This window comes from Paenibacillus sp. FSL K6-2862, from assembly GCF_038005125.1.
Taxonomy (GTDB): Bacteria; Bacillota; Bacilli; order Paenibacillales; family Paenibacillaceae; genus Paenibacillus; species Paenibacillus illinoisensis_A.
On record NZ_JBBOSN010000001.1, the window covers coordinates 3,831,614 to 4,062,299 of the forward strand.

Consider the following 230,686-nt stretch of genomic DNA (forward strand, 5'->3'; position numbering starts at 1 on the left):
TATTGCCCATGTAAGATAACCTGTGACAGAATGTCCCGGACGGACGTTTGAAACAGAACCCCGCTCTGGTTCGCGTAGTCGAGCATCTCATCCAATTGGGATTCATCAAGTCCTTCTATATAGACGCGATATTGCTTGGCGTTTTCTTCGAACATCGACCGAATCACGGAGAGGTCTTCAGCCTCCTCCCACAACGAATATTGCCCGCTGCCCTTGCCATGCAATCGGGATAGCCAGACACGTTCTGCAACCGCGACATGCCTAACCAGCTTTAACAGGTCTTTGTTCCTCGTCTCACTTTTCAAAACCGCGTCCAAGATTCGTTCGTCGGCCCAGTACAGATGCTCCATCATAGCCTTAATTGTCTTCATTTCGACAACCCTCTCTTCTTCTCATCACTTTAAATTCACCAATTACCTTCTAATCAACTACATTCGACAAACGCTCATTTTCTTATTGTGCAATTGAACAATACAATCGTTCATCTCATAGTTTGGCATATTTTAACAGAATAAAAAAGGTTGAAATGATTCAAGAATTCAATTATATTTGACATATCAACTATTGACTAGTCAAATATTGATGTATCAACTATTAGATAAAGGGAGAGAAATGATTATGAAACCATCTCAAAAAACAAACGATTTTAATGAAATTATATACGGACGCCGCTCGATTAAGACTTATGATCCATCCATCAAGATTACCAGAGAAGAAATGACTCAAATGATCAACGAAGCGAGCACTGCTCCTTCCTCCATTAACATGCAGCCTTGGCGTTTCCTTGTTGTGGATACGCCAGAGGGAAAAGACAAACTCGTGCCACTGTCCCGCTTCAACAAAGAAAAAGTAGCTCAAGCGTCAGCTGTTATTGCCGTGTTTGCGGACAAAAACAACTTCGATTATGCCGAAAACATTTATGGAAAAGCCGTTGATCTCGGATTAATGCCACAGGATGTCAAGGACTTTCAGTTGAATGCATTCAAACCGATCTATAACAGCATGTCTGATGCTGAAATGAACGATGTCATTATGCTTGACTCCGGTCTGGTTTCCATGCAATTGATGCTGGTTGCCCGTGCGCATGGATATGACACCAATCCAATTGGTGGATATGAAAAAGATCAAATTGCCGAAGTGTTTGGATTGGATAAAGAACGTTATGTACCCGTCATGCTGCTGACCATCGGTAGAGCTGCGAGCGAGGGATATACGTCCTACCGCCTGCCAGCAGAAGAAACGACATTCTGGGCTTAAATCAAATAAGCTGCATGCCATAATGCGAGCAGCCATCACATTGTGATATAGTTGCCTTTAGCTGCTGAATGTCTTGGAAGAGATGTGCCTTGGTTACCAGGCTGCTTTTCCAAGATATTCGGCACCATTCAAGGAGGGGCACACATGAATTGTTCATTGGAGCAAGAAAATCTATTAATTCTACTTAAAAATATAAGCAATCAGCTGAAACCCAAATTTGAACGTTGTACGGGGATCAGTTCCTCACGATATGTTCTGCTGTATCATCTCTATATTCATGAAGAGGTGACTCAAAGCCATTTGCAAAAAGCCATTCACATCGACAGTGCTGCCATTACACGCCATTTGAAGCAGCTGGAAGCAGATGGTCTCGTATCAAGAAGACGAAATCCCATTGACCAAAGAGAAACCTTCGTTCGGTTAACAGAACAAGGACTCACACATATAGCCAACTTCAAACAGGATCGTAACCAGTTCGTTCATCAGATGCTGCTTGATTTCAGTGAGGAAGAAGTTGCCATGATGACAGACATGCTCGCACGAATGCAATTCAATATGAAAGATATGTAACATTTAATGGAAACGGTCTGGAACTGCCGAGCTTGGTCTATCTTATGGAGATCCTTACGTCCTATTAACGTAACGATTTTTATAGACCGTTTTCATCTGTTCTTCTTCACATTAAATTCTTGGATTTTTTTTAACCACTGCAGTACCTTACTTGCCTTTTCTTGTATCAAATCCGGATCATGCGTCTTTTCCAATTGAGGAAAGGATTCAACATATCTAGTTAAGTATTCACTAACAGACCAACGGACTGCCCAATTGCTATCTGTGGAACATGGAATCCACTTGGATACTTCTGACTTATTCGTATTTTGTAACAATCCGTGCGCATACCAACCGCGCACTCCTCCCTCGCTTTCCTCGCTTAATCGTTTCCAATAGCGCTTCTCTCATATTCGTCTTCTGGTTTAGCTAAGGCGTATACTGCAATTTTCCTTATTACATCGGATTCATCTTCTGCATACTTCCATAATTCTTGTCGAGTTACGATTTGTTGTTGAACAAGTTTGGATAAAGCTAACCCCCTTTCAATATCATCTAAAGATTCTATAGAATGGTCATGGCCAGCAATACGGAAACTCGATACACATTGGTTTGCTTTTTTCAGGTTAACCTGCATTTCTAAACTATGAATTACATTACCTACATTTATTCTTGGTGCATTATTTTTGTAGTCTTCTATTGGATCAGCATTCTCAATCAATTTACTACGTAAGTTTTTTGTATCTAATTCTGGATATTTAGAAAATAAGTACGCAGCAATACCCGTTACGAGCGTTGCTGCACCGGAAGTTCCCCAATAATATGATACCTGTTCTTCTCTCTGCTTGGACTCACAGAAAGGAAGCGTTAGATATACTCTTGGAGCTAGAATATCTGGCCTGAAATGTCCATCTCCATTCTTGCCAAACGGCTCATCGGGATAAGGCAAATGTAGGTGACGCTCCGCCTTCCCACGATCATTGAAACCGCCCACAGTGAAATGTTCGATAGGCGGCATAATGTTGCCCAATCTGCTATTGCCGTTCGAACAGATGACCATCAAACCTCTTTCGACTGCAGAATTTAAAGCTTGGACTGTTGAATTCTTATGAGTTTTCTGTAGGAGTACAGGATTATCTGAAGCATGCCAACCTGTGCATAAAATAATTTTAATATTCCAGTTTGGCTGTTTCAGGACCCAATCCATTCCATATTTTAAACGCTCACCTTCACCTTCTCTGAAAGCACCATGGTCAAGCACAATGAAGTTTGCAGCAGGAGAAAGACCTACATGTGTTTTTCCTTCTAAAAAGAAAGGTTTATGAGACAGGGTTAATATGGTCATCAAGCCATGTTCACCGACTTCCTCATCTACCTCACCTGAAGATTGGAATGCAATATTATTGCAATTTATAGTTAGATCATTTTCGACAATTACGTACTTAATTCGGTCACCCAAGTGGCGAATCGTATGATGGGGCTTCATTTTATCAATGATTACTACTCCAATATTATGGCCGGAATTATGAAAATCCGGTGGTTCCATAAATCCTAACCTTGCCCATGTCGGATCAGGAAATGCCATCGTTGTTATCCCCCTATATCTTCTAACAGCGATTGTATAACAGAAAAGACTCCCTAAGGAGTCCCTTCTTTCAATGCTTAAGCCTAACAATATATTTGTTATCACTCTGGTCAATAAGATCAACTACACTACTTCTCCATTGGGAGCGGTGTAAAGAGCAGGTTAACTGGCAGGTTGCTTCCTGGCGCTGCTGAAAAAAGAATCGTTACACTCTCCGAAGAGGATCCTGTTCGGTAAAGTACGCTTTGTTCACTGGACGTGTTGATCGATATGCTACCATCGACAATTTGTACAACTTGACCGTTCACAAGTGCTACTCCAAAGTACTTTCCTCCACGTGGGTTAAACGAAATCAGTGTACGCGGAGCAACATTGCTTAACGTGATTTTGTATAACACCCCAAAGTTACCTGCATTGGATGCATCCGTGTAAGCCATTGGATCCGTTCCAACCAAATTCGGGTCGCTTGCATTATCTCCAAGGGGTAAGCGTGCCGGCGTCGCTCCCACTTGCTGGTCGTACGTTATAACACGAGTTGCATTCGGGTATGTGCCACGGTTGTGCACACCGTCACGATCAAGCACAGGCAGCGTTGGTAACGCTTCGAACGGGTCTTTATTTTCTTCGACCAGAATAACGTTATAATCCAGAGAATAATCGCTGAGTGCATCCGAATAGAGTGAAATCACTTGTCCTTCTTTCATCGGAGTTTTATTAAGTTCGGTCAAAATCAGTTTACTTTCCCCAGGTTCAAAATATTCTTTCTTTTGATCCGCTCCAGTCTGTATAGACCTGAACCATTTATCAATAGACAATTTACCAGCCACAGTAGCAAACGGAGTCGGTCCTGCGAAGCCCATATTTTGCTGCTCGAATACTGCCGGATATGGGTTGTTATTTGTTGCAATAACATACATTTTTACTCTTTTGCCTGTATTGTTCACATGGTGAATCATGAAGCGCGTCTGCCCCGAAGAAGACTCTTGGTACACAATGCCTTCCGTATTAACTGTTTCCGGACTGTTGCTGCGAATGAGCAGACTTGCTTCATCCCTATACGTATAAGGCACTTTCTCCATGGAAGTCACTTCGCCACCATTGAAGGTGAATTTCTGTCCTACCGGTGTGAAAAGTAAATTAAAATCCGAGAAATTATATAACGTTTCATTGGTTATGTTAATGACTTTAGAATACGTATCAGTAGCCCCATGGTTATCAGTGACGGTCAAGGTCACCGTTTTGGGTCCAGGTTCAAAGAATGCGAGCGGATTGTTATCCCAAGCCGTTTTCTCAATCTTGCCTTCATCATCTGTACTTTGATCCAAATACGTTATTTTTTCGCCCATTTTATATTGGTCCTTGTCCGTTGTGAACATGGCTACAGGTGGAAGATTAGGCTGCAAAATTTGAATGGTAACCGAATAGGGATCACTCCACTGGCCGTTTGAATCCTGAACTTGATATGAAATGGTATATGTACCCGCTTGATCAAACGAATCCTGACGACCTGTCCAGCGTTCGCTCGTGATCTCCAGACCGTTTGGCGAACTATAGGAAGTCACATAATCCACTGTATCTCCCGCAAAAATTTCCTTTTGGGAAATCACAAAGCTTGCAACAGGTTTCTTATGTAGATTGAGCACAACGGTTTTCGCCGACTGATTCACTTTGTAGGAAATGTTCAGCGCTTGAGTAATGGAAGTTAACGGCACCATAAACGTATTTTTTTGCTGATACGCAGGGCCTTTCATCGTTTTGGACTCACCATTAACGGTATAAACCTTGCTGTTTGTTTTGAATCGGAGCTCATTGTCACCACTGATAATAATGGTCTCCTTGGTTTTGTTATCGTATTTAACTCCGTATCCCACACGATCCACCAGTGCACGAATCGCAACATAGGATACACCGTTTTTGACAGTCATTGGCTGGCCTGCAAGATACGATTTTCCATCCTGCTCCATTTTATTGCTGTTCATGTACAATATAAGGTCTCCACCTGATGTAACAGCAGTGGAATCTCCTGTTGCAGGTTGTTGCTCGACTTGAGCTGGAGTAGCTGGAGTAGCTGGCGTCTTGTCATCCTCGGCAGTTCCCTCCTGGATTGCAGAACCCTCCTCGGATTCATTCGTTGTTGCTGCTTTATCAGTAGTATCCGGATCATTTTCTGCCGCCGATGTTGTCTCCACGACTGCTGATTTGGAGGCTTCTGTGTCTTCTTCAGCAGATTCAGCTTTTGATGATGCTGTGCTACTTTTTATTTCCACTACATTCTCGGTATGCTGCTGCTCTTCCTTAATGACCTCTACGGATTCTACTTTGGCAGGCGTTACAACTGCTACATCCCCTTGATCCATGGGTTGTGCGCTCGCCGAACCGACTGTAAATGCTTGAAGTACAGCTACAGCGGTAAATATGGACATATTCCTCTTCAGATTCATTCTTCGTTTCTTCCCCTTTCGTTTCCTAGCAAATTTGATTCTATTAAAAGTCATACTATTAAACGCTCGAATACGGAAAAAGTTACTAAATAAATTGAATATTATGGATGTGGTGCAGCTATTTTCAATGGGGATGCTATTCATATAACAAGATTATTGAGTCATCTCTAGCTCAGACGCTATCCTTTCGTTAGGTTAGAAGTAAATCAAAAACAGCTGATCCTATTGATCAGCTGCTTTGATTCGGTTTACTAGTTTATACTTTCAACCTCTACTGCTAAACCGTTTAATCGCTTCTTCGGTCACCGGCTGGAAGAGGTTAATGAGATTTCCGTCGGGATCACGGAACAACATCGCACGATTCCCCCACGGCATCGTGGTCGGTTCCTTCACCCAATCATCAACAATGGGCTTTAAGCGCTCATATTCAGCATCGACATCGTGAACACGGAACTCGAGGATGACACTGCGATTATCGGCAGCCACTGCAGAACCAATACCGAACAGTGGTACCGTCTGGGAGTGACCTATAGCCAGAGTGCACGAAGGAAGAACGAGTTCGGCAAAGACTGGCGCGGGACGTTCCGCTGTTATACCCATGACTTCCTCATAGAACTCGACAAGACGATCCACGTCGTCAGTAATCACACGTACAGAAGCAAAATTCATAAAAGTACATCCTTTCTCTTCTAAAAGATAAATACCATATCATCTTTGGGTTAGAATAAGCTTTCCATCCTTCTGGTTTACTTCATGAATCATAAAAGAACGCTACTGACCACGGTATGTCAGTAGCGTTTACACCTCATAACTTCTTAGATCTTTAAATTCTTAAATCATTCAAACAGATTGAGATTTCATGTATTAAAAAAGACAGACTGCCATTCCGCAGACTGCCCGTGTTTTTAGAGTTAACGTTATCGTTTCTTAATCATGGTACGTGGCATAAATTACCCGCTTATATGGGTATGATCGGCTTGGTCCCGGAAAGCCCGGTAGCTCAGCAAACCTACCAGGAGTGCTAGAATGGTCAGTCCGGCCGCGAACAAATAGAGATTCACAATCCCGATGTATTCGGCAAGTCCAGCCATGCCCAGTAGCGAAATACAAAATACGAGATGCATAAGTGAAGCTTGAGCAGATAACACCTTGGGCAGCAGCTGTTTGTCTACACTATGCTGAATCAATGTGCGACGGTTAATCACGGAGAGTTCCGCGAAGGGCCCCATTAACATGACTAAAATAAGAGCGACAAAAGGCAGCGTGTTAAGTGCATAAAGCGCGGTCAGCACGCCATATCCAGCCATTCCAATCATCATCACCATTACATAACGGTTACCGATGGTCCGTGCCAGTGCCAGTACCAGCAAACCACCACCTATGGTCCCTGCGAAATAAGCGGCATTAATAAATCCCCACCATTCTTCGCCTTGACCAAGTGCAACTTGTACAAAAGCAAGGGTAAATGCGCCTACCCAAATGGATGCCCCGAGCATGTCGATAATGTCCATAAAGGTTAGCACCCTCAGACGTGGCGTTTCCCATATCATTTTCCAGCCTTCAGTTAACGTATGCCATTTGGATGTGCCAATTTCCGGTATGGCATTAGAAGAAAGTGCATCTAATTCCTTTTCTACTACTTCCGATCTCACGGGTTCTTTGACACCCAGCGTAAATACCGCGGCCAGACCGTAAATAACAGCGGTGAGCAATAAAGTGGGGCTAGCTCCCATAAATGCAACGATGATACCGCTTAGTCCCCAGCCTGCAAATTGCACGATCTGGTCGCTGACGCTAAGCAGTCCGTTGGCTTTAAGCAGACCTTGCTCACGCAATACCAAACGTGGAACAAGTGCATTACGAGCCGGAGTTGTCCATCCATCGAGAAAAGACATCACGAATACTAGCAAAAATACTAAAACAAGTGATGAAGCCTCTCCGTTAAACTGCAAATAAACCGCCAGGCCAATGAATAACAAAAATTGTCCCACTTGCGACATTAGTAGAAGGTTGGACAACTTGAAACGATTAATCAGTAATGGCGCAATCAAGCTGCTCAACATTTGGGCTCCGCTGCGCATTAGCGGCATCAGTGCTGCCGACACAAGAGAGTCAGTTCGATCAAGGACCAGCACGGTAAGTGCCATGATATAAAGCACGTCTGCTGCATTCGCAGCAGTTTGGGTCGTCCAAAGAAAATAAAATGGACGGGTTAAATCAGATGACTTCATCGAAGCTTATTCTCCATTTCTCCATAAGTTACTTCATAAAACAATATAATCGATATTACAATCAAAATAAGATTACGGCACTTAAAACCGTTTTACAACAAAAATCAATACAAAAAATATAGATAGTAGCAGCAAATCACCGTATAAGTGGTACACCTTATACCAATATATAGAGGTCACCCTCCTATCTAACTAGTCCTGTCAAAACAAAAAAAGCCGCAAAATAGCGACTTCCAACACATTGCTAAGATGCGATCAGAAAAGGACCGTTAATTAAAGACGACATGGATATCTTCTGGATATCCATAGGATACTCTTAAAAACTGTGTATACAACGATAACGGTACAGTGAGACAAGTTAATTGCATTCCAGAACAATGTGGAGCTAACGAAAAAAGGCGAGCCCATAAGCTCGCCAACATGTGACTTTCAAGCACTAAATGATTGAAATAACTACTATTGTACCTACATCCGATCATTAAAAATGAACATATACGCAACCAGTGTAACAGTTATTAATTCATTTCCAAGCTGATATGTTTAGTAAATCGTTGGAACCATTCCTCCATCCATACGAATCGGTGAACCTTTAAACGGTGCTGCATAAGGGCTGCATACGAATGTAGTAAGTCTACCGATCTCGCTCGGTCTGATGAAACGCTGCAGCTCGGATTGCGGAAGATTCGCAGCCATGAATGTTTTTTCTTTTTCCTCAAAAGTCATGTTCTCATCCTGATAAACGCTCTCGATAATCTGTTGTACATTCTCCGAAAGTGTTGGTCCAGGCATGATTGTATTGACCGTTACTTCCGTTCCCGCTGTCAGTTTGGACAGACTCTTCGATAACGAGAGCAGCATGGATTTGGTAACGGCATATTGCGGCATATGACCTGGCATCACGGCTTCTTCACTCGCTATGAAGACGATTCGGCCAAATCCGCTGTTCAGCATAGCGGGCATATAAAATTTGGTCAGAGCATTTGCGGAAAGCACATTGGTCTGAATGTATTTTTCCCACACGGCGTCATCTACATCGTAATAAGACATGATCTCATAAATCCCGGTGTTATTTACCAAGATATCAACCTGCGGGAATTTTGCAAACAATGCTTCGCGCTCAGCAACAATAACGATATCAGCTGCCGCATTTTGAGGCGAAGTATTCGGATACGCCAACTTGATTTCTCCGACAACACGTTCAACATCTTCATGTTTCCGTCCATTAATCAGTACGTTGACCCCTTCTTTGGCCAACTCGATGGCAATTGCTTTGCCTATTCCTTTCGTGGAACCTGTTATCAACGCTGTTTTGTTATTTAAACCCATATCCATGATGCATTTCTCCTCTGTTCTGGTTGATTAATGAATATTCATTCTTTCTGAAGGCATATCTACTGCACGGATCTAATGATACGCTCCACAATTCGATGTGTAACTAGCAGAGAGCGACAACAAACTAGCAGATCACGCCTTTCTCGAATGATACGTTCCAGAAAACAAACCAGGAGATCTGGGGACTGAATCCACTTGTTTACAGATCAAAGGTACACATCAAAAAACCGTTGATCTTTAGATCAACGGGTCAAAAAATAATAATTTGTTTCGCATAACTGTTATGTTCTTTGAGAATCTATTAAACACCCTTCATAACCGAATCACTATGGATTTCATTTGTGAATGGCGTTCTGATCTTTGACATCTCAAGTTGTCTCAGTATATCGGAGTACCGGTCGTCTGTTGTTTTTGCCCAATCAGGAGAAAACGGCATAGTGCATAGCCTGCCACAGCGTACGCGCCGATCATACCTACAATGCCGATCCATCCAAAATGGCTGTACAGGTATCCCCCACCAGTTCCACTAACACTGGAACCAACATAATAAAAGAATAAATACAGGGCATTTGCCTGCGACTTATGATGGGCCGCAACAAGACCGACCCAGCTGCTGGCGATGGAATGTCCACCAAAGAAGCCGAAGGCGAACAAACCGAGACCCACAATTTTGATCCACAATGCCGGATGCATGGTGCAGATAGCACCCGCCAGAATGATCGCAATGGTAATGCTAAGTACATGGGACCGTCCATAACGGTCGGCAAGCCTGCCCATCCAGGTACTGCTGACTGTGCCCATAAGATACACAACGAAAAGACTTCCTACCAAGGATTGGCTGAGATGATACGGAGCACCGGTCAGTTCAAAACCGATGTAATTAAACAGCGTAACAAAGCCCCCCATTAGCAAAAAGCCTAGCCCATACAAACTGAGGAGCCGCGGATTTCGGCATTGTGACCATAGAAGAGGCAGCGCCTTGGTTAATCCCGGAGAAGTCTTGATAAAATTCCGTGAGGGCGGAATGACCAACCAGAAAACAACAGCTGCACACAGGCCAAGCACACCGATAAATCCAATGGCTGCTCGCCAACTGAACCAGTCCGTGATAACTCCACTTATAAACCGCCCAGCCAGACCCCCGATGGAGTTGCCACTGATGTACAGCCCCATGGCGTACCCCAAACTAACAGGTTCAATTTCTTCCGACAAATACGTCATCGCCGTGGCAGGCAGACCCGCAAGTGCCACGCCTTGCAGGACGCGGAGCAGCAACAAATCTGTATATCCCTGGCTGAATGCGCTCAGAATAGCGATGATCGAAGATAGCACCAAGGATGCCGTCATGATAAATCGCCGCCCAAGGGCATCAGACAACGTACCGATAAACAACATGGTGATAGCCATGGCCACCGTTGAAACGGAAAGCGTCAGGCTCGATTGTGCCGGAGTAATGTCAAATGCCTCACTAATCTCCGGCATAAGAGGTTGGAGACTGTATAACAACGCAAACGTAACGAATCCTGCGGCAAACAACGCAAGGCTAATGTTTCGAAACGTCTTGGTTCCCTGCTGAATCATTGAAATTCCAACTTTCTCGGCAGGAAAGCTCCTGATCGGCAGCTGCCTGATCGCTTGCTCGAAGCCTTCCGGGATTCGTTATTTAATGAATAATTTGCGCTCCATATGCGTCAGAAACTCATATCCGTCTGGCGTTACGACAACCGTATCTTCGATTTGAAAGCCACCTGCGCCAAGCTCGTAATAAGGGACTTCCACGCAAAGAACCATACCAGGCTCCAGTATGTGCTGGTCACCCGGGGAAATGGTCAAGTCGTCATACAGCTCGAGGCCGATCGCATGGCCCACATGCTGTCTCCGGTAATGAGGGATGCCTTCCTGCTGTACGCGGGATACCGCCGCATGAAATACATCCGATGCTCTGACACCAGGTCGTACGGTTTCTAAGGCAGTTTCCCAACCGCTCTTCACCGCATGAAAATGTTTTTTCATCCAGGCCGTTGGTTCACCCGCGACGACGGTACGGCCCGTATCCCCCCAGTACCCGTCCAACTGCATGCATAGATCGAAGCGGATCTGGTCTCCCTGCTCGATCGTGTGGAAATAATTTTCGATCAGCGGCAGAGCACTGCGCGGTCCTGCTCCCACGGCAGTCATCGCTGGTGTACCGCCCGCACGCATCACGGCGATCCGGTAATGATCGGCGAGTTCCTTCTCGTGCACGCCTGCGGCGATCAGATGAATCAACTCCTGCTCGATTCGTTCATTGACCTCTGCCGCGCGGCGCAGCCGTTCGATTTCGAATGGTGTTTTGACTAGTCGAATATGCCTGAACAATTTATAAGCAGGTACAACAGCACCATCTGGCAGTGCGTCCTGTACCTGTGCCATAATATCTGGCGCAATCCGCATTTCGTCGATACCAATAGGCTGGTTCTCGATGCCGAGGTGTTTCAACGCAGCAAACAGGGCATCTGCTGCCCCTTGGTGAATCACGGTCGTTTCCAGCAAAGAATAGAACAGATCGATGTCTGCGGTGGATGGTTTGCCTTCAATCGTTCCCTCAACGAAGAAATCGCTATAAGCAAAAATGTCAACGTTGGTGATACCAAACTGAGCAACGACGCCCAGACGATTCGTCGGAATGACGATGCACGGCCTTGCAGAACGGTCAGCGGGTAGTATGGCATAGATCTGCATCGTCCAATTGCTGGCACGCAATTGCGATCCGATGACATAATGGATGTTTTCCGGCGTCGTTGCGATAAGGGCTTGTAGTTCCTTCGCTTTCATTACTTCTTCTGCACGGTCCCTGTTTAAGCCTGAAGCTTCGGATGGTTGCTGTAGTTCCATGTTCTCAATTCCTTCCATTTATTTTTTTCTGCTACCAAACCATCCTTCGAGCCCCGGAATGGAGCGAAGCACCAGCTTGATGGCCAAGAATAGTGCCAAGGCGCCAACAATCAATACGACCGATACGGCTGCGATCGTTGGATCCTGCCACTTCTCCATATAGAGGAATAGCTGGATTGGCAGTGTATAGCTGTCCTGACGAAGAAGCAGCAATGCAGCTTCGACTTGATCAAACGTAAATACAAAGGCGATCGATCCAGACAACAACATGGCGAATTTGAGCTGAGGCAGCGTAATGGTAAAAAAGATCCGCCAAGGGCTTGCCCCCAGATCCGCCGCAGCTTCACGATGGACGGACTTCAGGTTGGCCAGTGCACTGCCCACGATGGTGAGTACAAACGGGAGTACAATGACGGCTTCGCCTAATACAAGCCCAAATAATCCACCTGCGATGTGCATTTTGGAGAACAGAATCAGATATGCGATACCCAATGTGATTTTGGGCATAACCATGGGCGATACAAAGAAAGCTCGCAGCAACCCCGCACCCGGAAAAGGATACTGCACGATGGCTACCGCAGCGAGCGTGCCCGTCACCAATGCCAAAATGACAGCTCCTGCTGAAGCAATCAAGCTGTTTTTGAAAGCATCAAGAAACTGGGTTTGTTCCTTCAGGTTGGCGTACCATTCCAAGGTGAACCCTTGAGGCGGAAATTTGCTTGCTGAACCCGAGCCTATGGAAGTGAATGCAATCATTAATAGTGGAAGCAGCAAGTATATGGCGACCGCTCCAACGAACACCGTGAGAAGCCATTTTGTCACACGTCCCGATTTAACCACGTGCACGTCCTCCTTCCCGGGAACGGCGGAACATAAGCCACTCCGCTCCTTTGTTGACCAGCAACGATACCACGACGGACGACACCAGCAGGAATAAGCTAGCCACTGCCGCCATCGGCCAGTTGGTGTCCAGTGTTCGCTGGTAGATGAAGACCGGCAGCGTCATTACCCTTCCCCCGCCGATTAGCTGAGGGGTCGTGAATGCCGTCAGGCACAAGGTAAATACGATTTGGATTCCGCTTGCAATACCTCTGGCCGACAACGGCAATGTTATGGTAAAAAAGGTCCGCCAGCTTCCGGCTCCGAGATCATGTGCAGCTGCTTTGAGTGAAGCATCACTCTGGGAGAGCACATTCAGAATCGGAAAGACCATAAAGGGCAGGAAGATGTGTACAAGCGCAATGACTACGCCAGTCTCGTTGTTCATCATATTGAAGCCTTCCTCGGTCATGCCCAGATGAATGAACAGCCAATTCATGAAACCCTGCTTGGACAGAAGCAGCTGCCAGCCATAGGAACGCACGACCGCGCTCACGAGCAGAGGCAGAAACGTAAGCAGCAGCAAAAACTGCTTCCATCCCGGCTTCTTCAAGCCCGCGATGCAATATGCGAGCGGATAAGCGAGCAGCAAACTCCACGCGGTTACCTTGAACGCAATGCGGAACGTATTTCCAATCAGTTTCCAATAATATGGGTCCGTCAGAAAAGCCCGGTATGTGCCCCAGTCCCAGCCGCGAACCAGTTTGCCATTGTCGTATATGTCGAAACTGTATCTTCCGAATATCAGCAACCCGCCGAGATACACGATGCCCATCAACAGCAGCGCAGGCAAAAGCAGAAGCAATTGGGTCGTCCATTTGCGATTGCCGGACGAGTATATATTGACGACCTTGTCGGTAATCCGGCTCATGATGCCGCACCCGTGCCTGAATCTGCGAGCAGGAGAGCATCGTCTGGATCAAAACCCAGCTGGACAGATTCGCCCGGGGAATATCGCGTTCCTCCGCGTTGATGCGGTACACTCGCCTGAATGCGAAGATGATCCAGCGTTTCGATGACATATCGGATACTTGCCCCGCCATATACACTCTCAATAACGCGACCTTGCAATTGGTTTGCACAATGGGCCGCCTCTTCCCCTAGACGAATATACTCGTAACGGATGGATAAGGAATGTTTCGCCCCTGGCCGGAATGAAGCAGGTTCTTCATTGCTTCCGGCGAGCAGCGAATGTCCCAGAATGCTTACACGTATTCCATTTGAATCCGGCTCGACAACCGAAACCTCCAAAAGGTTGGTATCCCCGATGAACTTGGCTACAAAGCTGTCGGCAGGTCTTTCATAAATTTCATCCGGCGTTGCGTATTGAAGCAGCCGACCTGCACGCATAACGCCGATGCGGTCAGACATGTTCATCGCTTCACTCTGATCGTGTGTGACGAAGATGAAGGTACCGCCGAATTCCCGCTGGATGCGTTTCAACTCCCGCTGCATATCAAGACGCAGCTGCATATCCAGCGCGGAGAGCGGTTCATCCAGCAGCAGCACTTCCGGTTTGTTGATTAACGCTCTCGCAATCGCTACACGCTGTGCCTGCCCGCCAGATAGCTGAGACACGGCCCTTCTGCTGTAGTCTCCAAGTTGTACGAGTTCCAGCATCTCATGGACCTGGCGTTTGATCTCTGCTTTTGGGGTCTTTTTCACCTTGAGTCCATAAGCGATGTTATTGAATACATCCATATGCGGAAACAGTGCCAACTGCTGGAAAATCATATTGCTGTTCCGGCCGTATGCCGGAACACCCGTGACATCTTGCCCACCGAGCAGAATGATTCCGTCGTCGGGTTGTTCGAGCCCACCCAGCATTCGAAGCAGCGTTGTTTTGCCGCAACCGCTCGGACCGAGAAGGGAGACGAACTCTCCCTTGTTGACCTGAAGCGTGACTTGATCGACGGCAGCCCGTCCGTCATAGATTTTTGTAACATGCTTTGCCTCAATCGAGACGGATTGGTGCTCATTGCTCATCTCGGATCCTCCTATTCCTGCCTGGTAATCATCTCGTCTATGTTCCAGGCGACCATGTTATTGAAGATTGGTTTTCACAAGACGATCCCACAGGTCCTTCCATGCGGAGCTGTTCTGAGCGAGTACGTCCCAATCCGGATTGATGCCATTGCTCTGGGTCTCAACAGAGAACGATGGATCACCCTTGTATTTATCCGGTACAGCAGCGGCTGTGCTGGTCACGGGTGTGCCGGTTGCTTCGGCGTAACGTGTCAGCGCGTCTGCACTTAGCAGCTCATTGATAATTTCGTTGGCCACACGTGTTTGTTCCGGCGTTGAACCTTTAACGACCTGGAGCGAGTACGGAAACGAGATGGCCCCTTCTTTCGGATAGGCTACCGCCAGCGGTGAACCGCCATCAATCCAGGTTTGAGCGACTTGCGCACTGAATGGTGCAATGAGGGCATCACCGGATTCGAGCAATGCTTTTAACTGGTCGTTGGATGTAACGAGCGTGCCGACTTGATCACTGTGGTCAGCCCAATATTGAAATGCAGGTTCAGGATTGTCGTAGGATGCGCCGATCTCCTCACCTTTGGTTGCAATCAGAGGTGAAATATAGGAATAGAACATGTAATCCCATAATGCCGTTTTGCCTTTGAATTGCTCGTTATCCCACAGATCATTCCAACTGGTTGGCGGCGTAGTTACCAGATCTTTGTTGTAAACCAGGCCGAAGCTGGATACGCCCCATACGATGCCCTTGTTGTCAGGCTGGTGAAATTGTTCAGGAATGTCCTTGATGTTTGTTACAATGCTGGTATCCAGCGGCTCCCACATGTCATCGTTTACGCCTTTGGCTGTAGCATCTGCATTAAAGTAACCGAAGTTGACGACTGGATTGTTCGGATCGGCTTGTTTGCCTGCTACCATTTTGGGATACATGATCGCATTGGAGGATTCCTCGAAAGTAACTTCAACGTTAGGATGTTCCTTGACATACTCCGCAACCACTTCTTTAGGTACGACGTCCTGATTGGAGCCTGCCCAGATAAACATGGTCAGCTTGATTTTGTCACCGCTGCTATCCGAAGTGCCCCCATTCTCTGAAGCGGTTCCCGAGCTGCTCGCTCCGCCGCAGGCTGAAAGAATAAGTGAAGCAGTCAGCGTTAATGAGGCCAAGCTTAAAAAACGTTTGCGTTTTGATTTAAACATACGAATTCCCCCATAAGATTAGTTGGTTTAATACCCATACACCTTCACATTTTGTAGGCTTACATACGACCTGTTCCCTGCAGTCCGATGCTGTTCCTTAATCCGCTCACGGTGGAGGCAATTTCCTCTGTTGTCACGGACAGTCCATCCACATGCCTTTGTTCCAATATATCCATCGTACGGCGCTTCAGGTAATCCCGAAGAGCAAGCGGATATTCCTTTAACGCTTGTCCCAACGTCAGCTGCATCTCATCGCTCCAGATGGCTTCGAATTGGTCTCTGGTTGGACCATAACTGAAATCTTCCACATTGATCTGCATAGTCGCCCGCAGTGATTGCGTTTCGGACTCGTTAACATTCGTGCCCTTCACGACGACGCCATAAAGTTCCCGTGCTTTTGCGATGGAAAGCAAACCACTTCTAACGTCTGCGAGCACGGACTGGACATTTCGATTTAAAGGATCTCCATATCCTCCTCCTCCTTGGGACAGGAAGGTCACCGTATCCCCAGGCTGCAGCAGCAGTTCGTCGATTCGGCCAAGGTCTCTCTCTTCGGGAAGCCCCTCATTCAGAATAGCCTCTCCATGCGTTCCAACATCGCCGCCCATTCTGCCCCAAGGCTGAAATTCCATGCGCTCCATGTTGCGTGCCGTCATGACCGTGTCTGGTGTGACGATTCTAACCCGCAAGGCGATCCCGCTTCCGCCGCGATATTCCCCGGCGCCAGCGGAGTCTTCGCGAAGCCCGTAATGTTCAATGAGAACTGGCATCTCGGCCTCCACCGTTTCTGCCGGAATGTTGCGCAGATGACCAACGGCGAAATCCATGCCGTCAATGCCGTCTTTCATTGGTCTTGCTCCGGAACCACCGCAGATTGGCTGGATGACCCCAACCTTTTTCTTTCCGTCATTTGCATCCGTCATCGCCATCATGACGATACAGGCTTGGCCTGCTCCGGCCGCAGGCACTTTACTGGCCTCGGCTTTGCTAAGAGCACCCGTAATCACGTCCATCAGACGGATAAACGTAGCTGCTCGTGCGCCGACAGCGGCCATCGGTTCCGGATTCAACACCGAGGCTGGTGGCGCATAATTGCTCACCATACGGATCATGCCGGAGTTCCATGGAATTGTCGGGTCCAGGGTGCGGAAATAGCGAATCAACGCAGGTACTAGCATATAGTGGCCTTGCTGATTATGCGTCGGAATATTAAACGAAGCCCGGACCTGAGGGTCGGTGCCGCTGAAATCGAGATGAATGTTGCTATCTTCGATTGTCATTTTGCAGCGTAAACGGATTGGATATCCTCCGGGTCCCTTTTCGAGATAATCCCAGAAATCGTAAGCTCCATCCGGAATTTCACGAACGATGGCACGAGCCTTCATTTCGGCATATTCAAGCAATTGCTCGATGCCCTGCTCAATCCGTTCCGCGCCATAACGCGCGATCAGTTCGGCAAGCCGCTGTTCACCCCGATTTAAAGCAGCCATCAGTGCCTTGAGGTCCCCAAGGTTTTGCTCTGGAATCCGGCTGTTATCCAGAAACATTCGCATAACCTGCTCGTTTAACACGCCTGCTTCATATAACTTGACAGGGGCGATTCGTATGCCTTCCATATGAATATCGTATGCACTTGGAGAGACACTTCCAGGTACCTTACCGCCAACATCGGATGAGTGAACGAAACACATCCCGTAGGCAATGATGCGCCCCTCGTGGAAGTAAGGTTTGATGAGATGAATGTCGGGAAGATGGGTTACCATGCCTTGGGTCGCATAAGGATCATTGCAGATGACCAAGTCTCCTTCCTGCCAATCCTCAATGCTGCGTATCGTTGCTTCTGCTGGAATACCGAGCGAAAGGTTATACCCTGTTTCCAGCGGTGAACCAAACGTCTCTCCGGAAGGAGACAACAGATAAGTACCAAAATCACCGGTCTCTTTTACAAAAGCGGTAAATCCCGTTCGCAGAACGACGTTTGCCATCTCTTCGACCGCCGCTTGGATTCGATTGTTGAAAATTTCCAGAAATACCTTGTCTGCGATCATTCCGCCGCCTCCCCGATCAGATTGCCATGCGCATCCCTTCTTACGTTATAACCTGGAGGAACAAAAATGGTCGTATCGTATTCCTCCACAATGACTGGACCCGGAATACTTGCTTCCAGCGGGATCTGTTCCCTAGTCAGCACTTTCGCCGTTCTACGCGCATGATCGAACGTTATCGTTCGTTCCTCTGCTCCTCCGCCATGACTGACTTGGGCATACGAATCCACGCTTCCATGGCTTGGTACGATGCCGACAATTGTCGCCCTCAGGCTGATGAACATCACTTCGGATTCTGGCTGGCTGATTCCGAACACATTATGGTAGAACGCATGGAACTTCTCCTTGGCCTGTTCAGGATCGGCTATTTCCTCCTGCGTTAGTGCAATCTCCAGATCAAAGGCCTGTCCTTCGTATCGCATATCGGCACTATAGAGACAGTAGACGCTCTCGAGTTCAACACCGCCACGTGCCTCTACCTCTACCCAGCTTCGCCCCTGCTGCTCCAGATCTGCATAAAAGGAGGCCAATTCTCCACTTACTAATGCATGGCTGCTCTTGTGCAGCGATAGGACAAAGTCATTTCGGAGATTTGCCACCGTGCAGCCCATGGCACAAAGTGTTCCAGGAGCAGGTGGCACAAGTACACGCCGGATCCCGACTTCCCGGGCCATTAGAAACGCATGCATTGGTCCCGCTCCTCCGTAAGCCAGCAGTGTGAAATCACGCGGATCAACACCCTTACGAGCCATTAGAGGCGAAAATTGGGCGTACATATTCGCTGTGGCCACATCCAGAACCGCCTGTGCGGTCTGTGATGCGTCAAGTCCCAGCTTCGTGCCGACCGTATTCAGTGCACGTTCTGCGAGCTCTGGATGGAGTCTCATCTGACCACCAAGGAAACGATCTGCCTGTAAAATACCAAGCTGCAGGTAAGCATCCGTCGTTGTCGGTTCCTCGCCACCTCGGCCGTAACATGCAGGTCCGGGATAGGCTCCGGCGCTGCGTGGACCAACCTTGAGTACACCGACGCTGTCGAGCCATGCAACCGATCCACCTCCTGCGCCAATCGCCGTAACGTCAACTGCCGGCAAAATGACAGGAAAATCACCGACTTTGTTTTCGGTTGAATACGCTGGCTCCTTGTCAATTAAAGCCACATCCACACTTGTGCCGCCCATGTCGAACGTGATGACTTGATCAATGCCGGCCTTCCTGGCAATATGCGTCGCTGCAATGACACCTGAAGCCGGACCCGAGAGCAGGGTGCGAACAGGTTCACTCGCAGCACTTGCCGCTGTCATGATGCCACCGTTGGACATCGTGGAGAGCAGATTTGCTTTTAAACCGTACTGGTGAATACCTTCCTGCAGCCTGACAAAGTACGAACCCATGCGTTCACCCACATATGCATTCATGGCCGTTGCGAGTGTCCGTTCGAATTCACGCTGCTGCGGCCAGATGGCACTACTGCGGCAAATGAACAACTGCGGATGCCGTTCCCTGATGATCTCTTCGGCTTCCTTCTCATGAGCAGGGTTAGCGTAAGAGTGCATAAAGCTGATCGCCAGTGCGGTAATGCCTTCGTCCACCAATTCGTCAACCGCCTGCACCAGCTGATCTTTGTTGAGTGGTTGCAGTATGTCTCCACTAGCTAGCGCTCGTTCTTCAATTTCTTTGACGAGATATCTCGGTACGAGCGCCTCCGTTTTATCACCGTACAGGTTCGTCGTATCCTCCAGGCGAAGTCTTCGAATTTCGAGAATGTCCCGAAAGCCCTGGGTTACGATCAGCCCGGTTACAGCTCCATTGCGTTCGATCAACGTGTTCACACCAAGCGTCGTGCCATGCACGAACATATCGATATCGCCAATGTCCACACCTTGTTCCTGAAGCTGATCCAATGCATTAAAAATAGCCCGTTCTGGTGCTTCTGCGATAGATGGCGTTTTCAGTGCAGCCACCATCCTGCCTTGCCGATCCGTCACCAGTGCGTCCGTGAACGTGCCTCCGATGTCGATACCTAGGCGATAGTTTTTGTCCACAAGTTCATCTCCCTTTTTAACGCGCTTCCTCGATGTTTAATATCTGGTTTTTTATAGCAAAATAACGTTTGACGTCTTCGATCATCTGATTGATGTGATTGACCATCGCGGCTTCGGCTTCTTCCGGGGAACGTGATATAATGGCATCCAGGATCTGGCGATGATCCACCACCAATTCACTCCCTACAGTGCGCCGAATATACGCAGTCTCCAGAAAGTCTCTGCTGGTGTCCCATACCAATTCCACGGCATGGCGCAAAAACTGGTTCTGGGCTGCAAAGGCGAGCAACCGGTGGAATTCCCGATCTTCCTCATAAGGTATGATATTTTGCTCCAATTTCCGCTGCTGCTCCTGAATGGATTGTTCGAGCAGATGGATATATTCTTTTGTGGCATGCTCCGCTGCCAACGAAGCAATCTCCCGTTCAAGCGCTTTGCGTGCAACGAGAATGTCAAGAAGTGCCTTTTCCCCTGAATGATTCAGCGTCTGCATCAGGCGTGAGTTAGCATTTTTCTGCTGCAGCTCCCGTTCAATTAACTTCAGCCGTTCTGAACCCGCTTCTGTCAAAATACGGCCTTTCCTGCCTTCCAGTGCCGTATATCCTTCAACGTCCATCTCCATTAGCCGTCTGCCTATAGTTGCCTGGCTTAATCCGTATTTTTTGCCTAAGGTATGAACGAGCGTACTTGCACCGATAGGAGCAGTTGCATCCTGAAGCTGCTTGAGCAGGTCGTACTCCAATTCCAATTCATATAACTCTGGAGCCACATGTTCCCCTCCTATATATGTAAGTTTCACTTCCTTGTTACTCACTGATGATTAACGTAATAAACAGAAGTATAACTTCTATCGAACATAATATCAATCATTCGCACCAAAATAGTATGAATTAACTTTATAGAATGTGGTATATCTAGGGTTTCTTATCGGTGATGTTTTTCTTATGGGTTTTTCATTCAAAGAATGAATCAATCAGTAAATGCAATCAAATTGTTATCTAATTTCAACCCAAAAAGACTAGCTTACAGAGCCAGCCTTTTTAGATCTTCCCCTCCATTTCTATCCCCAAACTTGTAGTTCTAATAATTAAAAAGAATGCTGAAGGCCCTGTCTATCAGCATACAGGCAGCAAATAGAAAAATGGTCATTTCCGTCGATTAGACAGAAACGACCATTATGACGCAACCAGAGTTCCTCTGCCTTCAGCTCGCTTTCGCGAGTTTCGTGCCACGTACTGATGATATCGCATATACGATCAGTGAAATCCAGATCAACGCGAACCCAACAAGGAGAACCGGCGATACGGATTCCTTAAATACAAATATGCTTAGGAACAGCATGATGGTTGGCCCGATGTATTGCACGAATCCGAGTGTGGACAGCGACATCCGTGCAGCAGCACGCGCAAAAAATAACAACGGCAGCGCCGTTACCACGCCAGAAAGAAGCAGTCCGATGAACATAGACGAAGACAGCGTCCATGCAGTCGATTCTCCTACGACCGCCAAATAGATCCAGTAGCCTAGCGCGATGGGAAGGACTACAGCCGTCTCCGACAGTAAGCCTACAGAAGCGTCTTGCACCGTCTTTTTCTTCGCAAGTCCATACAAGCCAAACGATGCAGCCAGCGAGATCGCGACCCACGGAAAACGACCATAGTCGATGGCGATAATAAGTACTGCGGCACCAGCGATAGCAATGGCGAGCCACTGCCCGCGGTTTGGCTTCTCATGAAGGAAAACAACGGCTAGCAGTACGTTTAGCAGTGGGTTCAGATAGTAACCAAGACTTGTCTCAACAACGTGCCCATTGTTGACCGCCCAGATGAAAATAAGCCAATTCACTGCAATCAACAGTCCACTTGTAGCGAGCGATAACAGCTGTGAACGATTAGCAGCAATCCGCTTCATATCACCCCAGCGGCGCTGGACAGCCACGAGAATACCCATGAAGACAAACGACCAGACGACACGGTGGGACAGAATTTCGCCTGCTGGCACATCGTTGAACAATTTCCAATAGAGTGGGAGAACCCCCCACATGATATAAGCAATTATAGCGTTGACTAACCCGTTGTTCATGAATCCAATTCTCCTCTTCTCTCTCTGATGTCTGAACGGATTATACGCCTTGATCCTAACCTAAGTAAAGGAAATAATCTGACATGCAGCAAGCCACGCTCATGACCATCCCTCCTGGTATTTTGCAAAGAAGATATCAAAAAGCAACATTTCATGTTAGCCCGCTGCTCACATGAAATGTTGCTGAGTCACTAATAATAGGATAAGTGAAAAAATACAGCTTGTTATTGCAATGATGATCTGAAAACAAGTGAATGAGATTTTTTCCAGAACATTTCTTCTCTTCTTTTTTTGATTAAAATACGAGTAAATTAACACAGTAATCACAACAGGCAAATATTGATGAAGGTCCGGTCCTTCCCTACTCGGCAATATTTTATGTATATAACCACCTATAGTCTCGTCAATGATCATAAAACTATATATAACTCCGATGATCGCAGAAATAAGAAACGAAAAGGCTACCTGAACTAGACCTTTATTATGAGTGATAAGACCCAGTTTTCGGTGTAAGTCTTTTATCATAAACGATTACTAACCTCCTCCATTTAGTTGATCTCCCTATACTTTACCACACCCTTCCAATTCATGCTGGTTTGGGCAGCAGCAGTAGAGTATAGTGGAAATAGTTAAAAAAATATTCCAGGAGGCTACAGCCATGTCACAGGATATCTGGATTAACCTGCCGGTCAAAGACGTTGAGAAATCTACTTCCTTTTTCAACGAGATTGGATTCCATGCGGTTAGCGTTGGTAATGAAAGAGCCAAGCTTACCATTGGCCAAACCACAATTCTGCTGTTCCCGGATGCAGCGTTTGAGAAATTTACAGGTTCAACCATCACAGATACTTCCCATAGCGCAGAAGTCATATTCTCAATTGGTGCTGATAGCAGAGAAGAAATCGATGCTTTTATTCAGAAAGTTGAAGTTGCCGGAGGAAGTATCTTTGGCAAACCAAGTGAAAATGAAGGCTGGATGTACGGCGCAGGATTTTCAGACCTGGACGGTCATAGGTGGAACCTGTTGTATATGGATGAGAGCAAAATGCCGAAACGCTAATTGAAAAACGCCGGTAGCCTTATTCAGGTCACTGGCGTTTTTGTTATACCTCTTCACTTTTACCCTCTTGTCTCTTACTGATTACTCATGACATGGAGATAAAAGTTCAGATCGTTCTCGAGGTGCTTTTTCATCAACTCTTCAGCTTTCTCGCCTTCTCTGGACTTGATTGCATTATAAATTTCTTCATGCTCATCAATCAGATGAGGACGATTATAGATGACAACGGTTTTCCTGAACAGATAAATAATAGCCTGCATCCGGTCTATAATATCGATCATGAGTGGGTTATTACTCGCTTTTACAATGTCATTATGGAAGCTTTCATTCGCGGACATAATCTCATCCTTGGTCCCCGATCTCCCGATTTCCACATACTTGTACAGTTCCTCAATCTCGTTGTCTTTTAGGAAATTCGCCGCGCATTTAGCTGAATACCCTTCCAACAATATCCGAACATTGAACAAATTTCGTAAGTCCTTTTCCGTTGGCTTAACCACTTTCTTTTGAACAATTAATCCTTCGTTCTCCAGTTTTCGTATGGAATCCCTTATGGGCGTTCTGCTAACACCAAGCTCTGCAGCTAGTTTCTCTTCAACGATCTTTGTACCGCTAGGAAGCTCACCGTTTAAGATCTTGTCACGGAGAATTTCGTAACACTGATGATACGCCGGTCGTGAGCTATTATTGTCATGCACTAACTTCACCTCAGTTTCATTTCTCATCATAAATATAGTACCAAATTATGTTCATAAAATCATTCCAATAAACGATACCAAGTAATAAAAGTATACGCAAATTCATAAATTGTATACAATTTTATATTTTATTGTATACAATTTTAAATTTTTAGTATACAATGAAAACGCAAACAACGATGTAAGCGGTTGCTGAATCAATCATTTTATTTTCAGTAACTCAAGTTCACTTCAACGTTGTTTGAATCTAATCTGTGTACAGAACTCAATTCTTCGGCATATAAGCCTTTCTTAGAAAAGTTATTAGGAGGAAAACATCATGGCAAAAAAAGTTGGTTTTATTGGACTCGGCATCATGGGGAAACCGATGGCTCTAAACCTCAGAAAAAAAGGACACGAACTAACCGTTAATGATCTGAATCAGGATGCGGTACAAATATTGGTAGAATCCGGTGCAACTGCAGCCTCCTCACCTAGAGAAGTCGCTGAAAACTGTGAAATCATCATCACAATGCTCCCTGCATCCCAACATGTGCAAGCTGTAGTTTTGGGTGAACAGGGCATTTTATCCGGAGCCAAAGAAGGCTCGATTATTATTGATATGAGTTCCATCACTCCTGCTGTTTCCATTGCTCTTGCTGAAGAAGCAGCGAAAAAAGGCGTCGGCTTTTTGGATGCACCCGTTAGCGGCGGAGAACCTAAAGCCATTGATGGTACGTTAGCCATTATGGTGGGCGGTAAAGAAAGCGTATTCGAACAAGCCAAGTCTGTGTTGTTTGACATGGGAACGGCTGTCACCTTGGTTGGAGATAGCGGATGCGGAGTTACAGCGAAGCTCGCGAATCAAATCATCGTTAACTTGAATATTGCTGCGATGTCCGAAGCCCTTGTCCTGGCTGCCAAAGCGGGCATCGATATTGAGAAAATGTATCAGGCAATCCGAGGCGGATTAGCAGGCAGTGCTGTTCTGGATGCCAAAGTACCGCTCATTCTGGACAGGAACTTTGCCCCTGGAGGCACGATTGCTATCAATATGAAAGATATTACGAATGTCATGGATACAGCTCACGAGATTGGAGTACCTCTTCCCCTTTCCAGTCACCTGTTGGAGATATTCCATGCCCTAAAAGTTGACGGGAAATTAATGGACGATCACGGCGGGATCGTACAATACTATGAAAAATTAGCAAATGTCGAAGTTAGGGGTCTTGGCCATGAAAACGAATAATCGGTCTGTTGAAGAAGTATTCAGCAATATTCCTTCTGTGGATACCGGCCTTGTTCATGAAATGATCGCTAAAGAGCTTCAACGCTTTAATCACAAAATTATCGTGTTGGATGATGATCCAACTGGTGTTCAAACAGTACATGGTGTATCGGTCTATACGGATTGGTCGTTGGAAAGCATCGACAGAGGTTTTAAGGAAGAGAATTCGATGTTCTTTGTTCTCACCAACTCACGCGGATTTACTGCTGCAGAAACGAAAAAAGCACACCAGGACATTGCTGCAAATATCGTAGCAGCTGCCAAGAAAAACAACCGCGAGTTCACCATTATTAGTCGTGGAGATTCCACACTCAGAGGTCACTACCCGCTGGAAACGGAAGTACTGAAGGATACCGTGGAAGCACAATCAGATATCCGATTTGACGGTGAGATCATCCTTCCTTTCTTCAAAGAAGGCGGACGCTTCACGATCGATAATGTTCACTACGTTCAATATGATATGGAACTGGTTCCTGCTGGAGAAACCGAATTCGCCAAGGACCGCACCTTTGGTTATACCAAATCCCATTTAGGTGAGTGGGCTGAGGAAAAATCGAATGGTCAGTATAAAGCCGAACATATGACGTACATTTCGCTTGAAAGTCTGCGTGCCATGAACTTGGATCTGATTGAGCAGCAGCTGTTGAACGTTGAGGATTTTAACAAAATTATTGTGAATGCGGTTGACTATGCCGATGTACAGATCTTCACTATTGCTTTAATTCGAGCCATCAACCAAGGTAAACACTTTATGTTTAGAAGTGCTGCTGCCCTTACGAAGGTTATGGGAGGCGTTAGTGACAAAAGTCTGCTCACTCGTGAAGAGATGATGAGTGATCATACAAACCATGGCGGATTACTCATCATCGGATCTCATGTTAAGAAAACAACGGAACAGTTTGAAGAACTGAAGAAGTCCGGTGCAGTAGAATTTGTTGAATTTAATGTTCACCTTGTTCTGGAGCCCGAACAATTCGAGAACGAGCTTAATAGAGTTGTGGAGACTACCAACCAATTCATTCTTCAAGGTAGAAATGTGGCTGTCTACACCCGAAGAGAACGCTTGGATCTTGGAGAAGACCGAAAAGAAGAGGAATTAAAACTTTCCGTGAAGATTTCGGATGCTGTCACGAGTATTGTCAAACGTTTGAAAGTAAGACCATCCTATATCATTGCTAAAGGCGGGATTACCTCGAGCGATATCGGAACGAATGGCCTTGAAGTAAAACGAGCGACCGTTGCTGGACAGATTCGTCCAGGTATCCCCGTGTGGACAACTGGAAGTGAAAGTAAATTCCCGGGGATTTCCTATGTCATCTTCCCTGGTAACGTCGGTACCAAAACGGATTTGAGAGAAGTCGTTGAGATGTTGAGTTCGTAATCATTCTTATTAAATTTAATATGACCAGAACTGTAAGGAGTAACACGGATAACGAAGTAATACCAGAATCAATCGTGCACTCCTTACAATAGGGTCTTCTTAATCAAGCCAATAAAGAAAAGAGGACAAATACATGCCAATTATCTCTGTTACCATTGGGGTCATTTTACTGCTCATATTAATGATGGCTTTTAAGTTAAACGCTTTCATATCGCTCATTATTGTATCCCTGGCCGTTGGCGTACTGGAAGGAATGACACCGATTCAGGCTGTCGAATCCATCGAATCGGGTCTGGGCGGAACGTTAGGACATTTAACGATGATTATTATTTTCGGAGGTATCCTGGGTAAACTAATGACCGATTCCGGTGGTGCGCAGCGTATTGCGACAACCATGATAGGTGCCTTCGGTCAAAAACGGACTCAGCTAGCAGCAGTTATTACAGCGGCTATTGTTGGAATCGCTTTATTCTTTGAAACAGGTGTAGTGGTATTAATTCCACTGGTATTTACCATCGCGAGAGCTGCACGTGTGCCAGTTTTGTATCTGGGAATGCCCGTTATTGCAGCGCTGATCACCATGCACGGATTCGTCCCTCCGCATCCTGGACCGACAGCGGTTGCTAACGTTTTTGGAGCGAATATCGGATTAACGATGATTCTGGGTATAATTATTGCAATCCCTGCCTTTATTCTTGCGGGTCCTGTTTACACCAAGCTGTTCAAAAAAGAAGCACTGCAGATCGATATCCCTAAAGGTCTATTTAATCCGAAGGAATTCAAAGAAGAAGAACTTCCTAAATTCGGAATCAGTCTTTTTACAGCTCTTCTACCGGTCATTTTGATCGCGCTTCAAACCGTTGTTGAGATTTTTGCTCCTGATTCAGCAATTTCGCCAGTAACGGACTTTATCGGTAATGCAAATGTGGCTCTGCTAATTTCAGTTATCGTGGCTATCTTTACTTTCGGGTTAAATCTGGGCAAAAAAATGCCTGAGATTATGACCTCACTGAGCGAATCTGTAAGCGGAATCGGAATGATCCTTTTAATCATCGCTGGTGGTGGTGCGTTTAAGCAAGTTTTGATCGACAGTCATATTGACCAATATATTTCTGATCTTATGTCAGGCTCGAGCCTCTCTCCACTCCTGTTAACCTGGCTGATCGCAGCAATCTTAAGAATTGCTGTCGGTTCTGCAACCGTAGCCGGTATGACAGCAGCTGGTATAGCCGCACCTCTGGTTGCTGCAACGGGCGTAAGTCCCGAATTGATGGTTCTCGCAGCGGGTGCCGGTAGCGTTACCTTCTCTCATGTCAATGATGCGGGATTCTGGATCTACAAGGAGTACTTCAATCTTAGTATCGGTAAAACGATAAAAACCTGGTCGGTCATGGTAACAATAATCTCACTTGTGGGACTTGCTGGTGTTCTGATTATGGATATGTTCATGTAAACCGTCAATAGGTAACGAAGTAATAAAGGCACGTTCTTATCAGAACGATGCCTTTATTTTTTGGAGCCAAGATGGAGACAGCCATTGATAACCTATGTACCTGATATCTGTATTTTTGTCCTCAAGCTTTTCAACACAAGGTATGATGATAGCTATTCGCCCATTTTCCATTCTTGAATATATTGTAGGAATTCGAAATGGAAGGACGGATTGGCATATGAATCGAACTGATCGTGAAGCAATCCTTTTTAATTCTAATGTTGGGGGTGGTTCGTACGATATTTGGCTTTATCACGTTTCAACAGGTCGGACCATGAAGTTAACCCAGAATCTTGGTGAAGAATTTTCAATTCCATATTGGTCCCCAGATCTTCAGCATATCGCCTTTATCGGCAAGAATAATATTGTGATCGTATTGAATCTAAACAGCAGAACATGGGCACAGATTGATCAAATCGAACCTTACACTTTACTGAGCTGGTCACCGGATAGTCATTACTTGACTTATGTAAAGAATGATCGAATTGTAATCTACAATATCTACGCCCATACCAGCGGCTCGATCGTTCAATATGGAGTCACCGATGTTCAATGGTTTCCCTCTGGAGAAGCTTTCCTGTATGCAGCACCGGATGAAGCAGGCATCACTCAATTATATAAGATCAACCGGGATGGCATGAACAAACAGCAATTAACTCATAATACGGAGGGGCCTCTCCACAATGTCAGAATATCTCCTAATGGAGAGTTTGCTCTATATACATCCCCAGGGGCCAGCATTTCCTTAATCACTACCGTGAATTTATCAACAGGAGTGAGCTACCAACTCCAAGGTGGACCTCATGCCAAGAACTATTTTCCCGAATGGTCTCCAGACTCTACGACAGTCGCATACAGTGCTACAGATATTGTGAATAATCAATACGTCTCACTCATCCAGACTGACAGCCGAGTTGGCGGACAGCAAAAAACATGGGCCGTCTCCACCTGTTTCTCTACCCCGCTCAGTTGGTCTCCGGACGGGAAACGACTTGCATACTTATCAGGATGCAGCAATCAAGAACAAGCAGATGAAATTTGGGTTATTGATTTAGATCACCCTAATCATCCGACCAAAATTATTGAAGCCAAATGGATTACATCTATAGCCTGGTCACCACAATTCCATGAACATGATTCCTATAAATTATACCAAAACCAGATATACAAGGTATCCTTCTATTATCCGCAAACCTGGCGCAAAGTGACCGAAGAACGGTTCGAAGGATCGGACGGATTTTTTCAAATATCGGCCATATCTTCAGAAGAGGAACTTCACGCAGTATGCAGTGCGGAAGCCTTCCATGTCCTGCAACCCTATGGTACCAATCCTCGAATCTTCCCTGCTTTGGTTCAAGCACAGGAAGCCTGTTTCATATTTCCTTCTGAAGACCAACCCATAGAAATGAGAAATCAGGCGGCACTTATTGTCAAATACCCTACTCCTGTTGTGATTCAAGGAAGTACGTATTCCTATTTCATCTTGTGGGCCGATCAGGATCACTTAATCTCACTGGTAAAGACTTTTAGTTTTATTTAATTGAACAAGAAAAGCCGCCTTGAAAAAGGCGGCTGTTTTCTGTGAGGTATGGTGATATGATCGACCTTGTGTACCTTTCAATATCGTTTATCTCAGAATGCGACTCTCTTCGATAATGATCTTCGTACTGACGAACATCATTCTTCAACTTTACTACGAATCCCCATCCCATTAAGGCAAGTAAAAGTACAGTAATCAAGGCATAAGCGAAACTGAATAAATTCATGAAAAAATTAATAAAAATTGCGGCCAGCGTGAATCCCAAAATCCATAATACCCATTTTGTGCTCTTTTTCAACCAACTTCCTCCTTGAAGTGATTCCTTATTTTTCCTTCTATGTATCATAGTACATACGAAGGTAATTATAAATAGTTTCCAATCAAGGATTCGAAGATTCACAACTAGATATTATCGATTTATCAGGTTAAACCATGCTTCGAGTCCAGCTACTACTTCCTCCAATTGCTGTTCCTCACTGATTGCTGGTGCATGATCTCCTTTTTGTTCCCCATACGAACCAAACTGTCCATGATTACCGCCTTTGATGCTTACATATGTCGTGCTTTGCGGAAGATTTATTTTGGATTCTTCCCATCGTTCGAAATTCAGCACTCCATCATCTGTACCTGTGATCTGTAATGCGGACAAGTCCGTCTCCTTCAGGCTTCCCTCGTCGGCGTAGGATGCTAAGTAAAAGACACCTTCTAGCGTGTCTGTGTGCTCGGCAGCATACCGTGATGCAAAGACGCCTCCCAGCGAGTGACCACCAATTACAAAGGTTTCATCTGGATGTTCCTCAATAAAAGAATCCGCCTTGTTTTCCCCAAACATGGCTAAATTTAAAGGCATATTGGCAATATAAACTCTATGTCCTTCTTCTGCTAATTTTCTGGCAAACGGAGCATAACTGGCTGGTTCCACTAAACCTCCCGGATAAAAAATGATGTTGGGTTCCACGATCTCTGTACCCTCCGGTTCAAATCGATAGCCATTTTTAATCTTATTAATGCTAACCTGACCATCCGGATTAAGGGCAGCTTCGGCTCTTTCCGACGGACTATACGTGACGGATTGGAGATAAACGAAAAGTCCAATCACAACTATAATTACGGATAGACAAGACCAAATGAGTACCTTTTTCCACTTGTTACTGCGTTTCGCTGTCTTCAACTTCATTCCACCTTTATTCATAACTCGTTTTAGTTTCATATAAATTATACTTACCGGTAAGTATAATTACAAGTTGATTTTGCTTATGAACGAGGTTTGTCATAAAATATTCAAGGAGGAGAGTGTGCAATGCCAGATAAATCACCCAAACGTTTACCCGGAAGACCCAAGCAAGCGGATACCCAAATTTCCGTACAGCAAACGATCATTTTAACGGCTTCCAAATTGTTCATGGAATACGGCTACGAAACTGTCACGCTCCAACAAATTGGAAAACGATGCAATGTGTCCAAGCCGACCATATACTATCACTTTGCTAGCAAGCCTGAACTTTTTAAGGTAGCTATGATAACCATGTTCCAGAATGTACGCCGAGTAACTTCAGAATTTCTTGATCATGCTGAACATCTGGAGGATGGACTTATACAGTTGGCCGAGGCCAGACTGGCGAACCCGCATGCAGAGGTTGAAACCATGATTAGAGAAGCCGAACCTTTTCTTGAGAAAAATCAAATTCAGGAAATCAGAGAAGCCGAGGCTCGCATTCATGAGGTATTGGCGACCCATTTCCAATTGGCCATGGACCAGCAAACTCTCCGCGAAGACGATCCCATGTTCTTAGCTGAGACTTTTTCGACCCTGATGTTAATGGGGAATCGGGAGAACACCCCCCAAAAGTATGAATCTAATCTTGCACTGGGCCAAAGGTTAGTAGGTATCTTTCTGAGAGGTACGAAATCAACTTGAATTACTGTTTCTCTAGTGTAGATATGTTTTTTTGATTTCCTGAGGGAACTATTGCAGATCAGTTCTTGAACTGCCTTATTAGATTGTTACCCGCAGTCGAGCTTAATGCTTGGCTGCGGTTTTACATATTGTGTTGTAGTAAAACAACGAACAATATAATTACCTACTTTATGCTGTAGGTGATTTTCAATTAAACAATTATTTGTATAATACGTTTTTTTCAGGTATAGCTATTCGTACACGTTCTTATTCCTGCATCAGAACTGGGCTCTGGTCCCTATATATAAAAAAAGCCGCTAAATGGTATTAGCGACTTTTCGAAGTACAATGTTTTAGGACTCGTATCACTACATGTTGAGATCGGACTGAACCTCTTGAGTATGGTCAGGTACCTTTCTAACCAGTACGAAGTAAGTGATAATAGCAACAATACTCGTCCCTAACAAAGTAAGGCCCAATGGAACAGCCGTGTCTTCACCGGCAACCCCTACCAACGGAGCGACCAACGCGCCAAGCAAGAAGGGAACAACCCCAAGCAATGCTGCGGCACTTCCGGCACTTTTGGCTTGACTCTCCATGGCAAGTGGAAATGCTGCTGTTGACGTAATACCTATAGAGCATACAAAGAAAAACAGCGGTATAACCAGAGCAAAAAGAGGACCATGAGCCAGAGTAACCATCAAGGCAGCAATACTTGCCACTAGCGCAAGCCAAAGTCCCGATAATAGGAGTGTCTGCTCAGAGATTAGCTGTGCCAACCGGCCTACAAGTTGAGAGCCGATGATCAGGCTGATCCCGTTGGAAGCAAATAATATAGCAAAAACCGTCGGCGTGACTCCATATATATTTTGATAGATAAAAGGTGTGCCTGCTACATATGCAAAAACCCCAGCCGTCATAATTCCCTGTGCCAGCATATAACCTACGAACTTCCGGTCACGTAGAAGCTGTCCATAGTTACGTAACTGAAGTTTGAAGTTGGGAGCAACACGTCGTTCCGGCGGGTTCGTCTCTTTCAGACGCCATTTGGTCATTGCCCATAAGAAAACTCCCAGAACGGAGAGTGAGATGAACACACCAATCCATGTCGTAAATGAAAGAACGCCACTGCCTGCGATCGGTGCTGCCAAAGGCCCCAAATTCCCTACGAGCAGTAATAAGGAGAAGAACTTGGTAAGCTCATGTCCACTGTAAAGGTCGCGAGCTATCGCGCGGGAAATAACGATCCCTGCTGAAGCCGAGAAACCTTGAGTGAAGCGAAACAAAATCAACAGACCAATATTCGGAGCGTAGGCGCACGCCAATGAACAGATGATATAGGCAGCCATGGAGATCAGTAACGGTGTACGTCTTCCATAAGCATCGCTCAGTGGTCCCATGACCAGTTGTCCCGCACCCAGCCCTAATAAGCAAGCAGTAAGACTGAACTGAACAAGTGAAGCGTTCGTATTGAACGTTGCTGCAATCTCAGGGAATGCTGGTAAATACATGTCGATCGTGAAGGGGCCTAATGTTGAAAATAAACCCAACAATAAGGCCAAGCCTGCAACATTCCATTTGTTGCTTTTAATCATTAATCCATACCTCTCTCTAAAAATTACTTTAAGCCTTTAGACAGTATAGCTCTTAGAGTTAACTTTAGGTCAAGTTATATTTAAACGTTCATGATTCATGCGTTGTAAGAAATGTTATTAGTTAGCCACGCTTCATTCACGAAGTAGTAGAACGATTGCAACATAAAAAAACGAAAAAGCCGCCAAACCACTCGGCAGCTTCGTTGCTTCTATTTCAATATAACGTTGGGACCGGAGAACAATTGTAGGAAGCAATTTCACGTAATCCAATCGAGTACTGATTCCATCTCCCGCCAAAAAATCTGTAGCCATAGGCTCTCGATTCACTGACCGCTGTCAAGAAAAACCAGAAGTTGTCTCCATTCCTAAGCCACATATACGTGAATCGATTAATGCAATTTTGAAGTCCAAACGGATTAGCAGGATAGGGAAACATAGATTGTGGGTAAGCCATATTTTCAGATTCACTCCTTATGGATAATTGACCTATCACCACTTTATGCCCAGCGTTACGATTTGGGTTGGGTGTAAGCCCAGGAGATCACCTGTTACACAGCTGAATTTACATTGATTTTGACTCTTAACACTGCACGAATTTTTTTGCCCAGAATGCCTTTCAACCCTATTCTTCGCTTAGCATAGCCAGAGGACTAAACGCTTCATAATGAATGTGAGACTTACCTACTCCCCACTCTGTTAAGATCCGATATATGGACTCCATAAATGGAATCGAGCCACAGAAGTAAAAGTCAGCATGTTTTGAAGGAACTACGGTTTGCAGCCACTTCAAATCAATTCTTCCTTCTAAATCGAAATTATGAGCTTCCCAATCATGCGGAGTTGGTGAAGAATAACATATCACTGATTTCACGTTGTGGTGACTCTTCGCTATCTCAAGCAGATGCTCCTTAAAGGCATGTGTCTCGCTGTTGGCAGTGGCGTGAATGAAGGTCACTTGACGATCCGGTTGTTCTTTGACAATCGTATTCAGCATGCTCAAAACCGGCGTGATTCCGATTCCCCCACTGATAAAGACAAGAGGTTCATCTGTGGTTGTAATAATAAAGTCACCCGCTGGAGCGGAGAATTCTAAAGTATCACCTGCTTGAACATGTTCATGCAAGAAATTAGATACCAGTCCTTCCGGATCCTCATGGCTTGCATCCTCGCGTTTTACTGTAATTCGGTAGTGATCGCTGCTTGGCGCATCAGACAGGCTATAGTGACGAATATGAGTATACGTTTCACCAGGTATGTTTGCTTTTATCGTCAAATACTGACCGGCTTTGTAATTGGCGATGCTTTGTCCGTCTTGAGGCTTTAGATACAACGAGGTAACCTCTTCTGTTTCTTTTACCTTTTTGTCTACAACGAAGGTACGATAATCCGCCCAACCTCCCATCTGATGCTCTGTCTCATCATAGAGTTCTTTCTCGATACGAATGAACGCATCGGCTATGAAGGTATAAGCTTTCCCCCACGCTTCTATGATTTCATCCGTGGCAGCGTCACCCAAGACATCCTGAACTGCTTCTAGCAACGTTTCGCCTACGACTGCATACTGCTCAGGTTTAACTCCAATAGCTCGATGCTTTTCTGTGATTCGCCGGATAACTGAAGTCAATGCATCCAGGTTGGTGATGTGTTCGCCAGCTGCATAAACGACATAACCTAATGCTTCCTGCTGAATTCCTCTTTTTTGATTCGTTTGATTAAAAATGTTGTTCAGTTCTGGGGCTTTCCTAAATAAGAGCTCATAAAATCGTTTCCCTATTTGTCCACTATGCTCCTTCAATACAGGAGCTGTTGATTTGACGATTTCTATTGTTTTTGAATCAAGCATATGTCGTACCATTCCTTCAAATGAGATTTTATGTTAAACGGTTAAAGCTTCTCCAAACAAAAGGATGGGTATACTCGACTGACAATCCATCAGCTTAGCTTTCATCCTTAAAATGAAAATGTTCACGATGAATCTCGTCCATCCCAACCAACTTACCACTCTTTTTATGAAAATAGGCGAAGTTTATATTTAACGGCATTCGAAGTACTTGATAATTGCTATCTCTTGGTAGAGCATTAACTTCATTCATAGCTAATTCCCGTGTAGTGTAGCTACCTATTGGAAAAAAATTAGGAAAAATTGCTGTTCCATCAGCAACGAAAATTCCCCATACATAAATCACTCGTCACATCCTACACCCCCTTTGCTTTCATATCATAAGCACAAAATTCTGTTTTCCTAAGTAAAAAAAGGTTTAGGCATAAGTAAAATAAGTGCACGTTCCCTCCTTCTCCATTCTCCTCTCAGCTTCAAAAGTAAAAAAACGAACGCGTTCTCGTCAATAACTTTGATATCGCGTTATCCCTTTCTAGATTACAATATTTTCAAGAATAGATTTGCTGAAATATTGCTAATAAGGGGGAAAAGAAATGAACAAGAAAAGCAAATTGGTCATGTTGTCATTATGCATCTCATCTTTATTACTGGCCGCGTGCACCAGTGACAGCAGCTCCGGAAAAAGTCCAACGAATACAGATTCTGGGAGCAACGAGCCCGGAACGGTAACCATTCACACGGTAACCTCTGAATACACTTCGGCCAAATATCCTAAGGGTGACGATATCACCAACAATGTGTGGATCAGGAGATACAAAGAGAAACTTAATATTGATGTAAAAACAGACTGGGTCAGTGATGAATACGATACCAAACTGAATCTGGCCATATCATCGAACGATCTTCCTGACGTCTTTCGGGTGAATCCTTCACAATTACGGCAATTAGTCGAAGCAGATATGGTCATGGATCTTACAGAAGCATTTGATCAGCATGCCTCCGACCGCCTCAAAGGTTATATGAAAGCGGATGCAGACAGTTTCGAATCGGGTAAAAAGGACGGCCAATTGTACGGGATACCTCAAATGCACTGGGGTTTAATTGAGCAACCGGACTTCGTCTGGATCAGGAACGACTGGAAGGAAGAACTGGGTCTCGAAGATCCAAAATCAGTGGCAGACATCAAGAATATCGCACTGAAATTTATGGAAAAGCACGGTGGTTATGGCCTGGCGGTAGATCAATCGCTGGATTATCTGAACCTGCTCGCCATCGCATGGAACGCCCATCCGGATATTTGGATTGAGGATAGCAGCGGAGAACTCGTATATGGCTCAATTCAACCGGAGATGAAAGCAGCACTGGCTGAATGGGCCGAATGGTATAAGCTTGGCATCATTGATCCAGAATTCGCGATCAAAGACTTTAATGCCATGAATGCCGATATTGTCGCCGGCAAAGTGGGCATGCAGCCTTACTATCAGTGGTGGGGTTATAACCCTGGCGTTGATACGGTAGCCAATTTGGGCAAAGACGCCATCTTCTATCCGTATATCATCCCCACAATCGACGGTAAGGAAGCAAAACAATCGATCTCTTTCGCGAACGGCAACTATATTGTCATGAAAAAGGGATTTGAACATGCAGAAGAAGTCATTAAAATCCTAAACGACTACGCTTATATCGTAGATGAGGGCCAGGGCAAGGAATCCAAAGAAACGTTATCCGCCTTACTGGACAACGATATCGCTCACGTGGTTGGAGCTTTCCGTGTACTTAATCCGAACTCCGACTATGAGCAGTTTGAGGCAGTTTCCGCAGCGCTTCAGTCCAAGGACACCAGTGGGCTCACTACTTCGGGAATGTGGCAAAAATATAACAACAGTGTTGAATTCATGGAAAATGCAACGCCAGGAGCAGTCGGTGACTATTTGCAGCAAGGGGCTCCTAAGAATGCTTATAGTCTTGCGAAAAAAGTGCTCGATAGCGGGAACTATGTCAAAACAGGACTTTGGGGAGTAACCCCAGAAGCGCTGGCGAGCTACGGAACAACTCTAGATGATATCCTGACAGAAGGATTCACCAAGATCATAATGGGTACGGAAAGTATCGATTATTTCGATGTGATTGTTCAGAACTGGAGAGCTGCCGGCGGGGATGAAGCAACCCGGGCAGTCAATGAAGCTTACGGAAAATAAATAGGTTATGCAGCGGGGATGAGGAATTGTAACTTCTCTCCCCTTTTATTTTGCCGGAGTTTCGATTCTATTACCGTGAACGGAGGAAAATGAATGCTGAGAAAATTAAAGCAGCAGAGTCCCTACCATTTAATGTTGATACCTAGCTTAATTTTGGTTTTCATCTTCAGTTACATCCCATTCTATGGACTTGTTATTGCCTTTCAGAAATACAATCCGGGGCTGGGGTTCAATTCTCCATGGGTAGGATGGGACAATTTCTCGCACGTGTTTAATCAGCCGAATTTCGTTAGGACGATCTGGAACACGCTGTATATGTCTGTCTTCAAGATTATTGGCGGCATTATCGTGCCTGTTATCTTCGCCTTACTGCTTAACGAGGTCGTAAGAAGTGCAGTCAAACGCACGTTTCAAACCCTTGTTTATATCCCCAACTTCCTCTCTTGGGTCATCATGGCTGGAATTATGCTCGATATTCTTAGCGCCGACGGCATCGTGAATTCGTTTTTAGGGATATTCGGGATAGAGAAAATCTCATTTCTAGGCACACCATCCATTTTTCCATGGACCATGATTATAAGTGATATCTGGAAGGGCTTTGGTTTTGGTACCGTTGTTTATCTGGCAGCCCTAACGAGTATTGATCCCGGGCTATATGAAGCCGCTGTGATTGATGGAGCCAAACGGTGGAAGCAGACCATATATATTACTTTGCCGCTTCTTATGCCCACCATTGTGCTGATGACCGTATTGTCGCTTGGAAATGTACTTAATGCCGGTTTTGATCAAATTTATAACCTGTACTCCCCTGTCGTCTATCAAACAGGCGATATTATTGATACCTACGTGTATCGTTTAGGGATTCAACAGGCGCAATATTCAATCGGTACCGCTGTCGGATTATTCAAATCCATCATTTCCACCATACTGATGGCCCTATCATATTTCCTGGCGTATAGGGTAGCAGGCTATCGCATCTTCTAAGGAGGACGATCACTATGATCAACGATAATAGTATAGGTAGACGTCTGTTTCATATCATAAACTACACCATATTGATGATCATCTCTCTACTATGCATTCTGCCATTTATCAACCTGCTGGCCGTTTCATTTAGCAGCAGTGCGGCAGTGTCTGCAGGCAGTGTTACATTCTGGCCCGTAGAATTTACGACAAAAGCGTATGAATTTGCATTATCCGGCGGGGCATTCTATTCTTCCCTATGGGTAGCCGTCAAACGTACCCTGCTTGGAACCCTCGTTAATCTTGTCCTGATTGTGCTTACAGCGTATCCGCTCTCGAAAACGAAGCAAAAATTGATGGGACGTAACGTATATATGGGATTTTTCATCGTGACCATGCTTTTTAACGGAGGATTAATCCCTACATATCTCGTGGTGGTCAAAATGGGACTAGTCGATTCGATCTGGTCATTAATATTACCTGGCGCTCTACCAGTCTTCAGTATGGTCATTCTCATGAACTTCATCAGGGGGTTGCCAGAAGAGATTGAAGAATCCGCGATTATCGATGGTGCAGGTCCTTTACAAGTTCTTGTCCGTATTTTACTCCCCCTTCTTAAACCTGCTCTCGCAACTGTCGGGTTGTTTAGTATCGTTGCCCATTGGAATTCATGGTTCGACGGAATTATCTACATGAACAATCCGGCCAATTATCCTTTACAGAGTTATCTGCAGACGCTCCTGCAGAGCTTTGAGCAAATCATGCTGAAATCAGGCTCCGATTACACTCAGCTGCTCTCCATGATGAATGCCAGAACCGGGCGCGCAGCCCAGATGTTTTTGGGTGCCATTCCGATTTTGCTCGTTTATCCGTTTCTACAGAAGTATTTTACGAAGGGTTTGGTACTTGGTAGTGTTAAAGGGTAATGTAAGAGGCTTGCAGGATCACCTGCAAGCCTTTATTTTTTACTCAGGTACACTCGCAATAGTAGGAAGCAGGATGGAAAAAATCGTACCTTCTCCCACCTTACTCTCTACCCGAACTCCATAGGGTTTGCCAAAATGCAGTTGAATGCGCCGCTGCACATTATGAAGACCGATTCCATTAGAACCATTGCCCAGATCAACCCTTCCTTCCATAAATCTCCGAATGGCATGATGTTCCATACCGACACCATTATCGCAAACTTCTATCGATATATTATCGCCCTGCGCCTGAATACGAATCGTAATTACACCGTCTTCTTCGATTTCGGCCAGACCGTGAAAGATGGCATTTTCAATAATGGGCTGTAGAATCATCTTGGGCATAAGATAATCCAGCAGCTCATTTTCAATCTCATATCTCATCTGAATAGACCCGTAATATCTGACGTTCTGTATGGTTGCGTAATTCATGATATTATCCACTTCCTCACGAATGGTTACCAGGGTTCCATCCGACTTGGTCGCATAACGAAGCATCGAAATGAGTGCATCTGTCATTTCCACGATTTTATCTGCTTGCTGCATGGATGCTATCCATTTTACGGATCCAAGTGTATTGTACAGAAAGTGAGGGTTGATCTGGTCATGAAGTGCTCGCATCTCAGCGGCGGCTTTCTCTATTTCTTCTTTTTGCATTCGCTCAACCATACGTTTCAGTTCATGCGACATCTTATTGAAGCGGACCGACAAATGTCCGATCTCGTCTCGAGATCGAACCTCTTCCACCTGTTCAAACTGCCCTTTTTCAACCAGCGCGATATTACGTAAAAGTTTCTTGATGGGACGCGTGATCACATGCGAGAGAAAAATCGAAATAATGGCAGCAAACAGGGACATGACGATAGCCAGCATGATGAGATTACGACCTAGTATTTTCCCATCCGCAGTCAGCTCATCCAAAGGCATATATAAATAAGTGGTCCACTTTTGCTGACTTAGCGGGCTGGTAACGACAATATTCAATGATTCTACTGGACGAACGTTGTCACGGAACAAGGTCCCAATCAGCTGGTCATTTACGTTGTATACAATTTTGTCATCCTCATCGACGATCATAAATCTGGAGCGAAGCCCTTCCTGCAAGTTGCGATTAACGATCTCTATAAATCTGATATCGATGCTGACAACGATCACTCCAAGCAGTTTCCCATTGGTCACATCATGAATCTTGCGTGCGTGTGATACCGCCAGAATTTTATTTTCCAATTGCTTATCAATCCTGGTGGTCAACGTAATCGTTCGATCATTGGAATGCATAAACTTTTTAAACCATAATTCGTTCGCCATCTTGAAGTTGGGGTCTATGGGCTGGTGTGGACTAACGAACAGATCCTGTCCTCCGTTCAAGTTATAGAGGTAAATGGAAAATACGCGATCCTTCATCATGATGTAATTCATTAGAAGATTATAGGCCGCAATCTCATTCTGCTCATTACCATCCCGCAGGAAATCCTGTATTGGGAAGCTTCCATCATGTGTCGCAGACAAACTGTCGTTAAGTCCATTGCTGGCAAGCAGCGAGATTTTCTCGATTTCCTTGAGAAATTCGTCAATACGAATATTGGTCTGCTTGGCCAGATCGCTCAGCAGCTTGGTATAATTCTGTGCCAATAAGCGTTCAGAAGAGTAATATGAATTGATGGTCATCACAAATACCGGAAGGATAATCACTGTCATACAAATCACCAGAATTTTGTACTTGATACGGAAGAGCCCTGCACGCTTCATATGCTGCACCTCTATTCACGGGATAGCCTGGACTCCAGCTCTAGCTCACGGTATTCCTCTGGGGTTACACCTACTACCTTTTTGAAAATCTTGCTGAAATACGTGTAATTGTGGTATCCCACCGCATCTGCGATCTCATATACTTTTAATTCGCGGCTAAATAAATAAGTCTTGGCATGTTCGATTCGAACCCGTGTCAAGTAGGAGATAAAGTTCTCTCCTTTCTCCTGCTTAAACAATCTGCTAAGATACGACGGGTTCACATTGATCTGACCAGCTACGCTTTGCAAGGAAATGTCCTCGGCATAATACTTGTCAATGATTTGAATGGCCAGATCTGCGTAGGTAAGCTCTTGCATGATTTGGGAATCGGCTTGGAAGCAATAGGCGATATGAGTCAGCATTTCCTGATGAATGTCCTCCCAATATTCTCCTCTTAGAACCCTTTCATAGGGCGACTCTTCTTTTAAATAAGGCTTGCTGCCTCGTGTATCGCGTGTCATATGGGAGTGAAACATTTCCATCACCGTGATATATTGCTTACGAATACTGTTCTCATCTCCCTGCTTTGCTTCCAGATCCAATCGCACCATTTCAAGAAACTTCTCCGCCTCTTTGACGTCCTTGCTTACCCACAACTTATGAATGTCTTTTTGTTGCTGCGGACTCAGTATCCCATTTATTTCGTATCGTGCCGGAGCTTGAGCCAGATTCTCGTAAAACAATACCTGGTTGCTGCCTGTGAAAAAACTCTCCCTTAGTGCAGATTCTGCCTCCTGACATGCCTTCCTAAGAAAGCGAAACCCGGAAACCGATGTACTTACACCAGCCGTTAGCGATAGATTCATAAAATCCTTGATCGAGGATAGTAGCTTATTGCACAGTTTATTAATGTCGACCTGGTTAGACCCACTGCCAGAAGGGAGATTGATGATAACCCAATATTCGGATGAACTTTCAACTAAAATTTCCTTGTTCCACTTGGATGGAATGATCTCTTCCATAATATTCACGATCGAAAAGCGGAGCAGCTTCTCTCCTTTCTCGATATATTTCCTCTTCACTTGCTCGTAATAGTTCACGACAAATTTGATGACCACAAGCCTGTCAGACCGTATGCGAAAATGCAGTTCTTCGGCTTTGGTAATCATATCTTTTTCACATATGAATCCGCTTACAATATCCTGGAAGAAACTATCCTTGAGATGTCTCAAACTCTTCGAATAATCATGCTGCACAAATGGTACGTTTGTTAGACTGTGCTGTTCGCTTTGCAGTTTCTGCCTTATCTTCGTAAGGAGTTCAATCAGGGATGTTTCTGTAATTTCACTTTTGATCAAGTAGTCCACAGCACCCAGCTTTAAAGCTTCCTTCACATAATGGAGTTCATCAAAATTACTCAGAATGACATACTTGCAATTTTTCAGTACTATAGATGCTTCTTTTATGAGCTTCAGACCATCCATAATGGGCATCTTGATATCCGTAATGATCAGATCGGGAGAAGCTTCGATTGCTAGCTCCAAGCCTTCCTTACCGTTTCCTGCTTCACCGATAACACAAAAGTCAAACTCCTCCCAGTTCAGCATGGAACGAATTCCAACGCGCATTAACAATTCGTCGTCCACAATCATTAGTTTATACATGAGAACCCCCAGTTTACGTTATTTCGTGATGAACCCTATTCTATTGATTTTGCTGAAAAATGTGAAAGCCCTGGAGCTTTTTAGCTATTTTACCATTGCAAAGTGAACGAGCCTATCTCCTTCAGAACTAAAATTGTAGTCCATATGTAAATCCCGGAGCTTGTCTACTCTCCAAACCAAATTGGCCCAATAAACTTTATGCAAATTGGCTCTGTTGAATCATCCAATTTGGCTCATAATTTGATGTAATTCGATATTTACAATTTTGAGGAGTGAAATGAATGTTTCATGGATTAGCTGCTTTTCCCCTGACCCCTATGAATGAACATCAAATTAACGAAAGAGAATTGGTGAATCTAATCGAGCGATTGGTTACTGCCGGAGTCTCCTCTATCGGAGCTCTAGGATCCACAGGAAACTATGCTTACTTGAACCGCTCGGAACGTTTTCGGGTCTTGCAACTTGCTGTCGGTGCTGCGGATAGCGTTCCTGTGATGACAAGCATTAGTGCAATACGCACCGCAGATGTGCTTCAATTAGCAGAAGATGCGCAACGAGCAGGCGCTCAAGCAGTCCTGCTTGCTCCAGTTTCGTATCAGACATTGACGGAGGAAGAAGTCTACTCCTTGTATGAACACGTTACTGCGTCGCTCTCTGTTCCACTATGTGTGTATGACAATCCAATTACTACACATTTTCATTTTACGGATGAACTGCATGCACGAATTGCGGGACTCCCCCTTGTAAAATCCATCAAAATTCCGGGCGTTCCAAGTGATCCAGAAAAAGCTACGGAACGGGTGAACAAACTTCGTGAACTTATTCCATCCCATGTTACAATCGGAGTAAGCGGAGATCCATTTGCAGTTACAGGCCTAAATGCAGGTTGTGAGGTATGGTACTCCGTATTGGGTGGCTTATTTCCCAAGCTATGCTTGAGAATGACTCAGTTCGCTCTGGAAGGCCGTGCTGTGGAGGCAGATTATTACTCGGTACTGCTCGAACCGATCTGGAAGCTATTCCGGCAATATGGAAGTCTTCGTGTCGCTGCTGCAGCTGCAGAAATTATTGGTCTGACTTCAGGTCCTGGCCTCCCTCTTCCCTTACAGCCACTTCACCCCACAGTAAGAGATCTGTTGAAGCCCGTACTTGTGGAGATTGAATCCTTGGAGAATTCTTTCTAAAGGCTCCCCGGTAAACAAGACAATGGAGCACCTGCCGACTGACAAGCTGCTCCATTACGGCTTTCTTTTCTTATCAAATGAAAAGATATTCAATACGCTTGAAACAAGCTATTCCACGATTCTTCCACAAAGTAATAAAGCCGGTTGAATATCGGCTATACTAATCCAGCGACCCATGGGGATAACAGCAAACTGACATCACTGGTATTAATAACATCACCAACCGCAAATCCTGTAAGATTTTGAACTCTGAAATTGATTGGAATAGCGTCATCTACAGTCCCAGTTCCTGTAGTACGGCCACCAATGGATGAACCGTTAATTTGGTTATAAACAGCTAAGTAATAAACTATATTACCTGAAAGAGTAACTGGTGCAGTTAGTGGCAATATAAACAGGCCTGGTGTTATAGTTGTTGCTACCGTAGTGACACCAATGACACTCGCTGTTGTGCCAGTGACTGGCTCCAACACTGCCATCTGAAAGGTACCTGTATTTGTACCCATTTGTGTAACAAACGCTGCAAGTCTACTGATCGTAGAGTCTTGACCATCAAAAGCAAGTGCCCCAATGGCCTGATTATTTCCGCTCCCAGCATTAAATGGAATTAACGTATCGATGTCTCCTATTTTGAGAGTTTCAATAAATGGCGAATCGATGCCAGCAATTCCAGTCGCCCCAGTCACACCCGTTACTCCCGTTGAACCTGTAGCGCCCGTTGCTCCCGTTAGACCTGTGGCACCGTTTACTCCGGTAACTCCTGTCGCTCCCGCTGCACCCACGCCTCCTGTTGCTCCCGTTAAACCTGTGACACCTGTGGCTCCGGTAACTCCTGTCGCTCCCGCTGCACCCACGCCTCCTGTTGCTCCCGTTAGACCTGTGGCGCCTGTTGCTCCGGTAACTCCTGTCGCTCCTGCGGCACCCACGCCTCCACTTGTTCCGGTTGGACCTGTGGCTCCTGTTGCTCCGGTAACTCCTGTTGCTCCCGCTGCACCCACGCCTCCACTTGTTCCGGTTGGACCTGTGGCACCAGTAGCACCTGTTGCTCCTTGCGCACCCGCTGCACCCGCGCCTCCGGTTGCTCCCGTTGAACTTGTTGCACCTGTTGCTCCAGTGACTCCTTGCGCACCCGCTGCACCTACGCCTCCGGTTGCTCCCGTTAAACCTGTGGCGCCTGTTGTTCCGGTGACTCCTTGCGCACCCGCTGCACCAATGCTTCCGGTTGCTCCAGTTATGCCTTTAGCTCCTGTTGCTCCGGTAACTCCCGTCACACCCACTGGACCGACACTCCCGGCTGCTCCTTGATCTCCTTTTATTCCTCTATATCCACGTGGTCCTCTCCAACCTCTACATACTCTTTTGCACTTTCTGCTCTTCTTTTTCTTATTATATTTCTTAGAATAAGCATCCCTACTACAGGAAGGTTTATGATCTTGTAGAGGTTCATGATTTTGAATCTGGCTATAACAGGGTTTTGTCTTCTTCAATTTCTTCTTCGTTGAAGAGCGATGGCTGGCCTTTTTCGGTTGCTGACGCAAAGCGTTTTCTTTTATGCGAGTAATCTGATTGAGATCCAATGAAAAGGTCAACTTCAACACACCTCCTTATGCCTAAGATATGCGGTGGTTGAAAACTGGGACTAGGTAAACTCATCAATAAATAGCCTATCGTCATAAAGAAAAATGCTCATATTAACCAAATCCCAACAGCAAGCGAGGCCAAATATAAGAAAACCTCAAAAGGCAATACTATGTATAACCGGGATCACCTTAAGTCTACACTCCATGAATTTAACTCGAGTTAGCTCCCTCCACGCTTTTCGAGCAAACGATTATTTTGTTAGTCTACAAATACCTTGATATATTTATATCAAGAGATATACGTCAAATATATAAAAATCGGAGTTCAAGTTTGTGAGGTGAAGCACGTGTATACCATTAGTGAAATGCAATCTATATTGAATATCAATGCTTCGACTCTCAGATACTACGAAAAAGAGGGGATTCTCCCCGAAATTGAACGTAATGATGGTGGAAGACGAGTATACAGGGAAGAACATCTACTGCTGATGAAATTTCTCCTCTGCTTAAAGGAAACGGGAATGAGCATTGAAGATCTGAAAGCCTATATGAACTTAGGCTATCATGTGGAGACCATGCTTGAAGACCGAAGAGATATTTTAATCAAACACAAAAAAAGCGTAGAACACCAGATCGCCCAAATCCAATCCAATCTGGAACGCATCAATCAGAAAATTGGATTCTATGATGACTTGATTTCGAAGAAGAACCTTCCTGAGTGAGGATGCTTGACTTAAAGTTAACTTTAAGATGTATGTTATGTACACATCACATAAAGGAGAATTACACATGCACTCAAACATAACTTATCGTCGTACTCCTCAGGAGCCCATTACATCAAGTTTCGGAAAACATTCCACAGCAAAAGAAACGCTCCAAGAAATCAATCTAAACAATAAAGTGTGTATTGTAACTGGTGGATACTCTGGCATTGGACTGGAGACCACACGTGCTTTGGCAGAAGCCGGTGCTACAGTTATTGTGCCTGCACGAACCATAGAGAAGGCTCGTACGGCTCTAGCCGATATCCCTCGTGTTGAAATAGAAGTGCTTGATCTCATGGACCCCGCTTCCATAGATGCTTTTGCCAAGCGCTTCCTGGATTCACAACGCCAACTTGATATTCTTATTAACAATGCTGGTATTATGGTTCCTCCTCTGACCCGGGATTTCCGTGGGTATGAATCCCAATTCGCTACGAATCATCTAGGACATTTCCAGCTCACTGCACGTTTGTGGCCTGCCCTTAAACAATCAGGAAGCGCTAGAGTGGTATCGGTCTCCTCATCAGGCATTGTGTTTGGCGGAGTTAACTTTGAAGACCCAAATTTCGAACAAGAGCAATATGAGAAATGGAGAGCTTACGGACAGTCCAAATCTGCAAACTCCCTTTTTGCCGTTTCATTAGATAAATTTGGGTATGATTATGGCATTCGGTCATTCGCTGTACATCCTGGAGCAATCTATACCGATTTGTCACGCTTTTTGTCCGAGGAAGAATTGAATAATTTGGACTTTGGCATGGATCTCAAGACAGAAGAGCAAGGAGCAGCAACGAGTGTATGGTGTGCCACAAGTCCGACTCTGGAAGATCAAGGCGGGGTTTACTGTTTAGATGTGAACATTGCCAGAGCTGTACCTACGGTGCAAGATATGCCGGGTGTACTGCCTTGGGCCATTGACTCTGATTCAGCAGAACGATTGTGGCAGCTTAGCGAGAGTTTAACCGGTGTAAAGTTTGATCTCTAGCCTAACCGGAAGTTTACGAAACGGCACCTTTAATCATCATATTCAATTTGGATACGTCCACTCTAAGCCATAAATTTTATACAAAGCCGCTCCAATGATGGAGCGGCTTCACTTATCTATAATGATACTGACCACCTACACTTGCCAAGCCCTGCAACACCCATGCTATAGTTAATCCAAAAAAAGAGGGAGACTTCATGAGTTTTCAACAATTAAACACCATCATCCCCGTATTTAAAAAAATTGAAATGTTTCATGATCCTTGTCAGATCATGCCCGATCCAGGCTATGAGAAACTAATCATCATTCGGAAGGGTTATCTGCTCATCATAACAAACACAGGTGAATCCAAACCGGTATCGCACGGTTACGCTTGCCACTCCTCAAAAGGTCCTGTTACCGTACAGCTGCCATCAGGTCGTCAAGCCGAATATGTCGTTATCACTTATGGAATTGTTCCGGTAAATACTTCATGGAATTGGGACGGGCCGCTGCGCCTTCTAAGTGGGATCAAGGTGCAGTATATGGTTGACGCCTTGCTTCAGCTTCAAACCTCTTCGGCGTCCGATGAGGATGAGGATGAGGATGAAAGTCATGCAAGCAGATTCCGCAGCCGCATGATGCTTGAACGTATCCTTTATTTTTTCATGTATGAAAGCAGGATTAGTGATGATCTGCATTCGGCGGATACACGCATCGAGAAGTCTGTGCAGTACATTGAAGAGCATTACATGCTGAGATTGACGCTGACCATGCTTGCAGAACGAGCCAGTCTCAGTCCCGGACATTTCAGTGTGCGTTTCAAGGAACGCATGGGCATGACTGTCAGCCATTATCTCAAGCAATTGCGTATCGAAAAAGCAAAGGAGCTATTCGAGCTGGATCGCATGTCTCCAAAGCAAGCGGCACAGAGCGTCGGCTTTGCCGATTATTTTCATTTTAGCCGTACGTTTAAGAATGTGACCGGCAAGAGCCCTGTCGAATATATACGAGATTTGAAAAGAATCTAATAATACGACATGCTTCATCATGGATTTATACATGTTGCTGTTTGAAATGACATGATACTATCTGATAGAGAATAATTATCATTATCATTTCAAGGAGGAACTTATGGTACACCATCGCATGAAACATTTGATCTCCCTCAGTCTGATCCTTGTGGTTATGCTGAGTCTGGCTGCCTGCGGGCAAGCTGGCAATACAATGAATACTTCGGCACAAACGGAAGGCGCAGCTGGGAACAGCACGACCAATGTCTCTGCCAACAGTGGTACTGCATCCGGCGGAATCACTGTGACAGACGCCCGGGGTGAACTGCAGCTGGACAAAGCACCTGAACGAATCGTGGCCATGGACTTCAGCTTCACCGACATGCTTGTCTCATTGGGCGTGCAGCCAGTAGGCATCGCGGATGACGGCACACCTGAGCTGTTCATGGATTCGGTGAAGGACAAGCTTGGTGACTACCTGTCTGTAGGCTCCCGCTACGAACCGAACATCGAACTGATTAGCTCCGTGCAGCCGGATCTGATCATCGTGGACATCAATAAACACGGCGCAGCAATTCCACAGCTCGAGAAAATTGCCCCACTATTGGTGCTGGACGATTTTCAGGCGGATTATGATCAGATGCTGAAGAACTTCAATATCCTTGCAACAGCGGTTGGCAAGGAACAAGAAGGCTCAGAGCGTCTAGCTGAGCATGAGCAATTCGTACAAGACATCAAAGCCAAGCTAACAGGCAAGGACCTGACCATTCTGCCCGCTGTCGTCAATCCCACTGGCTTCTTCGGACACTCTGACCATTCCTATACTGGCTCAATCGTGAAATTGCTCGGTTTCACAGATCCATTGCAGAACGAAAAGTCATACCCTGAGTTAACGCTTGAGAACTTGTCCGAGCTTAACCCGCAAGTACTCTTCCTCATGCCGACTGCTGAAGTCACGATTGCGAACGAGTGGGAGAAAAATCCGCTGTGGAACAGTCTGGATGCGGTATCCTCCAAACAAATATATACCGTCGAGCGCCGCAATTGGTCACTCTCCCGCGGCCTGCTCGGATCGGAGCAAATTATGGCTGATATGACAGCCAATCTGGAGAAATGATCAAGGTGAGAATCGGATTTATACCGAAGAGTAGGCAGAACCATTCGATGGTTCTGCTGCTTCTTTTTTTCTCCGCTGTCATGCTGCTTATTCTTAGTTTTCTGCTCAGTCTCAAAGTCGGTATGGCACGGATCAGCTGGCATACGATCTTCGAGGCCCTCTTCTCCGGAACAGGTGACTCGAAGGAGCATCTCTACATACGCACACTTCGGCTGCCACGCGCGGTGCTGGCATGTATGGTTGGAGCACAGTTAGCTTTGGCAGGTCTGCTAACTCAGATTGTGACCAAAAATCCGCTCGCTTCACCGCATGTATTCGGCATCAATGCCGGAGCATCGCTGGCCGTCGTCACAGGAATGCTCCTCTTTCCTGCAGCCAGTCTACTGTCCTCCATCGGGCTGGCTTTTGCAGGAGCCATGCTTGGTGCTCTGGCGATCTGGATGCTTTCGGGCCAAGGAGCGCAGCAGCACGTTATGCTTGCTCTGGCAGGCATTGCTATACACTTTCTGTTTGCTTCGCTTACCGAAGGAGCTATGATTCTGAACCAGTACAATACAGAGAGTATGATTTTCTGGCTGGCCGGATCGGTCAATCATGCCAGTTGGCAGCATATTCAACTGTTGGCACCTTTGCTGGGCATCGTGCTGCTGCTAGTCGTCCTGCTACTACCTTCTCTGCGTACGTTGGCATTGGACGATGAAGTTGCTATCGGATTAGGGACCCGACTCAAAGGTGTGCGTGCATTTGCCATGATACTCGTTGTGCTTTTGGCCGGATCAGCTGTGGCAATCTGCGGCCCAATCGGCTTCGTCTGCCTGATCGTACCGCATGTCGCCCGTGCAATGCTTGGTTCCGGCTCTTCGCCTGGCGTTCTTCTGACACTTGCGATGCTGCTTGGCAGCATCCTACTACTGCTTGCCGACGTGATGAGCCGGTTGATATCCTTCCCGTTCGATTCCCCGGTAGGCATTGTCATGGCACTTATCGGGGCTCCCGTCTTTATCTATCTCGCTCGCAGGCAAGGAGGCAAAGGCTGATGAGCAATAACTGGATTCTCGGTTCAGGCATCATTCTGTTATTCCTGCTTGCCCTTGTTTCGATTGCTGCCGGAGCTGTCCCCATTGCACCAATAGACATAATCAGCGGGGTGACTGACCCTAATAGCCGATCCTATTTCATCGTACATGAAGTAAGACTGCCGCGTACACTGGTCGCCATTGCAGCTGGAAGCGGCCTGGCTGTAGCCGGAGCCATTCTGCAAACCATCCTGCGCAATCATTTGGCCAGCCCGGATGTAATTGGTATAACACAAGGCGCAAGCTTTGCCGCAGTCTCGGTCATTTTTCTGTTTCCAGCAGCAACAGCAAGCATTCTGCCTGCTGCTGCATTTGGCGGAGCACTATTGTCCCTGGCTATTCTTATCCTGATCAGCCGCAGACTGACACTTGCACCCGCAACACTTGCACTCGTTGGTGTCGCCGTAGGTTCTGTATTTCAAGCGGGTGTGCAGTACTATATCGTTACCTATCCTACCAATGTCAACATGGCGCTGCTCTGGATGTCGGGCAGTCTCTGGGGAAGAGGTTGGGAGCAATTACGACCACTTGCCCCACTCCTCCTTCTGATGCTGACGATTGCCATCGGCAACGCCAAAAAACTGAATATTCTGGAAGTCGGTGATGCAATAAGCATCTCACTTGGACTTCTTGTGCGCCGGGAGCGGTTATGGTTGCTCTTACTTTCCGTCTGTCTAGCAGGCGCTTCCGTATCGGCGGTAGGGGCCATCGGATTCATTGGCCTGCTAGCTCCACATATAGCCCGAACGCTTGTCGGTACACAGAACCAGTGGCGCCTGCCCATGGCTGCTGTGATTGGCGCCATACTGATTGTTCTAGGCGATATAGTGGGCCGGATCCTCATTATTCCGCGCGAAGTGCCTGCAGGAATCGTGACGTCCGTGATTGGAGCGCCGTACTTCATATATTTACTCCAGAGAGCAAGGCGAATAGGCAGGCATTAATGCCGAGACGTATGTAAACACCATGAAGCGAGCCGTGTACTGCTAACACGAGCTCGCTTCTTTTTTGTTTTATGGTAAGTTCAACAGGTTTCTGCCCTGTTTATTTTAATACACTGGTGAACTCCTTGATTTTTTCAGAGATTTCTTGGGGATGGGAACGATACAAGTAATGTCCCGCATCCATTAGGACCATTTCTGCATGAGTAGAATCCTTTATTTGCTTCTCATGTTCGGGAACCCATTGATCCGTTGCAGCGTTATTCGCTTGAACAAAGAGGAGAACAGGTAAGTTTTGAGGGAACGATAGCTTCTCGGCTTCAGTAAAGTTGGTATACATGTGCTCTGCCTCGTTCAACTGCGTGTTGTTATACATGTTTTTACGTATGAAGATGTCTATTTGCTCTTTGGTTTGTTGATCATATGGCAGTCCTTCATAAGGGTCCGTGCTTAATTTTAACTGTATGCGGTGGAAGCCCAGGTTACGAAACCATTTAATCGGAGTTGTCACCGATGAATCAATTGTCTGTTCTTCTTTCAGCGTTGGAACACTGCTATCCAGCCCGATAAATGCTCTCACCTCATCCGGATATTGGTTCACATAATCCAGACTATAGATCCCTGATATGGAATGCCCCATGAGAATGTACCGGTCAATATGGAGGCTTTGTAATGCTTCATGAATTTCACTTACAATATTTGCAGTGCTGCGATCCTTCTCGGTCTGATCGCTCAATCCGTAACCAAAAGGCTCTACGACGACGACTTTGTAAAATGGTGATAGTTCTGTAATGAGCGGTTTAAAATCAAGAGCAGGCGCCGCTGTTCCATAACCGGGTAATAGGACGACGGTCTCTTCGCCTTTCCCCTGAATCGAAACATTCATCTGTTTCCCGTCCACAGATACAAGCTGACCGTAGGGTTCCGTTCTTTTTTGTTCTGAATAACTGCTAACCTTGTTAAACGTATACACGCTGGCTACAAAAAGCAGGATGGCTATTACGATTGCAGCGATAATTTTAAGTAAAATATGTAACACTTTCTTGAATAATGTACGTTTCCTTACTTCCTTTGCTGCTTGTTGTGTCAATCTCTTTCAGCTCCTCTTGTTATCTGTACATTGACTTTCCGGTCTACTGATGCAAGTCTAACCAACCAAGTTGTCCTCTGAATGAATACAATATGAACGGAGTATGAACAACATAAAATGCAAAGAGATGAAGTTCCTAATCTCTTTCCAGACGTAAAAAATCAGTCCATGCAATTAAAAAAAAAAGCCGCTAAATAGCGACTTTTAGTCAGGAAATGTTCAATTGTTAAATCCCTCTGTACTCAAGTAACTCTGAAAAAAAGGACATGACTTTGAAGCTCCTAAACTCCTAGTGCTCTTCATGCATGTTGATTAATACTGAAACACCGCCGGGAATTGTTGTACAATTCCCATTGTCATCATGTCCGCCATCTCTAACGCCTGTTGTTGAATGGAATCACTTATTGCAACATTTCTTACGTAATCTTTCGCTATCCGAGTTGCCACCTCTTCCGTGAGGAGACGTAAATGTTCATGCATCATTCGTTGCCATTCGATTTGAGACCAGTATGGATTAATTTGTGCCAGAAAGGCTGCTATTGCATCTGCATTCGCATACCACCGTTTCTGAGCATCTTCTGCAGCTGTCGTGTTACCTGATTTCAAGTAACTAACAAGTTCAGCCGCAATGGTTAAATGTTCTCTGAACAACATTTCAAATCGCTTGGCAATAGCCGTCCCGTACAACGGTTCAAGCAACATGGCGAAATCACTTGGATTGCGTAAAAGTCTTGCAGTTGTTGGCTGGACATCCTCAAGCCCATCGACGATACTGTTTACGGTTAATCTCGTCCAGAACACATGCTGTTCCCATAATGATCTGAGCTTCCTGTTTAGTTCGACACTGGCTGGCGTCCAGCTCAAATGATCTGATTTTCGATAGACAGGATAATAATACGTTGAAACATAATTCATCACGATCCGTCAGCTCCTTTTCTACAACAATATATAGGCAATAGCCTTCAATGGTGCATTCTAATGAGCAAAGTTGATACTTTTGTCATTCCTAATTATTGATGAAAAAAATAAAAAACCAATGGACGAGTTAACGTCCACTGGTTTACATCTTCTAATCGTTTACACGGATTCTTCCCATATCTCGGGTTCAACATGTACATGTACAGTATACACGTCGTGTTCTCGGAGCAATTCGTCTTCAACATCGGTGCATATATCGTGTGCTTGCTGTAGGTCCAGGTCAGAACGAACCGTAATAACGACGTCTACAACCGCATTATTTCCGTAGCTTCTCGCTCTTACATCTTTCACTGTCTCTACCCCATCAATCGTAGCAATGGTTTTTCTGTACTCCCGAATAAGCTCCACATCAAAGCCGTCTGTTAAATGGTGTGTAGCCTCTTTGAAAATGTCCCATGCTGTTTTACAAATGAGGAAACCTACGATGACTGCTGTTACCGGGTCAAGCCAAGGCAGACCAAACTGCGAGCCTACAATTCCAATGACGGTACCGGCACTTACCCAAGCATCGGATTTATTATCACGAGCTGCTGCCATAACAGCCTGGCTTTTGATTTTGGTAGCAAGTCGTTTATTAAACCGATAGACCAAGTACATCACAACTGCACAGAAAATGCCTGTATATGCGGCAATCAGATCCGGCGATTCATTTTCCCCTTGAAAAACGGAACCAATGGCTTCAAATAAAACTTGTAAACCAACAGCCATCATGATGAACGAAGCAACTAACGATGCAACGGTCTCCGCTCTCCAGTGACCATATGTATGATCCTTGTCTGCTGGACGTTGAGCAAGCCTGAGTCCAATAAGGACGGCGATCGAGGCCACAATATCGGTTGCGTTATTCAAACCATCTGCTTTGAGCGCTTCCGAGCCTGCGATGGAACCAATAGCCAGTTTTAATGCAGTCAGGCATATATAAGCAATGATGCTAATAATGGCTCCTCGTTCACCCATTTTTAGATTGTCGTACTTCAGTTGATCCACGAATAAAATCCTCCTGCAATCCCCAGTCTTCTAGCACGTTTTTGATAGTATCATCGAGAGATTATGTGGGTCTAGAGAAACGTTTTGGGCACAGTGAAACATAATCTGAACGCGGCAAGACTGTTATAACAAACTAAAAGAATTGGAGCGGGTAAACTTTTCCCGTGTATAGAACTACAATTAGAAAAAGCGAGCCGTCTGCTCGCTTTTTCTACAATCCTGCATCTCATCCCGTTTTTTTGTTCTTCACGTATCTAGTTCATGTCGTGAGTCTTCATCTTGGCTAATTCCTTATTTCTCTTCAGATGAAGTGATTTTCTTCCCGCACTCCATTCAGCAATCAGGAAGAGCAATCCAAGTAGCAGATAAAGAATGAAACCAAAAGTACTTTCAATACGTTCTGTAACAAACATCCATGTGGAGATTCCAATATAAGCTACGGGTACAACTGCCCCCCAATAAACGTTGCTTCTGGTTGAAAAAAAGTACTGAACTGCCAGTATTCCAACAATGATCAATAACCTATAAACGTCGTTCATCATTCACTTTTCCTCTCTTGTTTATATTTCTGAATAATTAGTTTTGCATCATCTACGCTTATCCGGTCATCAATGGATAAATTCTTAATGAATTTAATAAAATCTTCGTTATTTTCTGCTTCATTGACCCTTATTTTCTCAATGAGCCGATCGAGCTTTATTCTTACGGTTGGATACGAGACTTCATATATCTTCGCAATTTCCTTTAACGATCCTGAGTTCAGAACAAATTTTCGGATAAACTCCATATCCTCATTTTCCAAAGCTAAAACCCAATTAGGCACGTCTTTAATATCCATATTTCCCCTCCCTTTATAAATATAATAACCAAATGATTGAATAAAATCAAACTTTATTTTAATAAAATTAAATATAAAGTTTATTTAAATATAAATATTATATAAAATAAATGAAACAAACACAAAAAACCATTGAGCTCTTCACAAGCTCAACGGTCCTTTTGTACTGAAAGTCAATTCTTCAAGGCCGGAATCAGAGTACTCCACTCTTCCCCATTAACGGTTCCCTCGAATTGGTACATTGGCTGGTAATAACCTTTTGAATCGTAGGTATAAGTCAGCTCATAACTCTTTACAATCAAATTGTCGCCTTTTTGCAGATCATTATACATGTAGAAATTCCCTCTGAGAACTTCTTCATACGCTTGCGCCGGACTGCTCACATCAACGGTACGAATATATTTATTTTTATTCATGGCATAGAACAAATCCTGTGGAATAAGACCCTCTGCCGCAGGAACAATGATGATCATCCCATGATCAAAGTCTCGCTGTTCTGTTGACATTTCGGAGTTGGTCATATGCAAATCCCATCGAACGGTATCTTCATTTTGTGTACTAAATTCAGCTTCCTTAGGCAGTAATCCATGCTGACTTAGCCACTTACCGTAGGTAGTTCCTTTTTCTTCCAGAACCTCCGCCTGCATTGAGTTCGTCGCATACTGATTAGGTGCCAACGACCAATTACCGCTATTCACGTTGTAATTAAAGGTGTAATCGGTCCCTCCGCTGTCATATAGATTCCAGATCCGGTTGAATCCGTCAATGGAGATGTGACCTCTCTGCTGCAGTTGAAAATGATCACTCAGTAATGAAACCATCTGCTTGGCATACTCCATGTTATGAATCTCAAAGCTTCGATATAGTGCTACGGGTTCAGCGTGATCGGGCAGTTTCGTGTCTAGCGTCACATTGACCTCATTCATTTTCTGCGATGTGGCTGGACGAATGGCAAGGTTCCCGAGCTCTTGGCTGGAATACATGACGAGTGCCCCTGTAAATAACAGTACAAAGGTCAAAGGAATACAGAACGCACGAACCATGGCTTTGAAGGTTATTCGTTTTTGTAGCCTTATATCATGAATCGCACTCATCAACCCATATCCGGCTAAACTGCCGAGCGTATTGTGCAATATGTCATCCAGTTCAAAAATCCCTCTGCCCGTCACCATCTGGAATGTTTCTATACCTATTGTGATCATCAGCGATATGATGAATATCGACTTGAAGCCACGTGTCTTCATTCCCAGAAGCGGAAGCAGGAAGCCTAGCGGTGCGAACATCAACATATTGAAAATAATAAGCTGGAATTCGCTCAGGGACCATTGATTCCATGCACTTACATAGCCGCTGAACAACTCCAGGTTTACCCATCCGTCAAAATTAGCCCCTCTGCTAAATGTTGTTAACATCATGACCATGATCAGCCAGCCCATCAACGAAAATGCGGCTATAAACTGCCATAATTTTATGATGCGTTTTCCACCTCTTTTTCTGTACAACCTATACGCCATAAACACGATTCCCAAGGCCATGAGACCGACTATTAATGCAACACCCATGACAGGCAATAGTTTCTGTATCACTTGAATGAAATCCATCTGTAACTCCTCCCATAATCATTGGCTATACTGAGCAGCCATTTATGGTTCAAGTATACCGACAGTGGAAAAAAGCTCCTATCTATCAAGCTTTCATGAATCTTTCAATCGTGTAAGATTGTGCTTGATATCCAAACAAAATAAACCAAAAAGGAGAGCCGCCTGTATAATTACAAGCAGCTCTCCTTCTATTTTAAATCGTTTTTTAGTGATCCAGAAATACAAGCTGGATGAAGAACAATACCGCAAACACGTAGAATACCGGATGAACATCCTTACCTTTACCACGAAGCAGCTTCAGAACGGGATAGAAGATGAATCCTACGCCAATACCTGTCGCAATACTGTGCGTTAGTGGAGTAAGGATGATAATCAGGAAAGCAGGAAATGTTTCTTCGAGATCCTTCCAGTTGATTTTGCTGATAACACTGATCATGAAGTACCCGACAATAATCAATGCCGGAGAAGTAATTGCCGGAATACCGGATATTACACTTACAATAGGTGTGAAGAACAGCGTAAGCGCCAGCAGCACACTTACCGTTACTGCCGTCAGTCCCGTTCTTCCTCCCGCAGCTACCCCTGTGCTGGACTCGATATAAGCCGATGTTGGGCTGGTTCCGAGCAAGGCACCGGTGGTCGTTCCTACGGCATCTGCCAAGAGTGCACCGCGTGAGCGAGGGAATTTCCCGTCCTTCAGAAGTCCTGCTTGCTCAGCAACACCCAGCATCGTTCCCGTTGTATCAAACAGCGTGATTAACAGGAAGGTGAAGATGATCGTATACAAGCCATTCGAGAATACACCTGCCAGATCCAGTTGGAAAGCCGTTGCTGTAAGTCCTTCCGGCATGGATACGATTGATTCAGGCATTTGAAATAGTCCCATCATCCAGGCAAGAATCGCTGTAACCACCATTCCGATGAACAGATAACCTTTTACATTGTAAGCCATTAACACAACCGTAATAATCAACCCAATAATCGTCAGGTAGGTCATTGGCTCTGCCAAGTTCCCGATGGTAATCAAATTCGATTCCGAATCGGCAATAATTCCGGCATTTTGCAAGCCTACTGTCGTAATAAACAGACCGATCCCTGCTGTAATCGCATGCTTAAGACTCGCCGGAATGGCATCAAGCAGCATGTAACGGAAGGAAGTAAGTGATAAAACAATAAATAAAAGCCCTGCGATAAATACTGCGCCCAGTGCAACCTGCCAAGACACACCATATCCCGCAACTACACTATAGGCAAAGAATGCATTCAGACCCATACCCGGCGCGATAACGATCGGATAGTTGGACCAAATCCCCATAATCAGCGTTGCCACAATGCTCGCCAGTACCGTTGCAATGAATACCCCGTTGAACTCCATTCCCGTGCTGCTGAGTATTCCCGGGTTTACGATCACTATGTATACCATCGTGAAGAATGTCGTGATCCCTGCGATGATTTCTGTTGAAACACTCGTGCCTCTTTCTTTCAGTTTGAACCAGTTGTTCATGGTAAAGCCAGCCTCCAACTTTCAAATTATTCTGGATTAGATAAAAACAAAAAAATCCTAATCTTCGTATAGGATTGTAAAATTATCGCTCCTATATTCGTCATTAGGATTGAACAGCTAAGCTTAGAGACCCAAAAAGTGATCCTCATATCTGTTATAACCTGATGTCCATTTCGTATTTTAATCAAAGTAACACGCATTGTCAACGAATCAACCGATTTGTTCACACTTAATTACGAACTATATAGATAGATTTGAATTGATTCATTCGTTTTTCCGGTAGGGATACATTCCCTTATGGGTCATCCGAAAATCGGAAATGCATAATAAAAAAACACGGTACCTATTACGGTACCGCAGTTTAATGATCAACCAATCTATTCGATATGCTTCATGTACTCTTTGAATTCCTCGGCAATTTCTTTGAATTTTGTATGATGCAGGTAATGCGAACCTTCCATCGGTATGAGTTTGCCCTGTGCAGATCGTTTGGCTTGCTCCTCATGCAGCGGAACCCACTGCGGATTGTTTTCATTATTCGATTGAACAAAGAGAAGCACTGGCAGATCAGGAGGGTAAGTGAGTTGTTCTCCATTTTTGAAATTGGAACCAAGATGCCTTAGCTCATCCATCATCGTTGGATTGGACGCAACTTGATTCGAAATCAAGTCCATCTGTTCTTTGGTATGTTCATCGAAATCAAGGGACGCATAAGGATCTGCACTCACTGCTTTAATGAATCTCATCCAACCTGAATCCTGAAGGAACTGCATCAATCCCAGAGGCAATTGCACATCCATGCCGGGTTGATTGGGAACACTGCTGTCAATGCCGACAAAAGCAAGAACTTCATCCGGATACGTGTTCACATAGGATACTCCATAAAGTCCCGTGATTGAATGCCCCATCAGAATGTAACGGTCAATACCAAGCTGCTGAACAGCTTCGTGATATTCGCTGATGATATTCTCCGTTGTTCTCTCCTTCTCTGTTTCGTCACTCAACCCATAACCGAAAGGCTCAATGGCTACGACTCTGTAATCGGGAGACAATTCATCAATCAACAATTTGAAATCAAGCACCGGCGATGGAGTTCCTTGTCCCGGAAGCAGAACAATCGTCTGCTCACCCTCTCCTTGAATATACGCATTCATCTTTTTCCCATCCACATGGACATACTGGCCATACGGATCGATTTTCTTTTTCTCCAATCCGTTACTGATGGCATTCACCACAAATACGATGCCCATGAACAGTATAAGTCCACCGACGATACCTCCGATTATTTTCAACCATAAGTTTCGTTTCTTACGGCTTTTCGTTCCCGTTGTTTGTATTTCCACCGTTTTTGCCACGTTCATCTTCTCCTGTCTTCGCTTCTGAAGCGTCGCCTTGGCGACATAGTTGAAGTGTAACCAAGCAAGATGTCTACTTCGTGACGGCAGTATGAACTGAATATGAACAAGTCAAAATAAGTGATGTCATTGTTAAATCAACACAACTGGAGAATATGATTCACAACCCTTAGGCCAGGTTTTGTCCCTCGTTATGAAGCGCTAAGCTAGATTCTCTCAATTTCCCTGGGACATAACAAAGGGGCTAGCGGAAAATTACCGTCTAACCCCTTTGCACTATCATCATTGTTCTACTTACTTAGCAAGGTATCTGCCTTCTTCGCAGCTTCGGCAATTGCTGCCTCTGCCGTAACGGAGGAATCAACAACCGCACGAAGGATCTCATCCTTAATCATCTCACCAATCTCAGGATAAACCTTCTGCATCGGACGAGGACCTGCATATTCCAGTTGGTCCACCGCTACTTTGAACAGCGGCTTTTCTTCATAGAGCTTCTTCATTTCATCACTTTCCACCGCGCTGATTCGGCTAGGTAAATATCCCGTGAAGGAGCTCGCATAGATCGTTTGCTCTTTCGAGGTCATCCACTTGATAAACTTCCACGCCGCTTCCTGCTTTTCGGGGGACAGGCCAGAGGTCATCACCAGGTTGGCACCACCCGTTGGTACACCAAACGTATCATTCGCAGGCATAAATGTTGTTCCAAGTTCAAAGCCCTGCTCTTCTGCAACCTTCATATTATTGGTCAAGTCTGCAGTGGAAGCGAACAGCATCGCTGAACGCTGATTGTGGAAATCGGTCTTGGCTTGCGTACCCGCATCATCCGTCGTACCGATGCTCATGATGCCTTCATCCTTCATCTTCAGCCACAACTTCACAGGTGCAATTCCCGTTTCATTATTGAATGCTGCACTTTTCCCATCTTCACTAATCATCGTTCCTCCGCTCTGTCTCACAAAAGCTTCATAGAACCAAATATCGACAGGCATCGAGATGCCATAGCGCTGATCCTTAATCGTTAGCTTGCGTGCATAATCTTCAAATTCAGTCCAATTCTTCGGTCCTGCAGGATCAAGTCCTGCCTCCTCCAGCATCGTACGGTTGAAGTACAGGATAGGTGTACTGCGTAAATAAGGCAGAGCATACAGCTTGTCATTCACGTAGGAATTCCCCATCAGACCTGGAATGAAATCATCCATATCAAGCTGATCCTTCTCTACAAAAGAAGTCAACTCCTGTGTCATGCCGGATTCGGCAAATACACCAACCGAAGCAATTTCATTTTGCCATACTTCGGGAGCATTGCCCGCTGCAAAAGCTGCCTGTGCCTTGGAATGCTGATCTGCATACGATCCCTGATATTCGGCCTTCACAATCACTTCATCCTGGGATTCATTAAACATTTTCACCAGGTTCTCATTGTTCTCGGCAATCTTGTCCCCCCATGAATACCAATATGTAATCTCGACCGGTTTACTCGCCGCACCATTCGAATTCCCAGAAGCAGCAGCATTATCAGTTGAAACTGCGGAATTGGAATCACCACAACCAGCTAAAGCAAGTGCAAGCGTTCCTGCCAACAAAAGCGAACCAAATTTTTTCATGAATAAACCCTCCCATAAATTAAGAATTGAATTATTTCACACCGGAATAAACAAATGCTTTGATAATTTGCCGTTGTCCAAATAAGAACACAATCAGAATCGGAACGACCAAAATCATGTTTCCAGCCATCAAAATGTGCCATGCCGCCCCTCCGTCCACCTCGCGAAGCTTGGAAATCCCAATTGGAAGTGTTCGGGCTGCATCAGAAGTCGTCATCACAAGCGGCCAAAAATAATCGTTCCAGTGTGCAATGAAGCTGAATAATGCAAAGGTTACCAGCGTCGGACGGGCCATCGGCACCATAATCCTAAGGATGATCTTCCATTCAGGTGTCTGGTCAAGCCGTGCAGCTTCAATAAGTTCTTCCTGTACCTGCTTGAATGACTGCCTGAGCATGAAGATCCCAAAGGCGCTGGAAGCGAAGGGCAGAATAAGTGCCAGCAAATTGTTAATGAGTCCCCACTTGCTGAGTAACAAATACACTGGCAGAAAAATGAGCTGACCCGGAATCATTAAAGTGACCATCGTAATTCCAAATAACAGCTTGTCTCCTTTGAAGGAGTATCTGGCAAACGCATAGGCTGCCAATATGATGGTTGTAAATTGAAGAAGAAGGATACTGATGGATACGACAACACTGTTCATTAGATATTTCAAGAAAGGTCCCGATTCCCATGCCGCCTGGAAATTGCTCCACATCACCTTGGAGGGGATCCATTGGGGTGGAAAGATCACGGTCTCCGGATACGACTTCAATGATGTTGAGATCATCCATAGAAAAGGGATAGCAAAAATCGCAACCAGTACGATTGTGGCCGTGATGTTCAGAGTACGCAGAACTGACTTTCTTGCCATGACATTTCCCTTCTCCTTTCTATTGGTAGTGAACCTTGCGGCTTAGCAGCTTGAAGTAGACTAATGTAAGCAAACCAACGACAACAAGCAGGATAACTCCAGCTGCCGAAGCGTAACCGATCTTGAAGTAGCGGAATCCGTATTCGTAGATATAAAAGACGAGCGTGTTCGTTGAATTGATTGGACCTCCGTTGGTCATGATGGCAATGGTTTCAAACACCTGAAATGAACTGATCAGATTAATGATAATTAGGAAAAACAGGGTCGGTGAAAGCATGGGCAGCGTTATTTTGTAGAATTTCCGCCACCAATTGGCCTCGTCCAGAGCTGAAGCTTCATACACATCCTTTGGAATGCTTTGAAGTCCAGCGATGAAGATAAGCGCGTTATAACCCACACCCTTCCAGACCGAAACAAGGACAAGTGACAGTAATGAACTGTCTGGACTGCTGAGCCATTCCAGCTTGGGCAAGCCAATCATGTCCAGTAAACCGTTTAGCAAACCGAATTTGGGATCCATCAGCCACATCCACACCAGGGATACAGATACAAGAGAAACAATATGTGGACTAAATAGCGCACCCTGAACAAACCCATACCATGCGCCTTCCCGATTCAGCCATATGGCTAGCAGCAGTGAAATCACAATGGATAAGGATACGGAAAGAAGCGTATAGTTCAAGGAATTGCTCAGGACCTGAAGAAACGCACTATCCTTAAATAACTCGGCAAAGTTGTTGAAGCCTACAAACTCCTTGACCGGATTAATGAAGTCCCAGTTGTAAAAACTCAGGAAAATCATATAGAAGATCGGATAGATGAAAAAGATCGAAAATATCACGATAGAGGGAGCCACCATGACATAGGGACGGAATCTGGACCAAACGGTCATGAATATTCCCCTCCCAGGACAATGAGCTCTCTCTCTTCGGATCTCTCATGCTGACGAGCACGGACTCCGTTCCGATCGAAGTAGTACAGGTCCTGCATGGAGACCGTGATGTTCACCTCGGAAGCTGACTCCAGCGGCTTCAAAAAACTCTTCACAGACACAAGTCCAAGCGCGGAATCCAGTTGATAGATGATTTCTGCACCTAGTGTCTCACGTGTCATGATCCGGCCCGGGAATTGAACAAGTCCGGAATGCGCGCGGTTCTCAAGCGTCATCGTTGCTTTCTCCGGTCTGAAACCAACCTGCCCAATGTCGTCATGCAGCAGCCCATTCAAATATGGCAGGATACGTTCACGATCAATCACATTCATCGGCGGTGTACCAATAAACTGGGCAGTGAACACATTATCGGGATCGTCGTAGATTTTCATCGGACCATCTGCTTGTTGAATCAGTCCTTTGTTCATGATGACGATACGATCTCCCATCGACATCGCCTCAACCTGATCATGTGTAACAAAGACAAAGGTTGCGCCTAGCCGTTTGTGAAGCTGAATTAACTCCGTTCGCATTTGATGACGAAGTTTGGCATCGAGATTCGACAATGGCTCGTCCATCAGAAAGACCGCAGGACTCTTCACCATGGCCCTAGCCAAGGCAACCCGCTGGCGCTGACCTCCAGACAGAGCTTGCGGCTTCTTATGCAGGTACTCTGCCAGACCGACAACCTCTGTGATTTCCTTAACGAGGCGCTCTCGTTCGGGCCTGGGGATCTTACGATTTACGAGTCCGAATTCAATGTTCTCCTTGACTGTCATCATTGGATACAAAGCATAGTTCTGAAATACCATGGCCACATTGCGCTTGCCTGGTTCTACGCCATTGACACATTGATCTCCGATCCAAATTTCTCCGCCCGTTTCTTTCTCGAGCCCTGCGATCATGCGGAGTGTCGTCGATTTTCCACAGCCAGACGGGCCGACCAATACCGTAAAGGAACCATCCTCAATGGTCAGATCCAGACCCTCAATGACTTTATCCTGCTTGAAGCTTTTTTCAATCTGCTTCAGCACAATTTGTGCCATGAGCTTCCCTCCTCTTTCCTTTATTGAGCTGCCGATGCGAATTGAACGGATAAAATAAGGTCACTTTTTTCTCCTAATGCACCAGCGACAGGGCCAAAGCCTGGCATATCACAGCAAAAGCTCTGAATATCAGCGAGGAGACCCGCACCCTGTATCGGATGGTGAGTTATCTCTACCTGGCCCTCATGGACTTCGATAACACGGTATGCCGGCACGTCCAAGCAAGCTGCAGTCTGAACATAGTGCCACTTCCCCTGCTTCACGATGGAATTGATGTGATTATGTCCGCAAAAATAGATGCCGCCTTCTGGTTGACTGTTGAATATGCTCTTCAGTTCATCCTGTGGACGAATGTACAGCTTATCAAGCGTCGAGCGTGCCGTGGTATCAAATACCGGATGGTGTCCAAAGAGAAGTACTTGCTTATCATGTGAATTGTTAAGCTCTTCTTTGAGCCATGTCAGCTGCTCTTCGTCCAGCTCCCCTCCCCAATCTGCAGGATTCATTTCCTGGGTCGTGTCCAGAAAAATCAGCTTGGCATGAGGCGTGTCAATCGCCCGATAGCGATCTTGACCTGTTAATTTGGAGATTTCATGCTTCGGTATCGAATACGTGTCATGATTGCCAAGCACATGAATGAAGTTCCGTTCACTCCTGGAAAGGAAGGAGAAAATCGATCGGAATTCCTGAGCCGTTCCTTCATGCGTCAAATCGCCAATGGAGACATGAAAGTCCGCCTCAACCTCCAAAAAAGCCTTGAGCATATGCTCATATGCGCGAACTCTCGCTGCTTTCATTTCTTCCGTTCCGTGACTCATGCTTGAATAGTGATAATCACCAAGTAACGCCAGTCGCATGAACTCCACCTCCATATTTTTCGATACGTATTGCTATTTATGTCCTCTTTACCTGTAACACCATTGAGTGCTTGGATTGGCTATCCTGCTCCATGATGCATTCGTTGAAAGAAGACCATACATAGTCTGGAAGGATCCCTGTTTCCTGGATATCCTCTCTTGAAGAGATACCTGTGAGCACAAGAGCCGTCTTCATTCCATTCTGTTGACCAAATAAAATATCGGTTTCCAACCTATCGCCTATCATAAGGCATCTGCTGCTGCTCACATTCAAAAGCTGGAGTGCCTTCTCTGCATAGTAACGGGAAGGTTTACCAATCACGACCAATGCTTTCTGCTGGCTGGCTGCCTCAATCGAGCTTAAAATCGAGCCGGTATCCGGAATGATATCTCCCTGGACGGGACAGCAGCTGTCCGGATTCGTTGCCATGAGAACTGCTCCATGACGAACTGCTTTTGCCGCCAGATGAAGCTTATCGTAATGGAACTGCCGATCCATGCCGACTAATACATGCGTTGAATGAGTTGGATCTTCCGTCATAGTGATCCCGATCGCTCGAAGTTCACTCCGCAAAGCCTCTTCACCTACAACCAGTACCCTGGCATCAGGCGCATACTCTGCAAAATACATCCCTGACACGTATCCCGCGGTAAGAATTTCGTCAAGCTCGCATGGTACACCCAGGCTCAGCAGCCTTTTATAGCAATCCTCCCTGGTATGTACGGGAGTATTTGTTAAGAACAACAGACGCTTGCCTTGTGATCTCAAGCTGCTTATGAAGCTGTTTACGCCAGGAAGGATCATCTGGCTAACATATATCGTTCCGTCTAGATCGAAGCAATACGCATCGTAATCATACACATTTTCCATAACCTTACCCTTGCCCACTCATACTGAGCTGGACAGCTCCAACACATCCCTGAAAGATTCGAGCTCGTCTGTACAGACCCACACGGACGGGTAATCCTGAAATTTCTTCATGATGGAAGTCTCGTTAATAGTCCAGGCCATCAGTTGAATCCCCAGCTCTTGACATCGATGAATATACTGCTCGGTCACAAAAGCGTAGTGCATGGACAAGAACGTCGCTCCCATCTCTACAGACCAGTCAAGAATAGCCTTCGAACAACCAAAGGTAATCAGACCGATGCGTGCCTCACTAGATAATTGTCTGATTCTCTCCAAGGCGTCAAAATCAAATGACGTAATGACGACCTGATCCAGCATGTTGAATTCCTTAATCACTTCAAGTATTTTCTCCTCCAGATGAGGATAGTAGGCACCCATCTGCTTAAGCTCGATATTAAGTCCAATTTTCCCCTTCAAAGCTCGAAGCACCTCTTCAAGAGTTGGTATGTGCTCATCTTGTTTTATGTGGAACGATTGCAGCTCCGAAGCTGAATAATCAGCTACTCTGCCCGTTACATTCGTCATGCGGTCAACCGTATGATCATGAATGACAACCGGGATACCATCTTTGCTGAGATGTACATCCAGTTCGAGATGTGTGAACCCAAGTTCTACCGCTTTTAAAAAGGATGACAACGTATTTTCAGGATATTTCTTTGGATAGCCTCGATGAGCAACTCCTTGAATGATCATGCTCAATTACCTCCTGTTATTTTTTTGGACAACACAAAAAACCCAGCAGCAAATCACCCTCCTTCAACATCAAGGTTGTATTGATTTACTTACCACCGGGTTTTCTCGTCGTCTCCACCCAAGGATAAATGTATGAAATTAAGCCCAGAATTTCTCATGGCCTATCGAAACATAATCTGCCCCACTCTTTAGGGCTTGCTGTATCTCTTCCTCATGCCGGATCAGCCCACCAACAATTAACGGCTGTGTGATGCGTTCATTCAGCTCTTCGATGACTCGCGGCATCAGCCCCGGCATCAGTTCAACCTCATCAGGTTTGTAACTCTTAATCATTCGAACTGCAGTCTCAATGGCTGCTGAATCAATGGCAAATATGCGCTGAATGCTCCGTATGCCTGCTTGCTTGGCCGCAGAAACCGCATTACTCTTCGTTGTCACGATACCATCAACTTTGAACACATCAGCAAGATATTGAATAGCCGAGGCATCTCGTCCAATCCCGGATACCATCTCGGTATGTACATATGCCTGTTTGCCGCTTTGATGCAACCTGTCTATGATGGAGCCAAGATTCGTAATGTTTCCTGTCATCAGAATAACTCGCTTCACATCGCTTGCTATAGCCTGTGCAATCTGTTCATCAACCGTAATGGAGGCGATGATCGGATAGTTCTTCATGATTCAGTCCTCATTCCCTCGTTTGTCATCTTAAATGTTAAAGCTGAAATATTTCTTTTGTTTCATGTTCATGTAAACGGGTTGTTAATTTCACGACTCCACATTCGCCATTCAGAGACAGCCTGAATGCAGTAGTAAAATTGGTTCGGAGCAGCTCAAGTTAACTGAACGCTTTAATAAAAATAGGTCCGTATCGACATAATCGACTACAGACCTATTCTGTCACGCTATTCGTTTGTTCTCAGGCCATGTCCTATTCAATTACTCCTTCACCGAACCCAGTGTAATACCGTGAATGAAAAAACGCTGAAGGAACGGATAAACAATAAGTACAGGAAGCATGGCAATGAAAATTTTTGCGGCATTTAGGGTTTGATTAGACAACTCATTCATCCGTTTATATTGATCTTCCGTCATGTTCGACGCATCGATGACCACAACGAATTGCTGGATTAATGTCTGCAGCGGATAATGATCCTGCCCTGAAGTCAGCACCAATCCATGGAAGAATTCATTCCAATGGTAGACGATGGTGAACAATGTGACCGTAGCCAGTACCGGTACGGCCAGCGGTACATAAATGGTGATTAACATTCGCCACGGCCCGGCCCCGTCCACGAGAGCAGCCTCGTCCAGTTCCTTGGGCAGATTACGGAAATAGTTTACGATCAGAATGACGTTGAATACCGGCACTCCCCCGCCAAGAACAAGTGCCCAGATGGTATCATACAGCCCAATCGCCTTCACCGTCATATACCATGGTATCAGGCCGCCGTTGAACAGCAGCGTGAACACAAGAATCCACATGAATACATTGCGCATCCGGAATTCGCGTGGGCTTCGTGAGAGCGGATAAGCCATCATCGTGGTCACCACAAACGTAATTGTCGCACCAAGCACAACCCGCTGAATGGAAATCCAGAAGGAATTGAAAAAGGAACGGTCGCCGATAATTTGCTGATATGAATTGAAGTTGAAGCCAACGGGCCATAACCATACTTTTCCGGCAGCCGCCGCTGATTTTTCACTTAGAGACACGGCCAGTGTATACCAGAGAGGCAGCATGCACAGGAATGCAATCAGGAGCAGCACAACCAGAAGCGTGACATCGAACACCCTGGATCGCAGCGTTGTTTCTCTTATCATCTCGCTCGACTCCTTCTCCTTATCAGAATATTCGGTAATTAGCGAACTTCGAAGCCAGCAGATACGAAACGATAATTAGTACAAAACTGACCACCGATTTTAGCAACCCAACTGCGGTTGCAAGTCCATACTGCATGTTTAGCAACCCTTCGCGGTATACCCAAGTATCGATAATGTCACCCGTGGAGTAGAGCAGCGGGTTGTACAGGTTGAAAATCTGATCGAAGCCTGCGTTCAGTACATTCCCCAGGCTTAACACCGCCAAGAGTACAATCGTGGTACGCAAGCCAGGCAGCGTCACATGCCAGATTCTCCTCATCCGGGTTGCTCCGTCAATCGAAGCGGCTTCATACAGGGATGGACTGATGCCCGTCAGTGCAGCCAAGTAGATGATCGTGTTGAAGCCGAACTCCTTCCATACATCACTGCCTACGACAATAAATGGGAACAAGTCTGCACGGGCGAAGAACAACACCGGTTCAATCCCCACGAAGTTCAGTAATCCGTTGACCGGACCCGTGTACGAAAACACGTCGAGCAATATGCCTGACAGGATAACCCAGGACAAAAAGTGCGGAAGGTACACGATCGTTTGAACCCAGCGCTTAACCACCATAAGACGCAGTTCATTCAGCATGATCGCAAAGACTAACGGCACAATCAGGTTACCCGCAATTTTCATAACGGCAATGTACACGGTATTGAAGAAAATGGTCTTGGTATCGTTCAGGCTAAACATATATTCGAAGTTCTCCAGCCCGATCCAGGTCGATTTCCAAATGCCCTGGCCCGGGTTAAAGTCCTGAAAGGCAATGGCAATCCCGAACATGGGAATGATGCTGATGAACAGCAGCCATACAAATCCGGGCAATAACATAATGTAGTAATGTTTGATGAAACTTCGGTTTCGCATCCGGTGTTCCTCCTCCGCAATCTCCCATCCCTGATCTTCTCAAGAAGAAGCGCCGGATGACTGACCCGGCGCTCTGGACAGCTGCCTACTTGACGTACTCCTTCACTTCCTCAGTGATTTTGTCGCCGCCTTGCTTTTTCCAATCGCTGACAAACGTATCGAACGTATCCAGAGGTGCAGCTCCCATGATGATTTTTAGGAAGGTTTCATCCTCCAGCTTCTTCAAATTGGACCAGCGGCTTTCCATGGTGCGGGTCTGGGAATAGAGAAGGCTATATACCTTGTTGTAGTCCTGCTGCAAGGATGATGATCCGACCAGCAGTGAATAGATACGGCTCCATACGCCAAGGTCAGCCTGAGGATCCCAATACTGGATGTCCATCTTGTCATACGGCTCTTTCTTCACCTTTTTGACGTTCTGAATGTCTGCAGCAAGCAGTTTGTAGCCCGGATCGGTAAAGTCTTCCGGTTTTTTCGTGCCGGCAAGTACTTCCTGCAAAGCTTTCGCTGAAAATTCGCTCTCATCCATATAGGACATCGGTACACGCAGTGGATAGTGACCTACAGGCACTGAGATATCAAATTTCGATTCATCACGAATGAGCAGATTCAGCATTTTGATGACCGCTTCGGGATGTTCATATCCTTTGCGCACGACAACAAATACGGTAGAAGGAGCGCCCATGTGAGCATTAAATTGTCCATCAGCATCCAGCGGCAGCAAGTATGCCTGCCAGTTGGCTTTCGGATCGTTTTTAATCGCATCGGGAAGAGGTCCATATCCCATCCACCATGGTGCGAAGAAAATACCAGCATTACCGTTGACTACAGGCTCGGACGCTGCTTTGCGAATGCCGAGTTCCTTGTCGATTAGCCCGTTCGCATACATGTCACGCAGTTTGGCGAGCGCTTCCTTCGTTTCTGGCAGAATGGAACCGTAGACCGCGTTACCTGCATCGTTTTTTAACCAGTAACCAGGATAAGCCTTATAAGCCCCGAAGATTGGATCAAGTCCGTACGTGTTGTTCGTTGATTCCAAGAAATTGGCATATAAACGGCCGCCGTTCTGCTGCCCTGCAATCCCAATCGTATCGTTCTTGCCGTTGCCGTCCGGGTCTTGTTCCACGAATGCTTTCGCTACGTTCTCCAGTTCCTCCATTGTTTTGGGCGGTTCAAGTCCCAGCTTGTCGAGCCAGTCCTTGCGTATCCACATTTGGTGAACACCATCGGATTGTACTTGTATACTGGGAATAGCGTACATTTTCCCGTCAAATGTAACCGCCTCGGCAGACACACCGTTTGTTTTCTCCATATAACTTTTCATGGCTGGAGAAGCATATCGATTAAAGGTATCGGTCAGGTCTTCCAGCTGGCCTGCCTTCACCATCGCCCGCAGCTGGGTATCCTTGACCACGAGCGCATCGGGTAAATCATTGCTTGAAATCGCGAGGTTTACTTTCTGCTCATAGTTCGTTCCGGAAGCCGCCTGCCAGGTGACTTTTGTATCAATATTCAGATTATCCTTCACATAACGGGAATACTGGTTGTTCTCTGGAGTATCCCCGGCAGGCAAACTTTTGTCTGTCGGATCGACCTCTTTGCCATATCTTAGTGTAATCGTCTGATCGTACTTGCCGAATGGATCTGCCGGCCCTTCTTCAACAACGCCAGGCTTAGTATTATTTTCCGCCGTTTCATTCTCCTTGTTGCCCGCGTCGCTGCAGGCGCTCGTGAATGCGAGCAACAGCATCATTGCCACCATGGCCGTTTTTTTACCCAAATGGATGCTCCCCCTTAAATGGAATGTCCTTCGCGTCCAGCACCAACAATATAACACGGCCGGAAAACGTTTATGGATAGAGAACCGAACGAAGAACAGGAGGTGAAACGTCTGTTTTTGTTAACGCTTACAATTCATTCATCCTACCTTCTCTCCATTCGTCTACCCTCTTCTTGGTGTACTGCGGTACTCGCTTGGCAGCATGCCCACCTGCTCACGGAAAATCCGGCTGAAGTATTTTTCGTCCGCATACCCCGTATGTTCCGCGATCCAGACAATCGGTTTGGCCGTTTGAGTCAGATAGTCCTTCGCCTTGTCGATCCGAATTTTGCGCAGATATTCGTTAAACGAATAACCCATCATTTCCTTGAAACATTGATTGAAATAACTGCGGCTGAGGTTGACCCGTCTCGATACATCGCTGGCGAATAGCGGATTCTGCAGCTCGTCATGTACGATTTTGACAGCGGTCATGATACTGCTGCTGACCTCCTTGCGAATATACTGTCCACCCGATAAACGTAGTGCTTCTGCACGAAAGTTCGCCATCCATTCAACCACATCGTTCCATGATGCAAAATGAACAGGTGTCGTCATTTCCGTGCTGACGATGTTTTTAAACGTGCGGTTCCAGTCTTCCGTTACACCGTACAGCAACTGCATCAATCGGGGGACAGGCAATCTCATGGTTTTCAAATCATCTAAAAGTTCAACCATATAAGACTCTTCATGAACCCAGCGAAACGAATGCAACTTGTCCTTAACGCTCACATCGCTCGCTTCAACGACTGATGACTTGAACCGTTCACGTTCACAGCGCGACTCACCGAACGATTGAGTTTCTTTTCCATGCTCCCCATAAAATAACGCATCCTTTCCGGATTCCATCATGGCTTCGTCATTGAACCGTTTTCGCCTGTCCGCCTGGATACGGTCATGAATGCGACCAAGCACTTCCTCGAACCGCTCTTTCTCAAGCTGTACTTTGGCAATGTAATCGATGGCGCCCAGACGGAGTGCCTCCTGAATGTATTCAAAATCCTGATGAAGCGTCAGAACCGCAATTGGCAGATCCGGGTATAGCTTACGAGCGGTGCGGATTAACTCGATCCCTGACATGACCGGCATGGCCAGATCGGTAATCAATAGATCGACGTGGTTTTCAGATAGAAATTCAAGCGCCTTCTCTCCGTTTCCCGCTTCGCCAACGATCCTCATTTCAAATCTGTCCCAAGGCATGGCGAGCATAAGCCCTTTGCGCACGAGTTGATCGTCATCGACGATGAGTACGTCAATCATGATTTTTCCTCTCCTTCACAGTGAATAGGCAGCTCAATGACAATCCAGGTTCCTTGGCCCGGTTCGCTGGATACGTTCATACTGGCTTGGCCTTCATAATAAGACTCCAACATGCGCTTGACATAATTCATGCCAATCCCCATTCCGACCCGATGACGCTCGGCCTGTTCTTGTTCCAGCAGCGCTTTGATTTTTTCTTCGGAGATTCCCCTGCCGTTGTCTCTGATCGAAATTTCAAGCCGGTTGTTGTACCTGCTTACTTCAACTTCGATTCTTCCTTTGTCATCCAGCCCATGGTACAGCGAATTTTCAACAAGCGGCTGCAAAATAAACCTCGGCACGGGCACGTTAAGCAGCTTGTCATCGATATGAATGCCAACATCGAATTGAAAATTATAGCGAATCTGCTGCAGGATCAGATACTGCTTGAGCGAATCAATCTCCTCCCGTATGGTTGAGCTCTGTCCGCCCATGCGCAGATTGTAATACAGCAGCTTGTTCAGCGAAGTAACCAGCCGGTCGATCTCCTCCTGTCCATTCATGACGGCCAGCCAGTGCGCAGTATCGAGCGTATTCATCAGAAAATGCGGATTGATCTGGTAGAGCAGCTTTTCAATTTCCAGGTCTGCCCTGCGCTTCTCCTTTAACTCCACTTCGGAATATAACCTTGCAATGTGGGACTTCATTCGTCCAAATTGTGTCAGCAGCATTTCAAATTCAGGTATGCGCGAGTTCGCTTCGACCACGTCGAAGTTGCTGTTCAGCATCTGCTTCATTTCCCGGTGGAATTGGGACAACGGCCGATATACCATTTTCCACAACAACCAGCCGATAGCCAAGCTGACTGCGGCGAATAACACGGTTAACAGAACCATCTGCATGATCCAGCGGTTTTTCTCCTGATCATAATCTGCCTTGGACACGAGCGACACAACGCTCCATCCCTGGTTGCTGTATTGCTGGTACCAATAATAGCCCGAAGCGATTCCTGAAGTTGTAGAAGGTTCGGAGAGCTGGCCCGAAACCGGGAATTTTGCGTTCTCAGGGAAAGCGTCCCTTAACTCACTGTAAGAGATGCGTCCGTGATTATCCAAAATGAGGTGGGCCGTGTTTTTACTGACATCATCCAGATCAAGAATACTCTGTGTTAGATTAAACCCGGTTTCAACGTATACATAGGCATCCTCCCGTTCGGGCAGATCCACCTTTCGCAGCGCGGAAAGAACATATTGATCGTTGAACCTATCGTTACTGATATGAGGCCCGAAATACGTGATTCCGTAATAACTCGCCATGATCGGCAATTTCTCCGGATCGAATGAGTCCTTCACCCCCATGGTTTCAAAGAGATAAGTGTCGTCTTCACGAAAATAATACATCGATAGCCCGATATTGGGATTGGTAAACGCAATCAGGTTCAGCTGATTTTTGATCTGGTCGGTCAAATAACTGCGGTCATATGGTTGATCCGCAAGCATGAGCTGCTCCAGTTGTTTACCAATGCTTCCCTCGAAGGCGAGCTGCTGAGATACATGGTTCAGGTTGCTGAGCGTGTTTTCCAAGGAAAGAGTCACCTGTTTGAGGTTACTTTGGATTCCGGATTGCAATTTGGTCGTCAAAATGGAATGGATTGTTCGGTAGGATAGGTAGCAGGATAAGAGGAAAGGAATGAGGGCTACGGCCGCAAAAAGGAAAAGAATTCGGTTTTTGAGCGTAATCCGTTCGATACGGGATCTTCGTACATGTTCTGGTTTCATGCATTCATCTCCGCTTCCGGGTTTCGAGAAGGCCAGACATGGCGGAAGTCCCCCGTTAATATATACGAGGGACTTTCTGTCCTGCCAATATAGAAACCACGCGTTATGTTCAGTTGCCATTCAACTCTTCAAACGATGGGGTTGCTTCGATGACCCACACTTCAGCTGCGCAGCCAGACGCTCATTTCACCCGGTTCACGGTTCCCCCACAGATAATAAGGAATGGCGGTAAAACGTACCGGAATGCGAGGTTTGCGAATCGGTTGGTACAGTTGATCCTCCGGCCATGCTGACCCATCCGTAATCAGTCCGTCGCCCTCGACAACAACACATCCGCCAAGTAAATTCGGTGCTTCGCGCTCTGTTAAGTTGGCTGCTTCGGCAATGGATAATGAAGCCAGCGGGGCTCCGTTATCCGCCTCTTCCACGCAATATACAAGTGGTCCGCGCTGAATGGCTGCTTTGCCTGCATCAGCTCGAATCTGCGGATGAGCTTCTATCAAGTGCGTTTCAAGTGGCAGTAACCACTCCAATGAATCTCCTTCCATCCAAAGTCGTTGGATATGAGCATAACCATTGTTCAATGTATATGCCTGGTCTTCGCCATTCACTCGCAAAACCGGCTGCCCACTCTGGAACCAGTTCGGAATTCTGAGTGCAAGCGTGAATGCAGCACCATCGGAGCTGTCTGGAGCAAGCGAGATATTGAAGTTGATTTTTCCGTTCCAAGGTAGCTCGGATTGTTGACTCAGCTTGACTGCCCGGCCTTCGGCAGACGTGAATTCTACCGTACTGCCAATGTATAAATGAACATGAACCACATTCTCTTCTGGAGAGACATCGTAGATATAATCGTTCAGCGAGCTGAGCAATCGGGCGACGTTTGGCGGGCAGCAGGAACAGCCGAACCACTTCTGACGGACCGGTTTCACATGATGCTTGTCCGGATTGCGCAAGCTGGCCTCTGGCCATACTTCAAGCGGGTTGACATAGAAAAAGTGTTTGCCGTCCTTGGACATGCTGCCAAGTACGTTATTGTACAGCGCACGTTCCATCACGTCCGCATACTCACTCTTCGCCTCGAGACGAAGCATGCGGCGCGCCCAGAAGATCAGTCCGATGGATGCGCAAGTTTCCGCGTACACCGCGTCATTCGGCAGATCATAATCAAAAGTGAACGCCTCGCCCAAATGTGTCGCGCCGATGCCGCCTGTAATGTACATCTGTTTGCGAGTTGTATTGGCCCACAGCCGTTCGCACGCCGTTCGCAAGCTGTCATCCTTCGTCAATCGGGCGAGATCGGCCATGGCCGTATACATGTAAACGGCACGAACGGAGTGTCCAACGGCTGCTGTCTGTTCCCGTACCGGAAGATGGGATTGGTACATTTCCAAATTCGGCGAACCGTGCGACCAGATGTTTGTTCTGCCTCCCCGTTCCCATTCCTGGATGAAATAACTTGGGCTGCTGCCCCGCTCATCAATGAAATATTGGCTTAGATTTAAATAACGTTCCTCACCGGTTGCATGATATAACTTGACGAGAGCCAGTTCAATCTCCTGGTGCCCGCAGTATGCCCGTTTCTGGTTCTCTCCCGTACCGAAGAGATTATCGATCAAGTCAGCGAAACGGCATGCAATGTCCAGCAGCTTACGTTTGCCCGTTGCGTCAGCGTAGGCCACCGCAGCTTCGATCAGATGTCCGGCACAGTACAGCTCATGGGCCTCATACATATTTGTCCACTCTTTGCCCGGTTCCTTGATTGTAAAATAAGTATTGATATATCCGTCATCCCGCTGAGCCTGCCCAATGAGATCGATTGCTCCATCTGCGGTGTTCTCCAATTCGGGATCAGGATGACTCCTTAGCGAATAAGCAACCGCTTCCAACCATTTATATAAATCGCTATCCTGAAACACCCATCCGCCGAATTCTCCCTGTTCCAGACCGGCAGCAATTCGGAAATTGCGAATGGCGTAACTGGGTTCCGCCCCTTCGATACGATCATTTAATGCCTCCCATTGATAGGGTATGACTGTTTGACGTACCAGGGTGGAATAATCTTCCCAAAATGAGTCCCGGATATGAACCTGTGTTGTCTGCATCAGTAGTACCTCCTATATTAATTGACTCTTTACGAACTCAATTATATGCTTGGTATAACCGTCTTAATAGGAATGGAATGAACCATTTTCTATAAAATATGACACAAGCGAAAGGAGGCAAATATTCTGGGTGAAGACAACTTGATAGAACTTCATATGCCCCCACTCCCCTATTATTTGGGATCGGGCCTGACAGAGTATAAAAGCGGGGACCAGCATCCCCATCGCAGCAACATCGGGGCGTATGATTTGCTGATGCTTGTCCGCGGAGAGATGTACATCGGCGAAAATGGATCACAATGGACACTAACCGAGGGAGACATGCTGCTGTTGCTGCCTGATGGAGAACACTATCCGATCCGACCTTGCGATCAGGATACCGTTTTTTACTGGGTTCACTTTGAGCATGCACCAAGACGGGATGCATCAGTGGCAGAGGAAGTGAAAAACAATACATCACCTTACACAACCAGGCCATTTATTAACCCTTACACGCTGCGATTGCCTAAATACATGCATTTGACTGATTCACGTACGGTGTTCGGTATGGTAGAACAGCTGCTCACCCAGCCGTCTACACTTTCCTTTTGGCAGGAACAGCAGCTTCTCGGAGAACTGCTCGGCTTGCTTGAAGAAGAATGTTTCGGTCGAACGGATTCGGTGGCTTCCCGATTGGCTGAACGGACAGTAGCTTACCTTCAAGCTAACTATCGGGAGAAAATAACGAATGAAGCTATCGCGACCGCCCTGCACTTTCATCCGAATTATATTGTACGATGCATGAAATCGAGATACGGATGTACACCATCCGATTATCTGCAGCAGTTTCGGCTGGAGAGAGCCAAACGCCTCCTGGTCACAACCGACTGGTCCATTGACCGGGTCGCCGAGGAAGTGGGTTTCCGTTATTCCCCGTATTTTTCATCCTGCTTCAAACAGGAATTCGGCTCTTCTCCGCTGCAATTTCGCAAGCAATACTTAAAATAGAATTGAACTTCATTCCTAACAGATTAGAAAGTCTTTATGATCAATCATGGTGGCAGCGATTGTCATGAAATCTTCGGCCCCAATTTCAAAATGTCCTTTGCGGAATGTAAATCCCCAATTTCGATTTCCGGGTGTAAAGTCGAGTTCGTTTAATAGAGAGGCAATCTTTACTTCCCGACACGGAACATAACGGATATCCCGCCGGTAGGGTACAAATGATTCCGTCATCTGATATTTGTAGACTGGGCTGTCCTTCACCTGGCCAATAGCGGTAAATGCCTGGAGTGGCTTCCCTGTCGACATGTCTGTGCGCGGAGAATAGTATATCAGCCAATCACCTGGGGACATCAGACGCAGTGATACTGCCTTGCCGTGACACAACTGTGCAAATCCGCCTTCTACGGCTGTATGGACATGAGAAGCAGAAACAACGCCAATCCAATATCTGCTTGTCTGATTTGTTAAAACCGACATTAGATTTCCCCTTCTCTCTGCCCAATGCCTAATTCCATCTTCAAACGATCCAATTGCAAAAAGTGATGTCTGTAATGCATTTCGATCAATAAAAACCATTCCTGGGCGTCCAGTGCCCCAAGTCTTGGGTGAATGACTTTATCCGTTGCTGGCGATGGACGTAAAACAGCTTCCATGTCCCTCATTCCTGCGATGACTTGATGCAGCCCTTCAACCAGCTGCTCCTTGTTCTCCGGTGACTTCGGAGTGTATTGCGGTGAAGCAGGGACTTTAACACGAATGGCCGGAAATTGTTCTTGCTCGAACACGCTTTCCCCCAGCTCCGTTTTTCCCTTATTCGAATTTACCGAAGGTTCGCTGTGAACCAAACATTGATTTATATTAGGCAGGTGCATAAAGAGCGCTGATTGAATCAAATGCATATAAATCTGTCCTATGGACCATTCCTCCTCATCCGTCTTTCTATGTAATTGCTCTATATCCAGCTGTTTCAATTCAGCCAAATACCTCTCTACCGCATTTTCAAAAGATTTTAATACATGAAGTGTGTTTTTCATTCTTCCAGCAACCCCTTTTCATCTTAGATATAATCAAAGTATAAAAAAACACTACTGACAGGGGTATGTCAGTAGTGTTTTAAGATATTTTTCGCAGCTTCTTGAATTCGCAAGCGCAGAGACTCCGGCTCAATCACTTGAATATCCCCACCCCAGCCAAGCAAATGATGCAATAGTTCTTCCGTATGCCGGACACGAAAATGAAAATTCACACCGTCCACATGATCCTCTATGGCTTCGATATAGAAGTTGACTCCCTCTATAATCTTGTCTGCTATTTCAGGGTTTGCCCTGATCAGTACCCGTTCATTCCGATCATCAGACGGCCGATATTTGCTTAAGTCAAAACTATCCGGTAAAAGGAAGTGATCCTCCAATACTTGAAGTTCCGTCATACGGGACAGTCGGAAATGACGAATGTCTTGTCGCATATCGCAGTGCGCGATTAAAACCCAATGTTCATGCAAAAGGGATAATCCATACGGAGAAACCTCCCGGAGATGGCTTCGACTCCCGTCTGCCCCCGGCATTTTTTTGCGGTACATAAAACGAATCTTGTGCTTTTCCAAAATGGCGCTACGTATTTGCATAAGGTACGTTTTAACCGTCTCCCCAGTTAAGGGATCACTTCCATGAAGGAGCCGCATGGTTTCCCGAACACGAGTAGATTCATTTCGAATGGATTCTGGTAAAATAGCTTCAATTTTACGTTGAGCCGATTCGGCTTCATGTGCGTATGTATGATCCAATCTCTGTTCAATAAAATCTGCCCCCATGAGCAGGGCTACGGCTTCTTCGGCTGTAAAGCTAACCGGGGGAAGAAAGTATCCTTCCATTAGTGAGTAACCCTGACCAGGTGCTCCTATTATTGGCACCCCAGCTTCGCTTAGTGCTTGCATATCCCGATATATCGTTCGTACACTTGTCTCAAACCGGGAAGCCAGATCTTCTGCCCTTAGCGTTTTGCTGCGCTGTAAATCAAGGGTAATTGCAAGATGCCGCTCCGTTTTATTCATACTTCTATCCTCCGCTTATCCATCATCCAAACTGCATTCATTTTATCATAGTAAGATGTTCATGTTTAATTTGGAGTAATGGATCGCAGAAAATCCTCAATTTCATCCATATACCCCTTCACTGTGATGTTACGGGGTGCAAACAAACTGATCAACAATGCACGCGCCAGTGATTCGGCCGTAGAGACGGACAGCATGGAGTGCTCTGTGTTTGGTAGGAGTTTGACTCGTAATAATTCAGATGGTGATACATGTTCCCTGTAAACCCTCTCTGTTTCCTGCACGTCGACGTTTATATCCTGATCGCCGAGCATTAGCAGGACAGGTGACTCAAAATTCGAGATATCGTTTGTTGCATCGGAAGTGTAGTTCCGGCTCACGAATCTCCATCGTTCTCTGGACATGGCATCTTCTTGCCCAGCGAGGCACACATATTCTTCATAGGAACTGCCTGTGAGCAGCAGCTTCTTAATTTGGTTATTCTCTTTAACCTGTTGCTCAATCTCATTCATGGGGCGTCCTTCTTTAGCCATTTCACTCCGTGTGTTGTACTCTCCCTGCGTCAGCCAGTTGATTGCCGGAGACACCAGAATGCTGAAGGCTAGCCGTTCTTGGCCAGCCAGCTTGGGAATAACCCATCCTGCCTGACTTGCGCCCCACACGCCTATGCGACTCGCGTCGATTTCCGGTTGCTGCCTCGCCCACGCCAGCGCCTGCCGTGCTTCCTCTACCCGATCATCCATACGCTGGTCAAGCCAGCTGCCTTCCGATCCGCCGATTCCCCTCTTGTCCAGCGACAGTGAAGCATAACCAAGCCCAGCAAGCCGCTCCCACAGCGGTTTATAGCCGTCGTTGTGTGTCGCGTCGATCGGCCCGTCGCCATGAATGAATAATACTAAACCCACTTTGCCGCTGTATTTCACAGGAAACGTTAACACCCCCGTCAATTTGCCTTGGGGCGTATCTATTTGCACCGCTCGTTGGACCATGTCAAAGCTATTTTGCCGTAAAATAATTGTACCCGTCCCTCCTAACAGCAGCAGGATGATCAAGAGCATCATTCCCCATTTTTTCTTCACGTTTTTTCTACCTCCCTTCCTCGTAAAAAAGACTATCCTTCATGGATCATGTAATTCCAGTCCGGGTCGTCAAACAACCACATCATGAAGGAGCTGCGCTGTACTTCGAGCGTGCGGAATCCCATGCGCTCATACAGTCGTTTGGCTCCGAGGTTACTACCTGACACATGCAAGCTTACATATCGGACTCCCGGCCTTGCTACTGCTTCGCGAAGGGCCCATTCCAGCATCGCTCGGCCTACTCCTGTTCCCCGAAACCCTTCATGGACGGTTATATCGGCAATATACATTTCTCCACGCACCGGACGATGACTCAAACATGCCAATCGTAGAGCAAAACCGAGTGCTTTCCGCCACCCAACGTCTTGAATTCCTTTCCACAAGGGAAGCAGGTCTGTTAGTGTAGTACTCGAACGCAGCTCGCCTGACCGAGCCTTAAACTGGAGGCACAAGCTGCCGAGGATGACGTCTTCCTTCATGGCAACGATGCGCTCGCTTCTCCCCTGTTGTTCATCCAGCGAGAGACATGTTTCAAACAACATCATCATTTGTGCGTTATTCAAATTTGCACCAAATTTGCTGCAAAACCCTTGGAATAATAGTTGGCTGACCGATGCTTGCTGTCCCTCTTTCATTCGCTCCATCTGAACGACAGGATGGATGATCATCGTTTTCCGTCACCATCCACTGCATCGCTGCCATTATGTTCAATACGTGCAAACAATTCATAATATAAGCTTTCTTGGGTGAACAGTGACAGATATGACTTCTCCACAAGAATCCGTGAACGATGTAGTACGAGGCCCCTGCGGTCAGCAATGGCCTGGAATTGACTGAAGTGCTGTTCCAGGTCTTCTTCGCCATGTATTGTAAACTGGTAAGATAAGTATTCGCCAGCTGGCAAAGCGATATCGCCTTTCACGCCATGCACTTCCGTGCACAGCAATACACGGTCGTCTCCCTCATACACGTAATGAATGTCCGCTTCAAATAACTCTAGCAGCGTATCCCCCTCCTGAACCAACATCCGAGCATCCAATTCACTCTCCATGTGGGTCTCGAACCATGTAGTCAGGACAAGCTGATCACGTTGAATAACCTGAAAGGAAGTTCCATCCTGCCCGTAGTGCTCGTTCTCATCCAGCACCTTACGAATAAAGCCGCTTAACGATCGCAGCCTGTCTATTTCGGCTTCCATCTTGGAAACCGACTGTACAAGCAATTTCTGCATATCGTCCGGGGTACCTTCTTCACTCCATTCCCGGATGGCTTTTACCGGCAACCCAACTTTACGGAGTAGTAAAATATGCGCCAATCGGTAAATCTCATTCATCCCATACATACGATATTGATTGTCATCGATATACGACGGCATCAATATGCCTTTTTCCTCAAAATAACGAATTTGATGAACCGACACGCCCATCAGTTTCGCTAACTCACTGATCGTAATTTCCTTTTTCAATTGCTTACCCCCCTCTGTTACGTGGAATACGAACTAAGCATATACCTTAGGTCAGACCTAAGGTCAAGTCGTGAAAGATACAGTGAACCAAGACTGCCTCGGATAGCAAACGTTCAGATGTATCATAGAGTTGATACTCCAATATAAAAAGACCATCATAAGATGGCCCACATTACGTTTTATAGTTTTTCTACTATTTTTTCAGAATTACTCTATTCGCTTTTCGTATTTGAATAAAATCAGCTTTTGAGTAAGCTGAACCTCTTTAGTTTTTTGGTATCCGAACTTTTCATAAAAGTAATGATTACGAAAGCTTAAATGCGGTGTATATAAGGTCCATAATTTTGTATTCGGAAAATGTGATTCCACAAATTGAATTGCTGCTGTACCTACGCCCTTACTTTGATTAGAAGGAGAAATGAACACCTTATCAATGTGCATGCGCTCATCGTTGCCTCTTACATCAATCGCACCTATAATTGTTTTTTTCTCTAAAATGGTAAAGTGTTGATATTTACTAATATTTTCAGCCAATTTTTCATAGGTTTCACATGCCGGATTAGATTCAAAGTCTTCGTACTTTTCCAAATCCTCTTGAAACGCTGCTTTTTGAAGAAGAAGCAATGTTTCAATATCTTCTAAGGTTGATTTCTTAAATGTAATAGGCATCTTTTATTCTCCTCTTCCATAAGAAAGCCAGTAATTTTATCCGCTTGTCTAAAAGAGCATAGAGGTTTAATTAAGTATGAATTGTACCTAGCAGTGATCGACATACATCCAAGGCACGATAGGCGGAGCGTTCCATGTATGCCAAGATCTCGTCTAACGAAAAAACACTCATCTCCTGCCGGATATGTTCCACTGGATAGTTAAAGTCCTCCAGCGCCTGTTTCTTCAATACGAATACATTCTTCTCATCAAGTTCATCCATAATTGGTATGTACACAGCGGAATTCAGTGCTTCGTAAAGTCCCTCAGAAATAAACATCTCATTCAGCTTCGCATTGCACAATCGAAAGTCATAGTGATAGCGATCGTACAGTGTAGGCTCCTTTTTAAGTCTCTCTTCAAATCCGCTAAAGTAAGATTTCATAGCCCAAACTTCATCTGCTACCAAATGAGTTAAATAACCCAGCATGAAAGGCTCAGTAATAAGCTCCTTATATTTAGTGATGAAACGCCCATATTCCCATCGCCTGTTGACGCCATACTTGAATTGAGCCCCTAGAAAATGGGTATCTCCTTTTTCAGAGTTGGCATCTGGCGCTATCGCGCCAAGGAGCATATCACCACGCTGCTTGATAGACAGCTCCTTGCACACCAAATCTGAAATCAACAAATGCATCAACCTAGAGCCCATCTTAATCATCCCCTTGATCCATTTCAGATGTTCTTATTCCAATGATAGTACCACATATTGGGATTAACGCTCAAAAAAAACAGCCGATCCATTGATCGGCTGTCTTGATGGAGGCTTCGGTATTACTTAATCATAAATGCAGACTACTCGTTCTGTGATGGTTTCATACCCAATAATATCTTGAAGTCCATCGTAATTTGTTTCAAATCCATCCGTAAAATCTTTTCTCTGGACTCTTGTGAAGCCCCCCAAGATAACGGAGTCATCCCAAGCAAAGGTGGAATGAGGTGCTCACTGAGGCTAACTTGATATTGAATGTCTTCAACCGCTATTAAATCGAACCGTTCGTTAAAATAACGAATTGTAGGTGTATTCGAATAGACCTGTTTACCTGTTCCTTTGTAGAGGATATCTCTTATTTCTTTTAGATAATGCTGCTCTGGAACCACTTTGATCACCAAACCATCATCTGTGAGCAATCTCTGGAACTCGGAATAATTGGCTGGGGATAGAATGTTTATGATGAAATTAAATCGCTGGTTAGCTAGTGGGATGTTTGCAATGTCTGCAACACACCACATGGCATTTGAATATTCCGCTGCTGCAAGACTGATCCCCTCTTTTGAGATATCGATTCCTACAGCCAATATAGCGTAACGTTCTCTCTGATTTATTGTGGATTGTATGCTATACAAATGAGAACCTTCTCCGCAACCTGCATCCAGTAAACGTATTGGTTCTTTGCTCTTGTTTTGATTCAAGATTATTTCACTTACGGCAGCCTGCAAGGGATGAAATAATCCGCTCTGGCTAATTATTCTTCTGGTTTCGAAGGTGTGTCTATCATACTTAGATTTAATGGAGCGGGAGGATAGATTGATATATCCTTGCTTGGCAATATCGAAACAATGCTGATTCATGCAGATTAAGCTCTGCAGGTGAATCAAGTTCATCGGTTTACTGCATAACGGGCAACGAAACATCTCTTGTGAGGCCTTGATTTTCTCAATACTCATCCGCTTTTTACTTTTATTGAACACAAAAAAAGCACCCTTTCATTCGTTTTAGGTCAACGAAAAGGCACAGTCAAACAAACCCGGCTTCTTGTTTTAAAATTCCGGGGTATGTGAGCTGTACCTATCATTACCTTAAACGAATGAATTGGATGATCATATTTAAGCGCTCCTTATAATGATAACTATAAAGCACTTAAATAGTAACATGTTTCGCATGTCTGTGTACATTTACTTAAATCATAAAAAACACCACTTTGACGAGCAATAAAGCATATCTTCACCTAGTTACTGTATTGTTAGTTTCCGAAGCACGTTGTTCGAAAACACCTAATTTTGCATCGAGTTCCAGTGAGTTGCCCATACTACGTACCGAATATATATAAGGGAGAGACTCGAATGGATCTGCAGAGCGGTAAGTTATACTGGCCGACAACAATAGCTAATCCCCCCTCTTACCCTAAGTTGGAGGAGGACATATCCTGCGATGTGCTCATTATCGGCGCTGGCAGCTCCGGAGCTCAGTGTGCAAATTTCCTTTGTGACCAGGGTGTATCTGTCGTTATCGTCGACAAGAGAAAAGTTGGAGAAGGCAGTACCAGCACCAATACGGCCTTGATTCAATATGCAGGTGAGAAGAGTTTTGTATCGCTCAGTCACTCCTTTGGTGAAGAAATAGCCTCTCGTCATCTGAAGCTATGTGAACAGTCTATTAATCATATTGAGCAAGTAAGCAGCCAATTACCCATCAATCCTGATTTTATAAGACGTGATAGCCTCTATTACGCAAGCTATGAAGAGGATGTTTCCGCTTTGAATGAAGAATATGCCCTTCTACAGAAGTACGGATTTAAGGTAGATCTGTGGAATGAACAGCATATATCCGGCTCGTACCCATTCCGGAAAAAGGCAGCACTGTACTATCATGACGATGCGGAAATGAACCCCTTAAAATTCGTATATGGACTTCTTGAGAAAGTAAAATCTCAGGGAGGAAAGATCTATGAGAACACGGAGATAACAGGCAGACGATTCGAACAGGATTATGCCGTCTTCTACACTAAGGAACGTCGCGAAATCCGAGCCAAACATGTAATTATTGCAGCCGGGTATGAAGATAGCGATTTTAAAACCGAAAAGAATGCTACGCTGGCAAGCTCCTATGCCGTCATTACGAAGCCGATTAACGACTTTTCAAGCTGGTACAAACGAACATTGATCTGGGAAACTGCACGTCCATATGTGTACATGCGTACAACCCCGGACAATCGGGTTATTATCGGAGGAATGGATAAGGATACTTCCTTCGCTTTAACCCGAGATTCCAAAATTCTGGCAAGCAAGGACAAGCTCATTCAAGAGTTTAACAAGCTATTTCCGGACATTCCGGCCGAACCTGAATACTACCTGGGCGCCTTTTACGGAGGCACGCATGACGGATTGCCTGTCCTCGGCCAATACGAGACATATCCCCACTGCTATATTTTGATGGCATACGGAGATAACGGAACGGTGTATAACGGTGTCCTGGCCAAAATTGTTTCGGATCAGATTCTCACTGGATCGAGTTCGGATCTCGATATCTACCTGCAAACCAGACCGCTTATCTCCAGGTAATTCAAGATAAAAACAACTTTCAAGGCAAATGGATGGGTACCGGGCTTAATACAAGGCTTAAGGTACATGCTCAGGTTCTCGTTCGCCTGGAACAAGAACCTGAGACACAAAAAAAGCCGATTTCACAATGGAAATCGACCTTCAATAACGCTCTTGTTCCCGTTATTCCGTGATTATAATCGGACCATTTTTGGTCAGGATAATCGTATGTTCGATTTGAGCCACATAGCTCTTTTTGGTAGCAAAGGTCCAGCCGTCATTTTTTTGGAATACTTCTTCTTCAGAAGTTGAAATAAACGGTTCAAATGCAATAACCATTCCATCCTTTAGCAATTCGTCATCCGATGTATCGTTGTAATTATAAATATGATCGGGTGCTTCATGGATTGTACGTCCAATACCATGTCCTGTAAGATTTTTGATAACCGTTAATTCATGCTGCTTGGCAGTTTGAAACACTGCTTTTCCGATACCGCTTTTTTTGGAACCGGGTTTTGCTTTTTTAAGCCCTGCTTCAAATGCTTTTTTTGCAACTTCGCATATTTTGGTTAATACTTCTTCTCCCTCGCCAACTACAAAGGAGATTCCCGTATCTGCAAAATAGCTGTTCTTGGAGCCGGATACATCTATGTTTACGATATCACCTTCCTGAATAACGCGCTGTCCAGGAATACCATGCGCTACTTCATCATTAACACTGATACAAGTGTACCCCGGAAAATCATATTCACTTTTTGGAGCTGACACGGCCCCTTCTTTGGCAAAAAGCTCTCCGGCTATGTCATCAAGTTCTTTCGTCGTTATACCCGGAACTGTCCGCTGTACCAATTCATCCCGAATGGCGGCTACGATCTTACCGATTTCCTTCAAACCATTAAAGTCTTGTTCTGTCTTTGCAATCATTTTTTTCTACCTCACTATCTTTTATCATCAGTGCACTTCATTAATGCTATTCTCTCGAATAACTCAAACCATGTAAATGAGTAACCATACCTCTAACAAAACTTACCTGCCCGGTTGTTGGATGAGCTTTATTATAATCTCTCCAAAATCATCGGTGTTCAGAAGTGGAACACGCGGCCATTTGTGACCACATTTATTTATAATAACGCAAAGATGCGATATTAACTATCCTGTCAATACAAAATTTAATTCCAAAACAACATAATTTCTTCAAATTGGTTCATCCTATAAATAGGAAACAAAGTACTTTCCAGAGAGAAGGGTATCCGAGATTGAATGGGATAAATGAATGGCTCAAGCAGATTGCACATAATTACGTACTGATTGTCATTGCGGCAATATTATTTTTTGCAGTTAAAGCTTTAATCGGCTTTATTACATATAAGCATTATGATAAACAATTAAAAATGGTAAACCAGAAGCTCAATACCCTTCTTGAGGATAAAAATAATAGGGACTAATGGATAAACTGGCTTAGTATTAATGGTCGTTGAACCTGAGGAGTGATCAACATGTTGGGGAATATTATTTTAGGTTTTATAATTCCTGTTCTAATTGGTGGATGGATTTTACGAAGACAGCCCAAAATTCTTTTCGTTTTTTATCCGTTGGGCATAGCCGCCTCTGCTTGCATTAACAGTGTAGGTTTCAACTTTTTCTGGAACATACTCCCTAACTCCAATAATCAGTCCTATACCGCTCTTCCAATGGATCTGGGCATCTACCCGATCTCAGGATGTCTTATGATGTATGCCATTATCAAAAAAGGCGTAAAACCCTGGCTCGCCATAGTCATTACATCCGCAGTTCTTACCCTCATTGAATGGCTGGCCAAAGAAATGGGCAGAGTAGTGTACTTCAATGGATGGAATATCTACTGGACCGCCCTTTCCTACCTTCTGCCTTTAGCTATAGCATACGGTTATGGCCTTCTTTTCAGAAAGCTGTTCATACATTCAGAACTATAGGAAGGGATTTTACATGTCAGCCATCGCCATTTCTGATTTCTTTGTCACCCGGAACATCAATCCTCTATGTCAAAAAGGAAAAGCCGGGGCCGTGAATATATTATGCTTCTTCCTGTTCAACCTGACTAGGCCCGGCCATGAGACCTTGGACAGCTCCCATGAACGGCTTGATAGACTTGATCATACCGTAGCCCATTTTCACGACGGGCACGAATTGCTGAATCATGCCGAATAACCGCATTCCTCCGCCAAGTAATCCTCCAGCACCTCCAGCTGCAGCCCCGCCACCGAGCCCGCCAAACAAGGAACCCATCATGGGCAGAAAGGACGAAACCTGCGCTTGCGACATTTGGCGCGAACGCGTAGACGGCTTACGTGTGCCTTTGCCCTGTTTTCTTTTGTGAGAGGAGACTCCCTTACTGCCTGAAACAGCCTTTCGGTTCCGGTTGGAACGATGGGAGCTGTCTCGTGGTGTCGGTTTGCCCAATGCGGTTCCTCCACCAGTTAGCACCACTCCACCGTTATTCACTTCAGCGATATAACCAATGTATGTTTCACCATTATGAAGAGTCACGCAGACGGGTTTGGCTTTATATCGCTTTGCCTTTAGGCGTATATCGTTGATTTTAGCCATAGAATTCACCTCGCTCTACTGAATCTCCTGTAGTTTACGCAATAAATGGACTGCTTGCCTGTGCGAATGGGACATATGTAAGGTATTCTCAACGTGAAGAATGATCAACCTGTATATCCTTGTTCAGATTTAAGCGAGTTTGCCTCCCCTTCTAACGTATACCGTGGTTTTCGCCTCTTCTTTTTCGGCTGTCCTCTCCAGGACAGATACGTCCAAATGCGCAGAATGTATTCCAGGGGGCCACTCCGGAACATCTTGAGATAAATTGGACTTAACCACAACTGAATGCAATAAACAGCAACAGCGATCAGCGCCCCAACGAACACCCCGGCATGCCCAAACAGTCCAAGCCCATATCCATAGAAAATCGACGTACATATTACACTTTGCATTAGATAATTCGTGAGTGAGAGACGGCCAACCGCTTCAAACCTTGCTATTAGAGCAGAACGTTGTTTTCCCGTATACAGGAGTGCAAAAGCGTAAATGTAGCCCAGTGCAAGCAGCATACCTCCGAGTGTTGATCCAATACCGGTACCGAGCCAGCTTTCTGCACCCAGTTGCGGGGCTAATACGCCGTATGCTTTAAGTAACAGTCCCACCGGCACAAGGACCGCTGTGCGGCGATAGTATGTACGTCTCATTGCTTGTGGGTTGTCAAATGTTCCGATTCTGGCGGAACGCATGCCAAGCAGAAACATCGGCAGCGTGATGATCGGGGCCAACACGATAACAAGCAAGATGAAATTTGATCCCATTTCTGCAAATGGATCGGCATTATTTCGAAAGTCCTTGATTTCCATATAGCTGCCATTACCGTATATATCCTGGCTCTGCACAATGTAGTTAATCATGCCCTGTGACGTAGCAGCCATCGGGTCTGACGAATCAGAAGATGGGAGACCAAGAAGCCCTGCAATCGTAAGTAGTATGATGGCCCATACGAATAACGTTTTTGGCTTCCGGTTCAGGAACATCAACAGTAAGAAACCAGTAACTCCGTAAAATGCCAATATGTCCCCTTCCCACAGAAATGTCGAGTGCAGCAGCCCGATAATCAATAGAAGCAGAAAACGGCGGGCTAGATGACATTTCGGCCTTAGTCCCCTTGTTTTCAAGCTATCCGATAGCTTAATCATGCCGAACCCGAACATAAACGCGAAGATTGGCATGAAGCTGCCTACCACCGTGATATTCAGGAATGAATGAAAAGCCAAGTCCGTCCCTTCAATCCCAAACAATTGCGATTCGCTCTCGCCAAACAGACCGTATTGAAAAATCAACATATTCGCCAATACAATGCCTACCAGGCTGAATCCGCGCAGTCCATCGATTAATTGAATGCGCTTTTTATTAATAATCAATTCAATCACCTCTGTATATAGCATAGTACTCTGCCCTAAATGAGCGCTAAAGCCTTCCTTAACATTTCTTTAACGCAGCCATGAAAACAAGCTGCTTACTTTAAGCATCGTTAAGGTTTCTCTGGTACAATGACTAATGCAATATGAAGACAAGGAGGAAATTCCCAATGAATTCTGCAAAAATTCTAATCGTGGACGACGAAAAAGCCATCGTGCAGATGATCGAGTTCGTACTGCGCAAGGAAGGCTTCGAGTATATCTATACAGCAGACAATGCGGAAGAAGGAATGCGTCTTTTAGTGGAATATGGCGCTGATATTATTCTGCTCGACGTGATGCTGCCTGACCGCACTGGTTTTGAGCTTGGACCCCAGATTCGGGCACAATCTGACGCACATCTGATCTATTTGACCGCTCGAGCAACAGATCTGGATAGACTGACGGGCTTTGCTGTAGGTGGCGACGATTATGTTACCAAGCCGTTCAATCCCCTGGAGATAGCAGCCCGAATTAAAGCACGCTTGAGACGAGGAATTGCCGAATCAACAGTCCAATCGTTAGTCACACCTAACGCGGATCCACGTCAACGATATGAATTCGGCGGTTTTATTCTTGATGAACGCGCAGGCGAGCTTATTGTTGGCGACCAAAACATGCCGTGCCCTGCCCAAGCCTACCAACTGCTGCTGTTCCTGTGCCGCAATCCAAACATTGTCTTCTCCAAATCCCAACTGTATGAATCAGTCTGGGGCTTCGACGGACTTGGCGACGATAATACGGTCATGGTTCATGTCCGAAAAATACGCGAACGCATTGAGCCCGATCCGAGCTCCCCACGTTATCTTTTGACTGTTCGGGGTCTCGGATATAAGCTCGTGAAGGGTGACAACGTATGAAAAAGCAAGCCAAAAAGATACATAGCCGCTTTACAAGGCGTTTGGGGTTACATTTTACCATCCAGTTCTTCACCATTTGGCTGTTGGTTCTCGCCATCGTATTAATTTCTTTATTCACCATTATGTATCACATAGGTAACGAACAGCTGAAGACCGACATTCCTTCAGATGTACTGGATTCACTGGCGATTGAAACCACGATCGAAGGCGACAGCGTGGAACTTCCTTCTTTCTGGCCAGCCCAGCTTGAACAAAAGGGATATTGGCTCCAGATCGTTAACGAAAGTGGTCGGGAAGTTTATAATCTAAACGTACCTGAAGACGTGCCGGAGCAGTACTCTGCTGCTGAACTACTGCGCATCAGTGATACTAGAAAGCTGAATGAATACCAGGTTACAACCTTATACGAAGAAATTCTAGGTGACCGAAATCTCTATCTGCTCGGGCGGAAAGACGTGGACGGAACGAAGCTTGAAGAGTGGTACAAACTATACTCCGAGAATGGAAAGGTACCGGACTCCGCAGCTAGAATATTAGAAAATGATGTGAAATCAATCGGAGTTTCTCTTGTTGTTCTAAACAAGAGCGGTCATATCGTTCAGAGCTTCGGGCTCCCTTCAGGCCATGAGGAATACAGGGCCTTCGCTCTGATTGAAATGAGCCAGCAACCAGCCAAATCCAAGATCGACGTCTCCTATCATTACGACCCCGCTTCCCAATATACATGGCTGATTGAGCGACCACGAGAGGAAGCAGAATCAACCAACCAGCCGATATTACGTACCATGCTAATCGTGTTGGTTACCATCGGCTTAGCGATTTTATTGCTGTCCCTTGGTCTTGCTGTCTGGCACGGCTACCGGTACGGCGGTCCCCTGCTATTGTTCATGAGGGGTTTTGAGCGAATGGGCCGGGGCGAGTACGAGGAGGTTTTTACCGAGAAAGAACGCAAGAAAATTTTCAGCAGAAAAGGCCGTTTTCGTGCCCGTTATAAGCTATACCATGAGGTTATCGCAGGCTTCTCTGAAATGGCAGATAAATTAGCCTTTGCCCGTAATGAACGCCTGCGTCTCGAGCAATCACGCGAAGAATGGATGACCGGCATTTCCCATGATCTACGTACACCACTTACAACCGTTCAGGGTTACGGGCACCTGCTAGAGAGTGGACAGTTCAGCTGGAGTGAGGATGAACTGAGAGAGGTTGGAGGCACAATCCGCGAAAAGAGTACATATATGCTGGAACTGCTGCAGGACTTCTCGCTTACATTTGAACTGAAAAATCATACGCCAGGTGAAAAGCTGGAGCCGCTTGAACTTAATGAATTCGTTCGACGTGCCGTTCTACGCTATGTTAACGATGCAACGCTGCAAAACGTGGTTTTCGATTTCGAAGAAAGCCCGGCTTCTCTTCCTATTTTAGCCAATCCAAAATGGTTCCAACGTTTGCTCGATAACTTGATCTCCAACGCAGTCAAGCATAACCCGCCAGGAACGGAAATCACACTGAGCGTTATAAGCGAAGGCGAGCTTGCCTTCATTATCGTCCGTGACAATGGGGTAGGTATGGACGCGGAGACGCAGTCCCGTCTCTTCGATCGTTATTACCGAGGGACCAACACCGACGAGGGAAGTGATGGCGCGGGACTTGGTATGAGCATCGCTTACGCAGTAGTGGCCGCGCACAAAGGCACGATCTTGGTAGAGTCCAGTATTGGCGAAGGTACGATGATCAAACTCACATTCCCTAGACTTGCATCTCCCGATAGCAACAGTAAACCGGAAACTCATCTCTAAAATAAGTGAAACGCTAATTTTTCACCTTGAAACGATATGTAACAGGCCCTGCTGAGAAACGGCAGGGCCTGTTACATTCTTCATTTTTCTAAATGGGTAGTATCCCGAATTCTACTAAGATACTTTCAGTCCCCATACGTTTGTTATTCAGTTCTCCATCTTCTACGTTGTCTGCCACTTATAACCGATTTCTCACTGTCTATCTCAACGGTGCAAAATGGCTGATTGACGATAGAATCTTCTCCGTTCGTTCGATAATCTCAGAAGTAAGTTCCAGTTCGGTTGCTTTGATGTTTTCTTCAATTTGTGCCGGTCTACTGGAGCCGATGATGGCCGAACTTACAGCAGGCTGACGCAGAATCCACGCCAGAGCAAACTGGGATAACGTTGCCCCGAGCTCATTGGCCAGTTCCGACAGCTGTACAGTACATTGGAGCACGTCTTCACGCAAGTAACTGTTGATAACCCCATTGGTTTGATCATTGGAAGCCCTTGTTCCTACTGGAATCTGCTGTCCAGGTTTGTATTTGCCCGTCAACACACCTTGTGCTAATGGAGAAAATACGATAAGCCCCTGTCCTTCCTGCTCACATTGTTCAATAATACCTTCTCTTTCGATATAACGTTCAAACATGTTGTAAATCGGCTGATTGGATATGATTGGACGCAGATTCAGGCGTTTGCCGATCCCGGAGGCTTCCGCAATCTGTGCTGCGGTCCATTCGCTGACACCCGCATACAAAATTTTGCCCTGTGCCTGCAGGTCATCTAATGCCCTAAGCGTTTCATCAATAGGTGTTTCGGAATCAAAGCGGTGGCATTGATACAAATCAATATAATCGGTACCTAATCGCTTTAAGCTCGCTTCGCACTGCTCCATAATATGTTTGCGGGACAATCCACGATCGTTTGGACCCGGTCCTTGTGGGAAAAAGAGCTTTGTAGCCAGTACGTAACTGCTGCGTGGATACTGCTTCAATGTACTGCCCATTACCTCCTCCGCACCGGGATAGGAATTGGATGTATCGAAAAAGTTAATGCCCAGTTCGTATGCCTGATGCATGCAGGCACGCGCAGCTTCCTCCGATGTAGCCGATCCGTAGGTCAGCCAGCTCCCCAATCCGATTTCGCTCACTTTCAATCCGCTTCTGCCCAATCTTCTGTACTTCAACCAAATCACTCCTCCATTAAAGTTAAAATAAGAGCTTATCTCCTGAAAACGCTCTATTGAACAATCTTAGGATAGTGGTTAAACTTAGGTTTAAGTCAAGCCATTCAATCGATTTTTTTGAAAGGAAGATTTGCTTGGAATTTACGATTAAACAAGTCGCGGAACGCACCCAATTACCGCCTTCCACGTTACGCTTCTACGACAGAGCAGGTTTAATGCCTTTGTTGAAAAAGACAGAATACGGTACCCGCCAATATTCCGAAATGGATATCTGCTGGCTGGAGTTAGTCCGCTGCCTGAAGGACAGCGGCATGTCCCTGGAGGATATCAAAGCATTTATGCTGTTATGCCTGGAGGGTTCTTCCACGAGTGAACAGCGAAAGGTTATGCTGGAACAGCATCGACAAAATATACTGAAACAACTGGATACACTAAACTGCAGTCTTGGTACAATTGACTATAAGCTGGAGCATTATAACGAAATTGGCATCTTTCACATCGACTCCAAATAGCATATCGATTGCTTAATATTCTATAAAAAAAGAGGCCCATCTGAATCAGCTGATTCAGGTGGGCCTCTTCATTTAAATGAAAAGTTTATAGCAGATCGAACCAATCCAGACGGCAAAGACGATCCACACAATGATAAACACTCCTCCTGTAATCCAATTCGTGGGTTTACCGTTCTTCCGGATCTCCTCCGCTTTATCTTTGCAATCCAGAATGACTTCTTGAGGAATCAGCTTCAAAGCCATCGTAATGCCGAGCGGCACTATAATCAGGTCATCAAGATACCCAAGTACAGGTATAAATCAGGGATCAGGTCTATTGGACTGAAGGCATAAGCTACTACGCCGACCGCAAATAATTTTGCATACCAAGATACCCGAGGATCCTTGTACGCCAGGTACAAGATGAATACATTTCGTTTGATCTCCCTTGCCATGGCTTTTAATTTATCGATCCATTTTGTTTGTTTCATCTTCTGCCCTCGCCGTTAGTCATCGTAATGAATTGATCATAAACCATTCACCTCCGGTTTGATAGCAAATTGTGAGTATACTTCACGCATGACCCTCGCAACATTTCTCCGCAGTGCTTCCTTCCATCTCCTGTTAATCATTTCTTGATATTAATTACTTATCATGTGAATTAATAAATAATGATCCGGTAGATATCCGTCAGGTCCTCTTTTTTGTAAATTATTTTACACAACGAATACAGAGGACTGGGACTTCTTTTACAGTCGAATGATAATCTTCATATTGACGGACAAATGAATAAAGCTACATATGTTCATGTTTAATAATAAAGGAGGAATTATCGTGAAATTATCCAAAAAAGTACTTCCTGCCGCTGCACTCAGCCTGGTCTTTGCCGCTTCTACCGTCTTGTCTGCCGGTCAGGCCCACGCGGTACAAGCCGTTAGTGTAGAGACAAAAAAAATCAAGAATATCATTTTCCTCATCGGTGACGGCATGGGAACGGCTTATACTTCCGCTTACCGTTATATGAAGGATGACCCTTCGACTAAGATCATGGAGAAAACGGTATTTGATCACTATCTTGTGGGCGCTCAAATGACCTATCCGGACGACGACACACAAAACGTAACGGACTCGGCTTCCGCGGCGACCGCAATGTCTGCTGGTGTGAAAACGTATAACGCAGCTATTGCTGTCGATAATGACCATACTGAAGTGAAAACGGTTTTGGAGCAAGCCAAGGAAAATGGAAAGTCCACCGGACTTGTAGCTACGTCAGAGATCACTCATGCTACACCTGCTGCCTTCGGCGCTCATGATATAAGCAGGAAGAACATGGATGCCATCGCAGATGATTATTATGATGAATTGATCAATGGGGAGCACAAAGTTGATGTACTTTTAGGTGGAGGAAAAACCAATTTTGTACGTGAAGATCGGGACTTGACCAATGAGTTCGAAAAAGCAGGTTTTAGCTACGTGAATGATCGCAGTGCCCTTCTCAAGGATACAAATAAACAGATTCTCGGACTATTTGCTGACGGAGGTATGGACAAGTTGATTGACCGTACTGGCGAAACGCCTTCGCTGGCCGAGATGACAAATACAGCCATTGATCGCCTGAGCTCAAACGAAAATGGGTTTTTCCTCATGGTTGAAGGAAGCCAGATCGACTGGGCCGGTCATGATAATGACATCGTTGGTGCTATGAGCGAAATGGAGGATTTTGCTGCAGCATTCGAGGCGGCTATTGATTTTGCCAAAGAAGATGGAGAGACACTTGTCGTAGCAACCGCTGACCATTCCACTGGTGGACTTACGCTCGGGAAAGACGGAGAATATAACTTTTTCGTGGATCCGATCAAAGCCGCTGTACGCACTCCTGATTTCATGGCAGCTCAAATCGCTAAAGGGGCTTCCGTGGAAGAAACCCTTAAGAGCTATCTCAAACTTGAGTTAACTTCCGAGGAGATTCAATCGGTTAAAAATGCAGCTAAAGACGCAGATGTCACGACGATCGACAATGCCATCGAAGCCATTATTGATAACCGCTCGTTCACTGGCTGGACGACAGGCGGACATACGGGAGACGACGTGCCAGTCTACGCTTACGGTCCGGCAAGTCATCGATTCTCGGGCCTGATCGACAATACGAATAATGCAGAGATCATTTTTGATATCTTAAAGAAGCATAAATAACAATCTGCCTCTCACCAATAGCCCTTCTCTTTATCCAGCAGGAAAAGGAGAGGGGCTCTTCTGTTTCATTCTAAGTTGCCTTAGTGAAAGAATGGTTATAAGAAGAAATATGCAACTAATATTAATATTATTGCTTTAACTTTTCAGGGTTCTTCACTTTGATCGACACCACTTCGCCGCAGTCCAGACAAACGGTATAAATCTTTTCAGACCCCATTGCAAGTTTCTTATCCACTGGACGGAGATTGATAAAATCTGAAGCTTGTACAAATGAATTTCCTCCACAATCAGGACATCTCTTTTCCGTTGCTTCCATATAGACTGATTCCTCCTGGTCATTTACTTTGCTCATCCTTATGAATGGAATTTCCTGTATTATAGGAAATGAACCACTTTCAATATACCGTATTAACCAAATCAGGACAATATTAACACATGCTATAAATGACAATAACACTGCGTTTTTAACCCTAATCTGAAAGGTAAAAAAAAACAAGAAGCCGCGTCTCCTTGTCTATTTCAAGCTTCCCATGAACACGGCCAGGTACCTCCTTGAACATTTGCAGGGAGTCCATGGGCAATTCATTGATCTACAGCATGGATGTGTACTTCTCATTCAAGGACAGAAGATGAACTGGGCTTACCTAATGCTCGTTTTATTTTGAAGCTCGCCGACTAGAGACTGAGGATAAATACTTGTTCCGATAAAACAAAAAAAGTCGCCATGCAGGCGACTTCCTCTGTGTGAATTACATGTGCGAGTTGCATTACAAGATGTTTATTCATGTATCAGCATATATACTATTTTAGCCATTTCTGCCCGTGTGACTTTACCTTTCGGATCAAAGCGAAGATTCGCTTTGCCTGTCATCAGTCCCAGAGCATTCACATGCTCTACAGCATCGATGGCCCAAGCAGATACCTGGCCTTGGTCAGAGTATGCTGCTCTTCCCGTGGATTTCTGCTTTTCCATAAACAACACTTGCTGTGCTTTCATCAACATCACGGCTGCCTCTTCGCGGCTGATGGAATCCTTCGGCCTGAAGAGATTACCGTTTCCTTGTACAATACCAAGTTCGGTCGCCTGAGCAACGGCTGATGCATAATATGCATTGGCTGGTACATCGGCATACACCTCGGTTTTCCCCGAAGAATTCAGCCCTGCAGCACGCATGATCAGGGTAATGAAATCGCCTCGGCTTACCTGCAGGGCAGGACCGTAGTTATCATCGTCCATCCCCTGAATCAGATGTTTTGCCGCCAACGAGTGAACATAACGCTCAGCCCAGGAGTCCTCCATATCCTTGAATGGTTTATGATATTCCAAGATTGCATATAACCCTGGTTGCTCCGCCTCAAACGTTACCGTTCCGGCTGCGAAGCGGCCACCTTGATATTCCATTCCTTGACCAAGCAGATATACACCCGCATATTCAGATTGAATCTGTTTTTGCTGTTCAGCCGTCAAGATTCGATTAATCTCGACCGGACTGCCGAACTTCGTAACCTCCGTCTCGTTCTCTCCTTGGATGAGGAACATACGAAGCGATTGCACTAACTCCGTGCGGGAGTAATGTTGGTATCCCGTTAGACTGTTATTCAATAGTTGCTTCGAACTATCGTTATATACAGTACTGAAACGCAGGAGCAGCTGGTCTGTCTCTCCCCATTCTTGCGGCAGGGAACCAGCCGGGAGCGTGACTTTTAATACAGGTGATGAGATCACCATAGAGAGCCCGTCTGCTTTCACTTTTTTCACCGCACTGGCAGGTAGGTATACATCAAACTCCCCGTTATCGTTCTGCTCTTGTATGCCAGCAAGTGTAATGACTACTTTTCCTCCACTCGCTGAACTGGCGGCTTGCTCCAGCGCTTGTGCTTCAGCACGATAAGTACCATCCGAAGATGGATTAAGCGTGATTTGACCATTGCTGATCGGGGCTGCTGGCATCGTCACACTATTATTTTCTGCAGGAGCTGCCGGTTTACTGTTACCTGAACCTCCTCCATTACCCGGAGTCTGTCCCCCAGGAGCCGAGGTCCCTGTAGAGAATCCCCAAATATCGGATAGAGCACTTCCACTATGCTCGTCTTCGGCTTTAGCATACCATTGATAGTAGCTTGCGTTGGAAAGTCCCTTCCATTCCACAGAGGCTTCTCGTCCACTCTCAACGTTAGCCTTGGAGCCTATTTTCTGATCCGTGTAAACTTTAACCCCGATATAATCAGTGGCTACTCGCTTTGTTGCTGGTGCCAAACCAAGATCCAAGCTAAACTCATCTTTGCCTTGTTCGGTCTCTGGATCATAGTAGTTGTAGTCATCTAGATAAGGTGAATACGTTTTGATATGGAGCTTGTTGTTTGCCATGTCAAACTGCATAAGCCGGATATATCCAAGTCCTCCTTCAGGAGCACCTTGATAATCTGCCAGCATTTGATACACGTTGCGGTCAGGAATGCCATCTCCGTTATCATCCAGCTGATCGACCTTAAGCTCGGCATCGTGATAGTGCCCGGAAAGCGCAGCAATCACGTTTTTGTTCGGTTTTACAACCTTCTCAAAAATTTGGTCGGCGATCGGTGAACGGTTATTAGATACGAGCAAATACTCATGCAAACAGAGAATGGCTTTACGTTCCGGATACTTGGCAACGATGTCGTTCATCCATTCAATCTCTTTTTCACCAAGTCCCCATCCCATATACACAATGACAAAGTCATTCCCGTTCGCTGATACCAAATCATAGTGTCCACGGTTATTCTCATATGAACCGCTAAATACCTGATTATTGATGAACCGGTCGGCTCCAAAATACTGCTGGAACTTCGCGTAATCGTTATCCTGGTGCCCTACGTCGTGATTTCCTGCGAGTACTCCATAAGGTATCGAAGCATCCTCAAGAACTTTCATGTTTTTATCTGCTTCAATCCATTGATATTCCTGGTCTGCTTTGTCGACGACATCCCCGGTATGAATAACGTATTTAATGTTCATGTTTTCTTTTTGCCCGGCGATCCAGTTGACGATGTTTTGATAAATCAGTGGATAACTCTGGGAATAATACTGCGTATCCGACATCCAAACAAATGAAAAGTCGTACGGGTCCTGTGACTCCGGTGTAGGCTTATTGCCTGCAGCAGCAGCTGTTTCCGCTAGTTCGTCCTGCACCATAATTTGGATGACATCTTCGTTTTCATAATCACCTGCCTGTACCACAGCCTTTAATTCAAAATCTTCTGTACCGGCAATAACCTGATCCAGCTGATTCCATTTTTGCTCGCTTATGCTCCAGGCATATAAGCTTACTTTTCTTCCTTCAAGCGACTTGCCCTGCCATTCGATTTCAACACGATCTGTACTTTTCACGGTTGGATCAAGCTTCACTTCGAAGCGTTGGTAAGGAAACTGCTCAACCGAATCATTGACCAGATATGTTCCATCGATCGCAGCGATTTTTTGGTAATCCTCTGCATTCATGGCTTTTTCTCCGGAAGGAACCATTTCTCTAGGCGGCTCCGTAACGGAAGTATTCAGGTATCCTGCAAAACCTTCAGCTCGGGTTGCATCGTATTTATAACCTTTGTAAAAGGTCACATTCATGTCGTCTTTGCTTGGGTCCTGAACTTTAACTGTCAGGTTGGCGTCTGTGCCAACATTTGATTGATTTTGCTTAGGCGCCACCAATTCCGGTGGTAGCGGGTTCTCATCGGGCACTTCAAACTTTACCGTGCTCTCCGCAACGTTACCCACCTTATCCGTTGCCTGAATTTGCAGGACATGATTCCCACCTTGCATCTCTCCCGATGAGGTTTTTAATGGAAGAGTAATTACATTGCCATCCAGCTTCACATTTACCTTGTCCACGCCGGCTATCGCATCCTGGATTTCAGCATCGATGATGAATTCACCACGATAGGTTTTGCCTTCTTCCACGGTTGGCTTGATATCTGGTGGCGTATTGTCCACCATGACTTTGGCCGTTAACTGCTCTTGACCATCGGTTAGAGCGACTTGATGTGCTCCATCGCTGATACCGGTGGTGTCCCATTCATAGGCTTTAGCCGTAAGATGTTCCGGTTTCAACTCAAAATGGAAGCCGATCGATTCGCTTTTCCCGGCAGAATCGCCCATTTTAATCTGTTTTTCTTTCTCAGCGTAGGCCGGATCCCATATTTCAGTCCCATCAGCCAAGAGCAAACGTACGTTTTTGACTTCAAAGTCATCTTTGTTCTCTTCCGGACGTTCATCAAACGGCGAGGTTTTGGAACCTGCCCGGATGTAGATCACATTATCCCCTTGAATTAAACGTTCTGGATCAATAGGAAAGGATAATGTCGTATAGCTTGTAATCGGGTTCATGAACGTATAGAGAATCGACTTGTCCTCCAGCTCTGGTGGTCCCATGGTTACTGCATTTTTAAAATAATAATCGACATTAACGGCTTCAAAAACGAAATATGCATCATGCTCAAGCGCAGCATAAGTACTGTCATCCGGCAGAACTTCACCGTCTATACTGAGGCTGGCGTCCATCCCCACCGCTTGCGAGGTCCCTTTAATGGTGTGCACACCACGAATGGTATCCAGTTCCTTCACATTCAGTCGAAGCGGTTCATCGCTTATTCCTCCGGTCACGGATATAACTGCTGGCTCGGTTCTCGTTTCGTTAGTACCGTCCGAAGCAACGAAATAGTACTCGATGGTTTTGCGTCCGATGAGATCGGCCGGTGACATGTTATAGTGGTACATCAGGTCATCGTAATCTTCCGTCAAACGATGTGCCGTAAATTCAGCCTGTTTATCTGAACGAACGAATACCTCTACGGATGTTACCTCACGGTCATCTTTGGCATCGACGATCAACTTTAATCCGTTCGATTGATCCGCTTCGGTCGCTTTCGTCATATCCTGAACGGTTGGTGGAACGGTATCCAACTCGATATGGACGGGTACGGAAGGAACTTGTTCCGGCAGGATGCTGCCTGGCGATGGTGTTTCCATTCCGGAGCTTGACTTGATCATCATTGTGCTGCCGTTTCTCGGATAGGTGTAAGTGATTGCTTTATCTTCCTTCGTTTCATCACTTTTGGTTCCATTTTCATAAGTCTGATCCGCATCGTAATAGGCAGAAGAGATTTCCTTCCCCGTATTCGTTTTGATTACGAGCGCTCTGCGGCCGGAATTCGCCATGCCATCACTCTGGATTGAGTGCAGCGTAACATTGGGGATGAGGTTGGTTTGATAAAATTGGTTGAAATCTTCCTCGGTATAAGCAGTGTTGGTGCTATTTTTAATCCAAAATGCAACCGATTGCTGGGCAGGAATAACAAAATCGGGATGAGTTGCCCCCCATTCCACATCCGCGCTTGATCCTTTGTCAGGATAACGATAGTACAGGCTGTAATTTTTAAAGTTAACCGGTTGGTCTGTATTGTTAAATATCTCGATATACTCATAAGCATCCGAGGACGTACCCGGTACATTTGTTGTATTCGGTACAAGCTCAGTAATAAGAAGCGTAGGTGCTTTGCTCGGATCGAATGCATCCCATTGAACCTGTGCCGAATACGGCTTGTCCATATTGCCTGCTTGTATCCGGTATTGCAATTCAGGCTCGGTAAGTGCCGACGCCGGAATCGTTGCTGTATACTCGTCTGTTTCACCAATATTCGTCATGACTGCAACACTGTATCTGTGCTGGGAAGGCGTCTTGTACAATAGCTTGACCGCAGGCTTGCTTCCATCTGCATTTGTACCCAGATTCTTGATCTGCGCCTTGATCTCAACATCCTGAATGGCTAAGGCGTCGGTTGGAGCCGTATGCATAATTTCGATTTGGGACCCTTCTTCCACAACTGGCGGAACAGCCTGTGCCGGATCAATGGATCCTGGTGTGGCTGAGATTTTCCCGGCATTCTCCATAACACTCATCTGAGTGCTTCCAGCTGCCGGATGTTTGAAGAAAATCCCCATATTCGCTTTAACCTGAGCCGGTTCATAAGCTGCTGAAACGATACTCTCGTTGGCTTGATTTTTGATCACAAGTGACCTGGCACTTCCATTCGCCATACCAGCTCCGCCCTGTATGCGGAACAAGTGCTTCCCTTCCGTCAGAGATGTTCCATAATTTTGATTAAATTGCTCAGCCGTAAGATCGTTATTGCTTCCGTTCAAAATCCAAAATACGACCGGACTGTGAGCAGGAATCAGGATGTCCACATCCTCTTCTGTCTTCCAGGTATCCTTATTATTGTAGAAGAAAGTATAGTCTTTAAAATTAATCACTTGATCCGTGTTGTTATACACCTCAACAAACTCATACGCATCCGTACTGAGGTTGGGCAGATTGGTCGTGTCTGGTACCATCTCGGTAATCAGCAGATCAGGTCCTGTGGACTGCTGCATTAGAGACATGGATGGTCGAATGGCCGCCGAGTATCCTGTCGATTGAATGATTTTTCCTTCCACGTTCATTATGTCAATGTCATAGTCTAACTCTCTGCCGGTCAAATTCTCAGCAGGAATGATCCCCACATAGGTATCCGGACTCTGCTCTAAGGGTACAAATTCCACCGGAGCATACATTTGGCCGTCTACCGAATAAGAGATACGCCCGGGCCATGACTGGTCGGTGCCATATACCGTTGCAGTAACCGTGTAATCCTGCATTTCGTAAATCCAATCAGCCGGGGTGTGGTCTACATGAACGTTTACAGCTTGAGTGACTTGTGTCTGTTCCTGGCTGTCTTCCTGCGGCAGGCTTTCTGCATGAACTGCTGGCAGTGATGTGAAAGGCATCCCGGTTGTCAAGATCATGCTGCTTAATAAAGCGATTGCAATACTTCGCTGAAGAATCCTTCTTCTGTTCAATTTAACCCGCATCTCCTTTTATTCCATTTTTGCTTGCTCCACTTTGACAAACATTGTTTTATCATAAGTGGGATTTGTTAGGAGAGTGCGCTCCCTAGGTAAATGGAAAGTTAACGATAGTACCCTTTCTCGATTAACTAGAGTTGAACAGATCCAACAAAAAAAGCCGCAAATCGCGGCTTTTCATGGAATTCTATTCTCTATCAGGCAAAGAATTGAAACCAACAAAAATAACCTCAGTCTACCAGATGTTTAAATTCTTCAATGTTTGTCTGAAAATCAGGAACCGTTTGTGTCTCTTCAGCAGCTTGGACCAGCTTCACAACCAAGTCATTATACGGTGTCGCAATTCCTGTACCTTCTGCTTTGCTCGAAACAACTCCATTAATGTAATCAATCTCGGTTTTGCGTTTTTTCTCCAGATCTTGAAGCATGCTTGCTTTGAGCAGCCGGGAAGGTTCCATCACATATCGTAACGTTTTAATTCGCTCAGGAATATCTTGTTCACTTTGGAGTTCAAGGGAAACGATATCGAATCCGTTCATTTTGACAAATTCAACCCCGTTCGCATGTCCGACCTTAATCGTTTCGTCCGCGATATGAACGGCACTCACAATACCGACTTCATCATCCAGAATGTCTCCGTATTCTCCGTTTAATGCCGCCGACAGACCACTGAATGCATTATTGATCAGCAGCTTGGACCATTTGGTTCCCACTAAGTTATCGGAAATGTGTGTTCCTCCTACCAGGTCCAAAACCGATTTTACACGCTGAATGCGATCGGACGTTACTCCATTTAATTCGCCAATCTGAAAAGCATACTTCTTGAATTGTGTGTACTCCGTTGTGAGGCTTGATACACCTGGTTCCATGAACGTGGCGCCAAACTCAACGGACCCCGCAATAACGCGCTCAGCGCCCACAATGGAAGCCACGTTCTCTTCAGGAATCCCGTTTTGCAAGGAACACACGATACTCTCATCATGTAAGAACGGAAGCAATTCTCGAAGGATGGTACTGTTGGATAATTGTTTGGTCAATAGCAGCACAAGATCATAAGTCCCAGATTTTTGGTCAGGAGTGATGGCTTTAACTCTTGCATGAAACTCCGTAGTTCCGACCACTTTAGCTCCCGTTTCATTCAAGGCATCGACATGCTCCTGATATGCATCAATTAACTCAACATCCATGCCGCCATCTGCCAGGTATGCCCCTACGATGGTTCCTAGAGATCCTGCTCCTAAGATTGCGATTCTCATTGTAATTTCCTCCTTATTTCTGCTCAAGATAGTTATATACAGGCTGTGCTGCGTTTAAGGTTAGGTCTGTCAGGATATGTGAAGCTGAAACAACTTCCAATACAGGCAAATCGGCAAGGGGTGCGAGTGCATGTTCAAAAAGCTGAAGCCGTGCTGGTCCTGTCCATGCTTCCTTCACTTCGATATCCGTAATTTGGGTTCGAATCAAATCACATATTCTTAAATTCCCATTGTAATCCGTAGCAATCTTCATCATAAAGTTAGGCCGGCAGATTTCACTTTTGGCGAGTTCCTTATCCATCGGAGCATGCTTATATCCCATCGTTGCCGTTGCAACACGAAGCGTTCCGTAATCAAGCGTGCCCACAAGTGTATCTGAATCAATGTATAGTTTGGGTGCACCTAACTTTTTGGGATACGCCGTGAGCTCTCTGCCACTTGCAATCGCAGGAAAGTTATCCACGTACATGGAATGCACATAGTCACCATCCTCACCATTGAATCGCACAGGGATAACCTGCCCAGCTTCGGTATATGCACCTAATCCGGAGACATCCGGCATCCACATCACTTCAAATTTAACCAGCGGCTCAACAATTTCCAGTGGTTCTGGCACCGCTGCCCGCAGAGCTTTTTCATCCGTTCGATAAATAATGTTTAAGTATTCCCGATTCACAAATTTATAGGGTGGCATGGGGTAAGCCGGTGCCGTTAGGGGTGTATTCAGATTTTTGGCTATGTTATTCACATCGATTTTCATGAAGGACACCTACCTTTTATGTTATGTTTTTATCTCTCTCACAAATAAAATTCTACATTAATAATTAAATTTAATATAATACATAATAAGTACTATATATATTTATTGAAATAAATAAGGGGTGCGAAACGAATGGAATTGCTGCAGCTCAAATATTTTCAAACTGTTGCCTATACCGAACATATCTCCAAAGCAGCTCAACAACTAAATATTGCTCAGCCCTCCTTAAGCCTGACGATCAAAAGACTGGAGGATGAGCTTGGTACAACCTTGTTTGATCGAAAAGGAAGAAACATTCAATTAAATGCGTCAGGGAAAATTCTATTGAAGCATGTTAATCGAATCTTTACCGAAATTGAAAATGCTCAACTGGAGATCCAGTCAGAAGAGCAGCACGTATCTAACATCATTCGAATCTCGATTACGAATCCAAGATTCCTTACCGGGCTAATTAGCGAATATATTAATAGCAACCCGCAAACCCAGATTCATCAAGGCATTGGAACGAAGAACGAAATCATCTCAAGCTTGCAAAAAGGGGACATCGATGTAGGAATAACAGGTCATCCGATCCAGGATGAGGAGATTGAGAGTTGTGTACTGGTTAATGAGGATATTGTTCTTGTTGTACCTTCCCATCATCCGTACGCTGGAAAGACAAACATCTCGTTACATCTTGTTGCAAACGAACCCTTCATATCTCTTGCCGATAATGTGGAGTACAGCAACTTTACCACCATGCTCTGCGGGAAAGCAGGCTTCGTACCCAATCAGGCCTTTGAAGTGGATTCACACACACTGCTTGAAATCATCAAGCTTGATCAGGGAGTCGCTTTGTTACCTGTTTCCGTATGTAGAAAACTGGGGTTACACTATATAAAAATTGCTGATGATTCAGCGATCTATCCGATTAGCTTATCCTGGACCAAACAAAAATCATTGTCTCCTTCGGTTCGACATTTTCGAGATTTTATTTCTATGTATTATGAATTGAATGCTGACCTCTTTATGGTGGATTAAGAACGAAAAGAAGTCATAAAAAAAGGCAGCGGGATTCACCCGGCTGCCTGCTTAATTTATCAATATACCATTGTGATGGTGATTTAATCAGCTACGGCTGTCTGCACGGGTCCAAGATTGGTCAGGTTGACACCAGACAACGTAATTGTGGTGTTACCATCTTCGGCACCTGTTATCTTACCCATGTCAAACACGATACGGCTGTTTGCATAGCTTGGCTCGGTTGTATCGAATGTGAAGGTGTACTCTTGTTCTTCCGTGGATAAGCTCACTTGCTGTCCATAAAATCCATGCCACGCGTATCCAGCGGGAACATCCACCCAGCCGATACCAACCCCCATTTTGCGGGCTTTATCCGCTTTGGCCTTGAATGTCAGCTTATACTTGGTTCCCTGCTGCATTGCAAAACCTTCATTAATAACCTGCCGGTCCCACGGATTCGTTCCCGCCTGACCGATCACAGCTTGCAGCTGCTGATTCTCAACATGAATCGCAAGGTCAGATTCAACACCGGCTGCATATTTGAACCAGCCTTCACTTCCTTTGGCAAAGTCCCCATTCGGGATCAGATTGACGTGTACCGGCTGTCCCCCCTGATCCGCACCCGGGTTCACCTCGAACAACATCACATTTTGAATGGATACACTGTGCTCTTCCGCTAGCGGTCTGCCAAGACCAAAGTTCAGTAAGGCCGCCGCATCCGCTGTTTCTCCCATTGTAAATGTGAAGGTGTATGGCTGCTTAATTTCAGTCAGATCTACCTTTTCATCCATATACTTGGCTTCGCCGCCATTACCTTGCGAGACCACAGCCTGTATTGATTTAGGTACAGAGGCTGAAGCTTCAAAGCTCAGACGATAGGTCTTGTCAGCCTCAAGAGCAATCAAACCCTGCTGCAAAAACGAATCCCACTCATCGTCTGTTGCAGCCGGCAACGTAATATTAATTCCATGGTCTTTCCCATACGTAGCCGAGAGCACGTCGGGAATTAGCGTCCAATCGTTTCCATCTGCGGTCAGTTCGCCATTCCTTACTCTATTCTGTGAAACGTCCAACCAACGTGTATTATATTCGTTTCCTTCAAAATTGACATAATACGATGTTCCGGCTTTCAGTGAAACTGCTGGCAGATATAACGTCTTATAGGATTGCCATCCCCCTGTATCTCCAAGCAGAAGTTCGGAGCTTGCAACCGTTGTGCCTTGTTCATCCTGCACACTGAATCGGACTTTTGAATCGGCTTTGGCACTTGCCATCCTTGTGGAGAATGCATATACGCCATCGTTTGCTGCATCGATTTTGAATTGCAGCAGATCACCTTCGTCCATGTAGCTGACATGTTTGCCGCCTTCATCGGAATTTTCAAGCTGCAGACCTTGCATCATCCATGCATCCGCAGCAGGAATATGAGTATAGCCCTGGATTGTTACCGGCTTACCTCGTTTAGTCAGCTTCACATTGTCAATGTAAACCTTCCCTTCGGAACTGCCGAATAAAAGCTTCAGTTCGGCTGTTACCGTTGCTGCTGACGTTGCGTTCTGTCCGATCACAATTTCACCCGAATAATTCTTGAGTTCCTGACCAAGTTGGATCTGCTGCCCTTGATTCACCTGCACATCATGCCCCTCTGCGGTAGACAAATCCAAATCCATCGTACGTGGCGAATCCGCCTTTGCATCAAAAGTGAATCCGTAGGTAGTGCCCGCTTCCAGCTTCATTCCCGGCTGTACCACAGCCACCTGATCAGAATGGCCGTTCGTTCGTAGAACGTCGACCACGAGCTGCCGTTCCATGATCGGGAACTTTAGGAAGTTGTTCACGGTAATCTGCGCTTCAGCATCAGACTGAACCTGTCTGGACCAGAAGCCGAGGCGATCCTTCCCTTGATCAAATGTGCCATTAAAGACATAATTTCCATCCGGCAGTGCTTTGCGTTCCACTGGAAGAGAGTCGGCTTCACCGATATCTATCAACCGCACATTGGTCACCGTAACTTCCCCTTCATTCAATCCCAGATTGAATTCAAACCTTGCATTGTTGTCTGCCCCATTCCGCATGTTGAAGGTGTATTCATACGGTTGCCAATCTGTAGTTAATGAGAAGCTCTTATCCTCGGAGTAATTTGTCCAGCTTTTTTCAAACTGTGTCACTTTCGAACGGATGACTCGATCCGCAGATGCCTTTGCATCGAACTGCACTTTGTATTTTCTATTTTTCTTCAAATACATCGGCATTTGTGTCAGTTGTACAGAATAACTTTCGGTTCCGGCTTGTGAGATCGTTACTTTCGCTGCCTTGCCCTTCTGCACGTCATCAATAACCTCTACCTTACCAGCCCCGCCTGCATTCGTGAGGAAGTTCCATTCGTTCGGCACACCATCTACATCCACACCTTCAGAAAAGCGATCATTGTAGATCTGGTTTCCATCCGTTTGCGGTTCCCGCTGCCATTCCGGTTCGATCGGATTAGAAGTTACGTCCGGCCATTCGCTCAATTTCTTGTACTCGTAAACCCGAACGAAATCAACACTCATCTTCTCAGAGACAAAATCACTTTCCGGCGATCCCGGCCAGTCTCCCCCAACGGCAAGATTGAGAATTAAATAGAACGGACGATCAAACGGAGCAGGAAAGGTGTAACTCTCCGGCTGTCCCGCTGCTGTCGTCTCCCAGTTATTCACCTGATGATGCAGTTTGCCGTCAACATAGAAACGAATCATGCCAGGCAGCCATTCCACCTGAAAATCATGATAATCATCTGCGAACGATTCACCTTGCGGCAAGGTAAACTTGCCTTGGTCATGCCCGTGAGAACCATCTGGTTTTGGGGAATCGTAATGGATCGTACTGTATACTTCATGATCTTTGTTTGTACCGCCAATCAACTCCATAATGTCGATCTCCCCGGAAGCTGGCCATCCTCCGTAATGTGCTTCATCTGTAGGCATCATCCAGATTGCAGGCCACATGCCCTGCTGCGCGGGCAATTTCGCTCGTACGACCACTTTTCCGTACGTCCAGTCGCCCTTCTCTTTCGTAATCAGTTTACCAGAAGTATAATTTTTGCTGCCCTTCTGCTCGCGCTTTGCTTCAATCTGCAATACATTGCGGTTGCCATCCTTAACAATACGTGTGTTATTTGGGCTGTAATATTGCAACTCATTGTTGTACACAAGCTCCGTATCCTGAACGGTCCATTTGGATGCATCCACGGAAGGCGCATTGAATTCATCATTCCAGACCATTTCCCAATGCTCATCCGGAATCGTCGTTGCAGGAATCGGTTTTTCACCTGAAGGATTGCCCGGTACGGATGGTGTCGTTCCGCCTGAATTGGAAGAGCCGCCCCCACCTGTACTAGAATTATTGCCATCGTTAGAAGTACCTGGTGTAGCAGCGTTTGGTTGCTCGGACTGTCCTGTCCCAGGAGTAGTGCTATCCTTGTATTGTCCTGGTGAAACCGCCTTCCCATTAAGCAATACGTTGCCTGCATCTACGTCCAGCAGATTGATTTTACCTTTGCTGTCAATCATGGTATTACGGGCTTTGCTGCTTACTTTTAATGTATTAATCGTACTCTCGGCTGACAACTCAACGGTAGCTCTGCGTTCAACAAACATGTTTTCAATTTGAGTTGTCCCTGTGATCTTCACATGTACCGGACTTGTGTTTTTGTCTACCACAATTCGATTCAATTTAGAGTTATGAATATCGATAGAGTGATTTCCTCCGCCCTTCACGATCACACTTCCAGTGACCGTCACTCCGTCGAGCGCCACTGTACCTTCTCCAATGGCTTCTGTAAGTAACAAGTTTCCATTAACTGTGGTATTTTCCAACGTCACATCGGTTGAGCGGACAATCAGATTACCTTCTACGTTGGATTCATAGGTACCTGGTTTGCTTTGAATATCTGATATCAACGTAGACATGATCGTAGCAGCTTCTGCTCTCGTAATGTTGGATTCAGGTGCAAGATTTCCGTTGTATCCGTTTACAATTTTATTGTTTACAAAGTAGTTCATCGCATTCCTAGCATAGTCAGCTACATCTTTGTCGTCTTTAAACGCAGAACCGAGCGATTTATTCTCACTGCCTGTCGATAACTGAAACGCACGATCTGCCATTACCACAGCATCCTGCCGGGTAATCGGAAGCTGGGGGGACAGATGTGTTGCATTAGTTCCCTGAATAATGCCAGATCCACTTGCTCGTGTGATCGCATCATAGTACCAGTCTTTTTCAGTAATGTCAGTGTATGACGCCGCTCCGGGGCCTCCAGCGAATCCGAATACCCGATCGAGCATTACAACAAATTCGGCACGGCTGATACGTTCACTCGGTCTGAATGTGCCGTCCGTATAACCTTTAGTGAGCGTCATATCCTGCATACGAATAACTGCATTTTCAGCCCAATGTCCCTGCAAATCTTTGTACGGTGCCCGAAGCAGGCTTGACGCCTGCTCCTGCTCCGTTATCATATGCTGCTTCATCTGTTCTGCCCCGACTACGGCCGGAGCTGCCAGTGAAACGATCATGCTTCCTGCTACGAGACAAGCCAACCCTTTTTTCACTCATATTCCTCCCTAGAATGTGTGGTCACTTACAGGGCAGTACTACTCTTTTACTGCCCCAATGACGATACCTTTAACGAAAAAGCGTTGTAAGAATGGATATATGACCAAAATCGGCAATGCCCCGATGAAAATCTGTGCTGCGCGAACCGTACGCTGGGAAACATTCTCCAGCATGGATGGGTCCACGTTGATTTTACTGAGGTCTTGCTGCACGATAATGGTTTGTAGCAAGGAAGCCAGTGGGTAATTTTTGACATCGGACATATAGATCATGCCATCGAACCAAGAGTTCCACTGACCTACCATGGTAAACAATGACAAGGTTGCAATCGCAGGCATGGACAGCGGTACATATACCAGTGCCAGCGTTTTAATGTGACCTGCTCCATCCAGATAAGCTGCTTCCTCCAGCTCTTTAGGCAGACCACGGAAGAAGTTCATCATCAGGATAACATTCCACACGGACAATGCACCTGGCAGCACCAGTGCCCAGATCGTATCCATCAGTCCTAGTTTCTGGACCAAGATATAACTTGGAATTAGACCTCCGCTGAACAAAATCGTAAATACAAAGAACCAGGTGTAGATCGAACGGCCTTTGAAATTAATATCTTCCTTCGACAGTGGAAATGCCGTTAGAAGCATAATCACCATACCAATCACCGTAGCAATGACGGTTCGTTTAACCGAAACCAGCAAGGAATTAATGAAATTTGAATTGCCGAACGTTTTGACATATGCATCTGTCGTAAAGCCAATCGGCCAGAAGCCGACAAGATTGGCTGAGGCCGGTGCCATGCTGCTGAACGAAACAGCCAAAATATGAATGATAGGCAGAATGCAAAGCAGTGATAGTACGCCCAGAAAAATATAGTTCGCAACGCTGAATATTCGATAGCCTTTTGTTTTGTAATACAAGCCCTTTTTCTCCTCTCTACTAGAACACGCGGTAATTCGCCAATTTGTAAGCCATGCGATATGAGATAACGATCAGAATGGTTGCCACGACCGATTTGAACAATCCTACAGCCGTTGCGAAGCTCATTTTGCCGTTCAAGATACCTAGACGGTATACGAAGGTATCGATAATATCACCTTTGTCATAAACGAGCGGATTGTACAGATTGAACACCTGATCGAACCCTGCATTCAAAATGTTTCCGATGGAGAGTGTCATGAGTACAATCGTGATCGGCATCAGGGCTGGTATTGTAATGTGCAGTGTTTGTTTGAACCGGTTTGCACCGTCCACTTCCGCAGCTTCGTACAGTGCCGGGTTAATACCGGACAGAGAAGCCAGAAATACAATCGTGCCAAAGCCAAATTCTTTCCACACATCACTAACAATCAGTGTTATCCGAAACCAAGTTCCATCCCCCAGGAAAAAGATCGGATCTCCGCCTAGTGCAACGACCAGTTTGTTCACCATACCGCCCTGCGGCGAAAGAATATCAAGCAATATTCCGCCCAGGATAACCCATGACAGAAAGTGCGGCAGATACACCAGTGTTTGACTGACCCTTTTAAAAGCAGATAAACGAACTTCGTTCAACAAAATCGCAAACAGGAATGGAGCAATTAAACCTGCGATTATTTTGAAAAATGCAATCACCAGTGTATTCCAGATGACCTGGCCTACGTCCGGGTATAAGAATAAATACTTGAAATTATCCCAACCTACCCATTTGGATTCGGTAAATCCGAGGTATGGTTTAAAATCCTGGAAAGCAATCACAATCCCGCCCATTGGTATGTACTGAAATACAATTGCCAGCAAAACCGCTGGTACGAGCATCAAATGCAAGGACCAATTCCGCTGCATGTTCCAGCGCTGTCTCGCCTTGATGGCACGCCCCTTGCGAGGCGTTTCTAACGTATGTTCCTTCACCCCTACATCCCCCATGTTCTAAAAATTTGTATTTTACAAGTGGATATGAACTTGTATATTAAAATTATAGCAACGGTTATTAGCAATCTATATCCTAATATTGCAACAACGATAACAATATTTTAATGAGTTGAGGAGGCCCAGCATTGTTCGCACGTCTGAACGTCTTCACCAAAATTACACTGTTGTTTGTAGCACTGCTTGTCCTGGTTTTATTCCTGTACACCTATTCAAACCGGGAAAGTGTACGTGTAATCGAACACGAAATTCAGAACAATACCATGAATCATTTGTCCACTTTTGCCGACTCTGTAGAATCCAATATTTACCAATTATCTCTCTATGGGATGTCCATTGGGCAAGATTCGAGCATACAGGAATATCAGCGGCCGGATTACAAAGATGTGCCTTATGAACGGGTCAAAGTTGGAAGTGCTATTCTTGAAAAAATGAATCTGTATAATGCAGCCAGTAAATGGCATTCCACCATCACCCTTTATTTTCCAAGGTTGCAAAAAGTCATTTCCACGGATTATTATGCTTATATCCCGTATGGAGAGGATGAATTTTCCAAGCCACTTTCGAAATCATGGGCATATAAGCATAATCAATTTGAGTGGTACACGACCGATCCAACGACAGCGATCGACACTCCTAGGAAGTCGAGACTGATTACCAAGATAAGCTTTCCAGTGTATCATCTGACCAGCATGCTGGATCAGAACAAATTGAATAACAAAGGTGACCCTTTTATGTTCCATCCCGAGTTTGGCTTAATTAGCAACACTAGTGGAAATGATACATTGACTGCGATTCAGTCCAAGCTGAAAGAGATGACTTTGCAGGAAAAAGGCGGATTCACCACGACGCTTGACAGTACAGAATACTATGTCTCGTACATCCATTCAGACAGTCTGGGATGGTACTACGTAGACTACGTGCCTATGCAGCAAATTCTAGGGCCGATCACAAATAGTCGTAATCTCTTCTACGCTTCCATAGCCGTTTTGATTGCTATGAGTGTTGTGGTGTTGTATGTGCTTTATCGAAGTGTGCAGCTTCCATTGCTTCAACTGGTAAAGGGAACGAACCGTTTGTCGACTGGAGATTTCTCTGTTCGATTACATCATTCTTCACGTAATGAATTCAGTTTATTGTTTGCACGATTTAACATCATGGCACAGCGAATTCAGGAGTTGATTGAGAACGTGTACGAAGAACAACTCCGAAGACGTGAGTCCACACTAAAGCAGTTACAATCACAGATTAATCCGCATTTTCTATACAATTGCCTCTTCTACATCAAAAATATGGCGAGGATGAAAAATGAGAAAGCCGTTGTGGCGATGGCGCTTAATTTAGGTGAGTATTATCGGTACATCACAAGATCCGAGAATGATCAGGCCACCATCAAAGAAGAGTTGAACATGGTGAAAAATTACCTGGAAATCCAGGCACTCCGGCTGGAACGCATGCATTTTACCATCGATGTACCGGACGATATGCTTCATAAAACGTTACCCCGTTTAAGCTTACAACCTATTGTTGAGAACGCTATCATTCATGGCATTGAACCCCGTACTGAAGACGGCCATATCAACATAACAGGTTATCATACGGATGAATTGTGTACGATAACCGTCGAGGACAGCGGGCTGGGTATGACGGAGAATCAGATGCAAGAATTGGTTGATAATCTTAATAAACCGCTCGATGGCAATATGGGATGCGGAACTTGGAATGTTCATCAGCGTTTGTCTTTTTTGTATGGTGAAGACGCGGGTCTAAGCTATGAACATACGCCTGGCGGAGGCGTTAAGGTAAGCATTACATGGTACAACAATATCAATGAGTAGGTGAAGTACATGTTACAAATTTTGTTAGTTGATGATGAACGTTCCGTTGTAGAAACGCTGGCGGAAACCATTCCGTGGGAGAGCTGCGGAATCGGCACTGTACACGAAGCTTTGTCAGGTGCCGTAGCACTGGAAATTATGGAGAATCATGATATTGATATCGTAATCACTGATATTCGCATGCCGGAGATGTCTGGTATTGAGTTAATCACGGCAATTCACGAGAAATGGTCGCATGTGCAGACCATTTTACTCTCGGGCTTTGCTGACTTCGAATACGCCAAACAAGCGATGGCTCAAGAAAGCTTTGATTATTTGCTGAAGCCTGTAAGTGATGAGGATCTAATCGAAACCGTACAGCGGCTTGTTGACCGGATCAAACAAAAATGGGAAGCGGCGGCCTCCTATCAGCGTGCATTACATGCATTCCAGGATAACTTGCCTTTATTGCAATCTACGATGCTCCATGAATTGCTGACAGGCAAAACCTATTCTCCCTCAACGCTCGCAGACAAGCTCGAATTACTAAATCTGCCCTATTCGGTTGGTGAGGAGCTGGGCATGCTTGTTATTCGAATGGAAGAGCATCTATCCGAGATGGCTGACCATGATCTTTCGCTGATGCAGTATGCCATTAGCAACATTATCAGCGAGGTGACGCAGCAGCATTTTCATATGTGGCATACGCGGGATGTCCATGATTATCTGGTTGTGCTGGTTAGTGTCAAAAAAGGCGGCACACAAAGTATGAGCAAAGAGGAAAAACCTCAAGTGCTGCTGGAACATTACGCTGCCCAAATTCAGACAAACGTTCAGTTGTATTTAAAAGGGGCTATTTCAATCGCAGTCTCTCACTGGGGCAAATTCCCTAATGAGATTGGTGAGATTTATGAGAGTGCTGTCAGATCCATGCGGAAGCGTATGGGACATGCTCAAGGCTTGTTCATCACGGCTTCAGACGATAAGGATGTACACCCCCTTCCTGCCATCCGTTCTCTGTACAAGCCTCCAACCCTAATCAGTCTTCTGGAAGCTGGCCGCTTTGACGATGTGGAACAGAAAATTGAGGTCATTTTCGAGGAATTGCTCGAATCCGCGCAGCATCATGATATCGCAGAAACGACGATTGAGGTGTATCATGCCTTGGCAGGGGCGTTTGCTTATATCATCCATAAGAATGGAAAACAAATTTCTTCTGTCCTGCCTGCCGAAACGTATAAATACTTCCAGGCTCCAAGCTATGCTACCGCCCAGCAGTTGAAAGACTGGTCGATCCGCACACTTCATTCCATCAGTGAAGACGCAGAACAGGAGCTGAAGGACAATCACAGTACCATCGTTCGCAGTGTCAAAAGCTTTGTGGACCTGCATCTGGCTTCCGATGTTTCCTTACCGGCTATTGCCGAGCATGTCCACCTGCACCCTGTGTATCTTTCCAAAGTGTATAAGACGGAGACTGGAGAAGCGCTGACAGCTTATGTCTATCGTTTGCGGATGGAAAAAGCAGCATACTATTTGCGATCCTCAAGTGCCAAGGTATTCGAAATTGCGGAGCTTGTCGGCTACAACAACACGGCGTATTTTATTCGGGTATTTAAAAAATTTTACGATCTGACACCACAGGAATATAGAGAGAATCTGCCGGTTTGAAGCAAAAAGGCCTCGCTGGAATGATTTCCAGCAAGGCCTTTTCTTTGTACTTCCCCACCTGTTTGAGCAGCTTGGTGAGAATGAAATAACGGATAAGATAGTTACATAGCTCGTACTTACTTTCCGCTCGTAACGGATTGGTACCACTCATTAACTTCATTCGTATTTTGATCTCCACCGGATGATTTCCACTTCTCTACAAATGTATCAAAAGCATCAACCGGAGCTTTACCATAGATTATTTGCGAGAACAGGTCCTTCTCCATTTTGGTTAAAATGTCGTTGTTCATTTGCATTGACATCGTTGGTGCACCTGTGAACATCTGTTTTAAAGCGATATCTTTTTGATCCTGAACAATCTTGGCCGCTTCCACCATGGGTACCGGTACACCAGACTTAAGTTTTTTCTCGAAAGGTGTTGTTGCTTCTTCACCGTTAGCAAACTTCGCAAGTGTAGTCATGTTCAGACTTGGGATACGTGCACCATCAAACGTTAAGGTGTATTTCTCAGGTGCATAACCGCCTGTCACACTAGCATCCGTTGTTACTTTGCCGTCTTTCATTGCCCAGTCATACCCTTCAGCGAAGCCATTTTCGAATTCATCACCTGCTTTTGGATTTGCATAGTGATCAAACAGATAGTTTTGATAAGTGAAAAAGACTTCTGGGTTTTTCATATCTTTGTTAATCAGAACTACACCGTTGTCGTTCGCGGTACCGCGTCTGCCTGCCTTGCCATCAGGTCCAGATGGAATCGGGTAAGCTTTGTACTCCGCTTCCGGATTGTTTTTCTTCACATCTTCGAGCGGCCATGACGGCATCCAGTGAGGCCCGACAACAATCCCTGCTTTACCTGCTGTAAACTCTTCTGCTGCTTTGGTTTCATCATATACCCCAGCTTCTTCTGGTATATACCCTTTTTTCATCCAGTCAGCCAGTGTTGCCAAAGCTTGTTTTGCTCCTGGATTTACAGAACCGTACTCCAGTTTGCCTTCTGCGTTCAGATTCCACTGATTTGGCATCGTGCCGTAGGCTCCGAAGACCCAACCAGCATCAGACATCCATGTGCTGAGCCAGTTTTTGAATCCGATGGTCAGACCGTAGGTGTCTTTTTTACCATTGCCATCCGGGTCTTTATTCGTAAACGTTTCCATAATCACTTCAAGATCAGCCAGCGTTTCAGGTGCTTTCAAATTAAACTTCTTCATCCAATCCTCGCGAATCCACATCACTGGATCACTATTGTAGGAGTAATCCAGAATCGGAATACCAATCCGTTTACCATCCTGCATGTACGGATACCATACGGAAGGATCTTCATTCACTGCAGCTTTCCATGTATCACTTGCATATTTATCAAACAATTCACCAGCATCAACGAACTTGCCTGTTTCAATCAACTCACGTGCCAGATTGAAATCGCCGCGATATGAAATAATATCCGGCATTTCTGCATTGGAAGCCAGCGACAAGCGCAGCTTCGTTTCAAACGCATTGTTGGTGGACGGTGATACCCACTGATTTTTTAATTCAATGCCGAGCTTGTCTTTTGCCCATTTGGTGTGCACGTTATTGTCCTGATCTTCACCAGATTTGAATTTGATTTCGGGTCCCCAGGGACGTAAATAAGTAAGTTTTACGGGCGGATCATACTTCCCTTCCTTCAATTCCAGTGCAGTACTCGGAGTGCTCGGTGCAGCCTCTTTGCTTGCTCCACTGTTACATCCGCTAAGAACTGCTGTAAGCGCAAACATTCCTGCCAAAGCCAAACCGCCAATCTTTCTTTTCTTGATTGTTTTCAACTTGTGAGTCCCCCTGTATGTAGTGATGTTGTCTACAGAGTCCATCATAATGAATGAACCATATGAATGCCCATACTAATATTGCAACATTTATTGTATTAATTTAGGATATTAAAAAGTGAATACGGATGTTGTATTAGTACAACGTCTTACTCTTGTCTCTCTTGTTTATCAGGGTGACCGAAAGGTTCCAGCAAGGTTTGTATCTGCTTGGCATCATAAGGTTGGCCTAACAGTTCAATAAACTGCTCGGGTGATCAGTTGTTATTGGTATCGTTGCTGTTACTCATACTCATGGTTTTCCGTCCACTCTATGTCGAGTTCATTTCCACACTTTTCCCTCATCATCTTACGTTTCGATTGTTCTGTAAAGGTTGAAAATGATCATAAAAAAACAGAGGATTGCGGACGTAATCCGCTCCTCTGTTTCTTGCAGTTTATTGCACTAGTTGGACATGATCGTGAGTTTCTGTTAGTTACTCGTATATTTCACCCAATCGTATTCTGCGTATAACGGATTAGCTCCATTATATGCCCCTAACCAGCTGTCAACGCCGGTTCCGTTCCACAAGTTCATCATAATTTTACCTGGTGTTTTCGGAATATTGGTTGTAGCTGTATGTTTCAGCACGCCATCGACGTACCACTTAATGTGACCTGGTTGCCAATCAAACGCATACGTATGGAATCCCTGGGACGCATCGAAGCCCAGATTTACGATCTTCTCATGATTTCCAACGCCGTTTGTATAATAATTGAATTGTACTTTCGTTGTGTCTTTGCCAAGGAACTCGATATCAATCTCATCCCATTGTGTGCCATCAGAAGGACCGGTATAGGTGAAAAAAGAGGATACAATCCCTGTATTTTTAGCAGGCTTCATGCTAACTTCGTAAAGTCCATATCCATAACTGTTGGTTGTTCGGTATTCTCCGCAATCAAATTTGTTGTATGCCGAACTCGTCAAACCCAGTCGCAGTTTACCATCACTTGTAAAATTGACATTGTTCGCCAGCCAAGTACAGTTAAACATGGAGCCGTTGGAGTATCCATCTGCCTTTTGCCACGTACTAGAATTGAAGTAGGTTAACGGCTCCCAGAACACATACCCCGCGAAAGCGCTTACCGAAAAAAATAAAGAAACCACTCCCGAAACAATCAATGTGTACCATGTCTTCCTTTTCATCATACACCTCCATTAAGGATTCCACCCATTTAATAAAGCGCATACATTGGTTGGTATTTCCATTTTACCCGGATCGAAAATGACGAACTATAGCAAACTTCCAAGAATAAATATTCATTTTTTAAGATAATGTTCTCTGTCGTCTTCTATAAAAAAGGCCCTTCTGTTAGGAAGGGACCTCTTATATTCCACGTACGACTCGAAACCCCTGATCGGGGCCAAATCCATTGGCATCAAATTTACCCGGAAAGGAAATCTCGTTGTTGTTAACACCGCCAATCCAGCCGCCCCCCTTGACCACACGCCAGGTATTCTCCGGGCTCTCGGGATGACTGTACCAGTCCCAGCACCATTCTCTCACATTTCCTGACATATCATGGATGCCCAGTTCATTGGCCTTCATGGTACCCACTTTTTGGGTTTGATTTCGGTTGCTCTCAATCGCAGGCCAGCTCCAGTCGCCAGTCAATATCTTGTCCCCTGCATTGATCCAGTACCAGGCTACTTCATCAGGATTGCTGCTTCCACTATAGACGTAGTTCATGCTTTTTTGGCCTCCGCTTGCAGCATACTCCCACTCTGCTTCAGTGGGCAAGCGATAACCGTCTGCGCCTTCATTTACAGTGATCGTCCATTTGAGATTGTCGTTTTCGTTTTTGTTGCTTGGATCGGTCGTATTCTTGTCGATATTATAGTAGGGTTTCAGGTTTTCCTTGATGCTGCGCTGATTGCAGTATTCCACGGCATCGTACCAGCTCACCATTTCAACGGGCAGGTCGTCTCCCTTGAAGCCGGATGGATTCTCGCCCATGATCTCCATCCATTCCTTCTGCGTAACTTCGTATTTCCCGATATAAAAATCAGAAACGGTTACGTCCTTACCGCTAAACGTCGACTTGGTGCTCTTAAAGGTTCCACCCTCCACGTATACAAAATGATCCCCTACATCAGCATTCGTTGATGAACAAGCGCTTAGGCAAGCCACAGCTGCAATGAACAGAAATAGCATCCACTTTTTCATTCTAAGTCTCCTTCTGGTTCCTGGATTGAAAGCAAGACAGGCCTTGGACCTGTCTTGCTAGATCTCCTGTTCAGGAAATTACGATTGAACCATTCCCTGGGAATGATGACCAGAAGCTAGGACGTTACCAAACGGTCACGTTGGAGCTTCCGCTGCTTTGATATCCTTCAGTTGCCATCACCTGATAAGACCAGCTGTTGCCCAGATACATGCCTTTGCTTGCCCATGCATTCACGTGATTGCTGAACGTAATTGTAGAGTTCACACCAATGGGACGCTTGGTTTGTCTCACACTCCAATATTGAGGGAAGGTCTGCGTGCCATCAATGGAAGGTGCGTTGTATCTCATGGTGGTATAGATATCATATGTGCCGCCATCACTGTTCACTGTGCCTTTATATGTTCCGGTTGGACGGTATGTTCCCCAGTTGTCCACCACGTAGTATTCAATAAGTGCATTCCGTGTCCACCCGTAAAACGTCAAATATCCGTTGCCAGATGGAGAGAATACACCCGCATTGTAATTCACTACTCGATTAGGTGTACCGTAAGTCCACCCTTTACCGACAACAAAGTTCCCCGTGTTCTGCCAGTTTACACTGTAGTTTCCTCCCGAACCGTTCACGGCATTAACTGTACCCCCTCCATCTGTCCAGTTCTGCCAATAATCTGTTGCTGCGCTGGATGTAGCGGCAAATACTCCGAAGCTCATGGAAGCGGCAAGGACAACAGTTAACAATTTTTTTCCGAATTTAAACATGGTAAAAACCTCCTGATATTTGGATTAGTTTTTGAATAATTCGGTACTTTTTTGGGTAGACACTGGAGTTGGAGTTGAGTTGGTATTTATTTAAAAAGACGTTTGGAAAACAGATACAAATCATTTTTCCACACTGGCCAGTCATGACCTCCGCTCTCTTCATACCAGATGTGCGGTACGTCCTGCTGCTCCAAATATTGATGTACGTCAACGCTAATTTGGATAAGATTATCCTGATCGCCACAGGAGATCCAAAGAAGCGACAAAAGCGAGATTGCTTCCTGCGGATTAGGAAGGAGCAGCTCTGGCGCTTTGGTGTTTGGAGCGGGAGAGAAGGCACCGACCCAAGCGAAATGGTTGAGATTGCCCAACCCTATGTTTAAGGACTGTCCTCCGCCCATGGATAAGCCGGCGATTGCCCTATTATCCCTGGTTGTACTTGCGTAATAATTAGATTCAATATAAGGAATAAGGTCATGAATCAAGTCGGATTCAAATCGTTCAAAGGCTTTTATTTTCTCCGGGTCAAATAGATCTCCCTCGGCTCGATCGTTTGGCATGGCGCGACCGTTGGGCAAAACAACAATCATGGGCTCCAGCAGGTTATCGTTGTAAAGATTGTCCAAGATGATCTGCGGGCTACCATGCTGCTGCCATTCCATCTCATCTCCACCGATCCCGTGAAGCAGGTAAAGAACAGGGTATGTGTTTTCGGAAGAAAATCCTGGAGGTGTGTACACCAGTGCTTTCCGGGTATTCCCTACCGTAGTGGAATCATACTCTATCGTCTCTATTGCTCCGCGAGGTATATCATTGCGATATTGGTCAAATCCAGCCGGTGCTGAAGATATCATGTACAGTACTCCCTTCATAGGTGCATTTAGCAATTGGATTAATCTCCGGCCTTTGTTTTGTTAACTGACATAGCCAAAACCAAGAATCGTGAAGCGTTTATCCTCATGCCCTTCTGCCATTTCGATCTCGATCGTATGCTCTCTGACGTGCTTATCTTGAATTAGGAGCATGGCATGACAGCGTGTCCAATTTACTTCATGCGGATTGGCTTGTTTGGTGAGAACACCATCCACTTTGATAAGGGCTGTTCCGAACTCGTCGCTTCCGGAGTCTTTGAAAATTAATAGAAGACACCTGCAACGCATTTGCAGCTTGAACTTTTGCGCTTCGGCCCTATCACCGCGGGTATACATCCAATTGTGCGGGAAGAGCGGCGTAGCATAATCGTGATCATCCATCTCGGCCATCTGCAGGTCGGTATCCGTCTGCGCGAAGCACCCCGGGTTGATTTTGGCAAGCTGATTGCCGTTTTTTCGATCAAGCAGTTTCACGTGGACGAAATCATCCCCAATCACAGGCGGCCTTCTCAGATCATGATCGTCCTGGTCCAGTTCGGCATGATTCACGGCATCAAACAGGTGACCCAGTGCATCGGCCATGATCTGATGTCCCAGGTTGGTCGGATGATATATATCATGAAAATATTGCTCTTTGGTTATGACGTTACCTTCTCGCTTGGTCTTGTGGAATTGCTCGACAAGAGCATCCTTCATGCTCACCATGGGCAGATTGTAATGCCAGCCCACCGGAGCTAGGCGATCCTGTAGATTCCAGTCGTTCTCAAAGACACTGAACAAAAGGATGACTGCAGGCTTGTTATCTGCAGCAAGCGCTTTCAATATTAAACTTTCATAACAGTTCCCCCGGGTTTCATCGTCCGCATCATTAACTGCAAACTCAATAACGACGATATCCGGGTGAATTTGGCCATCTCCAAGCACATCACGATCATAGCGTATCATTCCCAGTTCGGAAGGCGTTCCGCCTACTCCGGCTTTAACCAGCTGAATGGAACGACTGTCTGATGGAGCAAACATCGCCTTGAACCGCTCATACGATCGATAGGCGTAACTACGGAGATGAATAGGAATTGCGCCAGCGCCGTGGGTGATCGAACCACCGATATAAGCCATAACAACAGGTTCACCCTGTCCAGCCTTCTGAATTGCCCGTTTTAATCTGGCATTGTGACCTTTGTTCAAAAGAGATTGGCTAATCATTTTGTGATATTCAGGGGAGCAGTAATCGAACGTTGCCTCGTTATTCGTCTCCTTCACTCCAACGGGATCGCGCGGTGCAGTTATCCCTTGGTGTATATCTGCTTCTGGTGTATCTCCTGCATCGCGAACCATGTTTACCACCATCCTTTCTTCGATCATAAAGTTCATCGTCATTTGAAGGAATCCAAACGGGTAAAACTTTATGCTTGGTGGGTCCTTCTTCACGAGTGTAACACTTACATAATTTTACAGATACCCGATAAAGTATAGGACTTGCAGCAATCATATCATTTCATTTTGGTCATGATAATCGGAAAAAGGAAAGAACTAAGATTTCCAATGTAAACGCTTTAATTTATACACATTTACCGTGATATAATGGGTTTAACGTTTGCAATAAGAGGAGGAAAACCCATGAATATCACCGGTCAAGGCGCCTATGATACAAATACATACAACAATCTCTTCCACAAATTTGGTTATGATGAACAGGAAATAAACGCACGGCTGGAGGAGTCATGGAACGAGCTGTTTTATGGAGAAGAGGATACGCGAATCTATTACCCGATGGGTGAGGACAAAGGCTATTTACTCGACACCGGTAATAACGATGTTCGCTCCGAAGGCATGTCTTATGGCATGATGATGGCTGTTCAGATGGACAAAAAAGAAGAATTCGATCGGCTCTGGAATTTTTCCCATACGTTCATGCAGCATGCTGAAGGTCGATACAAGGATTATTTTGCCTGGCACTGCAAACCTGATGGAACCCGCTTATCTCAAGGTCCTGCACCTGATGGTGAGGAGTTTTTCGCGATGGCTCTCTTCTTTGCTTCTAACCGCTGGGGTGATGGAGATGCGCCTTTTAACTATAAGGAACAAGCCAGAAGAATCCTCCGCGCATGCATTCATCAAGGTGAAAATGGCGAGGGAGATCCCATGTGGGACCCGGAAACCAAATTGATCAAATTCGTACCGGAATCTCCATTCAGTGATCCATCCTACCATCTCCCCCACTTCTATGAGTTGTTTGCATTATATGCGGATGAAGACGATCAAGCCTTCTGGAAAGATGCAGCGGCGGCAAGTCGAGCTTATCTGCATTCCGCCTGTCATCCTGTAACCGGGCTTTCGCCTGAATATGCGAACTATGACGGTTCACCCGCTCCTGTTCAGCCGCATGGTGATTTTAGACACTTTTACAGCGATGCTTACCGGGTTGCCGCGAATATTGCTCTGGACTGGGAATGGTTCGGCAAGGATCCCTGGCAGGTGGAGCAATCCAATCGAATTCAGTCCTTCTTCAGCAGCATTGATGTCGCCGAATATCGCCGATATACCATTGAAGGTGAACCGTTCGATGAACCTTCCTTACATCCGATCGGTCTGCTCGCTACCAACGCGATGGCCTCGCTGGCTGCAGATGGTCCACATGTCGAACATTTCGTACGCCTCTTTTGGAACACCCCCTTGCGGCAGGGTGAGCGCCGCTATTATGATAACTGTCTGTATTTTTTCAGCTTGCTGGCTTTAAGCGGTAGATATCGGATATATTAATCCCTCTACAATGAGTCATCGTACAAATGGAGTTCCTATGCATCACAGCACATCGCGCAGACTGAAATCTCACGTAAAGAGGACCTTTCCGGCGATAACAGCCGTGAAGGTCCTCTTGTTCAATAATGTTAATTGCTAACCGCGATAAATTTCCATTGTTGATTCGTTGCACCCGTGTACGTATTCTGCTGCAACTTGGCACCATCGGATGTGGAAGCGTTTTCTACTTCAATCGCTTTGTTGCTGTTCACGTTAATAATACTCCAATATCCATTCCCCAGATCGTTGACTTTGAAATGCTGTGCGGTCGTGTTCAGATTGCTCATGAGCTGAACCGCTTCACCGTTCGTGAGGGTACCGTTGCGAATATCAATCACTTTGTCCGGTGAGTTCACGCTGGTTAGTGTATAACTGCCACCGCCGATGGAGGTCAGAACCCACTTCTGAGGATTGCCGCCCAGATCGCTCCACTGCTGAAGCTGTAGATTGTTTTGATTTTGCCCCCCAGGAACGTCAATGACCTTATTAGAATGTCTGGCCACAATTTTGTAGGTTGCACCTGACACAAGCCCGGTTGTGGGTCCACCACCATTTCCACTACCTGGATACGATTGAGCACGTTCATGGTACCAGTTGAACAGGAATCGTCCCATGGCACTTCGTGAAGCATCGCCATCCCATTTCAGTCCAGCCGTTGGATCGGCAAAAGAACTGCGCTGCCCTGGCTCAAGAATGAAGCCGTTCATGTGAGCCGCAATACTAACGTTTCCAGCCGCGTTGAAGATGGTTTTGGTATTGGTACCGAAACCTTCGTTGCTGCCATTAAACAGGTTCCAATAGGCCGAATCACCAGCTTTGTTCTTAAACCAGGTTACTTCCGTGATATTGATCGGATACTTGTCTGCTGCTGCTTTCACATTGGTATTCCACTGATCTTGCAAAATGGAGAAGTTATCGTACGCGCCGTAACCCGGATACCAGTGAACGGCATATCCGTAGTTGTTCAGGGGATCCGTCAATGGATGGCTTGCCGTCAGACTGTAGAACTGGTTATACCCCAGACCTGCAGCCCAGATTACGTTATCGGCACCCTGGTTACGAATCGTGGAGATGATGGAGTTCTGGAAATTGCGCAGGTCATTCCAGTGATCCACAAAATCATTTTCCCCGTTGTATCCGCCCCAATGTCCATTCGCATACGATTTCACTGGCTCGTTAATGAGCTCAAAGTGAACGTTATCGGCACTTTTAATCTCGGGACGAGATGCAAGATATCCCCAGATTTGATTGAATTTCTGCAGGTTGGAAGCGGTGGTTGCCTGGTCATCCTTCAACGTAAAGTCGAGTCCCAGGACGACATACACACCTTTGGTTTTGGCATATTGAATGTATGGGATAATGACGTTCTGCGTAACGGTCTGCACACCGGCAAAATTGTATGTACCCGCCGCCACATCACCCATGTCCTCACGATCAATGAACAGACGTACCTGATTCATGTTCCATCCATGATTACTGCCGTATTTCGGACTTGTGTCCGCAAATGTATCGGTAATGTCTTTCAGGTAGGCCAGTGTAGCCGCATGACGATTGTTGCCGTGCAGATTAAGATAATAATTGCTGTTCTGATACGTCCAGTAGGCACCTGAAGGTTGATGCCAACCGTTCAGAAGCACAGGCTGATTGTTGCTGTTCACCAGATTCTTGCCACTTACGTGAAGCTTGCCCATAGGCATGCCAACCCACGCCTCTGCGCGGCTTCCTCCCCATGGAGCAATCGTAATCAGTAAAGCCAAAACGAGTAAAAGTTTACAAGACATCCACATCTTTTTCACTTTATATCCTCCTGTCATGATCGATTGCTTTTCCTCAATGCAATATCCGATGAATCGCAGCAAAGCCTAAGAGTAGACTAAGCATCGGTTGGCGCACGCTTCCGCAACCCGTTCCACACGTTCAGGGGCAAGACTCCTCCTCCTCTCTTCAGATCGTATCGATCTGTCTCGGATCTTTCTTCACGGTTAAGCCTAACGTTTTAGCCAACGATTCCTGTACGTTCTACACTTTCCACGAAATAACGCTGCACGAAGAGATAGATAACAATCAAAGGCAGAATGGCGAGCAATATTCCCGTATCCTGAATCATGCTTAGATAAAAAGGATCCGCCTTAGAGGCTCCATCACTTACTTGTTGGGCCAGATTATACGGAAGCGAAGACAGTTGGGTCGACATGACCTTACTTGAAGTCAGATACGTGGTCGTGTAGAAGCTATCATTCCACTGCCATACAAAGGAAAACAGCATCACGGTCACCATGGATGGAATTGCATTCGGCAGCATAATTCGGGCAAAGGTCCGCCCAATGCCTGCACCGTCCACATATGCCGCCTCTTCCACTTCCTTCGGAATGCCGCGGAAGAACTGACGAAAGATAAAAATATACAATCCGGCTTTAAGCGAATTGGCCGTAATGGCGGTCAGAATGAACGGCCAGTAGGTATTCAGCAGGTTCACCGGTTTGCCAGTAATCAGTGTCATCAAGCCCATCAGGTCGAAGCTTTTCAGATTGAGATACACCGGAATCAAAATCGTCGTGGGCGGAACGAGAATCGTGAGAATGACACCTGCGAACAGCAAATTGCTCCCCTTGAACTTCAACCTGGCGAAACCATACCCTGCAAGTGCACAGGACGCTGTCGTTAACAGTGTTGTTGTCGCTGACAGAGCGAAGGTATTGAACAGAGTCGCCCAGTAATCCATAACCCGGATAGCCTGCTGAAAGTTATCGATCGAGAAATTCTGGGGGATCCATACCACCACTGCGGAATACAGGTCACCCTTATCTTTGATGGACGTTGAGATTTTCTGAAATATCGGAAAGAGGATAACAAAGGAAAGTCCAGTAATCAGTACGAATCGAATCACTGACCAGAGCCAGCCTTTCCAGTGTTCCAGCGATAATAATCGAGAAGTCGTCACGCTGAACGTCCTCCTTTCTAATCTTGATAGAAGACTCGTTTCGAGAAAATAATGGATACAATCACGAGAATGATGGCAATCGCTAGAAAATACACCCATGCCATCGCCGAGCTGAGGCCAAAGTCAAATTTCACGAATCCGGTATCGCGGATCAGTTCAGTCATGGCGTTATTGGCAAACGAGTCGATAATCGTGTAGATCGCATTGACAAAGATCAGCGGACTGACCATCGGGAATGTAATCTTCCAGAATGCTTCGTACCCGGTAGCACCTTCCATTTTGGATGCCTCATAGAGCTGAGGAGAAATGGTCTGAATGCCAGCCAAAAAGATCAAAATTTGCACCCCCGACTGGCTGACAATCTGATAGATTCGATCAACGGCACTGCTCAGATACGTCACGATCCATTCGCTCACCCCGGCATCCAACATCAGATTTTCGAGCTCAAATGTACCTAGTGCGCTTCCTCCAGTACTATTCTGATTAACAGCATCAATCAAGCTGGTGCTTTCCAGTGACATGATGACACCGGATGCCAAAATAACGGGCAAGAAGAATATGGAACGTGCCACAGCCCGGCCTCTGAACTTCTGGTTCAGGATGACGGCTAGAAACAGGCTAAATATGACAATAAGAGGCACATTGACAAGCACATCGGTAATCGACTCGATCAACGCTCGGTTAAAACTGGTATTGACGGTGAGCGCCTGAATATAGTTGGCAACCCCGGTGAATTGAATGGCAATGCCTTCTGCATTGGCCTGAATCGTGCTCATGCTGTAACGCAGTGACGCGAGCAGCGGGATGAAGAAAAATAATACAAATCCGACCAGCCATGGAAGCACGTAGATGACGCCCCACATGGCTTTCTGCTGAGCATACGTACGACTTCCCGATTTCCATTTCAGGAGTGTCTTCAGAGCTGCTCACCACCTGTCACATAACCTTGGGCTTCCACGGATTGGCCCTCAACCTCTACAGGAAAATCATTATAATTCACGATCACGAAGCCACCGCCATCATAGGTTGTTCGGTACACACCTTCCGCCAATGCTTCATGCGATTTCATGGATCGCCCGGCAAATGGAAGATTGGTCTGATTGACCTCGTTGTACATCTCGGCAGCCAGATCTACCCACTGCTCGTAATTTGCCGCGTACAGATCGTCATAATCGGTCTGTTTGACTACATGATTAGGCGCATTAAACCAGGCAAAGTAAGGACTTGCACCATATTCAATCAGCTTCAGCACATATTGTCTCGGGTTCGTATACGTCGAGAGATTATAGGGAGATCCCGTGTAACTAATATTTCCATGAACCACCAATTGGAAAAATGGAATCTCCTCATCCTCCAGTTTGAACTGACTGCTGCTCATTGGAGCATCTGTCAGTCCGGTAACATAAGGCAGCGCGTAGCTATTTCCACCTTCGGCCACAACGGAACCTGCCTGCTGTTTGATCTGTTCCAGGGCTTTGGTGACTACGCCCAACGCTTCCGTTCGATCCAGCTGCTTCTTGGGATTCATGTCGCTGTTCAGCTGTTCAGCCAGATCCTGGAGGCTCAGTGATTGCGCTTGCTCTGCTTTTGAAATAGACTTCATCTCATCCAGCATATCTGTGGTAACCTGATCCAGCTTGTTGGGCGAAAGTACATAGGCTGGTGACCTTTCCCGGTCACGGCGCTGTAAGGCTTGATTCATCGGATACACAACAGCCGGTTCCTGGGTTAACGTTCGTGAAGCCTCTTTATTTGGTTTGAACCCTTTCTTCGACTGCACATTCAGCAGAGCTATATCCGGATAAAATCCGATACCCGCTTCCCGTGCGTAATCACTAAATTCGCGCATGCCCTTCTTGCCACCAATGGTTCCATCCACCGAAATGGAATCCGGCAGTCGGTGGTGCAATCCATCATTGAACCATCCGGCGTAGCGAACCTGAATGTTGGATACATTTTTCTCCGTGAGCGTGGACAGAATCTGCTTGGCTTCCTCAAAAGTCGTAAGCGCCTCAGTCGAATCATAAGGGATACCCAGCATATGCTGCCGGGTTGTCATCCCGCCGAACAATTTCAGATAAAATGGAATGCCCGCCTGTTCTTTACCCGCTTGCTGCTCGGGAAGTCCTCCAGTTTGCAGCAGATAATTCCGATAGAGTTCCGCCAGCCCTGAATAGGAAGCCTTCTCCCCGCCGACAAAGGCGTAACGGACAACAAAGTCTGACGCTGTCGGTTTTTTCTGGAATTTGGGAAGTGTTCGCACCATGTCACTTGCCTGAAGCGTTACATCGCTTTTATTCATGACATAGAAGCTTGGATATACGTTGTTATAGCTGTTCAGCTTGCCGCTGATATCCGCATTCACCACTGCCACAGCGTCCCCCTCCTCGATAATGCCAAGGAAAGCTCCCTCTTTGCGAATCAGTCCAAAGACCGGCAACCGGGCTTTGGCTTCCGCCGAGCCGGCTTCTCTCAACTTCATCGTCAAATCCGGGCCGTAAACATCTTGTTGGTAACCGGGATACTGGAGCTTGCCATTGTTAAAATGGATTAGTGCTCCCGAGCCGTCCGGTACAAATATCGAGCCCTCTTCATTCATCCCACCGGCTCCGAAATATTCCAGTACGGATATGGTGTTGATCGGATATTCTTCCGGAAAATGAATGCCGGATGCAGGAACACGCACCAGCAGATTCTCACCATCCAGTTCGTATTCCAGCGTCATCATGAAGAGCCTCGGTCCACTTCGCTCCTGATCGATCCCGTGCTCGGCATGGTCCTGTGCCAGGTCTTCTTCCGTATAACCGGCCGTGTCAAATGCCTTGAGAGCACGAGACAGCTGAAGTCCCTGCAGAGCCTTGTCGATTCGAACATAAACACCTTCTTCTTTGTCTTCGGTATACCCGATCTTCAAGGCGCGTTCTCCTGCCTTGTCGAGCTGTGCTAACAGCTTTTGCTCAAATCGTTCCTTGCTGATTTTGACCGGCAAATCTTCAATGGAGCGCTCCGTGCTCCCGAACTGATAGTGAACCCGGACCCCGCTTGGCATAGCCTCATAGCTAACCTGCTTATGACCGATGCTATCCGTATAAGAGTTCACCGTACTGCTCTGACCCTGGTTGTTAAAAAAGCTAAGTCTGGCTTGGGATGACAGAAGATCTTTGTTAATGCCGGCCGCAATCCCGTCCTGCTCTCGATCTGCCGGATTGCTGCGCCAGATCTGTCCGCTCTCTCTGTCCAGGACAGCAATCTCTGCCGTCTTTTCATCGATAAACAGCTGCAAGGCTTCATTCCTGGCAATACCAATCATGTCTTGCAGTCGAGGATCGCTGAAAGAAGATTTCAGTTGTTCTCCGGGAGGCAGGGAGGGAAGATCGGCCTGATCTACAGCTGCTGCTGCCTCACGAGCTTGCGGTGATAGCGAGACCTGGCAACCACTTAGAAGCAGACTGCCAATCAGCAGCATTCCGGTTATTTTTTTTGCTACAGCATATTTCACTGGATGTCCTCCTTCCTTAGCCCCGAAGCACGATTTCTTGATAGATGGTTATGACAAACGATACGATCTGCTGCACCAGACTGAAGAAAAGCAAGCACAGAAAAGCCATAAAAGCCATGGCTACAAGGGTAAGCAGCATCGTAAGCACCGTCTTAGCCGGTGTGTACTGATGAACGGTCATGTTGCCCACGAATAACAGATACACTGTCCAAGCCACAGCAAGTGCATTGGAGAAATAATAAAAGGCTGTCTCCTGCGCGGAAATGACGAGACTCAGCCAGATCCACGGGAAATGAATCAGGAGCAGCGGCACCAGTGCAAAACACGTCGACATGAAAATCTCCGAAAACTTGCCTTCTCCGTCCATCAGGGTCGTTAGCGACCAGTTGGCCACACACCAGAACAGTACCGGGATCATGACATACAACACTTCAAGCAAGCTATTCAGATACTTGGGATTGTTAAAATTAATGAGAAATCCGCTGTACTGGGCATGCAAAATCTTGGTAACCGTCAGCAGCACCATAATCATACAGGCAATCAGCAATGTCGTTCGTTGATTACGTTCATATTTCAGTTCCCAGTACCCATCGAACGGGTGAAAGATGAGGTGAAGCGGATACTGGTAAAGCTGCTTACTTGGCGCTTGCATTTGTTGTCCTCCTTTTCTGCCTGCGAACGATGACGACGGTAACAAACGCAGCAACAGCAAGGAATAGACCGGACATCATCCACGAAAAATGCTCACGCATCAGCTCCTTGCGGAACAAAAGAAAAGCTTTGGAGTAACCCTGCCGCTCCATGCTACGTTTGAAATATTGCGCAGATTCGGCATAATCCTTCTGGCGAAGAAGCGACTTGCCAATACCCGCATAAGCATACTCCAGGTTCGCATTCATCTCGGCGGCCTTGGCGAACAGCACCGAGGATTGATCTTCATCCCCGTTGTAATAACTGCGCACCGCTTCGTGCAGCGTGCGCCCGTATTCCGTGATCTCGAATACCGTAATCTCACCGAGCGCCTTATCCAGCACAAGCATTCGGTCTCCTGCACGTTCCAGTGCAACTGGTGTGTTAAACTGTCCCAACCGATTGCCTATCCCCCCAAAAATATGGAGCAGGTACCCATCACCGTTATAGGTGAATATTCTCCCTCTGCTGGAGTCAAGCACCGAGTACATGTCACTGTCTCCCACGTCTACATCAATCAGGCGCGATGGCCCTGCTTCATTCGTGTACATCAGATCACCTTGTGGGTAATGATAACCTTGTCTGCGCAAGATATCGGTCCCCTGGGCATTCAGCTTCTTGATTGGATCTTTGCCGCGGTCACCGCTCGTGGCATAGATGAATCCCTCTTCATCCATATCCAGGTTGGTGAATTCCGTCGGCGTGAACATGACCATCTGACTGCGCTGCTCGCGCGTGGCAAATCGTTTCCACAAATACTCTACTGGGTCAACTTGAACCCTGTTCGCCCCGATAAAGGAGGAAAATGTACCGTCGGCACTGAACTCCATGAATCCGTCAAATACACCCGCTGCCATGACATAAATGCGGTCTCCTTTATCCATGACAACCCGAACGGGTTTGAATTGGAAATCCGCTTGTAACAGATCCGATTTCGGTTCAGCCAGAACCTTGACCAATTGGCCTTGTTCATTCAGATGAACGACCCGTTGATTGTCGGTATCCGCAATGAGAAGATCCCCTTTTTCACTTACATACAGCCCTTGCGGATTATTGAATTGCTCCTTCTTTCCCTCACGTTCAAAGGAATCAATCGTCCGGACCAGCTTCAAATTACGATCCATTTCCACAATGCGACCATTGCCGGAATCCAGTACAAACACCCGCTGATCCGCGGTAACATGCATGTCACTTGGTTCTTTGAATGCACCAGCGTTCACTTTTTTTCCCGTAATGATGGACGTGGCCTCGTATGCTGCAGGAGCCGGAACGGAATCGCCCCAGTAGGAATATTGGTAAGCATCCTGCTTGCCATCTGCACTCACGGGTGCTGCCTCCTGGCTGAACCACAGGAGGCAGACCATGCCCATGATGATCCAGCCCTGCTTGTTCCATGTGCTTATCCGCACCTCGCTGCCTCCTTTCTACTCTTTCATGCCCGAAGTAGCCATCGTCTGCATGACACTGCTCTGGGAGATGATGAACAGGGTAATCGGTACGATCATAAGCAGCAGTGCAACCGCTGCACCAACCCCCGCTCTCGCTATTCCTCCCTGAACAATCTGGCTGAGCGCGTAATGCAATGTTTTAAGATTTTCACTGTAAATAAAACTTCCACCGTCTGTTCCCCAGAGGGCCGGAAACTGCAAAATCATCAGAGTAAGCCAAGCTGGCTTCACATTAGGCATCACAATACTCCAGAAAATCCGGTATTCATTCGCGCCATCAATTTTAGCTGCCTCCAGCAGTGCATCCGGGATCTGTTCCATGAACTGCTTCATCAGAAACAGTCCCAACGAGAATGCTAGGGATGGCACGATAATCGAAGCATGACTGTTAATCCAGCCGAGCCAGGACATAACCATGTAGTTCGGGATGGCAGTGACATGCGGCGAAAACATGAGGGACAGAATGACAATTGTGAACAGCACCTTAGAACCGGGAAAACGATATTTCGCCAGTGGATAAGCCGCCGCTGAGGCCAGAAGGATATGTCCTGCCGTACCCAGGATCGTAATGAGCAATGTATTGGCAATATAACGGGATAACGGTACCCACGAATTGCCCATCAGATTGATCAGATCCGCGAAATTCTCCGTTGTCGGATTGTTCACCCAGAAGCGCGGTGGAAAAATAAACAATTCATCCAGTGGCTTAAATGCGTTGTTAACAGCATAGATGAGAGGTAACACCATAAATGATCCAAACACGGCCAGCAGGGCAAACAGCATCAGGCTGACGGTAAATGACCGATTCAGTCTTTTGGGCATGCCGAACACGGCACGTACTTTGCTGGTCATTGTCATTCACCTATCTTTCTCAGCATTTTTTGCGTCAAGACGTTCGTACCAAGCATCAGTGCAAACAGCACCGTTGCAATGGCCGAGGCATAACCCATCTCGAAGCGAATGGTGCCGAAGTCCATCAAGTGGGTAACGACCGTATGCGCTGCATAGTTAACACTTGGGAAACCGGCCAGGGCAATCGAAATTTCGGCTACAGCAAATGAAGCCGTAATCTGCATGACTGCGCCAAACATGAGTTGGGGTCTCATCGATGGCAGGGTAATATACCAGAGCTCCTGCCAGCGATTTTTGATCCCATCCACTGTACCGGCTTCCACCAGCGAGCGGTCAATCGTCTGCAAACCTGCGATAAAAGCCAGGAAGCTGGTTCCAAGACTGAGCCATAGTTGAACGATAATGACGATGGCCAGCACGTATCTCTCATCTGCGAGCCATTGGATGGGTTCCAGGGTGACGCCCAGACGCATCAGGAAGCCATTCATGTACCCGTAGCTGTCACCGGAGAAGATGATCAGCCAGATGAAAAACACGTTACCGGATATGGACGGAGCGTAGAATATCAGCGTCATAACCGCCCGGATTTTGGGCGACAGTTCATTGATGATCCAGGCAAACAAAAAGCAGGCAATATAACTGACTGGGCCGGTGATGACGGCAAACAGCAGCGTATTTTTCAGAGCTATTAAAAAGACATCGTCCCCCAGGAACAAGCGTGAATAGTTTTGCCAGCCGATAAAACGCGGCAGCTCCAGCATATTGAAATGGAAAAAGCTGAGCCCAAGCGAAATGCCGACCGGAATGACAGTGAACATGAAAAAGATCAACATAAACGGTGCCATCAATACGTAATAGTGTCTGCTGAGATACAGATCCCTTTTCAAAAGGGACCACCTGCCCGCTGGACGCGTATGGATGGCAGGAGCGGCTGCTGTCTTGGCTGTTTTGGCTTGCAACCGTTACCCTCCCTTCCTTCTACTTCAGATTGAATTCCTTGCGCTTTAACTCGATTTCATTATCGATATACAGGACATAGTCTGACAGGGCCTCACGCGGGTTTTCGTTGGCGTTGACCACTTTACGGAATGCATTGTCCAGATGCCTGCCTGTGAAATAACCTCCCGGAAGCTGTGGGATACCTTGTACCCATTTCCATTGTTTCTCCAGATTTTGATAATCCTTCACGGGCCAAGGCAGCTGCTGCAGTGCCTTAATATTGGCCGTCGGATAACGGGCAGCTGCCCCCATCAAGCCTTCCATTTCTCTTCCGTATTCGATCTGGGTCTGCTCATCGGTCCACCATTTCATGAACTTCCATGCAGCTTCCTTGTTGCCTGCATTTTCGAGCATCATCACGGCGCTGGTCGCACTGGCTACCTCATGCCGTATAGTACCGTCCGGAAGCTCAGTACCCGGAACAATGGTAAAATCCCAGAGGTTGCGAATTTCCGGTGCCATAACCGTCAGCATGTTGTACGTTGTATAATCGGCGATGCCAATCGGCATTTCCCCAGTACGGAACCGGTTTGGAAAGTCTGCCTTGAGCGGAAATTTGTAATTGGTATAGAACTGGGTCCAGCGTTTAAAAGCATCCATTGAAATCTCCGAATCCAGTGCACTCTTCTTCTGATCTTCCGTATAGAAGGTGCCATCATTTTGATACAACAGCATGGCAAAAGTGGAGTTCGGTACAAGGTTTGCATTGTTCAGCGTATCCTCGATGGGCAGATAGAACTCCATGTTGTGTTTTTGCAGCACCGCGATGGCGTTATAGACGTCCTGCCATGTCTTCGGCGGTTCAAGGCCCAGCTCATTCAGGATATCTTTACGGTAAAAAAGCATCGGGAAGTGCTGCTGCTCCGGCAGCGCGTAGACCCCGTCATTGTAACGGTAAGGCGTCAGTCCGCTTTCACGGAACCGTCCGGAAACTTCTTCGAAGTCCGGGAACTTGCTCAGATCCGCTGCCGCATTTCTCATCGCATAGTTCACGGGTATGTCCTCACCCATCTGCATGGCCACGTCCGGTCCTTCCCCCGAAAGCGTTGCAGGCAGCAGAATGTTGGGCGGAACAAGACGCAATTGTACCGAGACATCGGTATCCGGGGTAAACGAATCATCGATCAGACCCTTAAGCACCTGGGCTTGGTCCCGTCCAGTTGTAATCCAGACGGTAATCGCGTCTTTCTTTTGCTCCACGTTGCCGATACTGTCGTAATCTTCCGTATAGGAAGCCACATAGGCACCCAGTTCATGCTTTACTTGCTGGATGGCCGAAGAATTTGCATCCGGCAGTGACCCACCTGGCTGGGATACGACAAGGTAATCCATCGTAATGGGCTGCTCTCTCACGGTCAGAATCCAGGTGCCAAGTCCACCCACGTTAATCTTGAATGTATCCAATCGTTTCGTTACCGTCTCTGGTCTGGCCACCATATCCTTAAGCTGAACGACCATTGCATTCAGAATCGCAACTTTATCGCTCTGCTCACCCGTGGCCTGCTCCAGATAGGCTGCAACCGAGCTAAGTGTATCCGCCTGTCGTTGAAACACCTCGGTCATCTCCGGAATACGCCGTTCGAGCTGATAGTCCCGCAGTGGATCGGGTTGGTTCGAAGTGATCATTAATATTTTGCGGTACATCTCGTTCAGTTCCAGCACGCTGGACTCTACCGTACGGAGCAGCGGGGCAATATCACCCAGTGTGACTGTCATCCGAATGCGGTGTTTCCCTTTTTCAAGATGGAACTGATAGGGCTGTTCTTCTCCGGCTCCGAGGACTTGCGTTTGCCAGGAAGGACTGTAATTAAAACGAATGCGTTTCATTTCCTTAAACGGTACCTTGCCGTCAATGGTGAGACTGCGGGTGGCATAAATGCCGCGCAGTTGGTCCTGCTTCACCTTCAGCGCGATCTGATATAACCCGTCTTCCGGCACGTCAATCTCCCACTCAATCCATTCACCCGGCAGTTTCCAGTTTATTCCTCCAATGGCGTTAATCCGAATCTTCGAAACGTGATATGGCTCAAGTGAAGGACTGGATCGATCCGAGATGGGTGACAGTGTCGGCGAGGACTTGCTCGCTGCCTGCTCTGCCTGAACCTTCAGCATGACAGGCTCAGCCGGTTTCAAGCCACGTGTCTCATAACTTGCCTGCAAATCCGCATAAGAAGGGACGTCCTCTTCCTGATACAGTTCAATATAATCAATGGCCATGCTCTCTCTTAGCGAGGTGAGCGTTAAATCCTGTGTACCCTTTTCAAAATAAAATTGGAACGGCTCCTCGAAGTAACCTGCGCTATCCCTGAAGGAAGCGAGCTGCCACTCGGGCTGTTCCACCTGTCTCGGCCTGAGATCGTTGCCGCGGTCATCCCGCCTGATGTCTTCTTCCCGATTGCCCCACACCCTGTCGAACAGCAGGACGTCAGCCCCCCTGAATGGTACCTGCCCGTTTAGCTCCAGCCTGCGTTCAATCCCTGAACTCTTGCCTTCAACGGGATAATAATGGATGCGGACATGGTACAGACCACTCGCTTGTACGGGCACATCCCAGCGGATGCTTCCGGTTTCAGGCGTAATGACGGCTTTGCCGTCCAATTCCTCATATCCCTGTACAACTTCGAACGCTCCGCCGTCCGCCCGAACATAAGATTCGCCTTCAATTCGTATGACGTTATCCGGCTTGGCGCTGCTGGCATGCATACTCAGATAATGTTCATAGCTGCTTTCATCGTCCGTGTTCGAGACCGCTTCAAAATCTTCGAGCGCATGTACCGTTCCCGTGCTTTGATCACGCGATGGATAGATCGTCCAGATCGAGAACACTAAGGCCAGGACAAGCACCAGAATCAGCCCCATTTTCTTACGTGACCGCATGTTCGAATGTATCCCCTTTCCTGTAAGCGTAGCGACCATAAAACGGTTGACTAACTAACCCGGACAGACCACACCCATACTGATGCGTTCTGCCCGTGTATAGTGTAGGTGCTTATTTATATACCTCATCAATCGCTGCCTGGAATGGAGCCTTGTATTTCTCAATCAGCGTAGATACGGATACGCCCTCTTTAAGCTCTGCATCAAAGTCCCAGAATGGCAGGGACGGGAATGTATTGTGGTCGAGTACAAGCATGCCCTCTGCAACCTCTCTGGCGTTATTGATGTCCGCCTCATCTGTCAGGTGTGTCTCCAGCGTGGATTGGCCGGGATACTCGTAGATCGAATCGATCTCGTTAATTTTCTCCCAGATGTACATCAGTTGTTCCGGGTTCTCCACCGCTTTAGGAATTGTAATTGCTTGGTAGCGTGATTCACCGGAGTGATATGCCGAAGCACTTGGTCCTTTGGGAAAAGGTACAAAGCCGATATCATAATCCTTCATATCCGTCATAATGCCTTCCACTTCGTACATTGCCCCTGAATACATCAGCGTATTACCTTGACGGAAGAAGGTGGATGGTTCTGTCCAGTCACCGCCTTCTGAAGCTCTGCCGACTTTCTCCGTTGCTAGTTTGGACAGGAAGTTCAGCGCTTCTTTGGTTTTCGGATCTTCCAGGTTCTGCTTATCCTCTTTGGTCAGAGAAGCTTCGTTGGAATACAAAATTGGTTCAAGAAGGCCCGTCTGAGCAAGTCCCCACGTATCCAGCTTGCCATCATTGTTTCGATCCTTGTTTGCTTCCTTTGCGACGCTGAGGAATGTATCCCAGTTCCATTCATCGGCATCCACATATTCCTGCAATGGCTTCAAGCCCAGTTCCTGCATAAGGGTCCGATTGTAGAAAATGCCATTAATGAACGAAGATTGATCTTCGGTAAACCCGTAGCCCTTGCCTTCGTACTGCATGTATTCCTTGGTCGTTTTCTGGTTGAATACCTTGTCGTTCTTGATATAGTCATCTACTGGCCACAACAGATCCTGTTTGGTCAATGCGGGGATGGCGTAGTCCTTACCGAGCCTTACAAAGTCCCCAAGCGGTTCACCAGCCATCAGGGAAGCCACCACTTTCTCCTGATACTCACCAAAGTCGATGGAAATATATTCGATGTTAAAGTTGTGTTTTTTCTTCAGTGCTTCCAGATTTTCGAGGCGCTGAATATTGTCCGGGTTATTGTCCTGAATCTCCATATCCCACCAAGCAACCACTTTGATGGTCCGGCCGCCCATATCAAAATCCATCTCCGGTGTGGAGTTTTCATTCTCGGGCTCAGTTTCGGCAGGTTGTTGTTCCTCCTGAGGTGCCGGTTTCTCCGGTTCAGGTTGTGCGGTTGGCGTAGAACTGCATGCAGCAATTAACAGCATGACCGCGAATACCAGGCTCAGCAGCATAAACTTGTTCTTTCTCATCGTCTTCCCCCCTGATTGTCGTTTGCTCCCACAGTGTATCTCTCGGATGAAAGCGTAAACAACCTGATGAAAATTAGATATTTACCCTGTCAAATTATAGAAAGGCGGGCTTTTGAAGAGATGCGCTGTCTTTTTAATGTGAATTGGTAAAGAAATGCACTGTCTGCAAAAAGTTGCACATTGTATGCGCTTTCTTTTATTCCCATAATAAAATTATGCCTTTATCCAGAGATGAACCGCCGAACGAAATTCAGGAAGGTGAGGTCATGCTTCTTGTACAATATGCTGCTTGTCGATTACAGTGGCCGTTGGTGCAGAGAACTTCAGCAACTGCTGAACCATAACAAATCGCAGTATGTGATCGGTGAATGTGTCCATTCTGCTCCTGCAGCCCTGACTGCTTTGTCTGAACAGCAATTTGCCATTGTTGTTGTATTTACGGAGCGGTGTGATACGGCTGGGCTGTGGTTATGTCACCACATACGGAAAACAAGTGATATTCCAATCCTTCTGCTGGGTGGAAGAGATCACTACCGACTTGTGCGGAAAGCACTGGCTTATCAGGTAAATGACTATTTGTCGGGTCCAGTCGGGCCCTCTGATCTGCTGAACAGTTTACTTGGAATGCAGAACAGGCTGAGCTCTGAACCAGTCAAGCCAAGTCTGCCTAGTAAATTCCCTATTCCAATCTACGGAAAAGCAATGAACTCCAGTCATGTCATCCGCCTGGTCAAAGCCTATATCCGGGATCATCTGGGGGATGAAATCACGCTAAGGAAAATTTCCGATATGCTGCATTTCAATTGCGCTTACCTCGGCCAGAAGTTCAAGCTGGAGGAAAATATGTCTTTCACGGATTACTTGCTTCAGCAGCGTATGGAGAAAGCCAAGCAGCTTCTATCCTCTACCAGTTTGCGAATATACGAAATAGCTGTAGAGGTCGGTTATAAGGATATTGATTGGTTCTACAAAAAGTTCAAATCGTATACCGGTTCAAGTCCCAATGCCTACCGGAGACAGAAAACCCATACGGCATAGGTATAAATGAATCTGTTTGCTATTGGAACGCTTCCAGACAAAACCAAAAAACGCAGGAGCAACTGCTCCTGCGTTTTTATCATATCCAGATCCTTATGACATCTGATGAAGACAGTTGACCTATCGTCAATGTAAGGAAGCATACTTGACTCTTGAAACATGTCTCAGCCAATCATTTCTGTTTCTTACATTTCCCCTATCGAACCAGCAAGGATTCGCGATATTCCTGCGGCGTCATACCTGTCAGCTTCTTGAACAGACGCGTAAACGAATGAGCTGCTTCATAACCGACTTGCAGCGCGATCTCCCGCACCATAAGATCCGTATGGGCCAGCAGCTCCTTGGCTCTTCGAATGCGGCAATCGTCAATAAATTCGGACAAGTTGATCCCGGTTTCCTGCTTGAAGAACCGTGAGAGGTAGGATGGGTTGAAATGATTCATTTCAGCCAGTCGGACCAAGGATAAGTCCTTCTCCAGATTGTTTTTGATGTACGTGCATATCGTTTGGGTCACCAAATTAGCCCGTTCCGCTTCATTGGCCTGTTTGAATTGAACCAACTGATCAGCAGCTTGGTACAGGTTGTGTACGGCCTCTCTTATACTTCGATAATCTCCGAGATGAAGAAGGCGTCGCTGATCAGGGATCTCATGCGGAAGCCCCCAACGATTGAATGTGGTGTACAGCATCAGTGCCAAGTGATAGTACGTCTCCATCGCTCGCTCCATGATCATGTCCTGCTGCAGCAATTCGTTGATCAGCTCTTCAAAGACGTCATAAAAAGCCTGGAACCTGCCGGTTTCCAAATAACCGATCATTAATTCGATCCGGCTTGAAATGCGGATGTAATCCTTGGAAGCCCCCACTGCAGGTTCTTCGGTTCTATCTGTTAACACCATGGATACCCCATCCCCGATCTTCATCCATTGCAGGAGACGCAAACGTTCGTATTGTCTTGGAATTTGGGACCATGGACAGCCCTGTCCACTTAATGCGAATGCTATGGATACACCTAAAGAGGACTGGCAAGCTTCTTGAACAAGTTCCAATGTACCTTCGACATAGGTGACAAAATGATCGTCCCCGCTGACATTCTCTTTATTCGGTTGAATCAGCCAGACCGCATCGCCATAATGATCGGTTACACTGGCAGACATCGCATGTTCACGTATAAGCGAAGAGCCGATCACTCGAATGGATGCCTGAACATGCTCGAGATCAGCCGGGTTTACAGGCATCGTGTTGAATCGTCCAAGCACCAGGAACACCGGGGAATCGGCTTGCAATTCAATGTTTCTTCGGGTCAGCTCAGCTTGGATCTCATCTGCTGAACCGGCCGGCTTACACTGCTGAAGAAGCTTACGCACATATTCCTCCTGCTGCAGCGCGGCTAATCTGGAAGTAATCTCATCAGACTGTTCCAGCACTTCATTCATGGTATGACTTTGCCGAATCTCTTCGATCACCTGTTCGACGACGGTCATCACTTTGTCATAGCCCTCCGTTTTGAGTAAATACCTTACGTTGCCCATTTGAAAAGCCTTGTAGGCATAATCAAAATCACTGTGTCCTGTCAAGAAAATAACGCGGCATTGCGGCCATCGGGCCTGAATCTCCTCAGTCAGCTCCAGGCCGCTTGTTCCCGGCATGCGGATATCTGTCAGAACAATGTCTATCCTGGAGCGCCGCATCCAAGATAACGCCTCCGCAGCTGAATAGGCTTTGCACACGTCAAGGCTGTCTGGCATATATCTGGCAAACGTCTCATACAGACTATCCGTTATAATCTCCTCATCGTCCACGATTAAAAGTCTATACATTCGTTATTCGTCTCCCCTTCCTTCCGCCTGAATCCGAACAGCGACTCTGAGCCCCTGCAGCTCACTCTTGGAGAGAAAAAGACCACTTTTTTCCCCATAGGTCAGTCTAAGGCGCCGGTGTATATTCATTAATCCGGTCATTTCATCTGTACTTGTTTCATTCAGCAGCCGTTCTTGGAGGAGCTCAATATCTTCCATGCGCAGCTCGTTACCGTTGTCTTCCACGACAAATTCGATATAGGACTCCTCCTTATAGAAATGTACGCGCAAGAGACCCGTGTCTGTATTTTTTTCAAGACTGTGCTCGTAAGCATTCTCAATAATCGGCTGAATAATCAGCCTGGGCACCTGAATCTGTTCCATCTCCAGGGGTACCTGTCCGAAGTCCACCTTAATACGTCTGGAGAATCGCAGCTGCTGAATTTCCGTATAGATTCGCGAATGCTCCACCTCCTCCTTCAAAGGAACATGATCTGTCCCGTTTCGGGTAATGAAGCGGAAATACTCGCCAAGCATGTTCGTAAATTGTTCAATGCGATCCGTATCTCCTGTTCTGGCGAGGGAATTCAAAATAAAGAAGCTGTTGTACAGAAAATGTGGATTAATCTGGGATTGAAGCTGTCTTAATTCGGCCCGCTGCATCATCATGGTCATTTTGAAATCACGGTCAATCAACTGCCGAAGATTTTCGATCATAAGATTGAAACGGCTGTACAAAAAACCGAATTCGTCTTTTCGATGATGGTTGATTGGAATGTCCAGCACGCCTCCCTCCATTTTCTTAAACCTTTTGACAAGTAGCAGCAGCGGCATGTGGATCAGCTTGTAGCTGGAATACAGATACGCCGCAATGGCGATGAATGAAGTGATGGCAAAAATCCAGGCCCATTGAACAAATCTGCTGAGAGGTTTGGTTACGATTTCCTCCGGCAAATAGGTGGCTACGGACAATCCCAGCGTACTTATATGAAGCTGGTTCACATGATACAAGGTATCGTCCACACTCACCTGAAAATTGCTTTGCGGATTCGTAAGGCTGGACTTGCGGTGACTGGACAGAATGGCATCACGCCGCTGGTCCGAGATGGCAAGCCCCGTTTGGTCCTCAATCAGCAATGTTGCGCTCTCGGGATAAAGATTGAGCTGTGACAATTCATTCTGAACTTCAGCGTTATCCAGTTCCACTTGGACAACAAACAGCGGATCCTCAACTCTTTGGCCTGTTAGTCTCACAGCGCTAAGATTCAGGTTGTCACCTTTCACAGTAAAGCGAATTCCTTTTTCTTCTCGGGTTGAGCTAAAGTAGCTAAAGGATTCCTGATCAAAGTCATCAATGCCCTGCACCGCCGAAACGCTCTTGTTGACTGAAGGGATATGTACGTAAACGTTCCTGATGTAAGCACTGCTGTTTTTGAAAGCAGCCAATCGTTCCGATAAATAATTCAACGTTTCACGTCGTTCCACTTGATCCATCATGTTCCATAGAATGGCAAGCCGGTTCAGTTTGCGGTCTTCCGCGATGTCGAACTGCTGCAGTTCCATCCATTCGATCTCCCTGTTCAGCTCCATGGCAAATTGGTTCAAACGCCGATCTGTTGACAAGGATATTTCCTGGCTTGCAGTGTCGTAACTCCAGTGATATAGATATACGCCGAGAAGAATCAGCGGAATGACAAAAGCCAGGTAGGTCATGATTAGTCTTGCAAATATGCTATTGAGCCACGACTGGGCAGGAATCCTAAACAACCCTTTCACCTCCTGTGAGCCAAACCGCGAGAAGGTTTGTGAATTAATTCGAAGATGCCAACGAGCTGTGATCCCCTCCACCATTGATTCTGAACCACGCATTCACCTCCGATGTAATTTCTTCCCCACCGAGCTTGTACCAATCGTCGACGAACCGATCAAACTCTTCGGGGGGCGAACCGAGGATAATATTCATGTAGGCTTCAAGCTGGAGATCTCGAAGAATAATTTGCCGGTCAACCATGCTTTCGGTTATGCCCCCGGTATATTCGTCGTATATCAGCTGCCCGTTCAAGTCATAGGCATCGGCAATGCTAAAAGCACCCGAAGGGCCATAGGTCTGTTTCCATCCCCATCCACTCTTTATGCCTTCCGAGTCATAAGCAACTATTCGTTTGTGGATCGCAAGTGCTTCATTCTCCAGACTGGAGTAATCTCCTTTTTCTGTAGCGTCACGAATATCTCTGTAGGCATCTATGTTTTTTGTTCCTGGAAACGGAGTTACTGGCGAAAGCTTCCATACGGCAAGTGAGTCATCATTGTAGTACTTTTCATACTCAGCTTGTTCACCCCAGTTTTTGTCCAGATGCAGATTCATAAGCTTAACGATGACCTCAGGATGCGCAAATCCTTTTTTTACGGCAAAATATTGTCCTGTATTGGAACGAAGCGGGACCCGTATGTCTTTTCCAGACTCGGCCACAAGAGGGTATGCTTGCCACTCTGCGTCGGGGTCCGTATCGCGCGTAGTCTGAAGCATGAATGGGGTCCACTGTTCACCATACAGCATGCCTATTTTACCGTCCTGAACCAGTCGAGACTCCTTGCTTCCGTTTTTGTAGGCAAACTCGGGATCAACTTGGCCATCAAGGTATAAGTTTCGCAGCATCTCAAGCGCTTTTTTGACCTCTGGTTGTATGCCACCGTAGACGAGATTCCCCTTCTTGTCCTTGATCCAGATATTCGGATAAGCCTCGTAACCCGCCATGAATCCGGATACGCCCATGACGGGATCCCACAAATAACTCGTCATCGCCATTCCATAGGTGTCGTTTTTCCCGTTACCATCGGGGTCTCCTTCGGTGAACGCTTCCGATATGTTCAGGACATCCTCCATCGTTTTGGGGGGCTGTAGATTCAATTTTTCCAGCCAATCCCTTCTGACCCACAGATACTGCGCCGTTTCAATGGAAGATGACGATTCAGGGATAGCCATCAGTCTACCGTTTATGGTAGCAGCGTCGAATGCACCTCTACCCTCAGCCTCCAATATTTTTTTGGTAAGAGGAGTGGCTTGCGTCTGGTACACTTCGGTCAGGTCTTCAATCAATCCGGCATTGCTTAACTGCCTGAGTTGGTATGGGTTTACTTTGACAACGTCAGGGAAACGGCCTGAAGCAAGCGCTACCCCCAGCTTCTGATTATAAACGTCACCCGTTGCGATCCAGTCATAACGAATCTGAATACCCAATTCTTCTTCATACAAGCGTGTCCAGCGATTATCTATCAGACTTTCACCCGGTAAATCCTCAACCATTCGCTCCAGTTCCTCCCCTGTTTCCCTGACAAAAGTGACTTGTATGGACGGAACATATTTCCCTTCCTCCTCATAAGGCTCTCCCTGCTGCCCCGCGGGTAACGGTTGCGTCTGCTCCGACATTCCTTGCATAAGGCTTACAGGCATGAGCACCGTAAGGAGCAGAATTAAGGTCCATCTTATCCTGTACTTCCATCGATTAGACACGACAACTTGCCCCATTTCTATTGGAATGAATCATGCCATTTATTTGACGGATCATCCGGAATTCAACATTCTATATCCAATGATCTGTAGGCGTACAAAAAGCCGCCACCAGGCGACTTTATATACCATTGTGTATTTGTTGCCTAGACGACCCGGTATTCGAAATTGGAGAAATCCGCCATGCCTCCAATAACCTTCGTTGAGTAGAGGAATAAGCCAATCCGGCAGCCCATAAAATGGTCCAATTTATAGAACATCTTGTGGGGGATGCCAATAGGCTTCCACTCCGTATCATCAAGATAGGCAAATGAACACTCATCCTGATTATTCACAAAATTGCCTGACGCCTGGAGCGTAACGACCGGCCCGGCTACGGGAATTCGTGCATGTTCCGTCGCCGGCTCCTGATCAATCAAATTCCCGAATATGCTGGAATCCTCACTTTCCCTTGCTTGCATGACTAGGTAAAACTGTCCCTCATCCCTTGTTAAAGCAATCAAACCGTAGGTTCCTATTAAAAAACATATTCCTGCATAATCACCATCGTTTAATCCGCTGCCATCCAGTGTCACGTTAACCGTACATTCAGGTCCCATCGCGCGCTGGGTTAATGTATTCACGGCAAACGTTAAGTTCGGACTGAGCTGACCGCTCCGAATACGATATGTACCAGGCTTCTCGGTTACAGTCCAAAGCGCATCATGGGGCGTATGATTCCACTGCCAAAAATCACGCAGGCGTACTCTACCGTCTTCTCCAACGTGATAACTGAAATCGTCGCTGCCTACCAGAGGGCTGTATTGATAATCCGGCCTTGTACTGGGAATATCAATTTCTTTTGGTGCCTTGCTTGCAAAAACGGGTATACTGCCTTCAAAATGCACAGGAACAAGTACTGGAATACGACCCACCGCACCATGATCCTGAAACAGCATGGCATACCATTCTCCATCCGGTGTATCAACAATCCCACCTTGCGCAACACCTGAATTGAAATAACCCATATCATCGTTAAAAACTTCCCCACCGACAAATTCACCGTCTATCGTATCCGCCATGAAGTAAGCTTGCGTTCTTCGTCCCGCCTCTTTCGAAATGTGAATCAGGAACACATAATACTTCCCATTGATTTTATAGAAATGGGCTCCTTCGTAACCCAGATGGAAAGGCTCTCGCTCTTTTACGATTAAACGCTGCAATCCCCCCGGTTTAGGTCCTGACAGATCACCCTTTAACTCGATCAGATGAATTTCGGTATTGCCATGTACCAGATATACCCGGTCGTCATCGTCAAAGAAAAGTGAGCAATCATGATAAAAGCCCTCAACAATGCGTTTGTTCCATGGCCCCAATATAGAAGAAGAGGTGTACAAATACGTTTTTCGCGTATCATTGGCTACAAAAATTACATAAAAAGTCCCTTGATGATACCGAAGTGAAGCTGCCCACATTCCTTTACTATAAATCTGCTTGCCGCCTTCCAGTCTTTGGGCGGGCGTGTCATCCAGTCTATCATACACATGAGTTGCCACTTCCCACTGCATCAGATCATATGAACGCAGGATGACACATCCTGGCATCATATGCATCGTCGTACTCACCATGTAGTACGTATCTTCTACGCGGATAACATCGAGATCCGGATAATCAGCCCATAGGATCGGATTGTGATGAACCATGCCTTAATACACCCCGCTTATTTATGAATATTTTAAAAATAGCAATTCAAACACTGACTCCTCAGTCAAAATCATTTTACATGTTTTAATCCTGAAGCGACAGAAAAAAATAACATCTTTCTCCGTTATAATGTAGGTTGATGCCACAAATTAAGCGCTTTCAAAAATAGATAAGCTAATGTGACCTTTTCTTTAAAACCATATATATGCCCAAAAAAGAAATTTTTAAGGGCGGCTTCAAGGTATGATTATATAACTAGGGAGGCCCGTGAGGCCCCCCTTAAACTTGTTATTTTTCCGGGTATGGATCAATCATGCGAATGGTTCCATCGGAGTTATACGTCAGTTCGGCAAATTTGACACAGCGCTTGTAATCGACTCCACCGGACAGAGAACAGTCATGATAAAATAAATACCATTTATCCTTAAATTGAACAATGGAATGATGTGTTGTCCATCCCAAAACAGGCGGTAATATGGTGCCCTGGAATGTGAATGGTCCCATAGGATTGTCACCTGTAGCATATACCAGCTTGTGCGTTGTTCCCGTGGAGTAAGACAAGTAATACTTGCCATTATACTTGTGCATCCATGGTCCTTCGAAATATCTGCATTCTTCGTTGCTGGCGGTAAGCGGCTTGCCTTCCTGATCCACGATTACAATTTCCAATGCTTCCGTAGACATAGAGAGCATATCCTCGCTGAGCTTGGCAATTCGTGGACCAAGCGCAGGCGCATCCGGAGCAGGACCTTCGGCATCTTCCACGTAGCTTCCCGTCTGCCACTTCTCCAACTGACCGCCCCACAGGCCGCCAAAGAGCATGTAGGCTTCGTTGTCCTCATCAATGAATACGGCAGGGTCAATGCTGAAGCTGCCTGGGATGTACTGCTCCTCCGGTTGGAATGGACCTTGGGGAGAAGAGCTTGTTGCTACACCGATCCGGAAGATGCCATCATGATCGCGTGCGGGGAAAAACAGATAATATTTTCCGTTTTTGTACGCAGCATCTGGCGCCCACATCTGACTGGATGCCCACGGGACATCCTTAACGTGCAGCACTTCACCGTGATCCACGACCGGTGAATTCAGATCGGCCATGGACAATACATGATAATCCTCCATTTTGTATTGGTCTCCGTTGTCATTCACCGGACCGTCATGATCCAGATCATGAGATGGATAGATATAGATCCGATCTTCAAAAACATGTGCTGATGGATCTGCAGTATAGATGTGGGTGACTAGCGGTTGATGCGGTTTAGGCACTTCAGACATTCAAATACTCCCTTTCAAAAGAGATGATTCAATTTCAAATTTATTTTCGGACGCTTTAACGATATAAGTATCACTTTTTCTCCATTGCAGCACGCTTCGGAATTTGAGCGACGCGCTCATAAGCCGGTTTGGGAGCATGCGACTCATCGAACAAGAATGGCCAATTTTTCCTGCCTCTGACCGGGAAATGATCAAGCCAGGTATAATCATCGGCTGCTCCCCAGAATGTGACGGCACTGATGTGTTCACGATATTCGTAAAGGAGACGGAAAATGGATTCATAACGCTCGGCTTGCAGTTCCAGCATCCCCTTCTCAGGACGAGTCAGGTCCGTACGTCGGTCGTCAAAGCGAAATACCGATACGTCAAGTTCAGTGAGCTGAAGCTGAAGGCCAAGCTGGGCATAACGCTCAATGGCAGCACGCATGTCGTCCAGCGTAGGGTCGTATAAATTCCAGTGTGCCTGCAAACCTACCCCATGAATCGGTACGCCTTGGTCCAGCAGTGAACGGACAAGTCGGTAGATGCGCTCCCGCTTATGCGGGTTGGACTCGTTGTAGTCGTTATAAAACAATAGAGCCTGTGGATCTGCTTCATGAGCAAACTCGAATGCTTTCCCAATAAAGTCCTCCCCGACAATATCCAACCATTTGGAAGGCCGCAGAAATGCACTTTCATCATTCTCATCAGAGATGACCTCATTCACAACATCCCAGCAGTAGATCACATCCTTATATCTGCCGATGACAGTCTGAATATGCGAGCGAAGCCGTTCAAGCAGTAGATCCCGCTCCGCCTTTTCGCCCATTTCGTTTTCGAACAACCAATCGGGAGTCTGATTATGCCAGACCAGCGTATGTCCTCGCAGTGCCATGCCTTGCTCTCTGGCAAATGCAGCTATGACGTCTGCGTTCTCGAACGTGTACAGATTCTCCTCCGGGTGTAGGCTTGAAAATTTCATTTCATTTTCTGCGGTCAAGCTGTTGAAGTGGTAGGCCAGCAGCGAGCGCTGGCTGTCGATCGTCAGGGGATTAACCGCTGCACCGATATGAAAAGCATCCTTATATAAAGCCTTCAATGATTCCTCTTCACGCCTGGATTCCATAATTCCCCTCCTCCTGATTACCGAATAAGTAATATTAGTTCGTCTCGTTAGATCAGTTAGCTAGTTTCATAATCGAACCAATCGAAGCGTGCAGGTGTATGACTTGCCTGGCCGTTGCCCGTGGCATATAACCCGACTACCGCTCCGGTAAAGCACATTTTATGCACAAAGTCCTCCGGAGAGATGGCCCGTGCTGAACCCGTGCCAAGACTTACCCAGTCCTGTTCATCCAAGGAGCAGCTCAGTTTATACTCCGTCTCCGTTGATTCAATCCGAAGAAACAGCTGCTCAGCTTCAGTCTCATTCTCGTACACGATTTTCGACTCTCCACGTACCGTCAGACGGACAAAAATGAGGTTGCGTCCTTCCGACCTTTTAACACCAAGCTCATAATGCGCATCCTCATCCCGGCGAATGCACATGCCCGCTTCTTCTCCATCAGCAGTCGGCACAAATGTCATGCTCGTTGTGTAGCAGGCCTGAAGATGCTGCTGTCTACGGCCAATAAACGTAATCTGGCCAACGTCGCTGAGATTTGCCTCCTGCCCGTAAAGTGTCAAAGAACCCGGATTATCCGTTATGGAGCATGCTCCTTCTGACGGATTGCGCACAAACATCCACTGCGGACCCAATTCTTCATTGAAGTCATCCCGGCCTGCAACAATTGCTGCATTACCATCCGCTTGAGAAGGAACTGACATCGGCATACGCTGAATCGTCATGTCCAGGCTTACCGTGCCTTCATTGTTGTCAATGTGCGGCCAGCCCTCATTCCAGACAACCGGCGCAAGGAATGTTTCGCGTCCAAGCACGCTATATCCGTCTTCTGTCAAGCGGACGCCAAGGAATACAGCCCACCATTCCCCGTGATGATCCTCCACCAGATCGGCATGGCCCAAATACTGGATTGGGTGGTCCAAATGGCGGTGAGTCAGAATCGGCTCTGGATACCTTTCGAACGGACCATACGGATGTTCGCTGCGACCGATGATTTCGCGATGCTCCTTAGCCGTCCCTCCAGAAGCAGACATCATATAGTACATCCCGTTGATTTTGTACAAGTGCGGCCCCTCGGTCCACGGTCCACCGTCTCCGTGCCATACTACCTGCGGTTCGGATAACGCCTCTCCTGTCATGATGTCGATCTCATATTGAATGGCATGAGAATCGTAGTCCGCTCCTCGCTGCGCCGTAACATACACTTTTCCGTCATCGTCAAAAAACAGTGAGGGGTCGATTCCCCCATACGGAATGCGAATCGGATCAGACCATGGTCCGGCAGGGTTGGTTGCCGTAACATAGAAGTTCCCGATACCTCTAACATCTGTCGTGATCATATAAAACGTACCTTCGTGGTATCGAAGCGCAGGTGCGTAAATCCCGTCCGAGCTCTTCTGACCAGTCAAATCAAGCTGGCTCACCCGATCCAATACGTTGCCGATCTGCTCCCAGTGAATCAGATCCGGGCTCCGGAAAATCGGAACTCCCGGAAAATACTCAAACGAACTGCAAACAAGGTAAAAGTAATCCTCTGCCTTCACAATGCTCGGATCCGGATAAAAACCAGGAAGAATCGGGTTCGCATAGCGAATTTGTTGTACTTGAAGCTGTGACATTTATTCCTTCACACTCCCTACATTAAGTCCTACGACAAAGTATTTTTGCATGAACGGGTATACAAGCAAAATCGGAACGGAAGCCACAATGGTCACGGCCGCACGAATGGAAATTGGGGTTACCTGAGTCGAATGCTCCGCCCCTATACCATTGGCTACGGAAGGATTGCTGTTGGCGTTCATACTGGAAGACAACAATTTCATCAATTCGTATTGCAGTGTGCTGAGCTCTTGACGAGACGACGTGTACAGAAAAGCATCAAACCAGGAGTTCCATGCCCCGACGGCAACAAAGAGCGCAATGGTCGCCAGCACAGGTTTACATAGCGGAAAAATAATTTTCCAGAAAATCCGGAAATCTCCTGCACCGTCTATTTTCGCAGATTCAATCAAGCTTTCGGGTATGGTGTAAATATAAGTACGAATGACGATCAGGTTAAACGCACTTACCAGTGATGGCAGGACATACACCCAGAAGGAATTAATCAAATGCAGATCCTTCATCAGGAAGTATCCCGGAATCAGCCCGGCATTGAAATACATGGTCAGTACAAAAATAGTTGTAATCAGCCTACGGAAAATATAATCGCGCCGGCTCAGCGTATAGGCCAGCATGGTGGTCAAGAAAATATTAAGCAGCGTAGAAAGTACGGTCCGCGCAACTGAAACCAAAAACGCATTATAGATCGTGCCCGAAGCAAAAACTGCTTTGTAATTCTGCAAGGTGAAATCACGAGGCCATAAATATAAGCCTCCCCGAATGGTGTCATTCCCTGCATTAAACGAAACTACAATGGTGTTTAAAAATGGATACAGCGTCACAATTACGAGCACGATCATGAAAATCGTGTTAAAGGTGCCGAACAGAAACGGTTCAAGGCCTCTGGCACCAGGACGGCGTGCAGAAAGCGCCGATGTATTTCCTAAACCGGACAATGGTGTTTTTTTCATCTTATAAGAGCCTCTCTTCCCCAAGCCGCTTGGCTGTCCAATTCGCTACAAGCAACATCGTAATGCTGACCACGGTCTTGAATATACCGCCTGCAGTCGCAAGCGAATAGTTACCCTGTGCAATCCCGTATTTGAGCACAAAGATATCAATCGTTTCTGCCCAGTCAACAACCAATCCGTTACCCAGCAAATATTGAACCTCGAAACCGGCCTCTAGAATATGCCCGATCGACATAATCAACAGGATGACAATGGTAGGCTTGATTCCCGGCAAGGTAACATTCCACATTTTTTGATAACGGTTAGCTCCATCAATGTCGGCAGCTTCGTACTGTGCCGGGTCGATCGAGGCCATGGCCGCCAAATAAATGATGGTACTCCATCCGACTTCTTTCCAAATGTGGGAGCTTGCAACAACGCCCCAGAAATACTTGCCTTCCGTCAGCCATAGAATAGGCTCATTAATTAAATGCAATTTCATCAGGATATCGTTGATAATACCGTCAGAAGCGAGTGATGTCGCTACGATTCCGGTAACAATAATCCATGATAAGAAGTGAGGCAGATACGAGATCGTCTGCACTGTCCGCTTCCACAGGACCTTCTTGATCTCATTAAGCAGCAATGCCAAAACAATAGCGGTTACAAAACCCAGAATCATGTTGATGATACTCATGGCTAGCGTATTGCGAAGCACTCGCAAAAAATTGTCATCGGTAAACAAAAACTGGAAATGCTTAAATCCTACCCACGTCTGCTGTGAGAAACTCCGGGCCGGTTTATAATCCTGAAAGGCCATCGTCCAACCCCATACAGGCACATACGCAAAGACAATAATGTACGCAAGCAGAGGAACAGACATCCAAATGAGTTGTCTCTGTGCTTTAATATTCTGCCAAGTAATCCGCCTGATTTTCGGTTTTTTCTTCGGGCGGAGCGGCTTGGTACCCACTACAATTTCCTCCATAATATCAAGCTCCCTATCCATCTTTATAATCAAAGGAAAACGTCGAAACAACCAGAACACATCTGCAATAACCATGTTTCAAAAGAATCAGGAAGGAAGGTTATCTTCCTTCCTGACATAAGTTGTTTTTATTTCACAGACCAGTTATCAATTCTCCACTTCAACACTTCATTGATACGATCTTCATATGCCTTGATGTCAAGCTTTTGAATCTCGGAAACGTATTCGCTCCAAACATTGTCAAACTCTGATGTACCGGCCAAGATGGCTTTTGGCAAATATTTGGTCGACAATTCGTTCAACTTCGTATTGGCAATCTTGGCTGGAGATCCCTCTACCACATCGACAGACCAAGCAGGGTAAGTCACCGGATTCTCTGGTGGAGCACTGAAGAAATCGACATAACTGTTGAAACCATATGCATCCAAAACTTCCTTATCAAACGGTTTCAAACTTGCCTGGTATTCTTCTGGCTGATTACTTGCCGAAGTTGCGTTGCCATCGCTAAAGTACCCTTCCGTTTTCGGCGCAGTTCCATAAAATGCGTCAGCTTTGTTGGCAAGCTTCCAAGCAGCATCCGATGCATTGTCGCGTTGTTCTTGTGTTTTCATGAAGCGGCCTTCTTCATTGACATAATAGTCTTCATCCACAATGCCCCAAGTGAGTGTTTTCTGCCATTCTTCCTCCATCAGTTTATCGAGCACTTTGAGGATTTTTACAGGGTCTTTGGCACTCACGGTAATACCGAAACCATTGTTGAGATTCAGTGCTGCGCGGTCACGATAATAGTCTTTGGTGCTGCTGTCATACACAAGCGGGAAACCTACATAAGTGCGTTCAATTTTGTCTTGCGTTATGAGAGAATCTTCCGCGCTTTGGAAATTCCAATGTTGATCGAACATGCCGAGTACCGAACCACTGGACAATTTGGCCATATATTGGTCGTAGTTCTGTGCAAACGCTTCCTTATCAAGCAAGCCTTGGGCATTGATTTCATTTAGCTTCTGATAGTACTGTTTGGCATAATCCTTATCGGCGAAGATCTCCGCCTTGCCATCGTTGACGACCACTCCGCCATCATTCGGATGACCGATCAAATGCTGAGGCGGGTTCAACAAGCCCCAGTTTTTCCAGTCATAGTTCAGGACTTCAAAACCGATGGTCGGCTTGCCGTCAATAGTCGGATATTTCTCTTTGTATTTCGCGATCAGGTCGAAGTATTCATCCAGTGTTTTTGGAGTCGGGTAACCGAACTCTTTCAGCACAGCTTTCTGAATCCAGAACGCGGGACCGCTGTAATAGGTGTCAGCTACTTCGCCGTTATATGCACCATAGTTTGGCAGGTAGTAGATATGTCCATCATTCGGGTCCTTCATTTGATTCCAGTACTTCTCGTAATGTTTTTTCAAATTCGGGGCGTGTTCTTCAATCAGATCTTCAAGCGGAATGACTGAACCTGCAGCTGTCAGTTTGGTATCAGCTGAGATCAGGTCTGGATAATCCCCACCAGCAATCATAACGCCAAGCTTTTGGTTTTTGTCACCGGCCAGAAATTCGAACTTGAATGATACGCCAAGCTCATCCTTCATTTTCTTGTAAATCTTGTTGTCAGCGGTTGGCTGCTGTCCGGCCTCGTTAAGGAATACCGAGATTTCTATCGGATTGTCAGGCCCTACCTCTGTACCGCTTCCCTCTTCTCCGCTGCCTGGGTCACTTGTACCGCCGGAACAACCAGCCAGTACAACGCTCAGTGACAACAACATGGTTGCCCCCATACGGAAAAACTTCTTTTTACTTTCCCCCATAAAGCACCTCCAAAGTTTGATTACGCCTTCATGAAAGCCCTTTCATTTGAATAATTTCATTATAAATTTAATGGTAAATGGAAAATACACCCGAATTATAGCTCTTTCCGAGAAAAACTCAGGTCTTCATTCTATAATCTATAGATTCAACCGTACGCGATTTTATAAAAGGATTTTGTTAGACTTGTTTCTTATATTCATTCGGAGACATGTTCAGCCTTTTCTCAAACTGCTTCAAAAAATGATGATAGGTGGAATATCCAACTTTTTCCGAGACCTCGCTATTTTTGTATTGATTCATTTGGAGTAAACGGCAAGCTTCCTCAATCCTCAAATTATGTAACAGTTCATTGAAACCAATGCCATTTTTTCGTATAAGCAGCTGTCCTAGGTAGGCTGGATGCAAAAAGAAACGCTCGGCAAGCATTTTAATGCTCAACCCTTCCCGGTAGTGCTCATGAATGTAATCATTGATATCCTGTACAATACCCTGCGCTTCGGAAGCATTCTCCTTAAGCAAAAGTTCAAAACAGACTCGCCCGCACGATTGGAGCATGTCGATCAGATCATTCCATGTCAGCAGGCGTTCATCCAGATTGGGAATATCGAACAGACGATTTGGAGCACCGGAATCCTGTGCCAGTTCGGCTCTCATATATGCTCGAATTTCATGAAGTAGGTAGATCACGTATTTGCGGGCCTCCTCCGGGTGAACTCGTAACTGGCGAAAAGATTGCTCAATATAATCCACTGCTGACTTGTAGGCATCGTGGTCGATGAGTTGAAATGCCCCCAGAATTCTCGCCGTGAGTTCAACCTGATCATCGTGTCTTTGGAACGTAAGATCCTTAAGGCTCTCATAGTCCATCACGCCGTTCCTATTCGTTTCATAAAAGGTATGCAGGAGCGCTTTTTCTGCTGTGACCCTGGACTGATTAATGAAAAGAAGTGAAGACGCCGCTTCACCAATGGCTATAAAAGCATGAAAGTCCGCCAGACGGCGTGCCAGTTCCTCCAATCGCTGTCTGGCTGTACTGCTCGTGCCTTGGGAGGCTGATTCAGCACTCCCAAACACGATGGAAACCAGATCATTTCGCAAGCGAATCACATACATGGCTTTTGACCTGTCCAAAAATTCCGCAGCAACCGTGCTCCACCTGCAATAATCCTCTGCCGCGATCTGAACGAGGCATACATTCCAAACATGAGAGGAGCGCGACAAGGACTGCAGTACACCCGCAGCTTCTGTGGACAATTCTTTGCCTGTTAGAGCCTCCTTTATCGCCAGATTTTCCTTCTCTCTCTGTGCCACCTGCCCCACGTATAGTTGTTCCCGCTCCTTAGCCAGTTCCTGTCCCATCTGACGGATCTCTAGCTCGGCCTGTTCCTCATCCAGCGGTTTAAGCAAATATCGGGAAACTCTATGTTTGAGTGCCTTTCGTGCATAATCAAAGTCACTGTACCCTGTCAGGATAATGAATTTGGTAGACTCGTTGCCCCTGCGTCTCCACTCCGCAATCATCTCCAGGCCGTTCATCACCGGCATATGAATATCAACCATGACCAGATCGGGCTTCAGCTCCTCCATTTGTTTCAGGCCCTCCGAACCGTTTCCGCAGACCCCGCACACCTCAAAGCCAAGGTTCTCCCATGGTATCCATAACTGCAGGCCCTCAAGCGCCAAAGGCTCATCGTCAATTAACAACACTTTAAATGCCATCGTCCACGCCTCCTTTTACATCCTGACGTTCCAGCAATTGCAATGGGATTTCAAAGGATACCTCAGTTCCCTCCCCGATCCTGCTTACCAGGTTAAAATTGACTTTATCGTCGTAGTACAATTCAAGACGGCGATATACATTTCGTATTCCAATATTGTATCCGCCGCTCTCTTCCTTGCTTCGCATGTGATACAGAACCTCTTGAAGCCGTTCCTTGTCCATACCCTTTCCATTGTCAGATACGACAACACGCAGATGCTCGTTCACAATTTCAGCTTGAATCTTCACATAGCCAAGCCCCTCAATGGCCTGAATGCCATGTTTGCAAGCATTTTCCGCCAGCTGTTGGATACTCATTTTGGGTATTTTATATCGCCTTGCCTCTTCAGTAATGTCAATATAGTACTCGAACTTGTCCCGGAAACGGAATTTCTCAATACCCAGGTACATGACCGTAAAGCTCATTTCCTCCTCCAGCGTGACCACATCGTCCTTCCAATTCAACAGACGGCGAAGCAGCTTGGACAGATCCTTGATAATATCCTTCACGTCCACATAGTTATTCTTGGTGCTAACCACAAGCAGCGCATTCAACGTATTGAATAAAAAGTGAGGATTCATCTGGCTTTGCAGCAGATTAAGCTCAGCTCGAATGCGCTCAGCCTCCTGGCTTCGCTGCTGAATTTCAAGCTTGTACACATTGTTGATCAATGAATGGATTCGTGCTGTCATCATATTGAAATTGCTAATCAAATGCCCAATCTCGTCATGCCCACCATCCATGTTAATTAGTTCGAATTTCTCGTTACCCACCTTCTGCATATGTCTCGACAGCCGCTTAACACGATAATTATAGGAACGGAGCATGACATAAATGAAAATGGAAGTGATCAGCGTAATAATCCCGGCCAGCATTCCAAAGTAAAGCTGCATGGATAACATCGCTTGTTTGACACGCGTTTCCTGAGGAACACCAATAAGCTTCCAGCCTTTCACATAACTAGCACTACCAATTGGAACGATATGCAAGTCTTTGTCTGCCGCTTTGCTCATATCAAACAAAGCATAACTACTCTCCATCTCGCCCTGATACTTGTCATCCGCAGATACAATAATTTGATTCTGGGCATTCACCAGATACAGATCCAGAGAACTCTTTTCTCTGGCAATCACATCGTAGAAGCGACTTACGTAGAAATCGATGCGTACCAACTTCTGATAAGAGTTGTCGGCGTTGTAGTAATCCATTTTTTCGATCACGCTTAAATACGAAGAGGTTGCAGCACGATCATTCGTTGCCTGATCACGGTATGCAAGCACTCTCAGGGTTTCCCCAGCGGCTTTCCACTGCTCGAACCAGGTTCCGGAGCGTACGTCGTTGTCCAGAACATAATAATCCCCGCCAGGCACAATGGTCGGATTTTCGGTGTAAACCCCTATTCGCTGAATTTGGTTGTTCACAGGAATATAGGAAGTCACCCGATGACGAAGCTGATCATCGAGTGTGTTATAGAAATCCAGTTGACTGTCATACACCCGATCCATGGATTCGCTCAACAACTTGTCCGTAATCAAGGCATGACTAACGGCGACGCCACCATCAATCATGGTATGAATATCCTTTCTTGCACGCTCCAATGAGATTTGTAAATTCTGCTCTTCCCGTTCCTTGATCAACCCTGACATACGATCCATAAACAAAACATTGCTTACAAGGATAGGAAGTAAAATACCAATGACATATATCAATATAAATTTGTAATTCAAGGGTATATCGTTCACGATGCTGCGAAAACGGATTGTTCTGAACATGTTTGCTATCGCCATCCTTCATTCGTACTTCTCATCTCTAGGGGGATCTATTGCTGCTTACGATATGCAGAAGGTGCCATGCCCGTCATTCGCTTGAACTGACTTACAAAATAGTCTGCATTCGGATAACCAGACTGTACCGCAATGTCAGCAACGCATGCGCAGCTTTGGCGTAATAGCCTTTTCGCTTCCTCAATCCGTTTATCGTTTAAATATTCCCGAAACGTTTTGCCCGTCTGCTGCTTGAATGCCTGCCCCAAATAATTGGCGTTCATATGAAATTGATGTGCGAGCTCCTGAAGCTGCAGCTTCTTACGGAATTCCTGATTGACATATTGCACCACACGAAAAATGGTGCTGCATTCCTTTTCTTTTCTCTGCTGCTGCAGGGCCTCCAAAGCGTTCAAACATAACACACGTGCATAATCCCGAAATGCTGGATAGGAGTCGATTTTAGTAATGCCGCCTGCCTTATTTTGAACGTGAAGCATAAAACTGCCCATATCTCCATCCAGCTCTTTCAACTCCTTGAGAATACTCATTTCAAGGGCAAGCAATTGAACCCGGACGTATTCCATATTGGAGAAGGGCAATCCTAGGTCAGAATCTGCAAGAAGTGCTTGAATCTTCCCTTCCAACCTATCCTGTTCACCAGAAAGAATGACTTCCATCAGACTGGCTAAAGCTTTTTGATTTACGCTGGCCAATGGGTCACTCTGTGGCAGATCCTGATGATGAACAAATCCGCCCCCTCCCTGATAACGCTTCCATCTCAGAGCGAACAAAGCTTTCTCGTAGGCTGATCGCATACCAAATTCTGTGCCCGAATGATGTCCAACGGCGACAATCATGGATGAATGACCAGCATCGGTCTCCGCCATATTTCTGCCCATTGACTCAAGGAGCTTCAAGGAATCATCGATGTCAGCAGCGAACACTCCGAGGTTTCCTTCAGCATCCACAAAAGGTTCCGACCAATGGACACCACCAAAAGCATGTATTCGCCCTTTCACGTCATCTTTACTGATATCCGTGGCAATTAGAAGACAGGCCATATTCTCTTGACCTTCCATTTGCAGCATGGTATTCACTTCGTCCTGCAGCTCCATGCTGACTCCCCCTTGAATCAGGCGATCAAACAAACAATTCACATACAGGGCACGATCACGCTGGTGTATTTCAGCCGAAATCTGTTCTTCCTGAATTTTACGGCCCATCTGTTCCAATACGTTTTCTATCTCGATCTCATCTATAGGCTTGAGTAAGTAGTCCTCTACTCTCTGCTCCAACGCTGTTTTTACATACTCGAAGCTATCATATCCACTTAATATAACGAATCGGGGTGCTTTGATCAGTTCATGCTTGGAACGGTCGATCAGTTCCAGGCCACTCACAGAGGGCATATGAATATCTGTAAACACCAGATCCGGTTGAAGACTTTCGATCATGGACCAGGCAGCGTTCCCATTCTCCGCCTCACCACAGATACGAAAACCGTATTTGTCCCAATTCACCATGGTTCTCAGGCCTTCGAGCACCCACGGCTCATCATCCACCAACAAAACATTCATCATTCGTATTCCCCCTCTTCAGTAAATGAAGCATGCATCGTGTTTGATAGCGAACTTATAATGTTTTATTTCTTACAAACCAATACTATCATATGCTTAGCTTCATTAAAGCTAATAAATGCGTCGAATCTTCTCTCGTGATGGAAAGAGATTCAACACATCTGAGCAATCCCCAAGTCTAAGTGACTATAATAATAACTGTGTAACATTATAATTATCCAGAGCTTTCAGCACATATACAACATACAATACTTGATATAGCAGCCAAAGCTTTACTATTTGATAGTAAATAATGAATACTACGACATGTTCACAGTGGTAACGAAGAGATCTGCATGTAAATTGTACAGAAGAAAAAAAGGATATGATCAGTCTAATCACTTTGAAGCCTGCATGCATAAATTAGCTTCATAGCAACCACATCATTATGGAGGGCTGAAAATGAATGACATATGTAATAATGACAAATCGACACACACTAATTCAGATAAGTCCGGTTTTTACAGGGACATTTGGGAATGGAAGGCTTCCATCTCCTCCGTCAGTGATGATAAAGTCTCCCCTTTTGATCTTGGTGAAGCCGCTAAATACGAGATACCCAAAACCCTTGAAACGGAAATTCACCGTTATTTGATGCCCTATAGCGTTCATCCCGAAGGTGGGTATGTTGCATACATATCGAATGGGCGTGTTTGGGGAACATCAGGTTCTGTCCTGACGTCAGATGAAAAACTGATCTTCGACCTTTCTCCCGAATACGATGGAAGACTTAATAGAATGCTGACACTGGAAGAACACCCTGCTTTGTATCGGAGTAAGATACAGGAACTACATTATCTCCGTGGGACTTCTGCTGTTTTGACTTTTTGCGGGAGTCATAATTATTTTCATTGGTTATATGACGTGCTGCCTCGATTGGGTATGCTTCAAATTCTAAATGTTCCTTTTCAATCGCTTATCATGAATCCTAATCCTTCTGCATCGTTTGTGGAAGAAACGTTATTAATGTTTGGCGTATCGGAATCGTGCGTGATTCGTACTGGAGACAATCGGGAAATTCAGGCTGACCGCTTGGTCGTGCCTTCCCTAATGATGAATTCCCACTATCCGCCTTGGGCTACATCTGTCCTTCGCATGTTTATGCTACCTGGACGTGACACAACGCTTCATTCACCAGAACGCATTTTCATTTCCCGGAGCAAAGCCTCTGCACGACGGATAGCTAACGAGGGTGAAGTCATTCGGCTTTTGGAGGCGTATGGGTTTGTTTCGGTCTGTCTGGAGGATTGGAGCATTGCCCAGCAGGTTCAACTCTTTGCTTCCTCGAAAGCGATTGTTTCACCGCATGGAGCCGGGCTAGCCAATCTCGCTTTTTGCATGGAAGGCACCCTTGTCGTCGAAATTTTTCATATCCGGCATGTGGTACCTACTTACTGGATGATCAGCAACCATAACAAACTTGATTATTATATGATGTATGGGCAAGATGACGGAACGACGCCAGACCGTTTTTCAGGATTAGAGGACTTCACCGTGGATCTGAATCGACTGGAGCAAACGATTCGTATAGCTGGTCTGAATAAACTGGATACCTGAACAACCCTTCAGGTCCCTCAGAGCCACTCGTAACTAGTCGATAAGGATGCGGGTTCCTGGTTACTTAAAATAATAATAAAGGGCTACTGACCAAGAGAGTCAGTAGCCCTTTATTGAACTCGGGACATGTATCAGATCGATGATTATGGATGATGAATTTGCAATGTAACATCATAAACTTCATGTGACAGCATGAATGGGAAAGAATGTTATGCTCTCATAGGTGTTTTCTCTTGTTGCAATATTCGGTTCTTGGGATCGAAGGACGATCGTTTAAGCACCCCCGTCTTCTCCATGCTATGGTATGTTTCTCCAGCCTCCGTAAGCAGAGATATCCTCTGCTTCTTCTTCAGCATAGCCTTCGCATATAAATCCGGGTACTTCTGTCCCGTCTGCCAGTTCAATTTTCCCTATACCTAGCGGGGCCGGTATTAATGCAGCGAACGCTCCAAAAGAAGCCACAGGCATCTGCCACAATTCAAGCGTAAAACTGCTGCCGCCTGCCTTCTTCTTGAGCAATCCAGGCTTAGCCGGTATGCTAGGCAGCTTCACCATTTGATACTTCTCCGCGGTTTGCGACTCACCTATGAACTGACTCCCGCGCTCCAGCATTTGCTTCTCCAGTGGATAACCCCTCATGTGCAGGCCGCAGACGGCAACCAGCATTGTTTCTTGTCTGTTTGCTTCCAGAGGCGGCAAATTTACTTCAAGAAACGAGGCCGCAGCGTTTTCCATCAAGTGCTCATTTCCAGATAGCGAAAATAACGTTATTCCAAAGGGCATCTGAGACGCGGCATCCTCTGCCGGTACAGCCACCGCGCATAAATCCAGGAGATTGCAATGGTTCGTGTATCGTCCCATGTCCGAATTCGTGGTTATTGGGCCCGCTTCAACCTGCTCTCTCGTCCATGTGCCTCCGCAGGTCGGCATGACAAGCACCGCTTCCTTGAGAAGCTCGTTGCTCATCATTCGCAGCTCCTGAAGCTTATGCATCGCGGTAAATACGGAAGCTGCATCATATTTGTCTGATCCACCTGATCGCAAGACTTGTTCCTTCACCGGGAAAGTGACTCCTGGATTTGATTCGATGAATTCACCTACACTGGCCCAGCGCTCAGCTACCCAAGGTCCATCATATAGAAGTGCAGCAGCCTCCTCAAAGAGATCGTAATCGATATACGCGAGTGGAAGCTCCAACTGTTCGATCCTCTGGACGGCTGAATCCCATGCCTTGCTGTATTCCTCCGCCAACGGACCAAAAAACGTTAATGGTTTTTCAGGCAGATACAACTTTTTGGGAAGCTTATCGACCAATCGCGGTATTTCCTTGGACCACGGGTCTGATGATTCAACGACTCGTAATTGCACATCGACAATCCTTGCTTCCTGTATAGAATGGGTAAATACAGTTACAGAGTCCAGACTGGCACAAGCGGGAACAACACCTTTTGTCGACCAGGCTCCAAGACTCGGTTTATAGCCGATGAGACGGTTCAGCGCTGCAGGAACCCTTCCGGAGCCCGCTGTATCCGTGCCCAGGGCGAATGCCGCCTGCCCCCTCGCTACGGCTACGGCAGATCCCGAACTGGACCCGCCGCTTATCCACTCAGCGCTCAGCGCGTTATGTGTCTCACCGTAAGGACTCCGGGTGCCTACAAGCCCGGTTGCAAATTGATCCATATTGGTTTTACCTACAGGAATCGCTCCGGCGTTTAACAATCGTTCTACAACTGCAGCATGCCTGTCTGGAACATATGCATATTCGGGACAGCCAGCTGTTGTTGGTGTGCCAGCCAAATCGATGTTGTCCTTAATGGCAAAGGGTACACCCCACAGCGGCAAGGAAGTATCCATTGTTTTGAGCCGATCCAAATACGGCTTGATTCTCTCCAGTACAGGCGGAGCGATCCAAATATTCATCCCTTCGTCCTCACGGGATCGGCGGATGATCTCTTCAATGACCTGCTCGGGCTTGAGCTTCCCGCTCCCATATTGCGCTTGCAGCCAGTCTATTGTCAGTTCACACGGTATTTTCATATCCAGCTTACTCATCCGTCACCCCTCCTTGACGCGTACATATCAATCAGGCTGGTCTCATTTCATTCAGCTTCATCGCTAGATGCAGCTGCAGCACATCATCGCCATGATCCATGCTGATCCCCAGCAATTCACACACCCGCTCTACACGATAGGAAACGGTATTATAATGGGTAAAAAGCTCCGCTGACGTCTTTTTCACATTACGATTATGCTTAAAGTATACCTTCAACGTTTCAAACAGCTGGGAATTATGCTTCGCATCATAGGCGAGCAAGGGCAGAATAAATCGATCGCGGTACTCATGAACCTCCTCTGTATCAGGCAGATGGTATAAAAGCTGAAACACGCCTAGCTTCATATAGTCCACATAAGGTTCACGGTAATCGCAAATGGAGCTGATATGATGAATCTTTTTGGCATCGTTATAACTTTCGTACACCTTCTCCGCAGCTTCGGTTCGATTACCGATACAGAGAGAATAGCTCTCAGCAGGAAAAACCACCTTCATATCAGCGAGAATGGCTTCCATCGTCGCATTCCGAATCCCATGCATTTCTTCTGCGAAAAGAAGGACCAGCTCTCCCTCCAGTATAGTTGCCTGAAGCCCCACACATCTGGATTTGGTTCTCAATCTTTTAATCGCCTGCTGCATGGTCCTGATGCTAGGTTTGACGTTCAGAAATCGCACTAACGCGACATACCGCGTTTGATCATCATCAAGTGCATGCCCGCACGCTTCCGCTCGCAGCCTCAAATCCTCAATAGTGACAATTCGGCCCGTAATCCAGTCCTGCAGAAACTGATCAACGTACTTCAGCTCTACTTCCCGCCTGGCGTTGGCATTAATCATCTCGAGTCCTACCAAAACACCTACGCGATCAATCGTCAGCCGATCGACAACCGAGTGCTCCTGGTTCCATTCCAGCAGAACCAGCAAGCATTTGTCGTATTGCTTGTCATTAACGGCTGATACATATACCCGAATTCGGCGCTCTCCTAGTGTTATGAAACTCACACCGAGGCTGCTCTCCTCCCGCAGACCGGACCACAGCATCGGATTATCTGCCTCCACAATCTCCTCTGCCTGGGGGGAGAGAAACAGATGATTGGAGTCATCAAGCAATACAATGGGATTGTTCAATATGCCATCCAGCGTTTGCAAAAATTCCTCTAAACCTTTCCCGTACAGGAGCTGTTGAGACAGCTTTTGAAAACGGCTTTGCAGCAGTGAAAGCTCTCTTGCCTCCTGCACAAGGACCCGCCCCATAATATCCCGGACAACATCCGAAAATACGGTCGCGGCCGGAAGCTCGAAAATTGGAAAGCCCAATTGGTCAGCCAGCTCGAGTGCACGGTCAGGAATATGATCGATGAATCGTTTGGTTTTGATCCCCAGCGCCGATACACCTTTCTCCACCAGCTGCGGTATGATATCCGCAATAGCCTCCGGCTGATCACGAAACGGAAATCCACTGGTAATCAGAAACTCCCCCGGGCGTACCCAATCGATCACATCGGGCACTTCCATCACGTTGACACGGTTAATCATTCGCTGCATGCCACTCGCTCCAGCCAAGACGACAGCTTCCTTAAAGTCGGGGATCAACAAAACATCACTGCACGTGAATCCTGCCTTCTTGTGATCTGCCATCTCCTATCCCGCCTGACTATTTCAATTTGGTGGAAAAGACATCTTCCACTAATGTCGTATTAAAAAACGAGTTAACCGGAGCATTTTCTTCAACCGGCAAAAAAATACTGATCTGCTCTGTCGGCTGTACATCGTCATTGGCTACCGAATGAATAACGCCTGCCGGGACATGGAACGTATCTCCTGCCTGGTAGCTCTTCCATTCTCCATTGCACAGCAGTTTCACCTTACCTACCGTGATGTGAATGATTTCAGCTACATCATGATAGTGAGGCAGTACCTGACCGCCCACTCCAATCTTTTCCCACAAAACAGAGCTGGCACGAAACCCCATCTGATCCGCCTGTTCGGCAGACACAATCTCGCGGTGATACAGGTGAAGGTGATTCGGCATTAATCCCCATTGCATGTCTTCTCCAGTGATAACCTCAGTTTTCTTGGCTGTAATCATCGTGTCATTCCTCCATTTGTTTTTTATGGATGTATCCGTTTAATCCCTGCGTTTAAAAACGACAGCCACCGGCCCGCCGCCTGCCGGCCCCTGATGTTCGGCTCCACCAGACACATAGATCATGGGATCACCACACACCGAAGCAAGCACACCCCCGACGACAGCTCGCGCATGTCTCGTATGGTTAATATCCGAATCATCAAGCATCGTATGCCGGTGACCCCGGATGAACCCGGTGGGATCAGCCTCTGCCTTAGCCATCACCTGCACCATTTCAGCATCTGCATGAATATCCAGCAAGCGTTTGAGTGCAGGGGCGTCAATCGAATCTTTCATTACAGCATGGTCGATAAAATACGGACCTTCCGCAAAGTCGGAATTGCCGAAGACGATCACCTCACAATACGCCAGCTCGCTGCCTGCCGACGTGGAGGCTACGCTGCTGAACAGATGCCATGAATTGCAAATGTCCGTATCTTGAAGTCCAGCTCGTTCCACCTCGCCAAGAGCAACTGCCGCACCTAGTGCAGAGGCTCCTCGTGAATATCCCATGGATTTGTAGGTATCTTCTGTCACGGTGGTTTGAGATCTGCTCAAGGCATCATGCACGCCCTCGGACGTTAACAGCGGACACTTAATTTGCACAAAATGTACTTCTGCTGAGGATTCGATGCCAGCTTCCGCTATGGCTCGCTGAACGGCCGCAGCCACTTCGTCCACTTGAGCCAGCCTTCCAATCTCTTCGGGAAGAAAATCTCGTGTTTTTGCGACGCCAATGGCCAGCGATTTCTGATCTTGTCTCTGACCAACTTGGTTGTAAGCACCCTTGCGGCTAATCACTGTAAAGTGAGGGCTGAGTATGCCCTCGGTTCCTCCAGACATGACATAGGATATTGTAGAGGTTGATTCTTTTCGGTATTCGCCAAAAAATTGCTTCAACGCCAGCACAGCATAACCACGCGTAAAATCGTTCACGCAGCCATTGCCCTCTGTTTTGCCTAAGACTGCGACCACATCTTGAGGAACTATAATTCCCTCTAGGATGGCTTTCTCCATCGCAGCCGTATCGTTAGGCGAACGGCTTGGAATACGGTTCACAGTGCATCTCATCATAGGTCATCCGTCCTTTGCCAGAATATAATTCTTCTCTCAAGTAAGCTGATGGCCCAAAAGAGAACCAGTCCGCATAGTGCGGATGCAATAATTGCGGAGAACATCACAGGTGTATCCATATGGTATGAAGATACCAGGACGACATAGCCGAGCCCTTTGTTAGCGCCGACAAATTCACCAACAATGGCACCCACGATAGCCAGCGAGGTCGAGATTTTCAACGCAGAAAACACATAAGGCAAGCTTGCAGGCAGCCGTAATTTCCAGAAAATTTCCGACTTGGTGCCTTTATATGTGGAGAACAGCTCCCATGCTTCGTGCTCAATGGCTTTCAGACCCTTTACGCTGTTGACCAAAATAGGGAAGAAGCAGATTAGCATGGAGGCTACAACCTTGGAGGAATATCCCGTGCCCATCCATACGACCAGAAGCGGAGCCAGAGCGACGAGCGGAGTCGTTTTGAGTGCAATCGCCAGCGGGAATACTCCCTTTTCAATGGGTTTGGAATGCACGAAGATTACAGCGGTAATCAATCCCAGGACATTGGCAAGCACGAAGCCTGCCAATGCTTCCAGCAGCGTGACCAGCATATGTGACCATAAGGAGCTGTCCATAACCGATAAGATGCCTGTGGGAGATGGAAGCAAATAAAGAGGTATGTCGAAAAGGCGTACAATGAGTTCCCATAATATAAGAAAGGCAATGGCGAATACGACAGGATACATGGCATCTTTGATCTTGGTTTTCATAGGTGTTTGACCCGCTTTCTTAACTCATTGACAGTCTGGTGGAAGGCCGGAAGTTCATCCATGCCAATCTCCCTCGGTGAAGGCAGCGGAACCGAAATAATATCCTCCACGCCGGCAGGCCTTGGTGACATCATGATCACGCGGTTGGATAGCAGCACGGATTCCTGAATCGAGTGGGTAACCATAACAACTGTACTTAGGCTCGTTTCGGGATTCTCCCATAGACGCAGCAGTTCGAAATTCAGCTTTTCTCTCGTAAATTCATCGAGTGCTCCAAAGGGCTCATCCATAAGCAATACTGTCGGATCTGCAGCGAGTGCCCTTGCAATCGCAATCCGCTGCTGCATGCCCCCGCTCAGCTGATGCGGAAAATGATTCATGAAATCCTGAAGTCCAACCAACCGCAGCGAGGATTCCGCTTTTTCCTTGATCTCTTTTTTGGTGAATTTCTTCTCTCCGATCGTGAGAGGCAGCGATATATTTTGGATTGCGGTTAGCCAGGGCATCAATACAGGCTTCTGAAACACCATGCCGAGCGAGAGATCCTTCGATGGATAGACGATCTCTCCTCCTGCATTAGGTTGAAGCAGATCGAGCATTAACCGGAGCAGCGTTGACTTCCCGCATCCGCTTGGGCCGAGAATCGAAACAAACTCATTTTTATAAATATCAATCGACACATTATTCAATACGTTGACGTCACCAAAGGATAAGGAGCAATTTTTCAACGTAACCGCGATGTCGCTTTTGGAAGAAATGGTTGTCTGTTGTTCATGCAGCCCTGAAGCTTCTTTCTCCAGACCACTGGCCGTTGTCAGCATAAAATCACACCCTATTCGATAAATTCGTTTGAAAATACGTCTTCAAGGTTTTGCTCTTCCTTCAAGAATTCCAGATCGATCAAGTTCTGCTGCAGCACGTCCCACGCCTCTGATTCCATCTTGCCGAGTGGAAGATTCTCCGGCTCCAGCAAAGGAATGCTTGCGTTCATCATGCTCACCTCGTGATCAATGGTCAATTTATCCCCGTATTTCAAGCCAAATTCGGCAGCCTCTTCCGGGTTCTCAATAGCGTAGCTCCAGCCCTTCATGGAAGCTTGTACGAAACTTTTCACCATTTCGGGATCACGCTCGATGATGTCCTCTGTCGTAAACAACGTATCTGCATAAAAGTTAATATCATAATCGTTTGGCTCAATAATATTGACTTCATTCCCCTGCTCCTGTACGGCGAGGACCTCATTGATGACATAACCTGGCCATGCCTTTACCTGTCCGCTGAGCAATGGGCTGAGATCATATTTTGCTGGCATTTCCTCCACCTTGGTTCCGTCTATACCCGCATTCTTCACCATTGCTCGGTAAGTCAGCTCTTCATTCCCTCCAAGCTTCACACCGATCTTCTGGCCGACCAGATCCTCCATTTTCGTGATCCCTGAATCCTTGAGACTAAATAGCACAAATGGCGTTTTTCTGTAAATGGCGGACAGCGCCTTCACGGGAACCCCTTTCTCCCTGGCCATCAGTATCTGATCTGCGCCCGTCACGCCGAATTGCTCCGCACCTGATGCAATCATCTGTACAGAAGGAAAATCAGCGCCGCCTGGTCTGATCTCAACATCCAAACCCGCTTCTTTGTAAAATCCCTTTTCTACGGCGGTATAGAAGCCGGCAAACTGTGCTTGATGAACCCATTTTAGACGCAGAACCACTTTTTTCAGTTCACCGGATTCTCCATCTCCTGATGCTGAACTAGGCACATCGTTCGACCCGCAAGCTGTTAGTGCGAGCAAACAAACCGACATTACGATAAGCAGTGACTTTCTGGACCATCTCCACATATGATTTCCTCCCGTGTTGTTGTTTTTCTATTGCTGTGGCGGTGTTACTTAAAAGGCTGCTAGCGCCTTTAAAACCTCGCTGGAGTTACTAACGCTGCCGAATACGCCTCCCTGCATTTTGACCATCTGGAGCGCTGCATGATGATTATCAGGGTCGGTTGCTCCCGTGCAGTCTTCCAGAATCAGACATTCATATCCTCTGTCGTTGGCTTCACGCATGGTTGTGTGCACACAAACATCCGTTGTAATTCCCGTCAAGATCAGATGAGTGATGCCTTTATTCTTCAGGATCAGATCCAGGTCTGTGGCATAAAAACTGCCTTTACCCGGCTTATCAATGATCGATTCACCTTCGATGGGAGCAAGCTCATCAATAATCTGCCAGCCCGGTTCACCTCGAACCAAAATGCGTCCCGCGGGTCCCGATGAGCCGATTTCTGCCCCGATTTGCTTGCTGCGCCAACGTTTGTTTGCAGGCAGATCGGATAGGTCCGGTTTATGTCCCTCTCTCGTGTGAATGACGTGAAAGTCTTCTATCTGCCTGACCCGGTGCAAGAGCTTTCGAATAGGCTCAATGGGTTTGGCCGTCAGGGACAAGTCATACCCCATCTGTTCCACATAACCGCCTTTGCCGCAAAAATCGATTTGCATATCAATAATGACTAATGCGGTTTTACCGGGATCGATGCTCCCGTCATAAGGCCAATTGTAAGGTGCTGCTGTAATTTGCATAGATATTCTCCTTTCAGAACAGAGACTGAGATCCCTGTGTTGATTAAATTAGATGTAATATAACCTGACTTATCCCTTCATTTATTCTTCTTGTGTCATATTATATTACGAAGGTTTCTGGATGTCTTTGTAGTTTTCCATAAAAAAGATTCATTATTTTTTGTTGTTTTTCACAATCATTCAATCCATGTGTTATAAATTATTACATAACATTTTTCCCTGGCCTAAAGAGCAACATAAAAAAAGCCGCTGATTCAGCGACTCTCCATTGGTATGCATTGCTATGATGAACACCTATCTATGACCTTATATAGCATTCATAAAGTTTACTGTGCAGTTATGTAGCCACTCCCTGGTTCAGGATCATACTGTATTCGATAAAGTCGATCCGTTCCACGCGATACAGATCATAGATCTGCTCCCTGGCATTGATGAATCCGTATAATTCATCATGCGAATCATTGGCCAGTTTTACATAGGGCAGTTTTTGTGCAGCTTTGCTCGACCGGATATTTTGTTTGCGAATCTTCAAAAATACCGTTTCTATGGCATGTTCGAGAAATAGTTCACTCAAAAAGACGGATTTCGCCCGTTGACTGTATCCGTTACCGAAGTAAGGTGCTCCAATCCATGTGGCCAGAAACCCTGTATGGTTTACGATATGATATAAATCAATGGTTCCAATGGGCAGGCCCGCTTCGTTTAGAATTGTACGGGAAATCGTGGTTTTCTGTTCTTCCTCGTCCATCAACTGTTTGGTCAGGAATAAATATTCCTCAGGTGAATGACATTGATAACGAACATAAGGTGACACTGAGGGGTCGTTCAATAAGCTGTACAGTGCGTGGCATTCATGCAAATCGCGTTTTTTTAACATTCTGTCTACCACCTAGTCCTTTTAGTTCGCTATATAAGCAAATTAAGTATATAAAAGGTATTGTGGAGTTTAATGAATTCTGTATGTGGCTTATGTAAAATTCATTTGGCAACATGGTATTTGTGTTTGAACGATACCGAACGAGTCATAGATAAAAAAAGGCATGTCCTTTCTTGTGAGAGGACATGCCTTTCGTACGAATTAAACGCATGATTAGATCACTGCATACCTTGCATGATGGCATTAATAATCCCTTGCTGGGTAACCGTGTTGTTTGAGCGGTTAAACAAAGCGAAACCATGCTGACCGTTATGGCCATTGTCCCAATACACCGGCACGGCCCCGTACTTCTTGGCAGTTGCCGTTACCGCCTTGGCATAAGCTTGACGATAAACGTTATTGGTGGAGTCATACGTCGTTTTGTCGATGGATCCGAATTCTCCAATGACAACCGGATAGCCCTGTGTTACAAACTTATCGTACATCGATTTGAACTGTGCATTCAGATAGTCTTCCTGACCCCAGGTTGATTTCTTCGAAGGATTTGTTGCCGCTGCGCCCCACTGCGTTATATTTCCGTTCTCCTCACCAGCAAAATCCCACGGTGAGTAGTAATGTGCAGAGATCATAATTCTCTTCTGAGAGCTCGGGATTGCCGAGGATCTGAAATGATCTGTTGGAAGAGCAAAGCCATAGTTGCCAACGGTATAGTCAATATTCGTGTTCCAGCCTGGAATCAGTAACCATCTGGCGTTGTTGTTGCCCCCAGTCTGCCGGACCGTGTCCACAAAAATTTGATTATAGGCGTTCAAGTTAGCATAGTATGCCGCATTCGGATTGCCGTAATTTCCGTCGAACACTTCGTTCATCGATTCGAAAATGAGACGCTCATTATAATTGCTGAACTTGGTAGCAATCTGCTGCCACACCTTTTGGTATTTCTCTTTAATTGCAGCCTGATTGCTGCCATTCACAAGAAGCCATCCGCCCGGTATGGAATTATACCCATCTCCATGAATGTTAATGACGACATATAAACCTTCATTATATGCATAATCAACCACGGTTTGGACTCGATTCAACCACGCAGCGTTAATCGTGTAATTGGGAGCGCTTCCAATATGATTGAAATAGGATACAGGAATGCGGATTGTCTTGAAACCTGCTGCCTTTACCTTTTTAATCAACTCTGGAGTAACGACAGGATTGCCCCAAGCCGTTTCACTAGGGACGCCATTCACTGTTGCTTCAAGCTGGTTCCCCAGATTCCATCCTGCACCCATCTCCGATACGATCTGTGAAGCGTTCAATGATCTGAAATCCGCTGCCGCTGCTTTAGTACTCCACCCGGTCAATGCCGCAGCCGCAAACAATACAAGTGCCAAACTGCAAACGCCATATTTCTTCATTTGTTTGAGCATAACCAAACCTCCGCTTATTTTTCATTTTTACAAGCAGTGCCGTTACTCTCTTTATACCAATTGAATGAATCGAGAAGATATCCCTCCCTTCTATATCGATCACACCAATGAAATGGTCGCCTATCATCAACAGAATAACACAAAAATGGAAAATAAAGAACAATATTCTCTATGGAATCTTCGACGTAAAAATTTGTCCCAATCTCGGGTATATCCCGTCATACTTAGAAATTCTTTAGAAATATCCTACCCATATATTCAGAGTTTTGCTCTATCATTGCCATGACTATTTACCAATTAAACATACCATTCAACTTTTTTCGGAGTGATGTAGACATTGAAGGATTATTGGCTTTTGCAACAATTTCAGCTATTTCTCGCCTACCTATTTCCTATAATATTCACATGTTTTTTCGTTTTATTATGCGGTTTGGTGACTTGGCGCATGGTTAGGGATATCGCGGCTTTGGAAAGTACTGTACACCTTATTTCGGAAGAATTGGATCAATTCCAGGAACTGGTGACACAGACGCATAAGGACGACAGCGCCAATTGGAGATGGCTTGGAGGTTTAACGAATGATGTGGTTATTGCTTTGGAAGAATTGATCAGGAACATCGAGCTAATCCAATCGGTATCCTACGAATACAAGGAAGAATACATCCAGCTCGTACACGAAGCATATGCAGCAGCATACCAATTGCGAGAATTACTCCATGACGAACGTTTCTATTAAAAGTCTTGCCAACCTTTTGGCAAGGCTTTTTAGGTTGAATGAAGATATGTTGTTGGCTTATTTAAATAATCTTTAGATTTTCTTTAGAAATATACTCATGAATTCCTTAGTTTATTTCATTATGATTTTGCTATCGACAAGCGAGGAGGTAAAACCATGGTCAGTAATACAATCTTAGAGCTGCTTCATCAGTATGGATATCTGATTTTTTATTTTGCCTTCTCCCTTGGCCGTTCGGAATTCCCATTCCGAATGAGATCACGATTATCAGCGGGGCCATCCTGAGCCACACCGGTGCAATCGATGCCGGAATCACTTACTTCTGTATTTTATCCGGACTTTTAACAGCGATCACTGTCGCCTATGCTGCAGGTAAATTGTACGGCGCGAAGAACCTACGCCGATTTCAACATAATAAACATTTTATCAAAGCCGAACGAATGCTGAATCAACGGGGCCATTGGGCGATGTCGATCGGTTTGTTTATTCCAGTCGTACGATATGTTCTTCCTCTGGTGATCGGGCTGAGCGGAGTACATTTCAGAAGATTTGCAATGATATCCTATTCCAGTGCTCTACTCTGGACCTTAACGTATTTTGCTGCAGGCATCTACTTTGGAGATCCCCTTCTGTCTGTGCTTCAGTTATTACGCTTTTGAGTCCGTCTTGTATTTGCAAAATTCGATATGAAACCCATGGAGGAACTTAATTCATGAATTCCAATGAGACAATTTTGTTTTTGAAAAGCTTTGTAAAGAATCCCAAACATGTAGGTAGTGTCATACCAAGCTCTCGTTTTCTGGCGAGCAAAATGGTTAGTCATGCACCCTGGCCTGAATTCCAGGCCATCGCTGAGCTCGGAGCAGGCACAGGGGCCATCACCCGTTATATTGAAAAACAGGTACAGGATTCTACCAACGTAATCGTGTTTGAGTCGAATCAGATGATGAGGACCAATTTACAAAAGGCATTTCCCAAATTCTCCTTCTATCCGAATGCTGCTCAATTAGTAGATTCGATGAAGCAAGAAGGCATTCAGCAACTCGATTGTATCTTTAGCGGATTGCCGTTTTTCAATTTTGAACCTGAGCTCCGAAACACGTTCGTAGACCAAATCGATCTGGCTCTCAAACCTGGAGGTTTATTCATCGCCTTTCAATATTCACTTCAGATGAAGAAGACACTTTCCAAACATTTTGTCATCGAGAACATCGATATCGTGCCTTTGAATATGCCTCCTGCGTTTGTTTATGTCTGTCGCAAAAAGGAAACAATTTAAACATTCTGGACGATGGATTACACTAATAGATGTCACAAATTCATTATATTGATTTATAGACTGGACTTAAAAAGGAGCTAGATTTATGAACACCGTACTTGTTGTCGATGATGAACCCGATATCCGCGATGTCATTCATGTCTATTTACGTAACGAAGGATATCACGTCATTGAAGCAGCCGATGGTCTGGAAGCACTTCAAATTATAAAAACAACATCGGTTCAACTCGTCATTCTGGATGTGATGATGCCCGTCTTGGACGGAATTCAAGCCTGTCTTAAAATTCGCGAAGTATCCAACACTCCGATCATCATGCTGTCGGCCAAAGAAGAAGATATTGATAAAATCACTGGCCTGACTACCGGAGCTGACGACTATATGGTTAAACCATTTAATCCATTGGAATTGCTCGCTCGTGTCAGGGCCCAGCTGCGGCGTCAAACCCTGATTGGAAAAGCAGAATACAATTCTCTGATCCTTATCAAAGATCTTGTCATCGATAAAAGTAAACATTCCGTGAAGTTGAAAGAAAATGAAATTTCGCTAACGCCGCTGGAGTTTTCGATCCTTGAGCTGCTTGCCAGCCACCCCGGACAGGTATTCAGCTCCGAGAAGATATACGAAACCGTGTGGAAAGAACCTTACGGGTATTCGGATAATACCGTTATGGTCCACATTCGTAATCTGCGCGAGAAGCTGGAAGCGAACCCAAGAGAGCCTCAATATATTAAAACGGTATGGGGAGTAGGTTACAAAGTTGACTAAACCGCAATCCAAGCAAACGAAAAAGATACAGCTTCACATCCTCAATCGATTGGTGATCAGTTTTGTTATTTCAATAGTTGGTTCGGTGTGCGTGAATAATGTTCTTATTATGACGGTTTCCAAAATCAGTGATGGATTAGAATGGCACTGGCTTCTTACCTTTTTCCCTTATTTCATTACGCCTATTTTTATATTGATCTTTACATTCACTTTTTTGATTGCCACGCGAAAAATTGGCAGAGATCTGGTCTCCTTGGAACAAGGTCTTCAATTCATATCGGAGGGGCATCTGGATTATCGGGTAGCCGTTAATCGTCAAGACGAATTGGGACGGGTCGCTACCAACATTAATCTTATGACGGAGCAGCTGCAGCAACAGATTATGAAAGAACGTGAATTGGAAAAATCCAAAATGGACTTAATCACAGGCATCTCGCATGACCTGCGTACGCCTCTTACGAGTATTATTGGCTATATTGAACTTCTGCGAACCAATTCCTTTCAAGACGAGGCGGAATATACACGATTCGTAGAGAACACCTATAACAAAGCGACGCACTTGAAAAAATTGTTGGATGATCTATTTGAGTATACTCGCCTTACCTCCGTCGATACCCAATTGGATCTGAGAAAAATTGATCTATTTCAACTATTAGACCAGATGTTATTCGAATTTGAACCTCTCGCCATGGAAAATGGCATCCACATCGAGAAAGATATCGGTGATTCACCAATGATGACCTATATCGACAGTGATAAAATGGCTCGTGCCATCGATAATCTGTTGATGAATGCCCTGAAGTATTCCTTCAAACCGGGTACGATTCATATCCGGATGACCATGCAGCCTGAACATGTAATCATTGAAGTTGAAAATAAAGGAACTCCCCTAACGGCAGAACAGATGGACAAGCTGTTTGACCGGTTTTATAAGGTGGATTATTCAAGAAGCAGCGAAGGCATTCAATCGGGATCTGGGCTCGGCCTTTCGATTGCGAGAAATATTGCAGAGCTGCATCATGGCACCCTAACCCTCCAGCATGAGGATAATGTGTTTAAGTTTCGGCTAAGGCTGCCTACCGGCATCCGGTAGATTTTACAACAATGGAGGATTAATGATTGAAAATACCCAACTTTCTTCTTTTTCTGCTAGCTTTCCTCAAGAATCCGAAAAGAGTGGGAAGCATCTTCCCCAGTTCAGCATTTCTGGCACGTAAAATTGTTCAGTCTGTGTATTGGAAGGATGTTCGAGCCATAGCAGAGCTTGGGGCAGGAACGGGTGCTATAACACGCATCATGGAAGCTAATTTACCGAGCTCTGCAGCAGTACTTTTATTTGAAAGAGACCGAAGAATGCGGAAAGCTCTAAAAAAGGAATACCCTCATTTCAAGCTTGCTTCCGATGCCTCCTCTTTAGTCAAGAAAATGAATCAGGAGCAGATCCAACAGTTGGATTGCATTATTTGCGGATTACCTTTTTTTAATTTTTCCAAGACAATGAGAGATCACATTCTTGCTCAAATATCACAAGCTCTCCGGCCAGGAGGCATGTTGGTCTTATATCAGTACTCACTTCATATGAAGCAACTACTGGCTGAAGAGCTGATTATTGAGAACACCCAATTTGTCACCTGGAATTTCCCACCTGTCTTCGTGTATACATGCCGTAAGAAAGACAATGATGACTGAAATCTACAGTGCTTACCTGAATTAAAATCTCCCATGACTTCATCAGCATTATGTTCTATACAAACAGAAATAGCCGCTGTATTCAGCGGCTATTTCGCTTAAAGCTCAAGCTCATAGGTTTGTTCGATATGGCGGACTCCCCAGGCATCGTTCTGTTGTTCTTTAATTTTGACAAAACCTTGCTTGGTATACATGGCTATAGCTGTTTTTTGGTCCTCCGTCGTTTCCAGAAAAACATTGGAGTATCCCTTCTGTTTACAATAAGCCATGGCTTCACGAATGAGTTTCTTGCCAATACCCATACCTCTGTAGTCCGGATGCAGAATAAACCACCGGATCTGGGCTCTTTGGCCCGGATGCTCAATAACCGCGATACAGCCAACGATTTCATTATCGCATTCGGATATCCAGAACCGGTCCTTATCCGGATTGTACGTCTGGAGCAAATCATAGAACGTTTTGCAGACATACCCTTCAAATATATGATTATAGCCGCACTCCTTGGCGTATACCCAGCCGTGAAGATGAATCAATGCTCCAACGTCACCTGGTTTCAATTCAGTCCGGACCTCTATGCTCCGATCTTCTGAATTGCCGGATAACTTGTTCTGAATTGTGGTCATGCTTTTGGCAATACTTAACTGACTCTGTTCAGGCAAATCAACAATCATATTGTGTATCTGTTCATCGGATAATTCATTCAAGTGGGACAACTTTTCTTCACCGAGCTCCGATAAATACAGCAAGGACGATCTTCCGTCCTCCTTGGACTGCACGCGGTAGGTCAATCCCATTTTTTCAAACCGTTTTAACATTCGGCTCAAATAGCCCGGATCGAGTCCTAGCTGCTCAATGAGCATGCTTGCCTTGCATTCTTCGGATTGACCAATTTCATAAAGGACCCGGACCTCCGATAGAGAGAACTCGCTATCAAGCAGGTGCTTATCCAGCAAACCCAGCACCTTGGTGTAGTATCGGTTAAATTGGCGAATGATTGGAATAACTGATGTTGGTAAATTCATGGTGACCTCCTGCTTATAGTGAATATTATTTGACTAAGTCAACTAAATACATCATATCCATTTTAATTGACTTAGTCAAATAAACAAAGGTAGTGTAACAGCAAAAACCGACTAATTTCCTGATTAAGGATGATAAGTCGGTTTCATAACATAACCCAATATTAGTGTTTTTGTTTAGTACGAGACCAAACGATTACAGGAATAAGGAGTAGAGATACCCCCCCACCTAATAATGAAAGTGTGGCATAGCTTGTTTGTGCCATAACCATTCCCGACATGACGCCTCCTGTGGCCCCTGCCAGAGCAATTAGCACATCCACCTTCCCTTGTGTTTTCGCACGACAGTATGGAGGAGTTGCATGCACAATAACGCAGTTCCACTGATTAGACCGAAATTCCATCCCAGTCCAAGTAGAGCCAAGGCCAGAACAAGAAGAATCCTAGAGTCAGCCGACGAATATGCAGCCAGCAAGCCTGCGAACAATAATGTCACGCCAGACGCGGTTGACCCGTTCCCAACATTTCTTGAGCAAACAGTGCTCCCACCGTAATGCCGGACACCTCATTTTCTCATCTGCTCATTTCATTATAAAAGAGTACGATAAGTCTACAATCCCATAACATTGGGATATTAATGTTGAACAGGAAAGAAGTATGAACAATCATCTATTAATTACTTAAAAAGTACATAGAATCCCTATGCCCCAGAATCAGACCACAGCCAAAAAAAGCCGCTACATGTAGCGGCTTCTTCGGCTGTTCGAGTCATCCTACCATTAATAAACGCAACGTTGATTGACTTATCCAAAATCAGATTTTGATCAGTCCATCCGAATACCAGACACTTGGGATCATCTCACGTTCCAATTCCAGAAGATCTTTGATGATCTGATCCGCATCACCGATGGAACTGACAAGCGGATCCGTCAACATCGCTCTTCTTAGCTTCTCGAAGCTCTGCTCCACAACGGCCTCTGCCGTAAGCTCATGGGTATCCAGTACAAGCTCCTGCATCCCTCGAATTCCTCTCGGCATCTCACCAACATGAACCGGCTTCGCTCCCTCCATGCTTACATCACATAACAGCTCCAGGAACGAATCATCATTCATATTTGTCACTGCCCCATTGTTGAGCGTATTCACGAAGAAGCGTTTCCCCAGATTGCCCACCATATTTTCAATAATGTCTGTTGCATGATCCGGGGCGAAGGTACTCATGTAATCGGCAATAGGAATGTCCCCCGAAAGGAAACCGTCCACTTGGTTCCACATCTCGTCGTGACGCTGATAACGGTCCTCTGTCTCCCAGATCGATAACGGCGGGATACGATCCGACGATTTACCATGACCTTGCCAATAACGGACATACTCCTTCGTATGTGCAGTACATGTAGGGATATATCCAAAAATATCGTACAATTCATACGTAATGGCATCGTTATGGAGAGCTTTGGCACCTTGATCGCCACCGTTGTTCTCCTCACCGGCCGATTTCCGCATAGCCTCCGCAATCGTCGGCATGACGTCCTTGCCTTCGAACTCCGCTTTTAGGAGCCACGTGAAATGATTGACCCCGGCAATGCGGAAATCAAACTTCCGATCGATTTCCTCAGTGAACTCTTTTCTATCGCCGATGATCCCTGCTCGCACAGCATAATAAGCTTTCTTATGAGGCATATGATGACTGTCACAAAGCGCAAACGATTTCAGCTTCGGTGCATAACGGTGCAACGCTATACCGTGGACGGTAGACGGATTGATATAGTTAATCACCCAAGCATCGGGACAGAGCTCCTCAATGTCTTTGGCGCATTCCATAATGATCGGCAATTCCCGCATCGCACGGAAAATTCCTCCTGGCCCGATCGTATCCCCTGAGCACATACGGATGCCATATTTCAACGATACCTCGGAATCAATCCCCCGATATTTCACCGATTGCTCTGCGAAGCTGAGTACAACGAAGTCGGCCCCTGGAAGCACCTGTCTTCGGTCTATCGAGCCCTCAATCTTCAAGGATACATGGTTCTCCCGAGCAACCATTTCCGCAAGTTTCACCATTTTTGTCAGCCGCTCTTCGTCCGTATCGACCAGAGCAAGCGTCCCCTGGTTCAAGTAAGGGGAATGAACCATCTGCCATATGGACTGACGACCAAAAAATAGACTCCCTGCTCCAATAACGACAACCTTAGGATGCGGCATTTTCGTAGTGTTCATGAATTACCCTCCTCATGTGATATAAGTTCATTATAGAAGAGTGGCTAATAATCGGAATGTGCAATAGTTTTCAATACATGTCATATCGTACGATATTTAACAACGTGTAAAACCTTTGATATAATGAATTAATTTTAAAGATGTCAGGTGGTAAAGGCGGATGAGGAAATCGGATGAGTGAAAACAGACTGAACATGAGCATCCTTAACGAACTTTCGGAATATATTCATCTCCGGATGAGCTCCTACCTAGAACAAACTCACGATCAAGACTGGACTGAACACAAATCGCATCCTGATTACGATCTTTGGTTCATTCAGGAGGGCTCCGTCAAGATAATAATCGATGGGTTCGAATATACAGCAGTCCCGGGAGATGCCATATTCTTTTATCCGGATATGCCCTATATCGCCTCGACGTCCGAGGACGTTTGCCGATTCATATACATCCATTTCGATTTTGGCATCGGGGAGCAGCAGCGAATTCTGGGCGGTTTTCAACTTCCGGGAATTGTGCCGGGCAACCTGATTCAGGAGGAAACCATGCTGTTCACCAGAGCATTTCGTCGATTAAAACAGGAGAACGGCACGTCAGGGAACCAACTCTACTTAAAAGCCTCTCTTCTCGCCGTAATTGCAAAGATTCTCGAGCTTCACGGCCAGGGCGCCTATGTGGGTCAATTCCTGAACGGTAAAAAACCGAGAAAATCCGAAGGCAGCTTGGAAGTATTACAAGATGTATTTCAATATGTCGATGCGAACCTGCACCGTCCGATCCGAATGAACGATCTCGCAGCCATGACTGGAATCTCTGAGAAATATTTTATTTCCTATTTCAAGAAAACCGTCGGGATCACCCCGGGTCAGTACATTTCCCAGATCAAAATGAATCGCGCCAGGGATTATCTCTACGAGAAAAAGTATACAATTCAACAAATCGCCGGCTTCCTGGGCTATCCGGATCCGTTTACCTTCTCGAAAGCTTTCAAAAAATACTATAACGTGCCTCCATCCAAGTTTGAATGATTAGGTTACATGGATGTAGTGTGTGGGAAAAACGCAAAAAAGCCGCCTCATGGCGGCTTCTTATCCTAGATGTGCTCCGATTGTATGCTAATCGTTCTCTCCCTACCCTATCTATTCTTCATAGACTACAACGGTTCTGCTTTGCTCTTCCCACAGGACAGTTGCTCTCAACGCCTCACTTATAAAACGAACAGGCACATAAGTACTCCCTTTGGTGATGGTGGCTGGCGCATCCAATGATACGTTTTGACCATTGACAGTTGCGGTCTTACTGTCAACCACAAGTTTAATGCTTACTCCATCCTTGGTGACAGTTATGGAGCGTTCTTCAGGGTTCCAGGTGACTTCGGCGTTCAAAGTCTCGGCAATGGCGCGAAAAGGAACGAATGTGTTACCTTTTTTGATGAACGGTTCAGCATCTGTCCCTTCCCCATTCACATACAACTTCACTCCATTCTTCTTACCCGCCTTTTCATTCAGTTTCCCCAATGTTTTGTACAGATCGAGATTTTTGAAATTAGATTTTATCGCTTCTTCCTGCAAATACACAGCATCCGTCACACTACCATTATTCTCAAGCATCTCTGCTGCGGTTTCCAATGCCTTATCCTCTTCCATGATAGCTTCCAGTTCTTTTTTCTGTTCCTCCGTCAATTCAGCTGCATATTTTGTGAGCAAAATATCGGCCAAAACGGCACCCGCGGGCTTGTCTTTTACATTTTGAATGGCTTTTAACAACCCTTTGTATCCTTTGGGTCCTTTTTTACCGGGTTCTGATGAATCGGTTGTAGGGCTCTCTGTATTCTCTGCCTTTGATACTGAAGGCTCTTTCACTTCATCTTCTTCCGTACTAGCCGTTTCAGAAGGATCCATTTCTTCGGTCTGTTTTTCCTCCACTTGCCGCTCCTTGTCCTTAGGTGATTTTGATGATACTTCTTTACTTGGCTTTCCGGGTGGAGTGTTTCCCGGTTTAGCTGAAGCTGTGCCAGCAGCGGTGCCTAACATTAGCGCTAGACTTGTTAACAAGATGACCGTTTTTTTCATCGATGATTCCTCCTGAAGTAAAAATATATGCACCATCATTATCGGCAGAATGCATACGTTTCGATAGGGAGTTTGTATATGTTTTTTTGATGACTAAATCTTCAGAATGAAGTCAACACAAAACCACACACACAAGGAGAATCTAACATGAGTCATTTGCATTGTCATATGAATTATTTATTCGATGTAAACCTCCATCAGTAAGAAAAATACTCGTAACTTCAGCACGTTAACTTAACAAAAAAAGAACAGCTACCAACCGGTAACTGCCCTTTACCTTTGTATGATATAATTTAGAGTTGTCCTGAAGTTAGTTCAGTGTCACTTTTTCGTAAAACTTACTTATGCGGGGAAAGAGACGAAATGCGTTGCCGTAAGCAATTGCCTTCATATTATCTTCGCTAATTTGCACGGCTTCATGGAGTACCGACTCCCGCTGCATGCGTAGTACGCTGTCTGCCGGCCAGGGAATATCCGCACCAAATAGAATCCGATCCGGCCCAATTAACTTTTGGATTGTGCCGAGGTTCAGCGTGGAATCATAGTAGAGATGGTCCAGTTTGGCCATTTCGGCTTCAAATAGTTCCGGTGTCGCCTCCACTTGGATGGAATCCTGCCCTATGGCAGCAAGGGCAATCCTCCACTTGATGTACGGAACCATGCCTCCTGTATGAGGAAGAATAAACCTAATTGAAGGGTATTGGTCGAAAATGCGATGAACCGCCATCGTAGTGACAGCACGGGTCGTATCAAAGGTTCCTTCTAGCAGCGCAGGACTCAGTCCGGCAATTTTCTGGGGAATGAGAATCGGGTGAAGAAACACAACCGCACTACGTCGATCCAACTCGCTCAGCAGTTCAGCGTAATCTGGATGACTTAAATATTTCCCTTGATAGCTAGAGAGCATTGCAACTCCATCCAGTCCAAGAATATCTAGCGCATATATGGTTTCTTCCAGGGCAGCTTCAGGATTCGGGAGCGGCAGCGTAGCAAATGCACCATACTTTTCTGGATACTGCTGAGCATACGAAGCAAGCTCTTCATTCATTTTCCGCGCAAGCGTATTGGCAGATGGCTGGTCAATGAATGTCAGATCTGACGGGGCCGAAAGAAACGAAAACGAAATGTCGGCTACACCCATTTTCTCAAGTCCAATCTCGGGCGTCCACTTCGGCATAAAACTCGGAATCTCCATGCCCAGCTCCTTCTGTTTCCTTTGCATTTCTCTAGAAATGATATGATGATGCACATCAATAACGGGATTAAACATATATGATCAGCTCCTTTTATTTGTTTTCAAGCCATTGGTTTAGCTGGTTTTGCTTTTCTGCCAATATTTTGTCAACGCCTGCACTCTTTAATTTTTGGATATACGCCGGCAATTCTGCCGGGTCAAACGTTCCTGTCTGAAATCCAGCGTCATACTGATTCTGCACATTGGTTACCGATGTAATTTGCGTTTTGACCGGATTGATATCGAAGCTGAATCCCATCGCCCTTGATTTTACGGCACTTTCATTTTCACTCTTTAACACCTCCCACATATCAGGGTCATTCCCTTCCCAGATATAGGATAGAAAATTGTTGCCAACTGCGTATTGATTGGAATCATATCCTGATGAGCTCACACCGTCCGGCTTGGCAATGAGGCCATCGCTCTGTTTAACATAGTGCTTGCCCTCGATGCCATTCGTGAACAGATTAATGACTGCTTCGTCCGAGTAAAACAGTTCCAAAACCTGAATTGCCTTATCCGGCTGTTCACTGTTTCTTGCCAAAGACATCATGTTGGAAGCAACGCTATTTCGCGTCATATAGGAATCCTCCAGGGGAACACATGCAAGCTCTGTCCCTGCCGCCAGTGATTCCGAGTAACACTCATTGATATTCCGGATATAGGAGAAGGCTTTGCCCGCCTTAATCAGGTTGGATCCCGTTTCCTGGGATGTTGCAACATCTTTGCTGAAATAACTTTTCTCGTACCATTCGCGCATCAGATCGGCCATCGTTGAGAAGCGTTCGGTGGCAAAGAGATTCTGCACGGTATAATCCGTTCCATTGAAATCCAGTACGCCAGGCGCTGTTCCCAATGGATCGAAATTCAGCATGGCCTGTCCGGGAGTTTCCTGCGAGGTATAGCTGACGATTGGTGTGACTCCCGGCTCCTCATCCTTGATACGTTGCAGCACACCCGAGATATCACTCCATGTCTTTATGGACGCAAGGTCGATACCGTGCTTATCAGCCAGCTCCTTGCTCATCACAAAACTTGGAGATAGTGCCCAGGCTTTGATGCTTGGAACGCCATAGGTTTCACCATTCATTCTTCCGGCTTCCACCGCTTCTCCCGGAATGGTCTCCAGAATCTTTTGGCCAAATTCGTTCAAATGTTCGTCCATAGGCAGCAGCTGCCCCCTACTGATCTGAGACTCCAGACCGAACCACACACTGGTATACACCAGATCCAGTTTGTCGCTGCCAGCCAGCATCAAGTTCATCTGATTCGCATAATTGGAGCCATTCACAGGCAGGAGCTTTACCGTTGCACCTACTTTCTCAGCTGTAATTTCACTAATGGCATCTTGAACCTCCTTGACATCCGTCACGTCGCCAAAAGCCGGATACGTCATGACCACTTCGTACAAGCCGGTTTCTGCGCCATTTCCGCGTACCGCATCTTCCTCGCTGCCCGAATTTCCGCATGCTGTTACTAAAACACCAAACAAGGAAATCACCAGCGTGAAACCTACAAACCTTTTCTTTGTAAACATCTTACTTCACTCCCCCATGTTTGCTATTGGAACAACCTATTGGATGCCGAGCGCTGTTAGCCTTTTACAGCACCAATGGTCAACCCTTTAACGAAGAACTTCTGGAAAAACGGATATGCTGCGATAAGCGGCAGTACACCGATGACGGCAATAGCCATTCTCACGCTTGCAAGAGGTACGGATGAAGCGACAGCCGTCTGGCCGGACAAACTGTTCTGCTGCAAATACTGAACATCGGACAACATGCGGTTAAGCAGGTTCTGAATACTGTACAGGCTTCCGTCATTGATGAAGATCAGACCGTTAAACCAATCGTTCCAGTACGAAATCATGAGCATCAGACCAATCGTTGCTAGACTGGGGAGCGCTAGCGGGAGAACAATTTTGCAATAAATGACCCATTCACTCGCGCCATCCACGTAAGCCGACTCTACAACTTCACCGGGAATTGACGTGGAGAAGAAGCTGCGCATCAATAAAATGTAGAAACCATTAGTCAGTAAATTCGGAATGATCAAGGACCAGATGGTATCTTTCAAATGAAAGAGGTCCGTATACACCAGGTACATGGGCACGAGCCCGCCATTGAAAAGCAGAGTGAAAAATACAAAGAAGGACAGGAACGAACGAAACGGAAGCACATTTCTCGATAATGGATAAGCGATGAGGGTTGTAATCAGAAGGCCAAGAATAGTTCCCACAATCGTGATGAACGTGGTTATTCCGTACGAGCGCAGAATCAATGAATACTGATCGAACAAGTACACATAAGCATCGAAACTGAATTGATCCGGAATCAAGCTATATCCATTTCTAATGATGGCTTGTTCCTCGGTAAGCGAAGCGGATATGAGGAGCAGAAACGGAAATGCTGCAGCAATTGCCATCGCGATGAGCACGAAGTGAACAGTTATTTGATACACTCGATTTGAATACAAGTTGGCCACCCCCTTTTACTAAAACAGAGCCAGATCCTTGTCTTTTCGGCGAACAAACGCATTGGTCGTCAAGACTAATACAAAACCGACGATGGACTGGTACAGTCCTGCTGCGGATGACATTCCGAAGTCCCCGAAAGTCATCAATCCGCGGTAAACATAAGTGTCAATGACATCCGTAGTGGTTTGCAGTGCACCTGAATTCAACGGGACCTGATAGAACAGTCCAAAATCGGAATTGAAGATGCGTCCAACCGAAAGGAGAACCAGAATGACCATTGTGGGTTTAATCAGAGGAAGGGTGATGCTCCAAACTTGTCTCCACCTGGAAGCTCCGTCCAGCGTAGCCGATTCGTAATACTCCTGGCTGATGCCTACGATGGAGGCCAGATAGACGATGCAGGTATAACCAACATTTTTCCACAAGTACACAATACTTAATATGTAAGGCCATTTCCCTGCGTCTGCATACCACGACACCGAATCGATCCCCAGCCAAGGAAGCACGTAATGGTTGACGAACCCATTCTCCTCGTTTAGCAAGGCTAGTACCAAATAAGCGACTATAACCATAGAGATGAGGTAAGGGAGTAAAATAATGCTCTGATACAAGCGGGAGACGAATCTTTTTCTTACTTCGTTTAGCAACACCGCTACGGCAATAGAGAGTATCGTTCCGAGCACGATAAACGCGCCATTGTACAATAATGTGTTTCGGGTAATCACCCAGGCATCCTGCGTTTGGAACAAGTAGGCGAAGTTATCAAGGCCTACCCAGTCGCTTCCCCATATTCCCTTTGCGAAATTAACATTTTTAAATGCAATGATAATGCCAAGCATCGGCAAGTAGTTGTTGATGAACAGATAGATGATACCTGGCAGGATCATGACCATTAGCAACCAATGCCTTTTTATGTTTTGGATGCGATATGCAAAGGTACTACGACGCATGCCCTTCTCCCCCTTTTCTACGTAACGATACTTGGTGTCGTAAATCAAATATATCCCTCCTTTTCTCCTTCGTGTAAGTTTATCTAACGTTATTTTCTTCTTACAAGAATAATACGCTGTAAACACCCCCTAGTCATTGGTGTAATCGTCTAAAAAATTCAACGAATCTTGGACTGATCCACCAAAAGGAAATCTCTATCCCGGTATCCGTGTCAATAATAGTTACGTGACCACGAAAAATATCTAGTTTTTTATACGCTCTACTCTCGCAAACAAAAAAAAGCAACGCGTCGACAAAGGACGCGCTGCTTTTTACTCCTAGCAAAAAATAGTTATGAATGGATCTCTGCCATGTGCCTGCTGGTCGGGAACGCACGGCCTCCAACAAGTACACCTCCCGAGAATACCGCTTCTCGTGGAGGTGCCGCTGCCAGCGCATGCATCGCATTCAGCGCATTTACTAATGAGAAATTACCGCGTTCACCCACTTTTGGAATTAACGTCACATTGGAAATAAGCTTGTACGTCTCAAGCAACCAGTAGTCTTCTACCCAACCGGATGCTTCAGCGAGACGTGACCCACGTGAGAGCATGTCGCCATTGCCGAACGGACTCCACGAATCCAGAATATTATCTGAACCGACATGTACAGCTACTCCCGCTTCCAGCAATAGTTTAATGGGCGGCATAGGTCTATCGATAGGTGCACTCGTCATAATGGATACGCCGTTCGCACACAGCTTTTCTGCCAATGAACGTACCTCTGCTTCACTAACCTGACCCAAACAATAAGCGTGGCTCACTGAAGTGCGGCCGGACATGCCTGCTTGTTCCGTTAAATCAGCGAAACGATCAATTGTGTATGTTCCGAGGTGATCCGGGTCATGCAGATGCAAGTCGATTCCCGCAGCAAATTCTGCCCCCAGCTCAAACATCGCTTCCAGGCTGGCGTCCACTCGGCGGTCCAGCCCGGCCGGATCCACACCACCTACATAGTCGGCTCCAGCGCGGAGCGCTTGCCGCATGACGGCTACAGATTCGGATCGAAGTAGTCCTTGTTGAGGAAACGCAACGATCTCCATATCCATGCGGCCCCGATATAATTCGCGAACTTCCAATATCTCCTCAAGATGCGAGAGGCCGATTTGCGGATCAACGTCAACGTGCGTTCGGATCTTGGCCGTACCTTGGGCGAGCATCAAATCCAACAACCGTTTAGCACGTTCTCCTGCTCCGGTCGGAAGTTCTCCCAGCATACGTTTCTCGAATTCCAATTGGCCAGGCAGGGTGACAAAGGGCTGCAGTGTCTTCCACGGCTCGCCAAGAAAATGTTTGTCCAGGTGGATATGCATATCTGCCATGGGCGGAACGTAATGCAAACCTCCCGCTTCGAAGACATTTACCTCTTGATGGCTGGTACCTTCAGATGCAAACTCCGCATCGGTTGCGGCTGCTTCAATGCTGATGATCGTTCCCGTCGTTCGATCAATCGTTAGATTGAACAGATCATCTGCCCATTTGACGTTTTTAACGATGGTTAACTGTTTCTCCATAGCTTCATCCCCTTCAGTCGTGTTCCAATAGTATCCATAGCTTTTGATTTGCGCAGCCATTCTATTGCTTATGAATCATATTGCCCACCTGCACACCCGATTTCCAAACGATTCGCGTTTCCGGCTTATCCAGCAGCACATCCCTTTCGGATCGTTCCCGGAACAACACCATATCTGCCGGAACGCCTACCTTCATTCCATAATTTTTAATACCCAAAGCCTGAGCTGCGTTATACGTCAGCATCCTGATCAACGCAAGGGCATCCCGTTCCCCGCCCATATACGAAGTTACGGCCAGAAGCCAGGCAACCTCTAACGGATCCGCTTTGCCAAACGGTGTAAACGCGTTGCGGACATTATTGACGCCAATTGCTACATTCACACTGCATTCCTGCAGCAATTTCACTGGCGCCAAGCCTCTGCGCGGCCCTTCCGCATCTCCCCGACCATTCAAAAACAGGTCGGTCATCGGCAGCGTAATGACGCTGATCCCTGCACGATGCAGAAGTTCCGCGATATCCATGGCTTCATGCTCAGGCAGAGAACCGAGCGAGGTTACATGTCCGGCAGATACCTGTCCCTGCATTCCTGTGATGAGTGTTCTTCTGGCTATGTTCGCAATGGCACGGTCCTTGGGATTGTCCGAAAAATCCGTATGAAAATCCAGCGGTTTTCCGTATTTTTCTGCCAGACCAAATGCAAAATCCAAGTGATCTTCCAGGCATTCATCCTGATAAGTGATTCCTCCGACGACGTCAGCCCCCATACGCAGTGCTTCCTCCATTAACTCTTCAGTCCCAGGACTTCTGAATACGCCTTCTTGTGGAAAGGCAACCACCTGCAAATCCAGTTGACCTCTTATAGATTGTTTCAGATGGAGAGCCGACTCCATAGCCTTGAGACCAAGAATCGGATCAACCTCGGCATGGCAGCGCATATGGGTAACACCGTTGCGGACAGCTTGACGAATGACAGCAAGCGAGCGCTTGTTCATGTCCTCGTCTGTAAAAGAACTTTTCAGTTTAGCCGTTATCTGAATTGCGTCTTGGAGAGAATCTGCATCCCGATCCATGACATCCAGTAAATAGGCTTTTTCCAAGTGAATATGCGGCTCGACAAAGCCGGGCAGCAGCAAGCCTCCTTTGGGTTGAACGACATTCATCGCTTCCGATATCCCTTCACCGGTTGGTAAGATAAATGCAATTTTACCAGAGGATACCCCCACATCCATTCTGCTTCCATCCTTGGATAACACGGTATCGGTGATAAGCAAATCAACCATGACAGCCCTCCGATCATGTACGCTTTTGTTACACGTTAAAAACAATTCAAGCATATTCCACTCTGCAGGGGGAAGTCATTGGATGATAAAGATAAAAATAATTTGGATTATTGGACGAACAAGCCAAAGATATTTACTCGAAAGGACCTTAATGTTATATTACTTAACAAAAGTTTAACTTGTTCCAGAAAGGGATGGGTCGATGTGCTGCTGATAGATTTGCTCAATAACGGCATTTATGATGATGCCAGAGTGATTACTGGGCACAAGGGTCTTACGCGCGAGGTTCAAACCGTTAACATTATGGACTGTCCAGATATCATACGGTTTTTGAGGCCAAACGAGCTCTTGCTGACCAACGGCTATTTCATGAAACAGCAACCTGAAGTGTTCATTCACCTGATCAGGGACATGCAGCGGCTTCGCTGCTCCGGTTTGGCCATCAAAACCAAGCGTTTTGAACTTCCGATCCCTGATGAAATATTACATGAAGCCAACCGTATCGAATTTCCTATCATTGAAATTTCCGATGTATGTCTATCCCTTGGTGAGATTTTGCAACGATCGACCAGTGTTATTCTGAACAATAAGAGCGACGAACTCCAATATGCACTTAGCATTCACAAAAAATTCTCCGAAATGATTATGCGCGGCAAAGGAATTTCAGGCATTATCCAGTCCTTGTCCAAACTGCTCTCATCCCCAGTCATCCTGTTAAACAACAAATGGAAAACCATTGCTTCCACCAATCAAAATGCAAATATTACTGAGCTTACTGCAGCTGCAGTTAGTGCACTTCACGGATTGTCCGACACCTCCAGCCCGACTTCATTGTGCTTAATCGACTCATCCCTTCGGGAACGCAGCTGCATGCTAGTATATCCGGTAAAAACGTATCGTCACGAAGGCTATTTGTTATCTACGTCATTGGAATGGAGCTAACCAAATCCCAAGCAGTCAAGGAACGTTCCCGCAGGCACAAAAACGAGTTTTTTTCCGATTTGATCGAGGGTTATATCACTTTCGAGCAGGAAGCGCTGAACCGCGGCAAGAGATACGGGCTTAGAAAGGGTTATTCATGTGTCGTGCTGGCTATTCGTAATGATGAGGCGGCGGCACTAAAGGGAGGCAACTTGACTGAACAAGAGGAGCAATACGAGCACATCAAACGTCATTTCGGTACGCTTGAGCATCCTTTTACCATGTTTACCAAACATGATACCTACTGCATTTTGCTATCCATCCCGGACTCAGGCTGGGACGAGGCGAAGCTCACCGAGCATCTCACTGGAATGCTTAAACACCTCCATCAGGAGAATGGAATGAGCATGTCGGTTGGCATCGGCAAACCTGCAATGAATGTGCTCGGCGTTCGCCATTCTTACACAGAAGCAGTCAATGCGCTGCAATTCGGCTATCGTTTTAAACGCAAACAATTTGTCCAATCCTACCAAGCCAAGGATATCGGATATTTATTCCATATGCTTCCCCAAGACGAGCTAAAACAATTTTACGAATCGACTCTAGATGGATTATTGCAAATCGCCGACGAATCCGAAAGAAAAGAACTGCTTCGTACCTTGAACGCATTTTACGAAACACAATGCCAGTTTGTCGAAACATCCAAACAGCTCTTCGTGCATCGGAATACGGTGGTGTACAGATTGGAAAAGTGTGAAAGACTCCTGGATGTGAAACTCAAAGATCCCGCAGAAAGTCTACGAATTCGTATAGCGCTAGCGATCGAACCTTTATTGCTGCAGAAAGATTAAGAGACACATCTTCATGAAGGCTTGTTTCGTCAAACATCCTATGCGATGCATCCCGCTGTTCTTCCGATATCTCACTACAAAAACAGCCGTTCTCAGGGTCTCTGTGATCGGCTGCAGATTATTTTTTAAATGAACGCTATCATCTACATGTAAGATATATACTCATCGCCGAAGCCCGAAAACAGAAGCTGCCGTAAGAAGGAGACCAATTGCTAACAGCCATGCCCATGAGTCATAAGTAAACATTTGAACAAGTTCCCATACGTTTGAAGGGCCCGAATGAGATCCATCACGATATGGAAAATTAAAAAATAGAGGAATAGCTGCAGTGATAATAAAAATCGCTCCAAGCACAAGTAAGGAATGTATTGCCATTTTTCTGCTCATGGACCACACCTCTAATTTCAGTTTTGTCAGTTCTTATGAACACACCGACCTGATCACACTTCTCCCCAGAATATCTCCGTTTCATAATCAAAAAGAACAGTACCCTCCCGTTTATTTCGATCAAATATATTCTGAAGCTCAGTCATCATCGGAGTATAATTGGGATGCCCGGGCACAGGACTGTAGGAAGATGATTGCAATCTGCCTTTCAAGCCCTCGAAGTCGAACTCCTGACTCATCTGAAAGTTCGCTTTCTGCATCGTGCCTTCCCTGAAAAAGGAATGAAGCACAGACTCAGAAATGTTTTTATGATTCACTTTTTCATAATCGGTACCATACGCATGCAGCAGCTGATCGTATTCTACACGAAAGGAGTTACCGCTAGTAAGACGGGAATTCCAGATTAATACCACTTTACCTCCAGGCTGTAAAATCCGCCTAAACTCGGTCTGTGCTGCCAAGCGGTCAAACCAGTGAAACGCCTGTGCGCACACAATAAATTCCACCGAACGATCAGGTAACCCTGTAGATTCTGCAGAGCCTGATATCGTCTGAAAGTTCGGTTCATTCTCTAGCATCTGCTCGGCGGCTGCGCGCATGGCCTGATTCGGCTCCACGGCTGTAACATAGCTTCCACGTTCCAGAAGCAATTTCGAGAAGATCCCTGTACCTGCACCGATATCTGCGATCTTACTGTTCGAATGCAAACCAACGGAGTTGTATAGATAATCAATGGCCTCTTTGGGATAACTCGGGCGGTAGTTCGTATAGGAATCAACCCGGTTTGAAAACCGTTCTTCATTTTTCATCTGTCAGCAGGTCTCCTTTGAATTAGACTATCCAAAACAAAACACCATTTCACTACTTTCTCTCTTTATTTCAGAAAACCTTCCTGTTTATTCCATTATTTGTCCCATAAAAAATAACAGACCTCGGGCAGCCTGTGCTCGTGATCTGTTATCTCTACTAAACTCGTTTGATGTGGACTGTGTTTACTTTAAATGGATCTTGAAGACATCTCCAGCTTCACCACCAAAAACGATAAAGCCAGCTTTGGGAAGCTCAATGGATTGTTGATCGGTGGCAACGGAAAAGTGAACCACTTCGCCCTGCTCATTATATACAGCGTAACCGCCGCCTTCCGGCGAATCTACCGTCAATGATTTGTTCGCAGAACGAGAATCGATAGCATACCAGCGGGCTTGACCGCTCGCCGGGATGGTGGCCTTTCCTGTCTTACCGCCAAAGATTGGTGTAATCGCATCCTCTGCAATATATTCCTGTCCGTCCTGAATCAAAATCTCAGCATTATTCTTGGTGTAAAATTGCAGATCGAAAGCATCTCTACCGTTCATCACGGGAATCTCTGCAACATTCACTGCATGGTCTGAATCTACAATTTGAGTGCCGTTTGCATAACCACTCTCCGTATCAACGCTCAGATTTTTGATTAGCATCGAAGGAAGCAGATAAAAAATCGATGTGATTTTTTCATCTAACGCGTAATATTTGGAGCCGCTGCGATCTGTCCATCTCTTTTCTGTGGCTGTGTTCAAAGGGTTGGGATCCAATTTTTGATAATCATACGTGTTCATCACCGTTTGACCTAGACCCGGCAATGATATCACTGCCTGCACCTTAACATACACTTTCCCGTTTTGTTCCTTCACGAAACTGGCCTTCACACTTCCATCCGTACTTGTGAATTGCCCCTCTCCAGTGTAGACATACGTCTGCTCTGGAATGATTCCGCCCTGCAAAGCTGGCAGAGTGATTTCGTCGTTCTTGACCTGAATATCCAGTGTTGTACCTACTGTACCGTATAGACCCGAATACGCATTGAGCTCCGTAGGCATCTTTACTTTTACGGGTGGGGAGAATGTCTGATCTTCCTTGATTTCCTCGATGACACCCTGATCCTCCAATACCTCCAGCAGTACTTTGCTCGCAAACATCTGATTGTAGATGGAGGACCCACCTGAGGACAGAACGGCCATTGAAATATCATGTTCAGGTATAGTAATTAGTGATGCATGATACATCATGGTGTCTCCGCCTTTGGCAAGTGCAGTAATGCCATAATCGCTAAATGGAGCAAGATCCACAGCATCCCATCCCAGGCCGTAATTGAACGTATTCCGCTCATCCGAGACCCATATTCCTTGTCGATATTCATGATTTTGCATGGACTTGACCGAGGATTCGGACAAAATGTCCGGTCTGTTACCCATCAATACTTCAGCAAATTCGGTCAATTCTTCGGATGTGGAGTATATTCCACCTGTACCGAGAATGTTCGCATTTTCAACTGGCATTTTGGTTTCAATCGTGGGCCAATACGCTTCAGATAATTGATCTCTATCGAATGAATCCTGCGGTGTTTTGGTTGATTCCAGCTGTAATGGATTGCTGATAAACTTGGCGACATAATCGCTGTAGCTTAAACCACTCACGCGTTCAACCAGGATCTCAAGCAATTGAAAGCCATCGTTACAATAAACGGAATATGAACCAGGTTTCGATTTTAACTTTTCGGTTTTGAGTTTGAGCAATAGTTCATCGTGGTTGCGCATATCATTGTCGTCAAACAGCATGCTGTTCCCGTAATGTGAACCGTAGAGACCAGATGAATGATTCATCAGCATCCGCGGGGTAATTTGGGTGTACCTGGCATCCGCCATCTCAAAGTCCTGAATATAGGTAGTAAGAGGCTCATCCAGATCTACTTTCCCGGAATCCACCAGCATCATGGTGGCTGCGGTGACAACCATCTTGCTCACCGAGCCAATGCCGTACATGCTTTCCCTGGTGACTGGTGTCTGCGATGCTTTGTCGTGAAAGCCAGTACTGCCCGACAATATGATTTCCCCTTGATCCCTAATGGCATATTGCAGACTTGTGACTCCATAATTTTGCACCAGATTTGTGGCCATTTGTTCTACCTGCTTTTCAATTGAAGTGCTCTTATTCGCCTCTGCCTTGACGTCTGTCATCGGAGCAATCACAAGCACAGCTGTAAATAACACACTGAACAGTTTCTTCATCCTCAGCTTCCTCCCTCAGTACTTTCGATAAGATGAATTCATCATATCTGGGAAGAGACACTCTGAACGTGAACAAACCCTGAATGGAAAAAAACAATCCCTGAACGGCATGTTCAGAGACTGTTGACTTCAAAGGGCAGCACAACCATGTTATTGAATGTCCGCTGATGATGTTCAATCGTCATATGCCCACCGTACTTTTCGCACATCCTTGATATATTCGTAAGGCCAATTCCGTGAAACTCCGGATTGGGCTTCTCACTCTTCATATGGGTTAGTGATTGCTCTGCATGATTCAGCACCTGGATGACAATCGCAGATGCAGTAGAATGAATGGCGATCAGGATATATCTGTCTTCAGCCTGTCTGACTTTTTTGGAAGCCTCGACTGCATTATCCAGCATATTCCCAAGTACAACACAGAGATCATAACGATCGATATGAACCTGTTGAGAATGAAGCTGAATGCGGGCGTCAATCTTGATTCCGTTTGCCTGTCCTACGGAAATGGTATTGGTGACAAGCGCATCGATCACGAGATTGCCGGAGTTTACCCGCTGGTACACGCCTTCAATCTTATTCAAGGTAAGCTTTATATGATCAGAAGCCGCTTCATGTTTGTTTTGCTTGATACATTCTTCAATGTACAAAAATTGCTGATGAATATCATGGATGATGCCTTTCACATTTTTGAAACTGTGCACTGTCTTCTCGTAGTTGGCATCCTGATAATCCATCTGACGCTGCAGCTGGGCATTCTCATTCGCAAGCTGAACCTTCTCCACCATATTATCGAATACATAGACAATGAACACATTGAGAAACAGCGAGCCCATCACGGAAATGATATAAAAGATGTTTTTCTCACTGTAGTTCGAAGCCACATTAATCTGATATAACGTAATGATCGGTACAATGAGAAATAAAAGATAATACCGATAGTGCAGGGCGAAACTTCTGCGTTTGGCAATAAGACGAACGACCTGAATGACAATAAACATGAGACTGCAGCCAAGCAGCATCACCTTGTAGAACACCCCATGATAACCCTCGTTGAAGTGATCCCATGTGGTGTAATCCGTAGCGTCCCAGACACTCATAATATATACAGCAATATAATTCACCATGGTGACCAGTACGGCATATAGGACCGTGAAAACCAGTTTTAGCTTCAACTCCACGTCATAGGATTGAGCCAAACTGAAGATAAATATTAACACAACCAACGACGAGATGACCGAAGGCAATGTAGAGGCCAAATAGAAAAAACATAAGACAATAAACAAGGCAAAATAGACCACTCTGTGCGGCTTTTGCCTGGATTTGCCGAGTACCGAATTGAAATAAAAATTCACCTGGAATGCCATAAGCAGCGTAACGACGATGACGGATAAGATTGTAAATGGTTCCATATCATTGAATCCTCATAATCATATATTTGGTGTAGGCATCCTTGACTTCCTTGACTTTGGAACGACCGATGGGCAATTCAGCACCATTTAACATGACGACCTGGGAGCCGCTAAACTTCTGGACATGCATCAGGTTAATGATAATTGAGCGATGAATTTGCAAGAAACCATGATCCTTCAAAGCATCCGCATAATTCGAAATAATGCCTTTACTTTCATGCGTGCTTTCGGTGGTCACAAAATTCAGTTTGTTTTTGATTGTTAGACTTTTGATCACTTCAATCCAGAGAATGTCATCGTATTTCAAAAGCAATTCTTCATAAGCTGATTTTATTAATACAAACTTTTTGTCCATTGATCTCAAGTACTGACATAGTTTAATCATTTTCTCCTCGAAGATATGTGTCTGGATCGGTTTGATCAGATATTGAAAAGTAACCACATCGAAGCTCTCTACCATATACTCCGGATAGCTGGTAAGAAACATGATTTGCACATCCAGAAATTTCAACATTCTGATTTCTTTGGCCGCCTGTATGCCGTTCATCCCGTTCATCTCCACATCCATAATGAGAATATGGAAGGTATCCCCAACCGTTTTGTAATAAGAAACTAACTCTTCACCGGATGCAAATAAGGTAACTTGGAAATCAATATTCGTTTTCAGAGATAAGGAGATCAGCATCGCTTTCACGAGCTCTCTTTGTTTCTCCTCATCATCACAAATGGCAACATTAAACATGATTGTACATCCGCCCTTCATTTGACGACAATTCTGAGTTTCACTCTCAAATATACTACTTTATCATAATTTTCAGGGGGAAATTGGATAAAACGCATGTTTCAAACCCTAAACTGCATGGAGAAGGTTGGATCGGGTAAAATTCCTGATTTATCGAACCACTATTGCTTGCTATCCGTGTCATTGATCAACTTCGAGAAACGTTCTTTATATATGTAATAAATAGGCTAGATTATGCACCATCCCAGCTGGTAGTACGTAATAGAAGTAACTACTCAGATATCGAGGTGGTTCAAATGAAGGCTGTAATGCGGTTAATGTTCCTATGTATGATTCCTCTGTTCTTGTCTGGCTGCTTACAAAACTCGGAAAGTAATCAACCGATAAATACTTCAGATCTGGAGCCCCCGGTTAATATTTCAGTTGAAGAAGCGGAAGCTAAGATTCCGTTTGAAATCAAACAACCGTCAGTTCCTTTCCATGTTACTCAACAATCAGCAAGGATTTTAGATACCAATGGAGAATTTGATGCAATTGAAATCACGTATGCAAACAGCGATGAAGGAATAAATCTCATCATAATGATTACAAACTCACAGATTGATACACCTCCGACTGGGAAGAAAGGTTTGAAATTAACTAACGGTTCGCAAACATGGGACCAAGGAAACGAACATGTGAGTGCCATCTATTGGAGAAACGAGGGTCTAACTTACTCTCTTATTTCAGGAAAAAACAACAATCTTGAACCGTTATACGATTACCAAACCTTAATTGATATAGCAAATACATTAAATTGAATTTGAAAACTAATCGTACTCATAATGAGAAAAGGAGCCAACTCCTAAAGTTGGCTCCTACTTGAATGTGAAGATATAATATCGTAACACATGAATTATATAAATTAGGTTATATTACAACCCCATATCATCAGCAAGCTTCTCAACACCTGTGAAGATGGAATCTCCGTAACCCCAGAAATTATTGAAATCAATAACATAGATCTTCTTGTTTTTCACTGCGTTAATACTTTGCACCTGCTTGTTAGCAAGCAACTTGTCAATCGTTTCTTGCGGATCGATACCGCCAGCATATTTGGAAATGATCATCACATCCGGATTGATCTCGATGAGCTTCTCCAGACTGAGTGTGCCTGTTTCATTGATCAACATATTATGTACATTGATTAATGACATTGCACTTTCGATAAACGAATCTCCATTCCCGTTGTAAACCGCAATGGTTCCATCACCATTATCAGAGAAGGACGCATAATTGATTGTTTCAGCGCTAGCACGAGCCTTCAATGCTTCTTCGCGTACTTTAAGTTCCTCAATATAGGCCGCCGCGTTAGCTTGTACATTAAAGATCTCGCCTAGCTCGGTGATATCCTTATACAGACTATCCAACGAAGCATCAGTAACACTCGTGCTCTGCACAAACGTTTTGATACCCATATCGTTCAAGCTGTTGACTGTACCCACACCCCAGTCGGCATCCTCAAACAGCCCGCCACGTCCCATAATCAGGTCAGGTGAAGCGCCAATGGTCACTTCCTTACCAACATATCCTTCGGCCAGAACAGGGATTTTCTTAAACTCCTCAGCAATATCTTCAGGCACACTACCAAACAATGCAGCTACACCCACGAGCTTGTCCGTCAATCCAAGGCGAATCATCAGCTCGGCTGCACCTTGTGTATTGGCAACAACGCGTTCAGGTGCCTTGTCGAAGGTTTGTTCCTTAGCGACCCAGGTACCGTTCTCTGTTGTATAATTCGACACGGTTACCGGGTAAGTTGTTTCAGATGCAGCTGAAGCATCAGCATTGGTCTGCTCCCCATCTGCTGCTGCATTCGTGGCGCTGCTCTCCGTAGCTTGCTGTGAGCTGCTCTTGGCATTATCGCTGCCACCACTTGAACATGCAGCCAGCACCAGAATCATTGCAGTAATCAAACAAAGAAACATCCCTTTTTTTACGGAAACCAACATGTAAATAACCTCTCCCTTTTCCATTCTCGTCTGTCTTTTTGACCATTATGTAAAATAACTATTGTCAGTATACAGTAAATGTCGGAGTGTGTAAATGAGAACAATAATCAATATCATTCTCATTCAGTTGAGAACAAAAAAAGCCGCTTTACAGCGACTCTCCATGCACTTCTATTCTTATCTCTCTATGACATCCGTTCAAGAGGCTGCACGAACAATGGAACAATATGATTACCAAAAACGTTCCTCAACCCCCTGTAAAACGTCGATCATGGTAGGCTTTATCCAAATTGACCTCTCCTCCGGACCATACCTTCTGTGAAGTCCACTCGGCCTCTCCCTGCCAGAAATCAGCCTCAGGCGAGAGTCCTAACGCAAGGAATACGGTCGTACACAGATACAAACTGCCCGTTGATATGTAAGCTTCACCGATTTCCGGCTGACTTCCGGCGAATCCAATTCGCAGCCATCCGGCATCGTCAAACGTGCCTGGCATCTGAATCTGCCGCTGGATCACAGCCGTAAGGGCGCAGCGAACTTGAGCTGGCTCCACTTCTACCGGGAGTTCCTCTCTGAGTGCCATGAGAGATAAATGCTGAAATGCTCCGAAACGGTAGGCAAGTGAACGCCCAATAGGCGGAAAGGTGCCTTCTGGTGAAATCAGGCGTTCCAGGATGGCTGCATAGCGAGTAGCTCTGTCCAACACCCTGATCCTAATCGCCTTCCAATCGTCGAATTGATCTCCTAACGCTTCTAATGTATCCACGAGCATGGGTTGAATCACAAAGCTGTTATAGTAATCCCAATGAAAGTCAGGCCCGTCACCATATGCTCCATCACCCATGTACCATTGTTCATGCTGCCTCACCGCATAATCCACTCGCATGCGATCCCAAGTTTCTACGCCCATACGGGCAAGGGCCGCTTCAATGATCGCACTAAACAACAACCAGTTGCTGAATACAGGGCGTATAATCCGTGTGGCGAGCAGGGCTGATTTCAGATGATCTTTAGCTTTCTCGTCTAGCAGTTCATACAGTTCATGCGGAGCCCGAAGCACCGCATTCGCAAGAAAAGCTGCATCAACAACAGGCTGGCCGCCTTGCGTGAAATTCATAAAATCGGGCGAAGCTGGATCTGTCGCCACTCCGATTGCACGTCTGGCCAGATCTGCCATCCTGGCTCGAATCTCCCCCTCCTCATCTGAACGAGGGCCATGTTCAAGCCATGGTGCAATCCCGGCCAAAGTCCGTCCCAAAGCTTCCAAATAAGCGTAGTCGGAACGATCTCCCCCCTGTGATTCGACAGGCATATCGATAACAAGTCTGCTTTCTGCTAAGGCATCGAGTACAGGATGTGCTATGCGAACCAACGTATCGACCCAATACTTTCTGTCAACCGACACTTATTTTGCCTCCTCTGAATAATCATTTTCAGAAAATTATAGAAGGTTGTTTAGACCTGAACAATAAACTATAATCATCAAAAACTGACCTATTGTGCTGAGGAGGATAAAGCATGCTTACGTTACTTTCTTGCGGATATCGTACCATTCACCATGAAGGGATTGTGAGAAACCGGCCAAGTGGTTCAGGAAATTACACCTTTGTGTTTTTTAACAGCAGAGCAGAAGTAAGATTGCATGACAACACAAGCACGGTGGAGAAGAATACCTTCATTTTGTTTCAACCTCAAACGCCTCATTATTACCGTGAGGTGGAGAGTCCATTTATTAATGATTGGTTTCACTGTAACGGCAGCGATTTCCACGAATTTCTCATAAGTATTCAATTTCCTGTGGACACACTTATTGAAGCTTCAGATCCCTTGTTGATTTCCAGAAGCATCGTGGAACTTCAGAAGTGTCACAGACTGGATGGAAAGCTGCGTGAGCGTATTATCGATTGCGACCTTCGGTCTTTCTTCATGAAATTGAGTGACTTGCGAGCAAGAACTGCTCCCCACCAACTTAGCCGTTATTACATGCAATTTACAGAACTGCGCAACGATATCTATCGCTCTCCTCAGCAAAACGTAACCGTAACAGAACAAGCTTCACGATTAAATATGAGTAAATCCTACTTTCAACACATCTATAAAGAGCTATTTGGTTGTTCCGTAATGACGGATATGATTCATGCCCGGCTTGACCATGCCAAATATCTTTTGGATCACAGTGAGCTCTCCGTTAATCAGATTGCGTACGCATGTGGATATGAGAATGACACCCATTTTATGAGACAGTTCAAGAAATTTGTGGGTGTTTCGCCAAGGAAATACAGATTCAGAATTGATTCCAGTTGAGATGTGTTCGTTTGCTCTTCAACTCGTTCTATAAAATTGCAAAAAACCGTTATTCTAGTTTACGAATTAACGGTTTAATGGGCTATGCTTTGGTTATACACTTTCCTTATGTACGATATCCATGTGCGAACGCAATTCTAGTAAAGGTAGCCTAGCAAGTCCAGCTCCCCTTCATCCCAACTCATCTCACTTACTTCCTTAATCATGATTTCGCTTATCGGCTCGTGACCTATTCCGTTCGTCATTTGTAATTCATCATTAATCTTCAACCACTTTACTCGATTTTCAACTCTTTTATATCCGTGCTTTAGATACAAAGCCATGTTATCTGCAAACAGAAGATGAAAGTCTATATTCCTACCGATGGAGAATGCATCAATTTCCTTAAGCAGCTTGGAACCCAGCCCTTGAGAACGCTCGTTTTGTAAGACGCACAAATCAATCACACCAAGGACTCTAATGCGTTTACCATTTAGATTCATCACCCTGTAATCCAAACCCACTTGTCCTACGAGTTCATTCTCATCGTTATAAGCCAAGAATCTAAACTGCGGTACTTGCTTGAAGTAAACTCGATCCACCGGATAAACTTCAGGAAAGCTTTTGATTAATAACGCTTGTATTTTCTCGCTAAGCTCCACACCAATTTCGTATTCAAATACCTGATCTATTCTCAAATGATTCCTCCTAAACGAAGATTTTGATTTAAACCTTTATCCATTGCCTTTCTACCCTGGTTCGCTAAAACCCTTTTATATTAGCACAATAGATTTCTATATGATTTCATTTAATCACTTAATCTTAGTATGTAGAAAGCAAAAAACACCCTTACGGGTGTCTCTTTCGTTCACTCTAAAACTTTTAGTTCATGAGAATCTGGTGGTTCACTTCGTCGTACTATCGTAAACTGCTTCCGTGACAGGTTCTAGCCATTCAGGTGTACCTGCAGTAATCGCTATATGTTCAAACCAGCTGTCTTTTGCGGCACCATGCCAGTGTTTTACACCATCATGCGTAACAATAACATCGCCGGCTTTCAGGAATTGGGCAGGTTTGCCTTCCTCCTGATACCACCCTTCTCCACCGGTAACTAATAATATCTGGAATCCGTCACGGTGAATGTGCCAGTTGTTTCGGCATTCAGGCTCAAAGGTCACGTTCCCTACGCCAACATTCACTTTCGGATCTGCAACCAGAGCTTGAAGATAGCTTTGTCCCACAAAATATTGTGCATAAGCTTCATTCTTCTCTCCTACCGGAAATATAACGCCATTCTTTACCTCTTCATGTTTTGTCATATCTGATTTCTCCAATCTGTTGATTATAATTATTTCTCTTCATTTTCCGGAATCACTTCATTGATGCAAGCAAGTGCATTTAGTGTTCTTGGAAAACCCATAAAAGGCAGACAATGTGTGATCGCCGCAATCAGTGTTTCCTTGTCATTTCCCACATTAATATTTCCCTGTACGTGTGCCTTAACTTGGCCTTCGGCTCCTCCCAATGCACTGACCATAGCCAGTGTTAACAATTCCCGGATTTCCAGCTCAAGTCCGTCACGGGTATAGAAATCACCGAACCTTAAGCTGAGGTAACGTCTGGTTGACTGTGAGGATTACCAAGGTCAGCAGTTCCCGCTGAATTTCAGTCAGCGTACCTTGATAGAACACTTCTCCAAAGATAAAACGGCTTAAGATGTCCTGAAATTCAGGATCTGTTGAATAGGCAGAGGGCACGCTCTCACCAAATAGTTCTTGGTATTTTTCCTTGCTCTTTTCGATTCGATCCAAGTGCTTCGCCTCCCTGTAGGCTTCTATTCTATTATTTCTGTGAAGGAAACATAAATGCTGGAGATAATACATATTGATGCGTTACCGCACATGTGTATAATATAAAGGGAAAGTAATGCAGCTTCAATAAACAAACCGTCTTCATTCGTGCGCTATTGCACAAATTTGAAATAATGTGCGACTACCCTTTGGAAAGGAGCGAAGCCTCATGTCCAAATTAAAATTGGATCGAAGAGTGCAAAAATCTCAAGATGCAATTAAGAATGCATTCACTCAACTGATGTCTGAGAAAAATCTGGATCACATTACGATTCAGGACATTTCGCATCGGGCAAACGTCGGTCGTAGAACGATCTATGATCATTACATGGATAAATTTGATTTGCTCGACAAACTTATTGAAGAACACATTAACGAGCTACGCAGAATATGCGAAGCCGCATCTGACTTAAGTTTTGCAGAGGGAAATCTCCTCTGGTTTGAATACTTTGAACATCATCTTCCCTTCTTTTCAGCCATGTTATCAAGCAAGGGCGCCTCTGTATTTCGTCATCATTTTCTTGCATTTGTTATTGAAGAATTAGAGGGCGAAGTGAATATAATCGAAGGAATAAATCAGGGATTAAGCAAGGAGATCATTCTTAATTTCTTTGGAGCGGCAATCGTGGAGATCGTCGAAGCGTGGCTTACCAATGGAATTTCGGAGTCAACTCAAGTTATTGCAGAACAAGTAGGGGTTTTGTTGGATCGGAATTTCTAGGAACGAGTTACAGAATGAGATATCACAGCAGAAGGAGCATTGAGCCATGATTTTTATTACCAAAAAATTGATGAATCGGCTAACTCAATCTTATAGAGAACCTGACATGTACATATGTTATTGCACGCCGCAGAGCTGGTCAGCGAAGACAAGCCGGGCTATATTGCTCATCAATGAGGATAAAATAATCATCCTCTTCCTCAATTTTTTCTCGACTAAAGTCGTACATACCATTGAATTCCAAACAGCAGAATTACAGGATCAAAAATATCATTCTGGAACTTTATTGTCTGCAACATGGTCATTCCACGTTCAAGGCCAGCGATGGAAATTCATGATTCCCAGGAAAATCCTTACACTGGGCTCGATGCAGAGCGACTTTTTGAATTTTATGAAACTGCGTATCTATCATTAATATTGAAATCATCACTTCGATCTCCCGCCGAATGAATAAGAGCAGTCGATCCAATGAATCGACTGCTCTCCTGTGTTCAATCAACAGCTGTTCAACCCATTGACGCTTGAGCATCTGCACATAACTTTATTAAACTGCAAGCACCCGTACAGCTAAACATGTCGATGAAGCTTGGTGTTACACTCCGATGTTGTCGCAGTGACATACTCCACGTAATTTACTGAACCTTGAAAATTCAGATACGCTTCATAACGCATGCGGATGGCAGGTAGTGTAATATAATCCAGCACCTGTTCCTTTGGAACCCACCTGCACTCGCTCGTTTCCTCAGATGCAGCTAATTCTCCACCTTCTAATTTGCATACAAAATCAAACATGACCTTTGTCGGAACATCCGTCACACCGTCATACCACTTATGTACTGCTGTATTCGAGACAACACTAATCAAATGACTAACACTGGCGTCTATCCCGCTTTCTTCCTTGATCTCACGGATCACGCCATCAATCAGGTTTTCTCCTACTTCAGTAATCCCGCCTGGGTACACCCAGCCATCATCATGGGCCTTTACTAACAGGATATTTCCATGTCCGTCTTCTACAATTCCGCCTGCCGATACAATATGCGTTGGAAAAACCATCTAATCACCCCCTCAACAGTAAATCTGTATATAAATTCCACATCCTTCATATAACTTCCTGCATAAACCACATATTCCTTTTCCCTGATGCTTAGTCCATTCAACTTTTTGATACAAGCTGCGGGAAATGTGATATGGTCTAGAATGTATTTGTTGCATAACAAACGCACTACTTGCTGAGGAGAAGATTACAAGTGAATGAGATTCAAGGAATTGAGAAACCACACAGATTAACCGATCCACTGGTTGTAACCCTAGTCGCAAGCCTATGCTGCTTGTTATGGGGAAGTGCTTTCCCATCTATTAAACTAGGGTATATCGCTTTTAACATCATGCCTGAAGATATTGGTTCCAAATTTGTATTTGCAGGGTATCGATTTATACTTGCAGGATTGCTGCTCCTGACCCTGTACCGCTTGATTCGAAAACGGAAGTTTGCTCTATCTGGACAGCAATGGACCAGCCTCACTATGCTGGGAGTCATGCAAACAGGCCTGCAGTATATGTTTTTTTACATAGGTGTATCCAATACGACTGGTGTTAAAGGCTCCATTGTGAACGCAACAGCAACCTTTTTCAGTGTGGTGCTAGCCCATTTCCTGTATCAAAATGACAAGCTAAGCAGTAAAAAAGTTATTGGCTGCGTGCTGGGATTTATCGGTGTCATTATTGTCAATTTCAATACCGATCTACTTTCATTTTCCGTTTCGTTTACAGGTGAAGGCTTCGTCATTGCAGCTGCATTCATATTTTCCATTACGGCCATCTACGCGAAGCATTTAACCTCTTCCATGGATGTATTGGTTGTCACGGGTTTCAGCCTGTTTGTCGGCGGATTGACGCTGGCTATGCTGGGTCTGCTGCTGGGCGGACAGGTAACACATTTCACCCTGGAATCCACCAGTAACTTAGTTTATTTGGTACTCCTGTCATCCGCAGCATTTTGTTTATGGAATATGCTTCTTAAATACAACAAAGTAGGAAAAGTGTCTGTATACAACTTCCTTATCCCCGTGTTTGGCTCATTGCTATCTGCTGTATTTTTGGGCGAAAGCATTATGGAACTGAAGAATCTGGTTGCCCTCCTGTTCGTGTCGCTCGGCATTTACATCGTGAATCGAGCAAGCTCTGCATAGCATCCGGCTGTTTGTAAACAATCTGTCCCGTAACGATAGAAAAACCAAGTTCATCTCCTCTTTACGGGATCGAACTTGGTTTTTCTTTACCTTATCTATTAATTTCGTGCCTGGTTAACCCTGGCAATAAGTTCATGAATAACATCATCAGGTGAACGCTCATTCATCCATTGTTGACCGAACATTTGAAATACTTTGATCATAGGGAAGTCTTCCCAAAATCCCACAAATTCCTCGTTGAGATATACCTTATCTGTAACATGCTCGTTCATGTCATTCAGACATTTTTCCAATTCCGCTTTCGCTGCCGGATCACTCATCCATTCGCTCAGAAGGCTGAATTTGTGAAACGTAATCTCTTCTTTCCCGAAGTCACAATGGAGACGTTCCGTGATTCGGATGTCTTTGGACGAGCTGCCCAGCGAAATTTGGAAGTATCCAGTCTCTGCCACCCAGCGGTTATACTTGGTGTTATAGTACGAAAAATCTCTCTCTTCCAGATCAAAGGTAATCTTGCGTTTCTCACCGGGCTCCAGTTCGATTTTGACAAAGGCTTTTAACTCTTTCTCCGGACGAGTCCATGTGCACTCTTCATCGTGTACGTACAATTGAACGACTTCTTTCCCTTTGCGCTTACCTGTATTTTTTAACTGGAAAGAAACGGTGACGCCGGTGTTCGTCTGAGCCACTTCCAGATCCGAATACGAGAACGATGTATAGGACAATCCGTGCCCAAACGGGAATTGAGGAGCCAGTTCTTTCCGGTCATAGTATCGATATCCTACAAAAAGACCTTCACGATAATACAGCTTGCCATTCTCTCCGCGAATCCGCATATGGGACGGGTTGTCCGATAGCTTCACAGGGAAGGTCTCCGACAGCTTACCCGATGGATTCGTGTGTCCGAATAATACATCTGCAACCACTTTACCCATGCCTTGCCCCGACAACCACGAGTGAATCACACCAGGTACATGCTGTACCCATGGACGCATCGCGAGTGCGGTGCCGCTGCTGGTTACGACAATGCACTTGGGCTGAACCGCGGCTACCGCCATAATCAATTTCACTTGATGCTCGGGAAGGTCAATGCCTTGCAGATCATGCATCTCCGATTCGGCATATTCCGGTTGGCCAACAAACAGTACAGCAACATCAGAATTCTTGGCTAATGTGACGCTCTCCTGAATTAACTCATCGTGAATGGAGTCATCCTCCGGGTATCCTTCTGAATATCCCATCGTAATATTCTCGCCGGCCAGATTCTTTATCTCGTCCCACGGAATGTCTACTCTTGTCGGCGTTACCTTCGCACTGCCTGCCCCCTGAATTCGAGGCTTCTTGGCAAACCGCCCAATCACGGCAATGGACCCCAATGATTCCGGCTGCAGCGGAAGAATCGCGTTCTCATTTTTCAGAAGCACAATACTTTCGGCTGCCGCTTTGCGAGCAAGTGCATGGTAATCCGCATCTTCAGAAGTCTCCTCGCCTTTGTTGCCCGTTACCCGCTCGACCAGCTTCAAAATGCGACCCACGCTTCGATCCAATTGTTCTTCGGAAAGGCTTCCGTTCTGAATCGCCTCAATGATGGCTTTGGCATTGTAATGAGCAGGACCTGGCATCTCCAGATCAAGTCCAGCCTTCAGTCCGCGTATGCGATCATTGACAGCTGTCCAGTCGGATAGAACAACGCCTTCATAACCCCACTCTTCTCTCAAAATGTCATGCAGCAAATGCTCGTTCTCACTCGTGTACGTTCCATTCAATAAGTTATAAGAACACATAACCGTCCAAGGATCGGATTTCTTAATAATTCGTTCGAAGGCGCTCAGGTAAATTTCGCGCAGTGTCCGCTCGTCGATTTCCGAACTGGTCACCATTTTCTCAAACTCCTGGTTGTTTCCCGCAAAGTGTTTAACAGAAGCACCTACACCTTCGCTTTGAATCCCATTAATGAATGCTGCTCCAAGTTCACCCGTCAAGCACGGGTCTTCCGAATAGTATTCGAAATTTCTACCGCCAAGCGGTGTCCTTTTCATATTGACACCCGGTCCAAGCAGCAGCTCTACATCCATGGCTTTCGATTCGCGTCCTAGAGCCACACCGACCTCATGCAGCAATTCCGTGTTCCACGAAGAACCGATGGCCGAACCCGTAGGGTAACAGGTTGCAGGTACATTTTCCGTTGTGATGCCCATTTCTTCATCGCTGTTCGTTTTACGGATGCCGTTTGTTCCATCGTACATATGAACTGGCGGAATGTTCAACCGCTCGATACCCTTCGTCATCCACATATTCAATCCCGCGCAGAGTGAAGCTTTCTCGGCCAGAGTCATTGCCGACAACAATTCATTAATCGATTTATCCATAGTACTCACCCTTTTTATTTAATTTTGTTTCTGTTCTTTCTTCAGTTCCTGTGCATCATACAGTTTGAAAAACGGAAACCATACCACAAATACAATCAGCAGGACCACCGCCAGCAAAATAAGACCATTAAATCCAGACATAATGTAGGTGGACAAGCCGATCGGCGTGTACCATAGCTGGAAGATCTGGCTCGGGATCCGCACCCAACCCCAGTCGAGAGCCAAGTACACAATCACCGGAGTGATAAGCGCGTTGATCCACATGGGCACCATAAGCAGCGGATTAAAGGCAATCGGTGCTCCGTACACGACAGGTTCATTGATGTTGAACAAGGACGGAATGATGGTCGCTTTGCCGACAGATTTCAGTTTTTTCGATCGTGCCATCAGGAACCAGACCACTAACGGCAAGGTCGCTCCCATCCCCCCAATACCAAGCCATCCAGAGAAGAAGGTTTCAAATGTGTTGATATTGACCGGATCTTGTCCAGCTGCAACAAGAGAAGCATTCTGTTCAATTGCAGGTATCCAGATTGCGTACCAGATCGGTGTCATCACCCATGGGCTCACGCCGAAGGAATAGAGGACTACGCCGATAAAATTAAATAATAAAAATCCGGTTAAACTTTGTCCCACAGCATTGATCGGCTCAAATATGTTTACAATCAGTCCAAAAATATCAAAATGAAGCTGATATACGAGAACCCATCCTGTGGTTAATACCAGAGCGATCGGTACGAGAAAGTCGAACCAGTCCATAATGAATTCGGGAAGTGAGGACCCCTTTTTGAAGAACGAAAATTTGTTGCACAGGATCATCACAAGCGCAACGAATACTCCCACCAAGAGTGCTGTGATCATTCCCGAAGGTCCAAATCGTTCAAGGATGAACTGAATGGTACCATCTTCGTTTATTGTCGGATTAAGCAGCATAGCGAACAGGGATACCCCCGTCATTCCCGCCAGCAGTTTGATTTTGTGCCGCTCCTTTTTTTCCATCACCACATAAGGCGTCAGGAAAGCAATAAACAACCCAAGCAAACCGAAACTGAACGTCGTGATCGGTGTCAGGTCCGGCATTCCCGGAATAAAGTCCTGCAAAATTGAAATCAATGTAATAATCGAACCGATGAAAATCATCGGAATGGCGACCATAATGGCTTCTTGAATCGAAGAAACCCAAATATTATTCGTAAACGCCTCCAATCTTGGCGCAAACGAATCTGTCATCCATTTCATGAACCGCTTCATCCAAACTCCCCCTGTCTTCCTCTTAGCTGCTACAACCATAGTATATCGATTCGTGTGAACGCTTTCTTGTTGGAACTTGCCACTTGATGGTTCGTTTTTTGTCCATTTCTAGTCCTACGTTCTAGCTTGCCTGCCTGTACAAGAAATAAACAACAAAAAACATCCCTCCATTACCGAAAGGATGCCTTAAGGATACTTTTTTTAATATTGTCTATTTAAAATGAGCAGCACCACGCCATGTGGCGGGAGCAAAATCTCTCTACGCCAACACTCATCTCTAATGATCTCTGTCCTCATGAAGGGTCCGCTTCTGTTGTTTAGATAAGAGATCTCTTCTTCCGTTAAGGCGTATGGCGATCCCATGCGTGTCCACTCATCAAATACGGAGCCATGATCCCGATCGAGTTGATAACTGGTGCATTTATAAGGTCCTGGGAGCTTGTTAAGCGTAAGTTCAAAAGCTTTGCTGCCCTTCTCCTCAAATACGTCATAACGGGTTGAACAGGATAATTCGGACCAATCTCCACTCGCAAACAGCTGATCTACATGCACATAATGATAGAACAGAAATTGCATGCTTCCGTCACTTTTTCGCGTTCCGACATAACCGTCTCCCTTGATTAGCAGCTCATCACCCAGCTTCTGCATAAGCTCAAATGCATAATAGCTAGGTTTCTTCAGACCATCGCGATTGATCAGGCCAAAGCCTCCATAGAAAGGAGAAGTAGGAACGATACTTTCTTCGAATACATCGGTAAAAGACCAAAAAGCCATGGCTTTCACATCACCGAGTGTATTCATGGTGTGATAAATGACGAACGGAGCCATGAACATGGTATCGTGCAGCAAGTTACGGTCATACAGCGAAAAATTCCACTCGGTGACATGGAGTTCAACATGATCGTACGAAGACGCCTTCATTTTCTGCCGAAGAAGATCAATACTTTCCTTATAAAAAGATGGCGGCATGATTTGAGTTAATCGATCCTCTTCAACTTTTAGCTTGGGATACTCCGAATAGATATGGAACGAGAAAAAGTCGAGAGCAACTTCATGCTTCCTGCAGTATGACAGAAACTCCTCAGCCCAGGTGTCGTTCCAAAGAGATCCATAACCCATCGCTGGGCCCCCCACTTTCAGATCGGGCAATACCGTTTTGATAGCATGGGCGGTCAATTCGTAAAAAGCGAAATATTCTTCCTTGCTTCCTGCCCAACAAACGCCAGCCAGGTCAGGCTCGTTCCATACTTCGAAGTACCACTTCTTCACTTCTTCCGCCCCATAACGATTCAAACAGTGCCTGATGAATTCGCGAACAAGTGCCTGCCACTTGGCAGGGTCGGATGGCGGACTAATATTCCCCCTCCACCAAAACAACGTTTCCTTGGATCTCGCCAGCTGGCTCGGCATAAAGCTTAATTCCACGAATGGCCGAACTCCCTGAGCCAGCAGGAAATCATACAACTTGTCCACATAAGACCAGTTATAGACAGGAGCGCCTTGCTCCGTTTCACTGTACACCATCATCTCATCATTAAATATGCCGTGAAATCGAATGTACTGAAAAGGGACTTTGCCTTTCAAAGCAGACAGCTGATTCCGCCAATCTTCACGCAAACCTTCGATGGCTCTCCCCGCCGTCATGGTGATATTCCAGTGCTTTTCGTAGACGAACGACGTCTGATCCGCACGAACCTCAATGCTGGTTTGGTCTGACAGATGCGCAGACGATACAGGCAGCATCTCCTGATTCGCGTTGCCCTTGGGATCCAGATATCGATACAGCGAGCCAATTGCGTTCAGCGTTTCCATCTCGTAATAATCTCCGCTAGAAGATTCCTCATACGTTTTGGGTTTGCGGTTCACATTCAACTCATGGGGCTCCGGTGTACGCGAAGCTTCACGGTAGGAACCGGGCGTGCAGCCGTACTTTTCCTTGAAGTATTTGTTAAACAGCTTGATGTTGGCGAATCCGCAATCCAGTGCGATTTCGGATATTTTTTTATCATTTGCTGCCAGCTGGGCCTGAGCTTTCTCCAGGCGAATGAGGGTCAGATACTTTTGGAAAGGTATCCCGATCTTGTCCGTAAAGAAGTGGGAAAAATAATGCAAGCTTAAATGCTCGGAATGTGCCATATCCTGCAGCGTAATCTTCTCATTATAGTGAATATCAATATATGTGAGGACCCTGTTCAGCCTTTTATAGTCATAATCCTTACTTCCTTCTTCCAACGTCGGATTCATTCCGTTTGAAAAATACCTCTGCAGGAAGCCGCATAACATCTGTAATCTGCCCATGGTGAAATTTTGATACCCCGGCGTTTTTTTGTTGATCTCCCACACCATCTGCGCAAGATGTTGTTTGATGCTATGCAGCCGGGGAACGTCCTGCTCTACGTTCAAGGCAGAGTTACAGGAGATAAACGCATTATCGTTCATCAACTCCGGACCAAACTGCAATGTTAATAACACGTTGTCCTGATTGGTTCGTTCCATCTTGTGCACGGACATGCTGTTTACCACAATCAGATCATCTTCATGCAATGTATACTGCTGCTGGTCCAGATACATGTTGATTGAGCCATGGAGAACATAGACAACCTCCACTTCCTTATGCCAATGGAAATCGATATGTTTTACTGAGTTCACGAAGAGTTTCATCGGCAGATCGTCGTGATGTTGAATAAACTCATATAGATAGCGAATGGTCTGCACCTTCCTTCATACCGCTTATTATAGACACAGCATTTTGAAGATATCAATGTGCAGGTCAGTTTCACGTCCGTTACATTCATTGTCTGTCTTTTTTGGAGCCACCCTACATTGTTCTTTAAGAATAACAAAAAAGCCGATCAATTATACTCCATTGATCGGCCTTTTTTCCTAACTATTCAGACTACCTACTTCATATCGAAGTCCCTTATTTCTTACCAACCGCGATCGGACATGCGCTCATCCGCAGACAATTTGGAAATCTCGATCCCTTTCATTGGTGCACCCAGGTTTTTGGACACTTCAGCAATCAGTTTGTAATCCGTGTAATGTGTTGTCGCTTCAACAATGGCACGAGCGAACTTCTCAGGGCTATCCGATTTGAAAATACCGGATCCAACGAATACGCCGTCTGCGCCCAAATGCATCATAAGTGCTGCATCTGCCGGAGTAGCTACCCCACCTGCAGCAAAGTTAACAACTGGAAGCTTGCCATTCTCATGTACTTCGAGCAGAAGCTCATAAGATACACCCAGGTTTTTCGCTTCAGCATACAACTCGTCCTTGGACATGTTTTGGGCTTTGCGGATTTGGCTGTTAATCAGACGCATATGACGAACCGCTTCAACAATATTGCCTGTTCCCGGCTCACCTTTGGTACGAATCATCGATGCGCCTTCACCAATGCGGCGAAGAGCCTCTCCCAGATCTTTGGCTCCACATACAAATGGTACAGTGAACTCATGTTTATCAATATGGAATACTTCGTCTGCAGGTGTCAATACTTCACTCTCATCGAGATAGTCCACGCCCAGGGATTCAAGCACTTTGGCTTCGATGTAATGACCGATACGCGCTTTGGCCATCACCGGAATGGATACCACTTTCATAACCTCTTCAACGATCGTTGGATCTGCCATGCGAGCTACACCGCCGGCTGCGCGAATATCAGAAGGTACCCGCTCAAGAGCCATAACAGCTGTTGCCCCAGCCGCTTCCGCAATTTTAGCCTGTTCCGCATTCATGACGTCCATGATGACGCCACCTTTTTGCATTTCAGCCATTCCTCTTTTAACACGATCTGTACCTGTTTGCATGATTGTAATCCTCCCAGTTTAACTTTTGATTCATTTCAAAAAGGACATCTTATTTCAACAAAGTAAATGATCTATTTTTCGATGCCACTATTGTTTCCCCTTAAACTATGAATTAGTATAAAATGAGAATGGATACATAAAAAGATCCAATATCACCGGATTTTATTGTACCACTTTGAATGTGTTGAACCACTTTATACAACCATTGGAGGATCTATGCAATTTCATCTAGCGTACAGTTCATATTTGAACCGACAATATACCAAAATGAAGGCTCTCTATCATGCGGTTCGTGACGCTATTCATGATGGTAACCTCGTATACGGCGAAAAGTTACCTTCCACAAGGGAGTTAGCAGCGTCATATCACATTTCCCGGGGAACCGTGAACCAGGTCTATGATACGTTAACTGCCCAAGGTTACCTTCAGTCAGAGCACGGCAGAGGTACCTTTGTTGCTTATCAAGCGGATTTAAGCAATGAGGATTACCAGGTAAAATCCTGTACTCATCACTTGTCAGCTTGGGGAAACCGTATCCAGCAGCTTGAGCAGCAGACTGCCCAACAAACGGCACAAGCTCGTGATCACAGCAAAGAGAACAGCGAAGTGATCGACTTCAGCAAATATCAGCCCGATCTTTCCAAGTTCCCTTACGATGAATGGAATAATCGATTGTATGCAGAGATACGGCATCGTGAGGAGAACGTTATTCATGCTTCTGCCTCTGTTAGCTCAACAGGAGACCCGAAATTAAGAGAAGCCATTGCTGCCTACCTGCGGAGAATGCGGGGGATTCATGTAGATGCGGATCATATCGCCGTTACTGCAGGTTCCATGCAGGCTATAGCGCTGCTCACTCAGTTGCTCGCAGACCCTGGCGACCATGTTGTGACGGAAAGCCCTTGTTATGTCGGGATTTCTCAAGCCATTATGGCTGCAGGCGCCAAGTTGATTGAAGCGAGTCTCGATGGTCAGGGACTGGTTCCCCAAAACTGGGATGCACGTATGTTGTTTGTCACGCCGTCAAGGCAATTTCCAACAGGTGAAATGCTTAGTCTTGAACGCAGACAAACCCTGCTGGACTGGGCACATCGCCGGGATGCCATGATTGTCGAGGATGATTACGACAGTGAGTTCCGATACCGCGGAATGCATGTTGAACCTCTGAAAACACTCGATAAAGAAGGACGCGTCATTTACCTTGGAAGCTTCACCAAAACATTGCCTTTTGAAGTCCGGCTGGGTTATGTGGTCCTCCCTCCCACCTTGGCAGACACCTTTCGAAAGGCCCAGGCTTTATATGAGCCAAGACCTGTCAATCTAATTGAACAGCGGGCGCTCGCCGCATTTATGACAAGCGGTCAGTATGAGCGCCATCTGCGCAGGATGAATCGTCTGTACAGCCGCAAGTTCCATATGCTACTCAAATTATTGAATCAGCAGCTCTCTACATGGTTTGATTGGGTGGAAAATGAAGCGGGTCTGCACGTGTTCGGCTGGTGGCGAGGTACAACCTCAGCTTATGAAGCCTTTCGGTCATCCGCCAGATCGGAAGGGGTGCACTACTCGGAAGTCAGCAGCTCAACATCGGATGGCATAAAGGTTGGTATTTATTTATCATTTGCCCATTTGTCGGATGCACAAATACAGGAAGGCGTTGCGAGATTACAAAAAGCTGTAATGTTCTAGTCTTATCTTGAGGCAATTTGACTCTTTAATAGCAGTAAAAAAAATCCTCTCATGTGTGGCAGGAAGAACTCACGATTAGATGTGATTTCTGATTGATCCTGTCACCCCGAGGGGATTTTTATGATTAATGCCTGGGGAATGCTTAATGTATAATGTGCCTATTTCATTTCATTCTCATTGCTTATTTATTAAATGTTACCTTCTCCAAACCGCCTTCAAGAATGATCGATGTATCCCGTGGTTTCGTTTCCGCGATTTTGCGGCCGCCTCTGTACGAGTAGAGCACACCGGCTTGTTTACGGATGGCTTCATATTCATTCTCTGCTTCCAGAACGATGAAGTTGGCCGGCTTGCCTTCTTCAATACCGTACACATCCTCGATGTGGAGCGTTCTTGCGCTGTTTTTGGTAATCAGGTCAATGGAATTCACGATTTGATCGTAACCAAGCAGCTGCGAAGCATGGATACCCATATGCAGCACTTGAAGCATGTTACCTGTACCGAGTGGATACCATGGATCGAAGATGTCATCGTGACCGAAGCACACGTTCAGATCTGCTTCCTGCAGCTCTTTGACACGAGTCAGACCTCTTCTTTTCGGATACGTGTCGAAGCGTCCCTGCAGGTGGATGTTAACCAGCGGATTGGAGACGAAGTTCAGGTCCGCCATTTTCAGCAATCTGAACAGCTTGTACGTATATGCATCATTGTATGACCCCATCGCCGTCGTATGACTCGCAGTCGTACGGGAACCCAGTCCACGTTCATAGGCTTCCTTGGCAACGACTTCTACAAAACGGGATTGCTCATCGTCTATTTCATCACAGTGAATGTCGATTAGACGGTCATATTTCTCAGCAAGGTCAAATGCAACCTTCATGGAATCGACGCCGTATTCTCTCGTGAATTCGAAGTGCGGAATGCCTCCCACAACGTCAACGCCCATTTTCAGCGATTCTTCAAGCAGCTCCACACCGTTCGGATAGGAATGAATACCTTCCTGCGGGAAAGCAACAAGCTGGATGTCAATGTAAGGCGCCATCTCTTCTTTTACTTCAAGCATCGCTTTAACTGCCGTCAAGCTTGGATCTGTTACGTCCACATGTGTCCGCACATGCTGGATGCCCTGCGCCATTTGCCATTTCAGCGCCGTTTTGGAACGAGTTTTAACATCTTCATGCGTCAGAAATGCTTTGCGTTCGGACCACCGCTGAATGCCTTCGAACAACGTACCGCTCAAATTCCATTCCGGCTCACCTGCCGTTAACGTTGTATCCAGATGAATATGAGGCTCGATGAACGGTGGCAGTACAAGCGAACCGCCCACATCGACGACTTCCTCATTCGCAGCAGCAGCTGGCTCCTGCGTGATTTGTTCGAACTTCCCGTCTTTTACGACGATATTCCATAGACCTTCTTTACCCCGCAATTTCGCGTTCTGTATAATCATTTATTTTCCCCTTTTCTTTGGATTCTTTCGCAGATAGGATCAGCATAAGTACAATGTAGGCTACTGCTGTACCAAGAAGTGCATTCAACGGCGTTACTCCGGGTGCAAGTTGAGCGAAAGCCACACCGATCGCCCAAGCCGCCATCGCTATCCAGTTTACCGTTTTGAACGTCATCTCGGCAAACGGTTTATAATTTCTGCGCTTCACGAAGAAGTAATCTGCAATGATAATGGCCCCAATGGACGGTACGGCTGCGCCGAGTACGTTCAGGAAACCAACGAAGTTGTTGTACATCCACATCGCAAAGATGGTACCCACGATGCCGTTAACGATAACGAAGAATTTCTTCGAAATTTTAGTGATGTTGGCAAAACCAAGTCCCGAAGCATATAGAGCATTGTCGTTCGTTGTCCAGATATTCAATCCCAGAACGATGATTGCAGGAATGATCAAGCCTTGCAGGAACATGACTTCCGAAATATCTGCCAGGTTATAGGCCATGGCGCCGACTGCACCGAACAGGAACATGAGCGAGTTACCCAGGAAGAATGCAATGACGGTTGCGGTAACTGCCTGGCGTGACGTACGGGAGAACCGGGCAAAATCTGGCGTTAACGTACCCCCGCTGATAAATGATCCGATACAAATGGTTAGTGCTGCTGCTGCAGTGAGCGACTGTGCCGGCGTGTAATCAAACAATCCTTGCAGGCCACCCAGCGTGTCTGCACCTTCGAACATGGAGTAACTCCCGAGAATGGCAATGGCCGGAACCGCGATATAACCCAAAATAACAAGTGACTTCATACCGTAGATTGCAGATGCCGTCATGGCGAGACCAAACACAAAGATTAGCAGGTACACATTCCAATCCATCGCTTTGGCAACAGGAATCGCGAACATCGCTACGCCAACACCGAACCATCCAACCTGCGTGAATCCGAGCAGGAACGAAGGCAGATACGACCCTTTCTCACCGAATGCATATTTGGCCAGCAAATGTGTGGACAAGCCTGTCTTCGCCGCGATATGTGCCAGTGCTCCTGTATAGATCCCGAGCACCAAATTACCCGCAAGCACGATACCAATGAACTCCATAAAGGTTAAGCTGACACCAAGCGTCCCTCCTGCCAGCATGCTTGCTGAGAAGAACGTGAACCCCAGCATAACGGACAACGTCTTCCAAAAATGATTTCTCTGCGTTTTTGGCACTGCCTGCCATGAAAATTCTTGATCTTGTTTGCTCATCAGAATACCCCCAACTTAAAGTGTCCTGATACCAAAAAGCAGAAAAAAGAGGCTACTCGTCAGGTCATAACTGACAAGTAGCCTCTTTTTTGCATCATAACCCGCGCGAAGACGCAGAGCATCCCTGAACGGAATATGCCCTGTTTCATGCGTGATTATAAAAATCCGCTGCCCTTGCCAGCCTCTCTGGACTGAATTAAAGGTACCAGTATTCAATTACGTTCTATTATTTTGGAAAACGCCACAGATGTCAATGTCATTATTATCCAAACACGATAAAACAGTTATGGAATCAACTTTTCTTCTTAGACCTTCTTCATGTTTTCAGCGTGAATAGCCCTTCATATCTTCCGTTAACGATTATCCTTGCATCCTTGTTCTCAACAGATCCAACCTGTGATAAACTGGCCTTGCTTGATCTGGTTAAGTCTGAAAGGTGTGATGACCATGGCATATAAACTTGATACTAAAAACAAAAACGTACGTTCATGGAAGCAGCAATCAATTTAAAGGAGATGTCACGTTAAAATTGACTATGGAGAAATTTGATTATAGGTCAGAGACAGAGCGATTAATCATCAGACCTTTACAGAAAGACGATTATATCAATTGGTTGAATGAATTCGAAAACCGCTTCCCCTCCCAATACCGTCATGATCAAGGGAAAGTGGACATGACTGAATGTACACGGGATTGGTTCCATCATCTGGTAGATCGACGTCAAGAGCTAGCATGCACAGATGCGGTCTATGTATTTGGGGTGTTTAGAAAGGAAGATGGTACACATCTGGGTACGATTGATATTGCAACCTTAGCCAGAGCTAATTTTCAATGGGCAAGCTTCGGCTATACAATCCATAATCAATATTGGAGGCAAGGATACGGCAAAGAAGCAGTAAAAGAAGCCCTTAATATGGCATTTGAACATTTGAAATTTCACCGTATAGAAGCCCATATTAACTTGGATAATATCCCTTCAGTAAAACTTGCTGAGCGCGTAGGTATGGAATTTGAATGTATACGCAAAGGCTTCATACACGAATATGATGAATGGACGGACCATTTGGTTTATTACAAAAATATCAATTAATCTTTTCCACTGGTGAATTCAAAGATCAAAAACAAAAGACGGACTCCGTATGGTGGAATCCGTCTTTTGTTTATTTTTTTGATTATTATCAATATGCTTTAATTCGTTTTTACTGGCAACTTGCCGGTAGCTTCTTGATGACCAAGCAGCACGTTGATTCCGGCTTCAGTATTGGGCTCCTGTTTGCCATAAACAGCAAGTCCTGAGCGAATGTTCTTCAGATATATCGTTTCATAAGGGTTGCCGAGCGACAACAGCGTATAGCGTTGATTTCGAGTGTTCATCTCATTAATTAAGGCTTGATAAGCAGTCCATCCAAACTGACTGGCCACGTTACGGAACTGGTAGGAAGCCAGGATGACATAATCGGCTTTGGCAACCGTCTCTTTCGTTTGTTTTTGTCCAATTAGGGCAATGTCGGTCTTTATCGACAGGTTATTTGATGCCTGCTTCAACTGTGTCTCAAGCTGTTTGGCTTGCTCTTCTTCCGATGCAACAATGACGATCCGATCTCCTTGTTGCAATGAATCCGGGCGTTTACCGTCACGGCTGGCCAACAGGGTGACTGCGCGCTCTGCAATTTCCCGCTCCACCTCGCGATGTCCCTCTGAACCGATAACTTGGTTAAGCTCGGCCAGCTTAGACGTAAGGCTTTCACTGCGTTCAAACAAGCCATACTTCGCTTTTAGTTCCAAAATGCGCTCAACGGATGCATGAATGGTATCAATCGGAATCGTTCCGTTCTTCACTGCATTCACGAGTGTTTGGTGAGCAGCGGCAGAATTCTGCGGCATTAGGATGATATCCACACCGGCATTGACCGCCCGTTCTACCGCCTGATCTTCACCAAAATGCTCCGCTATCCCATCCATGGTGAACGCATCTGAAATAATGATCCCCTCATATCCAAGCTCTTCCCGAAGCAGACCATTCAATACCTTTTTGGATAACGTGGCAGGAACAGGCACCCGTTGTCCATCTTTAAGCGAAGTGACCTGTTCGTTGTCTATGGCAGGAAAAGCAATGTGAGCAGTCATGATCATCTCCACCCCGTTTTCGATTGCTGCCTGAAAAGGTTTCAGCTCCACCGAATCGAGCCGCTCGCGGTTATGCGTCAGGACCGGCAATCCGAGATGGGAATCCACCATCGTGTCCCCGTGTCCTGGAAAATGCTTAACTGCCGCAAGGACGCCAGATTGCCGCAGCCCTGTTATCGTTGCGAGACCAAGTCTGGTGACCAAATCTGCATCTGAACTGAATGATCGCATTCCGATGATCGGGTTGTCCGGATTGCTGTTAATATCGAGCACTGGGGCAAAGTTGATATTCAGTCCCAGTGCTTTCAGCTCTTCGCCCGTCAGCTGTCCGGCCGCTTCAGCCAGGGCTGAATCTCCGGTTGCACCTAGAGCCATTTGACCCGGTAAATTGGTACCGCCAGGGATTCGCTTAATCACGCCGCCCTCCTGGTCAATGCCAAGAAACATTGGAATGTCCCCTGCTTCCTTTTGCAGATTGTGCGTGAATGTTGTGATCTGCTGAGTGTCCACAATATTTTTATCAAAAAGGATTAAGCCACCCAGATCCTGATTATGGATACTGCTTTTCAATCCTTCATTGACTGTCGTTGTCACTTTACCGTTCCACTGCCGAATGTCAGGCATAAGCATCTGACCGACCTGCTCACTCACGGTCATATAAGAAATCAGCTTGTCCCAATCCTGAGCCTGAATGGCTGCCTGGCGTTCGAACTGAATCAATCGTGACATAAATACGGCATATTCTGCTCGCGTGACCGTTTGATTCGGACGGTAGGTGCCATCTGAATATCCGCCGACCAAACCATTGGAGCTCATGACGAGAATGGGCGCTGCTGCCCAATGGCTTTCCGTATCGGACCAATTGGCGGTTTGCTTGCCTTCCGATAGAGAATATGCGCGTGTTAAGAAAGCTGCAGTTTCAGCGCGGCTAAGCGGTGCATCTGGACGGAAGGAGCCATCCGGGAATCCGCTGGCCAGTCCATTTTTAGAAGCGATCGCAATTTCTTTAGTAAAGGCGTGTGTCTCTAGAACATCTGAGTAAGTCGTACCTTCAGCGGGCTTCTCTAGCTGTTCAGGATATAGCTCCCGTACCAGAAAGGTGACAGCCTGTGCTCTTGTGACAAGCCCTGCGGGTTTAAATTTCCCATCTCCATACCCTGCGACGGTTCCCCGCTTCGCCATGTACTCAATACCATCTGCTGCCCACTTGGAATACTGTAGATCGCTAAAACGCTCTTCCGCGGCTGCATTTCCCGCCCATATGAGCATGGAGCCGAGAACGGCGCCGAATATGCCTATCATTTTTCGCTGCATTTGTTTCACTCCTGTTGCTGTTCTATGTAAGATAAATAGACGCTATTGATATCCGTTTAGTTGCGTTTTATAGCCTTGGACTTGATCATCGCTTACATACACTTGACTGAAAATGACGCATCTAAGATAATTAGGGTTTCACTAAAAATAGCCGAAGAGGAAGATTTTACATTAGGAAGTGAGGTGATTGTCTTGAACTGGTTAAATGAACTCTCTAAATCACAGAAACGCAAACCGAAAAAGGAGCTCGAACGCTCACTTGTTGAAGGCATCTTTCGGGTGTATGACCGTTTCCCCCGAATGGGTCTTCGCGAGCGGATCGGGCAGCAGGATATGTCTCTCGATATCACGGATGCCTATGTTAACGGGCGAAATGCCATGATTGAAGCTGGCGTGGGTATCGGCAAGTCCTTTGGTTATCTCATCCCCAGTCTGCTCATTAATCAGGTATCACAACAGCCCATTATTATCGCCACATCCTCCATTCAGCTTTCGGAACAGATACATAAGGATCTTCGCGTCATCGGCAGCCGGCTCGGCTTCACTACAGTTCGCTCTGTCGTAGGTAAAGGCATGGGCCAGTATGCTTGCCGAAACAGGGCTGCGGAGTTGTTCGAGCCAGATGATCCAAATTCCCCCTTGTCCACCCTTGCTCAGGGAGTAATTAATTATGAAATTGATGAAAGAGCGGACATCCAAGGTGGAATTAGTGATACTGAATGGTCTAACGTGTCCGTAAATGATTGCCAATTCGAACGTTGTCATCATAAAAATGGATGCTTGTTTTACGAAATGCGTGCCAAAATTAATGCTAGGCCAAGCGAGATTGATTTTATTATTGTGAATCAGGATCTGCTCATCCGGGATCTGATGAAGAAAAAAGAAGGAACAAGGGGCATTATTACAGAAAGACCGGCTCTAATCATCATTGATGAAGCCCATAATCTGGAGGCCAAAGTTAGAGACGCAAGAACGCTCGAGTTCACGTTAAGAGGCATCTGCCGTACACTGGACAACACGGTACAATTGCTCATGAAGCAGTCTATGGACAAAACTCTCCTTTCCCGATCCAAATTCATCAAAAGATGTACTCAGCATATTTTCAAACAAATCGAGGCTGACCTGCTCCGAGAGGCCAAACAGGATAGTGACCGTATCAAGATTGCTGAGATGCAAGGCATACCATTTCGCCAAGTCTCCCAACATTTGAAGGACCTTAGTCTTCGCTTATCGGTTCTGACCTCACGCAACGAGCGCGAGATTGACGAAGTTTATGAAGCGATGAACGGGCTTATCTCTCTCATGGATGTTTTGGCTAACACAAATGATAATCATCTTAGTTGGGCAAGTAGAACACTTCGGGCAACCACAATCAGCATCTGTCCCAAAGATATAAGCCAGTTTCTGAAACATACGTTATTTAACGGCAAAACGTCTGTGATTCTCACGTCGGCCACGATGTGTCAAGGCGGAGAAACGCTGGAGGAACAATATTCTTATTTAACACAATCGCTTGGTTACAGGGGCGATTATATGGACCGCAAACCCTCTCCATTTGATTACACAAACCATGCCATGATGTACATCTCGAACAAGGTTCCAACCTATCATTACGATCATCGCGAGCTGTATCTTGAAGCAGCCTACCACGAAATGATTCAACTCTGTAATCTAACCCAAGGTAGAACTTTGGTCCTTTTTTCTGCCAAGGAAGACATGAAGTATATTCATCAGAAGCTGATCTCAGATAAGGGTAAATATCCATGGTCGGTACATGTTCAGAAAGAGGGATCTTCCCAAGATGGGGTAATCGCAGAATTCCGCCGAAGTAAAGGTGTCTTGCTTAGTACAGGCGTTTTCTGGGAAGGTGTAAATATTGAGGGTCCTGACCTGTCGCAAGTCATTGTTTTTCGTCTGCCCTTCCCTGTTCCGTCCGATCCCATCTATGCGTATAAGGCCACTGTATCCGACAATTCGTTCATGGACGTCTTTGTACCGGACATGCTTCTTCGGTTACGGCAAGGAACAGGACGATTGATTCGCAGCGAAACGGACCTTGGCGTGCTCAGCATCCTTGACTCTCGCCTTAGCGAAGCAGCCAGGAAGAATTACCGGGAAGAGGTGCTGGAAACATTACCTTTTAAAAAGGTGACAGAGGATTTTTCGATATTGAAGAAATTTGTCCACGAAAAGGACATTAAACAGTAAGTTTGAAATGGGATACTACTGTTAACGATTGGTTGCGGACACTCATTAAAGAGTCGCATTATGGGCGTTCAACATAAAAAAGCTGATACGGTCTTGTCACCCGCATCAGCTTTTCAGTTTACAATCCAACAAGGGAATTTACCTTGGCAATTACTTCTCTATATACATTGTCTCTATTTCGTTGCACGTTATGCCCATCATCGTAAGGTCTGCCGGGGCAACTTCATCCCCAGATGAGCAGTGAATATTGATTTACTCCTCATACTCCTTAATAACCTGCTCAATCCCCATCAAAATCAGCTTTAAACCAAATTCAAAAGCCTGATCAGTCCCCATTACCTCAAAAAGTCCACTTTTGTACATTCCTCGGAAAAGTCCTGCTTCTGCCTCTGTCATGGAGTCCAGGAGTTCGTTCATCTGCCCGCCCGGAGCCACTCCCTCATCCTCCAGCATCACGGCGATATTACGCTGATGTTGATAATCATCCAAAACGAAATAGAACACATAGTTTGTAAGCGTTATAACGGCTTGCAATTTCTGCTCTTGCTCAAGTGGTGTCGATTCTACGCAAAGCAACATACGGTTGGTGAATCGGATCATGTCAGGTTCATGGGGCAGCGTCATCATCATGAGCTGCGTCGAGCAGGGATAACGACTCAACACGCTTCGAATGGTTATGGCTAGTTCCTCCAACTGCTCTTTCCAATTCCCCTCCGAATTGAATTCCTCCAAAATGATTTTCGATATCTGGTTAGCCAGTCGTTGATAGAGATTCTGCTTGCTCTTGAAATACCAATAAATAGAAGGCGCCTGAATCCCCAGACGATCGGCTAATCGTCTCATGCTGAATTTCTCGATGCCCTCTTCTCCCAGAAGTCCCCACGATGCTTCCAATATTTTATCTTCCGAGATTTGTGGCTGTTGTTTTTTCATTAATATCCGCCCTTTATCTAACAGTGTAAGTTTTACTTTACAGGTTCATACGCTCATGATATCATCTTACACTGTAAGGCACAAACTAACACTGTTAGATTGTCAGCAATACTAAATTACATGAAGAAGGTAGTGACCCACATGGATGCAGAAAACCTCCATTATTTTGAAAAGGCTCCAATCACCAAAGCCGTAGCTCACTTTGCCATCCCGATGATGCTCGGCACGTCAATGAACGTCATATACTCCATCTTGAACGCCTATTTCCTCGGTACGCTGGGCAATACTGCGATGTTAACCGCTCTTGCGCTAACTTTGCCTTTGTTTGCCGCCATCATGGCGTTAGGTAACTTGATTGGCATAGGCAGCGGTACCTTTATTTCCCGTTTGCTGGGCGAGCAGAAATATGATGACGTAAAACATGTGTCTTCCTTTGCGTTCTACAGCAGTTTAGCTCTCGGTTTGCTGGTCATGGCCATCGGTCTTCCATTGATCGATCCCATCGTTCATGGTCTTGGTGCAACAACAGAATCATTTGGATTCACAAAAGAGTATGTCACCGTTATGCTGATTGGCTCGCCATTTGTAATCCTGTTTTTCACACTGGAAAATATCGTACGTTCCGAAGGATCGGCCATCACGTCGATGGTCGGCATGATCCTCAGTGTGGTCGTAAACATCATACTTGATGCGGTAGTCATCTACGTCTTTCACTGGGGTGTTATTGGTGTTGCCTCTGCTACCGTGATCTCCAACCTGGTTGCGAGTGCATTCTACGCCTTTCATATGGGGAATAAAAGCCGTTTACTCACCATTTCTGCCAAATGGTTTAAGGCAAGCAAAGACATCCTGAGCAATGTATTCAAAATTGGTGTTCCTGTCTTTATCATGAGTATCTTCCTGGGGGCCATGTCACTTTTCTTGAACCATTTTCTTGCCGACTATGGGGATCAGGCTGTAGCGGGTTACGGGATTGCATCACGTTTGCTGCAGTTTCCTGAATTCATTTTGATGGGATTATGTGAAGGAGTTGTGCCACTGATTGCTTTTACGTTTACGGCGAACAGGCTGCGTATGAAACAAACCATTGGATTTACGATTAAAAGCATTCTCGTTCTAGCCGCCGGGTTCGGCATCATCGTTTATCTGATCTCCGATCATTTAATCGGACTATTCACGAATGATCCGCAGCTCATTGAAATGGGAAGCTATATTCTGCATGTGACATTTCTGTCCCTGTTCATCTCAGGAATGACGACGCTGTTCACAGGCATTTTCCAGGCAACTGCCCAAGGAACCGCCGCATTTGTTATGTCCATTATTCAAGGAGTTACATTGATTCCTGTGCTTTTCATCGCCAATTATATGAGCGGCTTCCATGGCGTGGTCTGGTCACTAGTTATTGCGGATGCTGTTGCTTTCCTCGTTGGTGCTGCCATGATGTTTATGCTGCGGAATAAACTGCAGCCTGAACTGGAACACCTTGTACAGTAGATAATATTATCGTGTACTTGTGTGACTAGTATGGAACTATGCAAAACAAAAATAAGCCGCTTAAGCAGCGACTTATTTTTGTATATTCCTAGGGTACTTATTTAATTTTTACAATACACTTTTGTTTCTATCCATTTACGGATTTGTTGACCATAGACCCGCATGCTTCAACAATACGCGTGGGTGCAGCTTCAGTTGTGCCACGATCAGGTCTGCCAGATCTTCAGGCTGCATCACCTTGTCCGGATTGCCGTCCGTCAACTTGAGCTCGACTGCCATATCCGTAGCAACGGTGCTAGGAGTCAGAGCCGTAACACGAATGTTTTTCTTACGTACTTCAAGCATCAAAGACTCGGTGAGTCCATTCACAGCTGCCTTGGATGCAGTATACGCGCTCGTAAGCGGCGCACCTTTTTGTCCAGCCGTAGATGAAATGTTAATGATATCGCCTGCGTTGCGCTCCATCATTTCTGGCAATACCGCACGGGTCGTGTAATATACACCTTTCACATTGACATCAATAATATTGGTCCATTCTTCCGGTGTTAACTCCATGAATCCGCCGAATTTGCCGATACCCGCATTGTTGATCAGAATATCGATCGCTCCGAGCTCTCCCCGCACAGACTCTACTGCTGCTGTAATGGAATCCAGATCGGTCACATCTGCTGCAGCAATCGCTACGTTCACATTGTACGGTTTAAGTTCTTCCTTGACCTTTTGCAAATTCTCAAGTGTCCGGCCTACAAGACCTACGTGAATGCCCTCTTGTGCAAATGCAATGGCAATCGCGCGACCAATCCCGCGACCTGCTCCTGTAATTAATGCTACTTTTCCTGCTATGGACTGCATATTATTGTTCGCTCCTTCGAATATTAGATAAGTTAAATGGAATTACAAACCTAGCGTTAAAAACAATCGTTCTCAACTTCTATTCCATTCTAACTGCCCTTACTTTAAATGAAAAGCATGCACTTTTTGGTGCGGTGGTTACCAAACGGTAACTGCCACATCCATTTAATTGCTTTCTTCCTTAAGCTGACTTAGCCGATTCAGACCCCAAGTATACATCATTTCCACAATGGGCAGTATGCTCATTCCTACTTCTGTCATCGAATATTCAACCTTGGGAGGGACATCCGGATAGACTTCTCGATGAACGATGCCATCCTCAATTAGCTCACGCAGCTGGCTTGTCAACATTTTATGTGAAATTTTAGGAAAGAGCTTTTGTAAATCGCTAAACCGATGAGGTCCTTCCACTCCCAAATGCCATAAAATAACCACTTTCCACTTGCCGCTAAGGATCGATAACGTATACTCTTTCTCGCAATGGTAATCCTTTTGGGCTAATCGATCCCGGATATCTTGTCTCAGCGAATCTGTCATGTCTTATCATTCCTTTATTGTATTAAACATTAGTTGGACATGAAGTTGCCTTCATGCATCAACACCATATTATTTAGCAGCCCTTCTATTATACCACCACAAGTTTGTATAAAAGAAGATAACATGATTCGGATGTGAACAAGAATAACGAAGAGAAATTAAAAAGAGACATTGGCTGCTGGTAAGACATATTTTTTTCTCAAACGTCTGTTGCAAAAAAAAATAAAAAAACCAAAGAATCAGTAAATCTCTAAGTTTTATTACATATATTTACAAAATTTGATACCTGTGCTATGTTTGTTTTGAAAGCGCATCCATGACTGGTTTTATTGACAATTCTTGATCTTATTTCACAATGAAAAGGGAGATGGAAATGAAAAATCAGCTCACAAAGGCAAGCGCACTAATGTTGGTATTTGTCCTCATGTTTGGTTGGATGAACACGCCTGTTCATGCAGATCCTCCTCTATTCACAATTGAAAGCGAAAATGCTCAGCTGACGTCCGATCTGCAAGTCGTGACTGAAATTTACGGACAACCCAAACCTGGCTTCTCTGGAAGCGGATTTGTCTGGATGCAAAATTCCGGTACGATCACCTTCAACGTTACTGTTCCTGAAACCGGTATGTACGCTATCTCCACTCAGTACATGCAAGAGTTGAGCCCTGATGGAAGACTTCAATATTTAACCGTTAACGGCGTAACCAAAGGGTCGCACATGCTGCCCTATTCGACAGCATGGTCGAATTACGACTTCGGATTTCACAAGCTGAATCAAGGGATCAATACCATCCAAGTTAAAGCAGGCTGGGGCTTTGCTTATTTTGACACCTTTACTGTAGATCACGCCGATCTCGATCCTCTGGATGTACAGCCTGTTCTCACCGATCCTGAGGCTACACCCGAAACCCAGCTTTTAATGAACTATTTGACAGAAGTTTACGGCAACCATATTATTTCTGGACAGCAAGAGATTTACGGAGGCGGTAATAATGGAGATACCGAATTGGAGTTTGAATGGATTCACGACCTTTCCGGTAAATATCCGGCCATTCGAGGTTTCGATTTTATGAATTATAATCCTTTATATGGTTGGGAGGACGGCACAACCGATCGCATGATCGACTGGGTTAATAACCGAGGTGGGATTGCTACAGCTGCATGGCATATCAATGTTCCTCGCCAATTCGACACCTATCAACTCGGAGAATTCGTTGATTGGAAAGAAGCAACCTACAAACCGACCGAAACTAATTTTAATACGGCGAATGCAGTCATTCCTGGAACGAAAGAATATGAATACGTGATGCTGACCATTGCGGATTTGGCGGAGCAGCTGCAGATTTTACAGGATCATGACGTGCCTGTGATTTTCCGGCCTTACCATGAGGCTGAAGGTAATGGTGGGTTAAATGGCGAAGGAGCCTGGTTTTGGTGGGCTTCGGCTGGCGCGGATGTATATAAGCAGCTATGGGACCTTTTATATACCGAGCTCACGGAAACTTATGATCTGCACAACTTGATCTGGACTTACAACAGCTACGTTTATAGCACATCCCCTGCTTGGTATCCTGGCGACGACCAGGTGGATCTGGTCGGCTATGACAAATACAATACGATTTACAATCGATATGATGGTTTGTCCGGCGTTCCCAATGAAGATGCGATTACATCGATATTTTATCAGCTGGTCAATTTGACAGATGGCCAAAAAATGGTGGCCATGACGGAGAATGACACGGTTCCAAGCGTACAGAATCTGATGGAGGAAAAATCGGGATGGCTCTACTTCTGCCCTTGGTACGGAGAACATCTGATGAGTCCTGCATTCAACAATCCGGCCACTCTCAAAACACTTTACCAAAGTGATTATGTCATTACGCTCGATGAGCTGCCAAATTTAAAGATGGGTACCGGAGCACCAAAAGTCTCCATTACTCCTGCAGACAATGAATGAATAGAACGAAGAAAAAATGAATACCTGGAAAATGTATTTAAACGAATTTTCGGAAGCTTTCTAAACGAGCTTCCGAACAATACATAGCATGCCCTTCCGCCCAATAAGCGGAAGGGCATGCTTCATGCTGCAAGTAGGATTTCAATTGTAGCATTTCTGCTCCAATCAAAATTCACCCTCTTAACTATTAACGTCATGAAGCAGCCAAATCCACCATGAGAAGGTTGAGAATCACTCCGGGCATATATTACAATTAAATCTAGAGCTATGAATCCCAAAGGAGGCGCTAACATGCTTGAAAGACCAACGACAGAGGAGTATGCAGCTTATTATGAAGGATACATAAAACTGGTTCCCGAAGGGAATATCATCGAGCGGTTGGAGCAGCAATCCAATATCGTAAAGACCTTACTGTCCTCATTGACTGAGGAGCAAGCGAATTACCGTTATGCTGAAGGCAAATGGAGCGTAAAAGAGGTCATTGGCCACCTGACGGATAACGAACGTATCATGAGCAGCAGACTGCTTCGCATCGCCAGAGGCGACCAAGCAAATCATCCCGGTTACGATCAGGATGTCCTTATGCAAAGTCATCCCTTTGATGCGTACACCGTAGCCGATCTGAACGAAGAATATACGGTCGCACGTCGCTCGACCCTTCTTATGCTCCGTCATATCACGCCGGAAGCTTGGCTGCGTAAAGGAATTGTTAGTGATAACCCAGCTTCGGCTCGATCCATTGCTTATGTTTTGGTTGGACATGAACTGCACCATCTATCGATTCTTCGTGATCGATATGCGGTGGATGTGCCATTATAATTAACTCAAACCTGTGAAGTGACGTCCCCATTCTGGTTATTGGACAGACGTTGAACTTTCGTTCCCTGAAGATATCAACCTCTGTCCGTCATCCTTTAATCCGTCCATCTACGCTTACGTTGATTCCCTATTATTTACCTTTCA

The 230,686-nt window shown here is 45.8% G+C and carries 190 protein-coding genes and 2 pseudogenes (2 of these 192 cut by a window edge); 51 read left to right on the forward strand and 141 right to left on the reverse strand.

All coding sequences use genetic code 11. The features are described 5' to 3' along the window. Window positions 1-371: the 5' portion of a DinB family protein gene (locus MHB82_RS17215; RefSeq protein WP_341175396.1), read on the reverse strand. The gene continues 85 nt to the left of window position 1, outside the view; the window shows 371 of its 456 coding nt (coding positions 1-371); it begins with the start codon at window positions 369-371; its stop codon lies off the left edge, out of view. 247 nt (window positions 372-618) lie between these two features. Here MHB82_RS17215 and MHB82_RS17220 point away from each other — a divergent pair, with 247 nt between their 5' ends. Continuing rightward, on the forward strand, window positions 619-1,257 hold the full coding sequence (locus MHB82_RS17220; RefSeq protein WP_341175397.1) for a nitroreductase family protein: 639 nt from the start codon (window positions 619-621) through the stop codon (window positions 1,255-1,257). A gap of 144 nt (window positions 1,258-1,401) precedes the next feature. After that, window positions 1,402-1,827 (forward strand): MarR family winged helix-turn-helix transcriptional regulator, encoded by a 426-nt coding sequence (locus MHB82_RS17225; RefSeq protein WP_110823002.1) that lies wholly within the window; start codon window positions 1,402-1,404, stop codon window positions 1,825-1,827. Window positions 1,828-2,188: 361 nt separating this feature from the next. Here MHB82_RS17225 and MHB82_RS17230 read toward each other — a convergent pair whose 3' ends face one another. From MHB82_RS17230 to rarD, 15 genes are all read right to left on the reverse strand, one after another. Beyond that, window positions 2,189-3,391, reverse strand: a complete 1,203-nt coding sequence (locus tag MHB82_RS17230) for a S8 family serine peptidase (protein WP_341175398.1) — start codon at window positions 3,389-3,391, stop codon at window positions 2,189-2,191. Between the two features lie 128 nt (window positions 3,392-3,519). Next, window positions 3,520-5,832: a stalk domain-containing protein gene (locus tag MHB82_RS17235; RefSeq protein WP_341175399.1), complete on the reverse strand. Its 2,313-nt coding sequence runs from the start codon at window positions 5,830-5,832 to the stop codon at window positions 3,520-3,522. 264 nt (window positions 5,833-6,096) lie between these two features. Beyond that, on the reverse strand, window positions 6,097-6,501 hold the full coding sequence (locus tag MHB82_RS17240; RefSeq protein WP_341175400.1) for a VOC family protein: 405 nt from the start codon (window positions 6,499-6,501) through the stop codon (window positions 6,097-6,099). A gap of 281 nt (window positions 6,502-6,782) precedes the next feature. Further along, a complete protein-coding gene (locus tag MHB82_RS17245; protein ID WP_341175401.1) occupies window positions 6,783-8,063 on the reverse strand; it encodes an MFS transporter in 1,281 nt (426 codons plus the stop codon). A 540-nt stretch (window positions 8,064-8,603) separates the two neighbouring features. Next, on the reverse strand, window positions 8,604-9,395 hold the full coding sequence (locus MHB82_RS17250; protein ID WP_341175402.1) for an SDR family NAD(P)-dependent oxidoreductase: 792 nt from the start codon (window positions 9,393-9,395) through the stop codon (window positions 8,604-8,606). A 378-nt stretch (window positions 9,396-9,773) separates the two neighbouring features. After that, window positions 9,774-10,976 (reverse strand): MFS transporter, encoded by a 1,203-nt coding sequence (locus tag MHB82_RS17255; protein WP_341175403.1) that lies wholly within the window; start codon window positions 10,974-10,976, stop codon window positions 9,774-9,776. Window positions 10,977-11,054: 78 nt separating this feature from the next. Next, window positions 11,055-12,269 (reverse strand): Xaa-Pro peptidase family protein, encoded by a 1,215-nt coding sequence (locus MHB82_RS17260; protein ID WP_341175404.1) that lies wholly within the window; start codon window positions 12,267-12,269, stop codon window positions 11,055-11,057. An 18-nt stretch (window positions 12,270-12,287) separates the two neighbouring features. Next, complete coding sequence (locus MHB82_RS17265; protein WP_341175405.1) at window positions 12,288-13,109, reverse strand: ABC transporter permease; 822 nt, start codon at window positions 13,107-13,109, stop codon at window positions 12,288-12,290. Continuing rightward, window positions 13,102-14,019, reverse strand: coding sequence for an ABC transporter permease (locus MHB82_RS17270; protein ID WP_095357624.1), 918 nt, complete (start codon window positions 14,017-14,019; stop codon window positions 13,102-13,104). The genes MHB82_RS17265 and MHB82_RS17270 overlap by 8 nt, the downstream gene beginning before the upstream one ends. Next, entirely contained in the window at window positions 14,016-15,134 is a 1,119-nt protein-coding gene (locus tag MHB82_RS17275) for an ABC transporter ATP-binding protein (protein WP_341175406.1), read from the reverse strand. The genes MHB82_RS17270 and MHB82_RS17275 overlap by 4 nt, the downstream gene beginning before the upstream one ends. Window positions 15,135-15,191: 57 nt before the next feature. Beyond that, entirely contained in the window at window positions 15,192-16,328 is a 1,137-nt protein-coding gene (locus MHB82_RS17280; RefSeq protein WP_341175407.1) for an ABC transporter substrate-binding protein, read from the reverse strand. Between the two features lie 59 nt (window positions 16,329-16,387). Beyond that, a complete protein-coding gene (locus MHB82_RS17285; protein ID WP_341175408.1) occupies window positions 16,388-18,376 on the reverse strand; it encodes a hydantoinase B/oxoprolinase family protein in 1,989 nt (662 codons plus the stop codon). Next, the gene (locus MHB82_RS17290) at window positions 18,373-20,418 is read right to left on the reverse strand and encodes a hydantoinase/oxoprolinase family protein (protein ID WP_341175409.1); all 2,046 of its coding nucleotides are present in this window, start codon (window positions 20,416-20,418) and stop codon (window positions 18,373-18,375) included. Before MHB82_RS17290 ends, MHB82_RS17285 begins: the two co-directional genes overlap by 4 nt. A gap of 16 nt (window positions 20,419-20,434) precedes the next feature. Next, on the reverse strand, window positions 20,435-21,187 hold the full coding sequence (locus MHB82_RS17295; RefSeq protein ID WP_095357619.1) for an FCD domain-containing protein: 753 nt from the start codon (window positions 21,185-21,187) through the stop codon (window positions 20,435-20,437). Between the two features lie 434 nt (window positions 21,188-21,621). Beyond that, entirely contained in the window at window positions 21,622-22,500 is an 879-nt protein-coding gene (gene rarD, locus MHB82_RS17300) for an EamA family transporter RarD (RefSeq protein WP_095357618.1), read from the reverse strand. Between the two features lie 658 nt (window positions 22,501-23,158). On the opposite strand from rarD, the gene MHB82_RS17305 reads away from it, so the two are divergent. Continuing rightward, window positions 23,159-23,560: a VOC family protein gene (locus tag MHB82_RS17305; RefSeq protein WP_341175410.1), complete on the forward strand. Its 402-nt coding sequence runs from the start codon at window positions 23,159-23,161 to the stop codon at window positions 23,558-23,560. 74 nt (window positions 23,561-23,634) lie between these two features. Here the strand turns inward: MHB82_RS17305 and MHB82_RS17310 are convergent, their stop codons facing one another. Beyond that, window positions 23,635-24,285, reverse strand: a complete 651-nt coding sequence (locus tag MHB82_RS17310; protein ID WP_095286705.1) for a GntR family transcriptional regulator — start codon at window positions 24,283-24,285, stop codon at window positions 23,635-23,637. A gap of 292 nt (window positions 24,286-24,577) precedes the next feature. Here MHB82_RS17310 and garR point away from each other — a divergent pair, with 292 nt between their 5' ends. The 4 genes from garR to MHB82_RS17330 all read left to right on the forward strand — a co-directional run bounded on the left by garR (window position 24,578) and on the right by MHB82_RS17330 (window position 29,938). Next, complete coding sequence (garR, locus tag MHB82_RS17315) at window positions 24,578-25,486, forward strand: 2-hydroxy-3-oxopropionate reductase (protein ID WP_341175411.1); 909 nt, start codon at window positions 24,578-24,580, stop codon at window positions 25,484-25,486. Further along, the gene (locus MHB82_RS17320) at window positions 25,473-26,906 is read left to right on the forward strand and encodes a four-carbon acid sugar kinase family protein (protein WP_341175412.1); all 1,434 of its coding nucleotides are present in this window, start codon (window positions 25,473-25,475) and stop codon (window positions 26,904-26,906) included. Before garR ends, MHB82_RS17320 begins: the two co-directional genes overlap by 14 nt. Window positions 26,907-27,039: 133 nt before the next feature. Beyond that, a complete protein-coding gene (locus MHB82_RS17325; RefSeq protein ID WP_095357613.1) occupies window positions 27,040-28,359 on the forward strand; it encodes a gluconate:H+ symporter in 1,320 nt (439 codons plus the stop codon). 217 nt (window positions 28,360-28,576) lie between these two features. Beyond that, window positions 28,577-29,938, forward strand: coding sequence for a hypothetical protein (locus MHB82_RS17330; RefSeq protein ID WP_341175413.1), 1,362 nt, complete (start codon window positions 28,577-28,579; stop codon window positions 29,936-29,938). Here MHB82_RS17330 and MHB82_RS17335 read toward each other — a convergent pair. Then, on the reverse strand, window positions 29,931-30,236 hold the full coding sequence (locus tag MHB82_RS17335) for a hypothetical protein (protein ID WP_341175414.1): 306 nt from the start codon (window positions 30,234-30,236) through the stop codon (window positions 29,931-29,933). The two genes, MHB82_RS17330 and MHB82_RS17335, sit on opposite strands and share 8 nt — an antisense overlap. 111 nt (window positions 30,237-30,347) lie before the next feature. Beyond that, window positions 30,348-31,115 carry an alpha/beta hydrolase gene (locus tag MHB82_RS17340; protein ID WP_445671262.1) on the reverse strand — a complete coding sequence of 256 codons (768 nt, stop codon included), beginning with the start codon at window positions 31,113-31,115 and terminating at the stop codon, window positions 30,348-30,350. A gap of 123 nt (window positions 31,116-31,238) precedes the next feature. Between MHB82_RS17340 and MHB82_RS17345 the strand changes: the two genes are divergently transcribed. After that, on the forward strand, window positions 31,239-31,856 hold the full coding sequence (locus MHB82_RS17345) for a TetR/AcrR family transcriptional regulator (RefSeq protein ID WP_095357610.1): 618 nt from the start codon (window positions 31,239-31,241) through the stop codon (window positions 31,854-31,856). A gap of 347 nt (window positions 31,857-32,203) precedes the next feature. Here MHB82_RS17345 and MHB82_RS17350 read toward each other — a convergent pair whose 3' ends face one another. From MHB82_RS17350 to MHB82_RS17365, 4 genes are all read right to left on the reverse strand, one after another. Continuing rightward, a complete protein-coding gene (locus tag MHB82_RS17350; protein WP_341175416.1) occupies window positions 32,204-33,430 on the reverse strand; it encodes a multidrug effflux MFS transporter in 1,227 nt (408 codons plus the stop codon). A 132-nt stretch (window positions 33,431-33,562) separates the two neighbouring features. Beyond that, on the reverse strand, window positions 33,563-33,742 hold the full coding sequence (locus MHB82_RS17355) for a hypothetical protein (RefSeq protein WP_341175417.1): 180 nt from the start codon (window positions 33,740-33,742) through the stop codon (window positions 33,563-33,565). Between the two features lie 310 nt (window positions 33,743-34,052). Further along, window positions 34,053-35,273: an NO-inducible flavohemoprotein gene (hmpA, locus tag MHB82_RS17360; RefSeq protein WP_341175418.1), complete on the reverse strand. Its 1,221-nt coding sequence runs from the start codon at window positions 35,271-35,273 to the stop codon at window positions 34,053-34,055. Between the two features lie 94 nt (window positions 35,274-35,367). After that, window positions 35,368-35,616: a hypothetical protein gene (locus MHB82_RS17365; RefSeq protein WP_341175419.1), complete on the reverse strand. Its 249-nt coding sequence runs from the start codon at window positions 35,614-35,616 to the stop codon at window positions 35,368-35,370. A gap of 247 nt (window positions 35,617-35,863) precedes the next feature. Here MHB82_RS17365 and MHB82_RS17370 point away from each other — a divergent pair, with 247 nt between their 5' ends. From MHB82_RS17370 to MHB82_RS17380, 3 genes are all read left to right on the forward strand, one after another. Beyond that, on the forward strand, window positions 35,864-37,468 hold the full coding sequence (locus MHB82_RS17370) for a hypothetical protein (RefSeq protein WP_341175420.1): 1,605 nt from the start codon (window positions 35,864-35,866) through the stop codon (window positions 37,466-37,468). Between the two features lie 93 nt (window positions 37,469-37,561). Then, entirely contained in the window at window positions 37,562-38,452 is an 891-nt protein-coding gene (locus tag MHB82_RS17375) for an ABC transporter permease (RefSeq protein ID WP_110823021.1), read from the forward strand. 14 nt (window positions 38,453-38,466) lie between these two features. Further along, window positions 38,467-39,357 (forward strand): carbohydrate ABC transporter permease, encoded by an 891-nt coding sequence (locus MHB82_RS17380; RefSeq protein WP_341175421.1) that lies wholly within the window; start codon window positions 38,467-38,469, stop codon window positions 39,355-39,357. A 39-nt stretch (window positions 39,358-39,396) separates the two neighbouring features. Here MHB82_RS17380 and MHB82_RS17385 read toward each other — a convergent pair whose 3' ends face one another. After that, the gene (locus MHB82_RS17385) at window positions 39,397-41,145 is read right to left on the reverse strand and encodes a cache domain-containing sensor histidine kinase (RefSeq protein WP_341175422.1); all 1,749 of its coding nucleotides are present in this window, start codon (window positions 41,143-41,145) and stop codon (window positions 39,397-39,399) included. 11 nt (window positions 41,146-41,156) lie between these two features. Beyond that, window positions 41,157-42,791 carry a helix-turn-helix domain-containing protein gene (locus MHB82_RS17390; protein WP_341175423.1) on the reverse strand — a complete coding sequence of 545 codons (1,635 nt, stop codon included), beginning with the start codon at window positions 42,789-42,791 and terminating at the stop codon, window positions 41,157-41,159. A gap of 281 nt (window positions 42,792-43,072) precedes the next feature. Here MHB82_RS17390 and MHB82_RS17395 point away from each other — a divergent pair, with 281 nt between their 5' ends. Further along, window positions 43,073-43,975 (forward strand): dihydrodipicolinate synthase family protein, encoded by a 903-nt coding sequence (locus MHB82_RS17395; RefSeq protein WP_341175424.1) that lies wholly within the window; start codon window positions 43,073-43,075, stop codon window positions 43,973-43,975. A 155-nt stretch (window positions 43,976-44,130) separates the two neighbouring features. Here the strand turns inward: MHB82_RS17395 and MHB82_RS17400 are convergent, their stop codons facing one another. Beyond that, window positions 44,131-45,252 (reverse strand): collagen-like protein, encoded by a 1,122-nt coding sequence (locus MHB82_RS17400; protein ID WP_341175425.1) that lies wholly within the window; start codon window positions 45,250-45,252, stop codon window positions 44,131-44,133. A 650-nt stretch (window positions 45,253-45,902) separates the two neighbouring features. Here MHB82_RS17400 and MHB82_RS17405 point away from each other — a divergent pair. The 6 genes from MHB82_RS17405 to MHB82_RS17430 all read left to right on the forward strand — a co-directional run bounded on the left by MHB82_RS17405 (window position 45,903) and on the right by MHB82_RS17430 (window position 51,433). Next, on the forward strand, window positions 45,903-46,277 hold the full coding sequence (locus MHB82_RS17405; protein ID WP_095357575.1) for a MerR family transcriptional regulator: 375 nt from the start codon (window positions 45,903-45,905) through the stop codon (window positions 46,275-46,277). 67 nt (window positions 46,278-46,344) lie between these two features. Next, complete coding sequence (locus MHB82_RS17410) at window positions 46,345-47,304, forward strand: SDR family NAD(P)-dependent oxidoreductase (RefSeq protein ID WP_341175426.1); 960 nt, start codon at window positions 46,345-46,347, stop codon at window positions 47,302-47,304. A 197-nt stretch (window positions 47,305-47,501) separates the two neighbouring features. After that, window positions 47,502-48,314: an AraC family transcriptional regulator gene (locus MHB82_RS17415; RefSeq protein ID WP_341175427.1), complete on the forward strand. Its 813-nt coding sequence runs from the start codon at window positions 47,502-47,504 to the stop codon at window positions 48,312-48,314. Between the two features lie 103 nt (window positions 48,315-48,417). Then, entirely contained in the window at window positions 48,418-49,413 is a 996-nt protein-coding gene (locus MHB82_RS17420; protein ID WP_341175428.1) for an ABC transporter substrate-binding protein, read from the forward strand. A 5-nt stretch (window positions 49,414-49,418) separates the two neighbouring features. After that, window positions 49,419-50,450 (forward strand): FecCD family ABC transporter permease, encoded by a 1,032-nt coding sequence (locus MHB82_RS17425; protein ID WP_445671234.1) that lies wholly within the window; start codon window positions 49,419-49,421, stop codon window positions 50,448-50,450. Beyond that, the gene (locus MHB82_RS17430) at window positions 50,450-51,433 is read left to right on the forward strand and encodes a FecCD family ABC transporter permease (protein ID WP_341175430.1); all 984 of its coding nucleotides are present in this window, start codon (window positions 50,450-50,452) and stop codon (window positions 51,431-51,433) included. Before MHB82_RS17425 ends, MHB82_RS17430 begins: the two co-directional genes overlap by 1 nt. 100 nt (window positions 51,434-51,533) lie before the next feature. Here the strand turns inward: MHB82_RS17430 and MHB82_RS17435 are convergent, their stop codons facing one another. The 22 genes from MHB82_RS17435 to MHB82_RS17540 form a co-directional block, all read right to left on the reverse strand. Further along, complete coding sequence (locus MHB82_RS17435) at window positions 51,534-52,520, reverse strand: alpha/beta fold hydrolase (RefSeq protein WP_341175431.1); 987 nt, start codon at window positions 52,518-52,520, stop codon at window positions 51,534-51,536. 312 nt (window positions 52,521-52,832) lie between these two features. Then, the gene (locus MHB82_RS17440; protein ID WP_341175432.1) at window positions 52,833-53,435 is read right to left on the reverse strand and encodes an acetylglutamate kinase; all 603 of its coding nucleotides are present in this window, start codon (window positions 53,433-53,435) and stop codon (window positions 52,833-52,835) included. Window positions 53,436-53,597: 162 nt separating this feature from the next. After that, window positions 53,598-54,485 (reverse strand): cation diffusion facilitator family transporter, encoded by an 888-nt coding sequence (locus tag MHB82_RS17445; protein ID WP_341175433.1) that lies wholly within the window; start codon window positions 54,483-54,485, stop codon window positions 53,598-53,600. A gap of 254 nt (window positions 54,486-54,739) precedes the next feature. After that, the gene (locus MHB82_RS17450; protein ID WP_341175434.1) at window positions 54,740-55,024 is read right to left on the reverse strand and encodes a hypothetical protein; all 285 of its coding nucleotides are present in this window, start codon (window positions 55,022-55,024) and stop codon (window positions 54,740-54,742) included. Beyond that, a complete protein-coding gene (locus tag MHB82_RS17455) occupies window positions 55,024-55,323 on the reverse strand; it encodes a DUF2089 family protein (RefSeq protein WP_110823031.1) in 300 nt (99 codons plus the stop codon). The genes MHB82_RS17450 and MHB82_RS17455 overlap by 1 nt, the downstream gene beginning before the upstream one ends. A 173-nt stretch (window positions 55,324-55,496) precedes the next feature. Further along, window positions 55,497-56,924, reverse strand: a complete 1,428-nt coding sequence (locus MHB82_RS17460; RefSeq protein WP_341175435.1) for a VanZ family protein — start codon at window positions 56,922-56,924, stop codon at window positions 55,497-55,499. 205 nt (window positions 56,925-57,129) lie between these two features. Further along, window positions 57,130-58,428, reverse strand: a complete 1,299-nt coding sequence (locus tag MHB82_RS17465; RefSeq protein WP_221806291.1) for an NCS2 family permease — start codon at window positions 58,426-58,428, stop codon at window positions 57,130-57,132. Between the two features lie 377 nt (window positions 58,429-58,805). Beyond that, window positions 58,806-59,789: an alpha/beta hydrolase gene (locus MHB82_RS17470; protein WP_426641310.1), complete on the reverse strand. Its 984-nt coding sequence runs from the start codon at window positions 59,787-59,789 to the stop codon at window positions 58,806-58,808. 284 nt (window positions 59,790-60,073) lie between these two features. Then, on the reverse strand, window positions 60,074-61,387 hold the full coding sequence (locus tag MHB82_RS17475; RefSeq protein WP_095357563.1) for an ABC transporter substrate-binding protein: 1,314 nt from the start codon (window positions 61,385-61,387) through the stop codon (window positions 60,074-60,076). A 31-nt stretch (window positions 61,388-61,418) separates the two neighbouring features. Continuing rightward, window positions 61,419-62,243, reverse strand: a complete 825-nt coding sequence (locus tag MHB82_RS17480; RefSeq protein WP_341175437.1) for a carbohydrate ABC transporter permease — start codon at window positions 62,241-62,243, stop codon at window positions 61,419-61,421. A 19-nt stretch (window positions 62,244-62,262) separates the two neighbouring features. Continuing rightward, a complete protein-coding gene (locus MHB82_RS17485) occupies window positions 62,263-63,135 on the reverse strand; it encodes a carbohydrate ABC transporter permease (protein WP_341175438.1) in 873 nt (290 codons plus the stop codon). Continuing rightward, entirely contained in the window at window positions 63,132-64,220 is a 1,089-nt protein-coding gene (locus MHB82_RS17490; RefSeq protein WP_341175439.1) for an ABC transporter ATP-binding protein, read from the reverse strand. Before MHB82_RS17490 ends, MHB82_RS17485 begins: the two co-directional genes overlap by 4 nt. A 20-nt stretch (window positions 64,221-64,240) precedes the next feature. Then, complete coding sequence (locus MHB82_RS17495) at window positions 64,241-65,077, reverse strand: metallophosphoesterase family protein (protein ID WP_341175440.1); 837 nt, start codon at window positions 65,075-65,077, stop codon at window positions 64,241-64,243. A 37-nt stretch (window positions 65,078-65,114) separates the two neighbouring features. Next, entirely contained in the window at window positions 65,115-65,948 is an 834-nt protein-coding gene (locus MHB82_RS17500) for an HAD-IIA family hydrolase (protein WP_341175441.1), read from the reverse strand. A gap of 18 nt (window positions 65,949-65,966) precedes the next feature. After that, complete coding sequence (locus MHB82_RS17505) at window positions 65,967-66,680, reverse strand: glycerophosphodiester phosphodiesterase (protein WP_341175442.1); 714 nt, start codon at window positions 66,678-66,680, stop codon at window positions 65,967-65,969. 138 nt (window positions 66,681-66,818) lie between these two features. Next, window positions 66,819-67,358 (reverse strand): glycerol-3-phosphate responsive antiterminator, encoded by a 540-nt coding sequence (locus tag MHB82_RS17510; RefSeq protein ID WP_095357556.1) that lies wholly within the window; start codon window positions 67,356-67,358, stop codon window positions 66,819-66,821. A 261-nt stretch (window positions 67,359-67,619) separates the two neighbouring features. Further along, window positions 67,620-68,504 carry a carbohydrate ABC transporter permease gene (locus MHB82_RS17515; RefSeq protein ID WP_341175443.1) on the reverse strand — a complete coding sequence of 295 codons (885 nt, stop codon included), beginning with the start codon at window positions 68,502-68,504 and terminating at the stop codon, window positions 67,620-67,622. A gap of 22 nt (window positions 68,505-68,526) precedes the next feature. Next, entirely contained in the window at window positions 68,527-69,417 is an 891-nt protein-coding gene (locus MHB82_RS17520) for an ABC transporter permease (RefSeq protein ID WP_341175444.1), read from the reverse strand. An 85-nt stretch (window positions 69,418-69,502) separates the two neighbouring features. Beyond that, entirely contained in the window at window positions 69,503-71,179 is a 1,677-nt protein-coding gene (locus tag MHB82_RS17525) for an extracellular solute-binding protein (RefSeq protein WP_437126853.1), read from the reverse strand. A 180-nt stretch (window positions 71,180-71,359) separates the two neighbouring features. Then, window positions 71,360-72,496 (reverse strand): response regulator transcription factor, encoded by a 1,137-nt coding sequence (locus tag MHB82_RS17530; RefSeq protein WP_341175446.1) that lies wholly within the window; start codon window positions 72,494-72,496, stop codon window positions 71,360-71,362. Continuing rightward, window positions 72,493-74,253: a sensor histidine kinase gene (locus MHB82_RS17535; RefSeq protein ID WP_341175447.1), complete on the reverse strand. Its 1,761-nt coding sequence runs from the start codon at window positions 74,251-74,253 to the stop codon at window positions 72,493-72,495. Before MHB82_RS17535 ends, MHB82_RS17530 begins: the two co-directional genes overlap by 4 nt. A 161-nt stretch (window positions 74,254-74,414) precedes the next feature. Then, the gene (locus MHB82_RS17540; RefSeq protein WP_341175448.1) at window positions 74,415-76,358 is read right to left on the reverse strand and encodes a glycoside hydrolase family 127 protein; all 1,944 of its coding nucleotides are present in this window, start codon (window positions 76,356-76,358) and stop codon (window positions 74,415-74,417) included. A gap of 141 nt (window positions 76,359-76,499) precedes the next feature. Between MHB82_RS17540 and MHB82_RS17545 the strand changes: the two genes are divergently transcribed. Then, a complete protein-coding gene (locus MHB82_RS17545) occupies window positions 76,500-77,345 on the forward strand; it encodes an AraC family transcriptional regulator (RefSeq protein WP_341175449.1) in 846 nt (281 codons plus the stop codon). A 15-nt stretch (window positions 77,346-77,360) separates the two neighbouring features. Here MHB82_RS17545 and MHB82_RS17550 read toward each other — a convergent pair whose 3' ends face one another. The 9 genes from MHB82_RS17550 to MHB82_RS17590 all read right to left on the reverse strand — a co-directional run bounded on the left by MHB82_RS17550 (window position 77,361) and on the right by MHB82_RS17590 (window position 84,312). Next, window positions 77,361-77,819 (reverse strand): EVE domain-containing protein, encoded by a 459-nt coding sequence (locus MHB82_RS17550; RefSeq protein WP_341175450.1) that lies wholly within the window; start codon window positions 77,817-77,819, stop codon window positions 77,361-77,363. Continuing rightward, complete coding sequence (locus MHB82_RS17555; protein ID WP_341175451.1) at window positions 77,819-78,376, reverse strand: DinB family protein; 558 nt, start codon at window positions 78,374-78,376, stop codon at window positions 77,819-77,821. Before MHB82_RS17555 ends, MHB82_RS17550 begins: the two co-directional genes overlap by 1 nt. A gap of 68 nt (window positions 78,377-78,444) precedes the next feature. Then, the gene (locus tag MHB82_RS17560) at window positions 78,445-79,392 is read right to left on the reverse strand and encodes a helix-turn-helix transcriptional regulator (RefSeq protein ID WP_341175452.1); all 948 of its coding nucleotides are present in this window, start codon (window positions 79,390-79,392) and stop codon (window positions 78,445-78,447) included. A gap of 65 nt (window positions 79,393-79,457) precedes the next feature. After that, window positions 79,458-80,471, reverse strand: coding sequence for an alpha/beta hydrolase family protein (locus MHB82_RS17565; protein ID WP_341175453.1), 1,014 nt, complete (start codon window positions 80,469-80,471; stop codon window positions 79,458-79,460). 32 nt (window positions 80,472-80,503) lie between these two features. Then, window positions 80,504-81,139, reverse strand: a complete 636-nt coding sequence (locus MHB82_RS17570; RefSeq protein WP_095357546.1) for a GNAT family N-acetyltransferase — start codon at window positions 81,137-81,139, stop codon at window positions 80,504-80,506. Beyond that, complete coding sequence (locus MHB82_RS17575) at window positions 81,136-81,936, reverse strand: helix-turn-helix domain-containing protein (protein ID WP_341175454.1); 801 nt, start codon at window positions 81,934-81,936, stop codon at window positions 81,136-81,138. The genes MHB82_RS17570 and MHB82_RS17575 overlap by 4 nt, the downstream gene beginning before the upstream one ends. Window positions 81,937-82,143: 207 nt before the next feature. Beyond that, a complete protein-coding gene (locus MHB82_RS17580) occupies window positions 82,144-82,605 on the reverse strand; it encodes a GNAT family N-acetyltransferase (RefSeq protein WP_341175455.1) in 462 nt (153 codons plus the stop codon). Window positions 82,606-82,675: 70 nt separating this feature from the next. After that, window positions 82,676-83,296: a hypothetical protein gene (locus MHB82_RS17585; protein WP_341175456.1), complete on the reverse strand. Its 621-nt coding sequence runs from the start codon at window positions 83,294-83,296 to the stop codon at window positions 82,676-82,678. Window positions 83,297-83,439: 143 nt separating this feature from the next. After that, entirely contained in the window at window positions 83,440-84,312 is an 873-nt protein-coding gene (locus MHB82_RS17590) for a putative RNA methyltransferase (RefSeq protein ID WP_341175457.1), read from the reverse strand. Between the two features lie 396 nt (window positions 84,313-84,708). On the opposite strand from MHB82_RS17590, the gene MHB82_RS17595 reads away from it, so the two are divergent. Next, window positions 84,709-85,926, forward strand: a complete 1,218-nt coding sequence (locus tag MHB82_RS17595; RefSeq protein WP_095357542.1) for an NAD(P)/FAD-dependent oxidoreductase — start codon at window positions 84,709-84,711, stop codon at window positions 85,924-85,926. Window positions 85,927-86,088: 162 nt separating this feature from the next. Here the strand turns inward: MHB82_RS17595 and map are convergent, their stop codons facing one another. Continuing rightward, window positions 86,089-86,829: a type I methionyl aminopeptidase gene (gene map / locus MHB82_RS17600; RefSeq protein ID WP_095357541.1), complete on the reverse strand. Its 741-nt coding sequence runs from the start codon at window positions 86,827-86,829 to the stop codon at window positions 86,089-86,091. 572 nt (window positions 86,830-87,401) lie between these two features. Between map and MHB82_RS17605 the strand changes: the two genes are divergently transcribed. Further along, on the forward strand, window positions 87,402-87,857 hold the full coding sequence (locus tag MHB82_RS17605) for a CBO0543 family protein (protein ID WP_341175458.1): 456 nt from the start codon (window positions 87,402-87,404) through the stop codon (window positions 87,855-87,857). Window positions 87,858-87,957: 100 nt separating this feature from the next. Here MHB82_RS17605 and MHB82_RS17610 read toward each other — a convergent pair whose 3' ends face one another. Both MHB82_RS17610 and MHB82_RS17615 read right to left on the reverse strand, forming a co-directional pair. After that, window positions 87,958-88,491, reverse strand: coding sequence for a hypothetical protein (locus MHB82_RS17610; RefSeq protein WP_341175459.1), 534 nt, complete (start codon window positions 88,489-88,491; stop codon window positions 87,958-87,960). 104 nt (window positions 88,492-88,595) lie between these two features. After that, window positions 88,596-89,864: a DUF418 domain-containing protein gene (locus MHB82_RS17615; RefSeq protein WP_341175460.1), complete on the reverse strand. Its 1,269-nt coding sequence runs from the start codon at window positions 89,862-89,864 to the stop codon at window positions 88,596-88,598. 158 nt (window positions 89,865-90,022) lie between these two features. Here MHB82_RS17615 and MHB82_RS17620 point away from each other — a divergent pair, with 158 nt between their 5' ends. Both MHB82_RS17620 and MHB82_RS17625 read left to right on the forward strand, forming a co-directional pair. Then, entirely contained in the window at window positions 90,023-90,751 is a 729-nt protein-coding gene (locus tag MHB82_RS17620) for a response regulator transcription factor (RefSeq protein WP_341175461.1), read from the forward strand. Beyond that, window positions 90,748-92,547, forward strand: a complete 1,800-nt coding sequence (locus tag MHB82_RS17625) for a sensor histidine kinase (protein ID WP_341175462.1) — start codon at window positions 90,748-90,750, stop codon at window positions 92,545-92,547. Before MHB82_RS17620 ends, MHB82_RS17625 begins: the two co-directional genes overlap by 4 nt. 199 nt (window positions 92,548-92,746) lie before the next feature. On the opposite strand, the gene MHB82_RS17630 is transcribed toward MHB82_RS17625, so the two are convergent. Beyond that, window positions 92,747-93,718 (reverse strand): aldo/keto reductase family protein, encoded by a 972-nt coding sequence (locus tag MHB82_RS17630; protein ID WP_095357536.1) that lies wholly within the window; start codon window positions 93,716-93,718, stop codon window positions 92,747-92,749. 134 nt (window positions 93,719-93,852) lie between these two features. Between MHB82_RS17630 and MHB82_RS17635 the strand changes: the two genes are divergently transcribed. Then, window positions 93,853-94,230 carry a MerR family transcriptional regulator gene (locus MHB82_RS17635; RefSeq protein ID WP_095357535.1) on the forward strand — a complete coding sequence of 126 codons (378 nt, stop codon included), beginning with the start codon at window positions 93,853-93,855 and terminating at the stop codon, window positions 94,228-94,230. A 212-nt stretch (window positions 94,231-94,442) separates the two neighbouring features. On the opposite strand, the pseudogene MHB82_RS32105 reads toward MHB82_RS17635, so the two are convergent. Beyond that, window positions 94,443-94,625 (reverse strand): annotated as a pseudogene (locus tag MHB82_RS32105) (YkvA family protein); the annotation flags it as partial. Window positions 94,626-95,016: 391 nt separating this feature from the next. Between MHB82_RS32105 and MHB82_RS17645 the strand changes: the two are divergent. Further along, window positions 95,017-96,402, forward strand: a complete 1,386-nt coding sequence (locus tag MHB82_RS17645; RefSeq protein ID WP_341175463.1) for an alkaline phosphatase — start codon at window positions 95,017-95,019, stop codon at window positions 96,400-96,402. A gap of 127 nt (window positions 96,403-96,529) precedes the next feature. Here the strand turns inward: MHB82_RS17645 and MHB82_RS17650 are convergent, their stop codons facing one another. The 4 genes from MHB82_RS17650 to MHB82_RS17665 all read right to left on the reverse strand — a co-directional run bounded on the left by MHB82_RS17650 (window position 96,530) and on the right by MHB82_RS17665 (window position 105,295). Continuing rightward, window positions 96,530-96,718: a hypothetical protein gene (locus MHB82_RS17650; protein ID WP_095357596.1), complete on the reverse strand. Its 189-nt coding sequence runs from the start codon at window positions 96,716-96,718 to the stop codon at window positions 96,530-96,532. Window positions 96,719-97,180: 462 nt separating this feature from the next. Further along, window positions 97,181-103,273 carry an S-layer homology domain-containing protein gene (locus tag MHB82_RS17655; RefSeq protein ID WP_341175464.1) on the reverse strand — a complete coding sequence of 2,031 codons (6,093 nt, stop codon included), beginning with the start codon at window positions 103,271-103,273 and terminating at the stop codon, window positions 97,181-97,183. A 236-nt stretch (window positions 103,274-103,509) separates the two neighbouring features. Then, window positions 103,510-104,535, reverse strand: coding sequence for a ketopantoate reductase family protein (locus MHB82_RS17660; protein WP_341175465.1), 1,026 nt, complete (start codon window positions 104,533-104,535; stop codon window positions 103,510-103,512). Between the two features lie 13 nt (window positions 104,536-104,548). Continuing rightward, window positions 104,549-105,295: an acetoacetate decarboxylase gene (locus tag MHB82_RS17665; protein WP_341175466.1), complete on the reverse strand. Its 747-nt coding sequence runs from the start codon at window positions 105,293-105,295 to the stop codon at window positions 104,549-104,551. Window positions 105,296-105,427: 132 nt separating this feature from the next. Between MHB82_RS17665 and MHB82_RS17670 the strand changes: the two genes are divergently transcribed. Beyond that, window positions 105,428-106,315 carry a LysR family transcriptional regulator gene (locus MHB82_RS17670; protein ID WP_341175467.1) on the forward strand — a complete coding sequence of 296 codons (888 nt, stop codon included), beginning with the start codon at window positions 105,428-105,430 and terminating at the stop codon, window positions 106,313-106,315. 83 nt (window positions 106,316-106,398) lie between these two features. On the opposite strand, the gene MHB82_RS17675 is transcribed toward MHB82_RS17670, so the two are convergent. Genes MHB82_RS17675 through MHB82_RS17685 form a run of 3 tightly spaced genes read right to left on the reverse strand, consistent with a single transcriptional unit; the run spans window position 106,399 to window position 112,795 of the window. After that, window positions 106,399-110,889 (reverse strand): carbohydrate binding domain-containing protein, encoded by a 4,491-nt coding sequence (locus MHB82_RS17675; protein WP_341175468.1) that lies wholly within the window; start codon window positions 110,887-110,889, stop codon window positions 106,399-106,401. Between the two features lie 42 nt (window positions 110,890-110,931). Then, window positions 110,932-111,810, reverse strand: a complete 879-nt coding sequence (locus tag MHB82_RS17680; protein ID WP_095286604.1) for a carbohydrate ABC transporter permease — start codon at window positions 111,808-111,810, stop codon at window positions 110,932-110,934. 19 nt (window positions 111,811-111,829) lie between these two features. After that, window positions 111,830-112,795: an ABC transporter permease gene (locus MHB82_RS17685; RefSeq protein ID WP_095357528.1), complete on the reverse strand. Its 966-nt coding sequence runs from the start codon at window positions 112,793-112,795 to the stop codon at window positions 111,830-111,832. Window positions 112,796-112,926: 131 nt separating this feature from the next. Here MHB82_RS17685 and MHB82_RS17690 point away from each other — a divergent pair, with 131 nt between their 5' ends. Together MHB82_RS17690 and MHB82_RS17695 are read left to right on the forward strand one after the other, a co-directional pair. Further along, window positions 112,927-114,636: a sensor histidine kinase gene (locus MHB82_RS17690; protein ID WP_341175469.1), complete on the forward strand. Its 1,710-nt coding sequence runs from the start codon at window positions 112,927-112,929 to the stop codon at window positions 114,634-114,636. A gap of 9 nt (window positions 114,637-114,645) precedes the next feature. Beyond that, entirely contained in the window at window positions 114,646-116,286 is a 1,641-nt protein-coding gene (locus MHB82_RS17695; RefSeq protein WP_110823067.1) for a response regulator, read from the forward strand. Between the two features lie 116 nt (window positions 116,287-116,402). On the opposite strand, the gene MHB82_RS17700 is transcribed toward MHB82_RS17695, so the two are convergent. From MHB82_RS17700 to MHB82_RS17725, 6 genes are all read right to left on the reverse strand, one after another. Continuing rightward, window positions 116,403-118,040, reverse strand: a complete 1,638-nt coding sequence (locus MHB82_RS17700; protein WP_445671263.1) for an extracellular solute-binding protein — start codon at window positions 118,038-118,040, stop codon at window positions 116,403-116,405. A 520-nt stretch (window positions 118,041-118,560) separates the two neighbouring features. Beyond that, the gene (gene bglS / locus MHB82_RS17705) at window positions 118,561-119,274 is read right to left on the reverse strand and encodes a beta-glucanase (protein ID WP_341175471.1); all 714 of its coding nucleotides are present in this window, start codon (window positions 119,272-119,274) and stop codon (window positions 118,561-118,563) included. Window positions 119,275-119,455: 181 nt separating this feature from the next. Further along, window positions 119,456-120,295 (reverse strand): formylglycine-generating enzyme family protein, encoded by an 840-nt coding sequence (locus MHB82_RS17710; protein ID WP_110823069.1) that lies wholly within the window; start codon window positions 120,293-120,295, stop codon window positions 119,456-119,458. A 124-nt stretch (window positions 120,296-120,419) separates the two neighbouring features. Next, window positions 120,420-121,055 (reverse strand): glycoside hydrolase family 11 protein, encoded by a 636-nt coding sequence (locus MHB82_RS17715; protein ID WP_095357522.1) that lies wholly within the window; start codon window positions 121,053-121,055, stop codon window positions 120,420-120,422. A gap of 86 nt (window positions 121,056-121,141) precedes the next feature. Further along, window positions 121,142-121,909: an alpha/beta hydrolase gene (locus tag MHB82_RS17720; RefSeq protein WP_341175472.1), complete on the reverse strand. Its 768-nt coding sequence runs from the start codon at window positions 121,907-121,909 to the stop codon at window positions 121,142-121,144. Window positions 121,910-121,969: 60 nt separating this feature from the next. After that, on the reverse strand, window positions 121,970-123,298 hold the full coding sequence (locus MHB82_RS17725; protein ID WP_341175473.1) for an SGNH/GDSL hydrolase family protein: 1,329 nt from the start codon (window positions 123,296-123,298) through the stop codon (window positions 121,970-121,972). A gap of 246 nt (window positions 123,299-123,544) precedes the next feature. Between MHB82_RS17725 and MHB82_RS17730 the strand changes: the two genes are divergently transcribed. Beyond that, window positions 123,545-124,687: a glycosyl hydrolase family 8 gene (locus tag MHB82_RS17730; RefSeq protein ID WP_110823075.1), complete on the forward strand. Its 1,143-nt coding sequence runs from the start codon at window positions 123,545-123,547 to the stop codon at window positions 124,685-124,687. 128 nt (window positions 124,688-124,815) lie between these two features. On the opposite strand, the gene MHB82_RS17735 is transcribed toward MHB82_RS17730, so the two are convergent. The 10 genes from MHB82_RS17735 to MHB82_RS17780 all read right to left on the reverse strand — a co-directional run bounded on the left by MHB82_RS17735 (window position 124,816) and on the right by MHB82_RS17780 (window position 139,500). Continuing rightward, entirely contained in the window at window positions 124,816-126,513 is a 1,698-nt protein-coding gene (locus MHB82_RS17735; RefSeq protein ID WP_341176656.1) for an RICIN domain-containing protein, read from the reverse strand. Window positions 126,514-126,722: 209 nt separating this feature from the next. Then, a complete protein-coding gene (locus MHB82_RS17740) occupies window positions 126,723-127,667 on the reverse strand; it encodes a carbohydrate ABC transporter permease (RefSeq protein WP_110823077.1) in 945 nt (314 codons plus the stop codon). Window positions 127,668-127,684: 17 nt separating this feature from the next. Beyond that, window positions 127,685-128,530, reverse strand: a complete 846-nt coding sequence (locus tag MHB82_RS17745; RefSeq protein ID WP_095357516.1) for a carbohydrate ABC transporter permease — start codon at window positions 128,528-128,530, stop codon at window positions 127,685-127,687. 53 nt (window positions 128,531-128,583) lie between these two features. Continuing rightward, complete coding sequence (locus MHB82_RS17750; RefSeq protein ID WP_341175474.1) at window positions 128,584-131,166, reverse strand: DUF5696 domain-containing protein; 2,583 nt, start codon at window positions 131,164-131,166, stop codon at window positions 128,584-128,586. 16 nt (window positions 131,167-131,182) lie between these two features. Then, window positions 131,183-131,818 carry a Yip1 family protein gene (locus MHB82_RS17755; protein ID WP_341175475.1) on the reverse strand — a complete coding sequence of 212 codons (636 nt, stop codon included), beginning with the start codon at window positions 131,816-131,818 and terminating at the stop codon, window positions 131,183-131,185. Next, a complete protein-coding gene (locus MHB82_RS17760) occupies window positions 131,802-133,265 on the reverse strand; it encodes a hypothetical protein (protein WP_437126794.1) in 1,464 nt (487 codons plus the stop codon). Before MHB82_RS17760 ends, MHB82_RS17755 begins: the two co-directional genes overlap by 17 nt. Window positions 133,266-133,280: 15 nt before the next feature. Then, window positions 133,281-134,156 (reverse strand): carbohydrate ABC transporter permease, encoded by an 876-nt coding sequence (locus tag MHB82_RS17765; RefSeq protein ID WP_076288847.1) that lies wholly within the window; start codon window positions 134,154-134,156, stop codon window positions 133,281-133,283. A gap of 2 nt (window positions 134,157-134,158) precedes the next feature. Beyond that, window positions 134,159-135,076, reverse strand: a complete 918-nt coding sequence (locus MHB82_RS17770) for a carbohydrate ABC transporter permease (RefSeq protein WP_375335157.1) — start codon at window positions 135,074-135,076, stop codon at window positions 134,159-134,161. A gap of 58 nt (window positions 135,077-135,134) precedes the next feature. Next, complete coding sequence (locus MHB82_RS17775) at window positions 135,135-138,032, reverse strand: extracellular solute-binding protein (RefSeq protein ID WP_341175476.1); 2,898 nt, start codon at window positions 138,030-138,032, stop codon at window positions 135,135-135,137. A 112-nt stretch (window positions 138,033-138,144) separates the two neighbouring features. Beyond that, a complete protein-coding gene (locus MHB82_RS17780; RefSeq protein ID WP_095357511.1) occupies window positions 138,145-139,500 on the reverse strand; it encodes an extracellular solute-binding protein in 1,356 nt (451 codons plus the stop codon). A gap of 282 nt (window positions 139,501-139,782) precedes the next feature. Here MHB82_RS17780 and MHB82_RS17785 point away from each other — a divergent pair, with 282 nt between their 5' ends. Beyond that, window positions 139,783-140,538 carry a helix-turn-helix transcriptional regulator gene (locus MHB82_RS17785; RefSeq protein ID WP_176475926.1) on the forward strand — a complete coding sequence of 252 codons (756 nt, stop codon included), beginning with the start codon at window positions 139,783-139,785 and terminating at the stop codon, window positions 140,536-140,538. 196 nt (window positions 140,539-140,734) lie between these two features. Here the strand turns inward: MHB82_RS17785 and MHB82_RS17790 are convergent, their stop codons facing one another. The 13 genes from MHB82_RS17790 to MHB82_RS17850 form a co-directional block, all read right to left on the reverse strand. Beyond that, window positions 140,735-142,357 carry a response regulator gene (locus MHB82_RS17790; RefSeq protein WP_110823088.1) on the reverse strand — a complete coding sequence of 541 codons (1,623 nt, stop codon included), beginning with the start codon at window positions 142,355-142,357 and terminating at the stop codon, window positions 140,735-140,737. Window positions 142,358-142,360: 3 nt separating this feature from the next. Next, window positions 142,361-144,103 carry a sensor histidine kinase gene (locus MHB82_RS17795; protein WP_341175477.1) on the reverse strand — a complete coding sequence of 581 codons (1,743 nt, stop codon included), beginning with the start codon at window positions 144,101-144,103 and terminating at the stop codon, window positions 142,361-142,363. A gap of 43 nt (window positions 144,104-144,146) precedes the next feature. Next, on the reverse strand, window positions 144,147-145,847 hold the full coding sequence (locus tag MHB82_RS17800) for an extracellular solute-binding protein (protein ID WP_341175478.1): 1,701 nt from the start codon (window positions 145,845-145,847) through the stop codon (window positions 144,147-144,149). Between the two features lie 143 nt (window positions 145,848-145,990). Next, complete coding sequence (locus tag MHB82_RS17805; protein WP_341175479.1) at window positions 145,991-147,526, reverse strand: glycoside hydrolase family 43 protein; 1,536 nt, start codon at window positions 147,524-147,526, stop codon at window positions 145,991-145,993. A gap of 289 nt (window positions 147,527-147,815) precedes the next feature. Further along, entirely contained in the window at window positions 147,816-148,802 is a 987-nt protein-coding gene (locus MHB82_RS17810) for a glycoside hydrolase family 43 protein (protein ID WP_095357506.1), read from the reverse strand. Window positions 148,803-148,872: 70 nt separating this feature from the next. Further along, window positions 148,873-149,907: an endo-1,4-beta-xylanase gene (locus MHB82_RS17815; RefSeq protein ID WP_426641396.1), complete on the reverse strand. Its 1,035-nt coding sequence runs from the start codon at window positions 149,905-149,907 to the stop codon at window positions 148,873-148,875. A gap of 56 nt (window positions 149,908-149,963) precedes the next feature. Continuing rightward, complete coding sequence (locus tag MHB82_RS17820; RefSeq protein ID WP_341175480.1) at window positions 149,964-151,523, reverse strand: glycoside hydrolase family 43 protein; 1,560 nt, start codon at window positions 151,521-151,523, stop codon at window positions 149,964-149,966. Continuing rightward, a complete protein-coding gene (locus MHB82_RS17825) occupies window positions 151,524-152,363 on the reverse strand; it encodes a carbohydrate ABC transporter permease (RefSeq protein ID WP_255247771.1) in 840 nt (279 codons plus the stop codon). It abuts the gene before it with no gap. Between the two features lie 112 nt (window positions 152,364-152,475). Next, complete coding sequence (locus tag MHB82_RS17830) at window positions 152,476-153,441, reverse strand: ABC transporter permease (protein ID WP_095357593.1); 966 nt, start codon at window positions 153,439-153,441, stop codon at window positions 152,476-152,478. Between the two features lie 128 nt (window positions 153,442-153,569). Further along, on the reverse strand, window positions 153,570-155,246 hold the full coding sequence (locus MHB82_RS17835) for an extracellular solute-binding protein (RefSeq protein WP_095357502.1): 1,677 nt from the start codon (window positions 155,244-155,246) through the stop codon (window positions 153,570-153,572). 178 nt (window positions 155,247-155,424) lie between these two features. Then, window positions 155,425-156,966, reverse strand: coding sequence for a response regulator (locus MHB82_RS17840; protein ID WP_341175481.1), 1,542 nt, complete (start codon window positions 156,964-156,966; stop codon window positions 155,425-155,427). Then, window positions 156,956-158,779: a sensor histidine kinase gene (locus MHB82_RS17845; protein WP_341175482.1), complete on the reverse strand. Its 1,824-nt coding sequence runs from the start codon at window positions 158,777-158,779 to the stop codon at window positions 156,956-156,958. Before MHB82_RS17845 ends, MHB82_RS17840 begins: the two co-directional genes overlap by 11 nt. Before the next feature lie 47 nt (window positions 158,780-158,826). Then, complete coding sequence (locus tag MHB82_RS17850; protein ID WP_341175483.1) at window positions 158,827-160,353, reverse strand: response regulator transcription factor; 1,527 nt, start codon at window positions 160,351-160,353, stop codon at window positions 158,827-158,829. A gap of 438 nt (window positions 160,354-160,791) precedes the next feature. Here MHB82_RS17850 and MHB82_RS17855 point away from each other — a divergent pair, with 438 nt between their 5' ends. Further along, window positions 160,792-161,946, forward strand: a complete 1,155-nt coding sequence (locus MHB82_RS17855; RefSeq protein WP_341175484.1) for a glycosyltransferase family 61 protein — start codon at window positions 160,792-160,794, stop codon at window positions 161,944-161,946. Window positions 161,947-162,243: 297 nt separating this feature from the next. Here MHB82_RS17855 and atzF read toward each other — a convergent pair whose 3' ends face one another. From atzF to MHB82_RS17905, 10 genes are all read right to left on the reverse strand, one after another. After that, window positions 162,244-163,998, reverse strand: coding sequence for an allophanate hydrolase (gene atzF / locus MHB82_RS17860; protein ID WP_341175485.1), 1,755 nt, complete (start codon window positions 163,996-163,998; stop codon window positions 162,244-162,246). Between the two features lie 31 nt (window positions 163,999-164,029). Continuing rightward, window positions 164,030-165,637 (reverse strand): PucR family transcriptional regulator, encoded by a 1,608-nt coding sequence (locus tag MHB82_RS17865; protein WP_341175486.1) that lies wholly within the window; start codon window positions 165,635-165,637, stop codon window positions 164,030-164,032. Between the two features lie 16 nt (window positions 165,638-165,653). After that, window positions 165,654-166,088: a cupin domain-containing protein gene (locus tag MHB82_RS17870; RefSeq protein ID WP_341175487.1), complete on the reverse strand. Its 435-nt coding sequence runs from the start codon at window positions 166,086-166,088 to the stop codon at window positions 165,654-165,656. Between the two features lie 39 nt (window positions 166,089-166,127). Next, entirely contained in the window at window positions 166,128-167,201 is a 1,074-nt protein-coding gene (locus MHB82_RS17875) for a ring-opening amidohydrolase (RefSeq protein ID WP_341175488.1), read from the reverse strand. Beyond that, window positions 167,198-167,950: an ABC transporter permease gene (locus MHB82_RS17880; RefSeq protein WP_127536827.1), complete on the reverse strand. Its 753-nt coding sequence runs from the start codon at window positions 167,948-167,950 to the stop codon at window positions 167,198-167,200. The genes MHB82_RS17875 and MHB82_RS17880 overlap by 4 nt, the downstream gene beginning before the upstream one ends. Next, complete coding sequence (locus MHB82_RS17885; protein WP_341175489.1) at window positions 167,947-168,771, reverse strand: ABC transporter ATP-binding protein; 825 nt, start codon at window positions 168,769-168,771, stop codon at window positions 167,947-167,949. The genes MHB82_RS17880 and MHB82_RS17885 overlap by 4 nt, the downstream gene beginning before the upstream one ends. An 11-nt stretch (window positions 168,772-168,782) precedes the next feature. Then, entirely contained in the window at window positions 168,783-169,790 is a 1,008-nt protein-coding gene (locus tag MHB82_RS17890) for an ABC transporter substrate-binding protein (RefSeq protein WP_095357491.1), read from the reverse strand. Between the two features lie 48 nt (window positions 169,791-169,838). Further along, a complete protein-coding gene (biuH, locus tag MHB82_RS17895; protein ID WP_176475925.1) occupies window positions 169,839-170,522 on the reverse strand; it encodes a biuret amidohydrolase in 684 nt (227 codons plus the stop codon). A 337-nt stretch (window positions 170,523-170,859) separates the two neighbouring features. After that, window positions 170,860-171,399 (reverse strand): GNAT family N-acetyltransferase, encoded by a 540-nt coding sequence (locus MHB82_RS17900; RefSeq protein ID WP_341175490.1) that lies wholly within the window; start codon window positions 171,397-171,399, stop codon window positions 170,860-170,862. Window positions 171,400-171,617: 218 nt separating this feature from the next. Next, the gene (locus MHB82_RS17905; protein WP_341175491.1) at window positions 171,618-172,820 is read right to left on the reverse strand and encodes a glycoside hydrolase family 5 protein; all 1,203 of its coding nucleotides are present in this window, start codon (window positions 172,818-172,820) and stop codon (window positions 171,618-171,620) included. Window positions 172,821-173,265: 445 nt separating this feature from the next. Here MHB82_RS17905 and MHB82_RS17910 point away from each other — a divergent pair, with 445 nt between their 5' ends. The 7 genes from MHB82_RS17910 (at window position 173,266) to MHB82_RS17940 (ending at window position 177,290) form a co-directional block, all read left to right on the forward strand. Beyond that, complete coding sequence (locus MHB82_RS17910; RefSeq protein WP_095357487.1) at window positions 173,266-173,556, forward strand: hypothetical protein; 291 nt, start codon at window positions 173,266-173,268, stop codon at window positions 173,554-173,556. A gap of 156 nt (window positions 173,557-173,712) precedes the next feature. Next, window positions 173,713-173,841 carry a hypothetical protein gene (locus tag MHB82_RS17915; protein ID WP_341175492.1) on the forward strand — a complete coding sequence of 43 codons (129 nt, stop codon included), beginning with the start codon at window positions 173,713-173,715 and terminating at the stop codon, window positions 173,839-173,841. Window positions 173,842-173,855: 14 nt separating this feature from the next. After that, the gene (locus MHB82_RS17920) at window positions 173,856-174,215 is read left to right on the forward strand and encodes a DedA family protein (protein ID WP_341176658.1); all 360 of its coding nucleotides are present in this window, start codon (window positions 173,856-173,858) and stop codon (window positions 174,213-174,215) included. Between the two features lie 53 nt (window positions 174,216-174,268). After that, window positions 174,269-174,835: a class I SAM-dependent methyltransferase gene (locus tag MHB82_RS17925; RefSeq protein WP_341175493.1), complete on the forward strand. Its 567-nt coding sequence runs from the start codon at window positions 174,269-174,271 to the stop codon at window positions 174,833-174,835. A gap of 85 nt (window positions 174,836-174,920) precedes the next feature. Beyond that, complete coding sequence (locus MHB82_RS17930) at window positions 174,921-175,601, forward strand: response regulator transcription factor (protein ID WP_095357484.1); 681 nt, start codon at window positions 174,921-174,923, stop codon at window positions 175,599-175,601. After that, a complete protein-coding gene (locus MHB82_RS17935) occupies window positions 175,594-176,694 on the forward strand; it encodes a sensor histidine kinase (protein WP_258377886.1) in 1,101 nt (366 codons plus the stop codon). The genes MHB82_RS17930 and MHB82_RS17935 overlap by 8 nt, the downstream gene beginning before the upstream one ends. Before the next feature lie 83 nt (window positions 176,695-176,777). Beyond that, window positions 176,778-177,290, forward strand: coding sequence for a class I SAM-dependent methyltransferase (locus tag MHB82_RS17940; RefSeq protein WP_341176659.1), 513 nt, complete (start codon window positions 176,778-176,780; stop codon window positions 177,288-177,290). A gap of 98 nt (window positions 177,291-177,388) precedes the next feature. Here the strand turns inward: MHB82_RS17940 and MHB82_RS17945 are convergent, their stop codons facing one another. From MHB82_RS17945 to MHB82_RS17955, 3 genes and pseudogenes are all read right to left on the reverse strand, one after another. Then, window positions 177,389-178,312 carry a bifunctional helix-turn-helix transcriptional regulator/GNAT family N-acetyltransferase gene (locus tag MHB82_RS17945; RefSeq protein ID WP_095357482.1) on the reverse strand — a complete coding sequence of 308 codons (924 nt, stop codon included), beginning with the start codon at window positions 178,310-178,312 and terminating at the stop codon, window positions 177,389-177,391. A gap of 161 nt (window positions 178,313-178,473) precedes the next feature. Next, a pseudogene (locus tag MHB82_RS17950) lies at window positions 178,474-178,820 on the reverse strand (MFS transporter); the annotation flags it as partial. 302 nt (window positions 178,821-179,122) lie between these two features. Continuing rightward, window positions 179,123-180,529, reverse strand: coding sequence for a family 4 glycosyl hydrolase (locus MHB82_RS17955; protein WP_341175494.1), 1,407 nt, complete (start codon window positions 180,527-180,529; stop codon window positions 179,123-179,125). Window positions 180,530-180,702: 173 nt separating this feature from the next. Here MHB82_RS17955 and MHB82_RS17960 point away from each other — a divergent pair, with 173 nt between their 5' ends. Next, the gene (locus tag MHB82_RS17960; protein WP_341175495.1) at window positions 180,703-181,554 is read left to right on the forward strand and encodes an AraC family transcriptional regulator; all 852 of its coding nucleotides are present in this window, start codon (window positions 180,703-180,705) and stop codon (window positions 181,552-181,554) included. A 111-nt stretch (window positions 181,555-181,665) separates the two neighbouring features. Here MHB82_RS17960 and MHB82_RS17965 read toward each other — a convergent pair whose 3' ends face one another. From MHB82_RS17965 to MHB82_RS17995, 7 genes are all read right to left on the reverse strand, one after another. Next, a complete protein-coding gene (locus tag MHB82_RS17965) occupies window positions 181,666-182,598 on the reverse strand; it encodes a copper amine oxidase N-terminal domain-containing protein (RefSeq protein WP_095357479.1) in 933 nt (310 codons plus the stop codon). A 310-nt stretch (window positions 182,599-182,908) separates the two neighbouring features. Beyond that, a complete protein-coding gene (locus tag MHB82_RS17970) occupies window positions 182,909-183,868 on the reverse strand; it encodes an amidohydrolase family protein (protein ID WP_341175496.1) in 960 nt (319 codons plus the stop codon). A gap of 16 nt (window positions 183,869-183,884) precedes the next feature. Beyond that, window positions 183,885-185,369, reverse strand: a complete 1,485-nt coding sequence (locus MHB82_RS17975) for an ABC transporter substrate-binding protein (RefSeq protein ID WP_341175497.1) — start codon at window positions 185,367-185,369, stop codon at window positions 183,885-183,887. Between the two features lie 56 nt (window positions 185,370-185,425). Beyond that, window positions 185,426-186,307 carry a carbohydrate ABC transporter permease gene (locus MHB82_RS17980; protein WP_341175498.1) on the reverse strand — a complete coding sequence of 294 codons (882 nt, stop codon included), beginning with the start codon at window positions 186,305-186,307 and terminating at the stop codon, window positions 185,426-185,428. Between the two features lie 18 nt (window positions 186,308-186,325). Then, complete coding sequence (locus tag MHB82_RS17985) at window positions 186,326-187,258, reverse strand: ABC transporter permease (RefSeq protein ID WP_341176660.1); 933 nt, start codon at window positions 187,256-187,258, stop codon at window positions 186,326-186,328. Window positions 187,259-187,590: 332 nt separating this feature from the next. Continuing rightward, window positions 187,591-188,871, reverse strand: coding sequence for an amidohydrolase family protein (locus MHB82_RS17990; RefSeq protein ID WP_341175499.1), 1,281 nt, complete (start codon window positions 188,869-188,871; stop codon window positions 187,591-187,593). Between the two features lies 1 nt (window position 188,872). Next, a complete protein-coding gene (locus MHB82_RS17995) occupies window positions 188,873-190,093 on the reverse strand; it encodes an amidohydrolase family protein (protein WP_341175500.1) in 1,221 nt (406 codons plus the stop codon). Between the two features lie 204 nt (window positions 190,094-190,297). Between MHB82_RS17995 and MHB82_RS18000 the strand changes: the two genes are divergently transcribed. Further along, window positions 190,298-191,035 carry a PucR family transcriptional regulator ligand-binding domain-containing protein gene (locus tag MHB82_RS18000; RefSeq protein WP_341175501.1) on the forward strand — a complete coding sequence of 246 codons (738 nt, stop codon included), beginning with the start codon at window positions 190,298-190,300 and terminating at the stop codon, window positions 191,033-191,035. Continuing rightward, window positions 191,026-191,865 carry a PucR family transcriptional regulator gene (locus tag MHB82_RS18005; protein ID WP_341175502.1) on the forward strand — a complete coding sequence of 280 codons (840 nt, stop codon included), beginning with the start codon at window positions 191,026-191,028 and terminating at the stop codon, window positions 191,863-191,865. Before MHB82_RS18000 ends, MHB82_RS18005 begins: the two co-directional genes overlap by 10 nt. Window positions 191,866-192,305: 440 nt before the next feature. On the opposite strand, the gene MHB82_RS18010 is transcribed toward MHB82_RS18005, so the two are convergent. From MHB82_RS18010 to MHB82_RS18025, 4 genes are all read right to left on the reverse strand, one after another. Next, window positions 192,306-193,061 (reverse strand): class I SAM-dependent methyltransferase, encoded by a 756-nt coding sequence (locus MHB82_RS18010; protein WP_341175503.1) that lies wholly within the window; start codon window positions 193,059-193,061, stop codon window positions 192,306-192,308. A 183-nt stretch (window positions 193,062-193,244) separates the two neighbouring features. Then, window positions 193,245-195,296 carry a serine hydrolase domain-containing protein gene (locus MHB82_RS18015; RefSeq protein WP_341175504.1) on the reverse strand — a complete coding sequence of 684 codons (2,052 nt, stop codon included), beginning with the start codon at window positions 195,294-195,296 and terminating at the stop codon, window positions 193,245-193,247. A 113-nt stretch (window positions 195,297-195,409) separates the two neighbouring features. Beyond that, window positions 195,410-196,708: a GHKL domain-containing protein gene (locus MHB82_RS18020; RefSeq protein ID WP_341175505.1), complete on the reverse strand. Its 1,299-nt coding sequence runs from the start codon at window positions 196,706-196,708 to the stop codon at window positions 195,410-195,412. A 1-nt stretch (window position 196,709) separates the two neighbouring features. Next, window positions 196,710-197,450 (reverse strand): LytR/AlgR family response regulator transcription factor, encoded by a 741-nt coding sequence (locus tag MHB82_RS18025; RefSeq protein WP_341175506.1) that lies wholly within the window; start codon window positions 197,448-197,450, stop codon window positions 196,710-196,712. 296 nt (window positions 197,451-197,746) lie between these two features. On the opposite strand from MHB82_RS18025, the gene MHB82_RS18030 reads away from it, so the two are divergent. Further along, window positions 197,747-198,250 carry a hypothetical protein gene (locus MHB82_RS18030; protein WP_341175507.1) on the forward strand — a complete coding sequence of 168 codons (504 nt, stop codon included), beginning with the start codon at window positions 197,747-197,749 and terminating at the stop codon, window positions 198,248-198,250. Window positions 198,251-198,364: 114 nt separating this feature from the next. Here the strand turns inward: MHB82_RS18030 and MHB82_RS18035 are convergent, their stop codons facing one another. After that, window positions 198,365-199,441 (reverse strand): ABC transporter substrate-binding protein, encoded by a 1,077-nt coding sequence (locus tag MHB82_RS18035; RefSeq protein ID WP_341175508.1) that lies wholly within the window; start codon window positions 199,439-199,441, stop codon window positions 198,365-198,367. 247 nt (window positions 199,442-199,688) lie between these two features. Further along, the gene (locus tag MHB82_RS18040; protein ID WP_341175509.1) at window positions 199,689-200,846 is read right to left on the reverse strand and encodes a DUF2264 domain-containing protein; all 1,158 of its coding nucleotides are present in this window, start codon (window positions 200,844-200,846) and stop codon (window positions 199,689-199,691) included. Between the two features lie 113 nt (window positions 200,847-200,959). Between MHB82_RS18040 and MHB82_RS18045 the strand changes: the two genes are divergently transcribed. Further along, a complete protein-coding gene (locus MHB82_RS18045) occupies window positions 200,960-201,745 on the forward strand; it encodes a helix-turn-helix domain-containing protein (protein ID WP_341175510.1) in 786 nt (261 codons plus the stop codon). Between the two features lie 137 nt (window positions 201,746-201,882). Here the strand turns inward: MHB82_RS18045 and MHB82_RS18050 are convergent, their stop codons facing one another. From MHB82_RS18050 to MHB82_RS18065, 4 genes are all read right to left on the reverse strand, one after another. Continuing rightward, complete coding sequence (locus tag MHB82_RS18050; RefSeq protein WP_341175511.1) at window positions 201,883-202,422, reverse strand: GNAT family N-acetyltransferase; 540 nt, start codon at window positions 202,420-202,422, stop codon at window positions 201,883-201,885. A 207-nt stretch (window positions 202,423-202,629) separates the two neighbouring features. Then, window positions 202,630-203,043 (reverse strand): cupin domain-containing protein, encoded by a 414-nt coding sequence (locus MHB82_RS18055; RefSeq protein WP_341175512.1) that lies wholly within the window; start codon window positions 203,041-203,043, stop codon window positions 202,630-202,632. 29 nt (window positions 203,044-203,072) lie between these two features. Beyond that, complete coding sequence (locus MHB82_RS18060) at window positions 203,073-203,291, reverse strand: carboxymuconolactone decarboxylase family protein (protein WP_341176661.1); 219 nt, start codon at window positions 203,289-203,291, stop codon at window positions 203,073-203,075. Between the two features lie 25 nt (window positions 203,292-203,316). Beyond that, on the reverse strand, window positions 203,317-203,535 hold the full coding sequence (locus tag MHB82_RS18065) for a carboxymuconolactone decarboxylase family protein (protein ID WP_341175513.1): 219 nt from the start codon (window positions 203,533-203,535) through the stop codon (window positions 203,317-203,319). Between the two features lie 208 nt (window positions 203,536-203,743). On the opposite strand from MHB82_RS18065, the gene MHB82_RS18070 reads away from it, so the two are divergent. Next, entirely contained in the window at window positions 203,744-204,295 is a 552-nt protein-coding gene (locus MHB82_RS18070) for a TetR/AcrR family transcriptional regulator (protein ID WP_341175514.1), read from the forward strand. Between the two features lie 301 nt (window positions 204,296-204,596). Here MHB82_RS18070 and MHB82_RS18075 read toward each other — a convergent pair whose 3' ends face one another. Beyond that, window positions 204,597-204,830, reverse strand: coding sequence for a hypothetical protein (locus tag MHB82_RS18075; protein ID WP_341175515.1), 234 nt, complete (start codon window positions 204,828-204,830; stop codon window positions 204,597-204,599). 32 nt (window positions 204,831-204,862) lie between these two features. Then, the gene (locus MHB82_RS18080; RefSeq protein WP_153978954.1) at window positions 204,863-205,351 is read right to left on the reverse strand and encodes an NUDIX hydrolase; all 489 of its coding nucleotides are present in this window, start codon (window positions 205,349-205,351) and stop codon (window positions 204,863-204,865) included. Window positions 205,352-205,545: 194 nt separating this feature from the next. Here MHB82_RS18080 and MHB82_RS18085 point away from each other — a divergent pair, with 194 nt between their 5' ends. Beyond that, complete coding sequence (locus MHB82_RS18085; RefSeq protein WP_341175516.1) at window positions 205,546-206,487, forward strand: DMT family transporter; 942 nt, start codon at window positions 205,546-205,548, stop codon at window positions 206,485-206,487. A gap of 98 nt (window positions 206,488-206,585) precedes the next feature. Here MHB82_RS18085 and MHB82_RS18090 read toward each other — a convergent pair whose 3' ends face one another. From MHB82_RS18090 to pdxS, 4 genes are all read right to left on the reverse strand, one after another. Further along, window positions 206,586-208,856: a beta-glucosidase gene (locus MHB82_RS18090; protein WP_341175517.1), complete on the reverse strand. Its 2,271-nt coding sequence runs from the start codon at window positions 208,854-208,856 to the stop codon at window positions 206,586-206,588. Between the two features lie 18 nt (window positions 208,857-208,874). After that, a complete protein-coding gene (locus tag MHB82_RS18095) occupies window positions 208,875-210,107 on the reverse strand; it encodes a PTS sugar transporter subunit IIC (protein ID WP_341175518.1) in 1,233 nt (410 codons plus the stop codon). 201 nt (window positions 210,108-210,308) lie between these two features. Beyond that, window positions 210,309-212,756, reverse strand: a complete 2,448-nt coding sequence (locus tag MHB82_RS18100; protein WP_341175519.1) for a GH39 family glycosyl hydrolase — start codon at window positions 212,754-212,756, stop codon at window positions 210,309-210,311. A 278-nt stretch (window positions 212,757-213,034) separates the two neighbouring features. Further along, complete coding sequence (pdxS, locus tag MHB82_RS18105) at window positions 213,035-213,919, reverse strand: pyridoxal 5'-phosphate synthase lyase subunit PdxS (RefSeq protein ID WP_212676968.1); 885 nt, start codon at window positions 213,917-213,919, stop codon at window positions 213,035-213,037. 243 nt (window positions 213,920-214,162) lie between these two features. Here pdxS and pdxR point away from each other — a divergent pair, with 243 nt between their 5' ends. Then, entirely contained in the window at window positions 214,163-215,605 is a 1,443-nt protein-coding gene (gene pdxR / locus MHB82_RS18110) for a MocR-like pyridoxine biosynthesis transcription factor PdxR (RefSeq protein ID WP_341175520.1), read from the forward strand. A gap of 181 nt (window positions 215,606-215,786) precedes the next feature. Here the strand turns inward: pdxR and MHB82_RS18115 are convergent, their stop codons facing one another. Then, window positions 215,787-217,055 (reverse strand): cytosine deaminase, encoded by a 1,269-nt coding sequence (locus MHB82_RS18115; protein WP_341175521.1) that lies wholly within the window; start codon window positions 217,053-217,055, stop codon window positions 215,787-215,789. After that, window positions 217,024-218,301: a cytosine permease gene (codB, locus tag MHB82_RS18120; protein WP_095357454.1), complete on the reverse strand. Its 1,278-nt coding sequence runs from the start codon at window positions 218,299-218,301 to the stop codon at window positions 217,024-217,026. Before codB ends, MHB82_RS18115 begins: the two co-directional genes overlap by 32 nt. A gap of 535 nt (window positions 218,302-218,836) precedes the next feature. On the opposite strand from codB, the gene MHB82_RS18125 reads away from it, so the two are divergent. Continuing rightward, complete coding sequence (locus MHB82_RS18125; protein WP_341175522.1) at window positions 218,837-219,391, forward strand: GNAT family N-acetyltransferase; 555 nt, start codon at window positions 218,837-218,839, stop codon at window positions 219,389-219,391. Window positions 219,392-219,489: 98 nt separating this feature from the next. Here the strand turns inward: MHB82_RS18125 and MHB82_RS18130 are convergent, their stop codons facing one another. Beyond that, window positions 219,490-221,742, reverse strand: coding sequence for a glycoside hydrolase family 3 N-terminal domain-containing protein (locus MHB82_RS18130; RefSeq protein WP_341175523.1), 2,253 nt, complete (start codon window positions 221,740-221,742; stop codon window positions 219,490-219,492). A gap of 192 nt (window positions 221,743-221,934) precedes the next feature. Here MHB82_RS18130 and MHB82_RS18135 point away from each other — a divergent pair, with 192 nt between their 5' ends. Next, a complete protein-coding gene (locus tag MHB82_RS18135; RefSeq protein ID WP_341175524.1) occupies window positions 221,935-223,950 on the forward strand; it encodes an ATP-dependent DNA helicase in 2,016 nt (671 codons plus the stop codon). Between the two features lie 252 nt (window positions 223,951-224,202). Here the strand turns inward: MHB82_RS18135 and MHB82_RS18140 are convergent, their stop codons facing one another. Then, complete coding sequence (locus tag MHB82_RS18140) at window positions 224,203-224,883, reverse strand: TetR/AcrR family transcriptional regulator (RefSeq protein WP_110823178.1); 681 nt, start codon at window positions 224,881-224,883, stop codon at window positions 224,203-224,205. 141 nt (window positions 224,884-225,024) lie between these two features. On the opposite strand from MHB82_RS18140, the gene MHB82_RS18145 reads away from it, so the two are divergent. Continuing rightward, entirely contained in the window at window positions 225,025-226,377 is a 1,353-nt protein-coding gene (locus MHB82_RS18145; RefSeq protein WP_341175525.1) for an MATE family efflux transporter, read from the forward strand. Window positions 226,378-226,512: 135 nt separating this feature from the next. Here MHB82_RS18145 and MHB82_RS18150 read toward each other — a convergent pair whose 3' ends face one another. Beyond that, on the reverse strand, window positions 226,513-227,229 hold the full coding sequence (locus tag MHB82_RS18150) for a 3-ketoacyl-ACP reductase (protein WP_336781924.1): 717 nt from the start codon (window positions 227,227-227,229) through the stop codon (window positions 226,513-226,515). Between the two features lie 165 nt (window positions 227,230-227,394). Further along, window positions 227,395-227,766, reverse strand: a complete 372-nt coding sequence (locus tag MHB82_RS18155) for a winged helix-turn-helix transcriptional regulator (protein WP_110823182.1) — start codon at window positions 227,764-227,766, stop codon at window positions 227,395-227,397. A 373-nt stretch (window positions 227,767-228,139) separates the two neighbouring features. Between MHB82_RS18155 and MHB82_RS18160 the strand changes: the two genes are divergently transcribed. Next, entirely contained in the window at window positions 228,140-229,723 is a 1,584-nt protein-coding gene (locus tag MHB82_RS18160; protein ID WP_341175526.1) for a glycosyl hydrolase, read from the forward strand. Between the two features lie 291 nt (window positions 229,724-230,014). Then, window positions 230,015-230,542, forward strand: coding sequence for a DinB family protein (locus MHB82_RS18165; RefSeq protein WP_341175527.1), 528 nt, complete (start codon window positions 230,015-230,017; stop codon window positions 230,540-230,542). Window positions 230,543-230,676: 134 nt separating this feature from the next. Here MHB82_RS18165 and MHB82_RS18170 read toward each other — a convergent pair whose 3' ends face one another. Beyond that, window positions 230,677-230,686: the end of a family 43 glycosylhydrolase gene (locus tag MHB82_RS18170; protein WP_341175528.1), read on the reverse strand. It continues 935 nt past the right edge of the window; only the last 10 of its 945 coding nucleotides appear in the window; its start codon lies off the right edge, out of view — the gene reads right to left on this strand; it ends in the stop codon at window positions 230,677-230,679.

Bases quoted from the DNA above. Each gene is read 5' to 3' on its own strand.
- MHB82_RS17220 (WP_341175397.1), top strand. From the start codon at position 619: ATGAAACCATCTCAAAAAACAAACGATTTTAATGAAATTATATACGGA.
- MHB82_RS17225 (WP_110823002.1), top strand. From the start codon at position 1,402: ATGAATTGTTCATTGGAGCAAGAAAATCTATTAATTCTACTTAAAAAT.
- MHB82_RS17230 (WP_341175398.1), bottom strand. From the start codon at position 3,391: ATGGCATTTCCTGATCCGACATGGGCAAGGTTAGGATTTATGGAACCA.
- MHB82_RS17235 (WP_341175399.1), bottom strand. From the start codon at position 5,832: ATGAATCTGAAGAGGAATATGTCCATATTTACCGCTGTAGCTGTACTT.
- MHB82_RS17240 (WP_341175400.1), bottom strand. From the start codon at position 6,501: ATGAATTTTGCTTCTGTACGTGTGATTACTGACGACGTGGATCGTCTT.
- MHB82_RS17245 (WP_341175401.1), bottom strand. From the start codon at position 8,063: ATGAAGTCATCTGATTTAACCCGTCCATTTTATTTTCTTTGGACGACC.
- MHB82_RS17250 (WP_341175402.1), bottom strand. From the start codon at position 9,395: ATGGATATGGGTTTAAATAACAAAACAGCGTTGATAACAGGTTCCACG.
- MHB82_RS17255 (WP_341175403.1), bottom strand. From the start codon at position 10,976: ATGATTCAGCAGGGAACCAAGACGTTTCGAAACATTAGCCTTGCGTTG.
- MHB82_RS17260 (WP_341175404.1), bottom strand. From the start codon at position 12,269: ATGGAACTACAGCAACCATCCGAAGCTTCAGGCTTAAACAGGGACCGT.
- MHB82_RS17270 (WP_095357624.1), bottom strand. From the start codon at position 14,019: ATGAGCCGGATTACCGACAAGGTCGTCAATATATACTCGTCCGGCAAT.
- MHB82_RS17275 (WP_341175406.1), bottom strand. From the start codon at position 15,134: ATGAGCAATGAGCACCAATCCGTCTCGATTGAGGCAAAGCATGTTACA.
- MHB82_RS17280 (WP_341175407.1), bottom strand. From the start codon at position 16,328: ATGTTTAAATCAAAACGCAAACGTTTTTTAAGCTTGGCCTCATTAACG.
- MHB82_RS17285 (WP_341175408.1), bottom strand. From the start codon at position 18,376: ATGATCGCAGACAAGGTATTTCTGGAAATTTTCAACAATCGAATCCAA.
- rarD (WP_095357618.1), bottom strand. From the start codon at position 22,500: ATGAACAACGGGTTAGTCAACGCTATAATTGCTTATATCATGTGGGGG.
- MHB82_RS17305 (WP_341175410.1), top strand. From the start codon at position 23,159: ATGTCACAGGATATCTGGATTAACCTGCCGGTCAAAGACGTTGAGAAA.
- MHB82_RS17310 (WP_095286705.1), bottom strand. From the start codon at position 24,285: ATGAGAAATGAAACTGAGGTGAAGTTAGTGCATGACAATAATAGCTCA.
- garR (WP_341175411.1), top strand. From the start codon at position 24,578: ATGGCAAAAAAAGTTGGTTTTATTGGACTCGGCATCATGGGGAAACCG.
- MHB82_RS17320 (WP_341175412.1), top strand. From the start codon at position 25,473: ATGAAAACGAATAATCGGTCTGTTGAAGAAGTATTCAGCAATATTCCT.
- MHB82_RS17325 (WP_095357613.1), top strand. From the start codon at position 27,040: ATGCCAATTATCTCTGTTACCATTGGGGTCATTTTACTGCTCATATTA.
- MHB82_RS17330 (WP_341175413.1), top strand. From the start codon at position 28,577: ATGAATCGAACTGATCGTGAAGCAATCCTTTTTAATTCTAATGTTGGG.
- MHB82_RS17340 (WP_445671262.1), bottom strand. From the start codon at position 31,115: ATGAAGTTGAAGACAGCGAAACGCAGTAACAAGTGGAAAAAGGTACTC.
- MHB82_RS17345 (WP_095357610.1), top strand. From the start codon at position 31,239: ATGCCAGATAAATCACCCAAACGTTTACCCGGAAGACCCAAGCAAGCG.
- MHB82_RS17350 (WP_341175416.1), bottom strand. From the start codon at position 33,430: ATGATTAAAAGCAACAAATGGAATGTTGCAGGCTTGGCCTTATTGTTG.
- MHB82_RS17355 (WP_341175417.1), bottom strand. From the start codon at position 33,742: ATGGCTACAGATTTTTTGGCGGGAGATGGAATCAGTACTCGATTGGAT.
- hmpA (WP_341175418.1), bottom strand. From the start codon at position 35,273: ATGCTTGATTCAAAAACAATAGAAATCGTCAAATCAACAGCTCCTGTA.
- MHB82_RS17370 (WP_341175420.1), top strand. From the start codon at position 35,864: ATGAACAAGAAAAGCAAATTGGTCATGTTGTCATTATGCATCTCATCT.
- MHB82_RS17375 (WP_110823021.1), top strand. From the start codon at position 37,562: ATGCTGAGAAAATTAAAGCAGCAGAGTCCCTACCATTTAATGTTGATA.
- MHB82_RS17380 (WP_341175421.1), top strand. From the start codon at position 38,467: ATGATCAACGATAATAGTATAGGTAGACGTCTGTTTCATATCATAAAC.
- MHB82_RS17385 (WP_341175422.1), bottom strand. From the start codon at position 41,145: ATGAAGCGTGCAGGGCTCTTCCGTATCAAGTACAAAATTCTGGTGATT.
- MHB82_RS17390 (WP_341175423.1), bottom strand. From the start codon at position 42,791: ATGTATAAACTAATGATTGTGGACGACGAATTGTTAATGCGCGTTGGA.
- MHB82_RS17395 (WP_341175424.1), top strand. From the start codon at position 43,073: ATGTTTCATGGATTAGCTGCTTTTCCCCTGACCCCTATGAATGAACAT.
- MHB82_RS17410 (WP_341175426.1), top strand. From the start codon at position 46,345: ATGCACTCAAACATAACTTATCGTCGTACTCCTCAGGAGCCCATTACA.
- MHB82_RS17415 (WP_341175427.1), top strand. From the start codon at position 47,502: ATGAGTTTTCAACAATTAAACACCATCATCCCCGTATTTAAAAAAATT.
- MHB82_RS17420 (WP_341175428.1), top strand. From the start codon at position 48,418: ATGGTACACCATCGCATGAAACATTTGATCTCCCTCAGTCTGATCCTT.
- MHB82_RS17430 (WP_341175430.1), top strand. From the start codon at position 50,450: ATGAGCAATAACTGGATTCTCGGTTCAGGCATCATTCTGTTATTCCTG.
- MHB82_RS17440 (WP_341175432.1), bottom strand. From the start codon at position 53,435: ATGAATTATGTTTCAACGTATTATTATCCTGTCTATCGAAAATCAGAT.
- MHB82_RS17450 (WP_341175434.1), bottom strand. From the start codon at position 55,024: ATGAACGACGTTTATAGGTTATTGATCATTGTTGGAATACTGGCAGTT.
- MHB82_RS17455 (WP_110823031.1), bottom strand. From the start codon at position 55,323: ATGGATATTAAAGACGTGCCTAATTGGGTTTTAGCTTTGGAAAATGAG.
- MHB82_RS17460 (WP_341175435.1), bottom strand. From the start codon at position 56,924: ATGGATTTCATTCAAGTGATACAGAAACTATTGCCTGTCATGGGTGTT.
- MHB82_RS17465 (WP_221806291.1), bottom strand. From the start codon at position 58,428: ATGAACAACTGGTTCAAACTGAAAGAAAGAGGCACGAGTGTTTCAACA.
- MHB82_RS17470 (WP_426641310.1), bottom strand. From the start codon at position 59,789: ATGAACGTGGCAAAAACGGTGGAAATACAAACAACGGGAACGAAAAGC.
- MHB82_RS17475 (WP_095357563.1), bottom strand. From the start codon at position 61,387: ATGAAAAAATTTGGTTCGCTTTTGTTGGCAGGAACGCTTGCACTTGCT.
- MHB82_RS17480 (WP_341175437.1), bottom strand. From the start codon at position 62,243: ATGGCAAGAAAGTCAGTTCTGCGTACTCTGAACATCACGGCCACAATC.
- MHB82_RS17485 (WP_341175438.1), bottom strand. From the start codon at position 63,135: ATGACCGTTTGGTCCAGATTCCGTCCCTATGTCATGGTGGCTCCCTCT.
- MHB82_RS17490 (WP_341175439.1), bottom strand. From the start codon at position 64,220: ATGGCACAAATTGTGCTGAAGCAGATTGAAAAAAGCTTCAAGCAGGAT.
- MHB82_RS17495 (WP_341175440.1), bottom strand. From the start codon at position 65,077: ATGCGACTGGCGTTACTTGGTGATTATCACTATTCAAGCATGAGTCAC.
- MHB82_RS17500 (WP_341175441.1), bottom strand. From the start codon at position 65,948: ATGGAAAATGTGTATGATTACGATGCGTATTGCTTCGATCTAGACGGA.
- MHB82_RS17505 (WP_341175442.1), bottom strand. From the start codon at position 66,680: ATGATCATTCAAGGAGTTGCTCATCGAGGCTATCCAAAGAAATATCCT.
- MHB82_RS17510 (WP_095357556.1), bottom strand. From the start codon at position 67,358: ATGAAGAACTATCCGATCATCGCCTCCATTACGGTTGATGAACAGATT.
- MHB82_RS17515 (WP_341175443.1), bottom strand. From the start codon at position 68,504: ATGATAAGAGAAACAACGCTGCGATCCAGGGTGTTCGATGTCACGCTT.
- MHB82_RS17520 (WP_341175444.1), bottom strand. From the start codon at position 69,417: ATGCGAAACCGAAGTTTCATCAAACATTACTACATTATGTTATTGCCC.
- MHB82_RS17525 (WP_437126853.1), bottom strand. From the start codon at position 71,179: ATGGTGGCAATGATGCTGTTGCTCGCATTCACGAGCGCCTGCAGCGAC.
- MHB82_RS17530 (WP_341175446.1), bottom strand. From the start codon at position 72,496: ATGATTGACGTACTCATCGTCGATGACGATCAACTCGTGCGCAAAGGG.
- MHB82_RS17535 (WP_341175447.1), bottom strand. From the start codon at position 74,253: ATGAAACCAGAACATGTACGAAGATCCCGTATCGAACGGATTACGCTC.
- MHB82_RS17540 (WP_341175448.1), bottom strand. From the start codon at position 76,358: ATGCAGACAACACAGGTTCATATCCGGGACTCATTTTGGGAAGATTAT.
- MHB82_RS17550 (WP_341175450.1), bottom strand. From the start codon at position 77,819: ATGTCGGTTTTAACAAATCAGACAAGCAGATATTGGATTGGCGTTGTT.
- MHB82_RS17555 (WP_341175451.1), bottom strand. From the start codon at position 78,376: ATGAAAAACACACTTCATGTATTAAAATCTTTTGAAAATGCGGTAGAG.
- MHB82_RS17560 (WP_341175452.1), bottom strand. From the start codon at position 79,392: ATGAATAAAACGGAGCGGCATCTTGCAATTACCCTTGATTTACAGCGC.
- MHB82_RS17570 (WP_095357546.1), bottom strand. From the start codon at position 81,139: ATGATCATCCATCCTGTCGTTCAGATGGAGCGAATGAAAGAGGGACAG.
- MHB82_RS17580 (WP_341175455.1), bottom strand. From the start codon at position 82,605: ATGCCTATTACATTTAAGAAATCAACCTTAGAAGATATTGAAACATTG.
- MHB82_RS17585 (WP_341175456.1), bottom strand. From the start codon at position 83,296: ATGGGCTCTAGGTTGATGCATTTGTTGATTTCAGATTTGGTGTGCAAG.
- MHB82_RS17590 (WP_341175457.1), bottom strand. From the start codon at position 84,312: ATGAGTATTGAGAAAATCAAGGCCTCACAAGAGATGTTTCGTTGCCCG.
- MHB82_RS17595 (WP_095357542.1), top strand. From the start codon at position 84,709: ATGGATCTGCAGAGCGGTAAGTTATACTGGCCGACAACAATAGCTAAT.
- map (WP_095357541.1), bottom strand. From the start codon at position 86,829: ATGATTGCAAAGACAGAACAAGACTTTAATGGTTTGAAGGAAATCGGT.
- MHB82_RS17605 (WP_341175458.1), top strand. From the start codon at position 87,402: ATGTTGGGGAATATTATTTTAGGTTTTATAATTCCTGTTCTAATTGGT.
- MHB82_RS17610 (WP_341175459.1), bottom strand. From the start codon at position 88,491: ATGGCTAAAATCAACGATATACGCCTAAAGGCAAAGCGATATAAAGCC.
- MHB82_RS17620 (WP_341175461.1), top strand. From the start codon at position 90,023: ATGAATTCTGCAAAAATTCTAATCGTGGACGACGAAAAAGCCATCGTG.
- MHB82_RS17625 (WP_341175462.1), top strand. From the start codon at position 90,748: ATGAAAAAGCAAGCCAAAAAGATACATAGCCGCTTTACAAGGCGTTTG.
- MHB82_RS17645 (WP_341175463.1), top strand. From the start codon at position 95,017: ATGTTTAATAATAAAGGAGGAATTATCGTGAAATTATCCAAAAAAGTA.
- MHB82_RS17650 (WP_095357596.1), bottom strand. From the start codon at position 96,718: ATGGAAGCAACGGAAAAGAGATGTCCTGATTGTGGAGGAAATTCATTT.
- MHB82_RS17660 (WP_341175465.1), bottom strand. From the start codon at position 104,535: ATGAGAATCGCAATCTTAGGAGCAGGATCTCTAGGAACCATCGTAGGG.
- MHB82_RS17665 (WP_341175466.1), bottom strand. From the start codon at position 105,295: ATGAAAATCGATGTGAATAACATAGCCAAAAATCTGAATACACCCCTA.
- MHB82_RS17670 (WP_341175467.1), top strand. From the start codon at position 105,428: ATGGAATTGCTGCAGCTCAAATATTTTCAAACTGTTGCCTATACCGAA.
- MHB82_RS17685 (WP_095357528.1), bottom strand. From the start codon at position 112,795: ATGGGGGATGTAGGGGTGAAGGAACATACGTTAGAAACGCCTCGCAAG.
- MHB82_RS17695 (WP_110823067.1), top strand. From the start codon at position 114,646: ATGTTACAAATTTTGTTAGTTGATGATGAACGTTCCGTTGTAGAAACG.
- MHB82_RS17700 (WP_445671263.1), bottom strand. From the start codon at position 118,040: ATGTTTGCGCTTACAGCAGTTCTTAGCGGATGTAACAGTGGAGCAAGC.
- bglS (WP_341175471.1), bottom strand. From the start codon at position 119,274: ATGAAAAGGAAGACATGGTACACATTGATTGTTTCGGGAGTGGTTTCT.
- MHB82_RS17710 (WP_110823069.1), bottom strand. From the start codon at position 120,295: ATGAAAAAGTGGATGCTATTTCTGTTCATTGCAGCTGTGGCTTGCCTA.
- MHB82_RS17715 (WP_095357522.1), bottom strand. From the start codon at position 121,055: ATGTTTAAATTCGGAAAAAAATTGTTAACTGTTGTCCTTGCCGCTTCC.
- MHB82_RS17720 (WP_341175472.1), bottom strand. From the start codon at position 121,909: ATGATATCTTCAGCACCGGCTGGATTTGACCAATATCGCAATGATATA.
- MHB82_RS17725 (WP_341175473.1), bottom strand. From the start codon at position 123,298: ATGAACTTTATGATCGAAGAAAGGATGGTGGTAAACATGGTTCGCGAT.
- MHB82_RS17730 (WP_110823075.1), top strand. From the start codon at position 123,545: ATGAATATCACCGGTCAAGGCGCCTATGATACAAATACATACAACAAT.
- MHB82_RS17735 (WP_341176656.1), bottom strand. From the start codon at position 126,513: ATGTGGATGTCTTGTAAACTTTTACTCGTTTTGGCTTTACTGATTACG.
- MHB82_RS17745 (WP_095357516.1), bottom strand. From the start codon at position 128,530: ATGTGGGGCGTCATCTACGTGCTTCCATGGCTGGTCGGATTTGTATTA.
- MHB82_RS17755 (WP_341175475.1), bottom strand. From the start codon at position 131,818: ATGCAAGCGCCAAGTAAGCAGCTTTACCAGTATCCGCTTCACCTCATC.
- MHB82_RS17765 (WP_076288847.1), bottom strand. From the start codon at position 134,156: ATGACCAGCAAAGTACGTGCCGTGTTCGGCATGCCCAAAAGACTGAAT.
- MHB82_RS17775 (WP_341175476.1), bottom strand. From the start codon at position 138,032: ATGCGGTCACGTAAGAAAATGGGGCTGATTCTGGTGCTTGTCCTGGCC.
- MHB82_RS17780 (WP_095357511.1), bottom strand. From the start codon at position 139,500: ATGAGAAAGAACAAGTTTATGCTGCTGAGCCTGGTATTCGCGGTCATG.
- MHB82_RS17785 (WP_176475926.1), top strand. From the start codon at position 139,783: ATGCTGCTTGTCGATTACAGTGGCCGTTGGTGCAGAGAACTTCAGCAA.
- MHB82_RS17790 (WP_110823088.1), bottom strand. From the start codon at position 142,357: ATGTATAGACTTTTAATCGTGGACGATGAGGAGATTATAACGGATAGT.
- MHB82_RS17805 (WP_341175479.1), bottom strand. From the start codon at position 147,526: ATGGTTCATCACAATCCGATCCTATGGGCTGATTATCCGGATCTCGAT.
- MHB82_RS17810 (WP_095357506.1), bottom strand. From the start codon at position 148,802: ATGTCTGAAGTGCCTAAACCGCATCAACCGCTAGTCACCCACATCTAT.
- MHB82_RS17815 (WP_426641396.1), bottom strand. From the start codon at position 149,907: ATGGAATCCAGGCGTGAAGAGGAATCATTGAAGGCTTTATATAAGGAT.
- MHB82_RS17820 (WP_341175480.1), bottom strand. From the start codon at position 151,523: ATGTCACAGCTTCAAGTACAACAAATTCGCTATGCGAACCCGATTCTT.
- MHB82_RS17825 (WP_255247771.1), bottom strand. From the start codon at position 152,363: ATGATCGTGCTCGTAATTGTGACGCTGTATCCATTTTTAAACACCATT.
- MHB82_RS17830 (WP_095357593.1), bottom strand. From the start codon at position 153,441: ATGGAGGAAATTGTAGTGGGTACCAAGCCGCTCCGCCCGAAGAAAAAA.
- MHB82_RS17835 (WP_095357502.1), bottom strand. From the start codon at position 155,246: ATGGGGGAAAGTAAAAAGAAGTTTTTCCGTATGGGGGCAACCATGTTG.
- MHB82_RS17840 (WP_341175481.1), bottom strand. From the start codon at position 156,966: ATGGCATTTAAAGTGTTGTTAATTGACGATGAGCCTTTGGCGCTTGAG.
- MHB82_RS17845 (WP_341175482.1), bottom strand. From the start codon at position 158,779: ATGTTCAGAACAATCCGTTTTCGCAGCATCGTGAACGATATACCCTTG.
- MHB82_RS17850 (WP_341175483.1), bottom strand. From the start codon at position 160,353: ATGATGAATGTTTTGTTGGTGGATGATGAGCCGTGGGTGCTCGAAGGC.
- MHB82_RS17855 (WP_341175484.1), top strand. From the start codon at position 160,792: ATGAATGACATATGTAATAATGACAAATCGACACACACTAATTCAGAT.
- atzF (WP_341175485.1), bottom strand. From the start codon at position 163,998: ATGAGTAAGCTGGATATGAAAATACCGTGTGAACTGACAATAGACTGG.
- MHB82_RS17865 (WP_341175486.1), bottom strand. From the start codon at position 165,637: ATGGCAGATCACAAGAAGGCAGGATTCACGTGCAGTGATGTTTTGTTG.
- MHB82_RS17870 (WP_341175487.1), bottom strand. From the start codon at position 166,088: ATGATTACAGCCAAGAAAACTGAGGTTATCACTGGAGAAGACATGCAA.
- MHB82_RS17875 (WP_341175488.1), bottom strand. From the start codon at position 167,201: ATGATGAGATGCACTGTGAACCGTATTCCAAGCCGTTCGCCTAACGAT.
- MHB82_RS17880 (WP_127536827.1), bottom strand. From the start codon at position 167,950: ATGAAAACCAAGATCAAAGATGCCATGTATCCTGTCGTATTCGCCATT.
- MHB82_RS17885 (WP_341175489.1), bottom strand. From the start codon at position 168,771: ATGCTGACAACGGCCAGTGGTCTGGAGAAAGAAGCTTCAGGGCTGCAT.
- MHB82_RS17890 (WP_095357491.1), bottom strand. From the start codon at position 169,790: ATGTGGAGATGGTCCAGAAAGTCACTGCTTATCGTAATGTCGGTTTGT.
- biuH (WP_176475925.1), bottom strand. From the start codon at position 170,522: ATGCAAATTACAGCAGCACCTTACAATTGGCCTTATGACGGGAGCATC.
- MHB82_RS17900 (WP_341175490.1), bottom strand. From the start codon at position 171,399: ATGTTAAAAAAACGCGATTTGCATGAATGCCACGCACTGTACAGCTTA.
- MHB82_RS17905 (WP_341175491.1), bottom strand. From the start codon at position 172,820: ATGCTCAAACAAATGAAGAAATATGGCGTTTGCAGTTTGGCACTTGTA.
- MHB82_RS17910 (WP_095357487.1), top strand. From the start codon at position 173,266: ATGGTTAGGGATATCGCGGCTTTGGAAAGTACTGTACACCTTATTTCG.
- MHB82_RS17915 (WP_341175492.1), top strand. From the start codon at position 173,713: ATGGTCAGTAATACAATCTTAGAGCTGCTTCATCAGTATGGATATCTG.
- MHB82_RS17925 (WP_341175493.1), top strand. From the start codon at position 174,269: ATGAATTCCAATGAGACAATTTTGTTTTTGAAAAGCTTTGTAAAGAAT.
- MHB82_RS17930 (WP_095357484.1), top strand. From the start codon at position 174,921: ATGAACACCGTACTTGTTGTCGATGATGAACCCGATATCCGCGATGTC.
- MHB82_RS17945 (WP_095357482.1), bottom strand. From the start codon at position 178,312: ATGAATTTACCAACATCAGTTATTCCAATCATTCGCCAATTTAACCGA.
- MHB82_RS17955 (WP_341175494.1), bottom strand. From the start codon at position 180,529: ATGAACACTACGAAAATGCCGCATCCTAAGGTTGTCGTTATTGGAGCA.
- MHB82_RS17960 (WP_341175495.1), top strand. From the start codon at position 180,703: ATGAGTGAAAACAGACTGAACATGAGCATCCTTAACGAACTTTCGGAA.
- MHB82_RS17965 (WP_095357479.1), bottom strand. From the start codon at position 182,598: ATGAAAAAAACGGTCATCTTGTTAACAAGTCTAGCGCTAATGTTAGGC.
- MHB82_RS17970 (WP_341175496.1), bottom strand. From the start codon at position 183,868: ATGTTTAATCCCGTTATTGATGTGCATCATCATATCATTTCTAGAGAA.
- MHB82_RS17975 (WP_341175497.1), bottom strand. From the start codon at position 185,369: ATGTTTACAAAGAAAAGGTTTGTAGGTTTCACGCTGGTGATTTCCTTG.
- MHB82_RS17985 (WP_341176660.1), bottom strand. From the start codon at position 187,258: ATGCGTCGTAGTACCTTTGCATATCGCATCCAAAACATAAAAAGGCAT.
- MHB82_RS17990 (WP_341175499.1), bottom strand. From the start codon at position 188,871: ATGGCTGCGCAAATCAAAAGCTATGGATACTATTGGAACACGACTGAA.
- MHB82_RS17995 (WP_341175500.1), bottom strand. From the start codon at position 190,093: ATGGTTGATTTGCTTATCACCGATACCGTGTTATCCAAGGATGGAAGC.
- MHB82_RS18005 (WP_341175502.1), top strand. From the start codon at position 191,026: ATGGAGCTAACCAAATCCCAAGCAGTCAAGGAACGTTCCCGCAGGCAC.
- MHB82_RS18010 (WP_341175503.1), bottom strand. From the start codon at position 193,061: ATGAAAAATGAAGAACGGTTTTCAAACCGGGTTGATTCCTATACGAAC.
- MHB82_RS18015 (WP_341175504.1), bottom strand. From the start codon at position 195,296: ATGAAGAAACTGTTCAGTGTGTTATTTACAGCTGTGCTTGTGATTGCT.
- MHB82_RS18020 (WP_341175505.1), bottom strand. From the start codon at position 196,708: ATGGAACCATTTACAATCTTATCCGTCATCGTCGTTACGCTGCTTATG.
- MHB82_RS18025 (WP_341175506.1), bottom strand. From the start codon at position 197,450: ATGTTTAATGTTGCCATTTGTGATGATGAGGAGAAACAAAGAGAGCTC.
- MHB82_RS18030 (WP_341175507.1), top strand. From the start codon at position 197,747: ATGAAGGCTGTAATGCGGTTAATGTTCCTATGTATGATTCCTCTGTTC.
- MHB82_RS18035 (WP_341175508.1), bottom strand. From the start codon at position 199,441: ATGTTGGTTTCCGTAAAAAAAGGGATGTTTCTTTGTTTGATTACTGCA.
- MHB82_RS18045 (WP_341175510.1), top strand. From the start codon at position 200,960: ATGCTTACGTTACTTTCTTGCGGATATCGTACCATTCACCATGAAGGG.
- MHB82_RS18055 (WP_341175512.1), bottom strand. From the start codon at position 203,043: ATGACAAAACATGAAGAGGTAAAGAATGGCGTTATATTTCCGGTAGGA.
- MHB82_RS18070 (WP_341175514.1), top strand. From the start codon at position 203,744: ATGTCCAAATTAAAATTGGATCGAAGAGTGCAAAAATCTCAAGATGCA.
- MHB82_RS18080 (WP_153978954.1), bottom strand. From the start codon at position 205,351: ATGGTTTTTCCAACGCATATTGTATCGGCAGGCGGAATTGTAGAAGAC.
- MHB82_RS18090 (WP_341175517.1), bottom strand. From the start codon at position 208,856: ATGGATAAATCGATTAATGAATTGTTGTCGGCAATGACTCTGGCCGAG.
- MHB82_RS18095 (WP_341175518.1), bottom strand. From the start codon at position 210,107: ATGAAGCGGTTCATGAAATGGATGACAGATTCGTTTGCGCCAAGATTG.
- MHB82_RS18115 (WP_341175521.1), bottom strand. From the start codon at position 217,055: ATGATTATACAGAACGCGAAATTGCGGGGTAAAGAAGGTCTATGGAAT.
- codB (WP_095357454.1), bottom strand. From the start codon at position 218,301: ATGAGCAAACAAGATCAAGAATTTTCATGGCAGGCAGTGCCAAAAACG.
- MHB82_RS18125 (WP_341175522.1), top strand. From the start codon at position 218,837: ATGGAGAAATTTGATTATAGGTCAGAGACAGAGCGATTAATCATCAGA.
- MHB82_RS18130 (WP_341175523.1), bottom strand. From the start codon at position 221,742: ATGCAGCGAAAAATGATAGGCATATTCGGCGCCGTTCTCGGCTCCATG.
- MHB82_RS18140 (WP_110823178.1), bottom strand. From the start codon at position 224,883: ATGAAAAAACAACAGCCACAAATCTCGGAAGATAAAATATTGGAAGCA.
- MHB82_RS18145 (WP_341175525.1), top strand. From the start codon at position 225,025: ATGGATGCAGAAAACCTCCATTATTTTGAAAAGGCTCCAATCACCAAA.
- MHB82_RS18150 (WP_336781924.1), bottom strand. From the start codon at position 227,229: ATGCAGTCCATAGCAGGAAAAGTAGCATTAATTACAGGAGCAGGTCGC.
- MHB82_RS18155 (WP_110823182.1), bottom strand. From the start codon at position 227,766: ATGACAGATTCGCTGAGACAAGATATCCGGGATCGATTAGCCCAAAAG.
- MHB82_RS18160 (WP_341175526.1), top strand. From the start codon at position 228,140: ATGAAAAATCAGCTCACAAAGGCAAGCGCACTAATGTTGGTATTTGTC.
- MHB82_RS18165 (WP_341175527.1), top strand. From the start codon at position 230,015: ATGCTTGAAAGACCAACGACAGAGGAGTATGCAGCTTATTATGAAGGA.